The organism is Pseudomonas sp. LBUM1645, from assembly GCF_059716185.1.
In genome coordinates, this window is the sequence record NZ_CP166811.1 from 6,033,670 (window position 1) to 6,263,055 (window position 229,386).

At 58.8% G+C, this 229,386-nt stretch carries 208 protein-coding genes, 8 tRNA genes, 3 rRNA genes and 2 pseudogenes (2 of these 221 cut by a window edge); 100 read left to right on the forward strand and 121 right to left on the reverse strand.

From position 1 onward, the window contains the following. From ACA079_RS27390 to hemA, 6 genes are all read right to left on the reverse strand, one after another. Positions 1–133 carry the start of an acyloxyacyl hydrolase gene (locus tag ACA079_RS27390; protein WP_415759157.1) on the reverse strand. 386 nt of this gene lie to the left of the window's left edge, so only the first 133 of its 519 coding nucleotides appear in the window; it begins with the start codon at positions 131–133; its stop codon lies beyond the left edge, outside the window. A gap of 112 nt (positions 134–245) precedes the next feature. Then, positions 246–1,037, reverse strand: coding sequence for a glutamate racemase (gene murI, locus ACA079_RS27395; RefSeq protein WP_497701602.1), 792 nt, complete (start codon positions 1,035–1,037; stop codon positions 246–248). Beyond that, positions 1,030–1,785, reverse strand: coding sequence for a molybdopterin-synthase adenylyltransferase MoeB (locus ACA079_RS27400; protein ID WP_008153418.1), 756 nt, complete (start codon positions 1,783–1,785; stop codon positions 1,030–1,032). Before ACA079_RS27400 ends, murI begins: the two co-directional genes overlap by 8 nt. Next, positions 1,779–2,609, reverse strand: a complete 831-nt coding sequence (gene prmC / locus ACA079_RS27405; protein ID WP_497701603.1) for a peptide chain release factor N(5)-glutamine methyltransferase — start codon at positions 2,607–2,609, stop codon at positions 1,779–1,781. The genes ACA079_RS27400 and prmC overlap by 7 nt, the downstream gene beginning before the upstream one ends. Beyond that, positions 2,610–3,692 carry a peptide chain release factor 1 gene (gene prfA, locus ACA079_RS27410; RefSeq protein ID WP_282481459.1) on the reverse strand — a complete coding sequence of 361 codons (1,083 nt, stop codon included), beginning with the start codon at positions 3,690–3,692 and terminating at the stop codon, positions 2,610–2,612. After that, on the reverse strand, positions 3,689–4,978 hold the full coding sequence (gene hemA / locus ACA079_RS27415) for a glutamyl-tRNA reductase (RefSeq protein WP_134419015.1): 1,290 nt from the start codon (positions 4,976–4,978) through the stop codon (positions 3,689–3,691). Before hemA ends, prfA begins: the two co-directional genes overlap by 4 nt. Positions 4,979–5,260: 282 nt before the next feature. On the opposite strand from hemA, the gene ACA079_RS27420 reads away from it, so the two are divergent. The 9 genes from ACA079_RS27420 to ACA079_RS27460 all read left to right on the forward strand — a co-directional run bounded on the left by ACA079_RS27420 (position 5,261) and on the right by ACA079_RS27460 (position 13,554). Beyond that, positions 5,261–6,985, forward strand: coding sequence for a tetratricopeptide repeat protein (locus tag ACA079_RS27420; protein ID WP_497701604.1), 1,725 nt, complete (start codon positions 5,261–5,263; stop codon positions 6,983–6,985). A gap of 4 nt (positions 6,986–6,989) precedes the next feature. Continuing rightward, positions 6,990–7,607 (forward strand): lipoprotein insertase outer membrane protein LolB, encoded by a 618-nt coding sequence (gene lolB, locus ACA079_RS27425; RefSeq protein WP_497701605.1) that lies wholly within the window; start codon positions 6,990–6,992, stop codon positions 7,605–7,607. Positions 7,608–7,609: 2 nt separating this feature from the next. Next, a complete protein-coding gene (gene ispE / locus ACA079_RS27430) occupies positions 7,610–8,461 on the forward strand; it encodes a 4-(cytidine 5'-diphospho)-2-C-methyl-D-erythritol kinase (RefSeq protein ID WP_429533550.1) in 852 nt (283 codons plus the stop codon). A gap of 37 nt (positions 8,462–8,498) precedes the next feature. Then, a tRNA-Gln gene (locus tag ACA079_RS27435) sits at positions 8,499–8,573 on the forward strand. 45 nt (positions 8,574–8,618) lie between these two features. Next, the gene (locus ACA079_RS27440; protein ID WP_003208392.1) at positions 8,619–9,560 is read left to right on the forward strand and encodes a ribose-phosphate pyrophosphokinase; all 942 of its coding nucleotides are present in this window, start codon (positions 8,619–8,621) and stop codon (positions 9,558–9,560) included. A gap of 141 nt (positions 9,561–9,701) precedes the next feature. Then, on the forward strand, positions 9,702–10,307 hold the full coding sequence (locus ACA079_RS27445) for a 50S ribosomal protein L25/general stress protein Ctc (protein ID WP_462005853.1): 606 nt from the start codon (positions 9,702–9,704) through the stop codon (positions 10,305–10,307). Between the two features lie 169 nt (positions 10,308–10,476). After that, positions 10,477–11,061, forward strand: a complete 585-nt coding sequence (pth, locus tag ACA079_RS27450; RefSeq protein WP_046030136.1) for an aminoacyl-tRNA hydrolase — start codon at positions 10,477–10,479, stop codon at positions 11,059–11,061. Between the two features lie 22 nt (positions 11,062–11,083). After that, positions 11,084–12,184: a redox-regulated ATPase YchF gene (gene ychF / locus ACA079_RS27455; protein ID WP_064675906.1), complete on the forward strand. Its 1,101-nt coding sequence runs from the start codon at positions 11,084–11,086 to the stop codon at positions 12,182–12,184. A 251-nt stretch (positions 12,185–12,435) separates the two neighbouring features. Further along, on the forward strand, positions 12,436–13,554 hold the full coding sequence (locus tag ACA079_RS27460) for a transketolase-like TK C-terminal-containing protein (RefSeq protein ID WP_497701606.1): 1,119 nt from the start codon (positions 12,436–12,438) through the stop codon (positions 13,552–13,554). An 11-nt stretch (positions 13,555–13,565) separates the two neighbouring features. Here ACA079_RS27460 and ACA079_RS27465 read toward each other — a convergent pair whose 3' ends face one another. Beyond that, positions 13,566–14,012, reverse strand: coding sequence for a MarR family winged helix-turn-helix transcriptional regulator (locus tag ACA079_RS27465; RefSeq protein ID WP_497701607.1), 447 nt, complete (start codon positions 14,010–14,012; stop codon positions 13,566–13,568). Positions 14,013–14,185: 173 nt separating this feature from the next. Between ACA079_RS27465 and aceE the strand changes: the two genes are divergently transcribed. After that, positions 14,186–16,855 carry a pyruvate dehydrogenase (acetyl-transferring), homodimeric type gene (gene aceE / locus ACA079_RS27470; RefSeq protein WP_497701608.1) on the forward strand — a complete coding sequence of 890 codons (2,670 nt, stop codon included), beginning with the start codon at positions 14,186–14,188 and terminating at the stop codon, positions 16,853–16,855. A gap of 170 nt (positions 16,856–17,025) precedes the next feature. Here the strand turns inward: aceE and ACA079_RS27475 are convergent, their stop codons facing one another. Continuing rightward, positions 17,026–18,243 (reverse strand): MFS transporter, encoded by a 1,218-nt coding sequence (locus tag ACA079_RS27475; RefSeq protein ID WP_123365631.1) that lies wholly within the window; start codon positions 18,241–18,243, stop codon positions 17,026–17,028. Between the two features lie 332 nt (positions 18,244–18,575). Between ACA079_RS27475 and ACA079_RS27480 the strand changes: the two genes are divergently transcribed. The 3 genes from ACA079_RS27480 (at position 18,576) to ACA079_RS27490 (ending at position 21,879) form a co-directional block, all read left to right on the forward strand. Next, positions 18,576–20,633 carry a methyl-accepting chemotaxis protein gene (locus ACA079_RS27480; RefSeq protein WP_497701609.1) on the forward strand — a complete coding sequence of 686 codons (2,058 nt, stop codon included), beginning with the start codon at positions 18,576–18,578 and terminating at the stop codon, positions 20,631–20,633. A gap of 116 nt (positions 20,634–20,749) precedes the next feature. Continuing rightward, positions 20,750–20,826 (forward strand) — tRNA-Met (locus ACA079_RS27485). 144 nt (positions 20,827–20,970) lie between these two features. Then, positions 20,971–21,879 carry a bestrophin-like domain gene (locus tag ACA079_RS27490; RefSeq protein WP_497701610.1) on the forward strand — a complete coding sequence of 303 codons (909 nt, stop codon included), beginning with the start codon at positions 20,971–20,973 and terminating at the stop codon, positions 21,877–21,879. On the opposite strand, the gene ACA079_RS27495 is transcribed toward ACA079_RS27490, so the two are convergent. Further along, positions 21,783–22,892, reverse strand: a complete 1,110-nt coding sequence (locus ACA079_RS27495; RefSeq protein WP_497701611.1) for a DUF2817 domain-containing protein — start codon at positions 22,890–22,892, stop codon at positions 21,783–21,785. The two genes, ACA079_RS27490 and ACA079_RS27495, sit on opposite strands and share 97 nt — an antisense overlap. Before the next feature lie 164 nt (positions 22,893–23,056). Between ACA079_RS27495 and ggt the strand changes: the two genes are divergently transcribed. The 3 genes from ggt to ACA079_RS27510 all read left to right on the forward strand — a co-directional run bounded on the left by ggt (position 23,057) and on the right by ACA079_RS27510 (position 25,842). Beyond that, the gene (ggt, locus tag ACA079_RS27500; protein ID WP_497701612.1) at positions 23,057–24,889 is read left to right on the forward strand and encodes a gamma-glutamyltransferase; all 1,833 of its coding nucleotides are present in this window, start codon (positions 23,057–23,059) and stop codon (positions 24,887–24,889) included. Positions 24,890–25,164: 275 nt separating this feature from the next. Then, positions 25,165–25,467, forward strand: coding sequence for a type II toxin-antitoxin system HigB family toxin (locus ACA079_RS27505; RefSeq protein ID WP_497701613.1), 303 nt, complete (start codon positions 25,165–25,167; stop codon positions 25,465–25,467). A 3-nt stretch (positions 25,468–25,470) separates the two neighbouring features. After that, positions 25,471–25,842 (forward strand): helix-turn-helix domain-containing protein, encoded by a 372-nt coding sequence (locus tag ACA079_RS27510; protein ID WP_033061235.1) that lies wholly within the window; start codon positions 25,471–25,473, stop codon positions 25,840–25,842. A 24-nt stretch (positions 25,843–25,866) separates the two neighbouring features. Here the strand turns inward: ACA079_RS27510 and ACA079_RS27515 are convergent, their stop codons facing one another. Genes ACA079_RS27515 through ACA079_RS27525 form a run of 3 tightly spaced genes read right to left on the reverse strand, consistent with a single transcriptional unit; the run spans position 25,867 to position 28,082 of the window. Continuing rightward, a complete protein-coding gene (locus tag ACA079_RS27515; protein ID WP_497701614.1) occupies positions 25,867–26,295 on the reverse strand; it encodes a TOBE domain-containing protein in 429 nt (142 codons plus the stop codon). A gap of 40 nt (positions 26,296–26,335) precedes the next feature. Beyond that, positions 26,336–27,430 (reverse strand): D-alanine--D-alanine ligase, encoded by a 1,095-nt coding sequence (gene ddlA, locus ACA079_RS27520; protein ID WP_497701615.1) that lies wholly within the window; start codon positions 27,428–27,430, stop codon positions 26,336–26,338. Between the two features lie 10 nt (positions 27,431–27,440). After that, the gene (locus ACA079_RS27525; protein WP_497701616.1) at positions 27,441–28,082 is read right to left on the reverse strand and encodes a LysE family translocator; all 642 of its coding nucleotides are present in this window, start codon (positions 28,080–28,082) and stop codon (positions 27,441–27,443) included. A gap of 151 nt (positions 28,083–28,233) precedes the next feature. Between ACA079_RS27525 and ACA079_RS27530 the strand changes: the two genes are divergently transcribed. Together ACA079_RS27530 and ACA079_RS27535 are read left to right on the forward strand one after the other, a co-directional pair. Beyond that, entirely contained in the window at positions 28,234–29,043 is an 810-nt protein-coding gene (locus ACA079_RS27530; protein WP_134423152.1) for an AraC family transcriptional regulator, read from the forward strand. A gap of 76 nt (positions 29,044–29,119) precedes the next feature. Beyond that, a complete protein-coding gene (locus ACA079_RS27535) occupies positions 29,120–29,488 on the forward strand; it encodes a cupin domain-containing protein (protein WP_462002700.1) in 369 nt (122 codons plus the stop codon). A 12-nt stretch (positions 29,489–29,500) separates the two neighbouring features. Here ACA079_RS27535 and ACA079_RS27540 read toward each other — a convergent pair whose 3' ends face one another. From ACA079_RS27540 to ACA079_RS27550, 3 genes and pseudogenes are all read right to left on the reverse strand, one after another. Then, on the reverse strand, positions 29,501–30,100 hold the full coding sequence (locus ACA079_RS27540) for a flavin reductase family protein (protein WP_497701617.1): 600 nt from the start codon (positions 30,098–30,100) through the stop codon (positions 29,501–29,503). Between the two features lie 57 nt (positions 30,101–30,157). Continuing rightward, positions 30,158–30,766 (reverse strand): methyl-accepting chemotaxis protein, encoded by a 609-nt coding sequence (locus tag ACA079_RS27545; protein WP_497704388.1) that lies wholly within the window; start codon positions 30,764–30,766, stop codon positions 30,158–30,160. Then, positions 30,746–31,474 (reverse strand): annotated as a pseudogene (locus tag ACA079_RS27550) (PAS domain-containing protein); the annotation flags it as partial. The pseudogene ACA079_RS27550 and the gene ACA079_RS27545, both read right to left, overlap by 21 nt. A gap of 537 nt (positions 31,475–32,011) precedes the next feature. On the opposite strand from ACA079_RS27550, the gene ACA079_RS27555 reads away from it, so the two are divergent. Next, a complete protein-coding gene (locus ACA079_RS27555; protein ID WP_134423160.1) occupies positions 32,012–32,407 on the forward strand; it encodes a DUF6124 family protein in 396 nt (131 codons plus the stop codon). Between the two features lie 90 nt (positions 32,408–32,497). Here the strand turns inward: ACA079_RS27555 and ACA079_RS27560 are convergent, their stop codons facing one another. Continuing rightward, positions 32,498–33,841 (reverse strand): MFS transporter, encoded by a 1,344-nt coding sequence (locus ACA079_RS27560; RefSeq protein WP_497701618.1) that lies wholly within the window; start codon positions 33,839–33,841, stop codon positions 32,498–32,500. Positions 33,842–34,042: 201 nt separating this feature from the next. Between ACA079_RS27560 and ACA079_RS27565 the strand changes: the two genes are divergently transcribed. The 4 genes from ACA079_RS27565 to ACA079_RS27580 all read left to right on the forward strand — a co-directional run bounded on the left by ACA079_RS27565 (position 34,043) and on the right by ACA079_RS27580 (position 38,014). Then, positions 34,043–35,461, forward strand: a complete 1,419-nt coding sequence (locus ACA079_RS27565) for a short-chain fatty acid transporter (RefSeq protein ID WP_033061219.1) — start codon at positions 34,043–34,045, stop codon at positions 35,459–35,461. A 218-nt stretch (positions 35,462–35,679) separates the two neighbouring features. Further along, positions 35,680–36,000 (forward strand): hypothetical protein, encoded by a 321-nt coding sequence (locus tag ACA079_RS27570; RefSeq protein WP_008153466.1) that lies wholly within the window; start codon positions 35,680–35,682, stop codon positions 35,998–36,000. A gap of 172 nt (positions 36,001–36,172) precedes the next feature. Then, on the forward strand, positions 36,173–37,345 hold the full coding sequence (locus ACA079_RS27575) for a hypothetical protein (RefSeq protein WP_497701619.1): 1,173 nt from the start codon (positions 36,173–36,175) through the stop codon (positions 37,343–37,345). 144 nt (positions 37,346–37,489) lie between these two features. Further along, positions 37,490–38,014 (forward strand): SET domain-containing protein-lysine N-methyltransferase, encoded by a 525-nt coding sequence (locus tag ACA079_RS27580; protein ID WP_497701620.1) that lies wholly within the window; start codon positions 37,490–37,492, stop codon positions 38,012–38,014. A 6-nt stretch (positions 38,015–38,020) separates the two neighbouring features. Here ACA079_RS27580 and can read toward each other — a convergent pair whose 3' ends face one another. Further along, positions 38,021–38,665: a carbonate dehydratase gene (gene can, locus ACA079_RS27585; RefSeq protein WP_033061212.1), complete on the reverse strand. Its 645-nt coding sequence runs from the start codon at positions 38,663–38,665 to the stop codon at positions 38,021–38,023. A gap of 152 nt (positions 38,666–38,817) precedes the next feature. Between can and ACA079_RS27590 the strand changes: the two genes are divergently transcribed. After that, positions 38,818–39,222, forward strand: a complete 405-nt coding sequence (locus tag ACA079_RS27590; protein WP_497701621.1) for a serine kinase/phosphatase — start codon at positions 38,818–38,820, stop codon at positions 39,220–39,222. A 126-nt stretch (positions 39,223–39,348) separates the two neighbouring features. Here ACA079_RS27590 and rimI read toward each other — a convergent pair whose 3' ends face one another. Further along, positions 39,349–39,801, reverse strand: coding sequence for a ribosomal protein S18-alanine N-acetyltransferase (gene rimI, locus ACA079_RS27595; protein ID WP_008145534.1), 453 nt, complete (start codon positions 39,799–39,801; stop codon positions 39,349–39,351). Beyond that, positions 39,794–40,543, reverse strand: a complete 750-nt coding sequence (locus tag ACA079_RS27600; protein WP_497704389.1) for an energy transducer TonB — start codon at positions 40,541–40,543, stop codon at positions 39,794–39,796. The genes rimI and ACA079_RS27600 overlap by 8 nt, the downstream gene beginning before the upstream one ends. A 206-nt stretch (positions 40,544–40,749) precedes the next feature. On the opposite strand from ACA079_RS27600, the gene mksB reads away from it, so the two are divergent. Genes mksB through mksF form a run of 3 tightly spaced genes read left to right on the forward strand, consistent with a single transcriptional unit; the run spans position 40,750 to position 45,555 of the window. Then, complete coding sequence (gene mksB / locus ACA079_RS27605) at positions 40,750–42,027, forward strand: Mks condensin complex protein MksB (protein ID WP_162556247.1); 1,278 nt, start codon at positions 40,750–40,752, stop codon at positions 42,025–42,027. Further along, positions 42,017–42,718 (forward strand): Mks condensin complex protein MksE, encoded by a 702-nt coding sequence (gene mksE, locus ACA079_RS27610; RefSeq protein WP_008145537.1) that lies wholly within the window; start codon positions 42,017–42,019, stop codon positions 42,716–42,718. The genes mksB and mksE overlap by 11 nt, the downstream gene beginning before the upstream one ends. Further along, positions 42,715–45,555 (forward strand): Mks condensin complex protein MksF, encoded by a 2,841-nt coding sequence (gene mksF, locus ACA079_RS27615; RefSeq protein WP_497701622.1) that lies wholly within the window; start codon positions 42,715–42,717, stop codon positions 45,553–45,555. The genes mksE and mksF overlap by 4 nt, the downstream gene beginning before the upstream one ends. Before the next feature lie 207 nt (positions 45,556–45,762). On the opposite strand, the gene ACA079_RS27620 is transcribed toward mksF, so the two are convergent. From ACA079_RS27620 to ACA079_RS27685, 14 genes are all read right to left on the reverse strand, one after another. Continuing rightward, the gene (locus ACA079_RS27620) at positions 45,763–48,066 is read right to left on the reverse strand and encodes a PqiB family protein (RefSeq protein ID WP_497701623.1); all 2,304 of its coding nucleotides are present in this window, start codon (positions 48,064–48,066) and stop codon (positions 45,763–45,765) included. Beyond that, the gene (locus ACA079_RS27625; protein ID WP_497701624.1) at positions 48,059–48,682 is read right to left on the reverse strand and encodes a paraquat-inducible protein A; all 624 of its coding nucleotides are present in this window, start codon (positions 48,680–48,682) and stop codon (positions 48,059–48,061) included. The genes ACA079_RS27620 and ACA079_RS27625 overlap by 8 nt, the downstream gene beginning before the upstream one ends. Continuing rightward, positions 48,669–49,328 (reverse strand): paraquat-inducible protein A, encoded by a 660-nt coding sequence (locus ACA079_RS27630; RefSeq protein WP_497701625.1) that lies wholly within the window; start codon positions 49,326–49,328, stop codon positions 48,669–48,671. Before ACA079_RS27630 ends, ACA079_RS27625 begins: the two co-directional genes overlap by 14 nt. A gap of 148 nt (positions 49,329–49,476) precedes the next feature. After that, positions 49,477–49,592: ribosomal RNA gene (rrf, locus tag ACA079_RS27635) — 5S ribosomal RNA — on the reverse strand. 159 nt (positions 49,593–49,751) lie between these two features. Beyond that, a 23S ribosomal RNA gene (locus ACA079_RS27640) occupies positions 49,752–52,643 on the reverse strand. A gap of 249 nt (positions 52,644–52,892) precedes the next feature. Then, positions 52,893–52,968: transfer RNA gene (locus ACA079_RS27645), tRNA-Ala, on the reverse strand. Positions 52,969–52,995: 27 nt separating this feature from the next. After that, positions 52,996–53,072 (reverse strand) — tRNA-Ile (locus ACA079_RS27650). Between the two features lie 83 nt (positions 53,073–53,155). Continuing rightward, positions 53,156–54,694: ribosomal RNA gene (locus tag ACA079_RS27655) — 16S ribosomal RNA — on the reverse strand. The 16S, 23S and 5S rRNA genes sit together here with 2 tRNA genes alongside, the layout of an rRNA operon. 545 nt (positions 54,695–55,239) lie before the next feature. Beyond that, complete coding sequence (gene msrQ, locus ACA079_RS27660; RefSeq protein ID WP_497701626.1) at positions 55,240–55,860, reverse strand: protein-methionine-sulfoxide reductase heme-binding subunit MsrQ; 621 nt, start codon at positions 55,858–55,860, stop codon at positions 55,240–55,242. After that, positions 55,860–56,873 (reverse strand): protein-methionine-sulfoxide reductase catalytic subunit MsrP, encoded by a 1,014-nt coding sequence (gene msrP, locus ACA079_RS27665; protein WP_497701627.1) that lies wholly within the window; start codon positions 56,871–56,873, stop codon positions 55,860–55,862. Before msrP ends, msrQ begins: the two co-directional genes overlap by 1 nt. Before the next feature lie 63 nt (positions 56,874–56,936). Then, positions 56,937–57,794 carry a CDP-diacylglycerol--serine O-phosphatidyltransferase gene (gene pssA / locus ACA079_RS27670; protein ID WP_056746100.1) on the reverse strand — a complete coding sequence of 286 codons (858 nt, stop codon included), beginning with the start codon at positions 57,792–57,794 and terminating at the stop codon, positions 56,937–56,939. 144 nt (positions 57,795–57,938) lie between these two features. Then, a complete protein-coding gene (ilvC, locus tag ACA079_RS27675) occupies positions 57,939–58,955 on the reverse strand; it encodes a ketol-acid reductoisomerase (protein WP_007948647.1) in 1,017 nt (338 codons plus the stop codon). A gap of 48 nt (positions 58,956–59,003) precedes the next feature. Further along, entirely contained in the window at positions 59,004–59,495 is a 492-nt protein-coding gene (gene ilvN / locus ACA079_RS27680) for an acetolactate synthase small subunit (protein ID WP_003176102.1), read from the reverse strand. A 2-nt stretch (positions 59,496–59,497) separates the two neighbouring features. Further along, positions 59,498–61,222, reverse strand: a complete 1,725-nt coding sequence (locus ACA079_RS27685) for an acetolactate synthase 3 large subunit (RefSeq protein WP_497701628.1) — start codon at positions 61,220–61,222, stop codon at positions 59,498–59,500. Between the two features lie 400 nt (positions 61,223–61,622). On the opposite strand from ACA079_RS27685, the gene ACA079_RS27690 reads away from it, so the two are divergent. Continuing rightward, positions 61,623–62,045, forward strand: coding sequence for a DUF4124 domain-containing protein (locus ACA079_RS27690; protein ID WP_497701629.1), 423 nt, complete (start codon positions 61,623–61,625; stop codon positions 62,043–62,045). Positions 62,046–62,152: 107 nt separating this feature from the next. On the opposite strand, the gene ACA079_RS27695 is transcribed toward ACA079_RS27690, so the two are convergent. The 3 genes from ACA079_RS27695 to mrcB are packed head-to-tail and all read right to left on the reverse strand — an operon-like array spanning position 62,153 to position 65,563. Further along, the gene (locus ACA079_RS27695) at positions 62,153–62,488 is read right to left on the reverse strand and encodes a YqcC family protein (protein ID WP_497701630.1); all 336 of its coding nucleotides are present in this window, start codon (positions 62,486–62,488) and stop codon (positions 62,153–62,155) included. Beyond that, the gene (locus tag ACA079_RS27700) at positions 62,488–63,222 is read right to left on the reverse strand and encodes a tetratricopeptide repeat protein (RefSeq protein ID WP_497701631.1); all 735 of its coding nucleotides are present in this window, start codon (positions 63,220–63,222) and stop codon (positions 62,488–62,490) included. The genes ACA079_RS27695 and ACA079_RS27700 overlap by 1 nt, the downstream gene beginning before the upstream one ends. A 16-nt stretch (positions 63,223–63,238) precedes the next feature. After that, positions 63,239–65,563, reverse strand: coding sequence for a penicillin-binding protein 1B (gene mrcB / locus ACA079_RS27705; RefSeq protein WP_497701632.1), 2,325 nt, complete (start codon positions 65,561–65,563; stop codon positions 63,239–63,241). 118 nt (positions 65,564–65,681) lie between these two features. Between mrcB and ACA079_RS27710 the strand changes: the two genes are divergently transcribed. The 4 genes from ACA079_RS27710 to ACA079_RS27725 all read left to right on the forward strand — a co-directional run bounded on the left by ACA079_RS27710 (position 65,682) and on the right by ACA079_RS27725 (position 69,009). Further along, positions 65,682–67,238 (forward strand): bifunctional aminoglycoside phosphotransferase/ATP-binding protein, encoded by a 1,557-nt coding sequence (locus ACA079_RS27710; protein ID WP_497701633.1) that lies wholly within the window; start codon positions 65,682–65,684, stop codon positions 67,236–67,238. Positions 67,239–67,329: 91 nt separating this feature from the next. After that, positions 67,330–67,674 (forward strand): pentapeptide repeat-containing protein, encoded by a 345-nt coding sequence (locus tag ACA079_RS27715; RefSeq protein ID WP_008015079.1) that lies wholly within the window; start codon positions 67,330–67,332, stop codon positions 67,672–67,674. A gap of 245 nt (positions 67,675–67,919) precedes the next feature. Next, positions 67,920–68,192 (forward strand): TfoX/Sxy family protein, encoded by a 273-nt coding sequence (locus ACA079_RS27720; protein WP_003228231.1) that lies wholly within the window; start codon positions 67,920–67,922, stop codon positions 68,190–68,192. Positions 68,193–68,208: 16 nt separating this feature from the next. Next, positions 68,209–69,009, forward strand: coding sequence for a Crp/Fnr family transcriptional regulator (locus ACA079_RS27725; RefSeq protein WP_497701634.1), 801 nt, complete (start codon positions 68,209–68,211; stop codon positions 69,007–69,009). A 233-nt stretch (positions 69,010–69,242) separates the two neighbouring features. On the opposite strand, the gene ACA079_RS27730 is transcribed toward ACA079_RS27725, so the two are convergent. From ACA079_RS27730 to ACA079_RS27745, 4 genes are read right to left on the reverse strand one after another with little or no spacing between them, the layout of a single operon-like run. Continuing rightward, positions 69,243–70,094: a ChaN family lipoprotein gene (locus ACA079_RS27730; protein WP_497701635.1), complete on the reverse strand. Its 852-nt coding sequence runs from the start codon at positions 70,092–70,094 to the stop codon at positions 69,243–69,245. Between the two features lie 20 nt (positions 70,095–70,114). Continuing rightward, entirely contained in the window at positions 70,115–70,882 is a 768-nt protein-coding gene (locus ACA079_RS27735; protein WP_497701636.1) for a heme ABC transporter ATP-binding protein, read from the reverse strand. Beyond that, positions 70,882–71,865, reverse strand: coding sequence for a FecCD family ABC transporter permease (locus ACA079_RS27740; protein ID WP_197281707.1), 984 nt, complete (start codon positions 71,863–71,865; stop codon positions 70,882–70,884). The genes ACA079_RS27735 and ACA079_RS27740 overlap by 1 nt, the downstream gene beginning before the upstream one ends. A gap of 50 nt (positions 71,866–71,915) precedes the next feature. After that, complete coding sequence (locus ACA079_RS27745) at positions 71,916–72,788, reverse strand: heme/hemin ABC transporter substrate-binding protein (protein WP_497701637.1); 873 nt, start codon at positions 72,786–72,788, stop codon at positions 71,916–71,918. A 166-nt stretch (positions 72,789–72,954) separates the two neighbouring features. On the opposite strand from ACA079_RS27745, the gene ACA079_RS27750 reads away from it, so the two are divergent. After that, positions 72,955–73,272 (forward strand): Rieske (2Fe-2S) protein, encoded by a 318-nt coding sequence (locus ACA079_RS27750; RefSeq protein ID WP_497701638.1) that lies wholly within the window; start codon positions 72,955–72,957, stop codon positions 73,270–73,272. On the opposite strand, the gene sfsA is transcribed toward ACA079_RS27750, so the two are convergent. After that, positions 73,269–73,982, reverse strand: a complete 714-nt coding sequence (gene sfsA, locus ACA079_RS27755) for a DNA/RNA nuclease SfsA (RefSeq protein ID WP_497701639.1) — start codon at positions 73,980–73,982, stop codon at positions 73,269–73,271. The genes ACA079_RS27750 and sfsA overlap by 4 nt on opposite strands. After that, positions 73,982–75,154: a pyridoxal phosphate-dependent aminotransferase gene (locus ACA079_RS27760; protein ID WP_497701640.1), complete on the reverse strand. Its 1,173-nt coding sequence runs from the start codon at positions 75,152–75,154 to the stop codon at positions 73,982–73,984. The genes sfsA and ACA079_RS27760 overlap by 1 nt, the downstream gene beginning before the upstream one ends. Positions 75,155–75,486: 332 nt before the next feature. On the opposite strand from ACA079_RS27760, the gene dksA reads away from it, so the two are divergent. The 15 genes from dksA to ACA079_RS27835 all read left to right on the forward strand — a co-directional run bounded on the left by dksA (position 75,487) and on the right by ACA079_RS27835 (position 96,182). Next, positions 75,487–75,927 (forward strand): RNA polymerase-binding protein DksA, encoded by a 441-nt coding sequence (gene dksA / locus ACA079_RS27765; protein WP_007902025.1) that lies wholly within the window; start codon positions 75,487–75,489, stop codon positions 75,925–75,927. Positions 75,928–76,130: 203 nt separating this feature from the next. Continuing rightward, positions 76,131–77,027 carry a tRNA glutamyl-Q(34) synthetase GluQRS gene (gluQRS, locus tag ACA079_RS27770; RefSeq protein WP_497701641.1) on the forward strand — a complete coding sequence of 299 codons (897 nt, stop codon included), beginning with the start codon at positions 76,131–76,133 and terminating at the stop codon, positions 77,025–77,027. A 77-nt stretch (positions 77,028–77,104) separates the two neighbouring features. Then, entirely contained in the window at positions 77,105–77,281 is a 177-nt protein-coding gene (locus tag ACA079_RS27775) for a hypothetical protein (RefSeq protein WP_003176118.1), read from the forward strand. Next, entirely contained in the window at positions 77,265–80,219 is a 2,955-nt protein-coding gene (locus ACA079_RS27780) for a sensor histidine kinase (protein WP_176471621.1), read from the forward strand. Before ACA079_RS27775 ends, ACA079_RS27780 begins: the two co-directional genes overlap by 17 nt. A gap of 22 nt (positions 80,220–80,241) precedes the next feature. After that, positions 80,242–81,678: a sigma-54-dependent transcriptional regulator gene (locus tag ACA079_RS27785; protein WP_497701642.1), complete on the forward strand. Its 1,437-nt coding sequence runs from the start codon at positions 80,242–80,244 to the stop codon at positions 81,676–81,678. An 878-nt stretch (positions 81,679–82,556) separates the two neighbouring features. Continuing rightward, positions 82,557–83,957 carry a polynucleotide adenylyltransferase PcnB gene (locus ACA079_RS27790; RefSeq protein WP_008153304.1) on the forward strand — a complete coding sequence of 467 codons (1,401 nt, stop codon included), beginning with the start codon at positions 82,557–82,559 and terminating at the stop codon, positions 83,955–83,957. A 3-nt stretch (positions 83,958–83,960) separates the two neighbouring features. Next, entirely contained in the window at positions 83,961–84,446 is a 486-nt protein-coding gene (gene folK / locus ACA079_RS27795; RefSeq protein ID WP_497701643.1) for a 2-amino-4-hydroxy-6-hydroxymethyldihydropteridine diphosphokinase, read from the forward strand. 367 nt (positions 84,447–84,813) lie between these two features. Beyond that, complete coding sequence (panB, locus tag ACA079_RS27800) at positions 84,814–85,614, forward strand: 3-methyl-2-oxobutanoate hydroxymethyltransferase (RefSeq protein ID WP_415771451.1); 801 nt, start codon at positions 84,814–84,816, stop codon at positions 85,612–85,614. Further along, on the forward strand, positions 85,611–86,471 hold the full coding sequence (gene panC, locus ACA079_RS27805; RefSeq protein WP_497701644.1) for a pantoate--beta-alanine ligase: 861 nt from the start codon (positions 85,611–85,613) through the stop codon (positions 86,469–86,471). Before panB ends, panC begins: the two co-directional genes overlap by 4 nt. A gap of 453 nt (positions 86,472–86,924) precedes the next feature. Next, positions 86,925–88,589 carry a glucose-6-phosphate isomerase gene (gene pgi, locus ACA079_RS27810; RefSeq protein ID WP_497701645.1) on the forward strand — a complete coding sequence of 555 codons (1,665 nt, stop codon included), beginning with the start codon at positions 86,925–86,927 and terminating at the stop codon, positions 88,587–88,589. 230 nt (positions 88,590–88,819) lie between these two features. After that, complete coding sequence (gene acs, locus ACA079_RS27815) at positions 88,820–90,757, forward strand: acetate--CoA ligase (protein WP_497701646.1); 1,938 nt, start codon at positions 88,820–88,822, stop codon at positions 90,755–90,757. Positions 90,758–90,823: 66 nt separating this feature from the next. Continuing rightward, the gene (locus tag ACA079_RS27820; protein ID WP_497701647.1) at positions 90,824–91,693 is read left to right on the forward strand and encodes an oxygenase MpaB family protein; all 870 of its coding nucleotides are present in this window, start codon (positions 90,824–90,826) and stop codon (positions 91,691–91,693) included. A gap of 131 nt (positions 91,694–91,824) precedes the next feature. Beyond that, complete coding sequence (locus ACA079_RS27825; RefSeq protein WP_497701648.1) at positions 91,825–92,841, forward strand: class I SAM-dependent rRNA methyltransferase; 1,017 nt, start codon at positions 91,825–91,827, stop codon at positions 92,839–92,841. 105 nt (positions 92,842–92,946) lie between these two features. Further along, complete coding sequence (locus ACA079_RS27830) at positions 92,947–95,886, forward strand: DUF748 domain-containing protein (protein WP_497701649.1); 2,940 nt, start codon at positions 92,947–92,949, stop codon at positions 95,884–95,886. After that, a complete protein-coding gene (locus ACA079_RS27835; RefSeq protein ID WP_095133083.1) occupies positions 95,886–96,182 on the forward strand; it encodes a DUF2845 domain-containing protein in 297 nt (98 codons plus the stop codon). The genes ACA079_RS27830 and ACA079_RS27835 overlap by 1 nt, the downstream gene beginning before the upstream one ends. 232 nt (positions 96,183–96,414) lie before the next feature. On the opposite strand, the gene ACA079_RS27840 is transcribed toward ACA079_RS27835, so the two are convergent. Continuing rightward, positions 96,415–96,771, reverse strand: a complete 357-nt coding sequence (locus tag ACA079_RS27840; RefSeq protein WP_497701650.1) for a BON domain-containing protein — start codon at positions 96,769–96,771, stop codon at positions 96,415–96,417. Positions 96,772–97,088: 317 nt separating this feature from the next. Beyond that, positions 97,089–97,499, reverse strand: coding sequence for a pilin (locus ACA079_RS27845; RefSeq protein WP_497701651.1), 411 nt, complete (start codon positions 97,497–97,499; stop codon positions 97,089–97,091). Positions 97,500–97,725: 226 nt separating this feature from the next. On the opposite strand from ACA079_RS27845, the gene pilB reads away from it, so the two are divergent. From pilB to yacG, 5 genes are read left to right on the forward strand one after another with little or no spacing between them, the layout of a single operon-like run. Continuing rightward, entirely contained in the window at positions 97,726–99,426 is a 1,701-nt protein-coding gene (gene pilB / locus ACA079_RS27850; RefSeq protein ID WP_497701652.1) for a type IV-A pilus assembly ATPase PilB, read from the forward strand. Between the two features lie 2 nt (positions 99,427–99,428). Continuing rightward, positions 99,429–100,646, forward strand: a complete 1,218-nt coding sequence (locus ACA079_RS27855) for a type II secretion system F family protein (protein WP_497701653.1) — start codon at positions 99,429–99,431, stop codon at positions 100,644–100,646. Between the two features lies 1 nt (position 100,647). Further along, positions 100,648–101,520, forward strand: a complete 873-nt coding sequence (locus ACA079_RS27860; protein WP_497701654.1) for a prepilin peptidase — start codon at positions 100,648–100,650, stop codon at positions 101,518–101,520. Further along, positions 101,517–102,140 carry a dephospho-CoA kinase gene (gene coaE / locus ACA079_RS27865; protein WP_497701655.1) on the forward strand — a complete coding sequence of 208 codons (624 nt, stop codon included), beginning with the start codon at positions 101,517–101,519 and terminating at the stop codon, positions 102,138–102,140. Before ACA079_RS27860 ends, coaE begins: the two co-directional genes overlap by 4 nt. Beyond that, positions 102,137–102,337: a DNA gyrase inhibitor YacG gene (yacG, locus tag ACA079_RS27870; RefSeq protein WP_309674605.1), complete on the forward strand. Its 201-nt coding sequence runs from the start codon at positions 102,137–102,139 to the stop codon at positions 102,335–102,337. The genes coaE and yacG overlap by 4 nt, the downstream gene beginning before the upstream one ends. A 3-nt stretch (positions 102,338–102,340) precedes the next feature. Here yacG and ACA079_RS27875 read toward each other — a convergent pair whose 3' ends face one another. From ACA079_RS27875 to ACA079_RS27885, 3 genes are all read right to left on the reverse strand, one after another. Beyond that, complete coding sequence (locus ACA079_RS27875; RefSeq protein WP_497701656.1) at positions 102,341–102,556, reverse strand: hypothetical protein; 216 nt, start codon at positions 102,554–102,556, stop codon at positions 102,341–102,343. 63 nt (positions 102,557–102,619) lie between these two features. After that, on the reverse strand, positions 102,620–103,309 hold the full coding sequence (locus ACA079_RS27880; protein WP_497631634.1) for an energy-coupling factor ABC transporter permease: 690 nt from the start codon (positions 103,307–103,309) through the stop codon (positions 102,620–102,622). Positions 103,310–103,385: 76 nt separating this feature from the next. Then, positions 103,386–104,318, reverse strand: a complete 933-nt coding sequence (locus tag ACA079_RS27885) for a LysR family transcriptional regulator (RefSeq protein ID WP_497701657.1) — start codon at positions 104,316–104,318, stop codon at positions 103,386–103,388. 121 nt (positions 104,319–104,439) lie between these two features. On the opposite strand from ACA079_RS27885, the gene ACA079_RS27890 reads away from it, so the two are divergent. Next, complete coding sequence (locus ACA079_RS27890; RefSeq protein WP_497701658.1) at positions 104,440–104,682, forward strand: DUF2790 domain-containing protein; 243 nt, start codon at positions 104,440–104,442, stop codon at positions 104,680–104,682. Positions 104,683–104,690: 8 nt separating this feature from the next. Here ACA079_RS27890 and ACA079_RS27895 read toward each other — a convergent pair whose 3' ends face one another. From ACA079_RS27895 to ACA079_RS27905, 3 genes are read right to left on the reverse strand one after another with little or no spacing between them, the layout of a single operon-like run. Next, positions 104,691–105,959 carry an OprD family porin gene (locus ACA079_RS27895; protein ID WP_497701659.1) on the reverse strand — a complete coding sequence of 423 codons (1,269 nt, stop codon included), beginning with the start codon at positions 105,957–105,959 and terminating at the stop codon, positions 104,691–104,693. A gap of 20 nt (positions 105,960–105,979) precedes the next feature. Next, positions 105,980–107,197: a benzoate/H(+) symporter BenE family transporter gene (locus tag ACA079_RS27900; RefSeq protein WP_497701660.1), complete on the reverse strand. Its 1,218-nt coding sequence runs from the start codon at positions 107,195–107,197 to the stop codon at positions 105,980–105,982. Beyond that, positions 107,194–108,561 carry an aromatic acid/H+ symport family MFS transporter gene (locus ACA079_RS27905; RefSeq protein WP_497701661.1) on the reverse strand — a complete coding sequence of 456 codons (1,368 nt, stop codon included), beginning with the start codon at positions 108,559–108,561 and terminating at the stop codon, positions 107,194–107,196. The genes ACA079_RS27900 and ACA079_RS27905 overlap by 4 nt, the downstream gene beginning before the upstream one ends. 250 nt (positions 108,562–108,811) lie before the next feature. Between ACA079_RS27905 and ACA079_RS27910 the strand changes: the two genes are divergently transcribed. From ACA079_RS27910 to ACA079_RS27930, 5 genes are all read left to right on the forward strand, one after another. Next, on the forward strand, positions 108,812–109,438 hold the full coding sequence (locus ACA079_RS27910; protein WP_008154887.1) for a DUF1780 domain-containing protein: 627 nt from the start codon (positions 108,812–108,814) through the stop codon (positions 109,436–109,438). After that, positions 109,435–109,962 (forward strand): MOSC domain-containing protein, encoded by a 528-nt coding sequence (locus ACA079_RS27915; RefSeq protein ID WP_497701662.1) that lies wholly within the window; start codon positions 109,435–109,437, stop codon positions 109,960–109,962. Before ACA079_RS27910 ends, ACA079_RS27915 begins: the two co-directional genes overlap by 4 nt. Positions 109,963–110,017: 55 nt before the next feature. Beyond that, positions 110,018–110,191: a DUF3094 domain-containing protein gene (locus tag ACA079_RS27920; RefSeq protein ID WP_008154890.1), complete on the forward strand. Its 174-nt coding sequence runs from the start codon at positions 110,018–110,020 to the stop codon at positions 110,189–110,191. 60 nt (positions 110,192–110,251) lie between these two features. After that, on the forward strand, positions 110,252–111,550 hold the full coding sequence (locus ACA079_RS27925) for an NAD(P)/FAD-dependent oxidoreductase (protein WP_415759089.1): 1,299 nt from the start codon (positions 110,252–110,254) through the stop codon (positions 111,548–111,550). A gap of 319 nt (positions 111,551–111,869) precedes the next feature. Further along, on the forward strand, positions 111,870–112,268 hold the full coding sequence (locus ACA079_RS27930) for an HvfA family oxazolone/thioamide-modified RiPP metallophore (RefSeq protein WP_415765579.1): 399 nt from the start codon (positions 111,870–111,872) through the stop codon (positions 112,266–112,268). Between the two features lie 62 nt (positions 112,269–112,330). Here ACA079_RS27930 and ACA079_RS27935 read toward each other — a convergent pair whose 3' ends face one another. From ACA079_RS27935 to rluD, 9 genes and pseudogenes are all read right to left on the reverse strand, one after another. Continuing rightward, positions 112,331–113,194: a methyl-accepting chemotaxis protein gene (locus tag ACA079_RS27935; RefSeq protein WP_497704390.1), complete on the reverse strand. Its 864-nt coding sequence runs from the start codon at positions 113,192–113,194 to the stop codon at positions 112,331–112,333. Beyond that, a pseudogene (locus ACA079_RS27940) lies at positions 113,186–113,956 on the reverse strand (MCP four helix bundle domain-containing protein); the annotation flags it as partial. The pseudogene ACA079_RS27940 and the gene ACA079_RS27935, both read right to left, overlap by 9 nt. 167 nt (positions 113,957–114,123) lie before the next feature. Next, a tRNA-Pro gene (locus ACA079_RS27945) sits at positions 114,124–114,200 on the reverse strand. A 97-nt stretch (positions 114,201–114,297) separates the two neighbouring features. Continuing rightward, positions 114,298–114,373: transfer RNA gene (locus ACA079_RS27950), tRNA-Lys, on the reverse strand. A 5-nt stretch (positions 114,374–114,378) separates the two neighbouring features. Next, positions 114,379–114,455, reverse strand: a tRNA-Pro gene (locus tag ACA079_RS27955). 9 nt (positions 114,456–114,464) lie between these two features. Continuing rightward, positions 114,465–114,540: transfer RNA gene (locus tag ACA079_RS27960), tRNA-Asn, on the reverse strand. 297 nt (positions 114,541–114,837) lie between these two features. Continuing rightward, on the reverse strand, positions 114,838–117,402 hold the full coding sequence (gene clpB / locus ACA079_RS27965) for an ATP-dependent chaperone ClpB (protein ID WP_095130594.1): 2,565 nt from the start codon (positions 117,400–117,402) through the stop codon (positions 114,838–114,840). Positions 117,403–117,698: 296 nt separating this feature from the next. Next, positions 117,699–118,418, reverse strand: a complete 720-nt coding sequence (pgeF, locus tag ACA079_RS27970; protein WP_497701663.1) for a peptidoglycan editing factor PgeF — start codon at positions 118,416–118,418, stop codon at positions 117,699–117,701. Continuing rightward, positions 118,415–119,377 (reverse strand): 23S rRNA pseudouridine(1911/1915/1917) synthase RluD, encoded by a 963-nt coding sequence (gene rluD, locus ACA079_RS27975; RefSeq protein ID WP_415771489.1) that lies wholly within the window; start codon positions 119,375–119,377, stop codon positions 118,415–118,417. The genes pgeF and rluD overlap by 4 nt, the downstream gene beginning before the upstream one ends. Before the next feature lie 151 nt (positions 119,378–119,528). On the opposite strand from rluD, the gene ACA079_RS27980 reads away from it, so the two are divergent. From ACA079_RS27980 to ACA079_RS27995, 4 genes are all read left to right on the forward strand, one after another. After that, positions 119,529–120,551 (forward strand): outer membrane protein assembly factor BamD, encoded by a 1,023-nt coding sequence (locus ACA079_RS27980; RefSeq protein ID WP_150658187.1) that lies wholly within the window; start codon positions 119,529–119,531, stop codon positions 120,549–120,551. A 122-nt stretch (positions 120,552–120,673) separates the two neighbouring features. Beyond that, complete coding sequence (locus ACA079_RS27985) at positions 120,674–120,907, forward strand: PP0621 family protein (protein WP_008154904.1); 234 nt, start codon at positions 120,674–120,676, stop codon at positions 120,905–120,907. Then, complete coding sequence (locus ACA079_RS27990) at positions 120,897–122,486, forward strand: sensor histidine kinase (protein ID WP_497701664.1); 1,590 nt, start codon at positions 120,897–120,899, stop codon at positions 122,484–122,486. The genes ACA079_RS27985 and ACA079_RS27990 overlap by 11 nt, the downstream gene beginning before the upstream one ends. Positions 122,487–122,488: 2 nt before the next feature. Next, on the forward strand, positions 122,489–123,829 hold the full coding sequence (locus ACA079_RS27995; protein ID WP_497701665.1) for a sigma-54-dependent transcriptional regulator: 1,341 nt from the start codon (positions 122,489–122,491) through the stop codon (positions 123,827–123,829). Between the two features lie 130 nt (positions 123,830–123,959). On the opposite strand, the gene thiO is transcribed toward ACA079_RS27995, so the two are convergent. From thiO to ACA079_RS28030, 7 genes are read right to left on the reverse strand one after another with little or no spacing between them, the layout of a single operon-like run. Further along, on the reverse strand, positions 123,960–125,060 hold the full coding sequence (gene thiO, locus ACA079_RS28000) for a glycine oxidase ThiO (protein ID WP_497701666.1): 1,101 nt from the start codon (positions 125,058–125,060) through the stop codon (positions 123,960–123,962). Positions 125,061–125,116: 56 nt separating this feature from the next. Then, on the reverse strand, positions 125,117–125,518 hold the full coding sequence (locus ACA079_RS28005; protein ID WP_497701667.1) for a type IV pilin protein: 402 nt from the start codon (positions 125,516–125,518) through the stop codon (positions 125,117–125,119). A gap of 14 nt (positions 125,519–125,532) precedes the next feature. Beyond that, positions 125,533–128,592, reverse strand: a complete 3,060-nt coding sequence (locus ACA079_RS28010; protein WP_497701668.1) for a pilus assembly protein — start codon at positions 128,590–128,592, stop codon at positions 125,533–125,535. Then, a complete protein-coding gene (locus ACA079_RS28015; protein ID WP_497701669.1) occupies positions 128,579–129,058 on the reverse strand; it encodes a pilus assembly PilX family protein in 480 nt (159 codons plus the stop codon). The genes ACA079_RS28010 and ACA079_RS28015 overlap by 14 nt, the downstream gene beginning before the upstream one ends. Positions 129,059–129,069: 11 nt before the next feature. Next, positions 129,070–129,783, reverse strand: a complete 714-nt coding sequence (locus tag ACA079_RS28020; RefSeq protein WP_497701670.1) for a PilW family protein — start codon at positions 129,781–129,783, stop codon at positions 129,070–129,072. Continuing rightward, positions 129,780–130,229 (reverse strand): type IV pilus modification protein PilV, encoded by a 450-nt coding sequence (gene pilV / locus ACA079_RS28025; RefSeq protein ID WP_497701671.1) that lies wholly within the window; start codon positions 130,227–130,229, stop codon positions 129,780–129,782. The genes ACA079_RS28020 and pilV overlap by 4 nt, the downstream gene beginning before the upstream one ends. Continuing rightward, positions 130,226–130,699, reverse strand: coding sequence for a GspH/FimT family pseudopilin (locus tag ACA079_RS28030; protein WP_497701672.1), 474 nt, complete (start codon positions 130,697–130,699; stop codon positions 130,226–130,228). The genes pilV and ACA079_RS28030 overlap by 4 nt, the downstream gene beginning before the upstream one ends. Positions 130,700–130,830: 131 nt before the next feature. Here ACA079_RS28030 and ACA079_RS28035 point away from each other — a divergent pair, with 131 nt between their 5' ends. Next, positions 130,831–131,388, forward strand: coding sequence for a GspH/FimT family pseudopilin (locus ACA079_RS28035; protein ID WP_497701673.1), 558 nt, complete (start codon positions 130,831–130,833; stop codon positions 131,386–131,388). Here ACA079_RS28035 and ispH read toward each other — a convergent pair. The 5 genes from ispH to ribF all read right to left on the reverse strand — a co-directional run bounded on the left by ispH (position 131,357) and on the right by ribF (position 137,259). Beyond that, positions 131,357–132,304 (reverse strand): 4-hydroxy-3-methylbut-2-enyl diphosphate reductase, encoded by a 948-nt coding sequence (ispH, locus tag ACA079_RS28040; protein WP_033054296.1) that lies wholly within the window; start codon positions 132,302–132,304, stop codon positions 131,357–131,359. The genes ACA079_RS28035 and ispH overlap by 32 nt on opposite strands. A 222-nt stretch (positions 132,305–132,526) precedes the next feature. Beyond that, entirely contained in the window at positions 132,527–132,964 is a 438-nt protein-coding gene (fkpB, locus tag ACA079_RS28045) for an FKBP-type peptidyl-prolyl cis-trans isomerase (protein WP_177333623.1), read from the reverse strand. Positions 132,965–132,971: 7 nt separating this feature from the next. Next, the gene (gene lspA / locus ACA079_RS28050; RefSeq protein WP_497701674.1) at positions 132,972–133,484 is read right to left on the reverse strand and encodes a signal peptidase II; all 513 of its coding nucleotides are present in this window, start codon (positions 133,482–133,484) and stop codon (positions 132,972–132,974) included. Beyond that, positions 133,477–136,308, reverse strand: coding sequence for an isoleucine--tRNA ligase (gene ileS / locus ACA079_RS28055; RefSeq protein WP_497701675.1), 2,832 nt, complete (start codon positions 136,306–136,308; stop codon positions 133,477–133,479). Before ileS ends, lspA begins: the two co-directional genes overlap by 8 nt. After that, entirely contained in the window at positions 136,309–137,259 is a 951-nt protein-coding gene (ribF, locus tag ACA079_RS28060) for a bifunctional riboflavin kinase/FAD synthetase (protein ID WP_415759073.1), read from the reverse strand. Here ribF and ACA079_RS28065 point away from each other — a divergent pair. Next, on the forward strand, positions 137,167–137,436 hold the full coding sequence (locus ACA079_RS28065; RefSeq protein ID WP_497704409.1) for a hypothetical protein: 270 nt from the start codon (positions 137,167–137,169) through the stop codon (positions 137,434–137,436). The two genes, ribF and ACA079_RS28065, sit on opposite strands and share 93 nt — an antisense overlap. Here the strand turns inward: ACA079_RS28065 and murJ are convergent. Then, positions 137,389–138,927 carry a murein biosynthesis integral membrane protein MurJ gene (gene murJ, locus ACA079_RS28070; RefSeq protein ID WP_497701676.1) on the reverse strand — a complete coding sequence of 513 codons (1,539 nt, stop codon included), beginning with the start codon at positions 138,925–138,927 and terminating at the stop codon, positions 137,389–137,391. The genes ACA079_RS28065 and murJ overlap by 48 nt on opposite strands. A 252-nt stretch (positions 138,928–139,179) precedes the next feature. Here murJ and rpsT point away from each other — a divergent pair, with 252 nt between their 5' ends. Beyond that, a complete protein-coding gene (gene rpsT, locus ACA079_RS28075) occupies positions 139,180–139,458 on the forward strand; it encodes a 30S ribosomal protein S20 (RefSeq protein ID WP_008154937.1) in 279 nt (92 codons plus the stop codon). A 120-nt stretch (positions 139,459–139,578) separates the two neighbouring features. Here rpsT and ACA079_RS28080 read toward each other — a convergent pair whose 3' ends face one another. The 6 genes from ACA079_RS28080 to rplU form a co-directional block, all read right to left on the reverse strand. Beyond that, a complete protein-coding gene (locus ACA079_RS28080) occupies positions 139,579–141,615 on the reverse strand; it encodes a hypothetical protein (RefSeq protein WP_497701677.1) in 2,037 nt (678 codons plus the stop codon). An 85-nt stretch (positions 141,616–141,700) separates the two neighbouring features. After that, a complete protein-coding gene (locus ACA079_RS28085; RefSeq protein ID WP_497701678.1) occupies positions 141,701–142,156 on the reverse strand; it encodes a CreA family protein in 456 nt (151 codons plus the stop codon). Positions 142,157–142,168: 12 nt separating this feature from the next. After that, positions 142,169–143,287 (reverse strand): glutamate 5-kinase, encoded by a 1,119-nt coding sequence (proB, locus tag ACA079_RS28090; RefSeq protein WP_497701679.1) that lies wholly within the window; start codon positions 143,285–143,287, stop codon positions 142,169–142,171. Positions 143,288–143,424: 137 nt separating this feature from the next. Then, positions 143,425–144,648, reverse strand: coding sequence for an Obg family GTPase CgtA (cgtA, locus tag ACA079_RS28095; RefSeq protein WP_497701680.1), 1,224 nt, complete (start codon positions 144,646–144,648; stop codon positions 143,425–143,427). 194 nt (positions 144,649–144,842) lie between these two features. Continuing rightward, positions 144,843–145,118 carry a 50S ribosomal protein L27 gene (gene rpmA, locus ACA079_RS28100; RefSeq protein WP_046048788.1) on the reverse strand — a complete coding sequence of 92 codons (276 nt, stop codon included), beginning with the start codon at positions 145,116–145,118 and terminating at the stop codon, positions 144,843–144,845. Between the two features lie 34 nt (positions 145,119–145,152). Next, entirely contained in the window at positions 145,153–145,467 is a 315-nt protein-coding gene (gene rplU, locus ACA079_RS28105) for a 50S ribosomal protein L21 (RefSeq protein WP_003176051.1), read from the reverse strand. Positions 145,468–145,707: 240 nt separating this feature from the next. Between rplU and ACA079_RS28110 the strand changes: the two genes are divergently transcribed. The 3 genes from ACA079_RS28110 (at position 145,708) to ACA079_RS28120 (ending at position 147,616) form a co-directional block, all read left to right on the forward strand. Further along, positions 145,708–146,676, forward strand: a complete 969-nt coding sequence (locus ACA079_RS28110) for a polyprenyl synthetase family protein (protein ID WP_008154944.1) — start codon at positions 145,708–145,710, stop codon at positions 146,674–146,676. Positions 146,677–146,810: 134 nt separating this feature from the next. Then, on the forward strand, positions 146,811–147,152 hold the full coding sequence (locus ACA079_RS28115) for a zinc ribbon domain-containing protein YjdM (protein WP_008154270.1): 342 nt from the start codon (positions 146,811–146,813) through the stop codon (positions 147,150–147,152). A 206-nt stretch (positions 147,153–147,358) separates the two neighbouring features. After that, on the forward strand, positions 147,359–147,616 hold the full coding sequence (locus tag ACA079_RS28120; protein ID WP_008154268.1) for a PA4570 family protein: 258 nt from the start codon (positions 147,359–147,361) through the stop codon (positions 147,614–147,616). 49 nt (positions 147,617–147,665) lie between these two features. On the opposite strand, the gene bamJ is transcribed toward ACA079_RS28120, so the two are convergent. The 3 genes from bamJ to ACA079_RS28135 form a co-directional block, all read right to left on the reverse strand. Further along, positions 147,666–148,283: a BamJ family beta-barrel-assembly machinery protein gene (bamJ, locus tag ACA079_RS28125; protein WP_046048787.1), complete on the reverse strand. Its 618-nt coding sequence runs from the start codon at positions 148,281–148,283 to the stop codon at positions 147,666–147,668. 121 nt (positions 148,284–148,404) lie between these two features. Next, the gene (locus ACA079_RS28130) at positions 148,405–148,704 is read right to left on the reverse strand and encodes a DUF6482 family protein (RefSeq protein ID WP_497701681.1); all 300 of its coding nucleotides are present in this window, start codon (positions 148,702–148,704) and stop codon (positions 148,405–148,407) included. Between the two features lie 131 nt (positions 148,705–148,835). After that, a complete protein-coding gene (locus ACA079_RS28135) occupies positions 148,836–149,324 on the reverse strand; it encodes a TIGR00645 family protein (protein ID WP_497701682.1) in 489 nt (162 codons plus the stop codon). A gap of 159 nt (positions 149,325–149,483) precedes the next feature. Between ACA079_RS28135 and ACA079_RS28140 the strand changes: the two genes are divergently transcribed. After that, on the forward strand, positions 149,484–151,313 hold the full coding sequence (locus ACA079_RS28140; RefSeq protein WP_497701683.1) for a hypothetical protein: 1,830 nt from the start codon (positions 149,484–149,486) through the stop codon (positions 151,311–151,313). A 5-nt stretch (positions 151,314–151,318) separates the two neighbouring features. Here the strand turns inward: ACA079_RS28140 and ACA079_RS28145 are convergent, their stop codons facing one another. Beyond that, entirely contained in the window at positions 151,319–151,660 is a 342-nt protein-coding gene (locus ACA079_RS28145) for a PA4575 family protein (RefSeq protein WP_129441074.1), read from the reverse strand. A gap of 318 nt (positions 151,661–151,978) precedes the next feature. Next, on the reverse strand, positions 151,979–154,417 hold the full coding sequence (locus tag ACA079_RS28150; protein ID WP_497701684.1) for a Lon protease family protein: 2,439 nt from the start codon (positions 154,415–154,417) through the stop codon (positions 151,979–151,981). Between the two features lie 275 nt (positions 154,418–154,692). Here ACA079_RS28150 and ACA079_RS28155 point away from each other — a divergent pair, with 275 nt between their 5' ends. The 4 genes from ACA079_RS28155 (at position 154,693) to ACA079_RS28170 (ending at position 158,246) form a co-directional block, all read left to right on the forward strand. Then, positions 154,693–155,181 (forward strand): DUF3015 domain-containing protein, encoded by a 489-nt coding sequence (locus tag ACA079_RS28155; protein WP_008154254.1) that lies wholly within the window; start codon positions 154,693–154,695, stop codon positions 155,179–155,181. A 93-nt stretch (positions 155,182–155,274) separates the two neighbouring features. Further along, positions 155,275–157,128 (forward strand): Lnb N-terminal periplasmic domain-containing protein, encoded by a 1,854-nt coding sequence (locus ACA079_RS28160; protein WP_497701685.1) that lies wholly within the window; start codon positions 155,275–155,277, stop codon positions 157,126–157,128. Positions 157,129–157,324: 196 nt separating this feature from the next. Beyond that, positions 157,325–157,681: a hypothetical protein gene (locus tag ACA079_RS28165; RefSeq protein WP_497701686.1), complete on the forward strand. Its 357-nt coding sequence runs from the start codon at positions 157,325–157,327 to the stop codon at positions 157,679–157,681. A 70-nt stretch (positions 157,682–157,751) separates the two neighbouring features. Next, positions 157,752–158,246, forward strand: a complete 495-nt coding sequence (locus ACA079_RS28170) for a GreA/GreB family elongation factor (RefSeq protein ID WP_497701687.1) — start codon at positions 157,752–157,754, stop codon at positions 158,244–158,246. Here ACA079_RS28170 and gdhA read toward each other — a convergent pair. Beyond that, the gene (gdhA, locus tag ACA079_RS28175; protein WP_497701688.1) at positions 158,243–159,580 is read right to left on the reverse strand and encodes an NADP-specific glutamate dehydrogenase; all 1,338 of its coding nucleotides are present in this window, start codon (positions 159,578–159,580) and stop codon (positions 158,243–158,245) included. The genes ACA079_RS28170 and gdhA overlap by 4 nt on opposite strands. Positions 159,581–159,951: 371 nt before the next feature. After that, complete coding sequence (gene ettA / locus ACA079_RS28180; RefSeq protein ID WP_497701689.1) at positions 159,952–161,616, reverse strand: energy-dependent translational throttle protein EttA; 1,665 nt, start codon at positions 161,614–161,616, stop codon at positions 159,952–159,954. Positions 161,617–161,901: 285 nt separating this feature from the next. Here ettA and ACA079_RS28185 point away from each other — a divergent pair, with 285 nt between their 5' ends. The 5 genes from ACA079_RS28185 to ACA079_RS28205 all read left to right on the forward strand — a co-directional run bounded on the left by ACA079_RS28185 (position 161,902) and on the right by ACA079_RS28205 (position 170,381). Beyond that, positions 161,902–165,750, forward strand: coding sequence for a sensor domain-containing protein (locus ACA079_RS28185; RefSeq protein WP_497701690.1), 3,849 nt, complete (start codon positions 161,902–161,904; stop codon positions 165,748–165,750). 248 nt (positions 165,751–165,998) lie between these two features. Further along, complete coding sequence (glyA, locus tag ACA079_RS28190) at positions 165,999–167,252, forward strand: serine hydroxymethyltransferase (RefSeq protein ID WP_403102425.1); 1,254 nt, start codon at positions 165,999–166,001, stop codon at positions 167,250–167,252. A 328-nt stretch (positions 167,253–167,580) separates the two neighbouring features. After that, positions 167,581–168,894 (forward strand): C4-dicarboxylate transporter DctA, encoded by a 1,314-nt coding sequence (locus ACA079_RS28195; protein WP_497701691.1) that lies wholly within the window; start codon positions 167,581–167,583, stop codon positions 168,892–168,894. A 67-nt stretch (positions 168,895–168,961) separates the two neighbouring features. Next, positions 168,962–169,666, forward strand: a complete 705-nt coding sequence (locus tag ACA079_RS28200; RefSeq protein ID WP_008154237.1) for a FadR/GntR family transcriptional regulator — start codon at positions 168,962–168,964, stop codon at positions 169,664–169,666. 25 nt (positions 169,667–169,691) lie between these two features. Continuing rightward, entirely contained in the window at positions 169,692–170,381 is a 690-nt protein-coding gene (locus tag ACA079_RS28205) for a GntR family transcriptional regulator (protein ID WP_497701692.1), read from the forward strand. A 99-nt stretch (positions 170,382–170,480) separates the two neighbouring features. Here the strand turns inward: ACA079_RS28205 and yjiA are convergent, their stop codons facing one another. From yjiA to ACA079_RS28220, 3 genes are all read right to left on the reverse strand, one after another. After that, entirely contained in the window at positions 170,481–171,452 is a 972-nt protein-coding gene (gene yjiA / locus ACA079_RS28210; protein WP_497631674.1) for a GTPase, read from the reverse strand. 170 nt (positions 171,453–171,622) lie between these two features. Beyond that, positions 171,623–171,820 carry a YbdD/YjiX family protein gene (locus ACA079_RS28215; RefSeq protein ID WP_008154232.1) on the reverse strand — a complete coding sequence of 66 codons (198 nt, stop codon included), beginning with the start codon at positions 171,818–171,820 and terminating at the stop codon, positions 171,623–171,625. Positions 171,821–171,834: 14 nt separating this feature from the next. Continuing rightward, entirely contained in the window at positions 171,835–173,901 is a 2,067-nt protein-coding gene (locus tag ACA079_RS28220; protein ID WP_497701693.1) for a carbon starvation CstA family protein, read from the reverse strand. A gap of 158 nt (positions 173,902–174,059) precedes the next feature. Between ACA079_RS28220 and ACA079_RS28225 the strand changes: the two genes are divergently transcribed. Next, entirely contained in the window at positions 174,060–174,428 is a 369-nt protein-coding gene (locus ACA079_RS28225; RefSeq protein ID WP_497701694.1) for a PilZ domain-containing protein, read from the forward strand. 134 nt (positions 174,429–174,562) lie between these two features. On the opposite strand, the gene radA is transcribed toward ACA079_RS28225, so the two are convergent. The 3 genes from radA to katB are packed head-to-tail and all read right to left on the reverse strand — an operon-like array spanning position 174,563 to position 178,129. Then, positions 174,563–175,930 carry a DNA repair protein RadA gene (gene radA, locus ACA079_RS28230; RefSeq protein ID WP_033054257.1) on the reverse strand — a complete coding sequence of 456 codons (1,368 nt, stop codon included), beginning with the start codon at positions 175,928–175,930 and terminating at the stop codon, positions 174,563–174,565. A 45-nt stretch (positions 175,931–175,975) separates the two neighbouring features. Further along, positions 175,976–176,530: an ankyrin repeat domain-containing protein gene (locus tag ACA079_RS28235; RefSeq protein ID WP_497701695.1), complete on the reverse strand. Its 555-nt coding sequence runs from the start codon at positions 176,528–176,530 to the stop codon at positions 175,976–175,978. Positions 176,531–176,587: 57 nt separating this feature from the next. Further along, positions 176,588–178,129 carry a catalase KatB gene (gene katB, locus ACA079_RS28240; RefSeq protein ID WP_497701696.1) on the reverse strand — a complete coding sequence of 514 codons (1,542 nt, stop codon included), beginning with the start codon at positions 178,127–178,129 and terminating at the stop codon, positions 176,588–176,590. Positions 178,130–178,415: 286 nt separating this feature from the next. Here katB and mscL point away from each other — a divergent pair, with 286 nt between their 5' ends. Beyond that, entirely contained in the window at positions 178,416–178,841 is a 426-nt protein-coding gene (gene mscL, locus ACA079_RS28245; protein WP_282480227.1) for a large-conductance mechanosensitive channel protein MscL, read from the forward strand. A gap of 33 nt (positions 178,842–178,874) precedes the next feature. Here the strand turns inward: mscL and ACA079_RS28250 are convergent, their stop codons facing one another. Then, positions 178,875–179,651, reverse strand: a complete 777-nt coding sequence (locus ACA079_RS28250) for a ferredoxin--NADP reductase (protein ID WP_123367755.1) — start codon at positions 179,649–179,651, stop codon at positions 178,875–178,877. Positions 179,652–179,987: 336 nt separating this feature from the next. On the opposite strand from ACA079_RS28250, the gene ACA079_RS28255 reads away from it, so the two are divergent. Together ACA079_RS28255 and ACA079_RS28260 are read left to right on the forward strand one after the other, a co-directional pair. Continuing rightward, positions 179,988–180,719, forward strand: a complete 732-nt coding sequence (locus tag ACA079_RS28255) for a helix-turn-helix transcriptional regulator (protein ID WP_497701697.1) — start codon at positions 179,988–179,990, stop codon at positions 180,717–180,719. 175 nt (positions 180,720–180,894) lie between these two features. Then, positions 180,895–182,019 carry a methyltransferase gene (locus tag ACA079_RS28260; RefSeq protein ID WP_497701698.1) on the forward strand — a complete coding sequence of 375 codons (1,125 nt, stop codon included), beginning with the start codon at positions 180,895–180,897 and terminating at the stop codon, positions 182,017–182,019. Positions 182,020–182,101: 82 nt separating this feature from the next. On the opposite strand, the gene ACA079_RS28265 is transcribed toward ACA079_RS28260, so the two are convergent. The 3 genes from ACA079_RS28265 to ACA079_RS28275 all read right to left on the reverse strand — a co-directional run bounded on the left by ACA079_RS28265 (position 182,102) and on the right by ACA079_RS28275 (position 184,793). Continuing rightward, positions 182,102–182,269, reverse strand: a complete 168-nt coding sequence (locus ACA079_RS28265) for a DUF2474 domain-containing protein (protein ID WP_082356715.1) — start codon at positions 182,267–182,269, stop codon at positions 182,102–182,104. Positions 182,270–182,342: 73 nt separating this feature from the next. After that, the gene (cydB, locus tag ACA079_RS28270) at positions 182,343–183,350 is read right to left on the reverse strand and encodes a cytochrome d ubiquinol oxidase subunit II (RefSeq protein ID WP_497701699.1); all 1,008 of its coding nucleotides are present in this window, start codon (positions 183,348–183,350) and stop codon (positions 182,343–182,345) included. Between the two features lie 3 nt (positions 183,351–183,353). Beyond that, positions 183,354–184,793 carry a cytochrome ubiquinol oxidase subunit I gene (locus ACA079_RS28275; protein WP_497631683.1) on the reverse strand — a complete coding sequence of 480 codons (1,440 nt, stop codon included), beginning with the start codon at positions 184,791–184,793 and terminating at the stop codon, positions 183,354–183,356. Positions 184,794–185,154: 361 nt separating this feature from the next. Here ACA079_RS28275 and ACA079_RS28280 point away from each other — a divergent pair, with 361 nt between their 5' ends. Then, positions 185,155–186,393, forward strand: coding sequence for an MFS transporter (locus tag ACA079_RS28280; protein WP_415771547.1), 1,239 nt, complete (start codon positions 185,155–185,157; stop codon positions 186,391–186,393). A gap of 22 nt (positions 186,394–186,415) precedes the next feature. On the opposite strand, the gene ACA079_RS28285 is transcribed toward ACA079_RS28280, so the two are convergent. Next, positions 186,416–186,967, reverse strand: coding sequence for a DJ-1 family glyoxalase III (locus ACA079_RS28285; RefSeq protein WP_497701700.1), 552 nt, complete (start codon positions 186,965–186,967; stop codon positions 186,416–186,418). 66 nt (positions 186,968–187,033) lie between these two features. Then, entirely contained in the window at positions 187,034–187,489 is a 456-nt protein-coding gene (locus tag ACA079_RS28290) for a DUF4879 domain-containing protein (RefSeq protein ID WP_497704391.1), read from the reverse strand. A 214-nt stretch (positions 187,490–187,703) separates the two neighbouring features. On the opposite strand from ACA079_RS28290, the gene ACA079_RS28295 reads away from it, so the two are divergent. Further along, positions 187,704–188,999, forward strand: coding sequence for an NCS2 family permease (locus ACA079_RS28295; RefSeq protein ID WP_497701701.1), 1,296 nt, complete (start codon positions 187,704–187,706; stop codon positions 188,997–188,999). Next, the gene (trmA, locus tag ACA079_RS28300) at positions 188,996–190,075 is read left to right on the forward strand and encodes a tRNA (uridine(54)-C5)-methyltransferase TrmA (protein ID WP_497701702.1); all 1,080 of its coding nucleotides are present in this window, start codon (positions 188,996–188,998) and stop codon (positions 190,073–190,075) included. The genes ACA079_RS28295 and trmA overlap by 4 nt, the downstream gene beginning before the upstream one ends. 54 nt (positions 190,076–190,129) lie before the next feature. Here the strand turns inward: trmA and ACA079_RS28305 are convergent, their stop codons facing one another. The 3 genes from ACA079_RS28305 to ACA079_RS28315 form a co-directional block, all read right to left on the reverse strand. Continuing rightward, positions 190,130–190,576, reverse strand: coding sequence for a DUF2442 domain-containing protein (locus tag ACA079_RS28305; protein WP_056744646.1), 447 nt, complete (start codon positions 190,574–190,576; stop codon positions 190,130–190,132). Continuing rightward, positions 190,573–191,001, reverse strand: a complete 429-nt coding sequence (locus tag ACA079_RS28310; RefSeq protein ID WP_497701703.1) for a DUF4160 domain-containing protein — start codon at positions 190,999–191,001, stop codon at positions 190,573–190,575. Before ACA079_RS28310 ends, ACA079_RS28305 begins: the two co-directional genes overlap by 4 nt. A gap of 214 nt (positions 191,002–191,215) precedes the next feature. Further along, entirely contained in the window at positions 191,216–191,422 is a 207-nt protein-coding gene (locus tag ACA079_RS28315) for a tautomerase family protein (protein ID WP_462002807.1), read from the reverse strand. A gap of 173 nt (positions 191,423–191,595) precedes the next feature. Here ACA079_RS28315 and ACA079_RS28320 point away from each other — a divergent pair, with 173 nt between their 5' ends. The 3 genes from ACA079_RS28320 to ACA079_RS28330 all read left to right on the forward strand — a co-directional run bounded on the left by ACA079_RS28320 (position 191,596) and on the right by ACA079_RS28330 (position 193,949). Continuing rightward, positions 191,596–192,507: a LysR family transcriptional regulator gene (locus tag ACA079_RS28320; protein WP_095130673.1), complete on the forward strand. Its 912-nt coding sequence runs from the start codon at positions 191,596–191,598 to the stop codon at positions 192,505–192,507. A 141-nt stretch (positions 192,508–192,648) separates the two neighbouring features. Further along, positions 192,649–193,089 carry a type II 3-dehydroquinate dehydratase gene (aroQ, locus tag ACA079_RS28325; RefSeq protein ID WP_008084592.1) on the forward strand — a complete coding sequence of 147 codons (441 nt, stop codon included), beginning with the start codon at positions 192,649–192,651 and terminating at the stop codon, positions 193,087–193,089. A gap of 5 nt (positions 193,090–193,094) precedes the next feature. Continuing rightward, positions 193,095–193,949 carry a shikimate dehydrogenase gene (locus tag ACA079_RS28330; RefSeq protein ID WP_497701704.1) on the forward strand — a complete coding sequence of 285 codons (855 nt, stop codon included), beginning with the start codon at positions 193,095–193,097 and terminating at the stop codon, positions 193,947–193,949. A 90-nt stretch (positions 193,950–194,039) separates the two neighbouring features. Here ACA079_RS28330 and ACA079_RS28335 read toward each other — a convergent pair whose 3' ends face one another. Then, a complete protein-coding gene (locus tag ACA079_RS28335; RefSeq protein ID WP_497701705.1) occupies positions 194,040–194,717 on the reverse strand; it encodes a TetR/AcrR family transcriptional regulator in 678 nt (225 codons plus the stop codon). A gap of 102 nt (positions 194,718–194,819) precedes the next feature. Beyond that, the gene (quiC, locus tag ACA079_RS28340) at positions 194,820–196,721 is read right to left on the reverse strand and encodes a 3-dehydroshikimate dehydratase QuiC (protein ID WP_497701706.1); all 1,902 of its coding nucleotides are present in this window, start codon (positions 196,719–196,721) and stop codon (positions 194,820–194,822) included. A gap of 428 nt (positions 196,722–197,149) precedes the next feature. Here quiC and ACA079_RS28345 point away from each other — a divergent pair, with 428 nt between their 5' ends. After that, on the forward strand, positions 197,150–198,451 hold the full coding sequence (locus ACA079_RS28345; RefSeq protein WP_497701707.1) for an MFS transporter: 1,302 nt from the start codon (positions 197,150–197,152) through the stop codon (positions 198,449–198,451). A gap of 45 nt (positions 198,452–198,496) precedes the next feature. On the opposite strand, the gene ACA079_RS28350 is transcribed toward ACA079_RS28345, so the two are convergent. The 4 genes from ACA079_RS28350 to ACA079_RS28365 form a co-directional block, all read right to left on the reverse strand. Then, entirely contained in the window at positions 198,497–199,375 is an 879-nt protein-coding gene (locus ACA079_RS28350; RefSeq protein ID WP_123367736.1) for a DMT family transporter, read from the reverse strand. 43 nt (positions 199,376–199,418) lie between these two features. After that, on the reverse strand, positions 199,419–200,240 hold the full coding sequence (locus tag ACA079_RS28355) for a sugar phosphate isomerase/epimerase family protein (protein WP_497701708.1): 822 nt from the start codon (positions 200,238–200,240) through the stop codon (positions 199,419–199,421). A gap of 2 nt (positions 200,241–200,242) precedes the next feature. Further along, positions 200,243–201,298: a Gfo/Idh/MocA family protein gene (locus ACA079_RS28360; protein ID WP_497701709.1), complete on the reverse strand. Its 1,056-nt coding sequence runs from the start codon at positions 201,296–201,298 to the stop codon at positions 200,243–200,245. A gap of 211 nt (positions 201,299–201,509) precedes the next feature. Then, the gene (locus ACA079_RS28365; protein ID WP_415771563.1) at positions 201,510–202,286 is read right to left on the reverse strand and encodes an IclR family transcriptional regulator; all 777 of its coding nucleotides are present in this window, start codon (positions 202,284–202,286) and stop codon (positions 201,510–201,512) included. Between the two features lie 177 nt (positions 202,287–202,463). Between ACA079_RS28365 and ACA079_RS28370 the strand changes: the two genes are divergently transcribed. The 4 genes from ACA079_RS28370 to ACA079_RS28385 all read left to right on the forward strand — a co-directional run bounded on the left by ACA079_RS28370 (position 202,464) and on the right by ACA079_RS28385 (position 207,095). Then, positions 202,464–204,212 (forward strand): FAD-dependent oxidoreductase, encoded by a 1,749-nt coding sequence (locus tag ACA079_RS28370; protein ID WP_497701710.1) that lies wholly within the window; start codon positions 202,464–202,466, stop codon positions 204,210–204,212. After that, complete coding sequence (locus ACA079_RS28375; protein ID WP_497701711.1) at positions 204,196–205,029, forward strand: aldo/keto reductase; 834 nt, start codon at positions 204,196–204,198, stop codon at positions 205,027–205,029. The genes ACA079_RS28370 and ACA079_RS28375 overlap by 17 nt, the downstream gene beginning before the upstream one ends. 215 nt (positions 205,030–205,244) lie before the next feature. Next, a complete protein-coding gene (ypfJ, locus tag ACA079_RS28380) occupies positions 205,245–206,135 on the forward strand; it encodes a KPN_02809 family neutral zinc metallopeptidase (RefSeq protein ID WP_497701712.1) in 891 nt (296 codons plus the stop codon). Further along, complete coding sequence (locus ACA079_RS28385; protein ID WP_497701713.1) at positions 206,136–207,095, forward strand: alpha/beta hydrolase; 960 nt, start codon at positions 206,136–206,138, stop codon at positions 207,093–207,095. A 108-nt stretch (positions 207,096–207,203) separates the two neighbouring features. Here the strand turns inward: ACA079_RS28385 and ACA079_RS28390 are convergent, their stop codons facing one another. The 3 genes from ACA079_RS28390 to ACA079_RS28400 form a co-directional block, all read right to left on the reverse strand. Continuing rightward, a complete protein-coding gene (locus ACA079_RS28390; protein WP_095130696.1) occupies positions 207,204–207,797 on the reverse strand; it encodes an HAD family hydrolase in 594 nt (197 codons plus the stop codon). Further along, complete coding sequence (tesB, locus tag ACA079_RS28395; RefSeq protein ID WP_415771568.1) at positions 207,794–208,663, reverse strand: acyl-CoA thioesterase II; 870 nt, start codon at positions 208,661–208,663, stop codon at positions 207,794–207,796. Before tesB ends, ACA079_RS28390 begins: the two co-directional genes overlap by 4 nt. A 103-nt stretch (positions 208,664–208,766) precedes the next feature. Continuing rightward, positions 208,767–209,336: a GNAT family N-acetyltransferase gene (locus ACA079_RS28400; RefSeq protein ID WP_497701714.1), complete on the reverse strand. Its 570-nt coding sequence runs from the start codon at positions 209,334–209,336 to the stop codon at positions 208,767–208,769. A gap of 85 nt (positions 209,337–209,421) precedes the next feature. Between ACA079_RS28400 and ACA079_RS28405 the strand changes: the two genes are divergently transcribed. Together ACA079_RS28405 and ACA079_RS28410 are read left to right on the forward strand one after the other, a co-directional pair. After that, positions 209,422–210,342: a histone deacetylase family protein gene (locus tag ACA079_RS28405; RefSeq protein WP_008149211.1), complete on the forward strand. Its 921-nt coding sequence runs from the start codon at positions 209,422–209,424 to the stop codon at positions 210,340–210,342. Between the two features lie 282 nt (positions 210,343–210,624). Then, positions 210,625–211,866: a TIGR03862 family flavoprotein gene (locus ACA079_RS28410; RefSeq protein WP_497701715.1), complete on the forward strand. Its 1,242-nt coding sequence runs from the start codon at positions 210,625–210,627 to the stop codon at positions 211,864–211,866. 106 nt (positions 211,867–211,972) lie between these two features. Here the strand turns inward: ACA079_RS28410 and rhlE1 are convergent, their stop codons facing one another. Beyond that, positions 211,973–213,307, reverse strand: coding sequence for an RNA helicase RhlE1 (gene rhlE1, locus ACA079_RS28415; protein ID WP_497701716.1), 1,335 nt, complete (start codon positions 213,305–213,307; stop codon positions 211,973–211,975). Between the two features lie 52 nt (positions 213,308–213,359). Next, positions 213,360–214,286 carry a drug/metabolite exporter YedA gene (gene yedA / locus ACA079_RS28420; RefSeq protein WP_415771575.1) on the reverse strand — a complete coding sequence of 309 codons (927 nt, stop codon included), beginning with the start codon at positions 214,284–214,286 and terminating at the stop codon, positions 213,360–213,362. Between the two features lie 163 nt (positions 214,287–214,449). Here yedA and ACA079_RS28425 point away from each other — a divergent pair, with 163 nt between their 5' ends. After that, a complete protein-coding gene (locus tag ACA079_RS28425; protein ID WP_008149219.1) occupies positions 214,450–214,902 on the forward strand; it encodes an Lrp/AsnC family transcriptional regulator in 453 nt (150 codons plus the stop codon). Positions 214,903–215,020: 118 nt separating this feature from the next. Here ACA079_RS28425 and ACA079_RS28430 read toward each other — a convergent pair whose 3' ends face one another. The 3 genes from ACA079_RS28430 to ACA079_RS28440 form a co-directional block, all read right to left on the reverse strand. Then, entirely contained in the window at positions 215,021–215,632 is a 612-nt protein-coding gene (locus ACA079_RS28430) for a 3'-5' exonuclease (protein WP_046048736.1), read from the reverse strand. A gap of 22 nt (positions 215,633–215,654) precedes the next feature. Continuing rightward, positions 215,655–216,134 carry a LabA-like NYN domain-containing protein gene (locus ACA079_RS28435; RefSeq protein WP_046048735.1) on the reverse strand — a complete coding sequence of 160 codons (480 nt, stop codon included), beginning with the start codon at positions 216,132–216,134 and terminating at the stop codon, positions 215,655–215,657. Between the two features lie 141 nt (positions 216,135–216,275). Beyond that, positions 216,276–217,031 (reverse strand): DUF2076 domain-containing protein, encoded by a 756-nt coding sequence (locus tag ACA079_RS28440; protein ID WP_497701717.1) that lies wholly within the window; start codon positions 217,029–217,031, stop codon positions 216,276–216,278. 176 nt (positions 217,032–217,207) lie between these two features. On the opposite strand from ACA079_RS28440, the gene ACA079_RS28445 reads away from it, so the two are divergent. Together ACA079_RS28445 and ACA079_RS28450 are read left to right on the forward strand one after the other, a co-directional pair. After that, positions 217,208–217,882, forward strand: a complete 675-nt coding sequence (locus ACA079_RS28445; protein ID WP_497701718.1) for a YciC family protein — start codon at positions 217,208–217,210, stop codon at positions 217,880–217,882. Between the two features lie 256 nt (positions 217,883–218,138). Continuing rightward, positions 218,139–219,218 carry an endonuclease/exonuclease/phosphatase family protein gene (locus ACA079_RS28450; protein ID WP_497701719.1) on the forward strand — a complete coding sequence of 360 codons (1,080 nt, stop codon included), beginning with the start codon at positions 218,139–218,141 and terminating at the stop codon, positions 219,216–219,218. 124 nt (positions 219,219–219,342) lie between these two features. On the opposite strand, the gene ACA079_RS28455 is transcribed toward ACA079_RS28450, so the two are convergent. From ACA079_RS28455 to ACA079_RS28475, 5 genes are all read right to left on the reverse strand, one after another. After that, positions 219,343–220,179, reverse strand: coding sequence for an ABC transporter ATP-binding protein (locus ACA079_RS28455; protein WP_461962425.1), 837 nt, complete (start codon positions 220,177–220,179; stop codon positions 219,343–219,345). Then, positions 220,167–220,970, reverse strand: a complete 804-nt coding sequence (locus ACA079_RS28460) for an ABC transporter permease (protein ID WP_008149230.1) — start codon at positions 220,968–220,970, stop codon at positions 220,167–220,169. Before ACA079_RS28460 ends, ACA079_RS28455 begins: the two co-directional genes overlap by 13 nt. Before the next feature lie 9 nt (positions 220,971–220,979). Further along, positions 220,980–221,966 (reverse strand): ABC transporter substrate-binding protein, encoded by a 987-nt coding sequence (locus ACA079_RS28465; RefSeq protein WP_497701720.1) that lies wholly within the window; start codon positions 221,964–221,966, stop codon positions 220,980–220,982. A gap of 361 nt (positions 221,967–222,327) precedes the next feature. Then, positions 222,328–223,698 carry an aspartate aminotransferase family protein gene (locus ACA079_RS28470; RefSeq protein ID WP_497701721.1) on the reverse strand — a complete coding sequence of 457 codons (1,371 nt, stop codon included), beginning with the start codon at positions 223,696–223,698 and terminating at the stop codon, positions 222,328–222,330. Positions 223,699–223,729: 31 nt separating this feature from the next. Next, positions 223,730–225,223 (reverse strand): aldehyde dehydrogenase, encoded by a 1,494-nt coding sequence (locus ACA079_RS28475; RefSeq protein ID WP_497701722.1) that lies wholly within the window; start codon positions 225,221–225,223, stop codon positions 223,730–223,732. 225 nt (positions 225,224–225,448) lie between these two features. On the opposite strand from ACA079_RS28475, the gene ACA079_RS28480 reads away from it, so the two are divergent. Continuing rightward, positions 225,449–226,363, forward strand: a complete 915-nt coding sequence (locus ACA079_RS28480) for a LysR substrate-binding domain-containing protein (protein ID WP_046048823.1) — start codon at positions 225,449–225,451, stop codon at positions 226,361–226,363. Between the two features lie 108 nt (positions 226,364–226,471). Here the strand turns inward: ACA079_RS28480 and hrpB are convergent, their stop codons facing one another. Together hrpB and ACA079_RS28490 are read right to left on the reverse strand one after the other, a co-directional pair. Continuing rightward, a complete protein-coding gene (gene hrpB / locus ACA079_RS28485; protein WP_497701723.1) occupies positions 226,472–228,991 on the reverse strand; it encodes an ATP-dependent helicase HrpB in 2,520 nt (839 codons plus the stop codon). Between the two features lie 70 nt (positions 228,992–229,061). Next, positions 229,062–229,386: the final stretch of a nucleotidyl transferase AbiEii/AbiGii toxin family protein gene (locus tag ACA079_RS28490; RefSeq protein WP_497701724.1), read on the reverse strand. Its footprint extends 428 nt past the window's final position; 325 of the gene's 753 nt are visible here — the last part of the coding sequence; its start codon lies beyond the right edge, outside the window; the stop codon is at positions 229,062–229,064.

Below are 229,386 nucleotides of genomic sequence, written 5' to 3' on the forward strand. Positions count from 1 at the left end.
GCATGCCCAGTCGATAGGTCATGGTCGACTCGCTAGTCTGACCGACCGCGAACTCCACGCCTGCCGCCTGTGCGGTAAAACTGTGCCCCATCAGTGCGGCCGCAATCGCGGCCAAGCAGAATAGTCGCTTCATTAGAAACATCCTTTTCCGAACGATTTCGTATGGTTTTTTTGTTGCTTGACGCTATAGAAGTCGACGTTTAATCAGAAGTTCACCCCAATTACTCGCTTGCCCCGAATTTTGTTTACTCCTTGAAGCTTCGCACAACGCCAGCGGTATTCCACAGTATCGGCAAGATATTTCCGAAATGTTCCGGATCAGCACTCGTCCAGAACTGTGCGGCACGAGCAGGCCCTTCGGCGAGCAATTCACGCTCGGCCAACAGACGCTGAAGTTGCCGCGCTACAGCGGCGCCGGTATCAATCAAGCTGATGTCGTCGGGGATCATCTGCTTAAGCAACGGCTTTAGGAAGGGATAATGCGTGCAGCCAAGAATTATCGTGTCGCACCCGGCGCCGAGCAGCGGTTCGACATACCTGGCCAGCAACTGGCGCAATGCCTCGCTGTGCAGATCGCCGTTTTCAATCAGCTCTACCAGGCCGGGGCACGGCTGGGTGATGACTCGCACATCGGTGGCGAATCGGTCGAGCAACGCGGCGAACTTGGCACTCTGCAAGGTGCCGGTGGTGGCGAGCACGCCGACCACACCGCTGCGGGTGGCGGCAGCGGCCGGTTTGACCGCCGGCTCCATGCCAACGATGGGCCACTCGGGATAATCGCGCCGCAAGTCTGCAACGCCAGCGACAGTCGCCGTGTTGCAGGCCAGCACCAAGGCCTTGGCGCCCTGCTGCTGAAAAAAACCGGCCATCACGCTGCAGCGATGACGGATGAATTCCGGGGTTTTCTCGCCGTAGGGAATATTCCCGCAATCGGCGACATACAACAGTGATTCGTTGGGCAGCAAACGCTGGATCTCGGCCAGCACCGAAAGCCCACCGACACCGGAGTCGAACACGCCAATCGGCGCTTCACGCATGCTTCGAACCACAGACGCTGCAGCCCGGATCACGCTTGACCCGCAATTCGCGAAAGCGCGAGCCCAAGGCATCGATCAACAACAGACGCCCCACCAGCGGCTCGCCGAAACCCACCAGCAACTTCATGGCTTCCAGCGCCTGAAGGCTGCCGACCAGGCCAACCAATGGCCCCACGACACCGGCTTCGCTGCAGGTCAGTTCGGCTTCGCTGCCGTGACCATATAAACAGTGGTAGCACGGGCTTTCCGGACGGCGCGGGTCAAACACTGACAACTGACCTTCGAGCCGAATCGCAGCGCCACTGACCAAAGGTTTGCCGGCGGCAACGCACGCCGCGTTGACCGCTTCGCGGGTGGAGAAATTGTCGGAACAGTCCAGCACCAGATCCACCGCAGCCACGGCGGCGGCCAGGGAATCTTCGTCCAGCGCGGTGCGATGGGCGATCAACTGAATCTCGGGATTGATTGCAGTGAGTCGGCGGATCGCCGAGTCGACTTTGCTCAAGCCGACGCTGTCAGTGTCGTGAACGATCTGGCGTTGCAGGTTGGTCAGGTCGACCGTGTCGAAATCCGCCAGATGCAACTCGCCGACGCCGGCGGCTGCCAGATACAACGCAACCGGCGAGCCGAGACCGCCGAGACCGACGATCAACACGCGGCTTTCTTTCAGTCGCAACTGGCCGTCGATGTCGACGTGTTGCAACAGAATCTGCCGACTGTAGCGCAACAATTCCTGATCATTCAGCACGGCAGGCGCCCCAGGCTGATACGTTCGTGACCGCCCAGATCGGTGCGGCTGTGGACTTCTTCAAAGCCGCGGGTCAGCAGCAAATCGCGTACCGCAATGGCTTGATCGTAACCGTGTTCAAGCATCAGCCAACCGCCCGCCTCCAGATAATCCGGCGCCTGGGCGACGATCAGACGCAGATCGTCGAGCCCATCGACGCCAGCCACCAAGGCACTGGCCGGTTCGAAGCGCACATCACCTTCTACCAGATGCGGGTCGGCAGAGGCGATGTAAGGCGGGTTGCTGATGATCAGCTGAAAACGCTGACCTTCCAGCGCACTGAACCAATGACTGCTCAGCACGGTGGCGTTATTCAGGTGCAAGCGCTGGCGATTGCGCTCGGCCAGGGCCACGGCTTCGAGCACGCGATCCACGGCGGTAACCTTCCAGGCCGGACGCTCGCTGGCCAGGGCCAGGGCAATGGCGCCGCTGCCGGTGCCGAGGTCGAGCACCGAGGCGGGTGTGGCCGGCAGCAGTTCCAGCGTAGTTTCCACCAGCAGTTCGGTGTCCGGGCGCGGGATCAGCGTATGCGGCGCAACTTCCAGATCAAGCTTCCAGAAACCTTGCTGACCGAGGATGTAAGCCACTGGCTCACCGCCACGGCGGCGCTGCAAATACTCGGCAAATTTAAGCGCCGCTTCGCTCGGAACGATGCGCTCGGGCCAGGTGTGCAGAAAACTGCGGGACTTGCCCAACGCGGCGGCCAGCAACAATTCGGCATCCAGGCGCGCGGAGGGCGAATCCGGCAGGTCGGCTGCGCGTAACAAACTGGCAATGATCGTCATTTACTCACCTATCGCTGCCAATTGGTCGGCCTGGTATTCGGCGAGCAACGGCTCGATCACCGCATCGACGCCACCCGCGAGGATTTCGTCGAGGGAATACAGCGTCAGGTTGACCCGATGGTCGGTGACCCGCCCTTGGGCAAAGTTATACGTGCGGATCCGCTCCGAGCGATCGCCCGAACCGACCAGCAATTTACGCTCGCTGGCGATAGCGTTCGCGGCGGCGCTGGTCTGCTGATCGTTGAGCTTGGCCGACAGCCAGGACATCGCCCGGGCGCGGTTCTTGTGCTGGGAACGTTCTTCCTGGCACTCAACGACGATACCGGACGGCAAGTGCGTGATGCGGATCGCCGAGTCCGTCTTGTTGACGTGCTGACCACCGGCACCGGAGGATTTGTAGGTATCGATGCGCAAATCCGAGGGGTTGATCTCGATCGCTTCCTGCTCGTCCGGCTCGGGCAACACGGCTACGGTGCAGGCCGAGGTGTGGATACGGCCCTGGGATTCAGTAGCCGGAACCCGTTGTACGCGGTGGGCACCGGATTCGAATTTCAGTTTGCCGTAGACGCTGTCGCCTTCGACGCGGGCGATGACTTCTTTAAAGCCGCCGTGCTCACCGATGTTCTCCGAGAGGATTTCCACCCGCCAGCCGCGACGCTCGGCGTAGCGCGAATACATGCGGAACAGGTCGCCAGAGAAAATCGCCGCTTCGTCACCGCCGGTACCGGCGCGGATTTCGAGGAACACGTTACGCCCATCGTTCGGATCCTTGGGCAGCAGCATGCGTTGCAGGCTGGCTTCTATTTCGATCAATTGCTCTTTGGCTTCGCGAACTTCTTCCACGGCCATTTCGCGCATGTCCGGGTCGCTGTCCTTGAGCAGTGCCTGAGCGCCCTCGAGATCGCTTTGTACCTTGAGCAACTGTTTATAGGTTTCGACAATCGGTTCGACTTCCGCGTATTCCTTGGAATAGGTGCGGAATTTGTTCTGATCGGAAATGACTTCGCCGTCGCCAAGCAAGGCGGTCAATTCCTCGAAACGGTCCTGGAGGATGTCCAGCTTATTGAGCAGTGACGCTTTCATTGCGGTTTTTTATCCGAAAAGCTATCCGATGAGCCCTCATTCAGGGCAAAGAGTTCCTGGGCCATGGCCAGCGCATCGAGGCGGCCTTCGGCAGAGAGCTTTTTCAACTGCACGCTCGGTGCGTGCAAGAGTTTGTTGGTCAGGCCCCGCGCCAGTTGCACCAGCACGTCTTCGGCGCTGCTGCCGTTGGCCAGCATGCGCTGGGCCTTCTGCAATTCTTCGTCGCGCATGCGCTCGCTTTGTTGGCGATAGGCCTTGAGCACATCCACCGCCGCCAGTTCACGCAGGCGGACCATGAAATCTTCGGCACCGATCGAGACCATCTCTTCCGCCGCCTGGGCTGCACCCTGGCGACTCTTGAGGTTCTCGGCGACCACTTCGTGGAGATCGTCGACGCTATAAAGGTAAACGTCGTCCAGTTCGCCGACTTCCGGTTCGATATCCCGGGGAACGGCGATGTCTACCATGAAGATCGGCTTGTGCTTGCGCAGTTTCAAGGCGCTTTCCACCGCGCCCTTGCCCAGGATCGGCAACTGGCTGGCGGTGGAACTGATGACGATGTCGCTGCGCACCAGTTCAGCCGGGATTTCCGAGAGCAACACCGCATGGGCGCCGAACTGCTCCGCCAGAATGCTCGCGCGCTCCAGGGTGCGGTTGGCGACCACGATGCGCTTTACACCCAATTCGTGCAGATGGCGGGCGACCAGGGTGATGGTCTCACCGGCGCCGATCAGCAAGGCCTGACTGCGTTGCAGGTCACTGAAAATCTGTTTCGCCAGACTGACCGCGGCAAACGCCACGGACACCGGGTTCTCGCCGATGGCGGTGTCGGTGCGCACCTGTTTGGCCGCATTGAACGTGGCCTGGAACAGCCGCCCGAGCAACGGACCGATGGTGCCGGCCTCGCGGGCCACGGCGTAAGCCGATTTCATCTGACCGAGAATCTGCGGTTCGCCCAACACCAGCGAATCGAGCCCGGAGGCCACCCGCATCATGTGACGAACTGCCGCATCATCTTCATGCACATAAGCACTCGCGCGCAGCTCTTCGAGGCTCAAATGGTGATAATCGGCCAGCCAGCGCAATATGATGTCAGCCGAAAGGTGATCCTGTTCTATATAGAGTTCACTGCGATTGCAGGTGGAAAGGATCGCAGCTTCGCGGCTGTCGGTGAGCCGGCAGAGCTGCTGCAAGGCCTCCACCAGCTGCTCAGGGGTAAAGGCCACGCGCTCGCGGACGTCTACTGAAGCAGTCTTGTGGTTAATACCGAGTGCAAGGAAGGCCATTCAAGGTCGCTGATGGTGACGTGAAGCCGGCAATTGTCCTACTTCGACAGAGCCAGAACAACTATTCGATATCTATCGCCCCTGTAGGAGCTGCCGAAGGCTGCGATCTTTTCAGGTTTCAAAGGTGCCGCACAGGCAAGATCAAAAGATCGCAGCCTGCGGCAGCTCCTACGATTGTCCCAATGACCTGCCTCTATAAAGGCGCCAATTGAGACTCGGTTATGTTTGGCCGAAGGCTTGTGTCATGATGATCCGACCGCAGGTTAGTCGTCCTCTTCCTATATGAATAGATCCTCCGCGTTGCTCCTCGCTTTTGTCTTCCTCAGCGGCTGCCAGGCCTTGGCACCCGTTTCGTCGGACGGTGTGCCGCCGATCGAAGACAGCACTCCGGCCCCTGAAAAGCCCAAGGTTTACAGCTCATTCAGTGAAGAAACCATCTTCAGTCTGTTGAGCGCCGAACTGGCTGGCCAGCGCAATCGTTTCGACATTGCCCTGGACAACTACGTGACCCAGGCGATCAATACTCAGGATCCGGGCATCTCCGAGCGGGCATTCCGTATCGCCGAGTACCTGGGCGCCGATCAGGCTGCCCTGGACACCGCGTTGATCTGGGCGAAAAACGCCCCGGACGACCTCGAGGCGCAACGGGCCGCTGCCGTGCAACTGGCTCGTGCAGGGCGTTATGACGACTCCATGGTCTATATGGAGAAAGTCCTGCAAGGCAAGGGCGACACGCATTTCGACTTCCTCGCCCTGTCTGCGGCCGATACCGACCAGGACACGCGTAACGGCTTGATGAAAAGTTTTGACCGTTTATTGCAGCGCCATCCGAACAACAGTCAGCTGATTTTCGGCAAAGCCTTGCTGCTGCAACAGGACGGTGACGCCAAGGGTGCGCTGGGCCTGCTGGAAGACAATCCGCCGGACGACGGCGAAATAGCACCGATTCTGCTGCGAGCACGCCTGCTGCAGACCCTCAGTCGTGGCGATGAAGCGTTGCCGCTGCTGCAAAAAAGCATCAAGAAATACCCGGACGACAAACGCCTGCGCCTGACTTACGCGCGCATGCTGGTTGAACAGGACCGCATGGACGACGCCAAAGCCGAGTTCTCAAGCCTGGTTCAGCAATACCCGGAAGACGACGAACTGCGTTATTCCCTGGCGTTGGTCTGCCTGGAAGCCAAGGCTTGGGATGAGGCCAAGGGCTATCTGGAAGACCTGATTGCCCGGGAAAGCCACGTCGATTCGGCTCACTTGAACCTCGGTCGTATCGCTGAAGAGCGCAACGACCCTCAAGGCGCGCTGATCGAGTACGCCCAGGTCGGCCCGGGCAACGATTACCTGCCGGCGCAATTGCGTCAGGCCGATATCCTGATGAACAACGGCAAGACCGCCGAAGCCCAAAGCCGTCTGGCTGCGGAGCGCGATGAGCAGCCCGATTACGCGATTCAGTTGTATTTGATCGAAGCCGAAACCTTGTCCGCCAATAAACAGCCCGACAAGGCCTGGAATGTATTGAAGCAAGCCTTGCAGCAATACCCGGACGATCTGAATCTGCTGTACACCCGCGCCATGCAGGCGGAAAAACGCAATGACCTGGCGCAGATGGAGAAAGACCTGCGTCTGATCATCAAGCGCGACCCGGACAACGCGATGGCGCTGAACGCCCTCGGTTACACCCTGTCCGACCGTACGACGCGCTACGCCGAAGCCAAGGCCTTGATCGAACAGGCACACAAGATCAATCCGGAAGACCCGGCGGTACTCGACAGCCTCGGCTGGGTGAACTTCCGCATGGGCAATCTCGACGAAGCCGAACGCCTGCTGCGCCAGGCGCTGGAGCGCTTCCCCGATCAGGAAGTTGCCGCGCACCTGGGTGAAGTCCTGTGGGCCAATGGCAAGCAACGGGAAGCCAAACAAATCTGGGGCAAGTTCCTCAAGGAACAGCCTGACAGCCCAACTCTGCGCGGTACCATCAAGCGCCTGACCGGATCAGAGACTCTTTAACATTATGTTTTTGCGCCACCTCATTGTTTTCAGCTTCATCGCCCTGCTCGCCGGTTGCGCGGGCTTCGGTGCCCGCGAATCGGTCCAGGGTCAAGGCAACGCGGCCCAATGGCGGGACTACAAACAGCAACTGACCAGCCTCGACGGCTGGCAGATCAACGGCAAGATCGGCATCCGCGCGCCAAAAGATTCAGGCAGCGGCACGCTGTTCTGGTTGCAGCGACAGGATTACTACGACATCCGGCTTTCCGGCCCCCTGGGGCGCGGCGCGGCTCGCTTGACGGGTCACCCTGGCAAAGTCTCGCTGGAAGTGGCCAATCAGGGCCGTTATGACGCAACGACACCAGAGGCGCTGGTCGAAGAACAGCTCGGCTGGAAGTTACCCGTCTCCAACCTGGCCTGGTGGGTTCGCGGGCTCCCGGCGCCGAACAGCAAAAGTCGCCTGACCCTGGATGCCGATAGCCGCCTGGCCAATCTCGAACAGGATGGCTGGCAGGTCGAATACCTGAGTTACGCCGAGCAAAACGGCTATTGGTTGCCCGAGCGGATCAAACTGCACGGCACCGACCTTGATATCACGCTGGTGATCAAGGAATGGCAACCACGCAAACTGGGGCAGTGAACATGACCGCTCCTCGCTTGACGCTGCCCTCCCCGGCCAAACTCAATCTGATGCTGCACATCCTCGGTCGCCGTGAAGACGGTTATCACGAGTTGCAGACTATTTTTCAGTTTCTCGATTACGGCGATGAAATCACGTTCGCCGTTCGTGACGACGGTGTGATTCGACTGCACACCGAATTCGAAGGCGTTCCTCACGACAGCAATCTGATTGTTCGAGCTGCAAAAAAACTTCAGGAGCAATCCGGTTGTTCGCTCGGTATCGACATCTGGATCGAAAAAATTCTGCCCATGGGCGGTGGAATCGGTGGCGGCAGTTCAAATGCCGCGACGACTTTGCTCGGCCTCAATCATCTCTGGCAACTGGGTTGGGATGAGGATCGACTGGCCGTGCTGGGCCTGACGCTTGGCGCCGACGTCCCGGTTTTCGTGCGTGGACACGCGGCTTTTGCCGAAGGCGTGGGGGAGAAACTGACCCCTGTAGACCCCGAAGAACCGTGGTATCTCGTGCTTGTGCCGCAAGTCTCTGTAAGTACAGCAGAAATTTTTTCAGATCCGTTGTTGACACGTAACTCTTCTCCCATTAAAGTGCGCCCCGTTCCCAAGGGAAACAGTCGAAATGACTGCTTACCGGTGGTAGCAAGGCGTTACCCAGATGTACGTAACGCATTGAATTTGTTAGGTAAATTTACCGAAGCAAAACTCACCGGAACTGGAAGTTGTGTGTTTGGGGGCTTCCCAAGCAAAGCTGAAGCTGATAAAGTCTCGGCCCTTCTTACAGAGACCCTTACAGGGTTTGTAGCAAAGGGAAGCAACGTTTCGATGTTGCATCGCAAGCTGCAAAGTCTGCTCTAAAAGGAACCGAGTACTGGGTACTCGTTGCAACAGATACAGGGGCGTCGCCAAGCGGTAAGGCAGCAGGTTTTGATCCTGCCATGCGTTGGTTCGAATCCAGCCGCCCCTGCCATTTTCTATACTCATCCAGGTTACCCTCAGCCTCTAGGTACTGCGCGTGTCCAAGATGATGGTCTTTACGGGGAATGCTAACCCCGATCTGGCTCGGCGTGTTGTACGTCAGCTGCATATCCCTCTCGGTGACATCTCTGTCGGTAAGTTCTCCGACGGCGAAATTACTGCCGAGATCAATGAAAACGTCCGCGGTAAAGATGTCTTCATTATTCAGCCGACTTGCGCTCCGACCAACGATAACCTGATGGAACTGGTAGTGATGGCTGATGCCTTCCGCCGCTCCTCGGCTACTCGTATCACTGCTGTTATTCCTTACTTTGGTTATGCCCGTCAGGATCGCCGTCCGCGTTCCGCACGTGTGGCTATCAGCGCGAAAGTCGTTGCTGACATGCTTACCGTAGTCGGCATCGACCGTGTTCTCACGGTTGATCTGCATGCTGACCAAATCCAGGGTTTCTTCGATATTCCGGTAGATAACATCTACGGCTCCCCAGTATTGGTGGATGACATTGAAGATCAGCGCTTCGAAAACCTGATGATCGTGTCCCCGGACATTGGCGGCGTCGTGCGTGCACGTGCTGTTGCCAAATCCCTGGGAGTGGATCTCGGGATCATCGACAAACGCCGTGAGAAAGCCAATCACTCTGAAGTGATGCATATCATCGGTGATGTCGAAGGGCGTACCTGTATTCTGGTCGATGACATGGTCGATACCGCCGGCACTCTGTGCCACGCGGCCAAGGCCCTGAAAGAGCATGGCGCTGCCAAGGTTTTCGCCTATTGCACACACCCTGTGCTGTCCGGTCGGGCGATCGAAAACATCGAAAATTCAATGCTGGACGAACTGGTGGTGACTAACACCATCCCGTTGTCCGCTGCTGCTCAAGCCTGCTCGCGTATCCGTCAACTGGATATCGCGCCGGTAGTTGCCGAAGCGGTTCGCCGCATCAGCAACGAAGAATCGATCAGCGCGATGTTCCGTTAAGGGCCCTGCCCTTCTCGAATATCTCGTTGACGAAAAGCGCCCCGCCCCGGCATTCCTGTCGGGGCGGGGCTTTTTTGCCCATATCGCCTTTAGCGCTGGTCGCAAACGCTGGGGCGAATGTGGTTATTTTGGAGATACAACATGAACGAATTTACTCTGAATGCTGAAGTGCGTTCCGACCTGGGGAAAGGTGCGAGCCGCCGCCTGCGTCGTCTCGCAAGCCTGGTACCTGCTGTAGTTTACGGTGGCGAAAAAGCCCCTGAATCCATCAGCATGCTGGCTAAAGAAGTTGCCAAACTGCTCGAAAACGAAGCGGCTTACAGCCACATCATCGAGCTGAACGTTGGCGGCACCAAGCAAAACGTAATCATCAAAGCTCTGCAGCGTCACCCGGCCAAAGGCCACGTGATGCACGCTGACTTCGTACGTGTTGTAGCTGGCCAGAAACTGACCGCTATCGTGCCTGTACACTTTGTTGGTGAAGAAGCTCCGATCAAGAAAGGCGGCGAAGTTTCGCACGTTGTTGCTGAAATCGAAGTTTCGTGCCTGCCAAAAGACCTGCCTGAATTCATCGAAGTCGACCTGGCTAACGCCGAAATCGGTTCGATCATTCACCTGTCTGACCTCAAAGCCCCTAAAGGCGTTGAGTTTGTTGCTCTGGCACACGGCGATGACAAGGCTGTTGCCAACGTCCACGCTCCACGTGTTGCTCCAGAAGCTACTACTGAAGAAGGCGCAGCAGAGTAATTTCACTCTGTTCGCCGGAGTGACCGGAAACATCGCGGACTAGAGCGTAGCGAGAAAGCGGGCGAGAACGCGGAGTTTACATAATGGTAAATGAGCACTTGTCGTCCACTTTCGCCGCACACCACTGTCGCGGCGATGTTATCCACCACTCCAAGGAAGGGCCCCTATCGTGACTGCCATCAAACTGATCGTTGGCCTGGGAAATCCAGGCGCTGAATACGAACAGACTCGGCATAACGCAGGGGCCCTTTTTGTTGAGCGCATCGCGAACGCACAAGGCGTAAACCTTGTGGCGGATCGCAAATATTTCGGCCTGACCGGGCGCTATTCGCATCAGGGTCAGGATGTTCGTCTGTTGATTCCCACCACGTACATGAACCGCAGCGGCCAGGCCGTAGCGGCACTCGCTGGTTTCTTCCGCATCAAGCCTGAAGAAATCCTCGTGGCGCACGACGAACTCGACCTGCCACCGGGTGTAGCCAAGCTCAAACAGGGCGGCGGCCATGGCGGTCACAACGGGTTGCGCGACATCATCGCGCAACTGGGCAATCAGAATACCTTTCACCGCCTGCGGCTTGGCATTGGCCACCCGGGCGTTGCCAGTATGGTTTCAAATTTCGTCCTGGGTCGTGCGCCACGCGCCGAACAGGAAAAACTCGATGCCAGCATCGACTTTGCCCTCGGCGTGCTGCCGGATATCCTCGCCGGTGAATGGAACCGCGCGATGAAAAACCTGCACAGCCAGAAGGCCTGACTCACTCCTCGGGGAAAACACCATGGGATTCAATTGCGGCATCGTCGGCCTGCCTAACGTCGGCAAGTCCACCCTATTCAACGCCCTGACCAAATCCGGGATCGCGGCCGAGAACTTCCCCTTCTGCACCATCGAACCGAACACCGGTATCGTGCCGATGCCGGATCCGCGTCTGGAAGCCCTGGCGGCCATCGTCAATCCAAAGCGCATCTTGCCGACCACCATGGAATTCGTCGACATCGCAGGCTTGGTAGCCGGCGCCTCGAAAGGTGAAGGTCTGGGCAACAAGTTCCTCGCCAACATCCGTGAAACCGATGCCATCGCGCACGTAGTCCGCTGCTTCGAAGACGAGAACGTGATTCACGTCTCCAACAGCGTCGACCCGAAACGCGACATCGAAATCATCGACCTGGAACTGATCTTCGCCGACCTCGACAGCTGCGAGAAGCAACTGCAGAAAGTCGCCCGTAACGCCAAGGGTGGTGACAAGGACGCCGTAGTCCAGAAAGGCCTGCTGGAACAATTGATCGCTCACTTCACCCTCGGCAAGCCTGCCCGCACGTTGATGAAGACCATGGGCGCCGACGACAAAGCGGTGATTCGTGGTTTCCACCTGCTGACCACCAAGCCGGTCATGTACATCGCCAACGTCGCTGAAGACGGTTTCGAGAACAACCCGCTGCTGGACATCGTCAAAGCCATCGCCGAAGAAGAAGGTGCCATGGTGGTTCCGGTCTGCAACAAGATCGAAGCCGAAATCGCCGAGCTGGATGACGGCGAAGAGAAAGACATGTTCCTCGAAGCCCTGGGCCTTGAAGAACCTGGCCTGAACCGCGTGATCCGCGCCGGCTACGAAATGCTGCACCTGCAGACCTACTTCACCGCCGGTGTCGAAGAAGTCCGCGCCTGGACCGTCCGCGTGGGTGCTACCGCACCACAAGCCGCTGGTGTGATCCACACCGACTTCGAAAAGGGCTTCATCCGCGCCGAAGTCATCGCCTATGACGACTTCATCCAGTACAAGGGCGAAGCCGGCACTAAAGAAGCCGGTAAATGGCGCCTGGAAGGCAAGGACTACATCGTTAAAGACGGCGACGTGATGCACTTCCGCTTCAACGTGTAACGGTGACCGTGGATTTACACGGAACTCGATAGACTCAAAAAATCCCCGTAATCACTCGATGATACGGGGATTTTTTTTGCCTTGGGATCGCCATCTTCCTCCATCTGAAATGTTGATTGAGTACGCGACCAATGACGCCCGTGGTCATAGGTCGACTCCATTCGGCGGCTCTGAATATCATTGCATTTGCAATCACATTAAGGCGTGCAGTATGGTGCAAGGACGACGGAACGCACGGAGTGCTTTGAAATATGATCGGTTTTTCCAGTTTCAGCACAACGCCGGAGACCGGCCTGGCAGCCCAGACCTGCATCGAAAAAATCCAGACGTTTGCGCATCAGGCCAATGAAGGATCCTCTTCACCGCTCTGCACCATGATCGATATCGCCAATCGCCTGGAAAGAGATCCAGGAACGGCCAAGAAAATTTGGGTAGTGCGATCCAACAAGCAACCGGGCGTTGAAGCAGCGCACACACGAATCAGCGCGTGGCCACTGCGGTTCAGCCCACAGGCCTGCGCCAGCGAAAAACCCCTGCTGTATCTAACCAGTTCCGCGACTTCGGCAGAGCTTTGCGCACTGTCGAGCGAGTCCGATCACCGCGGGATTTTCTGCAATGACATTGAAACGGTGTCCTGCGCCTGGCCCAAGGGGGCTCATCCCTGGGTGCCGCTCTGGCTGGCCGCAAATCCGCAATGCCTGCCGTACGATCCAGCCAGCGGCGCAGAGGCGCGCGCCATTGCGATTGCGGCTTTGCAGAATCTGTATGTCGACGGCAGCAACGGGTTTTATTACATGGCACTTCACGATGAGCCCAACGACTTCATTGGACCAATAAGTGGTCTCAGTGCGAGCCAGGCCCTCAAGGGAATGTACAAAGTCAGCGAGATGGACACCGGCACAGAGCAACCCAAAGTTCGCCTGCTGGGCGCCGGGTTGACCTTGCGCGCAGTGATTTCGGCTGCACGGATGTTGCGTGACGATTGGGGCGTGGCCAGCGAGCTCTGGAGTTGTCCCAGCTATACCCGTCTGGCGCGAGATGCCGATAGCGCACAACGCTGGAACAGGGTGCATCCCGGCATGCCCCGGCGCTCCTCGCATTTGCGCGAATGCTTGAATGCCGAGGACTCCCCGGTCATTGCCGTGACCGGCTACGCACAGCATGTAGCCGATCAGATCGGTGCACACGTCACTTCCCGTTTCGTGGCCCTTGGCGCTGACTCAACCGAATCGCTATCGGCCAATCCAATCTCAGGCAAGACGGTGGACAAGCGCTGGATTGTCACCCTGGCTCTGCGCGCCCTGGCCCAGGAAAACAAGATTCCACAGGAGCACGTCGAGCAGGCGATGCGGCGCTATCTTTTGCAATGATGCATTCGCAGCTAACGCGCGCTGTTTCGTGCGGCACTGGCCGCGCGCTCCAGGGCGTCACTGAAGAAGCGTTGTTGCTGATCATCGAATTGCGACAGAAACAATTCGTCAACCGCGCCCTCGTAAACCTGCCACATCTTCTTGCGCAACACTTTGCCGCTCTCGGTGATGGCGGCATAGGATCCACGGCCGTCATCGCTGGCACGACTACGCTCGACCAGGCCCTCGGCTTCCAGGCGGTCGATCAAGCGCGTGAGGTTGTAGCGTTCGATAGCCATTACATCGGCCAATTCATTCATGCGTCGGGTTCCATTAGGGCCGCTTTCCAGCCCCCACAACGCATCGTACCAAGCGTAAGCAGGTAGCCCGGCCGCGGCCAGGCGACGCTCGATTTCCCGTATCAGGCACCGATGAGCCCTGACGAATCTGAACCAGGTATCCGGCTCGCTTGAAGACATGCTTCACCCTTCCAATGAAATCGATTTAGTTGCAATTGTAGCGCGCAGCACGATAAATTCCGCACATAGTTGCATTTGCAACTACAAGAATTCTGAAGAAACGGCGCATACCGCCCCCTTCGCCAGGGCACCGAACGGCTCGGTGTTCCCGCTGCACTATCCAGGAGACGACGATGGCACAACAATCAGTGTTTCTCGACGAGGATCCACAAGAGACTCGCGAATGGCTCGAATCCATTGAATCGGTTTTGAGCGTCGAAGGCCGCCCTCGAGCCCATTACCTGATCGATCAGTTGCTGGATTTCGATGTCAGCCAGCACGGTGATTTTTATGGGCGTGTCACCACTCCCTACGTCAACACCATTGCCGTGGACCGGCAGCAAGCTTATCCCGGCGACTTGGGCGTGGAGCGACGGATCAATGCCTACATCCGCTGGAATGCCCTGGCCATGGTGCTGCGCGCCGGAAAGCATTCGAACGTTGGCGGACATATCGCCTCCTATGCCTCGGCCGCCATCCTCTACGACGTCGGTTTCGATCATTTCTTCCGTGGCCGGACCGAACAGTTCGGGGGCGACATGGTGTATATCCAGGGCCATTCCTCACCAGGCATCTACGGTCGCGCCTACCTCGAGGGTCGACTGAGCGAAGAGCAATTGGATAACTTTCGTCGCGAGACCGATCGCGATGGCGTGTCTTCGTATCCACCCCCCCGGCTGATGCCCGATTTTTGGCAGTTCCCCACCGTATCCATGGGGCTTGGGCCGATTACCGCGGCTTACCAGGCACGTTTCATGCGGTATCTGGAAGATCGCGGCCTGAAGGAACACCAGGGTCGAAAAGTCTGGGCATTCCTGGGCGATGGGGAAATGGACCAACCAGAGTCCCTGGCAGCCATCTCCCTGGCGGGCCGGGAAAAGCTCGACAACATCATCTTCGTCGTTAACTGCAACCTGCAGCGCCTGGACGGCCCGGTGCGCGGCAATAGCAAAGTGATCCAGGAATTCGAAAGCCTTTACCGGGCGGCCGGCTGGAATGTGATCAAAGTGATTTGGGGCGGTGGCTGGGATGCCTTGCTGGAAAAGGACAAAAGCGGCTTGCTACGCCAGCGCATGATGGAGTGCGTCGACGGCGAATATCAAAATTACAAATCCCAGAACGGTGCTTACGTACGCGAGCACTTCTTCGGCAAATACCCTGAGTTGCTGGAATTGGTCAGCGACATGACGGATGAACAGATCTGGAAGCTTTCTCGCGGCGGCCACGATCCGGAAAAAGTCTACAACGCCTATGCTGCGGCCATGCGCCACACCGGCGGACCGACCGTCATCCTGGCCAAGACCGTCAAAGGCTTTGGCATGGGTGAAGCGGGCGAAGGACAGAACATCAATCACCAGCTCAAGAAGATGGGCGACGATGCGATCAAGGCCTTCCGCGATCGTTTCTCGCTGGAAATCACGGACGATCAACTGGGTGATATGCCCTACCTAAAACCTGCTGTGGACAGTACCGAAGCGCGCTACCTGCAAGCCAGGCGCACCGAGTTGGGTGGCTACATTCCAGAGCGAATCAGTGTTGCGCAGCCCTTGCTGATCCCACCGCTATCGACCCTGAACACCCAGCTCAAAGGTACGGGCGAACGCGAAATCTCCACCACCATGGCTTTCGTGCGCATCCTGGGGACGCTGCTCAAGGATCCGAATATCGGCAAAGTGATCGTGCCCATCGTCCCGGACGAATCACGGACCTTCGGCATGGAAAGCCTGTTTCGCCAAATTGGCATCCACTCCCATGTCGGCCAACTCTACACGCCCCAGGACGCGGGCCAACTCAGCTACTACAAAGAGGCCAAGGACGGGCAAATCATGCAGGAGGGGCTGAACGAATCCGGCGCGATCTCCTCCTGGATCGCGGCCAGTACCTCTTACAGCACCCACGGTGTGATGACCGTGCCCTTTTACATCTTCTATTCCATGTTTGGCTTCCAGCGCGTAGGCGACCTCGCCTGGGCCGCCGGTGATGCGCGCGCCAGGGGGTTCCTGCTCGGCGCAACCTCAGGCCGAACCACCTTGATGGGTGAAGGTTTGCAACACGACGACGGCCACAGCCAGGTGCTGTCTTCAACGGTCCCCTGCTGCGTGTCCTACGACCCGACCTACGCCTACGAGTTGGCCGTCATCATCCAGGACGGCATGCGGCGCATGTACGTCGAGAACGAGGACATCTACTACTACATCACCCTGCTCAACGAAAACTACGCCCACCCGGACATGCCCGAAGGAGCCGAACAAGGGATTCTCAAAGGCCTTTACCCGCTTCCGGCCACTACCGTGCAGACCGACGACAAGCATGTGCAACTGATGGGCTGCGGTTCGATCCTGCTGGAAGTTATCGCCGCCGCACAACTGCTGGAGTCGGACTTCGGCGTCAGCAGTGAAGTCTGGAGCGTGACGAGCCTGACCGAACTGCGTCGAGAAGGTCAGGACGTCGAGCGCTGGAACTTGCTGCACCCGCAAGAGACGCCGCGCGTCAGCCATGTGGAAAGCAGCTTGCAGGACAAACAGGGCCCCATCGTGGTCGCGACCGACTACATGAAAATATTCGCCGATCAAATCCGCCCCTTCGTGCCCAAGCGTCGCTTCATCGCACTGGGCACAGATGGGTTCGGTCAATCGGATACGCGCGAATCGTTGCGCAAATTTTTCGAGGTCGATCGCCACTTTATTGCCGTCGCCGCATTGAAGGCTCTGGCGGACGAAGGCACTTTGCCGCGGGAGAAAGTAGCCGAAGCGATTGCTCTTTATGGCATTGATCCGGAGAAACAGAACCCCGCCAAAGTCTGATAACGCATCAAACACCCGACCAAGAAAAAGCCGCGTTCATACGCGGCTTTCTTGTACCCCACGTTACTGTAGGAGCAAAGCTTGCTCGCGATGGCCGTTACGCGATTTGCCTTATGCACCGCGTCATCGTTCATCGCGGGCAAGCCTTGCTCCTACAGGACCGCGTGTTTTCAGGCTTTTTTGGTTCTTGGCAGGAAGATCGCCAGCACACCGAACAACGGCAGGAACGAACACAGCAAGTACACGTATTCGATGCCGTGTATGTCCGCCAAATGCCCGAGCAACGCCGCACCAATCCCGCCAAAGCCAAACATCAATCCGAAGAACACCCCGGCAATCATCCCGACATTGCCCGGCACCAGTTCCTGCGCATACACCACGATCGCCGAGAACGCTGACGCCAGGATGAAGCCGATCACGACGCTGAGGATGCTGGTCCAGAACAGATCAACGTGAGGCAGGATCAGGGTGAACGGCGCGACGCCGAGGATCGAGAACCAGATCACCGCCTTACGCCCGATCTTGTCGCCGATCGGCCCACCGAAGAAGGTCCCCGCCGCTACCGCGCCGAGAAACAGGAACAGGTGCAACTGTGAACTGGCCACCGACAGGTCGAATTTCTCGATCAGGTAGAAGGTGAAATAACTGGTGAAGCTGGCCATGTAGAAATACTTGGAGAACACCAGCAGCCCGAGTACCACCAGCGCACTGATCACGCGGTTCTTCGACAAGCCATGCGTCGCCGCCTGACCTTGCTTGAGCTTGAACAGACTCAGGTGATTGGCGTACCAGCGGCTGATCCGATAGAGCACGAACAGCGCAAACACCGCGAACAATCCGAACCAGGCCACATGGCCCTGACCGAAAGGAATAATGATCGCTGCGGCGAGCAACGGACCGAAAGCCGACCCGGCATTACCGCCGACCTGAAAGGTCGATTGCGCCAGGCCAAAACGCCCGCCAGATGCCAGTCGCGCTACGCGAGAAGCTTCCGGGTGAAAGGTCGAGGAGCCGATTCCGATCAACCCCGCCGCCAGCAAAATCATCGGAAAACTGCCGACCACCGACATCATCAAAATGCCGATCAATGTGCAAACCGTCCCGGCGGGTAGCAGCCAGGGTTTGGGGTGCCGATCAGTGTAGTAACCGACCCACGGCTGCAATAGCGAAGCCGTCAGCTGGAACGTCAAAGTGATCAGGCCAACCTGGGTGAAGGTCAGGCCATAGTTGGCCTTGAGCATCGGATAGATCGACGGCAGCACCGACTGGATCAAGTCGTTGATCAAATGCGCCAGCGCCACGGCGCCGATGATGCGCATGACCAAAGGGCTGCTTTGTGAAGTCGCGGATGCCGGCTGCGCGCCGGTCTGGACATTGCTGATAGCCATAAGAGTTTCCGTACAACAGATGGGTGCACACGGGCAGGTGCGCCAATGTGCCATTTTTCAGTGCAGCAGCGCCATCCCCTTAGCCTGCTAACGACCTCGGTTTTCATCGCTGAAAAGGTGATAGCGCAACGCCATGGTCTGAATCTTGCCTTGGTAATCCGCTTCAACGCGGCCCCTTACAAAGGGGACCGAGAATGGGAAGTTTCGCTACAGAGCCGGCCTACAGAGCTGACAAGGGTGAACTTTCGAGGCCTTTTAAAAGGGCACAAGTCGCGACTGCAACGGTCTCGACGCACGCCAATGGTGCGTGGTGTCCAGAGGAGTTTTGGGGCATGCAGGCTTTTTTATCACCGGGGATCGGGTTGCTGGGGCGTTTTGGCTTCGCACGCAAATTTCAGCTGTTATTCCTGCTGTTTATCCTGCCGCTGACGGGCAGTCTGTGGATGATCGGTCAGGACTATCGCGACAAACTGAACCTGATCTCCGGCGAACGTGCCGGGGTTCGGCAACTGCTCGCCCTCGATGCTCTGGATAATCTGCTAGCCGCTCAGCGTGACCGCGCGGCTCGCTGGCGCGCCACGGAAACCAATCGTCAGCCGACACCCGCGACGATCGCGGCGATGGCTGCTTTCGATACGGTTCAACCAGCCGTCGCCCAAGCCACCTCGGACCTCGGCAACGCACTGCAAACCGAAGGCGCCGAGGGCGAAACCCTGACCCGTTATCAAGCCCTGCAAACCGCCCTCAACGGCCTCGACTCTAAAAGCCTGAGCAGCGTCGGTTGGTGGCCGGACGGTTACGATCGTTTCACCAATGCCTTGAGTGCCCTGCAAGCCTTGCGCGAGCAGATCGCCATGGACAATCGCCTAACGCTGGCGCCGTGGCTGGAAACCTATTTGCTGACGCAGATCTCCACGCAGCACGCGCCAGACCTGATTGAGCGAGTCGGACGTCTCGCCAGCGTCGGCCAGGCGTCAGTGGTGTCCGGGCAGTTCACCCTGCAAAGCCGTCTGCAATTGCGCGACTTGCGCAGCCGCATCGGCGATGCCCGGGAGCAGTTGGTCAAAACCGCAAGCCTGCTGGAAGCGCGGCTGCCCAGCGCGTTGCAAGCCTGGGCCGGGCAATACCATGACAGCCTCAAGCATCTGGACGCCGAGTTGAAAGTCCTTGATGACGGCGTGTTCGGTGGCAGCATCAAGCTCAAGCCGGAAGAGTTCGAACGCAGCCTCGACGCCCTGCTCTCCGACCTCGCTTCGCTGCGCCAGCAATCGTTGGTGTCGCTGGATCAGCGTCTGGACTATTACCACGGTTCTGCCATCCGCCAGTTCATCCTGGTAGCGACCATTTTTGGCTGCCTGCTGCTCGCCGCGCTGTACCTGTTCATCTGCTTGCAGGCCTCGATCCGTCGCAGCGCCAGCGGCATTACCCTTCTGGCCGAAGCCTTGCGCGACGGCAATCTGAGCCTCCAAGTACCGGTAGAAGGCCGCGACGAACTGGCCGCTATCAGCACTGCCCTCAACGTCGCGGTGGTGCAACTGCGCAACAGCCTGCTGGGGGTCGATCATGAAACCTTGCAACTGAGCAACGCGGTGCGCACCCTCAACCATCACTCCAGCGGTGCCCTTGGGGAAGTCGAAGCCCAGCAGTTGCAGATCAGCCAGATCGCGGCGGCAGCCACGCAATTGGCCGCGACCTCTCAAGGGGTCGCTCAGAGTTGCGAGCAGGCCTCCGGCAGCGCTCAGCACACCCAGCGCATCGCCGCCGACAGCAGCCGTGACAGCCAGCGCACGACGGCGAGCATTCAGCAGCTCAATCAGCGCTTGAACGACACCGCCGCAGCACTGGGCCGGGTCAGTGAGCAAGGGCAGCAGATTCAGTTGGTGGTGGACACCATTCGCGGGGTTGCCGAGCAGACGAATCTATTGGCACTTAATGCCGCCATCGAGGCCGCTCGTGCGGGTGAGCAAGGTCGTGGCTTTGCGGTGGTGGCCGATGAAGTGCGCAGCCTGTCGCAACGCACTCAGTCCTCCACCGCGCAGATTGCCGGCACTGTCGACAGCCTGCGCAGCACCGTAAACGAAGCGGTGAGCCTGATGGAAGCCGCTTGCGGCCAGGCTCAGTCCGACGCCCAGGCCGTCACTGGCCTCGGCGAACGCCTGGGGGAAATTGCCAGTGCCGTGCAGAGCGTCACCGACACGCTGGCGCAGATCGCCACAGCGGTCGACGAGCAAGCAACCACCGCCGACGAGGTCAGCGGCAACATCCAGCAAGTCGATCAGGCGGCGGTACGCTTGCTCGAAGGCGCGCGGGCGGTGAACCTGGCAGCGGACACCTTGAGCCAGGGCAGCAAGGCGTTGAGTGCCAATACCGGGAGATTTCAGCTCAGTTGACGCCCTCCCCTGACCCGTTTTTTCGGGTCAGGCGGATAAGCGGTTGAAAGCGTAGAGAAATATTTTAGATTTACGCTTGACACATCTCTGTTACGAGCCAATAATGCGCGCCACTTGGCTACATAGCTCAGTTGGTTAGAGCATAGCATTCATAATGCTGGGGTCCGGGGTTCAAGTCCCTGTGTAGCCACCAAGTACTAAAAACGGCTTACCGAAAGGTAGGCCGTTTTTTTATGCCTCGATAAAAGTGCTCCCGGCCCACAGGGCGGTTAATGCCCACTCTTTGCGGTTCTCTCCTACAGTTAATGCCAAAGCTTGAACGCAGAGAGACCACCCTATGCATTGGGACCTGGACGAGATCATTCTGTTTTTCATCGTGGTCGCCATCTTCTGCGTGGTGCTGGAACTCGCTTTTCGTCTTGGCCGTCATCACCGAACCCACAGCAACGATTCGACCCGATCCCACCTCACCGTTTTGCAAACCGCCCTCCTCGGTCTACTCGCGTTGTTGCTGGGTTTCAACTTCGCCATGGCCACCTCACGTTTTGAAGCGCGCAAAACACTGATTCAAGATGAAGTCACGGTGATCGGCTCGACCTATCTGCGAACGAAGTTGTTGCCGTCTGATCTGCGCGGGAAGATGTCGGCGCTGCTTAAGGATTATGTCTCGGCGCGAATTGAATTCATGCGCGCCGGCACGGACGAGAAACTGCTGAAGGCGGCCGGCGAATCGTCCCGGACGATCGAGGACCAGTTATGGAATCTGGCTGCCGCCGCCGAGTTCCAGAGCGAAGCGACAGCTGCCATGAACCTGGTGATCCAGTCATTGACCGACGTCTACAACGTCAATGAAAAGCGTCGCGCCGCCCTGGACAATCATGTCCCGGCAACCGTCATCAATCTGCTGTTCATAGTGGCCATCGGCGCGTTGGGTTTCATCGCTTACAGCTATGGCCTGAGCCACCGTCGACGGCACGCTTCGACGCCCATCTTCGCGATCCTGATTGCCATGGTCTTCACCCTCATCCTCGACCTGGATCAGCCCCGCAGCGGCTTCATCCGCGTCGGCGAAGAAAGCATGCTGCGGTTACAGGAAGATTTGAACCGCATGAGTTCGGGAAACGAGAGGCCACGCCCCCGTAAATCACGTCAGGAGCGAATTGCCGGCAATGCTGACAACGCCCGCTCCCAAATCTGCCAGGTGCGCAGCCAGACCATCGCCTGCCAGTCGCTATCGGCGGGATAGAACTGCTCAACCAGATTCAGTTTGATCCCGCGTCCCACTGCATCACTCGGATTGCCATGCAGATGCAGCCAGTGATCATCGCGCAGATGACGATGAACCTCCGCGCCGGGATACGTCCCGCACTCGATCACAAACGGCATCAACCGCACGTTCGGCAACGCATTGATCAACGCCTGCGAGGTGTAACCGGTGGCGGTGGCTGCAACGCCGGTTTCGCTCAGAGTGTCGGCGCCCGTGTGCAAGGTATAGAGCCAGGGACCAAAGATGGCCTGCGCATCCGCAAGCGCTGGATACGGCGCCTCGGTAATGGTCAGCAACATCGGATGCCCGTACTCCCCGGCGCCGGTGTGCAAGTCGAAACACATCGCCACTTCGGCATGGGAAACATGCTTTTGAATGATCTGATGCAACGTGCGGTTCGACCAGCTCGGTGCCAGGCCGCCGTAAAACAAACCATCGGGATTACGATGCTGGCCGCCCTCGACAATCGACATGACCGCTGGCCAACCGTGTTCGCGTATCTGTTCGTCGAGCAAGGCATCGGCGCGATCACGCTCCGGGCCCTGCAACTGTGTGCAGGCATAGATTTCATGCAGCGCTGCGTAGGCCTGATTATCTGGCAATGCGTGATCGAAGTTCAGGTGATTGCGGTTCAGGTCGATGTTGTCTTCGTTGACCCGACGCAGCCACGCAGTGCCCCACGGATTGATCAGGTGGATCATCACCACCGCGACATCGGCCGGCAGCGAACGCTTGCCCAACTCCTGCAACCACTTGATCTGACATCCCGAACCATAGAAGCCTTCGACACCATGAGTGCCACTCAGCGCAATCAGCAAACGCTTCGCGTGCGGATCACCCAACACGGCCACATCGGTACTCAACGACTCACCGAACGGCCCTTTGAGCGGGTGCGGGTACTCGGTCAGCGTCGCACCGGCCGCGGTCGCGACGGCCAGGAATTGATCACGCTGGGTGCGGTAACTTGGCTGGGTGGGGAACTCGGTCTGCATGTCTGCCTCTTGTTGATCTTCTGGCCAGTCTGTTGCCCTCGACCCTACAGAAAATCCGTGGAGTCATGAAGGGCAAAAGCAACTTTGCTGTAGGCCTTGGTTTGCGTCACTCCCTTTCGGCCGATAAAGTCCCCTGATCTTTCCCACGGACGGAGTGCCCCCACGTGTTCTCAGCCTTTCACTTGAGCCGCTATCGCCTGTCAGCCCTTTCGCTGATCGCCGCTGCTTTAACCCTCGCAGCCTGTAGCGCCCCGACCACTTCGACGTTGCCTGTTGCGCCGGAAGTCGCGTCGGGATATCGCGCCGACTTGCAAACCCAACACGCCTCAAAACACATGGCGGCCGCGGCCAATCCGCTGGCGGCCGAGGCCGGGCGGGAGATGTTGCGCCAGGGCGGTTCGGCCATCGATGCCGCGATTGCGATGCAAGCCGTGCTGACCCTGGTCGAGCCGCAATCCTCGGGTATTGGCGGTGGTGCGTTGATCGTGCTCTGGGATGGCAAGGCTGTGCGCACTTATGACGGTCGCGAGACCGCTCCGGCCGGCGCCACCGAGAAGCTTTTCCTGCAAGCCGACGGCAAACCGATGCCGTTCACCCAGGCGCAGATTGGCGGTCGTTCGGTGGGGACACCGGGCGTGTTACGAGCGCTTGAATTGGCCCATCAGAAACACGGTCGTCTGCCATGGGCGCAGCTATTCGAACCGGCGATCAAACTCGCGGAGCACGGCTTCGCCATCTCGCCACGCCTTCACCAGTTGATCGCCTCGGATTCGTCCATGCGAAGTTCTCCAGACATGGTGGCCTACTTCCTGAATGACGACGGCAGCCCGAAAGCCGCAGGCACGCAATTGAAAAACCCGGCACTGGCCGCGGTGTTCAAACGCATCGCCAAAGAAGGACCGGATGCGTTGTACAAAGGCCCCGTCGCACAGGAGATCGTCGCCAAGGTTCAGGGCCACGCCAACCCCGGCAGCCTCTCGCTGAACGACCTCAAAGGCTACAGCGCCAAGGAACGCGCGCCGCTGTGCACCGACTACAAACGCTGGCAGGTCTGCGGCATGCCGCCACCGTCGTCAGGCGGGATCGCCGTGGCGCAGATCCTCGGCACCTTGCAGGCTCTGGAAACCCGGGACTCGCGTTTTGCCCTGGCACCGCTCAAACCGATCAAGACAAACAAACCTGCGGGCATCGAACCAGCGCCTGAAGCCGTGCACCTGATCTCCGAGGCCGAGCGTCTGGCCTACGCCGACCGTGCGCTCTACGTGGCCGACGCAGACTTCGTGCCCGTCCCCGTCAAAGGTCTGGTGGACCCTGCATATCTGGCCGACCGTGCGGCCCTGATCGGCGATCACAGCATGGGCACAGCAAAACCCGGCACCCCGCCGGGCATTCAGGTCGCCTACGCACCGGACCGTTCGCCGCTGCGCATCTCCACCTCGCAAGTGGTAGCAGTGGATGACGAAGGCGGCGCCGTATCCATGACCACCACCGTGGAATCCGCATTTGGCTCACACCTGATGGTTCAGGGTTTCCTGCTTAACAATCAGATGACCGACTTCTCGTTCATCCCCGAAGAGAATGGCCAGAAGGTTGCCAACCGCGTCGAACCCGGCAAACGCCCACGCTCGTCCATGGCACCGACCCTGATTTTCGACCGCCAGAGCGGCGAATTCCTCGCCACCATCGGCTCCCCCGGCGGCTCGCAGATCATCGAATACGTTGCCAAATCCACCATCGGCCTGCTCGACTGGAAGCTCGACCCACAAACCGCCATCAGCCTGCCCAACTTCGGCAGCCGCAACGGCCCGACGGAGCTGGAACAAGGGCAGTTCAGCCCGGTGCTGATTCAGGCGCTGAAGGACAAAGGACACAGCGTGAACGAGATCGACATGACCAGTGGGACTCAGGCGATAGTCCGGGTCAAGGATGCGCAGGGGAAAACGTCGCTTGCGGGTGGGGCCGATCCGCGGCGTGAGGGGGCTGCGTTGGGGGATTGAGTCTTACGCGGGAATGAGCAAGGGCTTACCGGGAGGTAGGCCCTTTTTTATAGTAAACAAATACTGATCGGCCATCTCGCGCAGCCTTTTCCTACCCGCAAAGGACTGCTTCTTGGATAGAGTTGAAGATCAGTTTTTTCCAATTCCGCGTCAGCCCCAGTTGATCAAATCAGCTGCCGGCAGTGCTTGATTATAGAAGTCGAACTTGCCCCTCCGCACATCGGATGCGCCTCCACAGACTTGCATCAGTCCCACCACGGGACTAGGATCACTCCATGAGAATCATCGCTATCAGTCAGCTGAAAAGGTTTTGGGAGAAAAACCCGGATTCGGAGCAATCCTTTCTGGCCTGGATTGATGAGGCCCAAAATGCTGAGTGGAAAGCGCCAATGGACATAAAGGCGCATTTTGCTACCGCCAGTATTCTCAAAAGCCGCAGAGTCGTGTTCAACATCAAGGGCAATGACTTTCGGTTGGTAGTCGCTGTGGCCTATCGCTTCGGCGCCGTCTACATAAAATTTGTCGGCACTCACAAACAGTACGACGCAATCGACGCTGATACCGTCGAGATGGAGTAACCCATGAACATTCGCCCCATTCACACCGACGAGGACTATCGTGCAGCCCTCAAGAACGTGTCAGCGCTGTTCGACAACGAACCAGAGCCTGGCACCCCTGAGGGTGATTACTTCGACATTATGATCACGCTGATCGAAGCCTATGAATCGAAGCAGTTTCCGGTGGATCTGCCCAATCCGATCGATGCAATCAAGTTTCGTATGGAGCAGTCCGGACTGTCTGCTGCTGACCTTGCACCCGCCATTGGTCGCACAAACCGGGTGTATGAAGTGCTCAATGGCAAACGTGCGTTGACGCTTCCGATGATCTGGAAACTTCACGATTTGTTCGGGATACCCGCGCAAAGCCTGATCAAGCCGATAAAGCAGGCTTGATCAGGTGTCAGTCGACTCCTGAAATCAGGCCGGCACACCCAAAATGATATGCGACGCCTTGATCACCGCCGTCGCACTCACGCCCGGCGCCAGGCCCAGTTCTGCCACAGCCTGGCGTGTCACGATCGAATAGACTTCGGTGCCGCCGTCGAGCTGGATGACCACTTCGGAGTTCACGGCGCCTTCGATGACACTGGTGACTTTGCCTTCCAGGCAGTTGCGCGCCGACAGGCGAATGTCGCTGGATTCGGTCATCAACATGACCCACGGCGCCTTCACCAGCGCGATCGCTTCCTTGCCGACCGCCAGGCCGAGGTTCTTCACGCTTTCCATGGTCACCACGGCCACCAGTTCATTGCCGCCCGACAGTTTCAGTGAGACTTCGGCGTTTACCGCGCCGGGCTGCAATTGACTGATGGTGCCTTTGAAGACGTTACGTGCGCTGACTTTCATGACGTACGTGTCTCCTCGAATAGTTATTGTTGTATTGAGCCTAGCGAGAGATCTTCAGCGCCTGCCGCGCCTGATGTTTCTCCAGCGCCAGATCGATCAAACGGCTGACCAGCTCGCTGTACGTCATACCGGTGGCCTGCCATAACTTGGGGTACATGCTGATGCGGGTGAAGCCGGGCAACGAGTTGATCTCATTGATCAGCACTTCGCCACTCTCGGTCAGGAACACATCGACCCGCGCCAGCCCGGAACAGCCCAACACCTGAAACGCCTCGACGGCCAGGGCGCGGATGCGTTCACTGGCCTCGATGCTGATGTTTGCCGGGACCACCACTTCAGCCGCTTGAGCATCGATGTATTTGCTGTCGTAGGAATAAAACCCGCTGCGCACCACGATTTCGCCACAACCGCTGGCGATGGCGTCTTCATTGCCGAGCACAGCGCATTCAATCTCGCGGCCGCTGACGGCGGACTCGACCAAGACTTTCTCATCGAAACCCAGGGCCAGCTCCACTGCTGCCGCGTACTCGGCTTCGTCATTCACCTTGCTGACGCCCACGGAAGATCCCTGGTTAGCCGGTTTGACGAACAATGGCAGGCCGAGTTTGCCTTGCACCTCGTCGAACCCGGTGCGCGCCGCGGTGGCGCGGGTCAGGGTGACGAACGGCGTGACCGCCAACCCGGCGTCACGCAGCAGGCGTTTGCTGATGTCCTTGTCCATGCAGACGGCCGAACCGAGCACGTCAGAACCGACAAACGGCAGATCGGCCATGCGCAGCAAACCTTGCAGGCAACCGTCTTCGCCCAAGGTGCCGTGGACGATCGGGAAGATCACATCGACGTGACCCAGCAGTTCTTGACCGGAGGTTTCCACCAATTGTTGACTGACCTTGCCCGGCACAACGGCCAGCTCTCGGTTGGACTGGTTAAGGGCAATCAGGGCCGGGTTTTCCTGGTTGAGCAGGAAGTTCGAAGGGTCGTTCAGATGCCAGTGGCCTTGTTTATCGATGCCGATCAGCACCGGTTCAAAGCGCGAACGATCCAGCGCATCGACGATGTTTTTCGCCGATTGCAACGACACTTCGTGTTCAGCCGAACGGCCGCCAAAAATAATGCCTACCCGCAGTTTGCTCATTCAGAACTCCTCAACGATTGGCCACCAGATGCGCGCCGAACAGCAGATAGCAACTGCCGGCGAAGCGATCCAGCCATTTACGCGAACGATCATAGGCACCCGCGACCCGACGGCTGGCGAACAGCAGCGCCACGCTGCAATACCAACTGAATGACAACGTCGCCATAGTCAGCACGGCCAGCGCCAGCAACATCGGTGGCGGCGAGGCCGGCATGGCCGTGGCGAAAATCGTTGCGACAAATAGCGCGGCCTTGGGATTGGTCATGTTGCCCACAAAGCCCCGGCCATAAGCCGATAGCAGCGTGCGGCCGGCCACATTCAGCGAGCCGCTATCGCCCGGCACACTCGGTGGTTTGCGCTTGAACTGCTTCAATCCCAGATAGATCAGGTAACAACCGCCGGCAATCTTGAAACTCAGGTAGAGCGTCGGTGCAGCGCTGAACAGCGACTTGATGCCCAGGCCACCCGCCAACCCCCAAAGCACAGTGCCCGTGGCCACGCCGAGTGCGGCGACGACCCCGTGACGCCGGGAGCAACTGGCAGCCAGTTGCGCGGTGTTGAAGAAGTTCGGCCCCGGCGTCACCACCGCAACCGTCCACAACAGCGCCAACGACAACAACGGTGCGGCATAGCTCAGGTGGGATATTTCCATGATGTGGGATCGCCTTCGTGGCTTAGAAAATATTCAACACCTTGCAACATTAGTCCGGGATTTTCTACCGGCCGGATGATTCGATCGGCGGCAGACAGGCGGCTGCTCAGTGGGGTAACGTGTTCAGCATCGAGCTCAAGGCAACACCACCATGGCCAAGCACACGCCCCCCATCGACTGGTTCCACCGCGCGCCCGACGTCGGCGGGCTTCAGCGTTTCGAGGCGTTTTTTGCAGGCCACGGCTACGACCTTCACCGCCACGACACCTACGCCATCGGCCATACCCTGGCCGGTGTGCAGAGTTTTCAGTACCGCGGTGGCTGGCGCCACAGTCTGCCGGGTGGGACCATGGTGCTGCACCCGGACGAAGTTCATGATGGCGAAGCCGGCACCGAGACCGGGTTCCAGTACCGAATGATGTACATCGAACCGGCGCTGATCCAGCAGATGCTCGGCGGCCAGCCGTTGCCGTTTATCAAGACCGGCCTGTCAGCCGATCCACGTTTGTTCGCCGCCACCGCCGTGCTGCTGCGAAGCCTCGATTGCCCCCTCGAGCCTCTGGAAGAGCAGGATGCGCTGTTCGATCTGGCGCAAGCCTTGAACAGCGTTTCCGGCGTGTCTGCCACCCGCCAGAGCTTCGACTACGTGGCCGCCGAACGCGCGCGGGAATTCATCCACAGCGCGCTGGATCGCACCGTGACGCTGGAAGAACTGGCGCAACACAGCGGTCGCGATCGCTGGAGTCTGTCGCGGGATTTTCGCCTGTTGTTCGGCACCAGCCCTTATCGATACCTGACCATGCGCCGCCTCGACCTCGTCCGCTCGCTGCTGATTCAGGGCCAGTCACTGGTCAGCGCTGCGCTGATCGCCGGCTTCACCGATCAGAGCCACATGACCCGGCAGTTCAGCAAAACCTACGGCCTGTCGCCAGCCCGCTGGATGAAAATGCACCGCCGCTGAGCCACGCACAATCGTTCAAGAAGCACCCCGATGTGCCGGCTACCGTGGATGCACGATCAACCACGAGAGCTGCTTCATGAAAGCTTACGAAAGCCTGAATTTCGCTGAAAAAATCTCCCGAATCGGTCCGTACTGGACGCCTCGGGTCATCGCCGAAATGAACGACTACCAGTTCAAGGTGGTGAAGCTGCTGGGGGATTTCATCTGGCACGATCACCCTGATACCGACGAAACGTTCATCGTCCTCGAAGGGCAACTGCGCATCGACTTTCGCGATGGCCACGTGCTGGTGAACGCCGGCGAAATGTATGTGGTGTCAAAAGGTGTCGAGCACAAACCGTTCGCCGAGCAGGAGGTGAAACTCCTGCTGATCGAACCCAAGGGTGTGTTGAACACGGGTAACGAAGGTGGCGAGCGCACGGCGCAGAATGACGTCTGGGTGTGAAACGCTGGCTGCTTACGGCTGCAAGGTTTTGCCGTCCACTGGATCGCCGATTTTCAGGAAATGTCCGCCCGCCACATGGTGCAAGGTGCGCAACGCGTCTTGCCCTTCGAAGTGCCAGCGCCCGTCACTGAACACGCGCTCGTCTGCCTGAGCGGCAATCACTTCGGCCAGGAACAGATCGTACTGCTGGTGATTGCCGGGTTCCGGCAGCAGTCGGCATTCCAGCCAGGCGACACAGCCTTCGAGCATCGGCGCATCGATCAATTCAGCGCTAAAGGTCGGCAAGCCATAGACCTGGAACTTGTCCCGGCCTTGGTCCCGGGTCAATTCCAGGCCGGACGTCGAACCCACGGTCTGGACGATATCGGCCTGGGCGGCGCAGGGAACATTCAGCACAAACGTGCCCGAAGCCTCCAGCAATTGCCGTGTCCAGGTGGACTTGTCCAGCACCACGGCAATTTTCGGCGGCTCGAAATCCAGCGGCATGGCCCAGGCCGCCGCCATGATGTTGCGCTGGCCATCATAAGCCGCGCTGACCAGCACGGTCGGGCCGTGATTGAGCAGACGATAAGCCTTGGCCAAGGGAACCGGACGGCGGTGAGAAACGCTCATGATGGCTGCTCCTGGGGAAAACGCCGATTGTAGCGATTTACGCCGCGATGGCAGTCATCAAGTCGCCAACTGATTGGCAAACTGGCCGACCGCGTTCACCACTTTCTGTGCGCCGTCCTGAATCTCGACAATCACCGTACCCGCCTCTGCCGCCAGCGCCAGCCCCTGTTCAGCCTGGAGTTTGCCCTCGGTCATCAGCGCCACGGCGTTGCGCGCCATGTCCTGGTTCTGCCGCACCACGCCGACAATCTCATCGGTTGCCTGGCTGGTGCGCGAAGCCAATTGCCGGACCTCATCCGCCACCACCGCGAAACCACGCCCCTGTTCCCCAGCCCGAGCCGCTTCGATGGCCGCGTTGAGCGCCAGCAGGTTGGTCTGTTCGGCAATCCCGCTGATGGTTTTGACGATGGTGCCGATCACCAGCGACTGCTCGTTCAGCGCTTCGATGCCTTCGCCGGCGGTTTGCATGTGTTTGGCAAGGTCACGCATCACGTTGACCGCCTGAGTCACCACGGAGTTACCGCGCTGCGCGCTGCTGTCGGTTTGCTGCGAGGTGCTGTAAGCAATGTTGGCCGCTTCGGCGACGGCCTGCTCCTGATTGACTTGATCAGTAATCACCGTGGCGAACTTCACCACTTTGTAGAGCTTGTTGTTGGCATCGGTCACTGGGTTGTAGGAAGCCTCCAGCCAGACCACGCGACCATGGCTGTCAATGCGTTTGAAACGGCCAGCGACGAACTCGCCTGCATTCAGGCGGCGCCAGAAGTCATGGTACTCGGCGCTGTTGTATTCCTCGGATTCGCAGAAGGTGCGGTGATGTTTGCCCTTGATCTGCGCCAGGCTGTAACCCATGCCACTGAGGAACCGGTCGTTGGCTGCCAGCACGTTGCCATTGAGGTCGAACTCGATCACTGCCGTGGAACGCACGAGCGCGCCGATCAGGTTCTCATGTTCACGAGACGCTTCGATGGTGCGGGTCAGGTCGCTGGAATAAATCGAGAAGTTCTTGATCTGGCCGCCTGCGGACCGGACCGGCTGCACGATCGAGCGCAGCCAGGCTTCCTGACCATTGCCGCGCAACAAACGCACCGTGCCGGCAAAGTGCTCACCGCGGGTCAGCGCGAACTTGAAACGCTGGTGGAATTCGTCCGACTTCACATGGGCCGGGACGATGTCTTCGATGTGTCGCCCTATCAGGTCGCTGCTTTTGTAGAGCATCTCGCCGATGAAGTTCTGGTTGACCGATTGAATCCGCCCATCGGCATCGAGGGTCAGGACCAGCATCTCGCTTTCCAGACTTTCCTTCACTTGCTGAAGGCTGGAGAGTTCTTCGCGAAGAGCCGACAGCTCCTGCTTCAAGCGTTTGTTGAACATGGGGATACACCGATGGACAGGGATAGAAAGCGGTATGCAGCCTAACCATCGGCCTTGGGGATATTTTCTGAAGAGTGTTTCAGGGTTGTCCTACAAAAATAGTTAGGCATCTTGATGCGCGTCGTGTCGCCAGAAGCCGAATGGTTGTCGAAACATCGTTTCTTCCCAACATTTCCGGAAATTAAACACCGCTCGACAGCACTTGTTGAAAACGGCTCAAGGTTACTTCCTGCAAGCTACAACACCTTGCGTCGTTGCCTACGGCTACGCCAGAATCTGCCGGCTTGTGCGCCTTAGCCTTGGCCTCTATCGTTTCCCTGCCACTGCCCATCAGTGGTCGGGTTTAGTCGCCCGTCGTTGCTAAGTCGCATAGTTCCAATCAGTCAGGTATCCCATCCTGTACTTATGGTGGCTGTGCGCAGGGCACTCTTGGGTGCGCCGATTTCTTAGCTCGTCGGTCGACTAACCTGTGCACAGCTGCCTCCCATTCGTTTAGTCGCGAACTGGTTGCAGCCTCACTCAAGAGAGAGCTAAGACATGTTCAAGGTAACTCCAAATCCGCCGGACACCGATCCGGTCTCCCCCTACGAAAGCCCCGACTCAAACAAACTCAACGAAGCCGCCGAGCGCGCCCTCGACCATCACTTCCCGCCAGCCGACCCCAAACCACCAAAACGCAACGGTCAGCTCTTCAGCGTCTGCCCGGGTATCAACCCTGAAACCCTTCTCGCCAATGCCTCGGAAGATTTGCTGTCCATCAGCGCTATTGCCGCCAACCTCGCCGACGATGTGGACGGCTCCCGCCGCTCCGTAGCCTTGGCGCTCAGCCGCATGGCTGACGGCGTGCATTTGTTGGTGGAGCGAATGCTGGATCATCTGGATGAACCCGAGATAGCGGCGATTTTCGCCAAGCAACAAAGCCGCGTCATCTAATCCGCCACCCCCATAAAAAAATGGGCACCCAACCTGGTTGGCGTGCCCATTCTTTTTTCCGCTCCCCGCCACGCGGGACATAGATGCCTGTTACGGATTAACGCAGTCTTTCAACGATTTGCCCTGGCTTGAAGCCACGCTGCGGCTCCCTACATTAGGCATCCGCGCTCCAAAATACGCGGCACTGCTCACCCCCACAGCCCCCATCACCGCGCAGAAGATCACGCAAATCCATGGGCTCCACGGCATCAGACCGATCAGCAACAACGGTGTGATACTCGCCCAGACGGCGTAGGCAATGTTGTAGGTGAAGGAAATCCCCGAGACACGAATCCGCGCCGGGAATAGGCTGACCATCACCGACGGCACCGCGCCGACCACCCCACAACCGAGACCGGCCACCGCGTACGCCAGGCCGATCCAGCTGCCACCGATGATCAGGCAGGTATAGAGCACGCCGATGCCCAATGGCAGCAGCAGGCTATAGAGCATCACCGTGCGCCAGGCGCCCATGCGGTCGACCAGCAGCCCGGCGAGTACACAGCCGATATTCAAAAAGACAATGCCCAAGGCACTCAGGGCGAAGGTGTGACTGGCGGTCATGCCGAAGGTTTTCTGCATCATGGTCGGGGTGATCACCACGAACACCACCACCGCCGAGGTCAGTACGCAGGTGAGGATCATCGCCGGCAGCATGGCCAGACGGTGTTCACGCAAGACCGTGCGCAGCGGCAGTTCGACGGCCGCATCACGTTGGGCCTGCATGGCCATGAACACCGGGGTTTCGCTGAGCCAGCGGCGTAGCCAGACGCCGATTACGCCGAACACGCCGCCCAGCAGGAACGGGTAACGCCAGGCGTAATCAAGGATTTCCGTCGGGGTGAACGCCTGAGCCAGAAACGTCGCCGTCAGGGCCCCGATCAGGTAACCAAACGTCAGCCCGGCTTGCAGGAAACCGAGGGCATAACCGCGATGCCCGACGGGGGCATGTTCGGCGACGAATACCCAGGCGCTCGGCACTTCGCCGCCCACCGCCGCGCCCTGGAGAATTCGCAGGGCCAACAGCAGCAGCGGTGCGAAATAACCGATCTGGGCGTAGGTCGGCATGATGCCGATCAACAGGCACGGCAGCGCCATCATCAGGATGCTCAGGCTGAAAACCTTCTTGCGGCCCAGTCGGTCGGCGAAATGCGCCATCAGAATCCCGCCCAACGGCCGCGCCAAATAACCGGTAGCGAAGATCCCGAAGCTTTGCAGCAGTCGCAGCCACTCCGGCATTTCCGGCGGGAAGAACAGCTGGCTAAGGGTCAGGGCGAAAAATACGAAAATGATGAAATCGTAGATTTCCAGCGCGCCACCTAACGCCGCAAGGCCCAGGGTCTTGTAGTCCGAACGGTTGAACGGCGCCGGGCGCGAATCGGTATTGGCAGTCATGAAAAGAACTCTGGCATGGGCAAAAAACCAAGGCGCCCATGGTCTACGCAAACGCGCCAACGGACAACCCGTTAGACCAAAGTCTCAGTCTCGTAAAACTTCGTCACAAAAAAGGACCGATTGTTTTACTGTTGGCACCTGTCTAGACGGGCCTTTGCGGTTCTGAAGACCACAACAAACATAAAAATTCGAGGTACACCCGTGGCCGCTGATATCGAAGATACCCGCTCTGCCCGCTTTGCCCTGCGCTGCTCAAGTTTTGCCGAACGCTGGTTTCCCGACTCCTGGGTGTTCGCCGCACTGGCCGTGATTATTGTCGCCGTGGCCACTCTGTTCATGGGCGCCAAACCTACCGACGCCGCCATGGCCTTCGGTGACGGCTTCTGGAGCCTGATCCCGTTCACCATGCAAATGGCTTTCGTGGTGATCGGCGGTTATGTGGTTGCCAGCTCGCCACCGGCGGTGAAACTGATCGACCGGCTGGCGCGAATCCCGAAAAACGGCCGCTCGGCCGTGGCCTGGGTGGCGTTGATCTCCATGGTCGCTTCGCTGCTGAACTGGGGGCTGTCGCTGGTGTTTGGCGGCTTGCTGGTGCGCGCCCTCGCCCGCCGTACCGATCTGAAAATGGACTACCGCGCTGCCGGCGCTGCCGCCTATCTGGGTCTCGGCGCGGTGTGGGCCTTGGGCCTGTCCTCGTCCGCCGCGCAATTGCAGGCCAACCCGGCCAGCCTGCCGCCGTCGATTCTGTCGATCACCGGCGTGATTCCTTTCACGCAAACGATCTTTCTCTGGCAGTCCGGCGTGATGTTGCTGGCGCTGATCGTGATCTCGCTGATCATTGCCTACGCCACCGCACCCGGCCCGAACTCGGCCCGTGATGCAAAAGCCTGCGGCATCGATCCGAGCTTTAACCTGCCGCCATTGCAACCGCGCACACGCCCTGGCGAATGGCTGGAGCACAGTCCGCTGCTGACGATTTTGCTGGTACTGCTGGCGGCCGGATGGCTGTTCCACGAGTTCTCGACCAAACCGGCGATCAGTGCGATTTCCGGGCTGAACACCTACAACTTCCTGTTCATCATGCTCGGTGCCCTGCTGCACTGGCGCCCGCGCAGCTTCCTTGACGCTGTGTCCCGCGCAGTACCGACCACCACGGGCGTACTGATTCAGTTCCCGCTGTACGGCTCGATCGCGGCACTGATGACCACCGTCAAAGGCACTGACGCTCAGACGCTGGCTCACCACATCTCGACCTTTTTCGTACAAATCGCGTCCCACGACACCTACGCGCTGCTGATGGGCGTGTACTCGGCGATCCTCGGTTTCTTCATCCCGTCCGGCGGCGGCAAGTGGATCATCGAAGCGCCGTACGTCATGCAAGTGGCCACCGACCTGAACTACCACCTGGGCTGGGCCGTGCAGATCTACAACGCCGCCGAAGCCCTGCCGAACCTGATCAACCCGTTCTACATGCTGCCGCTGCTGGGTGTGCTCGGGTTGAAGGCGCGGGACTTGATCGGGTTTTCGTTCGTGCAACTGCTGGTGCACACGCCGCTGGTGCTGTTTCTGCTGTGGGCGCTGGGGACGACGCTGACGTATACGGCACCGGTCATGCCATAACACGTAAGTGAGTGATTGCACCTGTTGCAGGCAGGTGCAATCAGTTCACCCGGCTTGAGCATGAAACAAACGCCTGGATTTATCCTACATACAGGCTCGATTGCGCCTGACATGAAACCCGGAGAGTTCTTATCTCCAACCTATAAATCGCTGAGTAAACTCCGACAGCTCACAAAATTCTTAAAGTAAGACAGCACTGACCAAGGATGAACAAACACATGTCTTTAATTTCGAAAACGCTGGAAGAGATGATTAACGAGATTTACCAGGACGGTAGGGTTTCAGTCGTTGAATATAAAAAGCTGCGTGATGATGCAGATCGTCGTATGGACGCTGTCGTCCGTGAGTTCGGCCAGCACAACAATTTGACCGCCCTTCAAAAAGCGATGGATGTAGTGATGCAACTAACGCAAACGTCCATCATTGATGCCAAAAAAGCCAAACTGACCGATACAGGAGAGGCCATCGTCAAGGATGCCGTATTTGCACAGGTCGAGTACTTGCGCGCCGGTACTCATCTGGCACTCAAGCTGTTGTAACGCTTAAACCTCCATCCGGCCCATAGACATCAAGCCCGGGCCGGACTCCCCTGGCATACACACCGCAGGCTCTACGCAAAAAAACTACACGCACACACTGTTCTGTGTAACGCCGCTGATCCAGTATGGCGCGTAGCCCAATCAACGGGACCACGCTGAAAAGGATCTGAGCATGTTCAAATTCGCTGGCCTCACCCTCGCGGCCCTCACCCTGAGTGCCGCCGCCCATGCCGATGTCGACCTGAAGCTGGGCAGTACCGAACGCGTCACCCGCCTGTTCGCCTATCCCAACAACTGCAACGTGATCTGCTTCCGCAACTGGACGCTGGAGCAAACGGTCGAGCATTACCTGACCCAAAGCGTGCAGCGCGATGGTTACAGCGCGGCGAAAGTGCTGGTGAAAACCGATAACAATCAACTCTATGCCGAAATCAGCGGCGTACCCCGTGGCTATGAAAAGCCGTTGGCGGCGTTACTCGATGCCGGTGATCTGGCCTATACCGGCGCCAGCAAGCTGAATGCCGATGGCAAGTGGGCTTACAGCTGGTATCTGTTCCTGCCACTGGGCATGGCTCTGGAAAACCGCAAAAGCGTTGAACTGTTGCACTTCCCGCCAGACTATTCGTTGACCCAGGCTCAGGATTACCTGCGATCCGCCACCACCGATCGCTGGGCCACACTGCTGACTGTCAACGGAATTCCGGCCGATCAGACTGCGGGCTACCAGACCATCATCGACATCGCACCGATTGCCGCACCGTCCAACGCCGGCAAGGATCTGGAAGGTGTCTACGACTACTTCAAGGACTACCAGACCACGATGGTCAAGCAACTCAGCCGGAACGCCAGTGGTGAGGCGTTGCCGATGGTCGCCTTTGGCGCGCCGGTGCGTAACTGGATCAAGCAGCAATACGGGCCGACCGTGAACGTGCTGGGCCTGGTCAGCATCAGTCCGAGCGACGGGGTGAAAGTGCCTGTGCTGGGTTCCAACCACCCAAGCTACATTTGGTACGCCGCCGACCCGGAAAGCTATACCGGCAACGATGCCCAGGCCAAGGCCGACGCGGCTGGCCTTAAAGTCATGGGTCAGGATTTGAGTGCCGCGTGCTGGCAGGCCGCCATGGGCCGCCAACCGGACAGTAATCCCGACATTGAACTGAGAAGTTGCACCCAAACCTGGCAAGTGGCCCAGGCAGAAAAAACCTGCGAGCTGTTCTATACCTCGATCCGCAACCTGACGCCCGAAAAAGCCGTGGCCAAGTGCGCGACGGCACCGATCAAAACTCAGCTCAAACAGCTGAAAGCTCCGGTACCCGCGACTGCGATCCCTGTCCCTCCGCTGTAAAACGATGAACGGCGGGTCTACTGTCAGTTATGACAGTAGACCCGCCGTTTCATTTGCGAGAGGCTTGAGTCGTACCCATGTGCTGCAGAGCTGACAGGATCGTCAGCTGATGGAGGTCGCAGCACCCAGCCGACAAGGATCGTTATGAAAACCCACGCCCCGCACGAGACGCTCGCAAAACCTCCCGATGGAATTTATCCATTTGCGGAGCTGCCCGTTCGCCTTGGATTCCCCTCCAGGGCCGACTTCGAGATTATCGACAACACCAACGGATCGGCGGCAGCCGTCGCAGTACTTCGGGAATTTCCACGCATCAGCCGAATTTGTCGGGCTTCGGGGCATCTGCTGCCTTATCGGTGCCGGCATACCCGGCAACTGGCCCGTGGCATCCATGTCTACGACCCGCGCTTCTGCGGGCTGCTGCGACACTCCTGCGACCCAAACGTATTTCTCGACATGAGCGAGCTGTGGTTGTGGGCGCTGAAGGACATCAAAAAAGGCGACCAACTGACGATGGACTACGCGTCCACCGAAGACAAACTCCTGCGTCAGTTCGCCTGCCAGTGCGGCTCGTTCGACTGCCGAGGCTGGATCACCGGCTACGATGAACCGCCGAACGCCGACGGCCAGTTGTTTCTGCAGCACTGGCGCCGGCGAAGTCTATGTTGAAGGGCGTTACAACGTCTCGACCGGACGCAGACGGTATTGCGGCGGCAATTGCTCGAAACCGCTGATGGTGGCGTTCAGGCTTTTCCAGCGACCGTCCTTGATGCCATAGATGCAGCCGTGAACAGACAGGCTCTGCCCGCGGTGCCAGGCATTTTGCACAATGCTGGTGTGCCCGACGTTGGCCACTTGCTGGATCACGTTGTATTCGCAGAGGCGGTCGACCCGCTCTTCTTCAGTGGGCAATTTGGCGAGTTCTTCGCGTTTCTCATAATACAGATCGCGAATCGAGCGCAGCCAGCCGTCGATCAGGCCCAGCTGACGGTCCTGCATCGAGGCGCGCACGCCGCCGCAGCCATAGTGGCCGGTAACGAGGATGTGTTTGACCTTCAGCACGTCGACCGCGTACTGAATCACCGACAGGCAGTTGAGGTCGGTGTGCAGCACCACGTTGGCCACATTGCGGTGTACAAACAGATCGCCGGGCAGCATGCCGACGATCTCGTTCGCCGGCACCCGGGCGTCGGAGCAACCGATCCACAGGTATTCCGGGGTTTGCTGACGGGCCAGCTTGGCGAAGAAATCAGGATCTTCTTTGGTGATCGCGTCAGCCCAGCGCTCGTTGTTATCAATCAGATCTTGTAATTCGTTCATGCAATGAAGCCTCGAGAATGATGCGCTTCTATGACAGACAACCATCTGTCGGGGTCACGCGCCAGATGCAGAAACCCGGTTTTCCATGCCGGAGGAATTCTCAGCAGCCCAGGGGGTCCACCCTAGTAAGGCCTACAGTATGAGGAATTGCCATGACTGAATCACGACGTCCTTACGATGCGGTGCAACCCGAGCCCATCGATGACAACGAAGACCGCATGGGTTCGATGCATGAGCTGGATTTCGACGAGGAAGAACCCAGCGCCAAAATCGGCGACGAGCTGACGCAAGCGGAGCGTGAACGCCTGATGCCTCGGGAACGCGTACGTGAAGCCGGCATGACCGGGGCCTCGACCGATGACCATGAGTCCACCGACGACGACATGAGCCCGGAAACCCTGATTCATGAAGACGGCGCACGGGATGCCCACGAAGCGGGTGAAGGTGGCCAGGCCGATTGGGATTTGAGCATTGTCGATGAAGACGACATTGGCGGTGGTAATGGACTGGATGAAGAGGAACTGGCGCAGCGGGATCCGATGGACGGTAATCGTTGATCTATCTGTCTGAGAGGATCGGAATGTAGGAGCTGCCGAAGGCTGCGATCTTTTGACCTTCCTGTGTCGCGACAACAAAAGATCAAAAGATCGCAGCCTTCGGCAGCTCCTACACGGGATCGCTATTCAATCGACCAAAGTGCAGGCCATCACCACCGCATCTTCCCGCCCGCCCACTGCCGGGTAGTAATCGCGCCGCCGACCAATCTCGTTAAACCCATAACGCTCATACAACTTGAACGCGCCACGGTTGCTGTCGCGCACTTCCAGAAAACACTCCCGCGCCTTGGCGTCATACGCCCGGGACATCAAATGCTCCAGCAACGTCAAGCCCAGGCCACGACCCTGGTTTTCCGGTTTGACGGTGATGTTCAGCAGATGCGCTTCATCAAGGATGATCTGCACCACCCCGTGGCCGACCTGCTGCTGGCCTTCAAACATCAGCCATATCTGATATTTACCCAGCCCATCGAGAAAAATCCCGCGAGTCCAGGGATGGCTGTAAGCCGCGTATTCGATTTTCAGTACAGCGTCCAGGTCCGCCTCGGTCATCGGGCGGAACGATACAGCGTCACTCATTCGATTCTTTCCAGCGCGCCATCAGCCGACGCATGGCTTGCCAGACATCAGCCTTACGCTGTGGCTCTTCCATTAATAATTCCAGACCCGGCAGGGCCCAGACCGAGCCCAGGCCTTCGACCTGGAGTTCACGGTTGAAGGATTCGGCGTTCGCTTCACCGGCGAACCGCACCGCCGGCAGACCGATCAGCCACACGCAGACGCACGGTGCGTCTTCCAGCCGGGCCGAGAGAAAACCTTGCACGAAGTCGCGAGCCGCTTCCGGACCTTGATCCATGGTGCCCCGAGACAACAGCGGCCAACGCACCGGCTCGCCGACGATCTGCGGGCTGTCCGGCAGACCGGCGGCGCGCAGCATGTCTTTGAGCAACAGATAGGCGGGGTCGCGGGTCTGGAAGGATTCGCCTGTGGGTAACTCCACCAGCAGCAGGCAACGCCCGGCCCGCAGCAATTGCAGAGCGAAACGCGGTGGCGGCACGACTGGCGCCTTGGCCACAACCGGAGCGGCCTCTTCTTCAACCTTGGCATTCGTGCGTGTGCTGGCCAGCGACGGCCGTGGCACCTCGATTTTCACCCGTTCGGCCGGTTTGGCCACAGGTTCCACGGGGGAATCAGCCACCGGCGCGGGCGCAACCGGAGCAACCGGCGCGACGACCAACGGCTCGGGCATCTCCAGCAATTCGGGCCGCGAAGGCGCAGCAAAGGGCAATTCAGTGCGCGGCAGCCAGTTGACCACCTGCATGGCGGTCAAATAAGCGCGGCGACGGGACTCGATAAGCAAAGGTCGGCCACTTGTGGATAACTAAAGTGCGGTGATTCTACCGCCCTTCGCTCAAGATCGCCCACGCTTGATCGATAGAAAGCCAACTGTCCGTCCCGAGAGTGAATCGCAACGGGCGTGATGCAGTACAATCGCGACTTTTAATCGTCAACCAGCCGGCCATTCCGATGATCGAACCCAAGCGCGTCTTGCGCGCCCTCGCTGAACACTGGGCACTTCTGGAGCCACTGTGCGAGCACTTCGACCAAGGCACCTTGAGCCTCAACGAACTGCGTTCACAGTTGGCCGCCCAGCAACTGGACAGTACGCCGCAGGACATCACCAGCCTGCTGGACGTGTGGATCCGCCTCGACATTCTGGTTCCCGTGGCGAAAAGCCCGAACCGTTTCGAGCTCAACGCGCAGATTCACGACTTCCTCGCCTACCTGCGCCGTGAGCACCGTCTGGGCCTGTGCCTGGAGATCGAAGCCTATCTGCGCCATCTCGAGCGTCTGGCCGGTTATATCCAGGACGCCTTCGACATCCGCGACGGCCACGACCTGGCGCGCCAGTTGCGCCTGCTCGACATGCGCGTACGGGACGTATTGAAGAAACTCGCCAACGACGAACAGGCCCTGGTGGCCGTCGCCGAGCGGGCCAAGACCAGCGACCGGCAAATCCCGCTGCGTCAGCGCTACGCCGAAGTACTGGCGACCTGGGACGAATATGTCGAGCCGATGATTCAGTTGGTGAACGCCGACGGCGCCTTCGAACAAGGCGTGCGCAAGGTCGAGAACGTGCTGCTGAAGATGCTCACCGAGCAGCAGCGCCTTGGCCATCTGGTCGATGACGACATGCTGCTGCGCACCCATGCGCGCATCCTCGAAATGCAGACCAGCGCTCAACTGACCTTGCGTCACGCCCGCGAGCTGTTGCTGCCGCTGCGAGAAGAAGCCCGTCGGCACAACGCTGTGACCCGTGGCGCGGCGCTGGCCTTGTCGGCCATTCGTCGCAAAGGCATCGATGCGGTGCCACAAGCGGCGATGCCGATGTTCACCCGACCGCAAAGCACCTTCCTCGGCAGTGCCAGTCAAGTCGAAGCCTACGTTTACGCCCTGGCGCGTTTCGAGCCGAAACCGGCGCGCTTCCCCAAGGCGCACAAAACGCAGAAAGGCGAAGCGCCGCGCGCCCCACGCACGGTTCGGGAAATGCTCGAACGTTGCGAAGACGCCCTGCCGATGCCGGACCTGATGACCTGGTTGCTGGAGCAGGAGCCGGACGGCGCTACCGACGAATTGCTTTACTGGTTCTCGCGTCTGTCGCGGGAAAAACGCTTCACACGCGAGCGTCTGGAACGCCGCGATTACCACACTCATGAGCACCAGGTCAGCCTGCGCTCCTTCGCCCTGCTCTCGGCCCGCGACACCGCCGCCGAGGATTCTGCGAGCACCCCACATGCATCTTGATCTAAACGAACTGTCCCAGCTGGCGCCGATCTTTCGCGAGCTGTTCAAGGGCTATCACGTCAGCCGCCGCGATCCGGAGCTGTACGCGCAACTGTCGAATTTCCAGGACCAGTACCGCACGCTGTTCAAGGCATTGGGCTTTGAACTGGTCTGCGATACCCGTGGTTTCTACTACTTCGTGCCGGACCTCGCCGCCGCAGCAGTGAACAAGACCGCACAACGTCTGGCGCTGTTCACCTTCATTCTCGTCGAGCACCTGGCCGATCAGGGCCGCGATCCAGTCGCCGTGCTCGACGGTGGCAGCCTCGGCCGTGATGAACTGCCTTCCTTGCTGGAAAAGTACCGCGACCTGTTCATTCAGGCCGAGGTGCAGACCGTCGAAGAGCTGGAAGAAAAGATCATGCGCCGCATGACCCAGCTCGGTTTCGCCGGCGAAGAAAACGGCATTTACCGCTTCCTGCCGCCGATGCACCGTTTCCTCGATGTCTGCCTGTCGGTCCAGCAGGATCGCGATCTGGCCGCCAGCCTGCACAGCGTCTTGCCATTGCCGGTTCCGGTGCTGATCGATGACGACAGCGACGAAAAGCTTTTGGAAACCGATGACCCGCTCGATCTCAGCGACTTCGCTGAAGAAAGCGAAGAAGACGCCATGGCTCGCGCCATTGCCGAAGAACAGGAGACCGACGCATGAGCAAGGAACGCTACGGCATTCGCCGCTTCGCCCTTTTGAACACCGCCGGTTACAGCCTCGGCCTGTTCCCGCTGGAAGAACCGTTGTCGGTTTACGGCGCGAACAACCTCGGCAAATCCGCCTCCATTAACGCGTTGCAGTTCCCGATCCTGGCGCGCATGTCTGACATGAGTTTCGGCAAGTACAGCCTGGAACAATCCCGGCGATTCTACTTCGCGTCGGACACCAGCTACATCCTGGTCGAAGTGTCCCTGCCCCACGGCCCTCACGTCATTGGCGTGGTCGGTCGCGGCCCGGGCGGTGGTTTCGGTCACCAGTTCTTTGCCTACGCCGGCAAACTGGATCTGGCCCATTACCAGAAAAACGACACCTGCCTGCGTCAGAAAGAATTGTTCACCAACCTTGAGCGCGAAGGCCTGAAAGCCTACGAACTCAAGCCGGATGAACTGCGCCGATTGCTGGTCGGCGGTCACACTTCGATTCCGCTGGACCTGACGCTGATCCCGCTTCGCTCCACCAGCGAGCAGAGCCTGAAGACCTTCCGCGCACTGTTCATCAACCTGCTGCACATGCGCGAAATCACCGCGGCCAAGCTCAAGCAGTTGTTTCTCGATGCGTTCGAACACAGCCTGCGTTCCGGCAGCGTCGACTACATCGCCGCGTGCGAAGAAGCGTTCCGCGATGTACGACGCATGGAGCAGGACTACAACTCGCTGGTCACTGCCGGCCCATTGGTCGAAGCCCTTGCGGCAGGCGTGACCCAGCGCAACATCCTGCGCGGCAAACTGCACCGGATCTCGCCGCTGCTCGACTCCCTGCTTGGCACCTGGTCGGACTACGCCAGTGCGCGCAAGGAAGAGCTGACGATTCAGGCCGAGCATTACCGCAACGAGCAAGACGCGCTGCAAAACGATCAGCGCGGCGGCACTCAGGAACTGATGCGTCTGGAGCGGGAAATTTCCGGCATCCAGCGCTGGCTCGGCGAGTTGTCGGTGCTCAAACATCGCTTCGCCTTGGTCACTGACGTCAAAGTGCTTGAGCAGCAACTGCTCGCGGCCAAGGACGCGCACGATGAACTGGCCGGTGCGCTGGCGCAGTCGCGGCAGTTCTCTGCCGAAGATCTGGAAGAGCGTCTGCGGGATCTGGAAAAACGCCTGAAGTCGGTCAAGCAGCAACTCGATCACGCCGACAACAACAGCTATGCCCGTCTGCGCGAAGAATTCTCGCAACAGGACGTCGAGCGCCTGATGCGTTTGTTCAACAGCGCATTGTTCAGCCTGCCGCTGGGTGAGCACGGTATTACGCTGGACGAGGACGGTCAGTGGGTCAAATCCATGGAACTGATCCTCGACGGCTTCAAGGGCGAGCGTTTCGAAGTGCCGGGCCTGTCCATCGACATCTCGCACATCGAGCCGCCGGCCCTGCAAGCCCTGGCTGACCGCGCAGCATTGCGCGATCAGAAAGAGCGTCTGGACAAAGAACTCAAGCAACTGAAAACTCAAGCTGCCGTGGCCGCCGACCGCGCCGCGAGCAAGACCCAGACCGAAGCGCTGTACCAGCAAGTGCTGGATGCGCAGAAAGCTTTGGAAGATTTCCGCCGCGCGCAAACACTGAGCGCCGAAGAAGGCGACAAGCTGGAACAACTGGCTCAGATGGAAGCGGCGCAGGACGAGTTGAAGCGTTCCAGCGACGCCTTCACCGAACGCGTCCAGCAACTGTCGGCCAAACTGCAACTGGTCGGCCGGCAGATCGGCGACATGGAAGCCAAGCAACGCACCCTCGACGACGCCCTGCGCCGCCGTCAGCTGTTGCCGGCAGACTTGCCGTTCGGCACGCCATTCATGGACCCGATCGACGATTCCATGGACAACCTGCTGCCACTGCTCAATGACTATCAGGACAGTTGGCAGGGTTTGCAGCGCAGCGATGGTCAGATCGAGGCGCTGTACGCTCAGGTCCGCCTCAAGGGTGTGGCCAAGTTCGACAGCGAAGACGATATGGAGCGTCGCCTGCAACTGCTGATCAACGCTTACGCTCACCGCACCGACGAAGCGCTGACCCTCGGCAAAGCGCGTCGTGCGGCCGTTACCGACATCGCCCGGACCCTGCGCAACATCCGCAGCGACTACGACAGCCTCGAGCATCAACTGGCGTTGTTCAACCGCGAGATCAACAAGCGTCAGGTCTCCAACCTGCAAAGCTTCCGCATCGTGCTGGCCCCGAACAAGGAAGCGCTCAAGCATATCGACCAGATCATCCACAGCGCCGGTCAGTATGAAGAAGGCGAAACCCTTTCGGTCTTCGACCTGAGCCAAAGCGCCGATCAGGACAACAAGAACGAAGAAGCCAAGGAGTATCTGGCGCGTCTGGTCGCGGCGAACCACAACCAGCTCGGCCTCAAGGACTTGTTCGAACTGGCGTTCGAGATCACCAAGGTCAACGGTCAGCCGGTGATCCACACCGACATCGACGGCGCGGCATCCAACGGCACCACCATGACCATCAAGGCGCTGACCAACATGTACTTGTTGCTGCACTTGATGGACCGCGACCAGGCCGGTCGCGTGCGCCTGCCGTACTACCTCGACGAGGCAGCGGATATCGACGAGAAGAACCAGGCAGCGCTGTTGGAAACCAGCCTGCAACTGGGCTTCGTACCGATCCTGGCGAGTGTGAAGCCACAGGTCTGCGCCAGTGTCGCCATCGACCTGGAAGGCGGCAGCGGCCCGAACGGGATCTACATCGACGAGGCGGACTGGAAGTACATCCGTCGCCACGATGAAGTGAAAGCTGCCGTTATCGTTGAAGCGGATGAACCGGAGCTGGATGCGGTCTGAGTTAAACCGTTAGATACGAAAAAGGCCGCGATCCATTGGATTGCGGCCTTTTTTATTGACGACTCTCAGTGGCTTTGATGGCCCCATCGTCGGAACGCCGCCCGGACCAAGCTCGCTCCCACATTTTGATCGCATTCTCATGAAAGAACGCGGTCACTTGTGGGAGCGAGCTTGCTCGCGATGGCGGCAGCACAGGCACCACGAATACTACTTGCCGATTGAAATCTTCGGTGCCCAGGTCAGCCATTCGTCTTCGAACTTATCGAACAGCGGAAACGTTTGCTCAGCTCGCGCCGGACTGCCCATGCGCTCGCCGTCCGGCGTGGCGAAAGCGATGCCGCCCTGAATCAGCGTTTCCAGCGATTCGGTACGCATCGTCGCCCCTTTGAACAAGCCGTAATCAAATCCAAAACCACTGGAGTTCCAGAAACGCGTGCCGCTGCGCACCAACGGCGCGTACTTCGGCTCGATCAGGATGTGCACCAACACACGATCCGCCGTCTGGCCGAGTTCATAGCCTGTCACCTTGCCCACGGTGATTTCGCGATAAGTGACCGGCACACCTGTTTTCAGCGAACCACGGCGGGCAGCGCTCAACACGAGACTCAAACCGGCTTCTTGTTTAGCAGTTTCCGGTGGATTGGTCAGGGCCACGAAATTTTTCTGCGGACCGAGGTTCTTCGCGGCCGGTTGCACTTCGATGTATTGGCCAGTGACCAGCGTTTCGAGGTTGGACGTCTTGATCAGACCCAGTTCGGGTTTGACCACCCAGAACTGACTGCCGACCCGAGCGATACGCTCCGGCACTTCGGTGATTCTTGCGGTCAGCATTACCGATTGCAGGTCATCCGTGAGGTCGACGTCTTCAATTTTGCCGACATCCAGGCCTTTGAATCTCACAGGTGTGCCGTTGCGCAAGCCATCGGCGCGATCAACCTTGATCGTGACCACGGCGCCTTTCTGGTTGGCTTCGTCATGGCTGGCGAACAGACGGAAACGCGGAATCCGCTTCTGCAACGGCGCCTTGGCTTCCGGGGTTTCGAAGGCAATGCCGCCGGCCATCAGGCTTTGCAGCGACTCACTTTTGACCTGGATTCCGCCGGTCAGTCCACCGGTCAGCGTGATGCCGCTGGCATTCCAGAACCGTGTCGAGGCGTTGACCAGCCCTTCGTATTCCTTCTCGATGTGTACACCAATCACCAGCTGTTTTTTGGTGCGCGAGAACTGATAGCTCTGGACCGAACCGACCTTGACCTGCTTGTAGAGAATCGGGCTGCCGACCTCCAGCGAACCGAGGTTTTCGGTGAACAGCACCAGGTGCAATCCCGGTGCACGCAAGTCGAGCGGCGGTGCCTTCGGCCGTGCCACAAACTCGCGCTGCGGTGCGGCGCCTTTGTCTCCTGGACGCACGGCGATGTAGTTACCTTTAACCAACGCTTCGAGACCGGTGATACCGGCGAGCGAGATCGACGGTTTGACCACCCAGAACTGGGTGCCTTCGACCAGGTAATCTTCAGCCAGTGGATCGAGGGTCAATTCGGCGGTGGCACTGGATAGATCAGGATCGATCTTGAGCGCTTTCAGATTGCCGACCTGGATACCTTTGTACATAACCGGTGTGCGACCCGCCTGCATTCCTTCGAAATCGCTGAGTTTGACCTTGACCCGAATACCGGCGGCGGCGGCATCGAAATCTTCGTAGAGACGGAATGGCAGACTCGGATCGGTGGGCGGACTGTCCTTGCGGTTCTCCGGCGTGGCGAACGCGATACCGCCTGCGACGATGCTCGCCAGGGACTCGCTGCGCACTTTCACACCCGACAGGTTGGCGTCGATGCTGATGCCGCTGGCGTTCCAGAAACGCGTGTGTTTGCGCACAAGCTTGGCGTAAGTCGGTTCGATGAACACTTTGAGTTCGACGGTGCTTTGGTCTTCGGACAGCAGATAACTTTTGATCTGGCCGACCCTGATCTGCTTATAGAACACCGGGCTACCGCGATTGAGTGAACCGAGGCGATCAGCCTTGATGGTCAGGTGTAGACCGGGCTGGGCGTCCGACAGCGGCGGCTCTTCGGCCAAGGCTTTGAACTTGCGAGTCGGCTCACCTTCGCCCGGGCTTATCGCCACGTAGTTACCCGAGACCAGTGTCTCCAGGCCAGTGATGCCGGCCAGCGTCACGCTCGGCTTAACCAGCCAGAAACGGGTGCTGGTCCGCAGGTATGGCTCCACGTCCTTGTTCATTTCGACGGTGGCGATCACGCCTTTGGAGTTGCCTTCGTCATCAAGTTTGAGGGTCTTTACCTTACCCACCGACATGCCTTTGTAGACGACTTCGGTCTTGTTGGCCTGAATGCCTTCACCACTTTCGAAACGCACCTGAATCTCGATGCCGGTCTCGTTGTAGGCACGCCAGCCAAGCCAGCCGCCGATGATCAGGGCAATCAGGGGCAACACCCAAATAGCTGACCAGTTCGAGGCCGGTCGGGTTTTTGCTGTAGGCAAATCAGTCATGGTCGTCGTCCGACTCCGTGTTATCCCAAATCAGTCGGGGATCGAAAGTTACTGCGGCAAGCATCGTCAGAATCACCACACTGGCGAAAGCGATGGCGCCAAGATTGGCTTCGACGCTGGCAAGCCGTCCGAAATTCACAACCGCCACCAGGATGGCAATCACAAAAATATCGAGCATTGACCAGCGCCCAATGAACTCAATAAAGCGGTACATCCAAATGCGCTGGCGAGCCGACAGTGGCTGGCGGCGTTGCACGGAAAACAGCAGCAGTGCAATGCCCACCAATTTGAACGTTGGTACCAGGATACTGGCGATAAAAACCACGGCAGCGATTGGAATCATGCCGTGTTGAACCAGTTGGATCACACCGGACATGATGGTGCTGGGATCGCCCTGCCCCAGTGAACTGACGGTCATGATCGGCAGCACGTTGGCAGGGATGTAGAGAACCGCCGCGGTAACCAGCAACGCCCAGGTACGCATCACGCTGTTCGGGCGACGGGCGTGAACCAGCGCACCGCAACGGGTGCAAATCTGCTCGTCGGTGTCCGCTTCCTGCTTGTTCAATTCATGGCATTCGGCGCAAATCAGAATGCCTGCATCAATCGCCCGCATGGGCATCCTCTCCTGATAAAGCCTGCCAGATCTGATGGGGAGACATCACAACCTCCAACCAGACCTGAACCAACAACAAACCGATAAAGCACGCCAGGCCAAGCCCGACGCTAATTGCTGCCATATCTGCCAGTTTGACGATCGCCACCAGTACGCCCATGAGGTAGACCTCGAGCATCCCCCAATCGCGTAAATGGTGATAAATGCGGTAGAGCAACAGGCCGTAACTGCGTCCGATATCAAAACGAATACTCAGCAGTACAACCAGTTGGCAAAGCAACTTGAGCAGCGGGATTCCCATGCTGCAGAGAAACACCACGACTGCAACGCCCTGCATTCCGGTATCGAACAGGCCAACAACGCCACTCCAGACGGTGTCGTGCGATGACTGCCCGAGTAGATGGAGCTGCATGATGGGTAAAAAGTTCGCCGGGATATACAACAACAGAGCGGCGAGAACCAACGCGAGACTGCGCTGTACGACGTTATGCCGATGGGCGTAGAGCTCGTAGCCGCAGCGCGGACAGAGCGCTTTCTCGCCATGGGCGAGTTCGGGCTTGCGCATCAGCAAGTCGCACTCATGACACGCTACCAAGTCGTCCAGCGGTAATTCTGACAGCCCTGGGGCGTCAACCGGATCTGGCATAAAGGCTCTGGCTCCGAAAAAGTTGGACCTATTCTAGTGTCATGGATCGAAAATAACTGTGCAAATTTGTGCTTTAACTGAAAGCCACTTTCCTGCGGACAAAACAAAACCCCTACCTGCATACGCAGATAGGGGTTTCGGAATTTAATCTTGACGATGACCTACTCTCACATGGGGAAACCCCACACTACCATCGGCGATGCATCGTTTCACTGCTGAGTTCGGGATGGGATCAGGTGGTTCCAATGCTCTATGGTCGTCAAGAAATTCGGTAGCCAGGTCGTGGGCCTTTGCAGGTTCACGCTCCAGCGAATGGGTATGCGATAGTTTGGTGTTTGGTGAGTATCTCGAACTTTCGGTTCGTTTCGTCTTCACACACCGCAATCTGGCCTCTTTCGAGCTCACAAATTGCTTGGGTGTTATATGGTCAAGCCTCACGGGCAATTAGTATTGGTTAGCTCAACGCCTCACAGCGCTTACACACCCAACCTATCAACGTCGTAGTCTTCGACGGCCCTTCAGGGGACTCAAGGTCCCAGTGAGATCTCATCTTGAGGCTAGTTTCCCGCTTAGATGCTTTCAGCGGTTATCTATTCCGAACATAGCTACCCGGCAATGCCACTGGCGTGACAACCGGAACACCAGAGGTTCGTCCACTCCGGTCCTCTCGTACTAGGAGCAGCCCCTCTCAAATCTCAAACGTCCACGGCAGATAGGGACCGAACTGTCTCACGACGTTCTAAACCCAGCTCGCGTACCACTTTAAATGGCGAACAGCCATACCCTTGGGACCGGCTTCAGCCCCAGGATGTGATGAGCCGACATCGAGGTGCCAAACACCGCCGTCGATATGAACTCTTGGGCGGTATCAGCCTGTTATCCCCGGAGTACCTTTTATCCGTTGAGCGATGGCCCTTCCATACAGAACCACCGGATCACTAAGACCTACTTTCGTACCTGCTCGACGTGTCTGTCTCGCAGTCAAGCGCGCTTTTGCCTTTATACTCTACGACCGATTTCCGACCGGTCTGAGCGCACCTTCGTACTCCTCCGTTACTCTTTAGGAGGAGACCGCCCCAGTCAAACTACCCACCATACACTGTCCTCGATCCGGATAACGGACCTGAGTTAGAACCTCAAAGTTGCCAGGGTGGTATTTCAAGGTTGGCTCCACGCGAACTGGCGTCCACGCTTCAAAGCCTCCCACCTATCCTACACAAGCAAATTCAAAGTCCAGTGCAAAGCTATAGTAAAGGTTCACGGGGTCTTTCCGTCTAGCCGCGGATACACTGCATCTTCACAGCGATTTCAATTTCACTGAGTCTCGGGTGGAGACAGCGCCGCCATCGTTACGCCATTCGTGCAGGTCGGAACTTACCCGACAAGGAATTTCGCTACCTTAGGACCGTTATAGTTACGGCCGCCGTTTACCGGGGCTTCGATCAAGAGCTTCGCGTTAGCTAACCCCATCAATTAACCTTCCGGCACCGGGCAGGCGTCACACCCTATACGTCCACTTTCGTGTTTGCAGAGTGCTGTGTTTTTAATAAACAGTCGCAGCGGCCTGGTATCTTCGACCGGCATGGGCTTACGCAGTAAATGCTTCACCCTCACCGGCGCACCTTCTCCCGAAGTTACGGTGCCATTTTGCCTAGTTCCTTCACCCGAGTTCTCTCAAGCGCCTTGGTATTCTCTACCCAACCACCTGTGTCGGTTTGGGGTACGGTTCCTGGTTACCTGAAGCTTAGAAGCTTTTCTTGGAAGCATGGCATCAACCACTTCGTCACCCAAAGGGTAACTCGTCATCAGCTCTCGGCCTTAGAATCCCGGATTTACCTAAGATTCCAGCCTACCACCTTAAACTTGGACAACCAACGCCAAGCTGGCCTAGCCTTCTCCGTCCCTCCATCGCAATAACCAGAAGTACAGGAATATTAACCTGTTTTCCATCGACTACGCTTTTCAGCCTCGCCTTAGGGACCGACTAACCCTGCGTCGATTAACGTTGCGCAGGAAACCTTGGTCTTTCGGCGTGGGTGTTTTTCACACCCATTGTCGTTACTCATGTCAGCATTCGCACTTCTGATACCTCCAGCAAGCTTCTCAACTCACCTTCACAGGCTTACAGAACGCTCCTCTACCGCATCACCTAAGTGATACCCGTAGCTTCGGTGTATGGTTTGAGCCCCGTTACATCTTCCGCGCAGGCCGACTCGACTAGTGAGCTATTACGCTTTCTTTAAAGGGTGGCTGCTTCTAAGCCAACCTCCTAGCTGTCTAAGCCTTCCCACATCGTTTCCCACTTAACCATAACTTTGGGACCTTAGCTGACGGTCTGGGTTGTTTCCCTTTTCACGACGGACGTTAGCACCCGCCGTGTGTCTCCCATGCTCGGCACTTGTAGGTATTCGGAGTTTGCATCGGTTTGGTAAGTCGGGATGACCCCCTAGCCGAAACAGTGCTCTACCCCCTACAGTGATACATGAGGCGCTACCTAAATAGCTTTCGAGGAGAACCAGCTATCTCCGAGCTTGATTAGCCTTTCACTCCGATCCACAGGTCATCCGCTAACTTTTCAACGGTAGTCGGTTCGGTCCTCCAGTTAGTGTTACCCAACCTTCAACCTGCCCATGGATAGATCGCCCGGTTTCGGGTCTATTCCCAGCGACTAGACGCCCTATTAAGACTCGCTTTCGCTACGCCTCCCCTATTCGGTTAAGCTCGCCACTGAAAATAAGTCGCTGACCCATTATACAAAAGGTACGCAGTCACCCAACAAAGTGGGCTCCCACTGCTTGTACGCATACGGTTTCAGGATCTATTTCACTCCCCTCTCCGGGGTTCTTTTCGCCTTTCCCTCACGGTACTAGTTCACTATCGGTCAGTCAGTAGTATTTAGCCTTGGAGGATGGTCCCCCCATATTCAGACAAAGTTTCTCGTGCTCCGTCCTACTCGATTTCATGACTAAGAGATTTTCGCGTACAGGGCTATCACCCACTATGGCCGTACTTTCCAGAACGTTCCGCTAATCTCAAAGCCACTTAAGGGCTAGTCCCCGTTCGCTCGCCACTACTAAGGGAATCTCGGTTGATTTCTTTTCCTCAGGGTACTTAGATGTTTCAGTTCCCCTGGTTCGCCTCTTAAGCCTATGTATTCAGCTTAAGATAACCATCTTATGATGGCTGGGTTCCCCCATTCAGACATCTCCGGATCAAAGTCTGTTTGCCGACTCCCCGAAGCTTTTCGCAGGCTACCACGTCTTTCATCGCCTCTGACTGCCAAGGCATCCACCGTATGCGCTTCTTCACTTGACCATATAACCCCAAGCAATCTGGTTATACTGTGAAGACGACATTCGCCGAAAATTCGATAATACTCAATTAAGAGCAACTCACAAATTTTACCTTAGCCTGATCCGTTACCAGTGAAAGTAACGTCCAGTCTATCTTTCTATCACATACCCAAATTTTTAAAGAACGATCTAATCCAAAGACTAGAAATCAACATTCACCATCCTACGATGGAATGCTCATTTCTAAGCTTTCAACAAACAGAAGCAGTAGTGGTGGAGCCAAACGGGATCGAACCGTTGACCTCCTGCGTGCAAGGCAGGCGCTCTCCCAGCTGAGCTATGGCCCCGTATTTCTACAGGTTCCCACACAAAATTGGTGGGTCTGGGCAGATTCGAACTGCCGACCTCACCCTTATCAGGGGTGCGCTCTAACCAACTGAGCTACAGACCCAATTTCGGGCTGCTTCTTTATCGTCTTCTTCAATGAATCAAGCAATTCGTGTGGGAGCTTATGGAGCAGCTGATGTCGTCGATTAAGGAGGTGATCCAGCCGCAGGTTCCCCTACGGCTACCTTGTTACGACTTCACCCCAGTCATGAATCACACCGTGGTAACCGTCCTCCCGAAGGTTAGACTAGCTACTTCTGGTGCAACCCACTCCCATGGTGTGACGGGCGGTGTGTACAAGGCCCGGGAACGTATTCACCGCGACATTCTGATTCGCGATTACTAGCGATTCCGACTTCACGCAGTCGAGTTGCAGACTGCGATCCGGACTACGATCGGTTTTCTGGGATTAGCTCCACCTCGCGGCTTGGCAACCCTCTGTACCGACCATTGTAGCACGTGTGTAGCCCAGGCCGTAAGGGCCATGATGACTTGACGTCATCCCCACCTTCCTCCGGTTTGTCACCGGCAGTCTCCTTAGAGTGCCCACCATTACGTGCTGGTAACTAAGGACAAGGGTTGCGCTCGTTACGGGACTTAACCCAACATCTCACGACACGAGCTGACGACAGCCATGCAGCACCTGTCTCAATGTTCCCGAAGGCACCAATCCATCTCTGGAAAGTTCATTGGATGTCAAGGCCTGGTAAGGTTCTTCGCGTTGCTTCGAATTAAACCACATGCTCCACCGCTTGTGCGGGCCCCCGTCAATTCATTTGAGTTTTAACCTTGCGGCCGTACTCCCCAGGCGGTCAACTTAATGCGTTAGCTGCGCCACTAAGAGCTCAAGGCTCCCAACGGCTAGTTGACATCGTTTACGGCGTGGACTACCAGGGTATCTAATCCTGTTTGCTCCCCACGCTTTCGCACCTCAGTGTCAGTATCAGTCCAGGTGGTCGCCTTCGCCACTGGTGTTCCTTCCTATATCTACGCATTTCACCGCTACACAGGAAATTCCACCACCCTCTACCATACTCTAGCTTGTCAGTTTTGAATGCAGTTCCCAGGTTGAGCCCGGGGATTTCACATCCAACTTAACAAACCACCTACGCGCGCTTTACGCCCAGTAATTCCGATTAACGCTTGCACCCTCTGTATTACCGCGGCTGCTGGCACAGAGTTAGCCGGTGCTTATTCTGTCGGTAACGTCAAGACACCAACGTATTAGGTTAATGCCCTTCCTCCCAACTTAAAGTGCTTTACAATCCGAAGACCTTCTTCACACACGCGGCATGGCTGGATCAGGCTTTCGCCCATTGTCCAATATTCCCCACTGCTGCCTCCCGTAGGAGTCTGGACCGTGTCTCAGTTCCAGTGTGACTGATCATCCTCTCAGACCAGTTACGGATCGTCGCCTTGGTGAGCCATTACCTCACCAACTAGCTAATCCGACCTAGGCTCATCTGATAGCGCAAGGCCCGAAGGTCCCCTGCTTTCTCCCGTAGGACGTATGCGGTATTAGCGTCCGTTTCCGAGCGTTATCCCCCACTACCAGGCAGATTCCTAGGCATTACTCACCCGTCCGCCGCTCGCCACCAGGTACAAGTACCCGTGCTGCCGCTCGACTTGCATGTGTTAGGCCTGCCGCCAGCGTTCAATCTGAGCCATGATCAAACTCTTCAGTTCAAACATCTTTGGGTTTTTAAGAAACCCTAAACTTGGCTCAGCAATCGTTGGTTACATCTTTGATTTCTCGCGGAGTAACTTGTGATGCTGATAATCTTGTTGACTATCAGTCTGACTCCACAAGCACCCACACGAATTGCTTGATTCAGTTGTTAAAGAGCGGTTGGTTAAGATCTTTCGTCTCAACCGAGGCGCGCATTCTACAGCAGCCTCTGTTGCTGTCAAGCGGTTATTTTCCGAAGTTTTCAAAGTTTCCTTTGCAACTTCAACCACTTGCGCTTGCGATCTCTCGTTAGCGGGAGGCGAATTCTACAGCGTTACTCGCTGCTGTCAACACCTCTTTTAACACCGCTTTCGACCGAGAAGATCGAATCGTCAATCGAGCCAAACAACCCCGCTCAATCAACTCCTTCTGGGCTTCGATGACCTGAAGCAACTCGCTGCCGAAAACTGCGTAACTCATTGTTTACCAAGGAGTTTTCCGTTTCGACTGCGCCGGAAGTGGGGCGAATTATAGACTTCCAGAATCTGCCGTCAACCCTTAATTACGCTTTCCGTGCAGAAGGTGCCTTTTTAGCAATTAAACGCGGGATTCGGCGGGTTACGGGCGGCAGTCGCAACACTAATAGCAATGCACCTATAGAGGCGTAAACCGCCCACTCCTTAAGATCAGCACGCACGATCCACAACATATGCAGCAATCCAAGCCCGAGAACCACATAGGCAAGACGATGCAATGTCTTCCAGCGAGAACCCAAACGTCGCTGACTATAGCGATTTGAGGTCACCGCCAAGGCCAGTAAACACAGAAACCCCAGCGCTCCGACAATAATGTACGGCCGCTTGCGCAACTCGACACCCAACTGCGACCAATCAAAGCCGAGGATGAACGCCGTATACCCACTCAAATGCAAAACCACATAAGCGAAGCACCACAACCCCAGTTGCCGCCGGACAGCAACCCACCCCGCCCAACCGGTAAGCTTCTGCACAGGAGTCATGCTTAAAGTAATGAGTAGCAGGACAAGCGTTCCCAGCCCCAACCGGTCAACCAGCACCTTGCCCGGATCAGGCCCCAGCACATCCTCCCAGGCCTGATACAACCAAAGCAGCGGCCAGACCGCAGCAGCTATAAAGACGCCAATTCGCCAAAACGGAAATCGCATCAGTAGTTCTTCCGCAAATCGAGCCCTGCATATAAGGAGGCGACTTCATCCGAGTAGCCATTGAACATCTGCGTATCCCGCACATTGGGCTTGAACAATCCACTCGGCAAACGCCGTTCGCGCGCCTGAGTCCAACGCGGATGGTCGACCGCAGGATTCACGTTCGCATAAAAACCATACTCATCCGAGGCAATGCTCTGCCAGGTGGTTTTAGGCTGTTCACTCACCAGACTGATCCGCACGATAGATTTGATGCTCTTGAAGCCGTACTTCCACGGGACCACCAACCGCAGAGGCGCGCCGTTCTGATTCGGCAACTCCCGCCCGTACATACCCACGGCAAGAATCGCCAACGGGTTCATCGCCTCATCCAGGCGCAGCCCTTCCACATATGGCCAATCGATCAAGGCAAAACCGGAGCGCTGCCCGGGCATGCTCTTGGGGTCTTCCAGGGTTTCGAAGCGAATGAATTTGGCTTTGGAGGTCAGCTCGACTTCCTTGAGCAGGGCCGAGATGGGAAATCCGATCCATGGAATGACCATCGACCAAGCCTCTACACAGCGAAGACGGTAGATGCGCTCCTCCAACTGATAAGGCTTCATGAAGTCTTCCAGTGCATACCGCCCCGGCTTGCCCACCTCCCCATCTATTACCACGCTCCAAGGCTCGGTTTTCAGCGCGCCGGCGTTGGCGGCTGGATCACCTTTATCGGTGCCGAACTCGTAGAAGTTGTTGTAATGGGTCGCGTCCTTGAATGGCGTGATCGCCTCATCCTTGACGTTGACTGCGCCCCATTTGGTAGAAGGAAGTTTTTCGGCAAACCAGGAAGGCGCCTTGCCAGGCTCAACATCCGCATAACGCGCAGCATCACCAGCAGAAGCCCAACGCGGCAGGCTGCTCACGGCCAAACCGGCAACAGCGGCGCCAAGAACATTGCGACGAGATAGATAGAAGGACTCAGGCGTGACGTCCGACTCATGACAGTCAGACGCTTTGGAGACTTTGATCAGCATGGCAACTCCGCAGCATTGGAGAACAGATGCACCAATAGACTGCGGAGTATGAGGGAAATTACATCACTCGGCGTTTTTGTGCCGACGAAGACGCAACAGGTACTGCACCGGACCAGAAGCCGCATAGGCAAGGAAAACCAGCAGCAGGATGCGCGGCGGATCACTGAAAACCACGGCAAACACCAACACCACGGCCAGAATCGCCACGAAAGGTACGCGCCCTTTCAAATCCAGCTCTTTGAAGCTGTTGTACTTGATGTTACTGACCATCAGCATGCCGGCAGCCGCGACCATCAGCGCAACCAGGAAGGACATCTTCGAGCCCTGAATGCCGTAATCACTGAACGCCCAGACAATGCCTGCAACCACACCAGCAGCAGCCGGACTGGCCAGACCAATGAAGTAGCGCTTGTCCGCAGTGCCGACCTGGGTATTGAAACGTGCCAGACGCAACGCCGCACCAGCTACATAAATGAAGGCAACCATCCAGCCGACCTTACCCATGTCGCCCAAGGCCCAACCGAATGCCAACAATGCCGGCGCGACACCAAAGGCGACCATGTCGGACAGCGAGTCGTACTCGGCACCGAAGGCGCTCTGGGTATTGGTCATACGGGCAACGCGACCATCGAGGCCATCGAGCACCATCGCGACAAAAATCGCGATCGCTGCAAAAGCAAAATACTTGCTCGCACCAATCGAATCACCGGCACTCAAGGCGCTCTGGGCGCTCATCGAGTTGATGATGGAATAAAACCCTGCGAACAGATTCGCAGTGGTGAACAGATTCGGCAGAAGATAGATACCACGATGCCGGACTTTACGACCTTCAGCGTCATGCCCTTCCTCGATGTGTTCATCGATGGGCAGCAGGCTTTCGGCGTCAGAAGCCTGGTTTGGCTCTTCGGGACGTTCGCTCATGGACATTACCTTGCAACGGGGTGGAAAGTTTGGACAGGTGTCTGGGACGACGGTTCGGCCGCAAACGATGCAGCTTTATACCAGAACCGGCCACCCAAACGAAAAAACGCGGCCTAGGCCGCGTTTTTCGTACAAGTGCGCGACTTAGTTTTTAGCTTTGTCGACGATCTTGTTGGCACCGATCCACGGCATCATGGAGCGCAGTTGCTCGCCGATGATTTCGATACCGTGAGCGGCATTGTTACGACGCTTGGCGGTCATCGAAGGATAGCCGGTAGCGCCTTCGCTGATGAACATCTTGGCGTATTCGCCGTCCTGAATACGTTTCAGGGCGTTGCGCATAGCCTGACGGGATTCGGCGTTGATCACTTCCGGACCGGTCACGTACTCGCCGTACTCAGCGTTGTTGGAGATCGAATAGTTCATGTTGGCGATACCGCCTTCGTACATGAGGTCAACGATCAGTTTCAGTTCGTGCAGGCATTCGAAGTAGGCCATTTCCGGCGCGTAGCCAGCTTCAACCAGGGTTTCGAAACCGGCTTTAACCAGTTCAACGGTACCGCCGCACAGAACGGCTTGCTCGCCGAACAGGTCGGTTTCAGTCTCGTCCTTGAAGGTGGTTTCGATGATGCCGGTACGACCGCCACCAACGCCAGCAGCGTAGGACAATGCAACGTTTTTGGCGTTGCCGGAAGCATCCTGATAGATAGCGATCAGGTCAGGGATACCGCCGCCTTTGACGAACTCGGAACGCACGGTGTGGCCCGGAGCTTTCGGCGCGATCATGATCACGTCGAGGTCAGCGCGCGGAACAACCTGGTTGTAGTGGATCGCGAAGCCGTGGGAGAAGGCCAGGGTGGCGCCTTTCTTGATGTTCGGCTCGATTTCGTTCTTGTACAGAGCGGACTGGAACTCGTCCGGGGTCAGGATCATGACCAGGTCGGCAGCCGCAACAGCGGAAGCAACGTCGGTCACTTTCAGGCCGTGAGCTTCGGCTTTGGCAACAGTCGCCGAACCTTTACGCAGACCAACAGTAACGTCAACGCCGGAGTCTTTCAGGTTGCACGCTTGAGCGTGGCCCTGGGAACCGTAACCGATGATGGCAACTTTCTTGCCCTGGATGATCGACAGGTCGCAGTCTTTTTCGTAATAAACTTTCATGAAATTCCCCTATATATCCAGGCCGTTCAGGCCATTCGCTAATTTGGTTTAGATGCTGAGTACTTTGTCGCCGCGGGCAATACCGGTTACGCCGCTGCGGACGGTTTCCAGAATCGAGGCGGTGCCAATGGACTGAATGAAGCTGTCGAGCTTATCGCTGGTACCGGTCAATTGAACGGTATACACGCTAGCGCTGACGTCAACGATCTGCCCACGATAAATATCGGTAGTGCGTTTGATCTCGGCGCGCTGGGCACCGGTGGCCTTGACCTTGACCAGCATCAGTTCGCGCTCGATGTGAGCACTCTCCGACAGGTCAACCAGTTTGACCACTTCGATCAACTTGTTCAGGTTCTTGGTGATCTGCTCGATAACTTCATCGTGGCCAACCGTGGTCAGCGTCAGACGCGACAGGGTCGGGTCTTCGGTAGGTGCCACGGTCAGGCTTTCGATGTTGTAGTTGCGCTGCGAGAACAGGCCGACTACACGAGACAGAGCGCCCGGTTCGTTTTCCAGAAGCAAGGAAATAATGTGCCGCATGATTAAGTACGCTCCGTCTTGCTCAGCCACATATCGCGCATGGAGCCGTCTTTGATCTGCATCGGGTAGACGTGCTCGCTGGTGTCGACCGAAATATCGAGCACCACCAGGCGATCTTTCATGGCAAACGCTTCCTCCATCTTCGACTTCAAATCTTTCGAGTCGGTGATGCGCACGCCGACGTGACCATAGGCCTCCGCCAACTTGACGAAGTCAGGCAGCGACTCCATGTAGGAATGCGAGTGACGGCTGCCATAGCTCATGTCTTGCCACTGGCGAACCATACCCAGAACACCGTTGTTCAGGATGACGATTTTCACCGGCAAGCCATATTGCAGACAGGTGGACAGTTCCTGAATGTTCATCTGGATACTGCCCTCGCCCGTGACGCAGACGACGTCGTCATCCGGGAAGCTCAGCTTGATGCCCATGGCCGCCGGAAAACCGAAGCCCATGGTGCCCAGGCCACCAGAGTTGATCCAGCGGTTCGGCTTGTTGAACGTGTAGTACTGCGCCGCAAACATTTGGTGCTGACCCACGTCGGAGGCCACAAAGGCATCGCCCTTGGTGACTTCGCACAGGGTTTCGATCACGGTTTGCGGCTTGATGACGCTGCCGTCGCCCTTGTCGTAAGGGAACAGGCCGCGGTCACCGCGCCACTCATCAACTTGCTTCCACCAGCTGGCAACAGACTCCTTGTTCGGGGTCTCGCCGATTTCCTTGAGGATCGCGACCATCTCGGTCAGGACACTCTCGACCGGACCGACGATAGGAACGTCGGCCTTGATGGTCTTGGAAATCGAAGCCGGGTCGATGTCGATGTGAATGATCTTGGCATTCGGGCAGAACTTGGCCGGGCCGTTGATCACGCGGTCATCGAAACGAGCGCCGACTGCAAGGATCACGTCGGCATGGTGCATCGCCAGGTTAGCGGTGTAGCTGCCGTGCATGCCGAGCATACCGATGAACTGACGGTCGGTGCCAGGGTAGGCACCCAGCCCCATCAGGGTATTGGTCACTGGCAGGTTGAGCATCTTCGCCAGCTCGGTCAGCGGCGCGGAGCCGCCACCGAGAATCACGCCGCCGCCTGCGTACATCACAGGACGCTTGGCCGCCAGGAGCATTTCTGCCGCCTTGCGGATTTGCCCGGAGTGACCGCGAACGGCCGGGCTGTAGGAACGCAGCTTGGCTTTTTTCGGGAAGATGTATTCGAACTTCTCGGCCGGGTTGGTCATGTCTTTCGGGATATCGACAACGACCGGACCAGGACGACCGGATTGCGCGAGGTAGAACGCTTTCTTCATGACTTCCGGGATTTCCGACGCGTGCTTGATCATGAAGCTGTGCTTCACGATCGGCCGGGAGATACCGATCATGTCGGTTTCCTGGAACGCATCGGTGCCTACCATGGTGCTAGGCACCTGGCCGGAAATGACCACCATCGGAATGGAGTCCATGTAGGCCGTGGCAATACCGGTAATGGCGTTGGTTGCGCCCGGGCCGGAGGTCACCAGTACCACACCGGCTTTACCGGTGGCACGGGCATAGCCGTCAGCCATATGGGTCGCAGCCTGTTCGTGACGAACCAGAATGTGGGTCACTTCCGGTTCTTTGAACAGGGCATCGTAGACATGAAGAAGAGCACCACCCGGGTACCCGTAGATATATTTGACGCCTTCGTCACGCAAAAAGCGGACGAGCATCTCACCGCCAGATAAAAGCTCCACGTTGTTCACCTCTAAAACGCCAGAATACCGCCCACATAAAAGGGGACGGGTCTTAATAGGTTTACTTCTCAGCAGAGCATGAGCGACGGTGGTCGCCGACTACGTCAGCACTGACTGAGCAAGTATTGGGATCGTCCCAAGTGTTGCGGGCTTTTCCCACCCAGCGCGAGGTAACGCGTTGCGGGTGTAACAGGTCGGCGCGGATGTGCGCCTCATGATCTGCTGAGCGGGCCTGCTTCTGGCAGTCCCTCTACAGCGGACTTTGGATTCTTCTGTTTCGTCCTCTCCAAGTCAAGTCGTCTATGTGCTTTATTGAACTAAGCACATGAGAAAGCAAGAAAAAACCGCTAAACAGCAACTGTGTTAGCTTCAATTGCGCAACCCAATACAAGGAAATGGCATGCGAACGTTTTTCCTGACCGCCAGCCTGCTGATTGGCATCAGCCCTTTGTGCATGGCCGCTCAGATCTATAAATGGGTCGACGCTCAGGGCGTTACCCACTTCGACGCCCAGCCGCCCCAAGGCCGGGAAGCCACCACCGTGGTCACGCCCTCCTCGCCTGCAAGCAACCAGCCCCCGTCGCCACGCAGCGGCACCATTGGTGACCAACAGGCCATCGACAATAAAGTGAAAAAGCAGGTGGCCGAGCAGCAAGCCGAGCTAAAGGTATTCTGCGAACAGGCGCGGACGAACCTGGCTCAGTTGCAGAACAATCCGCGAATACGGGAGGAAGTCGAAGGTGAGACGCGCCGCCTGACCGACCAGCAGCGGCAGGAGCGCATTAGCGAAGCACAGAAACAGATTGCGGATAACTGCCAGTAGACACCTGTAGGAGCCGAGCTTGCTCGCGATGAACGATGACGCGGTGTACCTGGTACACCGCGGCGCCTGCAATCGCGAGCAAGCTCGGCTCCTACACAAGATCGGATTCAGCGAGAGGCGGTGATCAGTAGATCAAACTCTTTGAGCAGCACCTGCAGTTGCCGATCCTTGCCGTGAACATTACGGGCAGCGAAGACCATTTCGGCCATCTCCTGAATTCCCGAAGCGTTTGGCAAGGGCAGATCCTGCTCGAGGATCACCTTCATCCGCGGAAGGAAGATCCATTGCAGCCACTGCTCGAAATCCAGCGTATCGACCGAGAATGGTTCGACACTGGAAAGCGCTTCGGCGGAGGGCGAGACCTCGTCCCACCAACCCTGAACCCGCAGCTCGCGCTCGATCAACAGCAGCTGTTCGGCAATCTTCGGAAAGCGTGCATCCATCACAGCGATACCTTGGCCTTCTGACGGGCCAATGATGCGCCAGCAGAGTCACCCTGTTTCTCGCGCGCCTGAGCGATCAATTGCCACAGACTAGCCTGAAGTGCCGGACGACCGTTGGCGAAGGTCAGGCCACGACGAGCAAACTGCTCGGCTTGTGGCGCATCGCCTTGAGCCATACGCACCTGAGCCAGACGATAAAGCACTTGTGGCTCACGCGGCGCAACACGCTGGGCGCGCTCGAGGCTGGAAGAAGCACCGTTGAGATCACCGCTCGCCTGTTGCTGCTGAGCGGTGGTCAGCAAGGCCAGAACCGGACCGTCCAATTGCTCGTCGGCAGACAAGCCACCGGAGTTCGCCGAAGGAATCCCGCTCGGCGTCGACGGCATGCTGTAGCTGCCCTGATTGACCGGTGCCGACTGGACCGGCGCGGTATCGATCGGCCCCGGGGTAATCGGGCCTGGCGTGATCGGCGCAGTGCTGATCGGTGCCGACGTCACTGCGCCACCACCTGGCACCATCACGACGACGCCGGTATCACCTTGCGGGATTGCCTGAGTCTGGGCTTGCGCAGGACGTTTAGTCGTCGTCTGACGGAAACCGCCATTCGCCGAAACCCGTTCACTGTTCGAAACGGCGCTACCGGAATCCACAACCGGAATCGAACCGCGTTGTACGGAGGAGCAACCGCTGAGCAAAGCCACGGCGGTAACCGCTGGAATCAACCACTTGTTCACTTGAAACCCTCTTTGCTTAATTCATCCAGCCCTTGACCCAATCCATCACCGTTTCGCCGGAAACAGGGCTTTCGCCACCGCAAGCGGCGCCGGGAGGCGGTTCGCTGCCGCGAATATACGGCATCTGCACCGCACCTGGGCAGTTGGCATCAGAGCCTTGTCCGGTACGCGAATCGACCCAGGCCTGAACAATGTTGTCTGGCTGCGGCATGTCCAGCGGCAACGGATCGGCCTTGCGCATGAAACTGGTCCAGACCTGCAGCGCACCGGTGGCACCGGTGAACGGAGTCTTGCCGTTGTCATCGCGTCCCAGCCAGACCACTGCCAGCAGGTCCTGACTGAAACCGGCGAACCAGCTGTCCCGCGAATCGTTACTGGTACCGGTCTTGCCGGCCAGCGTCAGAGTTTTCGGCAACACGTTGTAAACCGAACTGCCGGTACCTTCACGCATGACCCGCTGCATGGCGCTCTGGATCAGGTAAATGGAGGCCGGATCGAAACGCTGCTGAATCTGGAATGGATAACGCTTGAGCGGTTCGCCTTCAGCGGTCAATACGCTACGGATCCCGCGCATCGGCGTATTGAAACCACCGTTGGCCAGGGTCTGGTACATGGTCGCCACTTCGATCGGGGTCAGACCGCCAGCGCCCAGCAACATCGACGGGAACGCCGGGAATTCGCGAGTCACGCCGAGACGCGCCAGGGTCTTCAGGACATTGGGCACGCCCACCGCCAACCCGAGACGCGCAGTCGACAGGTTGTAGGAATGCGCCAAGCCCTGATACAGGAATACGGTGCCATGGGAACGGCGATCGTAGTTCTGCGGTTTCCAGACTTGACCGTCCGCGCCTTTGACCGAGAAGGAATCGTCCGACAGCCAACTGGTCAAGGTGTACTGGCTCGGCTTCTCAAGGGCTGTCAGATAAACCGCCGGTTTGATCAAAGAGCCGATCGGTCGTACAGCATCCAGCGCACGGTTGAAGCCGGCAAAACTCGCCTGGCGACTGCCAATCATGGCCTGGACTTCACCGGTTTCCGGGTTGGTCACGACCATGGCCGCTTCAACCTCATCGGAACCCTTGCGCCCGGAGAGTCTCTTGAAGGTGTCGTTGACCGACGCCTCGGCTTTCATCTGCAGGATCGGGTCGAAACTGGTGAAGATCCGCAGACCTTCTTCGGTCAAGTCTTCGTCGCGATAGTCTTCGCGCAACTGACGCTTGACCAGGTCGAGGAAGCCGGGGAACGAGCTGTCTGCCAGCTTGCCGCGAGTCGTCACACCCAGTGGCATTTTCTTCGCAGCAGCAACCTGATCGGCGGTGGCAACACCTTGTTGCTCAAGTACATCGAGCACGAGATTGCGCCGTTCAAGCGCCCGTTCAGGGTTGCGACGAGGGTTGTAATAGGACGGCCCCTTGACCATGCCCACCAGCATCGCGACTTGATGCAGCTTCAGTTCAGACAACGGCTGGGCGAAGAAAAACTGGCTTGCCAAGCCGAAACCGTGCACCGCGCGCTGCCCATCCTGACCGACGAACACTTCATTGAGGTAAGCCTCAAGAATTTCTCGTTTGTCGTAATGCAGCTCAAGCAACATCGCCATCATGGCTTCGGTGAGTTTACGGGACAGGCTGCGTTCGCTGGTCAGGTAGAAGTTCTTGACCAACTGTTGCGTCAGCGTACTGCCGCCCTGGGTCATCTTGCCGCCAGAGGTGTTGACATAGATGGCTCGGGCAATCGACTTGGGCGACACGCCCCAGTGACTGTAGAAATCCCGGTCTTCCACAGCGACCAGAGTTTCCAACAAATACGGCGGGACCTGATCAATTTTGATCAAAATGCGATCTTCGAGATTTTTCGGGTAAATCCCGCCAATCAGTAGCGGTTCCAACCGCACCACAGAGAGTTTCGAACCGTTGGTCGCCGAAAGTTCGGCCACGTAGTCGCCAGAGAAACGCACCCGGACTGGTTGCGCTTGCTCCATGCCTTCATAGAACTGGAAGCCACGGGTATTCAAGTCGACGGTATTGCCGCTGACCGCCGCCGCGCCGGGTCCATTGCTCACGCTTTCACGTCGATAGCCCAAGGCATCGAGCTCGGTCAGAAAATCGTCCTTGCTGAGCTTTTGTCCGACGAACAGCTCCAGCGGGCGCGCGTACACCTTGGCCGGGATGGTCCAGCGTTTGCCGGAGAACTTCTCCTGGACGATCGCGTCGAGGTAAACCGCGAACCCGGCCAGCACCACAAGGCCGACCAGACTGAGTTTAAGGGCCCAGCCCAGCCAGGGGCGCAAGCCCTTGGAAGGTGGTTTTTTTGGGGTGCGGGGGGATCGAGTACGAGTCATGGCGGCGGATTATACGCACTTTATTCATACTCAACAGGAGCCCTCCGAGGTTTGCGTCAGACGGACTTGCGGCCATAATGACGGCCGTGAATTTTCCCCAGACTCTGAAGGATCGCCTGTGAGCCAGTCCCTGATCGCTGCCCTGCAAAACCCGGCCCTCTACCCGCATCCCGTAGACGGGTTCCAGGTCATCGAAACCCATATTTCCTGGGTAATCCTCACCGGCCCCTTTGCTTATAAAGTGAAGAAACCAGTGAATTTCGGCTTCCTGGACTTCACCAACCTCGATGCTCGCAAGCATTTTTGCGGGGAAGAGCTGCGTCTTAACCAGCGCCTGACCAACGATTTGTACCTCGAAGTGTTGCCAATCACCGGTAGCGCCGAAGCCCCACAACTGGGTGGCGAGGGTCCGGTCGTCGATTACGCACTGAAAATGCGTCAATTCCCACAGAGCCAGCTGCTCAGCACGCTGCAAGCCAACGGCGAATTGACCACCGCGCACATCGACGAGATGGCCACGCAGATCGCCCAATTCCACCTCAGCGCGCCGAAAGTGCCTGCCGAACACGAAGCCGGCACGCCGGACAGCGTGATGGCACCGGTACGCCAGAACTTCGAACAGATCCGCCCCTTCCTCAGCGACAAGGCCGATCTGCTGCAACTGGATGCGCTGCAAGCCTGGGCCGAAAGCAGCTTCGAACGCCTCAAGCCACTGTTCGCCCAGCGCAAGGCCGACGGCTTCATCCGCGAATGCCACGGTGACATCCACCTGGGCAACGCCACCGTGATCGACGGCAAGGTCGTGATCTTCGACTGCATCGAGTTCAACGAACCGTTCCGCTTCACCGACGTTTACGCCGACACCGGCTTCCTGGCGATGGACCTGGAAGACCGTGGCTTGAAGAGTCTGGCGCGCCGCTTCATCAGCCAATACCTGGAACTGACCGGCGATTACCAGGGCCTTGAGTTGCTGAACTTCTATAAAGCCTACCGAGCACTGGTTCGCGCCAAAGTCAGCCTGTTCAGCATGCCGGCCGAGGCCGACCCGGTGCAGCGCGCCACCACCCTGCGTCAGTACCGCAACTACGCCAACCTGGCGGAAAGCTACAGCACCATTCCTTCGCGCTTCATGGCCATCACCCACGGTGTTTCTGCCGTCGGCAAGAGCCACGTGGCCATGCGTCTGGTGGAAGCATTGGGCGCCATTCGCCTGCGTTCCGATGTAGAGCGCAAACGTCTGTTCGGCGAGCAAACCGTGCCAAACGACCCGCAGGCCGGCATCTACAGCGCCGATGCCAGCGCCGCCACTTACACCCGCCTGCATGAAATTGCCGCGGTGATCCTGCGTGCTGGTTTCCCGGTGGTAGTCGATGCGACGTACCTCAAGCGCGACCAACGTGACGGCGCAGCGAAAATCGCCGAAGCCACCGGCGCGCCATTCCTGATCCTCGATTGCAATGCGCCGCAAGCGGTGATCGAGAGCTGGCTGGCCCTGCGTCAGGCAGACAAAAAGGACCCGTCCGACGCCAACCTGGCGGTTATCGAAGCCCAGCAAGCCACTCGTGAAGCCCTGACGCCTGAAGAGATTCTCTGCAGCAAACGCGTTCAGACCAATGAAAGTGGAACCCTCGATACAGTCGTTGCACAGATTCGCCAGCGCCTGCCGGGTCTGTAAGAAACTATTTCAGCCGTGAAGCCTTCGCCGGCTTCACGGCTGCCAAATAGTGGCACTATACTGGCGTCATAAAACCAACAGGTGATGCGACATGAGCCAGCCGAAACTTCTCGACACCCCGCTTTATGCGTTGCTGCACAAAGACGACATCACTGGCTTCAACAACGAGCGCCCAAAAGACGGACCTATCGACATGGTCGGTGGCGATTTCCGTGGTCTGGACCTGCGTGAACTGAACGCCGACGGCGTCGACTTTACCGATGCCTACTTCCGCTCCGCCGACTTGCGCGGCATCGACTTTCGCAACGCCTCCCTGGAAGGCGCAAGCCTTGCTCATGCACAGATCTCCGGCGCCTACTTCCCGCCAGAGCTGAGTGCTGACGAGATCCTGATGTCGATGAATTTCGGTACACGCCTGCGTTATCGCACCCGCTAAAAGCGACTTTTAACTGACCCGTTCGGCGCCCCCGCATTGCGCTGAACGCAGGGCATATTTTGCCCGGAATCCTGATTCCACCGCCCTCTCTTCCTACCGCGCTCGCGGACTTTCACACAGCTTTGGGACTTCGCCTCTTAGAAGCTTTTGCGTCGAAACCGACCAAACAATCACGCTTTTCCTACTGATGGCTACACTCCTGAGAAGCTCGCCCACGCACCGTTCGGCCGTCGCAAGGAGGCTTGATGAATGATGAACTGCAGCACCTGAAGAATCTTGGCAAGACGTCGGCGCAGTGGCTGCATGCCGTGGGCATCCACAGCGCCTCGGACTTGCGTCGCCTGGGGGCGGTGGATGCTTATCGGGCCGTGCGCACGCGCGGGTTTCGGGCGTCCAAAGTGTTGTTGTATGCCATCGAAGGTGCCCTGATGGATGTGCACTGGAACGACATTCCCGCCGAGCGCAAGGACGCCTTGAACAAACAGCTGGAAGCTATCTCGTCACGTCACAAGAACTGAACGGACCGCAGCAGCCATGTACCTACTTGGGGAACAACCGGCTTACGCCGACGCGCTGATCAACCGACTGCAACATATTCCCGTCCGGCTGCTGGAAGGTTTGATGCCGTGCGGACCGAGCCTGGAATTTTCGGCCGTCGATGATCTGGCCGTCCTGTTACCCGGCGATCAACTGTTTGTGTTGAAAAATGGCCTGCTGCATGGGTGCATCGACGAGCGGGCATTGTTCTATCTGCACGAGGGAGATCTGATCGGCTTACGCCAGGGCACGGAACTGCCCCGCTGCCGCTTTCGCAGCGATAGCCCCTTGGCTCTGACGCCATATCTGCGATCCGAGGTTTTTCAGCATATCTATGCCGACCCGGAGCGTTCGGAACTGTTCCTTCAATACATGGCCGGTCAGTCCGCCCTGCTGTCCGACGCACTCGCCCGCCTGAAACAACCGGAGTTTCGAAACACCAATGGATTTCAGCGCGTGGCCAGTGGCGAAGTGTTGATCCGTCAGGGCGATGAACCGGATCAGGTGTTCGTCATCATCGATGGCCACGCCGAAGCCTTTGTCGACGGGCACAAAGTGGGCGATATACCCAAGGACGAGATTTTTGGCGCCATGGCGGTGTTCACTGGCGAGAAACGTAACGCCAGCGTGATCACCAGCGAGCCCAGCACTGTCATGCTAATTCCCAAGGACCAGTTTCTCAGCCTGACCCAAAGCAATCCGAAGATCGCCCATAGCCTGATTGCGAGCATGGCCCGACATATCGACCTGCTGAACAAGCAGATCATTCTGATGAAATCGCTCAAGCGCACAGGCTGAAACCCAATGATTACGGGTGTTTCCAGCAAACGGGCAGCGTATTTAAAATAATTGAGAAATCAGCGGTTGACTTGGTAATGAGAATCGCTATGATTATCACAACTGGTCGCGAGACTGGTCGATATTTGAAAAGCCCTTGGTTCGGACTCTCAGATATCTCCTCATCAGGCTAATCACGGTTATTTGACCCGGCTCTTGCCGGGTCTTTTTTTGCCTGGAGAAAAGTCGTTCGATCACTTGCCAAATTGCTTACGCATTTGCGCGCAGTAATCCTGCGGTGGCATGGCAGGCGTGTACCAGACGTAATCCGCCATGGCCGGTGTGACCTCGCTGCCCTGCTCCGCCAGCATCAACACCACAGGCGCCTGGGGTTCTCCCAGATCAAGCACATGAATCTGCACGCCGACATCCTTGCGCGCATGGTAAGCGCCGGCAAACAGCAGTGAAGGCGTAGGTGCCGCCAGCAGGCGTTCGGCCATCCGTCGGTCACGTTGCTGCTGGACCGCCAGCATCGCCGGCATCTGCGATTTCGGCAGCAGGCCACAGTGGGAGTCGCTGACTTGCTTCAGCAACTCGTCCTTCACTGAAGCTGCATTGGAACGCGAACCGCTCAATGTCGGAGGGTTAGCGTAAACGGCACGGACTTCAAGCGTGTCCAGATTGGCTGCCAGCAACGGATATGGCTGGGACAGCGCGAAGCGAACGATCGGCCCGTACAGATTCCAGTCCCAGCCAGACTGCCAGGCTAATGCACTGGGTAAATCCGCCGGTGGTGTCGAGGCGTGACGGACGTCATCGACGCGCAGCTGTTGATCCGGCGTGAGCATTTCCAGCAGCAGACTGCCTTGAGCTCGCCGTTCACCCAGCGACTTCAACAACCACAACTGCAGTTCATGGTGATCGCGATTGTCATGTTGCTCGCCCACGATCAGCCGTGAAGGCGACTCCAACCGCTCGACCAGTTCCTCTGCCGTCAGAGCCTGGCCGCTGCGCAAGTCCCGAATCTCGCCGACAACCGGCGGCGGAGTCAAAACATGCTGACAGGCACTCAGCATCAGCAAGGCCAGCATCAAAATCCCGCGCATGTTTTCACTCCATAAAAAACTCAGCGGGCGATGATCAGCGGATGCCCACGCTCCGGGTGCTGCTGCACCAGCACTTCCAGCCCGAACACTGCCTTCAGTGGTTCCGGGCGCAACACCTGCTCCGGTGTATCGAGCGCCACAGGGCGCCCGCCTTCGAGCAGTAACAGGCGATCACAATAGCGCGCTGCCAGATTCAGATCATGCAGGATCACCAGCACCGCCGCGCCACGATTGGCGAACTCGCGAACGGCTTGCAACGTAGTGTGCTGATGAAGCGGATCGAGCATCGACGTTGGCTCATCGAGCAACAACGTTTGCCCCGCTTCGCCTGGCCAGAGCTGCGCCAGAACCCGCGCCAGATGCACCCGCTGACGTTCGCCACCGGACAAGGCCAGATAGCTGCGGCCACTCAAATGCCCGGCATCGGCAGCGTGCAATGCGGCGGCGACGATCTCGTCATCGCGGACCCGACCGCTTTGATGGGGTAAGCGGCCCATGCCGACCACTTCTTCGACACGAAAGGCGAAGTCCAGGGTCGACACCTGCGGCAATACCGCCAAACGCTGCGCTCGCGACGTCCCCGTCCAATCGCTCAACTCACGCTCGTCGAGCCAGACACTGCCTTGATGAGCCTGCAACTCGCCGCACAAGGCGCCGAGCAAGGTGCTTTTACCGGCGCCGTTAGGCCCCAACACACCGAGGACTTCGCCCGGCTTGAGCTCAAGCGTGATGTCCGTCAGGACAATCTTTCGGCCTCGACGGATTTGCAGATTTTGCGTTCGCAACATCAGGCACGCCCCCTGAGCAATAAATACAGAAAGAACGGCGCACCGATGAAAGCCGTGACGATCCCGATCGGCAATTCGGCCGGTGCCAGGGCCAGTCGGGCCACCAGATCGGCAAATAACAAAAGACTGGCCCCCGCCAATACTGACGCTGGCAACAGCACACGATGATCCGGACCCGCCAGCAGTCGCACCAGATGTGGCACCACCAGACCAACAAACCCGATCATCCCCGCCGCTGCTACCGCAGCACCGACACCCAACGCCGTGCAAAACACCAATTCGCGCTTGAGCCGTTCGACATCGATGCCCAGGTGACCGGCCTCAGACTCACCCAGCAACAACGCATTCAAGGCCTTGGCCCGGCGCGGCAGCCACAGCGCCACGCCGGCACTGATCAGCAGTAACGGCCAGAGCCGCGAATAGCTGGCGCCATTGAGGCTGCCCAGGTTCCAGAACGTCAGGGTGCGCAGCGTCGCGTCATCCGCCAGATAGGTGAACAGCCCCACGGCGGAGCCGGCCAGCGCAGTCAACGCAATACCGGCCAACAGCATGGTCGCGACATTGGTCTGCCCGTTGCGCCGGCCCAGTCGATATACCAACGCCGTCACGCCGAGCCCGCCGAGAAACGCGCACAGCGATAATAGATACGGTCCGAAGGATTCGGGCAATCCGCCGAACACCGAGCCACCGACAATCGCAATTGCCGCGCCCAATGCCGCACCGCTGGAGACGCCGACCAGCCCCGGATCGGCCAGAGGATTACGAAACAACCCCTGCATCGCCACGCCGGACAATGCCAACACCCCTCCCACGGCCAAACCCAACAAGGTTCGCGGCAAGCGAATCTGCCCGAGGATCAGCTCGGCCTGCTCCAGTCCGTCGGGCGCGATCGGTACACCCACCAGCCGCAGGGCTGCACGCAAGGTGTCGAACAACGGCAAGCTTACCGGTCCAAGCGCCAACGACAGCCAGATGGCCAACACACACAGCAGGATCAGACCAATGAATAAAGCGCGGGGTTTAACCAGGATGGTCATTGGCCGGTCGAACCGGGGTAGAAAGCGTCAGACAGGTTTTTCAACGCATCGGGTAGCCGCGGCCCCAAGCCCCCCACTAACAACGTCGGATCAAGCTCCATAACTCGCCCGTCCTTGGCCGCGCGGGTCGAGGACAAGATCGGGTTCTCCTTGAACAACGCCGCACGTGCCGCATCGCCGGTCAGTGCACGATCGGCAAACACCAGCACCTCGGGATCCAGGCTGACCAGGGATTCAATAGAAAAGGGTTTATAGCCGGTATGCGTGGCCAGATTGTGCCCACCGGCCTGTTGCAGCAACCAATCGGCGGCGGTGTCCTTGCCGGCTATGAGCGGTTTGCCGCCCGCGTGACCAAGCAACAACAGCACGCCCGGCGATTTTTCCTTCAACTGCGCCCGAGTGACCCGGATCTTTTGCTCATCGAGTTGCTGTTGATAAGTCTGAAACAAGTGTGAAGCCTGATCTTCAGCGCCAATCAACTTGCCCAGACGCTGCAAATTGCCCTGCAAGGTCGGCAGGTCCGGCTGGGCCGAGAACAGTTCGACCTGCACACCTGCACTGCGAACCTGCGAAAGTACCGGTGGCGGTCCCATTTCCTCGGTGCCGACCAGTATCTGCGGGCGTAAGCTCAAGATGCCCTCTGCCGACAATTGCCGCTGATACCCGATGCTTGGCAATGCCTTGAGCGATTCCGGGTGCTGACTGGTGGTGTCGACACCGACCAGTTTCGATTCACCGCCCAGCGCGCTGATCCATTCCGATAAAGCACCACCGGCACTGACCCAACGTTGTGGCAACTCGGCCGCTGCGGCGTGGTGGCTGACGAGGAGTCCGACACAGAGCGCAGCAACGCGGGTACTCAGGCGCATAAACAGCTTCCTTTAAGGGTTTTCCCGGGCATCGAGATGACAGGCCAAGTATCCTCGGCATCTGGCACCTGGACCCGACAGGCAAGGCAGCCATTTGATAATTGTTTGCATTTGAACGTCAAGCTCGGACATATCCAGTCACGAGCTGCAGGACTTGAGGATAGACATGAAGTTTCTTTGTGCAGGCGTTGAGCTGGCCGATGCCAGCAGCCGCGGTTTCGACATCGACGGCCAGAAGCTCTTTGCCGTGCGCCGTGGCGGCCAAGTCTACGTCTACATCAATCGCTGCCCGCACCGTGGCGTCGGACTGGAATGGAAGCCCGACCAATTTCTCGACCCCAGCAGCAGCCTGATCCAGTGCGCGACCCACGGCGCACTGTTTCTGATCGAAGACGGCGAATGCGTCGCCGGCCCTTGCGCTGGTCAGTCCCTGACCACAGTCGCCTGCCGCGAAGACGAGCAAGGGATCTGGGTCAGTCTTTAGCCGTTCAGCAACACATCCAGACGCCGATCGACCACCATTCCTTCGTGGGTCAAGTGCACGCCATAGGCCAGCACCTCGACCCCGCACGACACCGCCTCACGCAAGGCTGCGGCGTAGGCCGAATCGATTTCTTCTGCAGGACGCACGGCGTCGATGCCGCTGAGATTGACGCAATACAACTGCACCGCACGAATTCCGTCCCGGGCCAGATGCGCCAATTCGCGCAAATGCTTGGCCCCGCGCTGGGTCACAGCATCGGGAAACGCTGCCACCGAAGAACCATCGAAGCCCAAAGTGACGCTTTTGACTTCCACATAAGCCGGCCCGCTCGGGTAATCGAGGCGGAAGTCGATGCGACTGCTTTCCTGACCGTAGGCCACTTCACGTTTCAGTTCGGTAAAGCCGTTCAGTTCGGTGATGACACCGGCTCGCAGTGCCTCTTCGATCAAGCCGTTGGCCCGCCCGGTATTCACACAAAACAAGCGTCCCTGCGGCGTTTCGCCGATTTCCCAAGTGCCCGGCAACTTGCGCTTGGGGTCGTTGGAACGGCTGAACCAGACCTGCCCGCCTTCGACCTGGCAATTGAGCATCGAGCCGGTGTTCGGGCAGTGAATGGTCAGCAACTCGCCGCTAACGGTTTCGATATCGGCGAGAAAACGCTTGTAACGACGAATCAAACGGCCTTCTTCGAGTGGAGGATGAAAACGCATCAGCCTTGCCAGCTCTTCAAACCGCGAGCAATCCGCTCGACCGCTTCCTGTAGGCGCGGAAGACTTTGGGTGTAGGCAAACCGCACATGGTGGCCAGCCTGATAACGACCAAAGTCCAGACCCGGAGTAATCGCCACGTGTTCGGTTTCGAGGAAATGGCGGCAGAACGCGAAGGCATCGCCGCCGAACTTGCTGATATCGGCATACAAGTAGAACGCGCCTTCAGGCTCAACGGCGATACCAAAGCCCAGTTCTCGCAGGGCTGGCAGCAGGAAATCCCGACGACGGCCGAATTCGGCGCGACGTTCTTCCAGGATGCTGATCGTGGCCGGTTCGAAGCAGGCCAGAGCGGCGTGCTGAGCCATGCTCGGGGCGCTGATGTAGAGGTTCTGGGCGAGTTTTTCCAGCTCACCGACCGCCGCTTCAGGCGCCACCAGCCAACCAAGTCGCCATCCCGTCATGCCGAAATACTTGGAAAAACTATTCAGTACAAAGGCACTGTCATCGACTTCCAGCACGCTGGCCGCATCGGTGCCGTAGGTCAGACCGTGATAGATCTCATCCACCACCAAATGACCGTGACGTTCCTTGATCGCGGCCGACAGGCCCGCCAGCTCATCGCGGGTCAGGATCGTCCCGGTCGGGTTGGCTGGCGACGCCACCAGGGCGCCGACGCTGTCGTTATCCCAATGGCGTGCAATCAGGTCCGGCGTCAGCTGATAGCGCACGTCCGGACCTACAGGAACAAGCTGCGCTGCGCCTTCCACCAACCGCAGGAAATGCCGATTGCAGGGATAGCCTGGGTCCGCCAGCAGCCAGTGCTTGCCCGGGTCCACCAACAAGGCGCTGGCCAGCAGCAGCGCACCGGAACCACCAGGCGTGATGAGGATTCGCTGCGGGTCGATGTTCAAACCGTAACGTTGCTGATAAAAGCCGGAAATGGCCTCACGCAACTCGGGAATGCCACGCGCGGCGGTGTAACGGGTCTTCCCCGCCGTCAATGCGGCCTGGCCGGCCTGAATGATCGGCTCGGCGGTGGTGAAGTCGGGTTCGCCGATTTCCAGGTGGATCACGTCGTGACCAGCGGCTTGCAGTTCATTGGCCCGCGCCAGCAGCGCCATGACATGGAAAGGTTCGATCGCGCGACTGCGGGCACTGTAGGACTGAGCCATTAGCCTTCCTTCAACGGGGAAAAAAACTGATTCTACCCAAGCGCAGGAACGAGCGAGAACCTAAAGCGGTCAGACCGTTATAACTCCGGTCTCAAACGACTCAAGCGTGTGTCTCAGGTTTGACTAAAATCAATAATTGATCAGGTCTCCAGCACCGCCAGACAAGGCTTTGCAATCATTTGCAAGCACAGCGGGCCACTACCTCGACATCCGGGAGTAGCGCGGTCCGATTTGATCTGGTAAGTTCGCCCGCTTGCAGCCGCAGGGCCGGCAGGTGTCGGTGATGGAGCAATCCTGCGCAATGGATTACAAGAGTAGAGGCGGTCCATTTCATGCCCACCCAAGCAAAGCAGCAAAACCAGTCGATCAGCGGCTTCGAACCCTACAAAGAAGTAAAGGGCGAGGAATACATGGGCAAGCCCATGCGCGCTCACTTCACCAAGATCCTGAATAAGTGGAAACAGGACTTGATGCAGGAAGTCGACCGTACGGTTGATCACATGAAAGACGAAGCGGCCAACTTCCCGGACCCGGCAGACCGTGCCAGCCAGGAAGAAGAATTCAGCCTCGAGCTGCGTGCCCGCGACCGCGAGCGCAAGTTGATCAAAAAGATCGACAAGACGCTGCAACTGATCGAAGACGAAGAATATGGCTGGTGCGAGTCCTGCGGCGTCGAAATTGGCGTCAAGCGACTGGAAGCCCGCCCTACCGCCGATATGTGCGTTGACTGCAAGACCCTGGCGGAAATCAAGGAAAAGCAAGTCGGCAAGTAATCTCGACTTGAACGAAAAACGGAGCGTGCGAACGCTCCGTTTTTGTTTCTGACATTCGCTGATACTTGCTGTGACTTTAAGATCGCCATCGCGAGCAAGCTCGGCTCCTACAGGAAATTGCGCCGGCCTTTGTAGGAGCTGAGCTTGCTCGCGATGGCGGCTTCAAGCCATGCTCAATACGACCAGACAACGTAACCGCCCTCATGACTGTCATCCCCCCTTCCACCTACATCGGGCGCTTCGCCCCCACGCCCAGTGGACATCTGCATTTCGGTTCGCTGGTCGCAGCGCTGGCCTCGTATCTCGACGCGCGCTCGGTGGATGGCCGCTGGCTGATGCGCATGGAAGATCTCGATCCGCCACGGGAGGAGCCCGGCGCTCAAGCGGCCATTCTCAAGGCGCTGGAAAGCTACGGTTTCGAGTGGGATGGCGAAATGGTCCGACAGAGTGACCGGCACGATGCCTACGCCGAAGTCCTCAATCGTCTGTTCAATCACGGCCTGGCCTACGCTTGCACCTGCTCACGCAAAACACTTGCGCCCTATCACGGGATTTATCCAGGGCTGTGCCGCAACGCCGGTCATGACACTAAAGATGCTGCGATTCGCCTGCGTGTCCCCGAGCTGGAATACCACTTCATCGACCGAGTGCAAGGCGAATACCGCCAACACCTGGGCCGTGAGGTCGGTGATTTCGTGATCCGCCGCCGCGACGGGCTCTACGCCTATCAACTGGCGGTGGTGCTGGACGATGCGTGGCAAGGCATTACCGATATCGTCCGCGGTGCCGACCTGCTCGACTCCACGCCGCGCCAGCTCTACCTGCAAGAACTGCTCGGCCTGCCGCAACCGCGTTATCTGCACATCCCGCTGATCACCCAGCCCGATGGCAACAAGCTCGGTAAGTCCTATCGTTCGCCGCCGTTGACCGAAGATCAGGCAACCCCTTTGTTGCTGCGTGCGTTGCGCGCACTGGGGCAGAATCCCGGTGCCGAACTGGCTTACGCCACCCCACGGGAAGTGCTGAACTGGGGCATTGCCCACTGGGATGCATTATTGATCCCGCGCACACTCAACCTGCCCGAAGCGCAACTACAGTGATCACACTTGCAGTGGCGCGCCCATCCGTTACCATCGCCGCACCTTTTCGGGCACGCGCATAAAAAAGAGAGGCCGGGATGTACATCTATCGCTTGGTCCTGCTCCTGGTAGTGGGGATTTATCTGTTCTCCCCGGCCATCATGGATTGGTGGATCGACGCCACTGGCGCCTGGTATCGCCCTTATCTGCTCTGGCTGATTCTGATCGTCGTGACCTTCATCCTGCAGAGCCAAAAAGATGCCGATGAGCTTTAGCCTGACCCAGATGATCCTGATCAGCGCCGCGTACCTGGCGGTGCTGTTCGGCGTAGCCTGGGTCAGCGAACGGGGCATGATCCCCCGGGCGATCATTCGCCACCCGCTGACGTACACCCTGTCGCTGGGCGTGTATGCCAGTGCGTGGGCGTTTTACGGCACGGTGGGCCTGGCCTATCAATACGGCTACGGATTTTTGTCCAGCTATCTAGGCGTTTCCGGCGCGTTTCTGCTGGCGCCGGTGCTTTTGTATCCGATCCTGAAAATCACCCGCACGTATCAGCTGTCGTCGCTGGCCGATCTGTTCGCCTTCCGCTTCCGCAGCACCTGGGCCGGCGCACTGACGACGATCTTCATGCTGATCGGCGTGCTGCCGTTGCTGGCGTTGCAGATTCAGGCGGTGGCCGACTCCATCGGCATCCTCACCCGCGAGCCGGTACAACATCGCGTGGCCCTGAGCTTCTGCGCACTGATCACGCTGTTCACGATTTTCTTTGGCTCGCGCCACATCGCCACCCGCGAGAAACACGAAGGCCTGGTGTTCGCGATTGCTTTCGAGTCGGTGATCAAACTGATCGCCATCGGCGGCGTTGGTCTCTATGCGCTGTACGGCGTGTTCGATGGCCCGCAACAGCTTGAGCTTTGGCTGCTGCAAAACCAGACCGCCCTCGCCGCTTTGCACACGCCATTGCAGGAAGGCCCGTGGCGTACGCTGCTGCTGGTGTTCTTCGCTTCGGCGATCGTGATGCCGCACATGTACCACATGACGTTTACCGAAAACCTCAACCCGCGCTCGCTGGTCAGTGCGAGCTGGGGCTTGCCGCTGTTCCTGCTGTTGATGAGCCTGGCGGTACCGCTGATTCTCTGGGCCGGACTGAAACTCGGCGCCACCACCAACCCGGAATATTTCACGCTGGGCATTGGTATCGCGGCCAACAGCAAGGCTTTGGCGCTATTGGCCTATATCGGCGGATTGTCGGCGGCCAGCGGCTTGATCATTGTCACCACCCTGGCCCTGTCCGGGATGGCGCTGAACCATTTGGTGCTGCCGCTCTATCAGCCGCCAGCCGAAGGCAATATCTACCGCTGGCTGAAGTGGACCCGCCGGGGGCTGATCGTCGCGATCATCATGGCCGGTTACGGTTTCTACCTGCTGCTGGGCGCGGAACAGGATCTGGCGAATCTGGGCATCGTCGCCTTCGTCGCCACCCTGCAGTTCCTGCCGGGCGTGCTGTCGGTACTGTACTGGCCGACCGCCAACCGCCGCGGTTTCATCGCCGGTTTGCTCGCCGGGATTCTGGTGTGGCTGGTGACCATGCTGCTGCCACTGGTCGGCAATCTGCAGGGCTTTTACATACCGCTGCTGAACATGATCTACGTGCTGGACGACACCAGTTGGCACATGGCAGCGATCGCCTCGCTGGCTGCCAACGTGCTGATGTTCACCCTGATCTCGCTCTTCACCAACGCCAGCAGCGAAGAGGCCAGCGCCGCTGAAGCCTGCGCCGTGGACAACGTGCGTCGCCCGCAACGCCGCGAACTGCACGCCGCCTCGCCCCAAGAGTTCGCCACACAACTTGCAAAACCCCTGGGCGCCAAGGCTGCGCAGAAAGAAGTCGAACAGGCCCTGCGCGACCTCTATCTGCCTTTCGATGAGCGCCGGCCTTACGCCTTGCGCCGCTTGCGCGACCGTATCGAAGCCAACCTCTCCGGCCTGATGGGGCCGAGCGTGGCTCAGGACATGGTCGAAACATTCCTGCCTTATAAGGCCGGCGGCGAAAACTACGTCACCGAAGACATCCACTTCATCGAAAGTCGCCTCGAGGATTACCACTCGCGCCTGACCGGGCTTGCCGCTGAACTCGATGCCCTGCGCCGCTATCACCGCCAGACCTTGCAGGAATTGCCGATGGGCGTTTGCTCGCTGGCCAAGGATCAGGAAATCCTCATGTGGAACAAAGCCATGGAGGAGCTGACCGGGATTGCCGCGCAGCGTGTGGTTGGTTCGCGGCTGAGCACCATTGCCGATCCATGGAAAGAGTTGCTGCAAGGCTTCATCAATCTGCCGGACGAACATTTGCACAAACAACATTTGGCGCTTGACGGCCAGACCCGCTGGCTGAACCTGCACAAAGCTGCGATTGATGAACCGCTCGCACCAGGTAACAGCGGCTTGGTGTTACTGGTGGAAGACCTGACCGAAACCCAGATGCTCGAAGACAAACTGGTGCACTCCGAGCGTCTGGCCAGCATCGGTCGACTCGCGGCGGGCGTGGCCCATGAAATCGGCAACCCGATCACTGGCATCGCCTGCCTGGCGCAGAACCTGCGGGAAGAGCGCGAAGAAGACAGCGAACTGAAGGAAATCAGCGGGCAGATCCTCGAGCAGACCAAACGCGTGTCGCGCATCGTTCAGTCGCTGATGAGCTTCGCCCACGCCGGCAGTCATCAGCACAGCGACGAGCCCGTCTGTCTGGCGGAAGTGGCCCAGGATGCCATCGGTTTGCTGGCCCTGAACCGACGCAATTTCGAAGTGCAGTTCTACAATCTGTGCGATCCCGATCACTGGGTCGAAGGCGACCCGCAGCGGCTTGCACAAGTACTGATCAACCTGCTCTCAAACGCCCGCGATGCCTCGCCTCCCGGCAGTGCGGTGCGGGTCAAAAGCGAAGCCGGCGAACACACGGTCGACTTGATCGTGGAAGACGAAGGCAGCGGTATTCCGAAGAACATCATGGATAGATTGTTCGAACCTTTCTTCACCACCAAGGATCCTGGCGAAGGCACCGGTCTGGGCCTTGCACTGGTCTATTCCATCGTTGAAGAGCATTATGGACAAATCACCATCGACAGCCCGGCTGATGTTCAAAGCCAGCGCGGCACCCGTATCCGGGTGACCTTGCCGCGTCATGTCGAAGCGACGTCCGCTGTGAACTGAGACCGTCGAGAGTATCGAATCAATGCCGCACATTTTGATCGTCGAAGACGAAACAATTATCCGCTCCGCCTTGCGCCGCCTGCTGGAACGTAACCAGTACCAGGTCAGCGAAGCCGGTTCAGTGCAGGAAGCACAAGAACGCTTCACCATTCCCACGTTCGACCTGATCGTCAGCGACCTGCGTCTGCCTGGCGCGCCTGGCACCGAGTTGATCAAACTTGGCCAGGGCACTCCGGTGTTGATCATGACCAGCTACGCGAGCCTGCGTTCGGCAGTCGACTCGATGAAGATGGGTGCGGTGGATTACATCGCCAAGCCTTTCGATCACGATGAAATGCTCCAGGCCGTCGCGCGAATCCTGCGTGACCGTCAAGCTGTGCAAGCCAGCGGCGAACCTGCCGTCGGCAAAGCCGGTAATGGCGCCGCGAAACCGAGCGCCAGCAACAACAATGGCGAAATCGGCATCATCGGCTCTTGCCCGCCTATGCAGGATCTGTACAGCAAGATCCGCAAAGTCGCGCCAACCGACTCCAATGTCCTGATCCAGGGCGAATCCGGCACCGGTAAAGAACTGGTGGCGCGCGCCCTGCACAATCTGTCCAAACGCGCCAAGGCGCCGATGATTTCGGTGAACTGCGCGGCCATTCCGGAAAGCCTGATCGAGTCCGAACTGTTCGGCCACGAAAAAGGCGCGTTCACTGGCGCCAGCGCCGGGCGTGCCGGTCTGGTGGAAGCGGCCGACGGCGGCACCTTGTTCCTCGACGAAATCGGCGAACTGCCACTGGAAGCCCAGGCCCGCCTGCTGCGCGTGCTGCAGGAAGGTGAAATTCGTCGTGTGGGTTCGGTGCAGTCCCAGAAAGTCGATGTGCGCCTGATCGCCGCGACTCACCGGGACCTCAAGAGCCTGGCAAAAATCGGCCAGTTCCGTGAAGACTTGTATTACCGCCTTCACGTGATCGCCCTGAAACTGCCGGCCCTGCGCGAGCGCGGCGCCGACGTCAACGAAATTGCCACCGCGTTCCTGGCGCGGCAGAGCGCGCGGGTCAACCGCACTGATCTGAAGTTCGCCCCGGATGCCGAGCAGGCGATTCGTCATTACTCGTGGCCGGGTAACGTTCGAGAGCTGGAAAACGCAGTAGAACGTGCGGTCATCCTGTGCGAGAGCCCGGAGATTTCCGCCGAGCTGCTGGGGATCGACATCGAACTGAGCGATCTGGACGATGACGATTTCATCGGCCTGCCCCCACAACAGGGCAGCGCCGCCGGTAACAATAGTCATGAGCCGACCGAAGACCTGTCACTGGAAGACTACTTCCAGCACTTCGTTCTCGAGCATCAGGACCACATGACCGAAACCGAGTTGGCGCGCAAACTCGGTGTCAGTCGCAAATGCCTGTGGGAGCGTCGTCAGCGCCTGGGCATTCCGCGGCGCAAGACCGGGGTAGCCAGCGAGAGCTGAACGCCACCTGTAAGGCGTGCGGGTAACACGTGACATTGTGAAAAAAACTGTTACCTCAGCTTTTTCACGTAACAGAAGCCGGGGCTTACGGTAACGAAGCCCCGGCTTTTTTTGGCCTCTGAAAACCTCACCAGCCGGCCTCACCCCTTGTTTTGCTGGGCCTCGCAAAAGTTGGCACGCCCCCTGCTATATGTTTGGTACAAGAACAATAACAAGCAATGCACAAGACAATAAAAATAAGACGTATCGACTCACGCACAATAAAAACAAGACGGCGAGAGGCGCAGCTAACTGATTCTTTTGGAGAGGCGTTGTATTTGGGGCTTGCCCCACGACCAGGCCGAGAACAACAAAAAACTGTCACAAGACAGAGCCTGAACTGGTTGGATCGCAAGATCACTGCAACACAGCGACCAAAGCAATCCGTTTGCTCTTGGCTCCCGATTGGGAGGGTCATGAAGGAAAAACTTCATGGCGAGGGCACTCAACAAAAACAAGAAGCCCGAATCAAAAATAAAAAAAGAGCACGCAACTACTTTCTTGGGGAGCTTCGGCTCCCCTTGTAGTTTCTGCGATTCAGCATTCACGCTGCCCCTGTAGCAGCTGCCGAGCCTGCGAGGCTGCGTTCGACTACGCAGTAGTCGCAATATGGGCGACCGGCTTTCTCCTGACACACCGCAATCTCAGGTTTTACGACGGCTTCGCCGCCGAACGCAGCCTCGCGCTGCTCGGCAGCTGCTACATGCCCCTGCGTACCAGCCCCCCCTTCAAGCGCTTGCGCAGCTTCCTACACCATCCCCCGACTAAATGCTAGAATCCCCGCCCATCATGCGGTCATTCTTCGTTTTGGCCGAACATTCCTTCAAACAGTGCATCCCATGCTGAAGAAGCTGTTCCAGTCATTCCGTTCTCCCAAGCGTCATACGCAACACATTCGCAGTACGCCTGAAGTGCTCAACAGCGGCCAACATTCGCTGCAAAAGGCTCAATTCAGTCGCTACGCGGTGAACATCGTCGAACGCCTGCAGAACGCCGGTTACCAGGCTTATCTGGTCGGCGGCTGCGTGCGCGACATGCTGCTCGGCATCACGCCGAAAGATTTCGACGTCGCCACCAGTGCCACACCTGAACAGGTGCGGGCCGAATTCCGCAACGCGCGGATCATCGGTCGCCGCTTCAAGCTGGTGCACATCCACTTTGGCCGCGAAATCATTGAAGTCGCGACCTTCCGCGCCAATCACCCGCAAAACGATGAAGAGGAAGACAGCAACCAGTCTTCCCGTAACGAAAGCGGGCGCATCCTGCGCGATAACGTCTACGGCACGCTGGAAGAAGACGCGCAACGCCGCGACTTCACCATCAACGCCTTGTATTACGATCCGGTCAGCGAGCGCATCCTCGATTACGCCAACGGCGTACACGACATCCGCAATCACCTGATCCGCCTGATCGGCGACCCGAAGCAACGCTACCAGGAAGACCCGGTACGGATGCTGCGAGCCGTGCGTTTCGCCGCCAAGCTGAATTTCGGTATCGAAAAACACAGCGCCGCACCTATCCGTGAACTGGCGCCGATGCTGCGCGAGATTCCATCGGCCCGTTTGTTCGAAGAAGTGCTCAAGCTGTTCCTCTCCGGCCATGCCGCGGACACTTTCGAGATGCTGGTCGACCTGCAGCTATTCGATCCGCTGTTCCCGGCCAGTGCCGAAGCGCTGGAATACAACCCGACGTACACCCACACGCTGATCAGCGAAGCGTTGATCAACACTGATCTGCGGATTAAACAGAACAAACCGGTAACCCCGGCGTTCCTGTTTGCGGCCCTACTGTGGCCTGCCCTGCCGGCTCGTGTATTGCGCCTGCAAGAACGTGGCATGCCGCCGATTCCGGCGATGCAGGAAGCGGCTCATGAACTGATCGCCGAACAGTGCCAGCGCATCGCGATTCCGAAACGCTTCACCATGCCGATCCGCGAGATCTGGGACATGCAGGAGCGTCTGCCACGCCGTAGCGGCAAGCGCGCCGACCTGTTGCTGGACAACCCACGGTTCCGTGCCGGTTACGACTTCCTGCTGCTGCGCGAAAGCGCCGGCGAGCAGACCGATGGCCTGGGCGAATGGTGGACGGATTATCAGGACGCCAACGACAGCGAACGTCGCGACATGATCCGCGACCTCAGCGGCAAGGACGACGGCACCGGCGCTCCACGCAAACGTCGCCGCAGCGGTGGCGCCAAGCGCAAACGTACCGCCGGCGCACCGAGCGCCACGGGCGAGTAATCCATGGAACGCATCTACATCGGCATGGGCAGCAATCTGGCTGACCCCGCCGAACAATTGCGCAGCGCCGTCGAGGCGCTGGCACAGTTGCCGCAGACTGAACTGATCGGGGTTTCCGGGTTTTATCAGAGCGACTCGCTGCTGCCCGGCCAACCGCGTTATACCAACGCGGTTGCCGCCCTCGACAGCACACTCCCGCCGCTGGAGCTGCTTGATGCGCTGCAAGCCATCGAGAACGGACAGGGCCGCGAGCGCCTTGAACGCTGGGGGCCGCGTACGCTGGATCTCGACATCGTACTGTTCGGTGATCGGCTGATCGATGAACCTCGCCTCAAGGTGCCTCACTACCATATGCAGGAACGAGCATTCGTTCTCTATCCACTGGCCGAACTGGCGCCTGCGGATTTGCGTCTGGCCGATGGCCGCGCGCTTAGCGAATTGCTCGCAGCCTGCCCGTTCGTCGGCCTGGAACGCCTCCCCCGAAATTGACACCATCCCCCTGTGGGAGCGAGCTTGCTCGCGATAGCGGCCTGTCATTCAACATTGATGCTGGCTGATCCACCGCTATCGCGAGCAAGCTCGCTCCCACATTGGTTTTGTGTCGAACATGAGATCGGTAGTTGCTGAATCGCATCAGTTACTCCGGTAACACCCCACGCGTAACAATGCGGTAACACACGCAATTGACTTCCCGAGTTCTCCTCACGACTATAGGCGTCCCGCTGCCGCCAACACGGCGTTGAAGGGCGCAATCCAGGCCTTAAAAGCACGACAACAGACCGTGCGCCTGTATTTAACGAAGAATCACGCGCGTTACTCGCAGTAGTTTCCACAGCGCCTGAATGAGGAACTTTTCATGCCAGCCATCACCCTGACCACTCTGCAAGGTCTCAAGCAAAAAGGTGAAAAAATCACCATGCTGACCTGCTATGACGCGACCTTCGCCCACGCCTGCAATGAGGCTGGTGTCGAAGTGCTGCTGGTGGGCGACTCCCTTGGCATGGTTTTGCAAGGTCACGACAGCACCCTGCCGGTCACCACCGCGGAAATGGCTTACCACGTGGCGTGCGTCAAACGCGGTAACACCGATGCGTTGATCCTCGCCGACCTGCCCTTCATGGCCTACGCCACCACCGAACAAGCCATGACCAACAGTGCCCTGTTGATGCAGGCGGGTGCGCACATGGTCAAAGTTGAAGGAGCGCTGTGGCTGGCGGACTCGATCCGTCTGCTGGCCGAACGCGGTATCCCGGTGTGCGCGCACATGGGGCTGACACCGCAATCGGTGAATATCCTCGGCGGTTACAAAGTCCAGGGTCGCAACGAAAACCAGGCGCGGCAGATGCGTGCCGATGCGATCGCCCTGGAACAGGCCGGCGCGGCGATGCTGCTGCTCGAATGCGTACCGAGCGAACTGGCCGAAGAGATCACCCAGGCGGTGAAAATCCCGGTAATCGGCATCGGCGCCGGCAGTGGCACCGACGGCCAGGTCCTGGTTCTGCACGACATGCTCGGCCTGTCGATCACTGGCCGTGTGCCGAAGTTCGTGAAGAACTTCATGGCCGGGCAACAAAACATTCAAGCGGCGCTTGGTGCGTACGTCACTGAAGTCAAAGCGGTAACTTTCCCTGGTATCGAACACGGATTCTCCGCATGAACACCGTAAAAACCGTACGCGAATTGCGGGCCGCTGTGGCCCGTGCCCGCAGTGAAGGCAAGCGCATCGGCTTCGTGCCGACCATGGGCAACCTGCACAGCGGTCATGTGGCACTGGTGACCAAAGCCACCCAACGGGTGGATTTCGTGGTCGCGAGCATTTTCGTCAACCCGTTGCAGTTCGGCGCCGGCGAAGACCTCGACAAGTACCCGCGCACCCTCGCGGCCGATCAGGAGAAGCTGCTCCAGGCCGGTTGCCACTTGCTGTTCGCGCCAACCGTTGAAGAAATGTACCCCGACGGCATGGTCGGCCAGACCCGCGTCAGCGTTCCGCAACTCTCCGAAGGCCTCTGCGGCGCCAGCCGTCCCGGGCATTTCGAAGGTGTGGCGACGGTGGTCACCAAGCTGTTCAACATGGTCCAGCCAGACCTGGCGATCTTCGGCCAGAAAGACTTCCAGCAACTGGCGGTGATCCGCGCCCTGGTGCATGACCTGAACATGCCGATCCAGATCATCGGCGAACCGACGGTACGTGCAGCCGATGGCCTGGCGCTGTCGTCGCGCAATGGTTTCCTCAGCGAAGAACAGCGGGCCATTGCACCGGTTGTGTATCGCGGTTTGATCCAGATTGCCGATGCGATCAAACAGGGCGAACGGGATTTCCCGGCGTTGATCGGTGCGCAGATCAAGCAGCTTGAAGCCGCTGGTTTGCGTCCTGACTACCTGGAAATTCGTCATGCTCAGACCTTGCGTCCGGCAACTGCGCAAGATCGGGATCTGGTGATTCTGGTGGCGGCATTCCTGGGTACCACGCGGTTGATCGATAACCTGCATCTGAACCTCGACGCATCTAACTGAACGCACTCTATCCCTGTGGGAGCGAGCTTGCTCGCGATAGCGGATTAACATTCAACATTGATGTTGGCTGATCCTCCGCCATCGCGAGCAAGCTCGCTCCCACAGGGGTTCGGCTCTGACTCCAAACGCCGTATTGCTAGCCCTCAAGCCTTTGGGCACCATTTGCGCATACGCCCACTACAGCGAACCACACCAGCAATGCCATTCCGGTTCAGGTCGCCTGACCCCGTCTTAGCCCCTCCCCCTTCCGTTTGTCGGACCGTTCCCTGCTTGATGTATAAAAAAGTACCGGGAACGGGTCAGACAAAGTCAAGACAGATCGCAGCGCGAGGTTTACTGTATTCGCCCTGTGTCATGAAATCGTGTCGACGCAGTTAACCGGACGCCCACCCACAGCGCTCCGGTATTTTTAGTGTTCAAAAGGCCGTTCAAGTAAAAAGGAAACCCGCAGCGATGGCGTATTACCGCACCCCTCAAGACGTTACCGCTCTGCCCGCCTGGCAAGCGTTGAATGACCACCGCCAAGCCATGCAAGATTTCAGCATGCGCGAAGCCTTTAATGCCGATCCGCAGCGCTTTACCCAATTCACCCTCAGCAGCTGCGGCCTGTTTCTCGACTACTCGAAAAACCTGATCAACGCCCAGACCCGCGATCTGCTGGTGGGCCTGGCCAACGAAGTCGACCTCCAGGGCGCGATCAAAGCGCTGTTCGAAGGCGAAATCGTCAACTCCTCCGAAGGTCGTCCGGCCCTGCACACAGCTCTACGCCGTCCGGTCGGCGACAAGCTGAAGGTCAACGGCGTCAACGTGATGCCGGAAGTGCACAAGGTCCTGAACCAGATCACCGACCTCGTGGGCCGTATTCACGACGGCTTGTGGCGCGGCTACTCCGAGAAGCCGATCACTGACGTGGTGAACATCGGCATCGGTGGCTCGTTCCTCGGCCCGGAGCTGGTCTCCGAAGCGCTGCTGTCCTACGCCCAGAAAGGCGTGCGCTGCCATTACCTGGCGAACATCGACGGCAGTGAGTTCCACGAACTGACCATGAAGCTGCGTGCCGAAACCACGCTGTTCATCGTTTCGTCGAAATCCTTCAACACCCTCGAAACCCTGAAGAATGCCCAGGCCGCACGTGCCTGGTACTTGGCTCAGGGTGGTTCGGAAGCCGAGCTGTACCGTCACTTCATCGCCGTCTCCAGCAACAATGCAGCGGCGGTGGCATTCGGGATCCGCGAAGAAAACATCTTCCCGATGTGGGACTGGGTTGGCGGACGTTACTCGTTGTGGTCGGCCATCGGTTTGCCGATTGCCCTGGCCATCGGCATGTCGAATTTCAAGGAACTGCTGTCCGGTGCCTACACCATGGACCAGCATTTCCAGAGCGCACCGTTCGAACAGAACATGCCGGTGCTGCTGGCCTTGCTCGGCGTCTGGTACGGCAACTTCTGGGGCGCACAAAGCCACGCGATCCTGCCATACGACCACTACCTGCGTAACATCACCAAGCATTTGCAACAGCTGGACATGGAATCCAACGGCAAGAGCGTGCGCCAGGACGGCACTCCAGTGTCCACCGACACCGGTCCGGTGATCTGGGGTGGCGTGGGTTGCAACGGTCAGCACGCTTACCACCAGTTGCTGCACCAGGGCACCCAACTGATCCCGGCCGACTTCATCGTACCGATCGTCAGCTTCAACCCGGTGTCCGACCACCACCAGTGGCTGTACGCCAACTGCCTATCGCAAAGCCAGGCGCTGATGCTGGGCAAGACCCTTGCCGAGGCCGAAGCCGAGTTGCGCGACAAAGGCATGAGCGAAGAAGAGGTGCAGAAAATCGCGCCTCACAAGGTGATCCCGGGCAACCGTCCGAGCAATACGTTGGTGGTCGAACGCATCAGCCCGCGTCGCCTCGGCGCATTGGTGGCGATGTACGAACACAAAGTCTTCGTGCAAAGCGTGATCTGGGGCATCAACGCCTTCGACCAATGGGGCGTGGAGCTGGGTAAAGAGCTGGGCAAAGGCGTCTACAACCGCCTGGTCGGCAGCGAAGAAACCCCGGCTGACGATGCTTCGACCCAAGGCCTGATCAACTACTTCCGCGGTCGTCACCGCGGGTGATAGGCTGAAGGGGCGGCTTACCCGCCCTTTCTACTTGCAACATCGACAGTTCCACGGCACCGGGTTTACCGCAAAATCGGTGGCGTGCGCTATCACTGTAGGAGCTGCCGAAGGCTGCGATCTTTTGATTTTGATTGTTAAAAACAAGATCAAAAGATCGCAGCCTTCGGCAGCTCCTACGAGGGTCGCGCAGCTCCCCTTTTGTCGCAAAACAAGAATAAGGAACCGTCATGTTCGATATCAGCACGTTCCCCCAAGCCGATGCCGTCCGCCGGGCTGCACAACTCAGTCAAGACGACTACAAGCGCCTGTACCGCCAGTCCATCGAACACCCCACTGAATTCTGGGCCGAACAGGCCACACGCTTTCTCGACTGGAGTAAGCCGTGGGATACCGTCCAGCGCTATAACCTGAAAACCGGTGAGGCGAGCTGGTTCGCCGGCGGAAAGTTGAATGTCAGTTACAACTGCATCGACCGTCACCTGGAAAAGCGTGGCGATCAAGTCGCGATCATCTGGGAAGGCGACGACCCTGCCGAATCCGCGCAGATCACCTACAAAAAACTTCATCACAACGTCTGTCGCCTGGCCAACGTGCTCAAAAGCCGTGGCGTGAAGAAAGGCGACCGCGTGTGCATCTACATGCCGATGATCCCCGAAGCCGCCTACGCCATGCTCGCCTGCACGCGCATTGGTGCGGTGCATTCGGTGGTGTTTGGTGGTTTCTCCCCGGACTCTGTGCGTGACCGGATTCTCGATGCCGACTGCCGCACCGTGATCACCGCCGATGAAGGCGTGCGCGGCGGTAAAGTCGTGCCGCTCAAGCAGAAGGTCGACAAGGCGCTGCAAAGTTGTCCGAACGTCAGCACCGTCATCGTGGTCGAGCGCACTCAGGGCGAAGTGGACTGGGTCGAGGGCCGGGACATCTGGTATCACCAGGCGCTGCGAGACGTCAGTGACGATTGCCCGCCTGAGCCGATGGACGCCGAAGACCCGCTGTTTATCCTCTACACCTCCGGCAGCACCGGCAAACCCAAAGGCGTGCTGCACACCACCGGCGGCTATCTGCTGCAAGCGGCAATGACCTTCAAGTACGTGCTCGACTACCGCGACGACGAAGTCTTCTGGTGCACCGCCGATGTCGGCTGGGTCACCGGCCACAGCTACATCGTCTACGGTCCTCTGGCCAACGGTGCGACCACGCTGATCTTCGAAGGCGTGCCGAGTTACCCAAGCAGCTCGCGCTTCTGGCAGGTGATCGACAAGCACCAGGTGAACATTTTCTATACCGCCCCGACCGCCCTGCGTTCCCTGATGCGTGAAGGCCCCGAACCGTTGAAGGAAACTTCCCGCGCGAGCCTCAGATTACTCGGCAGTGTCGGTGAGCCCATCAACCCGGAAGCGTGGGAGTGGTACTTCAATGCCGTCGGCGAACAGCGTTGTCCGATCGTCGATACCTGGTGGCAGACCGAAACCGGCGGCATCATGCTCAGCCCTCTAGTCAGCGCTCAACGGATCAAACCCGGCTGCGCCACGCAACCGATGTTCGGCGTGCAACCGGTGTTGCTCGATGAAGTGGGCAAGGAAATCAAAGGCCCCGGCAGCGGCGTGCTGGCGATCAAATCCAGCTGGCCGGCGCAGATCCGCAGCGTCTACGGCGACCCGCAACGAATGGTCGATACCTACTTCAAGCCCTACCCCGGTTACTACTTCACCGGCGACGGCGCCCGGCGCGATGAAGACGGTGACTATTGGATTACCGGACGCATCGACGACGTGATCAACGTCTCCGGGCACCGCATCGGCACCGCAGAAGTGGAAAGCGCATTGGTGCTGCACGACAGCATCGCCGAAGCGGCGGTGGTCGGTTACCCCCACGACATCAAGGGTCAGGGCATCTACGCCTTCGTCACCCCCATGAACGGCACCGAGCCCAGCGACGAACTGAAGAAAGCATTGCTCGCTCACGTCAGCGAGGAAATCGGCAGCTTCGCCAAACCGGACCTGATCCAGTGGGCGCCGGCCCTGCCGAAGACCCGTTCGGGCAAGATCATGCGGCGCATTCTGCGCAAGATCGCCTGCAACGAACTGGACAGCCTGGGCGACACCTCGACCCTGGCTGACCCGAGCGTGGTCCAGGAGTTGGTCGATAAACGCCTGAATCAATAGGCTCATGCTTTAAACTTCCGAGCGCGGCCCCTAACGGCCGCGCCTTTTTTTCGCCACTGAGTCTCCATGGAATTCATTCGAACCCGCATCGAAACCCAGATCATGAGCCTGACCGGTCTTTCTCTGGGTAAACTCGACCTGGAAAACCCCAAGGGTGATCCCGGTCTGTTCGGGCCCGATTCGGTGAGCTGGCAAGTGCATGGCGACTTCAGCAGCATGCTGATCGGCGGCATCAGCGCCCTGATGCTGCAAGCTCTACATCCACTGGCCCTGGCCGGGGTCTGGGACCATTCGAATTTCCGCGAGGACATGATCGGCCGACTGCGCCGCACCGGGCAGTTCATTTCCGGCACCACGTTCGGTTCGCGAAAGGACGCCGACTGGCTGATCGAGAAAGTCCGCACCATCCACTTGCAAGTGACCGGCACTGCACCGGATGGCCGGCCCTACGCTGCCAGCGATCCCGATCTGTTGACCTGGGTGCACGTGGCCGAAGTCAGCAACTTCCTCGCGGCCCATTTGCGTTACCGCAATCCGAACCTGTCCCTGGCTGATCAGGACCGTTACTACTCGGAAATCGCGCTGGTTGCCGAACGGCTTGGCGCCCGTGACGTGCCGCGTTCGCGGCAGGAAATTGCTGATTACCTTGAGCGAATTCGTCCACAACTGTTGTGCGATGAGCGCAGTCGAGAGGTGTTACGGCTGTTGTTGAACGCCCCGTCCCCCAGCCGTTTGGCCAGACCTTTCGGCGGTTTGATGATGAAGGCCGGGATCGACCTGCTGCCGGACTGGGCCAGCGACATGCTGGGCGTCAGCCAGAGCCCGCTGCAACGCAAGCTGATCCGCGCCAGCGTCAATCGCAGCGTGCCGATGCTGCGCTGGGCGGTGCGTAACGGCTCGGTGCACCGGGCTAAACGACGGATGGGGTTGTTGTAGGAGCAAGGCTTGCCCGCGATGGCCACATCACGGTTCATCCGACGAACCGCGTTATCGTTCATCGCGGGCAAGCCTTGCTCCTACAAGCTGTTAAACTCCCGCGCCAAATTCCCTCCTGCAAGGCGCCCAGCATGTCTTCCTTGAATCAGGCGCTGCGCGCCGCCCTCGATCGTCGCCAAGACCTGCTGGCCGAGCTGCATCAGCAAGGCACCGATTGCTATCGCCTGTTCCACGGCAGCCAGGAAGGCGCCGGCGGCCTGACGATCGACCGCTACGGCCCGCAATTGCTGGTGCAAAGCTTTCACCAGGCGCTGGAACGGGATGCGTTGCTGCAACTGCACGACACCATCAATCAGCACCTGGGCCTCGAAACGCTGCTGGTCTACAACGATCGCTCGCGGGGCAACTCGCGCATCGACCGTGAAGACACCGTCTACCGCGCCGACGAGGCCGCCCTGCAAGACTTGATCGGTCACGAATGGGGCTTGAATTACCGGGTTCGCGGTCGCCACGCCGGACAGGATCCGCTGCTGTTCCTCGACCTGCGCAACACGCGCGGCGGGGTCAAGCAGCACAGCAAAAACAAAAGTGTGCTGAACCTGTTCGCTTACACCTGTGGCGTCGGCTTGAGTGCTGCGGCCGGTGGCGCTAGCGAAGTCTGTAACCTCGACTTCGCCGAGGGCAACCTGGCCGTCGGCCGTGAGAACGGCCTGCTCAATCCGCAGTTACCGACCATGGACTTCATCCAGTCCGACTACTTCCCGGCCATCCGCCAATTGGCCGGCCTGCCGATCAGCCAGCGCCGCGGGCAGAAACTGCCGAGCTATCAGCGTCTGGAACAGCGTCAGTACGACCTGGTGCTGCTGGATCCACCAGCCTGGGCCAAGAGTGCTTTCGGCACCGTCGACCTGTTGCGCGACTATCAGAGCCTGCTGAAGCCGGCACTGCTGACCACCGCCGACAATGGCGTGCTGATCTGCTGCAACAACCTGGCAAAAGTCAGCATGGACGACTGGCGCGAGCAAGTTTTGCGTTGTGCAGAGAAAGCCGGCCGGCCGGTGCGCGAGTGGACAGTGATGAAACCGGGCGGCGATTTTCCATCAATGGATGAGCAGCCGCCGCTGAAAACCCTGATCCTGCAGCTCTGAGATTCGTCCGGAAATTCAGATAAATCCTATAAAGCATGATCACTTCGGAACCGGAATCGCGTGCCATACTCCAACGCACTCCGATTCAGACAGATGAAGCCGCACATGCCCAAAGGATTGATTCGCGCTATTGGCGCTCTGTTGACCGCTCTAGCCCTCTACAGCCTGCTGGGTTTTCTGATTTTGCCGGGCATCGCGTTACGGGTGGCCAACCAACAATTGGCCAGTTACGCGACGACGCCCGCGACGATCCAGCGGATCGAACTCAACCCGTTCAGCCTTGAAGTCACCCTTTGGGGACTGATCATCGGCGATCCGGGCAAGGAACAGGTTGGCTTCGAGCGACTGTATGCCAACTTGCAGATCGACAGCCTCTGGACCAAGGCGCTGCACCTGTCCGATATCGAAATCGACAAACCCAAGACCGAAATCCTCTTCGGCAAGGACGGCAAGCTCAATCTGCTTGGCCTGTTCAAAATCCCCGCCAGTGAACCGACTCCGGCCGACCCGAACGCCAAACCGTTCCCGTTGCGCATCGAGCGGATCAAACTGGCCGGCGGTGTCGTGCACTTCCAGGATCAACGCCCCAGCGAACCCATCGAATTCCTCTACGACAAACTCGACTTCGAACTGAAAAACCTCAGTACCCTGCCTGAAGACAGTGCCGACATGACCTTGGTGGCCGTCGGCCCGGCAGGTGGACAGATCGACTGGACCGGCAATTTCAGCCTGATCCCGATCGCCTCCGAAGGTAAGCTGAAGATCACCGATGGCAAGATGAAATCCTTTTGGCCCTATGTGCGTGACGCGCTGCCACTGGTGCTCGAAGACGGCGTCATGAGCCTCAGCACCGACTACAAACTCAACCTGGCCAAGGAAACCGAACTGCTGTTGAGCAACGTCGCCGTCAGCATCGCGCCATTCGCGATCAAAGCACCAGACGGTCGACCGCTGGCAAAACTCGAGCGTCTGGACATCAGCGAAACCACCGTGGACCTGGCCAAGCAGCAAGTGGTGGTCGGCAAGATCCGCAGCAACAAACTGGAAACCTGGGCAGCCCTCGAGGCGGACGGGCAACTGGACTGGCAGAAACTGTTCGCCAGCCAGCCTTCCAAAGCGGCGGTGAAGGCTAACGCCGAACCGACGAGTACTCCAGCAGCAGCCGACTCACCAAAACCTGAACCTGCTCCACCGAGCAAACCGTGGCAAGTGCTGCTTAAAGACGTGCAACTGCGCAATTACCAGGTGCATCTGGCTGACCGCAAGGCGGTACCCGCCGTGGCGCTGGACGTCGGCCCGCTGAACCTGGACCTGCAGAATTTCGACAGCCTCAATGGCTCGCCTTTTAACCTCAAGCTCGATACGGGCGTGGGCAAGCAAGGCAAGCTCATTGCGGACGGCGTGGTCAATATGGCTCCGGTCAGCGCCAAGTTAAAAGTGCAAACCAAGGACATCGACCTGCGCGTCGCCCAGTCCTATATCAACCCGTTCATTCGTCTGGAACTGCGCAGCGGCATGCTTGGCAGCGATCTGGCGGTCGATCTGAAAAGCACCGAGCCGCTGGCGTTCAGCGTCACCGGTCGTGCTCAGGTCGATCAACTGCATACCCTCGACACCCTTAAAACCCGCGACTTCCTCAAGTGGCAGCAGTTGGTGCTCGAAGGCCTGAATTATCAGCACGGCGACAGCCTGTCGATCGACAAGGTCAACCTGTTCCAGCCTTATGCGCGCTTCATGATCAACGATGACCGCACCACTAACGTCGATGATCTGCTGATCCCGCAACCGCCCGACACAGGCGCCAAAACGGCTGCAGCCAAACCTGCCAGCAAGGAAAAACCGCTAGGCATCCACATTGGTGGCATCGCCATCAATGACGGCTCGGCCAACTTCGCCGACTTCAGCCTGACCCCGAATTTCGCTACGGCTGTTCAACAGCTCAATGGGCAAATTGGAACCATCGACAGTCGTCAGGCGAAACCGGCCAGCGTCGATATCAAAGGCAAGGTCGACCGCTATGCACCGGTCACCATCAAGGGCTCGGTCAACCCGTTCGACCCGATGGCCAGCCTCGACATTGCCACCAGTTTCAAACGTGTTGAGCTGACCACGCTCACGCCCTACTCCGGCAAGTTCGCCGGTTACCGCATCCGCAAGGGCCGGCTCAATCTCGACCTGCATTACATGATCACCAAGGGCCAGCTCAAGGCCGAAAACAAAGTGGTGGTCGAGCAGCTGCAACTGGGTGAGAAAGTCGACAGTCCGGATGCCGTGAGCCTGCCGCTGAAACTGGCGATCGCGTTGCTCAAGGACGTCGACGGCAAGATTTCCATCGAGCTGCCGGTGACCGGTGACCTGAACAACCCGCAGTTCAGCATCATGCCGATTGTCTGGCAGACCTTGCGCAACCTGATCGTCAAAGCCGCCGCGGCACCATTCAAAATGATTGGCGGACTGGTCAGTGGTGGGGGTTCTGAAGATTTGGGCACTGTCTCGTTTGCGCCAGGTTCAAGCGACCTGAGCAAGGAAGCCGAGGGCTCGCTGGTCAAACTGTCCCAGGCCCTCAAGGAGCGGCCGGCCCTGCGTCTGGAAATTGAAGGCACGGCTGCCGCAAGCAGCGATGGCCCGCTGATCGCCGAGCAACGTCTGGAACGTGAATACCAATACAACTACTACAAAATGCTCCAGCGTCGCGGCGACAAGGTGCCGGCTCAGGCTTCATTGCTGCAGGTACCGGATAACGAGAAAGGTTCGCTGCTGGAAGGGATCTATCGCACGCGCCTGAAGACGCAGCCACCTGCTGAATGGAAAGACTTGGGCAAGGAAGAACGCACCGCGAAGATGCGCGCAGACGTGATCAAGTTCTGGAGTTCCAGCGACGTGTTATTGCGTCAGTTGGGTCAGGAACGCGCCAGCAGCATCAAGGACTATCTGGTCGATAAGGGTCAGCTGGCCGATGACCGCGTGTACTTCGTCGATGCCAACCTCGGCGAAGCGGAAAGTGACGGTCGGGTGGTTACGCCGCTGCATCTGGACGCCGAGTGATGCGCGCGAAATGGCTGATGAGCCTGGCTCTGGCGATGGCCGCCAGTCAGGCCTCGGCAGCCGATACCCTGCGCTGCGGCAGTCAATTGGTCAGTGTCGGGGACAGGTCCAGTGAAGTGCTGCAGAAATGCGGTGAACCGGTCAGCCGTGATCTGTTGGGCTACAAGCGCAGCGCCAACCGGCGGGAAGAGTTTCAAGTCGAGGAATGGACCTACGGGCCCAACGGCGGGATGTACCAATACCTGCGTTTTGAAGGTAATCGTTTGAAGCAGATCACCAGCAAGCGCGGCAACTGAAGATCAAAAGATCGCAGCCTTCGGCAGCTCCTACAGGTGTACACATTCCACCGTAGGAGCTGCCGAAGGCTGCGATCTTTTGCGTTTGCCAAATAGAACAGGCCCCGACACGAATGCCGGGGCCTGTAATGGCCACATCCTTATGGCCTTCGCATGAACTCTCCAGATGCGGCAGACGTATAGCTCGGCCCGCCTGTCGCGCCTTCTCCCAGTCCAGGCGAGAAGTCTTGCCTTACTCGGCTTTCAGGCCGTCAGCGGAGACCGCCTGGACGCCTTTGATTTTCTTGGCGATAGCCACCGCGGTGGTTTTCTGAGCTTCGGTCACTGCAACGGTGGACGACAGAGACACTACACCTTTGTTGGTTTCAACTTTGATGTCGGTACCAGGAATGCCTTTTTCGGTCACCAGGTCGGCTTTGACTTTAGTGGTGATCCAGGTATCGGAAGTAGTTTCTTTGGCTTTGGTGACTTCACCCGCTGCCAGAGTCATCGGAGCCTGGGTAGCTTGGGTGGTCTGTGCAAATGCAGCGTTGGCCAGGGTCAGGGTCAGCGCGGTAGCAGTAGCGGCAGCGATAGCGAACTTCTTCATACGAGTAACTCCTGTTTTTCATAAAGTCTGCTGCGTGTCTTGTCAGCAGGGTTACTGGAGATATTGCGAACGCTGTGCCAACTTTGAAACAGTCAATAAATACATATAAATCAATAGTTTACAAAAACACCTGATTTTCGGAATCATGCAAATTGCATGACTTGGAAATTATCGACATGCAAGTTGCGGGTTTTGCCGCAGGCCTAAGGCCATGAATTTTTGGAAGTTTTCTCAATTACTCCATTTTCCCCGAACGGCGAACAAAAAAAATGCCCCGCGTCGTCAAACGCGGGGCATGGGACAGACGTGGAGTTGGATCAGACGCCAGGGCAACCGTTAGGCGCGTACTCTTTGGGTACCGTCGATTTGCAAGTCCAGCCACCGTCCAGCGCGCGCGAAAGCGTGATGGCCAGGCCGGCCACCTGAGCGTTTGCATTGAGGATCGTGCAGCCAATACTGCCCACACCAGTAGCGTTGGTGCCCGCCACCGTAATCGTGCAATTGCCTGTAGTCCCGCTAACGCCGAGCAGAGCGAGTGTGGGGACGGTGCCTGAATTAATAACGTCTTCGTAGGGGACCTTTAGTGCCGATATTTCAGCAAGACCGGCGGTGACCTTCGCCCGCGATTGATACTTCGAATACTGCGGCAGCGCAACCGTCGCCAGAATCCCGATGATCGCCACCACGATCAACAGTTCGATCAGGGTAAAACCTTTTTGAGTACTCATAGACAAGCTCCATGCATGAGTCGAAATCTCATGATCTGAACTAGCCACAGCACAGTCCATGCCATGCCCTTCGCCCGACTGATATAGGGGCACGAAGCCAACATATAGCCGTTTCCTACCCCCAGGATCCGCACTATCTGACACTTTTTGTCACCTGAGCAGAGCTGGTTTGGTTCCTCCGCTTGACTAGGCTATAAGTCATGAACTGTCTGCGCTTGGAATCCCAATGAATGACATCGCCCTTAGCGGTCTGGCCAAGCAATTGGTCCTGGCCGAACTGCTCACTGACAAAAGCGCGCAACAGGCGTATCAGCAAGCCCAACGCAATCGAATCCCCTTGGTCAGTTACCTGGTTCAGAACAAACTGGTGAAAAGCCGCCAGGTCGCCGAGATCGCGTCAGAACACTTCGGCATGGCCTTGCTCGACCTCAACTGCCTGGAAAAGGAGACCCAGCCCAAGGGCCTGGTCAGCGAGAAACTGATCCGCCAGCACCACGCCCTGCCCCTCTGGCGACGCGGCAACAAACTGTTCGTGGGCGTTTCCGATCCGACCAATCATCAAGCCATCAATGACATCCAGTTCAGCACCGGCCTGAATACCGAAGCCATCCTGGTGGAGGACGACAAGCTCAGCGACGCCATCGAAAAGTTCTTCGATACCCACGGCACCGGCCTGGAAGACATGGCCGACGTTGACCTCGATGGCGTGGACATCGAGTCGATCGATGACAACAAGCAGGACGCCATCGCCGGCCAGGATGCCGACGACGCACCTGTGGTGCGCTTCGTTCACAAGATGTTGCTGGACGCGATCAAAAGTGGCTCTTCCGACCTGCATTTCGAGCCCTACGAAAAAACCTACCGCGTGCGGATGCGCACTGACGGTATTTTGCGTGAAGTCGCCAAACCACCGATTCAACTGGCCAATCGCATCGCCGCACGGCTGAAAGTCATGGCCAGCCTCGACATCTCCGAACGGCGCCGGCCCCAGGACGGACGGATCAAGATGCGCCTGTCCAAGAGCAAATCCATAGACTTCCGGGTCAACACCCTACCGACCCTATGGGGCGAGAAAGTGGTGATCCGGATCCTCGACCCGTCCAGCGCTCAAATGGGCATCGACGCCCTCGGCTATGAGCCCGACCAGAAAGAACTGTACATGGCCGCCCTCAAGCAGCCGCAGGGGATGATTCTGGTGACCGGGCCGACCGGCTCGGGCAAGACTGTGTCGCTCTACACCGGGCTGAACATACTGAACACCGTAGACATCAACATCTCCACCGCTGAAGACCCGGTGGAGATCAACATGGAAGGTATCAACCAGGTCAACGTCAATCCCAAACAGGGAATGGACTTCGCCCAGGCGCTGCGCTCATTTCTGCGACAGGACCCGGACGTGATCATGGTCGGCGAGATCCGCGACCTCGAAACCGCCGAAATCGCCATCAAAGCCGCCCAGACCGGTCACCTGGTGCTGTCGACCCTGCACACCAACAGCGCCGCCGAAACCCTGACACGCCTGCACAACATGGGCATCCAGGGGTTCAACATTGCTACCTCGGTTAGCCTGATCATCGCCCAGCGCCTGGCGCGCAAGCTATGCAGCCATTGCAAGAAACCCATCGAGATTCCCCGGGAGGCGCTACTCAAGGAAGGCTTCCCCGAGGAACGCATCGGCTCATTCACGATCTATGAGCCTGTCGGTTGCGATCACTGCAACAACGGTTACAAAGGGCGAGTAGGGATTTATGAAGTGGTGAAGAACACCCCGGACCTGCAACGGCTGATCATGGCCGAAGGCAACTCACTGGAAATCGACATCCAGATGCGTAAAGACGGTTTCAACGACCTGCGTACGTCGGGCCTGCTCAAGGCCATGCAAGGCATCACCAGCCTTGAAGAAATCAACCGGGTTACCAAGGACTGAATATGGCGGTCAAAGCAGCAAAAATCAGCGTCTACGCTTGGGAAGGCACAGACCGCAAAGGCACCAAAGTGACGGGTGAGTTGAGCGGCCAGAACCCGGCGTTGATCAAGGCCCAGTTGCGCAAACAGGGCATCACCCCCGGCAAGGTACGCAAGAAGTCCACCTCGATTTTCAACATGGGCAAGCGCATCAAGGCCCAGGACATTGCCCTGTTCACCCGGCAGATGGCGACCATGATGAAAGCCGGCGTACCGCTGTTGCAGTCCTTCGACATCATCGGTGAAGGCTTCGATAACCCGGCCATGCGCACACTGATAGACGAGGTAAAACAGGAAGTCGCAGCGGGTAACAGCTTCGCCGCGTCCCTGCGCAAAAAGCCCCAGTACTTCGATGAGCTCTACTGCAACCTGGTCGATGCCGGCGAACAGGCCGGCGCCCTCGATACCCTGCTGGAGAGAGTGGCGACCTATAAGGAAAAGAGCGAAAGCCTCAAGGCCAAGATCAAGAAAGCCATGACCTACCCCCTGGCGGTGGTGTTCATTGCGATAATTGTGTCCGGGATTTTGCTGATCAAGGTGGTGCCGCAGTTCGAATCGGTATTCAAAGGGTTCGGCGCCGAATTGCCGGCTTTCACGGTGATGGTCATTGGCTTGTCGGCGTTCATGCAGACGTGGTGGTGGATGTTGCTCGGCGTACTGATCGCGGTGATCTTCGGCGTGCGCCACGCCTTTAAAACGTCGCAAGCCTTCCGGGACCGAATGGACACCTGGCTGCTGAAACTGCCGCTGATTGGCACGCTGATGTACAAGTCCGCCGTGGCCCGTTACGCCCGCACGCTGTCGACCACCTTCGCCGCCGGGGTGCCGCTGGTGGAAGCCCTGGATTCGGTGGCCGGCGCTACCGGCAACATCGTGTTCAAGCGTGCGGTGCTGCGTATCAAGCAGGACGTATCCACCGGTATGCAGTTGAATTTTTCCATGCGCACCTCCGGCATCTTTCCCAGCATGGCGATTCAGATGACAGCCATTGGCGAAGAGTCCGGCGCGCTGGACGACATGCTCGACAAAGTCGCGAGCTTCTACGAGGACGAAGTGGACAACATGGTCGATAACCTCACCAGCCTGATGGAACCGTTCATCATGGTGGTGCTGGGTGTTATCGTCGGTGGCCTGGTGGTTGCGATGTACCTGCCCATCTTCCAACTCGGTTCAGCGATCTGACATGCCCTTGAACGACATTCTGACCCTCCACCCGTTGACCTTCGTAATCGCAGCCATGTTGGTCGGCCTGCTGATTGGCAGCTTTCTCAACGTGGTGGTCTGGCGCCTGCCAAAAATGCTTGACCGCGAATGGCGTGAGGAGGCTCGTGAAGTGTTGGGCTTGCCAGGCGAAACACCGCTGCCGACCTTCAACCTGATGCTGCCCCATTCCCAGTGCCCACATTGCGGCCATCGAATCCGCGCCTGGGAAAATATTCCGCTGCTCAGTTATCTGTTCTTACGGGGTCGATGCTCGAACTGCACGGCAGCCATCAGCAAACGCTACCCGCTGACCGAACTGGCCTGCGGTCTGCTCTCGGCTTTTATCGCCTGGCATTTCGGTTTCGGCTGGCAGGCCTGCATGGTGCTGCTCCTGAGCTGGGGGTTGCTGACCATGAGCCTGATCGACGCCGAGCACCAACTGCTGCCGGATGTGCTGGTGCTGCCGTTGATATGGCTGGGGCTGATCGTCAACAGCTTCGGGCTCTTCGTGTCCCTGCATGACGCATTGTGGGGCGCGGTGGCCGGCTATATGGCGCTGTGGTCAGTGTTCTGGCTGTTCAAGCTGATCACCGGCAAGGACGGCATGGGCCACGGTGATTTCAAGTTGTTAGCGATGTTCGGCGCCTGGGGTGGCTGGCAGATCTTGCCGCTGACCATCCTGTTATCGTCGATGGTGGGCGCCGTTGTCGGCGTGATTTTGCTGCGCTTGCGCAACGCGAAAACCTCCACGCCAATCCCCTTCGGACCCTTTCTGGCAATTGCCGGCTGGATTGCCTTGCTCTGGGGTGGTCAAATAACCGACTTCTATTGGCAGTTTGTCGGTTTGAAATGAATACCCCTGTGGAAAAACCCTGGATTCTCGGTCTGACCGGCGGCATCGGCAGCGGCAAAAGCGCGGCTGCCCAGCACTTCATCGACCTGGGCGTGCACGTGGTGGACGCCGATCACGCAGCGCGCTGGGTGGTAGAACCGGGTCGCCCGACGCTGGCCAGGATCGCCGAACACTTCGGTCCCGGCGTATTACAAGCAGACGGGCAGCTGGATCGCGCGGCGTTGCGCAAACTGATCTTCGAAGTGCCAGAGGAACGCCGCTGGCTCGAAGCGTTGCTGCATCCGCTGATCGCCAAGGAAATCGCCGATCATCTGGCCAAGGCACAATCGCCTTACGCGATTCTGGTTTCGCCGCTGCTGATCGAGTCCGGGCAGTACGCCATGACCCAACGGGTTCTGGTGATCGATGCCCCGGAACAACTACAGATCGAGCGCACCCTGCAGCGTGACCAGACCAGCGAGCAACAGGTCCAGGCGATCCTCAAGGCCCAGTCCAGCCGACAGGACCGCGTGAGCCACGCCGACGATGTGGTGGTCAACGACCGCGACCTCGCCTGGCTGCACAGCGAGGTCGAACGACTGCATCACTTTTACCTTACTTTGCGTGGAGGCCAGTCATGAGCCAAACCCCAACCGTCGAATGCCCAACCTGCGGCGCCCCTGTTGAATGGAGCCCAGAAAGCACCTTCCGGCCTTTTTGTTCGGACCGTTGCAAGCTGATTGACCTGGGCGCCTGGGCCTCGGAAGAACACAAGATTCCGGTCAGCCCGGATGCCGAAGACGACCTGTTCAGCGAAGACTTCGAGCCGCGTCACTGATCTTCAAGGCCGCATAAAACCGTAGTCCTGGCTGTCATCGAGGTTTTCCGCAAGAAAACGCAACTCATCGGCCAGGTCTTCGGCGCTGCGCACTGCCTTGCTCTGTTGCACCACTGCACTGAGCATGGCGCGCAGGCTCAATCCCGGATCAAAACCCACTTCCTGCGCCCCATCCAGACTCTGACGCAACTCTTGCCTTGCCCATTCGTAGACACTCATTTCGATGCTCCTGAAGGTTTTCCAGAGCATGGATTCATGAGCGATTTTTGCCTTTGATGTGGATCAAGATTTGGGATCGTCGTCTTTCCAGGGTGCCGAAAGGTAGCGCGTGCGATTGAACGTCTCCAGCCACTCGGGGCAAAACACCACCAGCGCGCTGACCACCATGCCGTTGATGAACGCTTCCGGAAAAATCAGCAGCCACAGATAACCGACAAAATCTTCCAGCCAATACGGCATGGCGAAACGTTCGTCGAACCACAGCAACCACAGCGCCAGCAGCAGGCACAGCAACGCCGACAGCGCTGCTGCAAAAAAACCGGACACGAAGATATACACAAAGGGATTACGCGGTTGCGCTCGCTCCACCAGGATCGCGCAGCACTCGGTGACCAGCACCGGCAGCAGAATCAGCAGCGCGCCGTTGACCCCCATCGCCGCCAGATCCTGCCGCCCGAGCAGCACGAGTCCCGCTTGCGCGACCAACCCGCCGACAATCGCCAGCGGCCAGTCGAGCAACAGGGTCACCGCGGTCATGCCGATAAAGTGGTAGGACACGCCGGTGTCGAAGTCTTGTCGCACCAGCCAGAGCATGAACAGCGCGAACACCGTGCCGAACAACAGATGCTGGCGGCGACTGTCGCTGAACAGTTCGACCCACGATGCTCGCGCAACGGCCCAGATCAGCACCGGCACATAGATCAACCACCCTGCCGTGAGGGTTTCAGGTGACAGTAACTCGGCGCCGATCATGGCTGGGCACACTCCTTTGTCTTGCCGAAAGAGAACAGGTCCTCAGTCTACACCGCCCCTCGACCGCTCTTCGACTTCAGGCCCAATGCCGTGGATCGTTCATTACCGCCTCGTGTTCAGCGAATAACTTGGGTAATTCGGCCTTGAGAAAGTCCACCCAGGTCCTGACCTTGGCATCGAGAAAACGCCGCGACGGGTACACCGCATACACATTGCGCTCACGAGGGCGCCAGGCCGGCAGCAAGCGCAACAAGGTGCCATCGCTCAAGGGGCGCGTCGCGGTGTAGAACGGAATCAGGCTGATCCCCATGCCGGCCTCCGACGCCTTGACCATCGACTCGGCGACGTTGCATTGAAAGGTCCTCGCCGGGCTGACGGCATGCTCGCCCTCTTCGTCCCGGAACACCCATTCATCGCTGTACAAAGGGTCGAGCATACGCAGGCACTGATGATCGTTCAGCGCCATCGGTGTGCGCGGCACGCCATGCCGTTGCAGGTACTCAGGGGAGGCGCAGGGTACGCTGTAAATCTGCCCGATGGACTGGGCGACCAATTGCGAATCGGCCAGTTCATGGGCAATCGAAATCACCACATCGTGCCCGTCCTCCAGTGGATCGGGATTGCGCTGCGACAGCGTCAGCTCGAACACCACATCGGGGTAAAGCTCACTGTAACGGGCGATCAATGGCGTGATCAGCACGCCCAGGCCATTCATGCTGTGAACCCGCAGCCGTCCACTCGGTTTGAGATGAGCGCCGCGGGCTTCTGCCGTTGCCACCTCCATTTCTTCGAGTATTTGCCGACTGCGCACCAAAAAGCGTTCACCGGCCTCGGTCAGGCTCAATCGCCGCGTGGTGCGTTGCAGCAAGCGTGCTTGCACATGCTGCTCCAGATCCGCCACCAGTCGCGACACTTGCGCGGTCGACAGGTCCAGCGCATCGGCGGCGGCGGTAAAACTTGCGCAGTCCACCACGCGGACGAACACCCGCAAGTTATTGAGCAGATCCATAAGCCCTCCAGGGGCGGTGACTGTTACGTTTCATGTAAGGCTGCATCAGGCGCCGGCCCCTTTATCGGTCGCAGGCAAAGACTAGAATTCAGGTATCGGAATCAACACGGAGCACGGAAAAATGAAAACCCTGATCAGCCTGTTTCTGACCGTTGTCGCCACCTCGGCCATGGCCGCCGGCAACGAGCCCGCCGCTAACTCGTACAACCCGGCACAGCCGCTGGACATCGCCGAAGTGGTTTCAGTGACAGACACCGCCACCGCCTGCGACGTCGTACCAGCCACCATGGTCTACATCGATCATCAGGGCCAGACTCATCGCGTGACGTATCAGGTGATGGGTAACTGCGTTAGCAGCCTGTGATCTGCACCTCATAGCAGCGTCCATGTGTAGCTGAGGATCAAACGGTTTTCGTCGATATCACTGCGGTAGTTGGAGCGGGCCATCGCGTTGCGCACGCGAATCCCGAGGCCTTTGAGGCTGCCGCTCTGCAGCACATAGCCGATATCCAGATCGCGTTCGCGGTCCTTGCCCTCGAACCCTTTGCCGGTATCGACATTGTTGCCGGTGATGTAGCGCACAGTGCTGGTCAGCCCCGGCACGCCGAGGGCGGCGAAATCGTAGTCGTAACGCGCCTGCCAGGAGCGCTCATCGGTGAAGGCGAACTCGTAGGTCGGCACCTCGTTACCCAGTGGGCTGATGTTGGCAAACACTCGCGGGAAGGCGCTGTCGCCGAACATGCCCTGATAGCCGACATAGAATGTGTGGCCGCCACGCTTTGCTGACAGCAAGGAGAAGAACGCCTGGTTGTCGATGTTGCCCAGCAGTTTTTTGCCGTCTTCGCGCGAATCGTAATAACCAAGGTTGGCACCCAGGATCCAGTTACCGAGTGGTTCGCTGTGCTTGAGGCCGAGAAAACGTTGGTTGTAGATATCTTCCAGTTGCCCAAACCAGGCGCTGACCGAGCTGCGTTTATCGTTGAAAGCGTAATCGGCGCCGGCAAAGTTGAAGCCATCGCTGCTGATCTGACGCTGCGGTACGTGGCCGAGCATGGCTTGCATCTTTTCGTCGCCAGCCTCGTTGCGCAGGCTGGTCGAGTTCAAGTGACCACCTTGTAAGGTCAGGCCATTGATCTCGTTCGAGCTGATGCTCGCGCCCTGGTAGCTGGGCGGTAGCAAACGGATATCGCTGAAGGCCAGCACTGGCAAATTGGGTTGCAGTTCGCCCACCTTCAGTTCGGTTTTGGAGAAACGCATCTTCAACGCGCCTTCCAGTCGGCTGTAATCATTCGCCGCGCGCCCGTCATCCTGCACCGGAAGCAAACCGGTATTGACCCGGTCCGGGCTGCTGTCGAGTTTGAGGCCGAGCAGGCCAATGACATCCACACCAAAACCGACGGGGCCTTGGGTATAACCGGATTTGACGTTGAGGATGAAGCCCTGCGCCCACTCTTCAGCCTTCGATTGTTGGTTGGCCCCGACGATGTCGGAGAAGTCCCGACTGAAATAGTAATTGCGTGCTTGCAAGGTGGCCGTGGTGTCTTCGATGAACCCGCCCTCGGCCGCCATCGCACCGGCGGAGAAACTCGAGACGACAGCCATGGACAACACTGAACCGGTTGTTGGAAGAATCTGTTTCATCGTTTTTTCTCTTATTTTTATTAATCGACAGGTTGAAGTGCTTCAGCCGCAGAGGATTCGCTGCGGGGAACGGGACGACGGGCGTTTAACAACACGTGGGTGACCATGCCGAAAATCAGCCCCCAAAAGGCAGCGGACAAACCCAACAACGACATGCCCGACGCGGTGGTCAGAAAAGTCACTAACGCGGCTTCGCGATCACTCGGCACGGCCATTGCGCCGGCCAACGCCCCGGCAATCGCGGCGAACAGCGCCAGCCCGGCCAGGGCTGCGATCAGTTCTTTGGGGAACGCCGAAAACAGTGAAACCAGGGTGGCGCCGAAGATCCCCAGCACCAGGTAACACAGCCCGCCCACAACCCCGGCCACATAGCGTTTGCCGGGATCTTCATGGGCCTCGCGCCCGGTACAAATCGCCGCGGTGATGGCTGCCAGATTCAGCCCATGGCAACCGAACGGCGCCAACAGCGCCGTGCCCACCGCACTGCTGGCGATGATCGGGCCGGCCGGTGTTGCGTAACCGCTGGCGCGCAGCACCGCCATGCCGGGAACAAACTGACCGGTCAGCGCCACCATCACCAGCGGCAAGGCGATATTCAGGGTCGCGCTCAGGCTGAACGCGGGCGTGATCCACACCGGCGTGGCCAATCCGATCACCAACGCCTCGATGTGCAAATCACCGGCGAGAAAAGCCATCGAGCAGCCCACCAGCAGCACCATCAACACCGCATACCGCGGCATCAGCCGTTTGCAGATCAGGTACGTGACGAACATCGCCAGCACCAGCAGCGGCTTACCCTGCAACGAGACGAATAATCCGGTGCCGAAGCTGAACAGAATCCCCGCCAGCATCGCTGCCGCAATCGCCGCGGGCAGTTTACTGATGATCCGGTCAAACGCCCCCGAGACCCCGACCAGAAAGATAATCAGGCTGCTGACCAGATACGCGCCTACCGCTTCCGGCATAGAGATCCCCGGCAACAGCGCCACTAGCAACGCTGAACCCGGCGCCGACCATGCGATGATCACCGGGACGCGGTAACGCAGGCTCAGACCGATGCCGAGCACGGCGCTGCCGATGGAAATCGCCCAGACCCACGATGACAGCACTTCCCGCGAGAGGTGCGCGGTCTCGGCGGCCTGGAAGATGATCACCAAAGGGCCTGCGTAGGAAATCACCGTGGCGATAAATCCGGCGACTGCCGCAGACAGGGAAAAGTCCCGGACTAACGCTCTCATGAAACGTCGCCAACAGACCCGTCGAGCGAACCATGACGCAGGCCCGACAGCGCTTGTTTAGCACTGCGCCGACTGCTGATGGCGAACACGGTCATGGCAATCGCGGCCATCGCACCGGGCAAGGCAAAGGCCATGAAGTTCAGTTGCAGCGGCAGGCTGATCCCGAGCAAGGCACCACCCAGCAGCGGTCCGACGATGGCACCGTTGCGCCCGATGCCCGACGCCCAACCCAAACCGGTGGAGCGAATGGTCATGGAGTAGAACTGCGCGGCGCAGGCGTACAACAGAATCTGCGAGCCGATGGTGGTGGCGCCGGCAATCGCGATCAGCAAGTACAACAGCGGCATCGGGCTGTTGAAGCCCAGCAAGGTGATCGACACCGCAGCCACGGCGAAGAACACCGCCAACACCCGCGGCAGGTTGAGTTTGTCCCCTAGTACACCGCCGCCGACCGCGCCGAAAATGGCACCGAAGTTGAGCACCAGCAGGAACGACAGACTCGACCCCAGACTGTAACCGGCGTTGGCCATTAGTTTCGGCAGCCAGGAACTCAAGGCGTAGACCATCAGCAAGCAGCAGAAAAACGCCAGCCACAACATCAGTGTGCGCAGCGCACGACCTTCGCGAAACAGTTGCAACACCGGGGTGCCGGTGCCCTTCACTTCGCTCATGTGCAGCTGATCGCTGGTTTGCGCGACGTAAGCCGGATCAATCCGTTCCAGAACGTTGCGCGCCTCTTCATTGCGTCCCTGACGCAGCATGAAACCCACCGACTCGGGCAGGAAGTACATGATCAACGGCAACAACAGCAACGGCAGCACCGCCACGTAAAACACCGATTGCCAGCCAAAACTCGGGATCAGCACGATACCGAGCCCCGCCGAGAGCATGCCGCCCACCGAGTAGCCGCTGAACATGATCGCCACCAGCGTGCTGCGGATTTTCTTCGGCGCGTACTCGTTCATCAGCGCCACGACGTTGGGCATCACACCGCCAATGCCAAGCCCGGCAATGAACCGGCAGAGGCCAAACTCGGTGGGGTTGCGGGCAAAACCATTGAGCACGGTAAAACCGCTGAAGAGCATCACGCAGATCGTGATGGCTTTTTTTCGGCCGATCTTGTCGGACAGCGGGCCGAAAAACAGCGCGCCGAACATCATCCCGAACAGTGCATAACTGCCCAGTGCGCCCGCTTGCAGGGGACTGAGCCCCCACTCTTTCATCAGCATCGGCAGTACCACGCCGTAGATCACCAAATCGTAACCGTCGAAAATGATGATCAGGGCACACCAGAACAGCACCATCCAGTGGAAGCGGTTGAATCGTGCGTTGTCGATAACCTCATGTACGTCGATCTTGCGCATGGCATTTTTCTCTTGTTGTTATTTTTAAGAGCGTCGGTAACACGGCTAACGTCCGTACAGCCGAGGGTAGAGGCGCCAGGCGCGGGGCAATATCCGCTTTGCGCAGATCGCTATCCGTTTTGTGCAATGCCCTGAACCGGGCGCGGGATGTGGATTGTTGCGGGCATGGCGGGCCGCAGATCCGGTAGATCTGACCCTCTCCGATAAACTGTCTTCTTTGCGATCGCATTTGAACGCTAAGCTTGGGCTTATGGATGACTCAGATTATTTACGCCTGCTGACCATCGCGGCCGAGCAAGCCAACGCGTTCCTGTCCAATGCCCGCAAATGGGAGCGTGAGCGTTGGGTCTGTCAGCGCCTGCTGCAAGGCCTGAACATTCCCTATCGCGCCGACGAATTCGCCCCGGCCGGAGAGCCGCCGGACGTGCTGTTTCGTGACGCCAGTTTCGAAGTGTTTTTCGTGCTCGATGAAGGCCGACGCCTCAACGACGAATGGCGTGACGAGCTGCAACGCCGGCGCAGCGCATTTTCTCTGAGTTCACTGGTGCGCCGCGAGGCCAAGCCCCGGCGCATCCCGGCCAATGAGTTTTTGCTGAGACTGGCGCCGACCTTGCGCAAAAAAGCCCACAACTACAAAGAACGCGGCATGGACCTGGGCGAACTGGACATCATCGCCTTCGCCAGCCTCAAGCGCGAAGTGCTGGACCTCAATAGCCATTTCCCGCCGCCGACCGAATACCTGCGCCAGGGCTGGCGCTCGTTGTCACTGGTCGGCCCAACCTTCGCCCGTGTGCTGTTCGCGCACCCGGATGCGCCGGATTTCCTGCGCAGCAACCTGGGTCGCAGCATTGTTTTCGACGTCGGGATCAGCCTGTGAGTCCATTGCAGGAACTGATTGCCGAAGTGCCGCAAACGGGTCGCGTTCGCTGGATCGGCGTGCGGCCGCAGTCACGTTCTCAAATGATCGAACTCGATGCAGTGGAGGCGCGGCTTGAAGCCGGTTTGACCGGTGATCACGCGCGTCCCGGCGCGCGCAACGCACGGCAAGTAACGCTGATGCAATGGGAGCATCTGGCGGTGATCAACTCGCTGATGGGCCGCCCGGCGGATCAACCGGTGTTAGCGCAGGACTTACGACGCAACATCGTCGTCAGCGGCATCAATCTCTTCAGTCTCAAGGGTCGGCGCTTCAGGATTGGCCAGGCGATTTTCGAAACCACCGGCTGGTGCCAACCCTGCGCCCGCCTCGAGAACAACCTCGGCCCCGGGACCTTTCAGGCCGTTCGCGGACATGGCGGAATCACGGCCCGAGTGTTACAAAGTGGAATCATTCGCCTGGACGATACGGTGAGCGTCGAGCCCATTCCTGCCAGCGGCTATGCTCCGTTCAACGTAGGGTAAAACCTGCTTGTAGCTTCTACACATTCAGCAACGTCTACCCCTGACGAGGCCCAATATGACCAGCCGCCTGAACCCCGACGACCAAAAGCATGTCGAAGAGTACCTGCAACTGTCCCAGCACCAAGTCGAGCGCCGGCCCTTCCGGCCGTGGATGCTCCTGGTGGTGGTGTTGGCAGTGACCATTGGTTTAGGCCTGTTGAGCCGACTTATCAGTTACCTGACGCTATGAGCTGCATCGCGCTCGCTCGGGTAATTGCACCGATTTCTTTTAGCCTTGCGAGATATCCCCATGACTCATCGTATTGTCATCGTTGGCGGCGGCGCCGGCGGTCTGGAGTTGGCTACCCGTCTGGGTAAGACTCTGGGCAAGCGCGGCACGGCCAGTGTAATGCTGGTCGACGCGAACCTGACCCACATCTGGAAACCGCTGTTGCACGAAGTGGCGGCAGGTTCCCTGAACTCTTCCGAAGATGAACTCAACTATGTTGCCCAGGCGAAATGGAACCACTTCGAGTTCCAGCTGGGGCGCATGAGCGGGCTTGATCGCGCACAGAAGAAAATCCAGCTGGCCGCCACCTACGACGAAGCCGGTATTGAACTGGTCCCGGCGCGCGAAGTGGGTTACGACTCGCTGGTGATCTCGGTCGGCAGCACCACCAACGATTTCGGGACTCAGGGCGCGGCGCAACACTGCCTGTTCCTCGACACCCGCAAACAGGCCGAGCGCTTCCACCAGCAATTGCTCAACCACTACCTGCGCGCCCATGCCGGGCAGACCGACAAGGTCGAGCAGATCAGCGTCGCCATCGTGGGTGCCGGTGCCACCGGGGTCGAACTGGCCGCCGAATTGCACAACGCCGCGCATGAATTGGCCGCCTATGGGCTTGACCGGATCAAACCGGAAAACATGCACATCACCCTGATCGAAGCCGGGCCACGGGTGCTGCCCGCCTTGCCGGAACGTATCGGCGGGCCTGTGCATAAAACCCTGGAGAAACTCGGGGTCAACGTCATGACCAATGCTGCGGTCAGTGAAGTGACGGCCGACAGCCTGATTACCGCCGATGGCAAAGTCATCAACGCCAGCCTGAAAGTCTGGGCGGCTGGGATTCGTGCGCCGGGTTTCCTCAAGGACATCGATGGTCTGGAAACCAACCGGATCAATCAGCTGCAAGTACTGCCGACCCTGCAAACCACCCGCGACGAGAACATCTTCGCCTTCGGTGACTGCGCGGCCTGCCCGCAGCCGGGCACCGATCGCAATGTGCCGCCACGCGCCCAGGCTGCGCATCAGCAAGCTTCGTTGCTGGCCAAATCGCTGAAACTGCGGATCGAAGGCAAACCTTTGCCTGCGTACAAATACACCGACTACGGCTCGCTGATCTCACTGTCGCGTTTTTCGGCTGTGGGTAACTTGATGGGCAACCTCACCGGCAGCGTGATGCTTGAAGGCTGGCTGGCGCGGATGTTTTACGTGTCGTTGTATCGCATGCACCAGATGGCGCTGTATGGCGCGTTTCGTACGGCGATGCTGATGTTGGGCAGCAAGATCGGGCGCGGGACTGAACCGCGACTCAAACTTCACTGACACACATCCACTGTGGGAGCGAGCTTGCTCGCGATAGCGGTCTGACATTCAGCGCATCTGTTGAATGTTAAGCCGTCATCGCGAGCAAGCTCGCTCCCACATTTGTTATTCAGTGCCTTGCAGATCTGTGTCTCACTGTATCTCTCCCGCCGTTTCACCCCTTCGCTTACAAACTCCCCCCTTGCGCGACACAGTAGCGATACACCACGCCCGCTAAATGGCCACACCCGAGCAAGGCTCCTCGCCAGCTACGGTTATCGCCGCACTTACGTGGCGTCCTTTATCGAACGGTTGTGTCGTGCAACCCAGGAGTATTGAAATGTCCCGTACCACCAAAAACACTATCGGTTTGCTCGGCGCTGTTTTGGCCGGTGGCATGATGTTGTCCGGTGCTGTGTTCGCCTCGCAACCTCTGACTCAGGGTTACCTGCTGGCCTCGGCCGAACAGGTGGTGAAGACCCCCGAAGGTAAATGTGGCGAAGGCAAATGTGGCGATGCGTCGATGGCAAAAACCGACACAGATGGCGACGGCAAGGTCTCCCGTGCCGAATTCCAGAAAGTCGCGCCGAAGTCCAATTTCGACAAGATCGACACCAACCATGACGGCTTTATCGACGAGCAAGAGGCTTACGACAACGTGAAGGCCAACTTCGAAGCCAATGGCAAGAAAATGCCAAAAGGCCTGTTCGAGCACTTGAAAGACCAAGACGGCGCCTAAGCTTCCGAAAACCAAGCCGCGCTTTTCCGTCGAGAAGCGCGGCTTTTTTGCGTCTGGAAAATTTAAAGCTGGAAGCGCCGCACCATGCCCTGCAAGGCATTGGCCAATTGAGACAGCTCATGGCTGGACGCGCTGGTCTGATCCGCCCCGGCAGCAGATCGCACCGAAAGGTCACGAATATTCACCAGATTGCGATCCACTTCCCGCGACACCTGCGCCTGTTCTTCAGCGGCACTGGCGATCACCAGATTGCGCTCGTGGATCTGATACACCGACGCGGTGATGGTCTGCAACGCTTCGCCTGCACGCTCGGCCAGAGCCAATGTGCTGGCCGCACGGGTTGAGCTGGCCTGCATGGAATCCAGCGCCTGAGTTGAGCCGTTGCGCATGCCCTGAACCATTTGCTCGATTTCCTGAGTCGATTGCTGCGTGCGATAAGCCAAAGCGCGAACTTCGTCGGCAACCACCGCAAAACCTCTACCACTTTCCCCGGCGCGCGCCGCTTCAATGGCAGCGTTGAGGGCCAGCAAGTTGGTTTGCTCGGCAATTGCACGAATCACATCCAGAACCTTGCCGATGTCCTGAGACTGGTTGGCCAAGGACTGCACCAATCCGCCCGTGATCTGTACATCGCTGGCAAGAGCGCCAATGGCCGTGACTGTTTCGCTGACCCGCTCCTGGCCGGCGTGCGCGGACTCACTGGATTGGCGCGTGGCATCGGAGGTCGACACCGCGTTGCGAGCGACCTCCTCCACCGCGGTGGTCATTTCGGTGACAGCCGTCGCCGCTTGTTCGATCTCGTTGTTCTGCTGTTGCAGGTTCTGCGTGCTGTCGAGGGTGACCGCATTCAATTCGTCAGCCGCTGTCGCCAATTGCGCCGCCGAGCCGCTGATACCTTGCAAGGTTTCACGCAGGTTGCGCTGCATGGTCGCCAACGCCTTGAGCAAGCGACTCACTTCATCGTTGCCATGGGTTTCGATGGGGCGCGTCAGGTCGCCTCGTGCCACGTTTTCCGCGGCATTCAACGCTTCGTTCAACGGCTTGACGATGCTGCGGGTCAGCAGCATCGCCAGACCGACGGTGGCCAACGCCGCCAATGCGATGAACAGGCTGACGATCATCCGCGATGTTTCGTAATGCGCTGCAGATTTCTGGCTCTCGGCGGCGACTTGTTTGGCGAACAGATCCGCCAGGTCAGTCAGCTGTTTGCCGGAACCATCGACCACGGTTTTCATGTCGATCAGCAGCAGTTTGGTCAGTTCGTCACGGCGACCCTGTTCGGCCAGGGAGAACGATTGAGCAATGCCGGAGCGATAAGCCGCGAAGGTGGTTTTGAACTGGTCATACAAGACTTTGCCTTCTGCGGTGTTGACCAACTGATCATAAGCCGCAATCTTCTGGCTCAACTCTTTGTCGCGGGTGTCCATCTGGCCGCGGTAGACAGGGATGTTCTTCGGGTCGTGATCCAGGGCCATGCGCAGGGAAATGGTGCGGATGCGCAGCATGATTTCGCGGATCTCGTCACCACCGCGAATACTCGGCAGCCATTGTTTCTCCACCGCCACCTCGCTGTCGCGAATGCTCGACATCTGCCCCAGGGCAAAAATCCCGAGCAAAGCGACCAATAGGGCAATCAGGGCAAACCCCAAAGCTGCCCGAGGAGCGATATTTAACTGACGAAGCACCATAACGAACGCCCTTTTCTTGTAGTGGCTTGGATAAGGGGTGTTGTTTCGGCAGTACCCCGTCGCCTCGTTATCGGCAAGTTATACGATGACTGAAGTGTTATTTCTCGAAGACAAAAAATCGAAGACAAAAAAAATCCCCGTATCTTTCGATACGAGGATTTTTAATATGGTCGGGGTAAGGGGATTCGAACTCCTGACATCCTGCTCCCAAAGCAGGCGCGCTACCGGACTGCGCTATACCCCGGTAATAAAAAGGCGACCTTTAAAAAGTCGCCTTCTTCGATCAGTGCTTTTGGCCTCTGATCTTAAGATCTGATCCCAGCGTGAACTGGTTTCAAAAATGGTGGGTCGTGTGGGATTCGAACCTACGACCAATTGGTTAAAAGCCAACTGCTCTACCAACTGAGCTAACGACCCAAAAATGGTCGGGGTAAGGGGATTCGAACTCCTGACATCCTGCTCCCAAAGCAGGCGCGCTACCGGACTGCGCTATACCCCGGCTTGAAATTGGCTCCGTGACCAGGACTCGAACCTGGGACCCAATGATTAACAGTCATTTGCTCTACCGACTGAGCTATCACGGAACTACATATTTCAATTTACAACTGTGAAGCTTGCTTCACCTCTTCGACCCGTTCGCATCGCTGCGTTCGTGTGTCTGAGGCGCGCTATTCTACAATCTTAAGCACCTCTGTCAACCCCCTAAATTGCTTTCAAGTTAATGATTTGCAACTTATTTCAGATTCCTGCTTGGGGAGCTGGAACCCTTCAGGGCGACTTACTGCGGGGCGCACTTTACAAGCCTTTTCCTTTCAGTTCAATAGCCTGGCGAAAAAAGGCCTCGCGATGCGAGGCCTCTTCAATTTTGCTGCCGCCGTGGATCAGACGAATACGATTTCGTCGTTCTCCACGACACCCTTGGCGGTATCGCCCGGCATGAAACGACCGGACAGAATCAGCTGCGCCAGCGGGTTCTCGATCCAGCGCTGGATCGCTCGTTTGAGCGGCCGTGCGCCGTAAACCGGGTCGTAACCCACCGCGATCAGCTTATCCATCGCCTCAGGGCTGAGATCAAGCTTCAGCTCGCGCTCGGTCAGGCGACTGCGCAGGCGTCCCAGCTGGATCTCGGTAATGCCAGCGATCTGATCCCGAGCCAACGGCTCGAAGATCACCACTTCATCGACCCGGTTGATGAACTCCGGCCGGAAGTGCGTGGAAATCGCGTCCATCACCGCCGCACGCTGCGCCTCACGATCACCGACCAATTCCTGGATCTGCACCGAACCGAGGTTGGAGGTCATGACAATCACGGTATTTTTGAAATCCACCGTGCGGCCATGACTGTCGGTGAGTCGGCCATCTTCCAGCACTTGCAGCAAGATGTTGAAGACGTCCGGGTGGGCCTTCTCGACCTCGTCCAGGAGGATCACCGAATAAGGCTTGCGACGCACTGCCTCGGTCAGGTAACCGCCCTCTTCATAGCCTACGTAGCCTGGTGGCGCACCGATCAGACGAGCCACGGAATGTTTCTCCATGAATTCGGACATGTCGATCCGCACCATCGCCTCTTCCGTATCAAAGAGGAACTCGGCCAGCGCCTTGCACAGCTCGGTTTTACCGACACCGGTAGGGCCGAGGAACATGAACGAGCCGCTCGGGCGATTCGGGTCGGACAACCCGGCACGGGACCGCCGCACGGCGTTGGAAACGGCAATCACCGCTTCGTCCTGACCGATCACACGTTGGTGCAACAGGCTTTCCATCTTCATCAGCTTGTCGCGCTCGCCTTCGAGCATTTTCGACACCGGAATGCCGGTCCACTTGGACACGACTTCAGCGATCTCTTCTTCGGTCACCTTGCTACGCAGCAGCTGGTTTTCAGTTTTGCCGTGCTGGTCGACCATTTGCAGGCTGCGCTCCAGGTCCGGGATGATCCCGTACTGCAACTCGGCCATGCGGTTCAAGTCGCCTTTGCGGCGGGCCGCTTCCAGTTCCTGACGGGACTGTTCGATTTTCTGCTGGATCTGCGCAGAACCCTGGACTTCGGCTTTTTCCGCGTTCCAGATTTCCTCCAGGTCCGAGTACTCACGTTCGAGGCGGACGATTTCTTCCTGGAGTTTTTCCAGACGTTTTATCGCGGCTTCGTCGCTTTCTTTCTTCAGCGCCTGGGATTCCACCTTCAGCTGAATCAGACGGCGCTCCAGACGATCGAGCACTTCCGGCTTGGAGTCGATCTCCATGCGGATGCGGCTAGCCGCTTCGTCGATCAGGTCGATGGCCTTGTCCGGCAGCTGACGATCGGTAATGTAGCGGTGACTGAGCTTGGCCGCGGCGATGATCGCGCCGTCGGTGATCGCCACCTTATGGTGAACCTCGTAGCGCTCTTTCAGGCCACGCAGAATCGCGATGGTGTCTTCTTCGCTCGGCTCGTCCACCAGCACTTTCTGGAAGCGCCGTTCGAGGGCCGCATCCTTCTCTATATATTGGCGGTACTCGTTGAGCGTGGTCGCACCGACGCAGTGCAGTTCACCACGGGCCAACGCAGGCTTGAGCATGTTGCCCGCGTCCATCGAGCCTTCGCCTTTACCGGCACCGACCATGGTGTGCAGTTCGTCGATAAACAGAATGATCTGCCCTTCCTGCTTCGACAGTTCGTTGAGCAGGGATTTGAGGCGCTCTTCGAACTCACCGCGGTACTTGGCACCGGCAATCAGCGACCCCATGTCCAAGGACAGCAGGCGCTTGCCTTTCAGTCCATCTGGCACTTCGCCGTTGATGATCCGCTGGGCCAGGCCTTCGGCGATGGCGGTTTTACCCACGCCAGGCTCACCGATCAGCACAGGGTTATTCTTGGTACGGCGCTGCAGGACCTGAATGGTCCGACGAATTTCGTCGTCACGGCCGATTACCGGATCGAGCTTGCCTTCTTCGGCACGCTTGGTCAGGTCGACGGTGTATTTATCCAGCGCCTGGCGCGACTCTTCGTGGTTGGCGTCATTGACGGCCTCACCACCACGCAGGTTGTTGATCGCGTTTTCCAGGGCTTTCTTGCTGACGCCCTGGCCGAGCAACAATTTGCCGAGCTTGCTGTTCTCGTCCATGGCGGCGAGCAACACCAGCTCGCTGGAGATGAACTGGTCGCCCTTCTGCTGGGCCAGACGATCGGCCTGGTTGAGCAGGCGCGCCAAATCCTGCGACATGTTCACGTCGCCGGTTGGATTCTGGATTTTCGGTAGTTGGTCGAGCTCTTTGGTCAGCTCTTTACGCAGGCTGTTGACGTCGAAGCCAACCTGCATCAACAGGGGTTTGATCGAACCACCCTGCTGCTCAAGCATGGCTTGCATCAAGTGCGCCGGTTCAATGCCCGGATGATCGAGGCCAACGGCCAAGGATTGGGCGTCGGACAAGGCTAACTGCAACTTGCTGGTTAAACGGTCTATACGCATGGGTCACCTTCCTTTTGAGCAGGCCGGACCTATAAAACATCCTGAATGAAGAAACCTGCCAGATACCGTTATAGATGCGGTCGATTCTGGAAGATTCAAGCGTCAAACAGTTGATGCAGATCAGCGAAGTCTAGCGTTCGTGCCCTGTCTCACGGATACGTTCCTCTTTTGACGAGTGGCTGTTGTCGTCAGGCAAGGCGCCGCGACGAGTCATAGCGCGCTATGGCGAGGAGCGGCAACGCAGCATGACGGCAACAGACACCGTCAAAAAGGAACAGTATTCGTGAGACAGGGCACTACAGCCAGATCAGGGAGGCAAACCGACCGGTGCGTGGACTGCGGCGGTAAGAAAAGAAGCGAGGATCGGTCACGGTGCAGAAACCGCCACCATAAACAGCGGTGACACCGCGAGCCGCCAGACGTAAGCGCGCCAGCTCGTAAATGTCAGCCATGAATTTGCCAGCATTGGCACTCGGCACAAAGGCTTTGGCGGCTTCGGGCAATTGCTCGACGAAGGTTTCGCGCACTTCAGGGCCGACTTCAAAGGCTTGCGGGCCAATGGCCGGGCCCAACCAGACCAGCACTTCTTCTGGTGGCACAGCCAGCGTGTCTAGAGTCGCTTCCAGCACACCCGCCGCCAACCCGCGCCATCCGGCATGGGCCGCCGCGACGCGAGTGCCTGCACGGTCGCAAAACAATGCCGGCAGGCAATCCGCGGTCATCGCCGTGCAGGCGATACCGGGCGTTGCCGTCCAGCTGGCATCTGCAGTGGCCACCTGGCTTGGGTCTGCGGGGGCCACGGCAATGCCGTGAACCTGCTTTAACCAGGCCGGTTGAATAGAGAAATGATCGGTGAGGCGACGGCGGTTTTCGGCAACAGCTTCGGGGCTGTCATCGACGTGATCGCCGAGGTTGAGGCTGTCGAACGGCGCCAGACTGACGCCGCCCGCACGGGTGGTAACGCAGGCTTTCACCCCGGCAGGCGCAGGCCAGTCGGGAATCAGCCAGTCACTCATCCGATGAACGCCTCGCGGTCTTGCTTGAGCAGCGTCAGCAACCAGACGAAATCGTCCGGCAGTGGCGATTCCCAGCTCATGCGTTTACCGGTGGTCGGGTGATCCAGCTCCAGGAACCGTGCATGCAGCGCCTGACGCGGGAACGCCTTCAACGATTCGATCATGGTCACACTGGCTGCCGGCGGAATGCGGAAACGACCGCCGTAGGCAGGATCTCCGACCAACGGGAAGTTGATGTGAGCCATATGCACACGAATCTGGTGCGTACGACCGGTTTCCAGCTTCACCCGCACGTGAGTGTGGGAGCGGAAACGCTCGAGCACGCGGTAATGACTGACGGCTTGCTTGCCACCTTCCATCACAGCCATGCGCTGGCGTTGCTGACCGTGACGACCGATCGGCGCGTTGATCTTGCCGCCGGCAGTCACCACACCGATCACGATGCACTCGTAGATCCGGCTTACGCTGCGGCTCTGCAATTGCGTGACAAGCTGTGTCTGCGCCTGAATGGTCTTGGCCACCACCATCAGACCGGTGGTGTCCTTGTCCAGGCGATGCACGATACCGGCGCGGGGCACATTGATGATGTCCGGCACGTGGTGCAGCAAGGCGTTGAGCAAGGTGCCATCAGCGTGACCGGCGGCAGGATGCACCACCAGACCCGCGGGTTTGTTGATCACCAGGATGTCGTCGTCTTCATAGACGATGTCCAGCTCGATGTCTTGAGCGATCCATTCGCCCTGAGCTTCCTGCTCGGCAGTGAGTTCAAGAATGGCACCACCATGAACGATGTCTCGCGGGCGGATAACCGCCCCATCCACAGTCAGGTGGCCGTCTTTGATCCAGGCGGAAAGGCGCGAGCGCGAGTGCTCAGCGAATAATTGTGCGGCGACTTGATCGAGGCGTTGGCCGCCCAATTCGGACGGCACCTCTGCGCGAAGTTCAATTTTATCGGACATGCTCAGACTAGGCGTCGGCACAGCCTTTGGTTTCGGCTGCGCGCTTGTGGTTAAATACGGCGTCTTTTGCCCCGAGGCTATTCAACGGGGCGCTCATCATAACAGGACGGCCCCGCCCAAGACAGCGGCCGTCATAGGGACGCAAGCCGCCATGCAAGTGAAACACCTGCTGCTGATCGCCATCCTCGCATTGACCGCTGCTTGCTCATCGAAGGAAGTCGTAGACGAAAACCTGAGCGAGGTCGAGCTGTACCAGCAGGCTCAGCACGATCTGGACAACAATAGCTACACCGCCGCCACAGCCAAGCTGAAGGCGCTGGAGTCGCGTTATCCGTTCGGTCGCTACGCCGATCAGGCTCAACTCGAGCTCATTTACGCCAACTACAAGAACACCGAGCCTGAAGCTGCGAAGTCCGCCGCCGAGCGCTTCATTCGCCTGCACCCGCAGCACCCGAACGTGGATTACGCGTATTACCTCAAGGGTCTGACTTCTTTCGACCAGGACGTCGGCCTGTTGTCGCGCTTCCTGCCGTTGGACATGACCAAGCGTGACCCGGGCGCCGCTCGCGACTCCTACAACGAGTTCGCCCAACTGACCAGCCGCTTCCCGAACAGCCGCTACTCGCCGGACGCCAAGCAGCGCATGATCTACCTGCGCAACCTGTTGGCGGCCTACGAGATTCACGTTGCCGACTACTACCTGACCCGTCAGGCCTATGTCGCCGCCGCGAACCGTGGTCGCTACGTGGTGGAAAACTTCCAGGAAACCCCTTCGGTCGGTGACGGCCTGGCGGTGATGACAGAGGCCTACCAGCGTCTGCACCTGGACGACCTGGCTGCCACCAGCCTCGAAACCCTGAAGCTCAACTACCCGAACCATCCAAGCCTGGTCGACGGTCAGTTCCAGCCTTCGGTAGCCGAAGCCGACAACCGCTCGTGGTTGAGCAAGGCCACCCTGGGCCTGATCGAATCCCGTCCACCGCTGCCGCCGGGCGAAACCCGCGCCAACCAGGACGTGCAGAAGCAGTTCCAGGACGCGAAGGACGCGATTCCGAACGATCTCAAGCCTAAAGATGAAAATGGCGACGTAATCGAAGAAGAGGAACACGAGTCTGAAGCCAATAACAGCGACCGCTCGTGGTTCAGCTACATGACCTTCGGCGTGTTTGACTGACACATCGGGTTGTACAAAAAGGAGCCTTTCGAGGCTCCTTTTTTATGGGCTCGATGATTACGCTGTGCGCTGGTCATGTCCTTGGCTAAACTGGCTCATCACTCGTCAAATAGCAGCTCATCATGCTTCGTTTACTGTTCTGGATCGCCCTGATTGCCGCTGCGGTATGGTTCTGGCGCAAGTTCAAGGGCCAGGCTTCCGTGCCCAAGTCCTCTGCCGAGCTGGAAGCGGCCCCGATGGTCCGCTGCGCCCATTGCGGCGTACACCTGCCACGCGACCGCGCGCTGAGCCTTCAACAACAGTGGTATTGCAGCCAGGCTCATCTTGAGCAAGGCCCGGGCTCCAGTGATCGCTGAGACCTCCAGTCCCGGCAGCAAACAGGCCCAGCGACTGCTGCGCCTCTATCACCTTTACCGTTTGAGCATCGGCATCACCCTGGTGCTGTTGATCTCCAGCAACATGGACAACCAGTTGCTGACGTTCAGCAATGACGACCTGCTGCGCGGTGGCAGCTGGTTTTACCTGGTGTTGAATATCCTGCTGGTGGTATTCCTCGGAAACACCCGGCGCCCGGCGCAACTGTTCAGCCTGGCGCTGACCGACGTCCTGCTGCTGTGCGGTCTGTTCTACGCCGCCGGCGGAGTGGCCAGCGCCATCGGCAACTTGCTGATCGTATCGATAGCCATCAGTAACACCTTGTTGCGAGGGCGCATCGGCCTGCTGATTGCCGCCGTTGGCGCACTCGGCATCGTCGGGCTGAGCTTCCTCCTGAGTTTCAGCCATCCCGCCACCCCCAACGATTACCTGCAAGTCGGCACGCTCGGCGCCTTGTGTTTTGCTGCGGCATTGCTGGTACAAGGGCTGATCCGACGCCTGGAGGTCAGCGAAACCCTCGCCGAACAACGGGCCAGCGAAGTCGTCGGCCTCGAAGCCCTCAACGCACTGATCCTGCAACGCATGCGTACCGGCATCCTGGTACTCGACGACAAACGGCGGGTTCAACTGGCCAACCACAGCGCCTTGAACCTGTTAGGCAGAGAAAATCTTGCAGGCCAGCTGATCGACGACTACTTACCCAGCCTGGTCGAACGCCTGCAATTGTGGCTCAACAATCCGACGCTGCGCCCCCAGAGCCTGAAAGTCGCCAGTAGTGGTCTGGAGGTGCAACCGAGCTTCATTGCCCTGGACCAAAGCCCCCACCACCAGACCCTGGTCTTTCTCGAAGACCTCGCGCAAATCGCTCAACAAGCCCAGCAATTGAAGCTCGCCGCCCTCGGTCGCCTGACCGCCGGTATCGCCCATGAAATCCGCAATCCTCTGGGCGCCGTTAGTCATGCCGCGCAGCTATTGCAGGAATCAGAGGAACTGAACCGCGCGGATCGACGTCTGACACAGATTATTCAAGACCACTCTCAGCGAATGAATCGGGTAATCGAAAACGTCCTGCAACTGTCCCGCCGCCAGCAAACCGTAGCGCAACGGCTTGATCTGAAGCCGTGGCTGGAGCAGTTCGTCAACGAAACCCGCGAGGGGGCGACCGAGCATCAGCAGATTCATCTGCGCATCGGCTCAGGAGACTTCAAAACCCTGATGGATCCAGACCAACTGACCCAGATTCTCGACAATTTGTTGCGCAACGCCTGGCGCCATAGCGCCTTGAATCACGACCTGGCGCAGGTCTGGCTCGAGTTGTTCGTCGACCCGGACAGCCAGCTGCCAGTCCTCGAGATCCTCGACGATGGCCCCGGCGTGGCACCGGAGCATCACGTGCACTTGTTCGAACCGTTCTTCACTACCAGCACCCAAGGCACCGGCCTGGGGCTTTATCTGTCCCGTGAGCTGTGCGAAAGCAACCAGGCCCGCCTAGACTTCAAACCACGCCAAGGCGGCGGCTGCTTTCGCATCACCTTTGCTCACGGACGGAAACAAAGTTGAACATGAGCCCACGGCAAAAAGTCCTGATCGTCGACGACGAACCGGATATCCGCGAACTCCTGGAAATCACCCTGGGACGGATGAAACTCGACACCTTTAGTGCCCGCAACCTCGGCGAAGCCCAGGCCCTGCTGTCGCGGGAGGCGTTCGACCTGTGCCTGACCGATATGCGACTACCGGACGGCACCGGCCTTGAGCTGGTGCAACACATCCAGCAACGCCACCCCCAAGTACCGGTGGCAATGATCACCGCTTATGGCAGCCTGGAAACGGCGATCAACGCCCTCAAGGCCGGCGCCTTCGACTTCCTGACCAAACCGGTGGACCTCACTCGCCTGCGGGAACTGGTCAGCAGCGCGCTTCGGTTGCCTGCGCCGGGCGGCACCGGCATCGCCATCGATCGCCGGCTGCTGGGTGATTCACCGCCGATGCGCGCCCTGCGCAAACACATCGACAAACTGGCCCGCAGCCAGGCGCCGGTGTACATCAGCGGCGAATCCGGTAGCGGGAAGGAATTGGTCGCACGACTGATCCACGAGCAAGGACCGCGCGCCAGCCAACCGTTTATCCCGGTCAATTGCGGAGCTATTCCGTCGGAATTGATGGAGAGCGAATTTTTCGGGCATCGCAAAGGCAGCTTCAGCGGCGCCATCGAAGACAAACCCGGGCTGTTTCAGGCGGCCCATGGCGGCACCCTGTTCCTCGACGAAGTGGCTGATTTGCCGCTGGCAATGCAGGTCAAACTGCTACGGGCAATACAGGAAAAAGCCGTTCGCGGTGTCGGCGAGCAGCAGGAAACCGTGGTCGATGTGCGTATCCTTTGCGCCACCCACAAAGACCTCGACGCCGAAGTCGCCGCCGAACGCTTTCGCCAGGATTTGTACTACCGGTTGAACGTGATCGAACTACGGGTGCCGCCCTTGCGCGAACGCCGTGACGACATCGAATCCCTCGCCAGCCATGTGCTCAAACGCCTGGCCATCAGCACTGGCCAACCCGCCGCAAAACTCCACCCACAAGCCCTCGACGCGCTGAAAAGCTATCGCTTCCCCGGCAACGTGCGGGAACTGGAGAACGTGCTCGAACGGGCTCATACGTTGTGCGAAAACAAGCAGATTGAAGCCAGCGACCTGCGACTGGCCGAAGGCAACTGCAACCCGGAAGGCGGTGTGCCGGACCTGACGCAGATCGACAACCTGGAAGACTACCTGGAAAACGTCGAACGCAACCTTATCCTCCAGGCCTTGGAAGAAACCCGCTGGAACCGCACGGCGGCGGCTCAGCGGTTGAATCTTTCATTCAGGTCGATGCGCTACAGGCTCAAGAAACTTGGATTGGATTGAGGGACCCATCGCGAGCAAGCTCGCTCCCACAGGGCTCAGTGGCGTGCACATAATCTGAACACACCTCAGATCAACTGTGGGAGCGAGCTTGCTCGCGATGGCGATAGGGCAAGCAATCAAAATCTAACGGTTAAATACGCCCGGCCGGTGCATACGGCGCCGGATCAATGATCGGCTCACGCCCCAGCATCACATCCGCAAACAACTGACACGACGCCGGCGCCAGCACCAAGCCATTACGGTAATGCCCGCAATTGAGCCAAAGCCCTTCGAACCCTGGCACCCGACCGATGTAGGGAATGCCTTCCGGCGAGCCCGGTCGCAACCCGGCCCAGTGCCCCACAACCTCGGCATCCGCCAGCGCAGGAATCAACTCCACCGCCGACGCCTTCAGGCTCTCCAGGGCAGATTCGGTCGGCGTCTTGTCGAAGCCTTCATGCTCCAGCGTACTGCCAATCAAAATGTGCCCATCGCGCCGAGGAATCGCATAACGCCCCTTGGCCAGAACCATGCTCGGCAGGAAATCCGCTGCGCATTTGTAGAGAATCATCTGCCCTTTCACCGGCTCGACCGGCAGGTCCAGACCCAGGATTTTAAGCAAATCACCGCTCCAGGCACCCGCAGTCAGAACCACCTGATCGCCATGAATCGCTCCCGCCGAGGTCTGCACCCCGACCACCGTAGCGCCTTCACGGATAAACCCGCTGACTTCACACTGCTCATGAATCGTCACGTTCGGCAGCGCCAGCAACGCAGCCTTGAGGGACTTCACCAGCCGCGGATTACGCACATTGGCCACATCGGCCATGTAGATCGCCCGGGAGAAACCGCTCCCCAACACCGGTACCGCGTCGTGAGCCGCCGAGATATCCACAGCCCGCAACGGACGGTTTTCCCGCTCGGCCCAGGCCAACGCCTCGGCCTCGTCATCCAGGTCCAGCCAGTACAACCCGGTGGTATGCACCTCGGGATCGACACCGGTGGCTGCAAACAGTCGCTCGCCCAGCTGTGGATAAAAATCCTGGGACCAATGCGCCAACGCGGTGACCGCCGGGCTGTAGCGCCACGGGTAGAGCGGCGAGACGATGCCGCCGCCGGCCCAGGACGACTCCTGACCGACATTCGAACGATCCAGCAGCACAACACTTTGCACTTCGGACGCGAGATTGAACGCTGTCAGCAGACCAATCACGCCGCCGCCGACAATCACCACTTGCTGTTGCCTGGTCATGTTCTGATCCAACCGTTAAATAGACAGAGGGCACAAAAGGCACCCGAAAAAGGAACTCAGCGCCCCCAGCAATCCTTGGTGGTCAGTCCGGCCGTTGCGTTGACCATGCCTCTGACACCCGTGTTGGTAATGGTGAAATTACCGCACCTGTCAGCCGCCATGGCCTTGCCGACCTTGCGCTCCGCCGTCAGCAGGAAGGTCTGATCGGTCAGGGTCGGGGTGATGGTATAGAAGTCATTACCGGCGCTCAGGCCGGTGGCATTGGCGTAGACATTATTCTTCGAATAGTAGCGTTCAAGGATCTGCGCTTGCTCGGAGAGCAGGCCGGCGACTTCAGTGCGGCGGCCCTTATTCACATACTCGGTGAGGCTCGGGTAGCCAATGGTGATGACGATCCCGATGATCGCAATCACGATCATGATTTCGATCAGGGTAAAACCTCGGTTGGATCTGCGCATGCCTCAACTCTCACTTACTGTATTTGTCGCCACATGATGCGACGGCTGCCGCCGCTGCCGGGCTTTTCCACCAGGGAGCTGATGCCACCGCTGGAGTCGTTCACAATCTTGCGGGACGCATTGTTGACGATCGCGTTCAGCGTCGGAATACCACCGGTGAAAATCACCCCGCTGGAAATCGAATCCTTGATGTCGACCAGCCCGTCGCCATTGCTGTCGAGCACCGCGTAATTGAGCATCTTACCGCTGAATGCATCCAGCTCGACCAGTTTGCCGGTACCGAAACTGGCGCATGGGTCGGTGGTGTCCACGCTGGCCGTGGTGAACACGATCCGGCCGGCCACCAGACTGGCCTGATTGATCACCCGCTCACCGGTTAACACGTTGTTGTACACCAGCGGCAGGTACCAGCCTTTTTTCGCCGGATAGGTCACGTCGTTCTGGCTGGTGGTGATGAATTGCCCACTGCTACCCGAGAACACGCCAGTTACCGACTGTGCCTGCAAACTGGACGTTGTGATTTGTCCGGAGCCACCTTGCGCATCCCACACGGCATAGAAAGCCTGAAGGTCTTTGTTGGTCTTGTCGGCAGTTTCATTGAATTTACCAGTACCGAAAAACACTTCCTTCCCTCCCAGCGCATTGTCCGCCAGCAATGGTTGCGCGGTAATTGGCTGGGTGATGCCACCTGCGGTGGTAAACAACGGTTGGCGGGAAAACGCCAGATCCCACGATTCCGGGGCGGTGGCGCTCAAATCAAACTTCCACAACCTCCCCTTCAAATCGCCGCCATAAGCGGCCTGCACTACGTTCTGCGAGTTGACCCGAAGTTTTACCGACGACAGGCCGTTGGCAGTCTCCGCGCCGTCGACCACTATTTTCTTGATCAGCGAACCGTCGCGAATGTCGACCACGTACAACGCTGCCACCCCGGAGTTGCTGCCATAACCGTTGGAGATGAATGCCGCCCATCGACCGTCGGCCAAGCGTGCCACTTCCGGTCGTGCGTAGGCATAACCCAGATCATTGAAAACGTTCGCCGTATTTGCTGTGGCCGGTGCGCTGATTTCCCACAACGCCTTGGTCACGTTACCGGCCGATGCGTCGAACAGTTGCAGCGCATAGAAGGTCCGCCCTCCCGCCCCTGTCCCGCCCAACGCAAGGGTTTTCCAGGCGCTGTTGAGCTGGGCATCGAACACGCCCACCTGGCCGTCCACCAGAAACTTGTGGCTCACCCCGTTTATGTAAGTGGGGTCGGCGATATAACGGAGTGACGGCAACACACTGGACGGCATAAAAGCGTAACGCCGTGTGCCATTGGCCGTGTTGATGACGTTTACAAAGCCGTCGTTGGCGTTCACCACGAGGCTGGCGTTCATGCTGGCCGCTTTGGTTGCCAGATAGGTGCTGTAAGTGGTGTCGCCTGACAGATCAGACGCGGTTTTATCCGTGGGAGATGCCAGGGCCAACGGCGAATTGATGATGTCGCCAAGCAGCACACTGCGCACTTTCAGGCCGGCCTTGTTGGTGCCCTTGCTCCACTCCACCAGATCGCTGCCGGTGATGCCGATGGGCAAACTCTGGTTGAGGGAAGTTTGCTGAGCAGGGGAAAAACTGGCGTAGGCCAGCGTCACAGCCGCGTTGGTCAGTGTGTTCCAGGATTGATAGGTCGGCGCCGTGGCTCCGGGCACGATGGCGGTATCTGTGGTCCATAACACCGAGGCGGTGTTGACCGTGCCAGCGGAGGTAAATCCGTAGGACTTGATCGTGCCGCGCCAATCCTTGGGATCGAAACTGGTCTGAAAGTAACTCGAACCGCTGGCCAGAGTGGTCCCGCTGGTGACGCCACTGCCGCCGGAGCCGGCCTTGGAGGTGATGTCGCTCAGGGCGGACGAGAGTGCACTGTTGAGGCCAGCACTGTCGGTCGCCTGGTAATACTTGCCCTGCCCGTACGTCGCCGCGTCCGACAACATCTGGTTCGCAGTGGCAAAACCGACGGTGTAGGTGTTCATGTTCTGTTTGGGAAAATCCGCTGCGTCCCAGTTTTTGTTCGCAAAATCGGTGCCGGTCGTGCGCATGTCGATGTCGAAGGCGAACTTGGCGATGTCATCCAGATAAAGGGTGTCGCCCTCATCGTCGCCACCGGGGCCGTCGTTGTTTATACCGTCCCAATTGGGCAGTCGGGTACCGCCCAAGGTATCGGTGGTCGGGAAGGTCCGGTCATAGGTGGGCAAGCCGTCGGTAATCACCACACCATAGTTTTTCTGGCAGCGGTACTGGATCGGACTGGTGTAGGTCGCGGGCGTCGAGTTGTAGAACGGTGCCATGCCGCGCATGTATCGGGTTACTTCGTAATAGGCTTCCGCCAGCGGCGTGTTGGCGACCGCACTCAAGCCGTTGATCGAGGTAATCAGGGCGTTGTAGTTGGCCTGGTCCGCCAGATCGCTAATGGAGCGGGCGATGTAGCCACCATTGCCGGCGTTGTTGCTGTTGACCGGATTGAACGTCGCCAGACCTATACGCAGCCCGCGGTTAGTGGTCACCAGATCGGTGGCCGCCTTGCGCGCAACGTTCATCCGGTAATCGTTGGGGATTGAGCCAGTGGTGAAGTCCTTGGTCGAACTGTTCGCCAGAGTGATCAGGTAAGACAGGTAGTTGGCCGAGTAACGGGTGTTCTGGCCGCCCACCGGATCGGGTAGTTTCAGACAAAACGAATTCAACCCAAAAAAGCCGTTATAAAAACCAAAATAACCTGACGCACAACCTCCGCGATTGAGACTGGACAGAAAAATATTGGTGTCGCTCATGTCGAGGTTTTGACCTCCCAGGCAGGAGAAATCTGAACTGCAGATGGTCACCTGAGGGCGATTTATGACCGTCGGATCGAAACCCGCCGCCCAGACGATGCTGTTCATGCTGCCCGAATCGTCAATCAACAACATCACGTTCGGCGCGACAGCAGCGGCGCTCAACAGCGGAGAATCCGACGGCGTGAAGGCATACGCTGGCGCTAAGAGATAAAGCCCCAACAGCACGCCGAAAACCAGGTGCCACAGCCGTTTAGTACTTCGCATAGATACTCTCCACCACACTGCGCGAGTTGCCCGCGATGCCGACTGCGGTCACCCGGTACAGCGTTGTCGAAGTGTTGCTCGGCACATTCACGGCGGTCAGGGTGGTGCCGATGTTCTGCACCCCGTAAAAACCGCTGCCGGAGGCGATCCAGGTCACCCCCGAGGTGGAATTGAAGCCGGCACCGGTGATTGTCGACGACTCGGCCGGTGGCGCGCATTGGGTGGTGCCGCTACAGACCGGCAACGAATAGGTCTCCAGTTGCACCGCGCTTTCACCCACGCGCAACGCCGATTCGGCGCCCTGGAACGACTGATTGCGCAAGGTCACGCTGGCCGCCATTTTTTCCTGCAGGGTGGCGTTTTGCATCGATGAAAGACCGATCAGTGTCAGCAACAGAAGAAACACCAGGCTAACCAGCAGCGCCATGCCACGCTGGGCGTGAGGGGTCATGGGAGAAATACTCATCGGCCCTCCCCTCATGGCAAGCGGTTGCGCAGAGCGGCAACCACGTTGAAGGTTTGATTGCGTACCCGGTTGTTCGGGTCGGTGAGGGTCAATGTCAGGCGAACACTGCGAATGCGCGCCGAATCAGAGGGGTTGCTGCTGTAACTGGAGGCGGCCACATCAGTAGCGGAACTGGCGAGGCCGAAGCTCACGTTGAAGGCACTGACGTTGTTCACCAGCACCGCCTGAGCCGGCGTGCCGGTGCCGACACCCATCAGCAGTTGATTGTTGCTAAAGCTGTAGATCAAGCGCCGGATCGGAAACGCCAGCTCGCCCGACGCCGGAACTCGGGCGCCGGTGTAGGCCGTTGCATTGTTCCGACAATCGGAAACCACCGTCCAGGTCGGTACCCCACCACTGCCGCCGACATCCGCTGTCACCAGGGTCAGTTTGAGGTTGGCGTTATCCCAACTGATCGGCGTTGTCTGGCTGGCATTGAAGTCACCCGCCGAACTTGAATCGGTGACCGTCCCCAGACATCCGAACATCCCGACCATGCGAATTTCCTGAATCATCTTGCTCAGCACGAACCGCGCATCTTCCTGCATGGCGGCAGCGGCGTTCTGGCTGACATAGGTGTTCTTGGCCGCGATGAAAATCTGCGCCACGCCCAGGACCACGACCAAACTCAATGCCAGGGCGATCAGTAACTCGATCAGGCCGAAACCTCTACTGGACCGGTTCATGGCGTCGGCATCGGATCGAGGGTGGCACGACTTGTCAGGACGAAACTGCGCCGCGAATTGGCTACATTCGCAGCCCGCGAGTCATCCCAGGTGATGGTGATGGTGTACACCCGCTGATTGAGCGTCACGCTGCCGGTGGCAGTGGCGCCGCCGAAATTGACAATGTTGGTGGTGAAGTCGTAGAGGTCCTGATCCCGGGCGACGCTCAGGTTGCCTGAGGTCGGAGGCGTGACGGTGTAGTCGGCACCGGAGTTGGCGCGAATGCGGTCCATCATGTCGTAGGCGATAAAACTGGCCTGGCTGGTCATCCGCGCGCTGTCAGTGTACTTCAGCGCATTGAGCTGAATCGCTGCCGCCCCCAACAGCCCCACGCTCAGAATCAACAACGCAACCAAGACTTCGATCAGCGTCATGCCCTCCTGTGCACGCTTGCTCCATCCCCTCATCCGCAATTTCCACCCAATAGAATTCGTCCGTTCAAACACACATTCAGCGTCCTGCTTTGCGCCCCCAGTACATAGCTGATCACCACCGCCGTGGACGGTGCCGACAGCCCGCCAAGGTTGTTGAAATCGATGGCGGTCACTCCTGAGGTTAGCGTCAGAGTCGCCCCGCTGCTCATCGCAGGAACAACCCGCAATACATTGGCCGGATTGCCCGTACCGTCATAGACCGTCAATTCCCCGGTCCAGACACTACCGCCGGCCGTCGGGCGCAGCCGGGTGGTGACACCACGGTCGATAGCCTCCAGTCGTGCGAAATTGAGTCCGCGTTGCAGATCGCCAATTTCGGTGTCGGCCTTGGTGCTTTGCACAGAACGAGTAAACGCTGGTACAGCCAGGGTGATCAGTATCAGAAACACCGCGAGCGCGACGAGCAACTCGATCAGCGTGAAACCTTTTGTACGATGATCCATCGGTGCCCTCCGTTGCCGTCGGCTATACCTGCCTCTACACGCTAGAACATTCGACCGGCAGGTGTTCAGTTGTTTTGCCATTACTCGCGCAGGGATCGCGCGGGCCGCAGCACTCCAGGGAGGGAGATGACATGCATCAGCGAGGTTTCAACCTGATCGAACTGCTCATGGGACTGACAATTGTCGGGATTGTTCTGCTGTTGGTCAGTCCGGCGTTTGCAGCACTGACTGAATCGAACCATCGCGAGCAGGTGGCAGAGTCGCTTATCAGCGGTATACGCAACGCCAGAACCGTTGCCATCACACGTAACCAGAGCGTCGTGATTCACGCCATCAACGGCGACTGGAGTCAGGGCTGGCGGATCATTCTGGATATCAGTGGTAAAGGGGCGGAGGACAACAGCAATCCGCTGCTGGTTGAGCGCGCGAGTGGCACTCGGGTGCCGATTGTCGGCAATTGGCCGGTCAGGCGATACATACGTTTCAACAGTATTGGCGAGCCACAGATGCCTGGACGGGCCTTTCAAGCGGGGACACTGCACATTTGCGCAGCCCGCGAACCGGTCACTCAGCTCCAGGTGGTGCTGGCCGCGACCGGCCGCGTCAGCCTGCGCAGCCATAAGGCTGAGCAGGCGCTGTGCCCAGGGGGCAAAAGCGTTAAAGCAGGGAGCGGACGCGCAACTCTTTAGGCATGGAGAAGGTGATGTTCTCCTCGCGACCGGCCAGTTCATCGGCACCGGTAGCGCCCCACGCCTGCAACTGCTGGATCACGCCACGCACCAGCACTTCCGGTGCGGAGGCGCCAGCGGTGATGCCGATTCGCTCGACACCGTCGAACCAGCTCTTTTGCAGGTCTTCGGCACCGTCGATCAGGTAGGCCGGGGTAGCCATGCGCTCGGCCAGTTCACGCAAGCGATTGGAGTTGGAGCTGTTCGGGCTGCCGACCACCAGTACCACGTCGCACTCGTCGGCCAGTTGCTTGACCGCATCCTGACGGTTTTGCGTGGCGTAGCAGATGTCGTCCTTGCGTGGGCCACCGATCGCCGGAAAGCGTGTACGCAGGGCGTCGATGACGCGGCTGGTATCGTCCATGGACAGGGTGGTCTGGGTCACGAACGCCAGTTTTTCAGGGTTGTTCACCTGCAAGGCGGCGACGTCTTTCTCGTCTTCAACCAGATAGATCGCGCCACCATTGCTGCCATCGTACTGGCCCATGGTGCCTTCGACTTCCGGGTGACCGGCGTGACCGATGAGGATGCATTCACGGCCGTCGCGGCTGTAGCGCGCAACTTCGATGTGTACCTTGGTCACCAGGGGACAGGTAGCGTCGAACACCTTCAGGCCACGACCGGCAGCTTCGGTACGCACTGCTTGGGAAACACCGTGGGCACTGAAGATCACGATGACGTCGTCCGGCACCTGATCCAGCTCTTCGACGAAGATCGCCCCGCGAGCGCGCAGGTCTTCGACGACGAATTTGTTGTGGACCACTTCGTGGCGCACGTAGATCGGCGGCCCGAAGACTTCCAGGGCGCGGTTGACGATTTCGATCGCCCGGTCCACACCGGCGCAGAAGCCACGGGGGTTGGCGAGTTTGATTTGCATGCTGTGCCTCGTGTCTTGCGCGCAAGAAATAGCGAAAACAGTAGAAAAACTACTTACTGTGGGAGTGAGCCTTTGTGGTGAGGGGATTTATCCCCGTTCGATTGCGAAGCAATCGTAAACCAGACAGCGCGTTCTCATTCAAGACCGCGGTGGTTGGGTTCAGGGGCGCTTCGCACCCCAACGGGGATAAATCCCCTCGCCACAAAGGCTCGCTCCCACACGTTACAGCGATTTGACGTTGATGATCTCGACGTCAAAGGTCAATGTCTTGCCGGCCAGCGGGTGGTTGAAGTCGATGGTCACTTGCTCGTCATCGAATTCCTTCACCACACCCGGCAACTCAGTATTGGCCGCATCGTTGAAGATCACCAGCAAGCCAGGCGACAGTTCCATGTCCTTGAACTGCGAGCGCGGGATGATCTGTACGTTCTGCGGGTTGGGTTGGCCAAAAGCGTTTTCCGGCTGAATCGTCAGCGTACGCTTGTCGCCAGCCTTGAAGCCGAACAGCGCTGCTTCGAACCCTGGCAACAGGTTGCCGTCACCGACCTTGAAGGTCGCCGGGGCTTTGTCGAAGGTGCTGTCGACGGTGTCGCCGTTCTCCAGGCGCAGTGCAAAGTGCAAAGTGACTTCCGTGTTCTGGCGGATGCGTTGCTCAGCCAATACCTGTTCAGTCATGAACGGTTTCTCCGGTTTTTTTGCTTTTGAACATGTCCAGCGCAAGCATTACGGCACCGACAGTGATTGCACTGTCGGCAAAGTTGAACGCCGGGAAATACCAGCGGTTCTGCCAATGCACCAGAATGAAATCGATCACATGGCCCAGGGCAATGCGGTCATACAGATTACCCAGCGCGCCACCCAGCACCATAGCCAAAGCGACGGCCAGCCAGGTTTCGTTGCGCCCCAGACGCTTGAGCCACACTACCAGCACCGCACTGACCACGACCGCGATCAGGGCAAACAACCAGCGCTGCCAGCCGGAGCTGTCGGCCAGGAAGCTGAACGCCGCGCCCGTGTTGTAGGCCAGGGTCCAGCTGAACAGATCGGGGATCACCACGATCTGCTGGTACATCTCGAGCTTGCCTTCGAAGTAAAACTTGCTGGCCTGGTCGATGACCAGGACCAGCAAACTCAACCAGAGCCAGCTCAGCCGTCCGAAACGGCCAGCCGCATTAGGCATAGTGACGAACCTCGCCAGCGCCGCTGATGTTGTCGACGCAACGACCGCAGATTTCCGGATGCTCCGGGTTCACGCCGACGTCTTCACGGCAGTGCCAGCAACGGGCGCACTTGGCGTGGCTCGACTTGACCACTTGCAGTTTCAAACCGGTGACTTCGGTGACCACGGCATCGGCCGGCGCCTGAACGAACGGTGCAACGGTAGCGGTCGAGGTGATCAATACGAAGCGCAGTTCGTTGCTCAGCTTGGCCAGGTCGGCGCTCAGCGCCTCTTCGGCGAACAGCGTCACTTCGGCTTGCAGGTTGCCACCGACGGCCTTGGCCGCGCGCTGGATTTCCATTTCCTTGTTGACCGCGACCTTCACCGCCATGATCCGCTCCCAGTAGGCGCGGTCCAGTTCGACGTCTGCCGGCAGCTCGGTCAGACCTTCGTACCAGGTGTTGAGCATTACCGATTCGTTACGCTCGCCCGGCAGGTATTCCCACAGTTCGTCAGCGGTGAATGCCAGGATCGGCGCGATCCAGCGCACCAGCGCTTCAGAGATGTGGTACAGCGCGGTTTGCGCCGAACGGCGGGCCTTGCTGTTGGCGCCAGTGGTGTACTGACGGTCCTTGATGATGTCGAGGTAGAAACCGCCCAACTCCTGCACGCAGAAGTTGTGGATCTTGGAGTAGACGTTCCAGAAGCGATATTCACCGTAGTGCTCTTGCAGCTCGCGTTGCAGCAGCAGGGTGCGGTCCACGGCCCAACGGTCCAGCGCCAGCATTTCTTCGGCCGGCAGGATGTCGGTGGCCGGGTTGAAACCGGTCAGGTTGGAGAGCAGGAAGCGTGCGGTGTTACGGATCCGCCGGTAGGCGTCCGCACTGCGCTGCAGGATCTGCTCGGAAACCGCCATTTCACCCGAGTAATCGGTGGAAGCAACCCACAGACGCATGATGTCGGCGCCCAGCGTGTCGTTGACCTTTTGTGGCGCAATCACGTTGCCCAGGGACTTGGACATCTTGCGGCCGGACTCGTCGACGGTGAAGCCGTGGGTCAGCAGTTCGCGGTACGGCGCGTGGTTGTCGATGGCACAACCGGTCAGCAACGACGAGTGGAACCAGCCACGGTGTTGGTCCGAACCTTCCAGGTACAGGTCGGCACGTGGACCGGTCTCGTGGCCCATCGGGTGCGAACCGCGCAGAACGTGCCAGTGCGTGGTGCCCGAATCGAACCAGACGTCCAGGGTGTCGCTGATCTTGTCGTACTGCGGCGCTTCGTCACCGAGCAGCTCGGCGGCGTCCATCTTGAACCAGGCTTCGATGCCTTCGACTTCGACGCGCTTGGCGACTTCTTCCATCAATTCAGCGGTACGTGGGTGCAGCTCGCCGCTTTCCTTGTTCAGGAAGAACGGAATCGGCACGCCCCAGTTGCGCTGACGGGAGATGCACCAGTCCGGACGGTTGGCAATCATCGAGTGCAGGCGCGCCTGGCCCCAGGCCGGAACGAACTTGGTCTCTTCGATGGCTTTGATCGCCCGCTTGCGCAGGGTGTCGCCGGTCACAGGTTCTTTGTCCATGCCGATGAACCACTGCGCGGTGGCGCGGTAGATCAGCGGGGTCTTGTGACGCCAGCAGTGCATGTAGCTGTGTTCGATGATGCTGGTGTGCAGCAGCGCACCCACTTCGGTCAGCTTGTCGACGATGGCCGGGTTGGCCTTCCAGATGAACTGGCCGCCGAAGAACTCCAGCGACGTTGCATAAACGCCGTTGCTCTGTACCGGGTTGAGGATGTCGTCGTTGACCATGCCGTACTTCTTGCAGGTCACGAAGTCGTCCACGCCGTAGGCTGGCGAGGAGTGAACCACACCGGTGCCAGCGCCCAGTTCAACGTACTCCGCCAGGTAAACCGGCGACAGGCGGTCGTAGAACGGGTGACGGAAGTTGATCAGTTCCAGCTCTTTACCGGTGGTGGTCGCAACGACCGAGCCTTCCAGGCTGTAACGGGCCAGGCACGACTCGACCAGCTCTTCAGCCAGCACCAGCAGTTTGTCGCCAACGTCGACCAGGGCGTAGTTGAATTCCGGGTGAACGTTCAACGCCTGGTTGGCCGGGATGGTCCACGGGGTGGTGGTCCAGATCACGATCGAGGCAGGTTTACCCAGCGACGGTAGACCGAAAGCGGCAGCCAGCTTGGCTTCGTCGGCAATCGGGAACGCCACGTCGATGGTCGAGGACTTTTTGTTCTCGTACTCTACTTCCGCTTCAGCCAGGGCCGAACCGCAGTCGAAGCACCAGTTCACAGGCTTCAGGCCCTTGAACACGAAACCGCCCTTGACGATTTCAGCCAAGGCACGGATTTCGCCGGCCTCGTTTTTGAAGTCCATGGTCTTGTACGGGTTGGCGAAATCGCCCAACACGCCCAGACGGATGAATTCGGACTTCTGGCCTTCGATCTGCTCGGTGGCGTAGGCACGGCACAATTCGCGGGTCTTGTCCGCGCCCAGGTTTTTACCGTGGGTCACTTCGACTTTGTGCTCGATCGGCAGACCGTGGCAGTCCCAGCCCGGAACATAAGGCGCGTCGAAACCCGAAAGGGTTTTCGAGCGGATGATCATGTCCTTGAGAATCTTGTTCAGCGCATGACCGATGTGAATCGTGCCGTTGGCGTACGGAGGACCGTCGTGAAGTACGAACTTCGGACGATCCTTGCCAATCTCGCGCAACTTACCGTACAGGCCAATGCTGTCCCAGCGCTGCAGAATCTGCGGTTCGCGCTGAGGCAGGCCGGCCTTCATTGGGAAGGCGGTGTCCGGAAGGTTTAGCGTGGCTTTATAGTCGGTCATTTAAGGCTCTTCATTAGCGATTGGCGCTAGGTGCGACAGGGCACGGGCGGCGGCAACATCCGCATTGATCGCCGTCTTAAGCGCCTCCAGAGAGGCGAAACGCTGCTCTTCACGCAGCTTGTGGTGGAAAACCACCGTCAAACGCCGGTCATACAGATCGCCGGCAAAATCTAAAAGATGCACTTCGAGGTGGGCTTTGCCATCCCCTTGAACGGTTGGCCGCACGCCAATGTTGGCGACGCCTGGCCAGGTCTTGCCGTCGATGTCGACATTGACCAGGTAAACCCCGGTCAGCGGCACGCGACGACGCTTGAGTTGTATGTTGGCCGTGGGCGTACCCAACTGGCGCGCCAGCTTCTGGCCATGCAGGACCCGCCCGGCAATCCGGAACGGACGACCGAGCAGTCGCTCGGCCAAGGCAAAATCGGCAGCGGCCAGGGCATTGCGGACCTGGGTGCTGCTGACGCGAATACCGTCCAGCTCGACGGTTTGCGCCGCTTCGACGGTAAAGCCTTGCAGGACGCCGGCCTGTTGCAGGAAATCGAAATCCCCTACCCGGTCACAGCCGAAACGGAAATCGTCACCGACCTCAAGATGTTGTACACCGAGGCCGTCCACCAGAATGGTATCGACGAATTCGGCGGCGCTGAGCTTGCTCAGGCGGTGGTTGAAGGCCAGGCACAGGACCCGGTCGACACCTTCCTCGGCCAGCAGCTGCAGTTTGTCCCGCAGCCGGGCCAGACGGGCCGGCGCCGTGTCCGGCGCGAAGAACTCTCGCGGCTGCGGCTCAAAAATCACCACGCAGCTGGGCACGCCCAACTCGAGCGCACGCTCACGGAGCCTCGCCAGGATAGCCTGGTGGCCACGGTGAACACCGTCAAAGTTGCCAATAGTGGCGACACAGCCCCGATGCTGGGGGCGCAAGTTGTGGAGGCCTCGAACCAGCTGCATAACGCGCTTCTTGCTCATAAAGTGGTCGATTATAACCACACCCGGCGGCCGACGACAGGCAACACCGTAACCCAAAGTGATCGAGCCGACAAAACCGTCGATTCGCCCGTGTTTATCGAGGTCGTGACCTCAGCTCAGCGCTTTGCGATTGAAGTCGCGCAAACGGAAGCCCATTAACAGCAACATGCCGAAATAAGCCACCACACCGGCACCGACCAATGCGCCCAGACGCAGGAACCTCTCCAGCATATGCCCCTGATCCCAGGCTGGCATGAAATGCATTCCAACCAGTAACACAGCAGACATCACCAACACTGCTATCACTAGCTTGAAGCCGAACTTCGCCCAACCCGGTTGCGGCTCATACATCTGCTGCTTGCGCAGCTGATAGAACAGCAGGCCGGCGTTAATGCAGGCGCCGATGCTGATGGCCAGCGCCAGGCCGGCGTGGGCCAGGGGGCCGATCAACACCAGGTTGAACAATTGGGTAACGATCAGGGTGAAAATCGCGATTTTTACCGGCGTGCGGATGTTTTGTTGCGCATAAAAGCCCGGCGCCAGCACTTTGATCACGATGATCCCGAGCAAACCGACCGAATAAGCGATCAGCGCCCGTTGGGTCATGGAGGCGTCAAACGCGCTGAACTGGCCGTACTGGAATAAAGAAACCGTCAGCGGCTCGGCGAGAATCCCCAGCGCCAGTGAGCACGGCAACACCAGCATGAAGCACAGGCGCAGCCCCCAATCGAGGATTCGCGAGTATTCCTGGCGATCCTTGCTGGCGTAGGTCTTGGCCAGGGTCGGCAGAAGAATCGTGCCCAACGCTACACCCAGAACACCGGACGGTAATTCCATCAAACGGTCAGCGTAGTACATCCAGGACACGGAACCGGCGACCAGGAACGAGGCGAAAATGGTATTGATGATCAGCGAAATCTGGCTCACGGAGACGCCGAGAATCGCCGGCAGCATTTGTTTCATGACCCGCCAGACGCCGCTGTCACGCAGGTTCAGGCGTGGCAGCACCAGCATGCCGATCTTTTTCAGGTGCGGCAGCTGATAGAGCAATTGCGCCAGACCACCCACCAGTACTGCCCAGCCCAGCGCCATGACCGGCGGATCGAAGTACGGCGTCAGGAACACCGAAAAGATGATCATGCTGACGTTGAGCAGGGTCGGCACGAAGGCCGGCACCGAGAAGCGGTTATAGGTATTTAGGATCGCCCCGGCCAATGAAGACAGGGAGATCAGCAATATATAAGGAAAGGTCACGCGCAACAGGCTGGCCGTCAGCTCGAATTTTTCCGGCGTATCGGTGAAACCCGGCGCAGTCGCCCAGATGACCCACGGCGCAGCGATCATGCCCAACGCGGTGACCAATGCCAGCACCAGCGTCAGCAGGCCCGAGACGTAAGCAATGAAGGTTCGCGTCGCCTCCTCGCCCTTCTGGCTTTTATATTCAGCAAGAATCGGCACGAATGCCTGGGAAAAAGCCCCCTCGGCGAAGATCCGTCGCAGCAGATTGGGCAATTTGAAGGCGATAAAGAAGGCGTCAGTCGCCATCCCGGCGCCAAATGTGCGTGCAATGAGAGTGTCACGAACGAACCCCAGAATCCGGGAAAGCATCGTGATAGAGCTGACGGCGGCCAACGATTTGAGCAGATTCATTGAAAGAGTTTGTGCCTGTCGATAAACAGCAGGCGAACAAAGCGCCTACTTATGCGATACTCCGCGCCGCAGCAGCACAGAGCCAAAGCTCGCGAGTTTACAGGTCAAGCGCCGGAAATAAATATCCCGCCTCTTTATACCTACCACTTAGCGGAACGTCTCAACCGCCCTTGACAAGACATCAACTCATCGGCATGATTCGCGGCCTATTTTGTTTGCTATTTCCTAAAAAGTCTTTCGAGGAGCTCGACGGTGGCCAACACACCTTCCGCCAAAAAACGTGCAAAACAGGCTGAGAAGCGTCGCAGCCACAACGCCAGCCTGCGTTCCATGGTTCGTACCTACATCAAGAATGTAGTTAAGGCCATCGACGCAAAAGACGCTGAAAAAGCTCAAGCTGCTTACGTTCTGGCCGTGCCAGTTATCGACCGTATGGCCGATAAAGGCATCATCCACAAGAACAAGGCTGCTCGTCATAAGAGCCGCCTGAACGGTCACGTCAAGGCTCTGAACCTTGCTGTTGCCGCATAAGCGATAAGCTTGTTAAAAAACCGACCCTAGGGTCGGTTTTTTATTGCCTGCGATTTGGCTCCGGCCAAACCCCCACCCAGGGAGCACATCCACCCAAGGATGCGCTCACCCACCCCTCACTTATTCACCAAAATTGAATACGACCGGCTTCGGTGGCGGGCATCCTTGTGGCGGCGGAAAGTTCTGTACACCCGCCTCGTCGTAACCGGTGTAGCAACCTACCAACTTGTCATCCTTGAAGTTGAAGCGCCGCTCGACCACGCCCGTAGGGTAATAGCAGACCTTCTCGCCCTCACGCTTGGCAGAAGCGTAGTTCTTGTATTCTTTTCCCTCGACGGTGATCAGGCGAAAACCCTGCATGGCCTCCGAACACTTCAACTGCCCATTGGGGTAGTAGTCGTTGCGCGTGACCCGATCATCTGGGCCCAACAACACTTCGCGAACCTTTCGCCCATCTTGCTCGACCCGAATACTTTGCTCACTGCCAAAGAGATATTCGGCCTCATAGTCGAATTTGCCGTTATTAAAGCCGCCGCGCTGCTTGCCGCAGAGTTTGATGCTGGTGTATTTGCCATCCGCCACATGGCAATAATTTTTATCCTCGACCAACACGCCAGCTTCATCAAATGACTGAAGACTGCCGATCGGCTCGCCGGCTTCGTAGGTAGCGACCCTGTCGGGCCGCCCATTGGGGTGATAGTCACGAAACGCGCCGTCTATCGAACCGTTCCGCCATGAGACATCCGAACGCAGCACAACACCATCGTCGCTATAGGTCAGCGCTCGCCCCTCGATCTGACCATTGGCATAAGTGGCCGAATAGGTGAGCTTGCCATTGGCAGCATAGGTTTGCCTGAGCCCATCAAGAACATCGGCGCGATAGTGCTCAACCAGCCGCAGAACGCCTTCCGCATCAACCTCGCGCAACTCCCCTTGCTTTTTGCCGCCGACAAAGTTGACGGTCTGTACACGCCCGTCTTCAACCTTCAACTTCCAGGTGCCTTCCCGGACACCCGACAGATAACTGCCCTCACCCCACGTGGTTATCCAGTAACCCTGTTGTTTGCCCTGCACAAAATCGCCTTGCAGGACAATCGCGCCATTACGCAGGCGCTCGGTACGACCATCAGGCTCGCCGTGCTTGTAGGTATCGAATCCCGTCAGCTCGTCTTCACCGGAGCCCTCACGAACCGTCCAACGCCCCTCATAAAAGTCGTCGACAATCAGACCTTCGGAAACGGTCTCGCCGTCGCTGATAATCCAGTAGCCCTGACGCAACCCGTCCACGTAGGCACCCCTGGACTCATCACCCGAGTCTTCGACGATGACCCAGGCGCCAGACTGCTTGCCTTGAACAAATGCACCTCGCGCCAGCAGCCTTCCCTCACTCAGCAACACCGACACACCGTCTTCTGTCCCTCTATAGCGCTTCGGATCGGTCTCCCAAGCCATCCGGCTAACCCGATAGGCAGAGCCGACATCATCCTCTGCGCGATAGACACGCTCGTACGTGAGCGTCAGCCAACGCCCCTCACGCTGCTCGAAAGTCTTTTTGTAAGTGTCGCGATGACCATCATCCGGCCCCTGCCCTGCGCTGGCCGGCACACCATCAACGCCGAAATACCCCACCAGTGTTCCACCAACAGGATCGAGCGCATCAAATTCGGCGACGCCGGTTTTCACCATGGACCGACCGTAGTCATAAGGCGGCAACTTGCCCAGCTCACGCTGGACCAGCGCGGCATTGAGGTTTTTTTGGCTGCTGGCGATTCGATCCAGTACTGACTGAAGCGTTTCGAGTCGGCGGTACTTGCCCGCCTGCGGGATGAATCGATAACCATGAAGGGCCGAGCGCCCCTGAGCCCGAGTCAACACAATCAACGTCTGGAGGTCGCCGTCGAGATTGGCATAGAACACTGACTCGACACTCGCTTCTCCGTAGTTTTCCAGTAGCTGCGGCGCATCGCCGGGCGATTCACACACACAGGAATAAGCGCTGACCCCGCCCGCCTCACGAATAAACGCCAGCGTCGCGCCACTGTCCTGAGAACCCTTTATCACCGGGTGCGCCAGCGACTTTGCGGCATAAAACGGCTCGGCCGATGCCCAACCAGAAACCGAACAGCAAAAAACCGACAACAGTAAAAACGAACGCATACGAATCCCTTCGCGCTGGAAGCACATCAATTCAACAAACAAAAAAATGGCGAGCCGAACGGCTCGCCAGTCAATCAAACAGAGCTTAACGCCACGGCAAAATCGGAATCGCCGTCACCGCATTCTGCGGACTACCTTCGATCACACGGTCGCTATAGACCAGGTACACCAGCGTATTGCGCTTCTTGTCGAGGAATCGCACCACCTGCATGGTCTTGAATACCAGCGACGTGCGCTCCTTGAACACCTCATCACCATCCTTCAACTCACCCTTGAAGCTGATCGGCCCGACCTGACGACAAGCGATAGACGCTTCTGCGCGATCTTCAGCCAACCCCAAACCACCCTTCACGCCACCCGTCTTGGCTCGCGACAGGTAGCAGGTCACGCCCTCAACCTTTGGATCATCAAATGCCTCAACGACGATGCGGTCGTTCGGGCCGACAAACTTGAACACCGTCGACACCTGACCAATCTCCTCGGCCGAGGCCAGCAGCGGCATCGCCAACAGCAGACCCAACAATCCTTTTGCCACGCGCATTCAGGTATTCCTTCAGACCAGGATCAGGTTATCGCGGTGAACCAGTTCCGGCTCCGCCATGTAACCCAACAGACCGACAATCGCCTCAGACGACTGACCGATGATTTTTTGTGCTTCCAGCGCGCTGTAGTTGACCAGGCCTCGGGCGATTTCACGACCGTCCGGCGCTACGCAAACCACCATCTCGCCACGACGGAAGCTGCCCTGGACCAGTTTGACGCCCACAGGCAGCAAACTTTTGTTGCCTTTGGACAGCGCCGTCACCGCACCGGCATCCAGCACGAGCGTGCCGCGGGTTTGCAGGTGCCCGGCCAGCCATTGCTTGCGCGCCGCCAACAGGCCGCGCTCAGGCGACAGCAAGGTGCCGATGCGCTCGCCTGCCTTGAGGCGATCCAGCACGCGCTCAATACGCCCGCCAACGATGATGGTATGCGCACCAGAACGAGCCGCCAGCCGCGCAGCACGCAATTTGGTCTGCATGCCGCCACGACCCAGCGCACCACCCGTACCGCCCGCCACCGCATCCAGCGCCGGATCATCAGCGCGCGCTTCGTAAATAAGGTTGGCGTCAGGGTTGTTGCGCGGATCGGCGTCGAACATGCCATCGCGATCCGTGAGGATCACCAGCAAGTCAGCTTCGACCAGGTTGGCTACCAGCGCCGCAAGCGTGTCGTTGTCGCCGAAACGTATTTCATCAGTGACCACGGTGTCGTTTTCGTTGATCACCGGAATAACTTTCAGCTCGACCAGCGCGCGCAAGGTGCTGCGAGCATTCAGGTAGCGCTTGCGGTCGGACAAGTCGTCGTGGGTCAGGAGAATCTGCGCGGTATGCCGGCCATGCTCGGCAAAGCTCGACTCCCAGGCCTGCACCAACCCCATCTGACCGATGGCGGCAGCGGCCTGCAACTCGTGCATCGCACTGGGTCGTACGGTCCAGCCCAAGCGGCTCATGCCCGCCGCCACCGCCCCGGAGGACACCAGCACCAGCTCGACGCCAGCCTCATGCAAAGCCACCATCTGCTCGACCCAAACACCCATTGCCGCGCGATCCAGGCCCTTGCCGTCCGCCGTCAGCAAAGCGCTGCCGATCTTCACGACCCAACGCTGCGCACCTGTCACCTTGCTCCGCATCATCTTCAACCTTAGCTTGAGGACAGCGCGACCTGGCACTGCCCGTAACGTTATTCGTGGTTATTCGTGACCAACTATCGATTTCCAGATACTAAAACGCCGCTCGATTGAGCGGCGCTTAAGTTTACTGCAACGAATCAGTCACGCACGTAAATGATTTCCGGACCGTCTTCGTCATCCACATCTTCTTCATCCCAATCATCGTCGCCGATGTCGTGGACCGACTTCACGCCGCTACGGCGCAGGGCACGCTGGTCATCCAGGGCCTGCAGCTGAGCACGGGCTTCGTCTTCGATGCGCTGATCGAGTTCGGCCAATTCTTCTTTGTAAACCGGGTCGTTAGCCAGGCGATCAGCACGATCCTCCATGTAACGCATGATGTCGCGGCAAAGACGCTCGGTGCCCAGCTTGGAGATGGCCGAGATCACGTAGACCGGACCGGTCCACTCCAGGCGATCGACGATTTCCTTGACGCGATCATCGTGCTCTTCTTCGAGGATCTGGTCGCACTTGTTCAGCACCAACCAACGATCACGCTCAGCCAGGGACGGGCTGAACTTGGTCAGCTCGCTGACGATCACTTCCGCAGCATCCGGGGCGCTGGCGTCATCGAGCGGCGCCATGTCCACGAGGTGCAGCAGCAGACGCGTACGCGACAAGTGTTTGAGGAAGCGAATCCCCAGGCCTGCGCCATCGGAAGCACCTTCGATCAAGCCCGGAATATCCGCAACCACGAAGCTTTTCCAGCGATCGACGCTGACCACACCCAGGTTCGGCACCAGCGTGGTGAACGGGTAGTCGGCGACTTTCGGCTTGGCGGCCGACACCGAACGAATGAAGGTACTTTTGCCAGCGTTCGGCAAGCCCAGCAGGCCGACGTCAGCCAATACCTTCATTTCCAGCTTCAGATCACGCGCCTCACCCGGTTTACCCGGAGTGGTCTGACGCGGAGCACGGTTGGTACTGGATTTGAAACGGGTGTTACCCAGACCGTGCCAGCCGCCGTGAGCCACCAGCAGTTTCTGGCCAGCCTTGGTCAGGTCGCCGATCACTTCCTGAGTAGCGGAGTCGATGACGGTAGTGCCGACCGGAACACGCAGCACCAGCTCTTCACCTTTCTTGCCGGTGCAGTCGGTGCTGCCGCCGTTGGAACCACGCTCGGCATCAAAGTGCCGGGTGTAACGGTAGTCCACCAGGGTGTTGAGGTTTTCGTCGGCGATCATGTAGACCGAGCCGCCATCACCACCGTCGCCGCCGTTCGGGCCACCGTTTTCAATGAATTTCTCGCGACGGAAGCTCATGCAACCGTTGCCGCCGTCGCCGGCCTTTACTCGAATCGATACTTCATCAACAAACTTCATAACAAAACGCCTCTCGTCATACGGACGAGCCGAAAAACACTAAGACATAAGACTCTTGCAAAAATGAGCGCAGCGACCTCAATCAACGACCGCAAATCCAGCGCTGGAGCCCATCACAAACAGCTTTGCAAGAGACTCACCCCACAAACGAAAAAGCCCCGTCGCGAGACAGGGCTTTTCCAGCAACTACGTAATTATGCCGCGACGACTGCAGTCTTCGGGACAATGCTCACGTAACGGCGGTTGAAAGCGCCTTTTACTTCAAACTTGATCACGCCGTCGATTTTAGCGAACAGAGTGTGATCTTTACCCATGCCAACACCGTAACCGGCGTGGAATTGGGTGCCGCGCTGACGCACGATGATGTTGCCCGGAATGATAACCTGGCCGCCATACATCTTCACGCCAAGGCGTTTGGCTTCTGAGTCGCGACCGTTACGGGTACTACCACCAGCTTTTTTGTGTGCCATGAGTCAATTCTCCTAGTGAGGAATTAGGCTGAAATTAAGCCTGAATACCGGTGATTTTGATCTCGGTGTACCACTGGCGGTGGCCCATACGCTTCATGTGGTGCTTACGACGACGGAACTTGATGATGCGGACTTTATCGTGACGACCTTGGGAGATCACTTCAGCCACAACGGTAGCGCCAGCAACAACTGGAGCGCCGATGTTCACGTCATCGCCATTGGCGACCAACAGAACGCGATCAAAAGTAACGGATTCGCCGGTAGCGATTTCCAGTTTTTCGATCTTCAGGTATTCACCTGGGGCGACCTTGTATTGCTTGCCACCAGTAACAATTACTGCGTACGACATGGTATTTCTCCGATAATCCTGCTCACCCAGCTCTTTATAAGAAGAGGTATTGGCTGGCATGGCTGCATTGGGCTGGAAGGCCTGTTTGCAATTGCGTAAGGCAGGTGCTGCCCAGGAAGTTCAGGGTGCGCGATTGTACGCAAGCTGCCGGGGCGATGCAAGAGGCCGTCCATCGTACCTTGACACCCGCCGACGTGGGTCCTAGCATGCCGCGCAACCCTTCTGGAGCAACTGTCGCTGATGCAACCCCAAGCTTTCTACCGCGCGGTGGCGGACGATTTTAGCGCCGTCGACGGCATCATCAAGAAGCAGCTGACTTCCCGAGTGCCGCTGGTATCGAAAATCGGCGATTACATTACCTCGGCTGGCGGTAAACGCCTGCGCCCTCTATTAGTTTTGCTGTGTGGCAAGGCTCTGGGTCGCGAAGGCGATGACCTGCGCCTGCTGGCCGCGACCATCGAGTTCCTGCACACCGCCACCTTGCTGCATGACGACGTGGTCGACATGTCCGGCATGCGCCGTGGCCGCTCGACCGCCAACGCCATGTGGGGCAACGCCCCTAGCGTGCTGGTGGGCGACTTCCTGTATTCGCGGTCCTTCGAAATGATGGTCGAACTGGGCTCCATGCCGGTGATGAAGATCCTTTCGCAAGCCACGCGCATCATCGCCGAAGGCGAAGTGTTGCAGCTGTCCAAGGTTCGTGACGCCAGCACCACCGAAGAAACCTACATGGAAGTCATCCGCGGCAAGACCGCGATGCTCTTTGAGGCCTCGACCCACAGTGCTGCAGCACTCTGCGAAGCGACATCGGAACAGTCAGAAGCCCTGCGTACATTCGGCGATCATCTGGGCGTGGCGTTCCAATTGGTCGACGACCTGCTGGACTACAAAGGCGACGCCGAAACCCTGGGCAAGAACGTCGGTGACGATCTGGCTGAAGGCAAACCGACACTGCCGCTGATCTACACCATGCGCGAAGGCACGCCGGAGCAGGCTGCCCTGGTGCGCAAGGCGATCCAGAAAGGCGGCATCGAAGACCTGGAAAGCATCCGCGAAGCCGTGGAAGCCTCAGGCTCGCTGGAATACACCGCGCAACTGGCCCGTGACTACGTGGCCCGCGCGATCAAGTGCCTCGATGCGCTGCCTGCCAGCGAATACCGCGATGCACTGGTCGAATTGAGCGAATTTGCGGTCGCCCGTACGCACTGATTTTTACCGCAAGATCAAAAGATCGCAGCCTGCGGCAGCTCCTACGGGGCTGCGATCTTTCGCTGTCACCCCTCCTCCGCCTAAAACCCTATACAATGTGCGCTTTTTAGCGATCCTGAATCCAAGGAGCTTTAGTGAGCACGTTGCCACCCTGCCCAAAATGCAATTCCGAATACACCTACGAAGACGGCGCCCAGCTGATCTGCCCTGAGTGCGCCCACGAGTGGTCCGCCAGCGGCGAAGCCGAAGCAGTGTCCGATGACACCGTGAAAAAGGATTCGGTCGGCAACGTCCTGCAGGACGGCGACACCATCACCGTGATCAAGGACCTCAAGGTCAAAGGCACGTCGCTGGTGGTCAAGGTCGGCACCAAGGTCAAGAACATCCGCCTGTGCGATGGTGATCACGACATCGACTGCAAGATCGACGGCATCGGCCCGATGAAGCTCAAATCCGAGTTCGTCAGAAAAGTCTGAGCCTGCTGTATTCCATCCCGCGTCCTGCGTGGGATGGTGCTTCATCCTCCCCCGCTTCGCCCAACAATCCCTCGCAATAGCCAAACGCCAGCCGTTTTGACCTTACGCAACCTTTACCCTTAAAAAAACACAAACCGCCAATAGGTCCTTGCTATTTGATGAATAAGAATTATTCTCATTGAAACCAATCAATGGAGATGAGACCCATGACTTATTTGATCGACGCCTGGCTGGACCGCCCACACCCTTACCTCAGGATCCTGCATCGGGAAACCGGGGAAGTCTGTGCGGTGCTTGAAGAAGAAGCCTTGAACGAGCTGCAGGATCAGGGTGATCTGGACGTCAACGGCTTGAGTTCCAGCGAGCCGGTGGTGCTCAAGGAACTGGTGCGCAATCTGTTTCTGTTCTGCTATGCCCGGGCATTGCGCCCGACAAGCGAACTGCATCACAAGATCGAGATATGAGAAACGCTGAAAAACCCTGTAGGGGCAGAGCTCCTACAGGGTTACGGGATTACAAAACGTCGAGCAGTTCGACGTCGAATACCAGTACGCTGTGCGGCGGAATGCTGCCAACGCCTTGAGCGCCGTAAGCCAATTCGCTCGGCACGTACAGACGCCATTTGCTGCCGGCGTTCATCAGTTGCAGGGCTTCGGTCCAGCCAGCGATCACGCCACCAACCGGGAATTCTGCAGGCTGACCACGATCGTAGGAGCTGTCGAACACAGTGCCGTCGATCAGAGTGCCGTGGTAGTGAGTGCGCACTTGATCTTCACGGGTTGGCTTGGCGCCTTCACCTTGAGTCAGTACTTCGAATTGCAGGCCGGAAGCCAGGGTGGTGATGCCGTCACGCTTGGCGTTTTCAGCCAGGAAGGCCAGGCCTTCGCCAGCAGCGGCTTCAGCTTTGGCAGCTGCTTCAGCTTGCATGATTTCGCGAATGACCTTGAAGCTTGCGGACATTTCTTCCTGACCCACACGGCTTTCCTTACCGGCGAAAGCGTCGGTCAGACCTGCCAGAATCGCGTCCAGGCTAACGCCCGGTGGCGGGTTGTCGCGCAGTTGGTCGCCCAGCTGACGGCCAATACCGTAGCTGACGCGGGTTTCGTCGGTGGACAGATTTACTTCGGACATGACACTGCTCCGCTGTGCGGACGGCCCTGGAACTTGCCGTGCGTACACAGCGCATCCCGGAGCGCCCGGAACCAAAAGGGCCAGCAGACTAGCACAGATGCCATAGCGTTGATGAGAGGCGTCAGTGCTGCCATGCAATCGGTACCTTCAGGCTCCCCTCGGAACTGGAACCGAGTCCACACATCTCGTCATGAACCGAAACGTGTACAAGGTTGAATGGCAAGCTGGGAAAGGCATGAAGCACTTCACGCGCATGCTCGACCGAACGCAGGTGAAACATCTGGCCGTGGGCATCACTCAATGGATACGCCGCGCCATGCATCCGCGCTTCCAACAGGTAGATCCCGCCTTCCATCGAGATCAGGTTGAGCTCATCAACCTTCCCGGCGATGGCATAAGCATTCAACTCTTTCAGGTCCATAAACGCACCTCACGCGATGGCGAGCCAAGATCCTTACAGGCATAGGCCTCGGCGCATCAAAGTACAAGCCACAAACGACACCGCCCGTCTGTTTCGCAACAGACGGGCGGTTGGGTATAGCGATAAAACGATCAGTGCTTGGTCAGCTTATCCAGGTAACCCATGGCAAACGCCGAAATCACGAAGGTCATGTGGATGATCACGTACCACTTCAAATGCTCGGGATCGACGTTCTTGGCGTCCATGAAAATCCGCAGCAGGTGAATGGACGAAATGGCCACGATGGAAGCGGTCACCTTCATCTTCAATGAAGAGGAATCCATGGTGCCCAGCCAGTTGAGCTTTTCCTTGTCGTCGTCGATGTCCAGTTGGGAAACGAAGTTCTCGTAACCGGAAATCATCACCATCACCAGCAAACCGCCTACCAGCGCCATGTCGATCAGCGACAGCAGCACCAAAATCAGATCCGACTCGGCCATCGAGAACACGTTAGGGATGACGTGAAACACTTCCTGGAAGAATTTCAGCGCCAAGGCCAGCAGCCCGAGGGACAGACCGAAGTAGATCGGCGCCAGCAGCCAGCGGGAGGCGTACATTGCATTTTCGATAAAGCGTTCCATTAAATCTCACATGTGGTCTGGAAATGGCCGCGAGTATATCAGCCACCCGTTACACCCAGAAACCGTCGGAAAATCCGCAACCTGCGCGTGTGTGACAAGGTTTTTCTGCTAGTGTCCAAAGCATTGACAGCTCAGCGACATCGGACAGGAAGACGGGAAATGGATGTGCGATTGCCTTTAACGAGCGCCGGAATTTGCCTGGCTTTGCTGATGAGCGCTTGCTCTCCCAGCGATGAGAAGCGCCAGGTCAGCCTCGAGGAAAAGACTGCGCAGTTCGAGAAGTCTCTGGATGCGATTCAGGACCCAAAACTCAAGGAAGCCGTGGCTGAACTCGGCGGCTCACTGTTGTTGCTCGAGCGTGCGCAACTCAAGCTCGACAGCAAACCGGTGGAAACAGAATATGGCGAAGACGCCCTCGCCGTCCTCAAGCACTATCCCACGCCACAAGCCTTGGTCGACACGTACATCAACGGTCTGTTCGTGCTGCACAAAGACTCCAGTTCCGACTATCTGACCGACCTGCAACCGGTGTTCCCCTTCAACTTCAACATTCCGGTCGCGTTTCTCTTTCCCCATAGTCTTGAATGGCAATCGGTGACTTTGAGCAACAAACACGTCATCCCGTTTCAGCCGGAATGGTCAGAAACCGATCCTGGAATTCAGCTCAGTCCGTCGAGCTCCAACCTGACCAACCCCGATGATTTGACGGTGACCTATCCATTCATCGATGGCCTGGATGTCGACAACAAGAACCAGCCACAACCGCTGAGCCTGCAAGGCACGGTGGAAGTCATCGCGCCGGGCCGGCTCTACAGCTTCGACCTGACGAAAAAGGACGTTGGCCAGACTCGCACCAACGACAACCTCAGCGTCACCCTGCTGAACCTTGCCAAAAACTACGCCGAAATCGAATTCAACAACAGCGCGCCACAGGCCCCCGAGATCGGCGAAACACCGCTGAACCCGCTGATCGTCCAGGCCAAGGATAGCACCGGGCAGTTTCTCGCGCGCTCAGGCTCGATCAACGAAACCTCCGCACAAATAGCCTTCTATCAAAAGCAACTGGCGAAAATGCAACAGCAGAAGGCCTGGAGCGAGAGCTTCGAGAAACAGATCGATGAAGAGCAGCGCGCCTTTGAGAAGCAACAGAGCCACCGTTATTCCAAGGTGTACTTCAACGGGCCGATCGAAACGCTTGAGGTCAGCGTACTGGACTTTTCAACCGCTACGGTGACCCGCAAGGACCTGAACCTGCCGGTACTTCGCTTCGACCCACACACCACGCAAAAGAACATCCAGCCACTGACGCTGCCAGTGGTGGTGTACGACGACCAGGCCCCGATCTGGCTCAAGGGCGCCACACTTGGCGAGGAACAACTGAAAAAGAGCGTCCGAATCAGTCAGTCGGTCGAAGACCCCAGCGCCGCGCGTATCGAGTTCGATCACCCCAAAAGCTTCAATGATGAGCTGCTAGGCACCTCCTTCAACCCCGGCGAAAGCCCGGTCAGCTTTTTTACCGAGGACGGTAACGGCAAGCGCGATGAGCCTATCGAATTGCCGCCTGAGGCTTACCAGGTTGATCCCCTGCGCGGCACCATCACCTACGACTTGAACCTGTTTCCAGAAACCCCGGCTTACGCGGTGGGCTCCATGCCGCTGTTTCTCGCCACCATCGAAAAGAAAACCATCGACGCCCACCAGTTGCCCAAAGGGCTGGTACTCAAAGGCAATGCGCTGGTGGTTGATCTGAAGCAGTTTCCCGCCCAGGACTGGCGTTTCTTCGCCAAGGACGACAGCGGCAAATATCTGAAGGAGATTCTTTCGGTCAGCCACGATGCGAGCGCAGAAGGCCCGGCATTATTGGGGGTGCATTATTTCTACGGGCAGCCTGCCCGTCTGGAAACCTATCAACGAACCGATCTCTCCACCGTGCAATATGGCTTCGAGGTCAAACTCGACAAGGCGGATTCGTCCAACCTTGTTCAATAGCCTGTTCAGTGTTCGGGCCGAAACTCGAAACCTCCAGGGTTGCGGCAGCGGCCACCATTGATTTCCCGCAACTGGGCTTGCAGGTGCAGGCACCAGATTTGCGGATCATCGGCCAGTTCATAGCCGTGCAGGGTGAGACTTTCAACAATGGTGTCGAGGATCGACTCAGCCACAAAGGGGCCATGAAACGGGCCTTGGGCTTTGATGGCAGAAGGTTGTTCACCTTCCATTCCGGCGGCGAAGAGTAAGGTCCACATGCCCGTATCCCCCGCCAATGGGCGGATGGCACACTCGATACGGGTCACAAGGCCCAGGCATTGACGGGTGAGGCAGAGGTTGCGCGACATGGCGGCGACCCTCGGTAGATCCGGTATTCAGCCCCCACAGGAGGACTGTCTCGATCCAGTGATTACTGTCGATATCCTTGACCTGAGAATAGAGGAAAAGTCTGACTAGCACGTCAAGTTAGACCAGAAGGCGCCGAATGGTCACTGTGTGAATATTGACGCCAGACTGATGGCACTTTTTTGTGATTCACCCAAGTCAAATGTGGGAGCGAGCTTGCTCGCGATAGCGGACTGTCAGCCAACAGAGATGTTGAATGTCAGTGCCTCATCGCGAGCAAGCTCGCTCCCACAGGGGATTGAGGTGACCTCAGGTTTGTATCAAGCCGGTTTGGCCTCGACCAGTGCTTCCTGCGCAGCTTCTTTCTCGGCTTCCTTGAGGTCTTCTTCGCTGATCATTTCTGCGATGACCCGTAAGCGTTCCACCACCCGCGCGTTGACGCTGCCTTCAGGGAACTGGCCATCGGCATCCGGCGCACCGGCCGGCTCGCCAACCAACAGGCTCAGGGCTTCATCAGCCTGGCGCACGGCGTAGACGTGGAACTGCCCCGCGCGCACCGCCGTCAGCACTTTCTCGTCGAGCATCAACGTGGCAACGTTGGCGTGGGGAATGATTGCTCCCTGCTCACCGGTCAGCCCGCGCGCTTCGCAGAGCCGGAAGAAGCCTTCGATCTTCTCGTTGACCCCGCCCACCGCCTGCACTTCACCGAACTGGTTGATCGAGCCGGTGATCGCAAAGCATTGCTTGAGTGGGGTTTTCGACAGCGCTGAAATCAAGGTGCAAGCCTCGCCCAACGATGCACTATCACCATCGACGTAACCGTAGGACTGCTCCAGGGCAATACTCGCGGAAATCGCCAGCGGGAATTCCTGGGCGTAACGGCTGCCCAGATACCCGGTGAGGATCATCACGCCTTTGGAGTGAATGGGTTGACCGAGGTTGACCTCACGCTCGATGTCGACGATGCCGCTACCGCCCGGATAGACCGTGGCGGAAATCCGCGCCGGCACACCGAACGCCGAATCGCCGACCTCCAGCACTGTCAGCCCGTTGCATTTGCCCACCGCCGCGCCATCCGTGTCGATCAGGATGATCCCGGCCAGCATGTCATCGAGAATCCGCGCCGAGACGCGCCCGGTCCGCGTGGCCTTGGCCTTGAGCGCACGTTCGATGTGCCCGGCGTCGGTCATTTCGTCACTGGCCAGTTGGCGAATGAAATCCGCCTCGCTGACCAGTTGAAACAGATCACCGATCCGCGCCGACAAACGCCCCTGGTGCTCAGCCAGGCGAGCACTGTAAGTCGCCAGGCGCGCCACCGCATCAGCGGTCAGCGGCGCCATGCCTTCTTCGGAGGTGCGGGTCTTGAGCAACTGGGCGAACTGCTCCAGGCTCTCGTCGACCATCGGGATGTCTTCGTCGAAGTCCACCAGGACGCGGAACATCTCCTGGAAGTCCGGATCGAGGTCCTGCAGCGTGTAGTACAGCTGCCGGGCGCCGATGATGACGACTTTGACCTGCAACGGAATATGTTGCGGAGTAAGGGTCACGGTCGCGAAACGGCCCATCTCGCCCAGCGGCGATTCCATTTTCAGTTTGCGCGATTGCAGCGCGCGTTTGAGCGCATCCCACACGAACGGCTCGCTGAGCATTTTTTCCGCTTCAAGAATCAAGAAGCCGCCGTTGGCGCGGTGCAGCGCACCCGGACGCAACTGCCGATACGTGGTGTAGAGCGCGCCCTGATCGGTGGTGTACTCGATGCGGCCGAACAGGTTTTCGTAAGTCGGGTGCGGCTCAAAGACCACTGGCGCACCGCCGCTGTGCGGATGACCGACCACCAGGCTCGGTGCGTATTGCTCTTCCAGCAGTTTGCGGGCGATGGCGTCCGCCTTGCTGTCGTCCACCAGTTGCTCGACCACGGTCTTGAGCAGATACACCTGCATCGCTTGCAGGTAACCGCAAACGCCGGCGTTTTCCGCGTACTTTTCCGACAGTGGCGCGAGCAAGGGTTGCAAGGCCAGGGTGATGGTTTCTTCGTTGAGCTGGCGCAGTAGATTGCTCGACTCACGCTTCCACTGCGGCAGGCTGGCGAGTTCTTCGTTCAGCCGCTCTTCCAGCCACGAAATATCCTCGTGAAAACGCTCGCGATCGACTTCCGGCAACTGGGCAAATTCGGCTTCGTCCACAGCCTTGCCTTCGCTCATCGGAGTGAAGGCAATATTGGTGCTGTCGCGGTACAGCGCAACGTCCTTCTCCAGCGCCAGACGCTCGATGACATCCAGCGCGCGGTCATAGCGTTGATTGAAGGCGCGGTCGATGGCGCTTTTCTTCTGCTGGTAGGACGGGTGCTCGAACACGGCCGGAAAAGTCGCCAGCAGGTTGTCGATCAAGCCGTTGATGTCATCGATAAAGGCGCCAGCGGTACCCGATGGCAATTCCAGGGCACGAGGTTCGCGAGGATCATCGAAATTGTTGACGTAGACCCAGTCCGCCGGGGTCTGCAGGCGTTTGCCTTCGGCTTTCAGGTAGCGTTTGACGAACGAAAACCGGCCGGTGCCGGGCTCGCCCATGACGAATACGTTGTAACCGGGGCGTGGCATTGCCACACCGAACTGCAAGGCTTCGACCGCACGTTCCTGGCCAAGCACACCGCGGAAGGGCTCCAAATCATTGGTGGTAGAGAAGCTGAACTGTTCAGCGGAAAACGGACGGGTCAGCGCTTCGGGCGCTAGACGCAAGCTGGCAGCAACAGGATCAGGCATCGGGCTTCCTTACATCAGGCGGGGCAGATAGCGGCATTCTGGCGCTGCCCATACCTCACTTGCAAGGCGCGCCTCTAGCCAAAGCATAGACAAAGCGGCATCCATAGGCGGGCCGGGTCTAAATCAATGTTTTCAACGAATGTTTTGCAAAAAATCACGGAACCCTAGGAACGTGCCTAAACTCCAAACTGCGCGGCTGGAACAATAACCGGCCCACTGGCGCCAGATCGGGCCAGACCCCTGTCCATTGGTATGCACATAAAGAGAACAAAGCTATGAAACGGATTCTTCTTGGTACTCTCTTCACCGCTGTATCCATCAACGCCATGGCTCAGGCGCCAGGCGGCCCGGATTGCGGTTGGGGCAACATGCTGTTCGAAGGTCAGCGTGGCACCCCGGCTCACTTCCTGGCATCCACCACCAACGGCACTTCCGGCAACGCAACTTTCGGTATGACCTCTGGTACCAACGGTTGCTCAACCAATGCGTCGCTGACCTATGGCGGCAAATCCTGGATTGCCATGAATGGCATGATGAACGAGCTGTCTGAAGACATGGCTAAAGGTCAGGGCGAAGCGCTGACCACTTACGCTGTGGTACTGGGCGTGGCGCCGGAAGACCGTGCGCATTTCGCTGCCGTCACTCATGAGCACTTCCAGCAGATCTTCAGCAAGGCTGACGTGACCGCTGACGACGTGCATACCAACACCCTGGCCGTTCTGAAGAGCGATCCACGTCTGGCCAAGTACGCCACTCAAGCTTAAGCTCGACCCGCCCGCTCCTTTCGGGGAGCGGGTTTTATTTTTTGAACCTGACCGTTTTTGGGTCTTTGTTTCTTTCGAATTAAGTTGCCCACTATGCTCAAACGCCTTGCCTGGCTGGCGCTCTATGTCTGCGCCCCGCTGTCTGCCGCGCCACATGTCGACAATCAACGTTTGCAGCAATTGGCCAATGACCCCTTCTGGATTTCCCTGGGCCACTACGAAACCGCCAAACTCGGCGGCTGGCGCAGCTATATCAGCGACAAGAAATTCTTCCTCGCTGCCGACGGCAATGAACATCCTGACCGTGAACTGGCGGCGACCGTGCAAGCGCTGTACGCCCCGGCCAGTGCCGGCGAAAAGCATGCGCAATGCGTCTATCCCGCCCGCACCCGCTGGCTCAAAGCGCAGCTCAACCTGAGCGATCTGCCGACACTGGACTGCACTGAATTCAAGCAATGGTTCAAGGATGTTTCGCCCCACAGCGCGGTGATGATTTTCCCGGCGGCGTATCTGAACAGCCCGTCATCGATGTTCGGCCACACGTTGCTGCGCATCGACCAGGCCAATGTGCAGAGCGATCAAACCGCCCTGCTCAGTTATGCGATCAACTTCGGCGCCTACATCGAAGGCTCGGACAACAGCATCCTGTATGCCTGGAAAGGCTTGATGGGCGGCTATCCCGGCTTGTTTGCGCTGGTGCCTTATCAGGAAAAACTCTCGGAGTACCGCAGCCTCGAGAACCGCGACCTGTGGGAATATCGCCTGAACCTGACCCAGGCAGAAACCGAGCGCATGGTCGAGCACGTCTGGGAGCTCAAGCAGATCCAGTTCGACTATTTTTTCTTCGACGAAAACTGCTCTTATCGCCTGCTGGAATTGCTGCAAGTCGCCCGCCCGAGCCTGCGATTGACCGAACAGTTCCCGCTGACCGCGATTCCTACGGACACCGTCAAAGCGGTGAAAGAAGCCGGATTGGTGGAATCCATTCAGTATCGACCGTCTCGCGAACGTGAACTGTTGAGCCGCGCCGAGCCGTTGACCAATGAAGAACAGGATTGGGTGCTGAAAGTCAGCGCCGACCAGAAGCAGTTGCAGGAACCGGCGTTCAAGGCTCAACCCAAGGATCGTCAGGCGCTGATCATCGACGCGGCCTATCGCCTGGAGCGCTACCGCGCCAACGGCCAGGAACGCGACCCGCAACGGGCACAGCGTAGCTTCGAACTGCTGCGGGCGATCAACCAGAACCCCCCACCGGAACTGGACATCCCGCAACCCGGCCTGCCCGAGGACGGCCATGAATCACGCACCTGGCAGGCCGGCATCGGCACTCGGGGCGACAAGGCCTTTGGCGAATATGGCCTGCGCATGGCGTATCACGACCTCAACGACAACGCCGAGAGCTTCCCCCTCGGCGCGCAGATTGAAATCCTGCAAATGAAACTGCGCCAGTACGAAGGCAATCACTGGCAGTTGCAGCAATTGGACCTGGCGACCATCCGCTCCCTGACCCCGCGCAATGAATTGCTGCAGCCACTCTCGTGGCAAGTCACCGGTGGCCTGGAGCGCGTGCCGGGCAAACATGACGACGAAACCCTGGTCAGCCACGTCAATGGCGGTGGCGGCGGGACCTGGCAACTGGGCGACGACATGCTCGGCTTTGCTTTGGGCACCGTGCGCGTTGAACACAACAACGACTTCGCCGGCTTCATCGCGCCGGCGGCGGGCTTCAACAGCGGTTTGCTGTGGAAAAACCCGTTGGGCAACCTCAGCTTGGAAGCCAAGGGCGACTTTTTCACCAACGGCGAAGTGCGCCGTAGCGTGAGTCTGAATCAGCAGTGGGAATTGTCGCGCAACCTGGGTTTACGCCTGAGTGCCCAGCGCGAATTCAGCCACCTGGCTTCGCCCGAGAACGAAGTGATGCTTGAGGTGAAGTGGTATCACTATTGACCGCCCCGCTTCACCTGTAGGAGCACAGCTTGCTGGCGATGGCATCACCTCGGTGTATCTGAATACCCGCATCGATGCCATCGCCAGCAAGCTGTGCTCCTACAGGGCTGCGATCTTTTGATCTTTCTTTCACATCCCGCTCACGAACCCACTCCTAGACTCCTCCTATAGGCCGTTGACGGTCTGGGAGTCTGAGATGTGGCGTTGCGTGGGTGTGGTGGGTTTGCTGATGTTGATCGCGGGTTGCCAGACGACCCACGAGGATTTGATCGCCAAGGGTTATCCACCGGCATTCGCCGATGGCTTCGATGACGGTTGCAGCAGTGGCCGGCAAGCGGCGGGGGCAATCACCGGTGAATTTCGCAAAAACGTCCCGCGTTACCTCAAGGACAAGCAGTACGCCGAGGGCTGGAGCGACGGCTTCCGTCAGTGCCAGGCGATGCTGGAAAACCAGGACCGCGAGGACTATCGCAGCCATCACTGGGATGACCGGGACAAAGCCTGGCAGCAGCAGAAGGATCAGGACGCCGCTCGTGCTTTTCGCTCGCAATAAGTCGCTGGCAGATATCTGTCGAAACTAAAAGCCTGCGACCATGGCCCAAACCCTATAACGGGAGAAAACCATGAGTCGTGCCTTCGTCAATGAAGATAACGCCGCCGCGCAAGCCGATCAGCCCGTCGAACGGCAGGTCAGCGCGCAGCCCAATTACGTCACGCCCACGGGGCTGGCCCAGTTGCAGGTGAAAGTCGCCGAATTGCAACATTTGCACAGCGAGCAATCGGCCAAAGGCGAGCACGCCGACAAGCAGCGCCTGGCGGACCTTGAACGGGATTTGCGGTATTTCAACCAGCGTCTGCAAAGCGCTCAGGTCGTGACCGTCGCCAACTCAACGCAAAAAGTGCAGATCGGCAGCCGTGTGACCTTCGCCGACGAACACAACACCGAGCAAACCGTGCAACTGGTCGGTGAAGACCAGGCCGACGCGTCGGCGGGCCTGATCAACTGGGGTTCACCACTGGGCCGGGCGCTGCTCGGGGCGCAACTCGGCGATGAGGTGCTGTGGCAACGTCCGGCTGGCGATCAGTTGATCGAGATCATCCGTATCGAACCGGCTTAAACCACACCCTGGGCGAGCATCGCGTCGGCAACTTTGACGAAGCCCGCGATGTTGGCGCCTTTGACGTAGTTGATCCGGCCATTCTCTTCGCCGTAATGCACGCAGGCGTGGTGGATCGACTGCATGATCGCGTGAAGTTTGCTGTCCACTTCACCACCGGTCCACAGCAGGCGCATGGCGTTCTGCGACATTTCCAGCCCGCTCACCGCGACACCACCGGCATTGGAAGCCTTGCCCGGCGCGAACAGAATCCCCGCCTCGATAAACAGGTCTACGGCTTCAAGGGTGGTCGGCATGTTCGCGCCTTCCGCCACGCAGATGCAGCCGTTGCGCAGTAACGTGCGGGCCGCCTCGGCATCCAGTTCGTTTTGTGTAGCGCAGGGCAGCGCGATGTCGCAGCTCAGCGCCCACGGGTGCTGGCCGACCTTGAACTCCAGACCAAAACGGCCGGCCAGTTCACTGATGCGCCCGCGCTGGACGTTTTTCAGCTCCAGTACCGCCAGCCATTGCTCTTCGGTCAAACCGCTTTCGCAGTACAGCGTGCCTTCGGAGTCGGACAACGAAATCACTTTGCCGCCCAGGTCCATGACCTTGCGCGCCGCGTATTGCGCAACGTTACCGGAACCGGAGATGGCCACGCGCTTGCCTTCGACGGTTTCACCGCTGCGCTTGAGCATTTCTTCAGCGAAGTACACACAGCCGAAACCGGTGGCTTCCGGGCGAATCAGGCTGCCGCCATAGCTAGGGCCCTTGCCGGTCAACACGCTGGTGAACTGGTTGCTCAGGCGCTTGTATTGGCCGAACAGGAAACCGATCTCGCGAGCACCGACGCCGATATCACCAGCCGGAACGTCAACGTCTGCACCGATGTGACGATACAACTCGCTCATAAAGGCCTGGCAGAACCGCATGACTTCAGCGTCGCTTTTGCCTTTGGGATCGAAATCCGAACCACCCTTGCCTCCGCCCATCGGCAACGACGTCAGCGAGTTTTTGAAGGTCTGCTCGAAGGCAAGGAACTTCAACACGCCAAGGTTCACCGAAGGATGGAAACGCAGCCCGCCCTTGTATGGACCGATAGCGCTGTTCATCTGGATGCGGAATCCGCGATTGACCTGCACTTTGCCTTGATCGTCGACCCAGGAAACCCTGAAAACGATCGCTCGCTCCGGTTCGCAAATCCGCTCCAGAATGCCGGAGGTCAGATAGTGCGGATTGGCTTCAAGAAACGGCCACAGGCTGCGCAGGACTTCTTCCACGGCTTGGTGAAATTCCGGCTGGTCAGGGTCGCGCTTTTTCAGGCGGGCAAGGAAGGATTCAACGGATTCGATCATGGAAAAGTCTCGGCAAATTTATTGTCGTTGGAAGAGATTGGGCCGGACTTTAGCAAACTGATTGCGCACCATGACAGCGCAAAATGTCGCAATTATGAAAATAAATGGTGCGCTTAATATAAATAAGCACCAGAAACCCCCGGTTACTGCACCCGATTAGGGATTATCAAATCCATATTTGCACCGATTTTGGTATCGCCATCGCGAGCAAGCTCGCTCCCACATGGATTTATGTAGGCCGAAGATCTTCAATCCAATGGAGATCTACTGTGGGAGCGAGCTTGCTCGCGATGGCCTCACTGCGACCTATCTGTAACCCCATAAAAAAACGGAGCCCGAAGGCTCCGTTTTTCCATGCCGCCAACCTGAAATCAGGCCAGTTTCTTGTGCCGTACACGGTGCGGCTGAGTCGCGGCTTCGCCCAGGCGTTTGCGGCGATCGGCTTCGTACTCGGTGTAGTTACCTTCGAAGAACACCGCTTGCGAGTCGTCTTCGTACGCCAGGATATGAGTCGCGACGCGGTCAAGGAACCACCGATCGTGAGAGATCACAATGGCAGCGCCCGGGAAGTCCAGCAGGGCTTCTTCCAGGGAACGCAGGGTTTCAACGTCGAGGTCGTTAGACGGTTCGTCGAGCAGCAGGACGTTGCCGCCCTCTTTCAAGGTCAGGGCCAGGTGCAAGCGACCGCGCTCACCACCGGACAGGTCCTTGACGAACTTCTGCTGATCGCCGCCCTTGAAGTTGAAGCGACCGACGTAGGTACGCGACGGGATCTCGTAGTTGCCGATGCGGATCTGGTCGGAACCGTCGGAGATTTGCTGGAACACAGTCTTGCTGCCGTCCAGGTCTTCGCGGCTCTGATCGACACACGCCAGTTGCACGGTTTCGCCGACTTCGATGGTGCCCGAATCCGGTGTTTCCTTGCCCATCAGCATGCGGAACAGGGTCGATTTACCGGCACCGTTACCGCCGATCACGCCAACGATGGCGCCTTTAGGCATGGAGAACGACAGGTTGTCGATCAGCACGCGATCGCCATAACCCTTGGAAACGTTCTTGAATTCGATGACCTTGTCGCCCAGGCGTGGACCGGCCGGGATGTAGATCTCGTTGGTTTCGCTGCGCTTCTGGAATTCCTGCGATTGCATTTCTTCGAAGCGTTGCAGACGAGCCTTGGATTTGGACTGGCGGGCCTTGGCGCCTTTGCGCACCCACTCCAGTTCTTCCTTCATGGCTTTTTCGTGGGCCGACTGCGACTTGGATTCGGCAGCCAGACGATCGGATTTGGCTTCGAGCCAACCCGAATAGTTGCCCTCGTACGGGATACCGGCGCCGCGGTCGAGCTCAAGGATCCAGCCGGCAACGTTGTCCAGGAAGTAACGGTCGTGCGTGATCGCAACCACAGTGCCCGGGAAGTCGTGCAGGAAGTGCTCCAGCCAGGCGACGGAATCGGCGTCCAGGTGGTTGGTTGGTTCGTCGAGCAGCAGCATGTCGGGGGCGGACAGCAGCAGGCGGCACAGGGCCACACGACGCTTCTCACCACCGGACAGGAATTCAACCTTGGCATCCCAGGCCGGCAGACGCAGCGCATCGGCGGCGACTTCCAGTTGGCGATCCAGGTTGTGACCGTCGCTGGCCTGCAGGATGGCTTCGAGCTTGGCTTGTTCTGCGGCCAGTTTGTCGAAGTCGGCATCTTCATCAGCGTAAGCCGCGTAGACCTCGTCCAGGCGCGCCTGGGCGTTCTTGATCACGCTGACCGCTTCCTCAACCACTTCACGCACGGTTTTGGTCGGGTCCAGGATCGGTTCTTGCGGCAGGTAGCCGATGTTCAGCTCCGGCATCGGACGGGCTTCGCCCTCGAACTCGGTGTCGACGCCCGCCATGATTTTCAACAGGGTGGACTTACCCGAACCGTTAAGGCCGAGTACGCCAATCTTGGCGCCCGGAAAGAACGACAGCGAAATGTTTTTCAGGATTTCCCGCTTCGGCGGAACAACTTTACCCAGCCGATGCATGGTGAATACGTATTGAGCCATGGAGAACCTAGGGTCAGTGAACGATGAATGATTGGGGCGCGGGCGATGCCCGGCCAGGCCGTGCGCGTCGTCCGATTGATAGCTATCAATACGTGCGCGCTGAAAAAGCCTGATTCTAGGAGCTGGAACGCTCCCGCGTAACCGGCAAAGCTACCTGATTGACGGAAGGCAGTCCAGCCGAGCGGGACTGGCACTTTGCCACAACTCAGGGCATGCTAGCCGCCCTCCGGGCGTCCGGCTTATAGTGCACGTCGCGCCAGTCCAGCCAAACCGCAGGATTACAGTTTGTCTAATGTCACTCCCTCATCTTCCGTGAGCGCACTCAATCCTGCGACCGGCTCACCCCTGCGTGGATCCTTGAAGGGCGCGCTGGCGGCGCTCGTCCTGTTGTTGCTCGCGCTGCTGCTCTGGCAGTTGCTGGATCAGCTACGCGATACCCAACAACACCAGCGTCAGTACACCATCGACTACACCGCCGATCTGGCCTCGCAAGTCAGCCTGAACATGGCGCTCAACGCCCAGATCGCCCTCAACCTGCTACCGATCGTCGAACAACCGCAAAGTGCCGACGAACAGCAGGCGCTGTTTCGCAAACTGCAAAAATCCTTGCCCGACCTGCGCAGCCTCGCGTTGCTCAGCCCTTCCGGGAAAGTCCTCAACGACAGTGCCGACAACAGCGACGACGCCGACTACCTGAGCGAACTGGTCCGGCGCAGTCACGCCCAGTCTCATTATTTCAGCAATGCCAATGACGGTTCGATGGTGCATCTGCTGCTGCATCAAGCCAGCGGTAGCACCCGCGGCTACTGGGTTCTGCGCCTGACGCCGACATTCTTCTCGTCGCTGACCAAACCAAACGAATCGGGTATCCGCCCGCTGTGGCTGGTGGAAAACCGCTTCAATCACCAAGTCATCAGTCGCGATGAGTCACTACCCTTGGCCAAGCCCGGCGAACTGACCGAGGACGATGTGGCCAACAGCGTGTTGACAGTGCCCCTGAGCAGCAGCGACTGGCAACTGCGCGGGTTGTTCGACCGGCAACGAGTGATCGAACAGCTGTTGCCAGCGTTCATCGGCAAATGCCTTCTGGGCCTGGCCTTCTCGCTGCTGCCGTTCATCGCCCTGCTGAACATGCGCCGCCGCCAACGCCAGGTGCACGAAGGCCGTCGACGTTACCAGGATATTTTCGAAGGCACCGGCGTCGCCTTGTGTGTACTCGACGTGTCCGGGCTCAAAAGCTTCTTCGACAAGGCTCAGCTGCACAGCAGCGAACAACTGAAGGCCTGGCTCGATACACCGGAACAGCGCCAGCACCTGCTGCAGGAACTGCGCATCACCGAAGTCAACCTGGTCGCCCTGCAACTGCTCAACGTCAACACGTGCGACCAAGCCTGGAAACTGCTGATCGACGGTAACCCGCAGGACGGCACCGCCATCGGCAATCAAGTGCTCGACGCGGTGCTCAACCAGCAGAAACAGCTTGAACTGGAAATCAAACTGCAGGACGCCAATGGCCGCGACCAGCACTTGTGGCTGGTCCTGCGTCTGCCGGAAGACCAGGACGACTATAAAGCGGTGATCCTGAGCATCACCGACATCACCAGCCGCAAGCTTGTCGAGTTGTCGCTGCTGGAGCGCGAAGGATTCTGGTCCGACGTGGTGCGCACCGTGCCGGATCATCTGTACGTTCAGGACGTGATCAGCCAGCGAATGATTTTCAGCAACCACCATCTGGGCCAGACACTCGGTTACAACCGTACCGAACTGCACCAGATGGGCGAGTATTTCTGGGAAATTCTGCTGCACCCCGAAGATGCCGACTTCTACCACCGCTCGCGCCAAACCCAGCGGCAGGCCGGTTACAGGCAATTGATGCAATGCCAGCTGCGCTTCCGCCACCGAGACGGTAAATGGCGGCGTTTCGACATCCGCGAACAGGCACTGGCGCGGGACAAGCACGATCAGGTCACGCGGATCATCGGCGTGGCCAAGGACATCACCGATCAGATTGAAGCCAGTGAGTCCTTGCGCGACAGCGAGCAGCGTTACCGGATGCTCGCCGAAAGCATCAGCGACGTGATTTTCTCAACCGACAGCAAGATGGCGCTCAACTACGTCAGCCCGTCGGTGCAAGCCGTGCTGGGCTACGACGCCGACTGGATTTTCCAGAACGGCTGGCAATCGACCATCGCCAACCCGCAACAGCTGACCGGCATTTACAGCCTGATGGACCGGGTCAGCAAAGCGCTGAACAAACCCGACCAACTGGCGCTGTTGCGCAGCCAGGTGCAGACCCAACTGTTTTTGTTCGACTGTCTGCGGGCCGACGGGCGCAAGATTCCCATCGAACTGCGGCTGGTGCTGGTCTGGGACGAACACGGTGCATTCGAAGGCGTACTGGGCGTCGGTCGCGACATCAGCCAGCAACGCCGGGCCGAAAAAGACCTGCGCATGGCCGCGACCGTATTTGAGCACTCGACGTCTGCGATCCTGATCACCGACCCGGCTGGCTATATCGTCCAGGCTAACGAAGCCTTCAGCCGTGTCAGCGGTTATGCGGTGGAGCAGGTGCTCGACCAGTTGCCGAACATGCTGACCGTTGACGAACAGCAGGAAGCCCATCTGCGTTATGTGCTCAAGCAATTGCATCAGCACAGCACGTGGGAAGGCGAAGTCTGGCTCAAGCGGCGCAATGGCGAGCATTACCCGGCCTGGGTCGGGATCACGGCGGTGCTGGATGACGAAGGCGATCTGGCCAGCTACGTGTGCTTCTTCAGCGACATCAGCGAGCGCAAGGCCAGTGAGCAGCGGATTCACCGCCTCGCCTATTACGACGCCCTGACCCACCTGCCCAACCGCACACTGTTCCAGGATCGCCTGCACACGGCGCTGCAATCGGCCGAACGGCAGAAGTCCTGGGTGGTGCTGATGTTCCTCGACCTGGACCGCTTCAAACCGATCAACGACTCCCTGGGCCACGCCGCCGGCGATCGCATGCTCAAGGAAATGGCCACGCGCCTGCTCGGTTGTGTCGATGATGACGATACTGTGGCGCGCATGGGCGGCGATGAATTCACCTTGCTGCTGCAACCGCGGGCCAACCGTGAAATTGCCTTGAACCGGGCGATTCATGTGGCCGAACAGATTCTCGCCAGCCTGGTGAAACCGTTCGTGCTTGAAGGCCGCGAGTTCTTCGTCACGGCCAGTATCGGCATCGCCCTGAGCCCTCAGGACGGTAACGAACTCAGCCAGCTGATGAAAAACGCCGACACCGCGATGTATCACGCCAAAGAGCGTGGCAAGAACAACTTCCAGTTCTATCAGGCCGATATGAACGCCAGCGCCCTGGAGCGTCTGGAGCTGGAAAGCGACTTGCGTCATGCCTTGGAGCAAGACGAATTTGTGCTGTATTACCAGCCGCAGTTCAGCGGCGATGGCAAACGCCTGACCGGCGCCGAAGCCTTGCTGCGCTGGCGCCATCCGCGTCGCGGTCTGGTGCCGCCGGGAGACTTCATTCCGGTGCTCGAAGAGCTCGGCCTGGTGGTGGATGTCGGCGACTGGGTGATCAGTGAGGCCTGCCGTCAGCTCAAGACCTGGCATCAGGCCAAGGTCCGGGTGCCGAAGGTGTCAGTGAACATTTCGGCCCGGCAATTCTCCGACGGCCAGCTCGGCACGCGAATCGCCAATATCCTCAAGGAAACCGGCCTGCCGCCGGCGTGCCTGGAGCTGGAACTGACCGAAAGTATCTTGATGCGCGAAGTCAGCGAAGCGATGCAGATTCTCGCCGGGCTGAAAAATCTCGGCCTGAGCATCGCGGTCGACGACTTCGGCACCGGTTACTCATCGCTCAACTACCTCAAGCAGTTCCCGATCGACGTACTGAAAATCGACCGCACCTTCGTCGACGGCCTGCCGTCGGGCGAGCAAGATGCGCAGATTGCCCGCGCGATCATCGCCATGGCCCACAGCCTCAACCTGGCGGTTATCGCCGAGGGCGTGGAAACCCACGAGCAACTCGACTTCCTGCGTGAGCATGGTTGCGATGAGGTTCAGGGGTATCTGTTCGGCCGTCCGATGCCGGCGAACCGGTTTGAAGCGCAGTTCAGCAATGATGCGCTGTTCATGTTCGATTGAAATCTTCAGCGCTGCTGATGGCCTCATCGCGAGCAAGCTCGCTCCCACAGGTTTTTTGGGTGTACGCAAGATTTGTGACCACTGAAGATCCACTGTGGGAGCGAGCTTGCTCGCGATGAGGCCGGCATGATCACCGCTGATCCCGACATGAAGCCCACTTGTCTGCGACATGATGTCCTTTCATATGCCATCTAAAACCCATTGGGTTAGAATGCCCCCCTTTTCTGCCCCGATCCTTGAGGACCGCCATGTTCAGCCGTGATTTGACTATTGCCAAGTACGACGCCGATCTCTTTGCCGCCATGGAGCAAGAAGCTCAGCGCCAGGAAGAGCACATTGAGCTGATCGCTTCGGAAAACTACACCAGCCCTGCGGTGATGGAAGCTCAAGGCTCGGTACTGACCAACAAGTACGCCGAAGGCTACCCGGGCAAGCGCTACTACGGTGGTTGCGAGTTCGTCGACATCGTCGAGCAACTGGCCATCGACCGTGCAAAAGAACTGTTCGGCGCTGATTACGCCAACGTTCAGCCACACGCCGGTTCGCAAGCCAACAGCGCCGTTTACCTGGCTCTGCTGCAAGCGGGCGACACCATCCTGGGCATGAGCCTGGCGCACGGTGGTCACCTGACCCACGGTGCCAGCGTTTCCTCCTCCGGCAAGCTGTACAACGCCGTTCAGTACGGTATCGACGGCAACGGCCTGATCGACTACGACGAAGTCGAGCGTCTGGCCGTTGAGCATAAGCCGAAAATGATCGTGGCCGGTTTCTCTGCCTACTCGCAGATTCTGGACTTCCCGCGTTTCCGCGAAATCGCTGACAAGGTTGGCGCCTACCTGTTCGTCGACATGGCCCACGTGGCCGGTCTGGTCGCCGCTGGCGTCTACCCGAACCCGGTGCCTTTCGCTGACGTCGTGACCACCACCACGCACAAGACCCTGCGCGGTCCACGTGGCGGCCTGATCCTGGCTCGCGCCAACGCCGACATCGAGAAGAAACTGAACTCCGCAGTATTCCCGGGTGCCCAGGGTGGCCCACTGGAGCACGTGATCGCCGCTAAAGCGATCTGCTTCAAGGAAGCGCTGCAGCCTGAGTTCAAGACTTACCAGCAACAAGTGGTGAAGAACGCCAAGGCCATGGCCGGTGTGTTCATCGAGCGCGGTTTCGACGTGGTATCGGGCGGTACTGAAAACCACCTGTTCCTGCTGTCGCTGATCAAGCAGGAAATCTCCGGTAAAGACGCCGACGCCGCTCTGGGCAAAGCGTTCATCACCGTGAACAAGAACTCCGTGCCAAACGATCCACGTTCCCCGTTCGTCACCTCCGGCCTGCGCTTCGGTACTCCGGCTGTGACCACTCGTGGCTTCAAAGAAGCAGAGTGCAAAGAACTGGCCGGCTGGATCTGCGACATCCTGGCGGACCTGAACAACGAAGCGGTGATCGACGCCGTTCGTGAGAAGGTCAAGGCCATCTGCAAGAAGCTGCCGGTATACGGCGCCTAATCAGCCCGCTAAACCGCAGCAATGAAAAAACCGGCCAGTGATGGCCGGTTTTTTTTCGTCCGCCCGAAAGATCAAAAGATCGCAGCCTTCGGCAGCTCCTACAGGGAAACGCGAATCCCAATGTAGGAGCTGCCGAAGGCTGCGATCTTTTGATCTTTAGCCACTGGTAAGACCGGTCATGCCAATTTCACAATTTTCACTTGTCATTCCGAAAAAACCGAGCGTAGACTGCGCCTGCACTGGACATACCGGTAAGACCACAATAATTAAGTCCTGAATCTGATGCGCGAAGCGCACGGCAGCCAGGACACCGACCAGGATTCCTCCCATGCTCAGATGGTGCTCGCGTTCAATCTTCCTCCAAGTGGTTCTCGGACTGGTGCTCGGCATCGTCTGTGGGCTGACCCTCCCTGAATACTCCGCCCAGCTCAAACCTCTCGGCGATGGCTTCATCAAACTGATCAAGATGCTCATCGGTCTGATCGTGTTCTGCGTAGTGGTCAGCGGCATCAGCGGTGCCGGCGACCTGAAGAAGGTCGGGCGCATCGGCCTGAAATCGGTGATCTACTTCGAAATCCTGACCACCATCGCCCTGGTGATCGGTCTGGTGTTCGCCTTCAGCACCGGAATCGGCAGCGGCGCGAACATTCATCTGGATCAGCTTTCCGCTGCCGACATGGGCGACATCGCCCAGCGCGGTCAGCACATGCAAACCACCTCCCAGTTCCTGATGAACCTGATCCCGACCTCGGTAATCGGCGCCTTCGCAGAGAACAACATTCTGCAAGTCCTGCTGTTTTCAGTGCTGTTCGGCAGTGCGCTGAACCTGGTGGGCGAAGCAGCGTCGGGTATTTCCCGGCTGATCAATGAGCTGAGCCACGTGATCTTCCGCATCATGGGCATGATCGTGCGCCTGGCGCCGATCGGCGTGTTCGGCGCCATCGCTTTCACCACCAGCAAATATGGCCTGGATTCGCTGCAGCACCTGGGCAGCCTGGTTGGCCTGTTTTACCTGACCTGCGTGGCGTTCGTGTCGTTGATTCTCGGCCTGGTGATGCGCCTTTCGGGCCTGAAGATGTGGCCGTTGCTCAAGTACCTGCGCGAAGAACTGCTGATCGTCATGGGCACCGCCTCCTCTGACGCCGTGCTGCCACAAATCATGCGCAAGCTAGAGCATCTGGGCATCGGCAGTTCGACAGTCGGGCTGGTGATTCCGACCGGTTACTCGTTCAACCTGGACGGTTTCTCGATCTACCTGACCCTCGCCATCGTGTTCATCGCCAATGCCACCGGCACGCCGCTGGCCATGACCGATCTGCTGACGATTCTGCTGGTGTCGTTGATCACCTCCAAAGGTGCTCACGGGATTCCCGGCTCGGCGCTGGTGATTCTCGCGGCGACACTGACGGCGATCCCGGCGATTCCGGTGGTCGGCCTGGTGCTGGTGTTGGCAGTGGACTGGTTCATGGGCATCGGCCGGGCGCTGACCAACCTGATCGGCAACTGCGTCGCCACCGTGGCCATCGCGCGCTGGGAAAAGGACATCGATATTCAACGGGCGAACAAAGTACTTTCTGGTCAGGTGGGTTATACCTTCCAGCCGAGAAAGCCTGTCGGCCCGGCACATCAGCAGGAATTCTGAATAATCGCCGTGTCTGCCCACGGGCAGGCACGGTCATCAATCGTTTTGGATGCTCATGGAGCGAACAGTGATCACCTCGTCGACCGTTGTGAATTCAGTAGTAGAAAAACTCCGGGCCGCTTTGGCCCGCGGTCAGTGGCGCTCCGGTGAGATGCTGCCGGGGCAGCGTGAGCTGGCCGAACAACTGGGCATCAGCCGCCCGAGCCTGCGTGAAGCCGTCATCGTCCTGGAAACCCTCGGGCTGGTGCGCTCCATGCCGGGTAAAGGCGTGGTGGTGCTGGAGGCCAATCTCAGCGACAGCCAAAGCCATGACAGCGCAGTCGCCGGTGCGAGCCTGGAAGACGTGCTGCAACTGCGCTACACCCTCGAGCCGTTCATTGTCGGCCTGGTAGCGCAGTCGATCAGCAGCAAGGAAGTCGGGCAACTGCGCCTGACCCTGATGGACATGCGCGAAGCGCTGGAGGCCAACGACAGCGAAGCCGGCGTGAACGCCTACATCGCCTTCCACGAAGAGCTGTTCACGCTGACCTCGAACCCGATCTTCCAGAGTGTGGTGCAACAGACCAGCAACGCGCTCAAGCAAAGCGCCGACGTGCTGCGCAACTCCCCGGAGCATTTGGCGGAGCGCCTTGAGGAGAACGAAGCCGTGGTGCGCGCTATACGCAGTAAAAACAGCGCCCAGGCCAGCGCCGAAATGCGTCGGCACATCCTTCGGGAAGGCCAGCGGATGGGCATCGAATTGAATATTCCGGACGACAACCTCGTCAGTTGAGTCCGCTTCGAACTGGAGACAAGCCATGAACAGCTTCGCCTCACCGCAAACCCTCACCGCCCTGCCCTTTCCCCAGCCGGTGGAGGATCTCTACTCGCGAATCTTCGACGCCATTCTCGAACAGCGCCTTCATGCGGCCAGTCGCTTTACGGAAGAAAGCCTGGCGCAGATGTTCGGCGCCAGGCGCAGCGACATACGTGGCGTGCTCACGCAACTGTCCCATCAGCAGATCATCGTCCTGCGGACCAGTCATCGGCCCCGCGTCGCCTCGCCGGACATCGAGCAAACACGACAGATTTTTCATGCCCGACGACTGACCGAAACCACGCTGCTGAAGCTGGCCTGCCAGCAACCTCGCCCGCAAGACTTGAAACGTCTGCATGCCCTTATCGACAGCGAGCGCCAATGCGTAGCGCGTGGTCCGGCCATTCGGTTATCAGGCGAGTTTCATTTGCAGTTGGCGGAAATGGCGGGGAACGCACCGTTGGCGCATTTTCTTGGTAGTTTGGTGCCACTGACGTCGTTGGCGATTGCGCAGTTTGATGCTGACGTGGCGGGCTATTGCGTGTGGCAGGTGCACCAGGGAATTCTGGAGGCTGTGGAGCGTGGGGATGCCGTGATGGCGGTGACCGTGCTGAGCCGGCATCTGGATCAGTTAGAAGATATGTTGCTGAACGCGGAGCCGACTCTTTGCCAAAATCGTGTTGCCGGTTAAATCGCCATCGCGAGCAAGCTCGCTCCCACATTTTGAAATGCATTCCCCTGTGGGAGCGAGCTTGCTCGCGATGGGGCCATAGCAGACGCCGACAATACTTCAGATTGCGGCCACCCGCGCAAACCCCTCACGGATCTTCTCTTCCGGCAAATCATCGGCAATGAACACGATCACGCTTTCGCGCGTTTCATCGTCCGCCCACTCCGTGTCCCAATCGAATCCGTACAGCTTCAATACTCCCTGAAACACCATGCGTCGCGGCTCGCCAAGGATGTTCAACACGCCTTTGTAGCGCAGCAATTGCTTGCCATGGTCCTCCAGCAGTTCGTTCATGAACTCGCTGAGCTTGTCGATATCCAGTGGCTTGTCGGTGCGCAGCACCAGGCTGGAAATGCGGTCGATGGACGGTGCTTTGCTTACCGGGCGCAGGCTGACGCCACCACCCAGGTCGGCATTGAGATTGAAACCGCGCACGTCGAGTAATTCGGCCAGATCGATCTTGCCGTGCTCGACCACGCGGATCGGTGCGCGACGGTTGATCCGGGTCAAGCGCTCGCTCAGCGCGGTGAAGGTCGCCTCGTCCACCAGATCGCGCTTGCTCACCAGTAAGCGGTCGGCGAAACCGATCTGCGCCTGAGCGATGGTTTGGGTCAGGTGAGTGTCGGCGTGCGCCGCATCGACCAGGGTAATGATGCCGTCGAGGATGTAGCGCTCGCGCAGCTCTTCATCGATGAAGAACGTTTGCGCCACTGGTGCCGGGTCGGCCAGGCCAGTGCATTCGATCACCAGACGATCGAAGGCGATTTCGCCGCTGTCCAGGCGTTCTAGCAGCAAGTACAAAGCCTTGGTCAGGTCGGTGTGGATGGTGCAGCAGACGCAGCCGTTGGACAGCGTCATCACTTGCACCGGTTCGTCGCCCAATAGTTGGGTGTCGATACCGGCGTCGCTGAATTCGTTCTCGATCACGGCGATTTTCAGGCCGTGTTCGGCTTTGAGCAGGTAGCGCAACAGCGTGGTTTTTCCCGCGCCGAGAAAGCCACTGAGGATCGTGACTGGGATGGGAGAGGACAAACTGGATCTCCTTCTACTACACAAAAAAAGGGAGCGGTCCTGTGGGAGCGAGCTTGCTCGCGATGGCATCACCTCGGTGTTGACGATATACCGAGTTGCCTGCATCGCGAGCAAGCTCGCTCCCACAAAAGCCCGCTCCACATTACATCTGATAACTCGCCGCTAGTAGATCAACAGCACTTTGGCCCACCCTTGCCACCGTAACGAGCCTCTTGGCGTTCCCGGAAGAACATCTCGTAGGTCATCACCGGTTTGTCCGGGTGTTTGGTTTGCATATGCTCGACGTAATTGTCGTAGTCGGGCATGCCGACCATCAGGCGCGCGGCCTGACCGAGGTATTTACCGAGGCGACTCAGGTCATTGAACATGCTGCAATCCTCGATTACGCATCCGGCAGAGCCTGGAATGGCGCTTCTTTATCCGTACGTTCTTTGCTGCCCCAGGCGGAAATACCGACCTTGAGCGCATAGAACAGGATACTGAATACCACGAACAGGAACAGCGCCGTCAGCGTTGCGTTGGTGTAGGCGTTGAAGATCACGTGCTGCATCTGCGTAATGTCCTTGGCCGGCGCGAGGATCTGACCGTTGGCCAGCGCATCGCTGTACTTCTTGGCCAGCGACAGGAAGCCGATCGCCGGGTTGGCGTCGAACAGCTTGATGAAGCCGGCGGTGGTGGTGCAGATCAGCAGCCACACGGCTGGCAGCATGGTGACCCAAACGTAGCGTTGGCGTTTCATTTTGATCAGCACGACGGTGCCGAGCATCAGCGCGATACCGGCCAGCATCTGGTTGGAGATACCGAACAACGGCCACAAGGTGTTGATACCACCCAGCGGATCGATCACGCCCTGGTACAGCAACCAACCCCACATCGCCACGCAACCAGCGGTTGCGATCAGGTTGGCGGTCCAGGATTCGGTGCGTTTCAGCGCTGGCACGAAGGAGCCGAGCAAGTCCTGCAGCATGAAACGGCCGGCACGGGTGCCGGCGTCGACCGCGGTCAGGATGAACAGCGCTTCGAACAGGATCGCGAAGTGGTACCAGAACGCCATGGTGTTTTCACCCGGCAGGACACTGTGCAGGATTTGCGCGATACCGACCGCGAGGGTCGGCGCACCGCCGGCACGGGCCAGGATGGTGGTTTCACCGATGTCCTTGGCCACCGCTTGCAGCGCTTCCGGGGTGATTGCAAAGCCCCAGCTACTGACGGTTTGTGCCACGGTCACCACGTCACCGCCGACGACTGCCGCCGGGCTGTTCATGGCGAAATACACGCCTGGCTCGATCACCGACGCGGCCACCATCGCCATGATGGCGACGAAGGATTCCATCAGCATGGCGCCGTAACCGATGTAACGGGAGTTGACCTCGTTATCCAGCAGTTTCGGCGTGGTGCCGGACGAGATCAGCGCGTGGAAACCCGAGACCGCGCCACAGGCGATGGTGATGAACAGGAACGGGAACAGACCGCCCTTCCACACCGGGCCCGTGCCGTCGACGAACTGGGTGAGTGCCGGCATTTTCAGCTCTGGCATGGTGATCAGGATGCCGATCGCCAGGGCCACGATGGTGCCGATTTTCAGGAAGGTCGACAGGTAGTCACGCGGCGCCAGGATCAGCCAGACCGGTAACGAGGCGGCCACGAAACCGTAACCGACCAGCATCCAGGTAATCTGCACGCCGGTGAAGCTGAATGCCTTGGCCCACACCGGATCGGCGGCAATCTGCCCACCCAACCAGATCGACCCCAGCAGTAGCAATACGCCGACCACGGAGATTTCACCGATGCGGCCCGGGCGGATGTAGCGCATGTAAATGCCCATGAACATCGCGATCGGGATGGTCGCCATCACCGTGAAAATACCCCACGGGCTTTCGGCCAAGGCCTTGACCACGATCAGCGCCAGCACCGCGAGGATGATGATCATGATCAGGAAGCAGCCAAACAGCGCGATGGTGCCGGGGATGCGGCCCATTTCTTCACGGACCATGTCGCCCAGGGAACGGCCGTTGCGGCGGGTGGACATGAACAGGACCATGAAGTCCTGAACGGCACCGGCCAGCACCACGCCGGCAATCAGCCACAGCGTACCGGGCAGGTAACCCATCTGCGCCGCCAGGACCGGACCGACCAGCGGCCCCGCGCCAGCAATGGCGGCGAAGTGGTGACCGAAGAGGATGTGTTTGTTGGTCGGCACGTAGTCCAGACCGTCATTGTGGAGCACGGCGGGGGTGGCCCGTCGCGGGTCGAGTTGCATCACGTTGTTAGCGATGAACAGACTGTAGTAACGATACGCAACCAGATAGATGGCCACGGCGGCGACCACAATCCACAAGGCGTTGATCGCCTCGCCTCGGCGCAATGCCACTACACCGAGGGCGCACGCCCCTACGATTGCCAGCAGCAGCCAGGGTAGGTGGCGTAGCAGGCTATTATTATTTTTCATTTTATGATTCCAGCCAGGGTGGACAAGAAAGACAGCCATCCCGAGTTTAGCGCTAACGGCCGCAAAGGCCATCCCCCGACATGGGTTGAGCCATCACTTTGCTGGCAGCCTTTGACAATGCGGGTCTATAGTCAGCGAACATTTACGAGGATTGCGCCATGAGCGAGCACACTGCCGATCGCCGCCGCTTCAAACGTATTGCGTTCGATGCCCGAACCGAGCTGAGCCAAGGTGAATTCGTCTGGCCGGTGAAGTTGATCGACCTGTCACTCAAGGGGCTGTTGATCGAAAAGCCCGAACCGTGGCTGGGCAATCCAGACTGGCATTTCCTGGTTGATATTCATCTCAACGAGGACGTCGAGATCAAGATGGATGTGATGTTGACCCACGATGATCATGGCCAGCTCGGATTTGTCTGCAAGCACATCAGCCTGGAATCCATCGAACGCCTGCGGCGATTGGTTGAACTCAACCTTGGCGACTCGCAGGAGCTCGAACGGGAGTTGGGTGCACTGATCGAAGTCTGAAGGCCAATCCCCATTCCAAATGTGGGAGCGAGCTTGCTCGCGATAGCGATTTTACATTCAACGATGATGTTGACTGATCGTCCGCTATCGCGAGCAAGCTCGCTCCCACAGGGGTTTGTATTCTATCTGGAAGGTTATTCGAACAGGGCGTCGAGGGCCTGCTCCAGTCGGGTCACCGCAATAATCTGCAACCCCGGCGGCGCCTCCTTCGGCGCATTACCTTTTGGCACGATGGCGCGTTTGAAGCCGTGCTTGGCGGCTTCTTTCAAGCGTTCCTGGCCGCTCGGCACCGGGCGTACCTCGCCGGACAGCCCGACTTCGCCGAACACCAGCAGATCGTGGGGCAGTGGCCGGTTGCGCAAACTGGACATGACCGCCGCCATCAGCGCCAGATCGGAGGCTGTTTCCAACACCTTCACCCCGCCAACCACGTTGAGAAACACGTCCTGATCGTGGGTCGGAATGCCGCCGTGACGGTGCAGCACCGCCAGCAACATCGCCAGACGATTCTGATCCAGACCCAGCGTTACCCGACGAGGATTGGCCAGGTGACTGTCGTCCACCAGCGCCTGGACTTCCACCAGCATCGGCCGCGTCCCTTCCCATGTCGCCATGACCACACTGCCCGGCACTTCTTCCTGCGCGCGGGTGAGAAAAATCGCCGAAGGGTTGGAGACTTCTTTCAGTCCCTTATCGGTCATACCGAATACGCCCAGTTCGTTGACGGCGCCGAAACGGTTCTTCACCGCCCGCAGCAAACGCAAACGCCCATCGGATTCGCCTTCGAAATACAGAACTGTGTCGACCATGTGCTCCAGCACTCGCGGCCCCGCCAATGCACCTTCTTTCGTCACGTGACCAACCAGGAAAATGGCCGTGCCGCTCTGCTTGGCATAGCGCACCAGCAACGCCGCGCTTTCCCTGACCTGGGACACGCCGCCCGGTGCCGATTGCAGTTGTTCGGTGAAGATCGTCTGAATCGAGTCGATCACCATTACCTTGGGTTTTTCCTGCCGGGCGGTGGCGATGATGGTCTCGATGCAGGTTTCGGTCATCACCCGCAGTTGATCCTGAGGCAAACCGAGTCGGCGGGCGCGCATGGCCACTTGCTGCTGGGATTCTTCGCCAGTGACGTACAGCGCCGGCATGACTTTGGCGAGGTTGCACAAGGTTTGCAGCAGAATGGTCGATTTGCCGATGCCCGGATCACCGCCGATCAGCACCACCGAACCATCCACCAGACCGCCACCCAACACCCGATCGAGCTCGCTGGACGCTGTGGAAAAGCGCGGAATCTCTTCGACGCTGACTTCGGCCAGGGTCCTGATCTGTGCCTGTTGACCGGTCCAGCCGGTGCGACCACTGGGAGCTGCGGCACCACCGCTCTCCACCATGGTTTCGGTCAGGGTGTTCCAGGCCCCGCACTCACCGCACTGGCCAGCCCACTTGGGGAAGGTTGAGCCGCACTCGGTGCAGCCGTACATGCGCTTGGCCTTGGCCATCTGAACTCCCGGCAAAAACCGCGATGATAGCTCAGCTGGAGCGGATCAGCGCGGCGCCGCATTGCGGATTTCACCGCTGGCCAGACGCGCGGCGCTGTTGCCCAGCGGATCCTCGGCATTAAGGTCCGCCCCCTTGGCTTTGAGCGCGTCGAGTAATTCGACGCGCTTGAACAATCCGGCGTACATCGCTGCGGTCTGCCCGGCACCATTGCGTTGATCGGGGCTGCAATTGGCCGCCAACAAGGTACGAGCAACCTGTATTTCGCCCTTGAAAATCGCGCCCATCAGCGCCGTGTTGCCACGCAGGTCCTGAGCACAAGCGTCTGCTCCGGCAGCGAGCAATCGGTCCACTGCCGCACTCTGCCCGTGATAAGCCGCCAGAATCAGTGCGGTGTAACCTTTGTTATCGCGAGTATCAAGGGAGTATTCAGCCTCGATGAAGGTCTCGAGCATCGGCACATCGCCGCGACGTGCTGCATCGAAGTAGTAGTCCTGCAATTGGGCTTTCAGTGCTGCAGGATCTTCCGTGACTTGCGCGGCCGGCCCGGCGAACACGCCAAACGGCAGACACACCAGAAAAAAAGACAGATAGAAACGCATGACAAGGCTCCCTGGCCAGACGGAACCTCACATGAGGCCCCGCTTGAGGCTGAAAAATCAGTCGACGAGTTTGGCCGCCAGCGCCTTGACCCGGCTCAGATCACCCTTGGCAACCTTGGTCACCCCGGTCCCGTACTCCGGGTCGGCCTGATAGAGGAAGGACAGCATGATGTGTTTGCTCTCATCATCGGTGGTGACCAGCGAAACACCGAAGCTCTCGATCAGGTCCTTGCGTTCTTTCTTGCTGAAGGAGCGATACAGATCGCCGGCCTGTTTGAAGTTTTGTTCATGCTGAATCTTCGCCTGCTGCGTGCTGCCCGACAGCGCCGATTGGCTGTAGCGTGCGGTTTGCAGCTCTTCACGAGGCAGCAAACGGCTTGGCTGGTAATTCACCCCGGTGCTGCTGTGGCCGATGTTCATTGCGCCGTCCTGATTGCCGTTGTTTACCGCAATCTTTGGGGCATTGATTGGCAATTGCATCGCATTGGCCCCTAGGCGATACAGTTGCGTATCGGCATAAGAGAACACTCGCCCCTGCAACAATCGGTCTTCCGAAGGTTCGATACCGGGAACAAGATTGGCCGGCGCCATGGCAACTTGTTCCGTTTCCTGAAAGACATTCGCAGGATTACGGTTCAAGACCATTTGTCCAACTTTTCGCTCTGGAACACCGGGCCAAATCTTGGTTGCATCCAAAGGATCGAAATCAAACTTGTACAAATCTTGAGGATTTAAAACCTGAACGTACAAGTCCCACTTCGGAAAATCGCCTTTGTTAATATGTGCAACCAAGTCATTAGTCATATGACTGTAGTCTTTACCTTGAACCTTGGTCACCGCTTTCGGATCGAGATTATTAATCCCTTGCAAACTTTTCCAGTGGAACTTCACGTAGTGCACTTCACCCTTGGCGTTGATTAACTTATAGGCGTGAACACCATTACCATCCATTTGCCGATAATTGGCCGGTGTACCGGAGTTAGAGTACAACTCGGTCAGAGTGCGAGTCGCTTCCGGAACATGCGAGAAGAAATCGAAACGACGGGCGTCATCGTCGAGGTTGGTACGCGGGTCAGGCTTGAAGGCATGGACCATGTCCGGAAACTTGATGGCGTCACGGATGAAGAAAGTCGGGAAATTGTTGCCGACCAGATCCCAATTGCCATCCGCAGTGTAGAACTTGGTGGCAAAACCGCGAGGGTCACGCAGGGTTTCCGGCGAATGGTTGCCGTGAACCACCGCCGAAAAGCGTACGAACACCGGAGTGTTCTGGCCAGCAGCGAATACCTTGGCCTTGGTCAGATCGCTGAGGTCGTCAGTCACGCTGAAAGTGCCATGGGCGCCAGTGCCGCGGGCATGCACTACTCGCTCAGGAATGCGTTCACGGTCAAAGCGCTGGAGCTTCTGGATCAATTGCACGTCTTGCAGCAACACCGGGCCGGTCGCGCCAGCGGTTTGCGAGTTCTGGTTGTCGCCCACCGCGGCACCGTTATCGCGAGTCAGGGTTGCTGCGTTGACGGAGAAGGACAGCAAGCTGGCGGTCAAAACACCAAGGGTGCGCCGATGGGAAAAAGCCCGGTGGCCAAGGTTCGAATTCATTTCAGGTTCCTCTGTTTTTTAAGGCGCAATCCAAGTGCGCTTTTCAGAGGCTAGAGGTCGAAGCGACAGAACATAAATAGAAAGAACGTAACGCGATAATTTATAATTTTATGTTGATAATCAGTCAGTTAACGCGTATTTCGCGCGCAAATAATGGCACTTTGCAAACTAATTACCGGTAAATGTGTCGATAACAACGAGCATTGTAAGAAGGTGTTTCGAGCAAGACCCGTTTTGCTGATTTACACTGCGTTCACCAACCTCATCTGTAACAAGGAAATAACCTATGGGCGTGATAAGTGAGTTCAAGGCCTTCGCGGTCAAAGGTAACGTGGTCGACATGGCTGTCGGTATCATCATCGGCGCCGCCTTCGGCAAGATCGTTTCATCGTTTGTCGGCGACGTGGTGATGCCACCCATTGGCCTGCTGATCGGGGGGGTGGACTTCAGTGACCTGGCCGTCACGCTCAAAGCAGCCAACGGCGATATTCCGGCGGTAGTGCTGGCATACGGCAAATTCATCCAGAGCCTGATTGACTTCATCATCGTCGCCTTCGCGATCTTCATGGGCGTCAAAGCCATCAACCGCCTGAAACGCGAAGAGGCCGTTGCGCCAACGCTGCCGCCGGTTCCGACCAAGGAAGAAGAGTTGCTGGAAGAGATCCGCGACCTGCTCAAGGCTCAGAACAATCGGCCCTCAACAGGTCAGTAAAACAAGAAACGGCGCCCTTGAGGCGCCGTTTTTTTACCAGTAGTTTTCCACCGCCACTTGCCCGGGTCGGCGACTGAGGCTCAGGTGCATGTGGCGCTGTTTGAGCAATTTGCGCGTGTCATCGATCATCTGCGGATTGCCGCAGAGCATGACCCTTGAGTGCTCGGCCGTCAGCGCCAGGCCTGCCGCTCGCTCCAGCTCGCCATTTTCGATCAGCGCAGTGATCCGGCCGCTCAGAGCGCCAGGATGCTGCTCGCGCGTGACCGTGGTGATGAACTGCAGCTTGTGCGCAAACTCCGCTAAATAGTCACGCTGGGCCAACCCGCTGACGAGGTCCTGATAAGCCAGTTCCCGGGCTTCGCGCACACTGTAGACCAAGATGATGCGTTCGAATTTCTCCCAGACCTCGAAGTCCTGCAGGATCGACAGAAACGGCGCCAGGCCGGTGCCTGTGGATAACAACCAGAGATCACGGCCGTCGACAAAGCGATCCAGCGTCAGGTATCCAAAGGCCTGACGTTCGACCAGCAGCGTATCGCCGACTCCCAGCCGACTCAGCTCACTGGTGAACTCCCCCCCTGGTACCACAATGGAAAAGAATTCGAGGAACTCGTCATAGGGCGACGACACCATGGAATAGGCGCGCCATACGGTGCTGCCGTCAGCCTTGGTAACGCCCAGCCGGGCGAATTGCCCTGCACGAAAACGAAAACCCGGATCCCGGGTGGTCCGCAGGGTGAACAGACTGGGGGTCAGCGACTGGACGTCGAGCAAGGTCTGGCGAGTGAATTTTTCTGCACTGGCGGTCATGGGGTGCTCCATTCAACAGATAGCCACAGTGTCCCGCAAACCGGAGGGCTTAAACACCGATGATTTGTAGTGGCTTTAGCCAGGAACTCATTCGCATTAACTTCATAATACGATTTAATATTAACCACCCAGTTAACACATAAATCCAAGTCTGATTATAGTAAGCCCGATATCTACGCCAATACTCCCTGACGTTAGAACCAGATACTTGCTTAAAAATCGCAAACAACGCCAAAAAGTCTCACACGAAGATAGGAAACATCCTACACTCGGCTCGTGCCAGATTCTGGATCCAAAAAGGCGCCCCCCAAGTAACATCACACCTGGAGAGACATAATGGAGAGGTGGAAGGAATCACAACTCAACCAATTATCGCGAACAACAGAGATTGATATTGCCTACCGGATTTCACTGGGTTTCGCGAAAAACATAGGCTTTAAATTTTTCTCCTTTTCAACAACATACCCAACAAAAGCTGACCATTTTAATACGGTCCAGCTCAACAACTTTCCCACGGACTGGAACATTGAATATGAACAAAAAAAATTCGGCGCGATAGACCCGATAGTGGCTCATTGCAATCAATCAAGACTACCTATTCTTTGGAGTGAAGCGCTTTTCTCCAAGGTTCCGAGGTTGTGGGACGCGCTTGAGCAACAAGGATTGCAGCACGGTTGGTCACAATCGGTTCATGACGAGGAAAGCGGTCATTGCAGCATTCTGAGCCTGGCCAGAAGCCATTGCCCGATCACTGCGTTTGAGCTGTATGAAAATCTCGGTTTTTCAGTGTTCATCGGGCGCCATCTGCATGCGTTGATCGCGCAGACACTGCCCAAGAAAGCTGCGAAGCCATTGGCACCACATTTGTCCCCCCGCGAAATCGATGTATTGAAACTGGCGGCTGTGGGTAAGACTGCCTATGAGAGTGCCAGAATCCTTAACCTCAGCGCACGCACGGTCAATTTTCATGTGCAGAGCGCGATTCTGAAATTGGGGGTCAATAACAAGATTTCGGCAGTGCTCGCCGCCACCAAGGACGGCTCTCTCAACAGCAGCGCGATACGTTGATCAAAAAAACCTGCAAGTAATCCAAAAGAAAAAAACGTAACATTTGCGGTCCTTCTTGAGTGTTGACGTGTGAACCTTCACGACGCAGTGCACTCGGACGGTCACGCCCGCTACAACGCCCTTGGGCCGCGGGACACCTGTTGATGACCCCGTTGATTACCCAGAGCCCCGCCTCATGCCCTTGCTCGAAACACCCTTCGCCCGACTCGACCTGATCCGCCAGCCCGAACAGCAGAATGAACCGCTGCAGGCGTTTGATGCCGCAGACGAATACCTGCTCACCCATCTGGCTGACCAACAGCCCTCGGCCGACACTCGGGTTTTGGTGCTCAACGACAGCTTTGGCGCATTGGCCGCCAGCCTGGCGGGCAAGGTTCAAGTGACCAGCAGCGGCGACTCGTTCCTGGCCTTTCAGGGACTGGAAAAAAATCTGATCCGTAATGGCCAGGCGTTTGATGCGGTGCCAAGCGTACCTGCCAGTGAAGCCTTTTCAGGCCCCTTTGACCGAGTACTGATCCGGGTCCCGAAAACTCTCGCCTTGCTGGAAGAACAACTGATTCGTTTGCAGGGTCAACTGGCGCCGGGGGCTCAGGTGATTGCTGCGGCGATGATCAAGCATTTGCCCCGCGCCGCGGGCGATCTGCTGGAACGCTACATCGGCCCGGTGCAAGCCTCGTTGGCGGTGAAGAAGGCTCGGCTATTGATCGCGACCGCCGAGGTCAAAGCACCTGTCGTGTCCCCCTACCCGACCCGTTATCGACTCGACGCCCCTGAAATCGAACTGCTGAATCACGCCAATGTGTTCTGCCGCGAAGGGCTGGATATCGGCACGCGAGCGTTTTTGCCGCACCTGCCAAAGAGCCTCGGCTCAGCGCGGGTTGCCGATCTCGGATGTGGCAACGGGGTGTTGGCCATCGCCAGCGCCCTGCAAAACCCCGAGGCCCACTACACGCTCGTGGACGAGTCGTTCATGGCCGTGCAATCGGCAGCCGAAAACTGGCGCGCGGCGCTCGGTGACCGGGAAGTGGTCGTACGTGCCGGTGATGGTTTGGCGGGTCAGGAACCTCAGTCTCTGGACGTCGTGCTGTGCAACCCACCGTTTCACCAACAACAAGTCGTCGGCGACTTCCTGGCCTGGCGCATGTTCCAACAGGCCCGAGAGGCTCTGGTGGTAGGTGGCGCGTTGTACATCGTCGGCAATCGTCATCTGGGGTATCACAGCAAGCTCGCGCGGTTGTTCCGCGGCGTCGAGCAAGTGGCGGCCACACCCAAGTTCGTGATCCTTAAAGCCCGAAAATAATCCCGGGCAAAAAAAACCCTCCAGCAAAGGAGGGTTGTAAATCCGTGCCGCAAGGCAACGGGATGGGATCGGGTGCAAAAAATCAGTGGGTCGTCAGGCCCGCGGCATTCATGAACATGCGCATCAGGCTGGCCACGATGAACAGCGCCACAACGCTGCCGGTCCAGATCATCGCCAGCCAGCCGAGTCGCTGCCAGAGCGGCTTTTTTTCGGCCTGTTCGATGTCGTGCAGGGAAGGTTTGGTGGACATGCTTTCTCCTCTCGTGAAGGGTGATGGCGTCTGTGATGACGCCATCGCGAGCAAGCTCGGCTCCTACAGCGTTCTAGTGGTAGCCATCTTCGTGGGTGACCTTGCCGCGAAACACGTAGTAGCTCCAGAAGGTGTAACCCAGGATGAACGGAATGATGAACAACGTGCCCACCAGCATGAAGCCCTGGCTTTGCGGCGGTGCGGCGGCGTCCCAGATCGAGATCGACGGCGGCACGATGTTCGGCCACAGGCTGATACCCAAACCGCTGTAGCCGAGGAAGATCAGCACCAGCGTCAGCAGGAATGGCGTGTAGTGCGCATTGCGAGCCACCGCGCGGATCAGACCGTACATGGTCACCAGCACCAGAATCGGCACCGGCAGGAACCAGAACAGGTTCGGCAGGGTGAACCAGCGAGCGGCAATCTCGGCGTGGGCCAGCGGGGTCCAGATGCTGACGATACCGATCACTGCCAACACCACGAAAGCCAGTGGTCGAGCCAGGTCATGCATTTGCTCCTGCAACTTGCCTTCGGTCTTCATGATCAGCCAGGTGCAACCGAGCAGCGCATAAGCCACCACCAGCGCCAAACCGCAGAACAGGGTGAACGGCGTCAACCAGTCCAGTGAGCCACCGGCAAATTGGCGATTGACCACCGGCAACCCATCAATGAACGCACCCAACGCAACGCCCTGGAAAAAGGTGGCGGCGATCGAGCCACCGATGAACGCCTTGTCCCAGAGATGGCGCTTGTCGTCCCTGGCCTTGAAGCGGAACTCGAAGGCCACACCGCGGAAGATCAGCCCGATCAGCATAAAAATCAGCGGCAGGTACAACGCCGAGAGCACCACCGAATAGGCCAGCGGGAAGGCCCCGAACAACGCAGCGCCACCCAGTACCAGCCAGGTTTCGTTACCGTCCCAGACCGGCGCGACGGTGTTCATCATGACGTCACGATCGGACTTGCCCGGAATGAACGGGAAGAGAATCCCGATCCCCAAATCGAAACCGTCCATGACCACGTACATCATGATGCCGAAGATGATGATCACGGCCCAGATCAGCGGAAGATCAATACCCATGAGTCAAATCTCCTTCGTCAGGCTGGGGCTGTGGTCGCTGTCACCGTTGTCATCGGCGGCGGACAGCGGACGGGCTGGCGTGCGTTTCTGGCCAGGACCACCCTCATTGGTTTCCTTGCCTTCGTCGATCTTCGGCCCTTTGCGCACCAGGCGCATCATGTAGCCCAGACCGGCACCGAACAGCGCGAAATAGACCACGACGAACATGATCAACGTGATGCTCATTTGCATGAAGCTGTGATTGGAGGACGCATCCGCCGTGCGCATCAGGCCATAGACGACCCACGGCTGACGGCCGATTTCAGTGGTGAACCAACCGGCGAGGATCGCGATCAGGCCGGACGGCCCCATCCACAACGCCAGGTACAGAAACGGCCGCGAGGTATAGAGCTTGTCGCGTTTACGCAGCCACAGGCTCCACAAACCGGTGAAGATCATCAGCATGCCCAGACCCACCATGATCCGGAACGACCAGAACACGATGGTCGAATTCGGCCGGTCTTCAGGCGGGAATTCCTTGAGCGCCGGGACCTGTTTGTCCAGCGAGTGCGTGAGGATCAGACTGCCCAGATACGGTATCTCTACCGCGAATTTGGTCCGCTCTTCTTTCATGTCCGGCCAGCCGAACAGGATCAGCGGGGTCGGCTCATCGCCATGGTTTTCCCAGTGACCTTCGATCGCGGCGATTTTCGCAGGCTGATGCTCGAGCGTGTTGAGGCCGTGGAAGTCACCGATGACCGCTTGAATCGGCGCCACGATCAAGGCCATCCACATGGCCATCGAGAGCATGGTGCGGATCGCCGGGTTGTCCTTGCCGCGCAGTAAATGCCAGGCCGCCGAGGAACCGACGAAGAAAGCAGTCGCGACGAACGCTGCCGTCGACATGTGTAACAGACGGTAAGGGAACGACGGGTTGAAAATCACCGCCAGCCAGTCCACCGGAATCACCTGGCCATTGACGATTTCATAGCCCTGCGGTGTTTGCATCCAGCTGTTGGAAGCGAGAATCCAGAAGGTCGATATCAGTGTGCCGATGGCGACCATGACCGTGGCGAAGAAGTGCAGATTGCGCCCGACCTTGTTCCAGCCGAACAGCATGACACCGAGGAAACCGGCTTCGAGGAAGAAAGCGGTGAGCACTTCGTACGTCAGCAGCGGCCCGGTCACGGAGCCGGCGAAGTCCGAGAAGCGACTCCAGTTGGTGCCGAACTGATAGGCCATGACCAGCCCGGAGACCACGCCCATGCCGAAGTTGACCGCAAAGATCTTCGACCAGAAGTGGTATAGATCGCGGTACGTGTCGTTATGGGTTTTCAGCCACAGGCCTTCGAGCACCGCCAGGTAACTCGCCAGGCCAATGGTGATGGCGGGAAATAGAATGTGAAACGAAATGGTGAACGCAAACTGCATCCGGGCGAGATCAAGTGCCTCCAAACCGAACATAAGTCTTCCTCTGTCAGGTAATACCGGCTGAAGGCTTGTGGCCTACACCCACTGCCCCCACGGATATGGAGTGTGGCGAATTTGAATTCGTTCTTTTTTTACAAACATCACAACGTAGGGAGTCTGGCCATCTGGCCGCCGGATCAATTCCACGAGCGGTCTTGATCTGGATCAAGCAACGTTAAAAGAGTAGTCCCATTTTTGACGATGGACGGTGTGGTCTTTTGCCGCGTGACAGGTTGCCTCACTGAGGAGGACCAGGCATATCGGTGTCTAGCTAACGAAATTTCCCAGCCCTGCAACTTTTGGTTACAGCTTGGTGATAATCTCGACCCTCCCCTCGCTCAAGACCGGCCCTCAGATGCCCAGCCAAGCGCCTTTGCTGTTACGTCATCACCGCCCTTTTATCGCGTTCTGGCTGGCTCGGGTGTTTACCGCCAGCGGCTTTCAGATGCTCACGGTGGCCATTGGCTGGAACCTCTACCAACTGACCGGCAATGTGCTCGATCTGGGCCTGGTCGGTCTGGTGGAGTTCGCCCCGCGGGTGCTGTTCATGCTGCACACCGGGCATGTCGCGGACCGCTATGACCGGCGTAAGGTCGCGGCAATCTGTCAGTCCCTGCAAGCATTGATCGCCCTGTCGCTGGCCATCGGTAGCGCGACCGACAATGTCACCCGGGAGATGATCTTCATCCTCGCGTTCCTGCTCGGTGCCGCCCGCTCCTTCGAGATGCCGACCACTCAGGCCCTGTTGCCGAGCATCGTGCCCAGTGCGCTGTTCCCCCGCGCCGTCGCCGCCGCCCAATCCGCACAACAATCGGCGACTATCGTTGCCCCGGCTCTCGGTGGGTTGCTTTACGCCTTCGGCAGCGTCTGGGTCTATGGCCCGACGGTGATCCTCTACATCATCGCCTGCATGCTGATGCTCAACCTGCCTGCACGGCAGACACCGCTGAACAAGGGCAAGGCAACCCTGGATTCGCTGCTGGCGGGCATCCGCTTCATCCGCAGTCGTCCGGACATTCTCGGGGCGATTTCTCTGGATTTGTTTGCGGTATTGCTCGGTGGCGCGACGGCGTTGCTGCCGGTGTTCGCCAAGGACATTCTGCTGACCGGCCCTTGGGGCCTGGGCCTGCTGCGTTCGGCGCCGGCGGTGGGTGCGCTGCTGATGTCGCTGTACCTGGCGAGATTTGCCGTGGAACGCAAAGTCGGACGGGTCATGTTCACCGCCGTCGGTGTATTCGGCGTCGCGACCATTGCGTTCGGCCTGTCGACCTCGTTCTGGTTTTCCCTGGCGGTGTTGGTGGTGTTGGGCGCGGCGGACATGATCAGCATGGTGATCCGCGCCTCCTTCGTGCAACTGGAAACCCCGGACGAAATGCGCGGCCGGGTCAGTGCCGTGAACGGTTTGTTCATCGGCGCTTCAAACCAGTTAGGCGAGTTTGAATCCGGCTTGACCGCCCATTGGTTCGGCACCGTGCCGGCAGTGGTCATGGGCGGTATTGGTACATTGGTGGTGACCGGGGCGTGGATCAAACTGTTCCCGACCCTGGCTAACCGCGACCGCATGCATGTGGCGGTGGAAGAAGTGAAGGCCTGAAGCAGTTTGCCCAAGGCATGCTCTAGACCACCAACTCCCCCGCCACCGCCGCTCGCCTGGCCTTACCGCAGAGTTGTTCCACCAGCATCAGGGCGAATTGCAACGCCGCTCCTGAACCTTGGGCAGTGATGCAGTTGCCATCGACCACCACCGGTTGATCGACGAAGTTGCAGCTCGACAGTTGATGGCTGGCCGATGGCAGGCAGGTCATGCGCCGCTGACGCAGTACGCCAAAGGCTTGCAGCGCGAGCGCCGGGGCCTCGGCGATGCCGGCGAACAGGCGCCCGGCCGCCGCCTGATCCTTGATCAATTGTTGCAGGGGTTGATGCGCCGCCAGATGTTGCGCCCCCACGGCACCGCCGGGCAGGACGATCAGATCGAATGGCTGTGCCAGCACGTCTACCAGCATCGCATCGGACGTCACTCGGGTGCCGCGCGCACAGGTGAGCATGCGCCGCCCCTCGATGCTGGCCACCACCACTTCAACCTTGGCACGGCGCAGCACATCGATCAGGGTCACTGATTGCAGGTCATCGATGCCCTCGGCGAGGGTAATCAGAGCTCTAAAGGTCATGGGCGCAGTCCACTGGATGATCTTTAAAGCGTAGTCAGCTTTCCTGCCCCTTGTTCGAGCCCGCCGTTACTTGATGTAAAGCTGCGTCGACAGCGTATTGCCAGGCGCGTTGATCGACGTGTTGCTGAAGGTGAACGTGCCTTCCTGTTTACCCGCCAGATCGAAGACATACAGATAGCCGACGGTTTTTTTCCCGACGGTGCAATCGGTCAGATTGCCGTTATCAAAAGCACAGACAGGGGTTCGGGTGCCGTTCACCTCAAAACCGTCTAGCCCGACATGCGCGCTACGACCGTAACCGACTTCCAGCACGTAGACCTTGATATTCGGTCCGCTGTGATTGCAGCGGGTTTGCTCTTGCCCCTGCGCGATGTCTTCAAAGCCGCAGCCCGGCGACTCGACCTTGAGTACCTTCACCTGACTCAACGGCGCCGCCGATGCAGCCGAAGCGGTGTTTGCCCCCAGGAACATGGCGATCGCCATTGCGAATACGGTAATCAGACGTTTATTCATGCAATACATAAGTACCCCCAAAACCAGCGCGCAGTATGGCGCACTTGGCTTTTGCGCAAAACATCGACGACGATCGCAGCCATAAGCAGCCATAGCCCCACGCTGCTGGTATGATGCGCGGCTTTTTCCGACCCACAGAAAATTACCAGGTGCCTGCAGCGGTCTGTGCTTTGCTGTTGAGGTCGATACATTCACGGCGCCTGGCGCGCCACGGGGAGCAGACATGCTGGAAAGGCTGTTTCAACTCAAGGCACATAACACCAACGTGCGGACCGAGATTCTGGCGGGCTTCACGACCTTTTTGGCCATGGCCTATATTCTGTTCGTCAACCCGAGCATCCTCGGCGAGACCGGCATGGACAAGGGCGCGGTGTTCGTCGCCACGTGTCTGGCAGCTGCCATCGGCTCCACGGTGATGGGGCTGATCGCCAACTACCCGATCGCTCTCGCGCCGGGCATGGGCCTGAACGCCTTCTTTACCTACACCGTTGTCCTGCACATGGGCCACACCTGGCAAGTGGCGCTGGGGGCGGTATTCATCTCGGCGGTGCTGTTCTTCCTGCTGTCGATCTTCCGAATCCGCGAATGGATCATCAACAGTATCCCGTTGCCGCTGCGTTCGGCGATTGCCGCCGGTATCGGTCTGTTTTTGGCCCTGATCGCCCTGCATAACGCGGGCATAGTGGTGAGCAACCCGGCAACCATGGTCGGCCTCGGCGATTTGAAACAACCAGCTCCGATCCTCGCGACCCTCGGTTTTGCCCTGATCGTGGCGCTTGAAGCACTGAAAGTGCGCGGCGCGGTACTGATCGGCATTCTGGCAGTGACCATCGCTTCGATCGTGATGGGCTTCACCCAGTTCGGCGGCGTAATGTCGATGCCGCCGTCGTTGGCCCCGACCTTCCTGCAACTGGACATCAAAGGTGCCCTGGACGTCGGTCTGGTTACCGTGATCTTCTCCTTCCTGTTCGTCGACCTGTTCGACAACTCCGGCACCCTGATCGGCGTCGCCAAGCGCGCGGGCCTGATGGGCAAGGACGGCCACATGCCGAAAATGGGGCGCGCCCTGATCGCCGACAGTACCGCGGCCATGGCCGGTTCGCTGCTGGGCACTTCGACCACCACCAGCTACATCGAATCCGCAGCCGGCGTGAGTGCCGGTGGCCGCACCGGCCTGACCGCTGTTGTCGTGGCGATTCTGTTCCTGTTGGCGCTATTCTTCTCGCCATTGGCGTCCAGCGTTCCAGCCTTTGCTACCGCGCCTGCACTGCTGTTCGTCGCGGTATTGATGACATCCGGCCTGGCCGAAATAGACTGGGACGACATCACCGTCGCCGCACCGGTCGTGGTCACCGCTCTGGCCATGCCGTTCACTTATTCCATCGCCAACGGCATCGCCTTCGGTTTCATCTCCTGGACCGCGATCAAGTTGCTGTCCGGCCGCGGCCGTGAGCTGAACCCGGCACTGGTGATTCTGTCGATTCTGTTCGTGATCAAGTTGGGTTGGTTCAACGCATGACTTTTGATTCCAAGGCTTACGCCGTTCAGCTCGAAGAGAAGGTCACGCGCCTGCGTGACCTGTTGGCCCCGTTCGGTGCGCCAGAACCTGCGGTGTTCGACTCGCCGTTGAAAAACTTCCGCCTGCGCGCCGAATTCCGCCTGTGGCGCGAAGCCGGTGAGCGTCACTACGCGATGTTTTCCCAGGAAGACAAGCGCACGCCGATCCTGATCGAAGAATTCCCGATCGCCAGCCTGCGCATCAACGAGTTGATGCCGCAGCTGAAGGCAGCGTGGCAAGCCAGTGCGGCCCTGAGCAACAAGCTGTTTCAGGTGGAGTTCCTGACCACCCTGGCCGGCGATGCGATGATCACGCTGTGCTATCACCGCCCGCTGGACGAGCACTGGCACGCGGCGGCGTCGAAACTGGCAGCCGACCTGAACGTCAGCATCATCGGCCGCTCCAAAGGCAAACGCGAAGTGATCGGTCAGGATTACGTGGTCGAGCAGATGGACGTCGGCGGCCGCACTTTCAGCTATCGCCAGCCGGAAGGCGCGTTCACCCAGCCCAACGGCACCGTGAACCAGAAGATGCTCAACTGGGCTTACGACTCGCTCGGTGATCGCTCCGATGATTTGCTGGAGCTGTATTGCGGCAACGGCAACTTCACCCTGCCGCTCGCGACGCGCGTACGCAAAGTGCTGGCCACCGAAATCAGCAAGGCGTCGGTCAACGCCGCGTTGAGCAATCTCAGCGAAAACGCTGTGGATAACGTCACTCTGGTGCGTTTGTCCGCCGAGGAGCTGACCGAAGCCTTGAACGAAGTTCGTCCATTCCGTCGTCTGCACGGTATCGATCTGAAGAGCTACGAGTTCGGTAGCGTCTTCGTCGATCCGCCTCGCGCCGGCATGGATCCGGACACCTGCGAGCTGACCCGTCGCTTCGACAACATCCTCTACATCTCCTGCAACCCGGAAACCCTGGCGGCCAACATCGCCCAGTTGCACGACACCCATCGCATCACCCGATGCGCAATGTTCGATCAGTTCCCGTGGACCCATCACATGGAATCCGGGGTGTTGTTGACCCGCCGGTAATTGCCGACGCCAGATACAAATCAGCCGTCATCACGACGGCTTTTTTGTGCGTGCTTAAAGGGTGATATCTGTCTTGCGCGGACGCCCGCCCTTACGGCCATTCGCCCGCGCAGCCTCTGCTTTGGCGGCGCTGCTTTGGCGACCATTACGCGAGGCGATGACCGACGCGGCCATATCCATCAGCGGCTTGCTGGCCGAAACCATCCCGGCGATGGAGACCTGCAGATCCTTGCCCTCATGGCAAAGGGCTGTCCCGGAAAAGCCGACTTTCAGGTCTGCGAAATCCTCGACGTCGAAATCATCGAACTCCGGATAGTGCTGCACGGGCAACAGCACGCCACTGCCATCAATGAAATTGACCGCCAGGCACGGTTCCACAAAGGTCACCGAAGTCGCCCGCAGACCGCCTTTGTGGCGCACCTGGCCACGCTGGATGGCTTCATCCAGCACGGCTTCGGTTACGGGCCGATCCACCAACATTTTTGCTGTTATCGTTTTCATAGTTCGATCTCCACGCCCTCCGGAGCGCCCATCAGCGCCAGTAGGGTCTTGTTCGTCTCGGGCTCATAGCAAGCCGAGCCAATCATGCAGGTCGTACTGGCGACCCTTTTTACCACCACGACTTCACTGGTTTGCCAGTCCCATATCTGATGATCGAGGCAGACCGTGTGCAGCCTGTCCCACCAGATACACCGAGCGCGGCGCAAATGAGCGGGTTGTCCGAGCGCGTGACGCAACCCTTCCAGCAACGCCACAGGTGGCCTGCGAGAATGAGGAACCACGTCCCACAGCTCGACACTGTTGTGCCAGAAGCTGAATTTGAAGCGCGCACTCCAGGTTCCGGCATCCACATGTGCATGCGGCGGGCAGTGCTCATCGCGCAACATGATCACCATTGAAAACCCTTTGTAGCTGAATAATCTCATGCTAACCCATCCGTTAGGTTAATGAGCCCGAAGACCCGACATTCCCTGGAAAATCCGATAACTGGCGCTGTGTTGAATCATCACTGCGACTTTTGAGACTAGCGCCAAGGCTCGGCTTGGGTCGGCGGATGACAGCGCAAATTGGTAAGCAATCCTTTCACCGCCTCCACAAAAAAGCCGTCACGAGGACGGCTTTCCTGGTTTTTCTACACGATCATCCCGGCTGATTTTTTCGGTACTCGGTTGTGGTCATTCCGGCGTAACCCCAATTATCCGTGTCGACTTCCTCGATCACGATGTGGGTCAGCTCCGGAGGCTTGCCGAGTACTCGCTGCAAGGTGTCGGTGATTTCGGCAATGACCTGGGCTTTCTGCTCCCGGGTAACGCCGTCACGGGTAATACGTACGCTGACGAAAGGCATGATGTTGCTCCTGTCCGGAGATTAAAGAAGACTGACCGCTTGCTGCTGATCCCGCCGTCCACTGCCCACAAAACCACTGGTGAATCGGCGCCGGTCAAGTAAAGCACCGCTTCGACAATTTCATCTACAGTGGCGAAATTCAGTCCTTCATTTGATCCCCGGTGTAATCAATCATGCAGCGACAATTCGACGATCTTCAGCTGGGCAGCATCGAACTGTTTTGTCTGGCGGCCGAAGCCGGCAGTTTTACCGCCGCCGCGCTGGTGGCTGGTGTGACGCCGGCAGCCGTGAGCCGTTCGGTGTCGCGCATGGAGGAGCGCCTGGGCGTGCGGTTGTTCGCCCGCACCACCCGCAGCGTCAAACTGACCGACAGTGGTCGGCGGTATTACGAGGAATGTCGCCAGGCGCTGGCGCAACTGGTCGAGGCCCAGCGCGAGGTCATGGGCCAGCAGCAACAGCCGTCCGGCACCTTGCGCATCAGCATTCCCACCACCTATGCCCATCACCGGATTTTGCCGTTGTTGCCGGCTTTTCGGGCACGCTTTCCAGCGGTGAAGGTCGAGTCGCACATCAGCAATCGCAACATCGATTTCGTCGGTGAAGGCTACGACATGGCGATCCGCGTGCGGGCGATTCCGGATTCCGGCCTGATCGCCCGACAGTTGGAAGACGCCGCGCTGGTGATGATTGCCAGTCCTGACTACCTCAAGCACGCGGGCATTCCACAAACGCTGGATGATCTTAAACAGCACGAGTGCATCCAGTACGAATTGCCCAGCAGCGGTCGGCGGATTGCCTGGCTGTTCAACGACAATGGCGTGCACCGGGAGATTCTGGCCGAGGGCAATCTCAGTTGTTCCGACGATGTGCTGGGCGGCGTGACCCTGGCCAAACATGGCGCGGGACTGTTCCAGACCTATCGCTTCATCGTCGAAAACGAATTGGCCGATGGTTCGCTGGTGGAAGTCCTCAAGCCCTATGGCGGACGCTCGCGACCGTTCACCCTGCTCTACCCGCAAACTCGCCATATGCCGTTGCGTTTGAGGGCGTTCATCGATTTTCTGGTGGAGCATCTGCCCCGCTGAAAAGCCGAAACCGTCCGATCACCGCACACATTAACCCTGAGAACCGCCTCTTCAATTGACCAAATTAACCAGCTAGTACAATTTATCTCCACAGGCTGAAACCCTCGGCCAATGCCAAAAATAATAAGTGGAGAGACCCCGATGCCCCCTATCGTTCTGGTGCTCAACGGCCCCAATCTGAACCTGCTCGGCACCCGTGAGCCGGCGACTTACGGCCACGAAACCCTGGCCGACATCTCAGCGTTGTGCGGTCGTGCCGCCGAAGAGTTCGGCCTGGCGGTGGAGTTTCGCCAGACCAATCATGAAGGCGAACTGCTCGACTGGATTCACGCCGCGCGCGGCCGTTGCGCCGGGATCGTCATCAACCCGGCCGCCTGGACCCACACCTCGGTCGCGATCCGCGATGCCCTGGTCGCCAGCGAATTGCCGGTGATCGAAGTCCACCTGTCCAACGTTCATGCCCGCGAGCCCTTCCGCCACCACTCTTTTGTGTCGGCCATCGCCACGGCGGTGATGGCCGGTTTCGGTAGCCACGGCTATCGCCTGGCGCTGGAGCATTTCAGTCAACGTTTGAAGGGGTGAAGGCCGTGGCTCAGACCAACGCTGTACTAGCCGGACTGATCGGCGCCGGCATCCAGGCTTCTCGCACCCCGGCGCTGCACGAGCATGAAGGCGATGCCCAGGGTTTGCGTTACCTCTATCGCCTGATCGATCTGGATCAATTGAAACTCGATAGCGGCGCCTTGTCCGACCTGTTGATAGCCGCCGAGCGGATGAACTTCACTGGCCTGAACATCACCTTTCCGTGCAAGCAGACGATCATCCCGCTGCTCGACGAACTGTCACCAGAAGCCCGCGGCATTGGGGCGGTGAACACGGTTGTACTGAAGGACGGCAAACGCATCGGTCACAACACCGATTGCCTGGGGTTCGCCGAAGGTTTCCGTCGTGGCTTGAAGGGCGCTGCCCTTGAGCGTGTCGTGCAAATGGGCGCCGGTGGTGCTGGCGCTGCAGTGGCCCACGCACTATTGAGTGAAGGCGTACAACTGCTGACCATTTTCGACGTGGAAATCAACCGCGCCCAGAGTCTGGCGGACAATCTCAATCAACATTTCGGCGTCGGCCGGGCTGTGGCGGGCCATGACTTGCCGAGCACCCTGGCCCAGGCAGACGGTCTGGTGAACACCACCCCCATGGGCATGAAAAAACTGCCGGGCATGCCAGTGCCGGTGGAGCTGCTTCGAGGTGAATTGTGGGTGGCGGAGATTGTTTACTTCCCGCTGGAGACCGAACTGCTGCGCAACGCCCGCGCGTTGGGTTGCCGCACACTGGATGGCGGCAACATGGCCGTGTTTCAGGCGGTGAAGGCGTTTGAATTGTTCAGCGGCGTGGTGCCGGATGCGCAGCGGATGCTCGAGCATTTTCAGAGCATGAATGGTTAAACATCAAAAGATCGCAGCCTGCGGCAGCTCCTACAGTGGATGGCGTACATTCTGTAGGAGCTGCCGCAGGCTGCGATCTTTTAAAATGAATCAGGCCTGCAGATACCGTAAAACCGACTCGCAAATCATCTCTCGATGACGCTGCTTGATGCTTTCGTCCGGCAAGTCGACCTGAAAGATCTCACCGAACGTATGGCGGTTCGACACGCGATAGAAGCAGAACGAGCTGATCAGCAGATGCACATCCAACGGCTCGAGCCCGGCGCGGAACACGCCTTCCTCAGCACCGCGACGCAAAATCTCGCCCAGTGAATCGAGGATGGTGTTGTTCATCGCCTTGATCGCATCGGAGCGCTTCACGTATTCAGCGTTGTGAATGTTCTCGATGCTGACAATCCGCACAAAATCGACGTTGCGATCATGGTGGTCGAAAGTGAATTCCACCAGCCGCCGAATCGCTTCCACCGGCGCCAGTTCGGTCAGGTGCAGACGGTTTTCGGTGCTGCGGATATCGCCGTAGAGTTTCTCCAGCACCTCGACGTAGAGCTGTTCCTTACTGCCGAAGTAGTAATAGATCATGCGCTTGGAGGTGTGGATGCGCTCGGCAATCGCATCGACGCGAGCGCCGGAAAGCCCCTGCTGGACGAACTCGACAATCGCCTCTTGAAGGATATTCTCGCGGGTCTTTTCCGGGTTGTTCTTGCGACTCTTGCGCGGCTCGACAATCGGCTCGTCGGGCGTTGCGGAGAGTTCTGAAGTTATCGTCATTGCGGGCTCACGGCCATCACTGCACAGGTTGGCGATTATGGGCCGCGCCGCACAGTGAAGGAAGCCGCGCGGCAGCGGTTTGTCCCCGTGTTTACGATTTTCCTACAACTTTGCCTGACGTACGGCACCGCTTCGAGACTTGGCCATGGCCGCCAGTCGCACCGCGACATTGGCTGCGCCGTAACCTGCGTAACCGTTCTTGCGCTGGATGATCTCGAAGAAGAACCGTCCTTCAAACGGCTCGGTGTACACGTGAAACAGCTCGCCACCTTGGGCATCGCGGTCGTAGAGCACGTTGTAATAGGCCAGCTCACTGAGGAACTCGTCGTCGAAATCGAACCGCGCGGCGAGATCATCGTAGTAATTGAGCGGGATATCCAGCAGCGGTACGCCCGCCTCCTTGGCCCGGCTGACTTCGGCAAAGATGTCGTCGCAATCGAAGGCGATGTGATGCACGCCAGAGCCGCGATAACTCGACAGTGCATGTGAGATTGCGGTGTTGCGGTTCTCGGAAATGTTCAGCGGCAAGCGGATCGAACTGTCCCGGCTGCGCAGCGCCCGACTCTTTACCAGACCGTACGGGTCAGGCAACACCACTTCATCGTCGGCCTCAAAATCCAGCAGGCTTTTATAGAACAGCACCCAACTGTCGAGGCTGTCGGCCGGCAGCGCCATAGCCATATGGTCGATGCGCTTGAGGCCGCCACTGGCCACGGCGGCGGGTTGCAGATTGAAGTCGGTGCCGTAGACATCGGCGTCTTGGTCCACCAGATAAATCAGGCTGCCATCCGGTGCGCGCACTGCGGCGAGTTCCAGTTCATTGGGGCCAACCAGCCCGCGATACGGCTGACCTTTGTAAGCCACGGCCCGAGCCAGCGCACTGGTACTGTCCTTGACCCGCACGGCAGTGGCGCACAGCGAGGGGCCGTGAGCTTCGAAAAAACTGTGGGCGAAGGAGTAAGGCTCGGAGTTGAGGATCAGGTTGATATCACCCTGACGAAGCAAGCTCACGCTCTTGGAACGATGCTGGCCGGCCTTGACGAAACCCAGCCGTTCCAGCCAATGGGAGAGCTTGGCGCCAAGGCTTTCATCCACTGCGAATTCAAGAAACTCGATGCCGTTGTACTCGCTGGCCTGGGGCGTCTCGAACAGAATGTCGGGGTTGACCGTTGGTTTGGCTTCCTGCGCCAGCCGCTCGCGGGTTTTCTCTTCCAGGTACAGCAACGAGCGCAAACCATCGGCGGCATTGGCCCGTGGCGGCGCGGCGCGGAAGCCGTCGTTGAAGATCTCGAGCGACAACGGCCCGGTGTAACCGCTCTTGATGATCGGCGCGAGGAAACCCGGCAGATCGAATTCGCCCTGCCCCGGGAAACAGCGGAAATGCCGGCTCCACTCCAGCACGTCCATGGCCAGGATCGGCGCGTCGGCCATTTGCACGAAGAAAATCTTGTCGCCGGGAATCTCGGCAATCGCGCTCGGATCACCCTTGAGCGACAGCGTGTGAAAGCTGTCCAGCAACACGCCGAGGTTTGGATGATCAGCCTGACGGACGATGTTCCACACCTGTTGATAAGTGTTCACGTGGCGGCCCCAGGCCAACGCTTCGTAGCCAATCCGCAAACCACGAGCACCGGCGTGTTCGGCCAGCAGGCGCAAGTCGTCGACTAAAATCTGTTCATCGCCGATGGAGTCGGCTGAGGCGTTGCTGCACACCAGCACCAGGTCCGTGCCCAGTTCCTGCATCAGGTCGAACTTGCGCTCGGCCCGCTCCAGGTTGCGCGGCAAGCGGTCGCGGCGGCATCCCTCGAAATCCCGGAAGGGTTGAAACAGTGTGATCGCGATCCCGAGATCGGCGCACATCTGTTTGATTTCCCGCGGGCTGCCGTCGTAGTAGAGAAGGTCGTTCTCGAAAATCTCCACCCCGTCGAAACCGGCGGCGGCGATGGCTTCAAGTTTTTCCGGCAGGGTACCGCTCAAGGACACGGTGGCAATGGAACGTTGCATATTTCGACTCCCGGTGGTGGAGACAATCTTGTTATCGACATCGCACGCTTTCGCTTTTACGTAGGAGCTGTCGAGTGAAACGAGGCTGCGATCTTTTGATCTTAAAAACCGACATCAAAAGATCGCAGCCTCGTTTCACTCGACAGCTCCTACAGGGATCAGGGATCGCGTTTATCTGTGAGCGAATTATTGGCCGGGGGAATCTGCACAGCAATTCAAAGTGTACTACCCGGTTAGTTTTGTGTTCGATTATCGAACACAATGCCCCTTGGCGAATTGACGATTTTTCGTCCACTGCGCAACATCGACTCCACATTGAGCCCGGTCACACACATCGGTCTCGGTGACCAAAGACCCAGAACACCACATAAAAATAATCGGTGGCCTACATGACTCCTTCTCAAAGCTCTCCCGTGGAGCGTTCCTCCATGACTCCTGCCTCTGGCGGCATCGGCGACAAGATCCGCGGCGCGATGGCGGTCGGCAAAACTCGTTGGGGCATGCTGGCGCTGGTGTTCTTCGCCACCACCCTGAACTACATCGACCGCGCCGCCCTCGGCGTCATGCAGCCTATCCTCGCCAAGGAAATGAGCTGGACGGCGATGGACTACGCCAACATCAACTTCTGGTTCCAGGTCGGCTACGCCATCGGTTTCGTGCTGCAAGGCCGGTTGATCGATCGGGTCGGCGTCAAGCGCGTGTTCTTCTTCGCCGTGCTGCTCTGGAGTCTGGCGACTGGTGCCCATGGCCTGGCCACTTCGGCCGTCGGCTTCATGGTCTGCCGGTTCATTCTGGGTCTGACGGAAGCCGCCAACTACCCGGCGTGCGTGAAGACCACCCGGTTGTGGTTCCCGGCCGGCGAACGCGCCGTGGCCACCGGCATCTTCAACGCCGGGACCAACGTCGGCGCGATGTTCACCCCGATGTTGTTGCCGCTGATCCTGCATGTCTGGGGCTGGCAGGCCGCGTTCCTGTGCATGTCGTCACTGGGCGGGATCTGGTTGTTGTTCTGGGGCTTGAAGTACTTCAACCCGGAAGATCACCCGAGCGTTAAACAATCGGAACTGGATTACATCCAGAAGGAAGTAGAGCCGGAACAATCCCGCGTGCCGTTCTCGAAAATCCTGCGCATGCGTGGCACCTGGGCCTTCGCCCTGGCTTACGCGATCACCGCGCCGGTGTTCTGGTTCTACCTTTACTGGCTGCCGCCGTTCCTCAATCAGCAATACAACCTGGGGATCAACGTGACCCAGATGGGTATCCCGCTGATCATCATTTACCTCACTGCGGATTTCGGCAGCGTCGGCGGCGGGATCCTGTCCTCGTTCCTGATCGGCCGCGGAGTCAACCCGATCAAGGCGCGGCTGATGTCCATGTTCCTGTTCGCCTGCTGCATCGTCGGCGTGATCATGGCGGCGGGTTCGAGCAGTCTGTGGGTCGCGGTGTTCGCCATCTCCCTGGCCATCGGTGCGCACCAGGCGTGGACCGCGAACATCTGGAGCCTGGTGATGGACTACACGCCTAAACACATGATGAGTACGGTGTTCGGCTTCGGTGGCATGTGCGCGGCCATCGGCGGGATGTTCATGACCCAGTTGGTCGGCCACATTCTGACGATCACCAACAACAACTACACCGTGCTGTTCACCATGATTCCGGCGATGTACTTCATCGCGCTGATCTGGATGTACTTCATGGCACCGCGCAAAATTCCTACCGTCACCGCTTAAAACCCTTCCCCCAGCAGGCCTGATTCCAGGCCTGCCCTGCTTCTCTCACCGACGACTCTGCTGCCAGGCTGCTGCCAACCCGCTGCAACAAATCACCGCGATCCCGACCACCGTAGTCAGGGTCGGCGTGTGAGAAAACAGCAACCAGCCCAGCAAGCCGGCAAAGACAATCTGGCAATAACCGAACGGCGCCAACAATGCAGGGGCGGCGTGACGGAAGGCTTGTGTCAGAAACAGGTGAGCCGTCATCCCGCAGGCGCCCAGCGCCACCATCATGAATCCATGGCCCAGGCTGGGGACTTGCCAGAAGAATGGCACCAGCGCGCTCATCACCAAGGTGTTGCACAGGCCGGCGAAGAAGTTGCTGGTGGTTGGGCTGTCGATGTTGCTGAGCTTGCGGGTGAGCAACTGATAGAAGCAGAAAAACAGCGCCGAGCAGAGCGGCAGCAACACCGCAGGGGTAAAGAGTTCTCCGCCGGGATGGACGATGATCAACACGCCGATGAACCCGCAAATCACCGCAATCCACTGACCACGCGTGACGTGCTCGCGAAGCAGTGGCACCGACAGCGCAGTCACCAGAACCGGTGCAAGAAAGTTGACCGCCGTGGCTTCGGCCAAAGGGATGTACTGCAAGCCGGTGGTGAAAAACAGACTGGTGCCCAACAGGCACAACGCCCGCAACAGCTGAAGTAACGGCCGTTTGGTTCGTAGGACACCCAGCCCGGATTGCGGCAGGAAAATCCCGGCCATGAGTAAGGTGTGAACCAGATAACGGGCCCACACCACCATGACGATCGGATAGAACCCTGAGAGATATTTCGAAAAGGCGTCGTGACTGGAAAACAGGAAGGTTGCAACGACGATCAGCAGAATCCCTTTGAAGGGTTGGTTTACGCCGGAGAGCGGAGTGCTGACGGTCATTCGGTATCCCTTTTGTTTTGCATCAACTATTTAAAAGCATCCCTTACAGCCGCGCTAACAACTCATGGGTTTTACTCAACGCCATCCGCGCCCGCTGCAACCCGCTCACGCCCTGCTCAAGCAACTTCACGGTGGGGATCTCCAGGCTCAACGGAATACCGGCAGGTAAACACCGCAACAACCCCGTCAGATCACAATCGCCATCGCCCGGAAAACGCCGCTCGTTACGGGCCTGGCGCAGAACCTCCGCCATGTCCGTCGGCCGTGGCCCGGCAACGTCGCACAGCTGGGCATACCGTAACCGTGACGGGGCAACGCTGGCCAGAGCTTCCAGCCGTGAACCCGAACGGTCGAAGTGAAACGCATCCACCAACACCGCGCCGTTTTCACGCCCCGCGTTTTCGACGATGCGCACCGCCTGTTCGAGATTGCACGCATCGGTCCACGGCATGAATTCCAGGTGTGGATGAAGCCCGTAAGGTGCCGCCAGATCACACAGTCGAGCGAAGTTGTCGGTGAGCCGCTGTTCGTCAGAATCGTTACCAGCCACCAGCAATTCACTGGCACCGAATTCGGCACCGACCGCCAGAAGCTTCTCTAAATCGGCGACGACGGTTTCCGGTTTAAGACGCAGGATCTCGACATCCAACACACGAATGCCGGTATCGCGCAGTCGCGCCAAAGTCCTGCGCCGTAACCCGACATCGGCGACCAGCGCAAAGTGGTGTTCTTCAGGCGTCGCAGGCTCCAACCGTAATCCGACATGACTGTAACCGGCCTGTACCGCCACTTCGACCATCTCTGGTGGTGACAATTCCAGCACCGTCAGGCTGGCCAGGGAAAAGATCCGATCGTTCCTGTTCATGCTTAACCCTCGATCAAGGTCGGTGCACAGGCGCGGCCGGTTTCGGCGGCCTCGCGTATCGCTTCAATCAGCGCCAACGTGCGGGCGGCATCCGCGACGCTCACCAACGGTTCGACTTCCCGACGCGCCACGCGCACGAAATGCTGCAACTGCAAACGCAGCGCTTCATCGGCGCTGAAGCTTTCCTGCACCGGCAGCAACGGCTGATGCCATCCCCCATCGGTGTCGGCGTAGTGCCAACGCTTGAGCTGCGGAATGCTCAATGCACCGCTGGTCCCGGCCAGCAGATAACACGGCTGATCGGCCTGACGTGGGTACACCGGGTTCTCGCCGGAATCCAGCTCCCAGCTCCAGGGCGCCGCGACCGCATCCGAACCGGTCAGGCTACCCAGCGCGCCGCTGTCGAATTGCAGCAACACCGCCGCGCAATCTTCGTTGGCAAACCCGCGCACCGCGTTGCTGGTGATCGCCTGAACCTGCCGCACTTCGCCACACAAATGCCGAAGCAGATCGAGATCGTGAATCAGGTTGGTCAGCAACATTCCCGCGCCGGGTTCGCGGCGCCAGGGCGTCTCGAAATAGCTGTCGGGTTTGCGCAGTTGCCAGAGCGCGGTCACCGTCGTCAGCCGGCCCAACGCTCCGCTTTGCACCAGTTCATGGGCGCGGACGATCAGCGGATTGTGCCGGCGATGATGACCGACCAACACAGGAACGCCGTTGGCTTTCGAAGCGGCGACCAGCTCGCGGACTTCATCCATGTGCACGCCCACCGGTTTTTCCAGCAGGACCGGCACGCCGACAGCGAGGCAATCGAGAGCGGTGCTGACGTGCAGCATATTCGGGTTGGCGACGATCACCGCGTCTGGCTTCACCTGCTCCAACATCTGACGGTGATCAGCGAAATACGCCACGCCCCACTCAGCCGCAAGGCCCGCTGCTTGCTGACCCGGATCGGCCACTGCGCACAAGGTCGCTTCCGTCAGGGATTGCAGATGCCCGTAATGCTGCTGGCCCATGTTGCCAGCCCCGATAAGGGCAATACGCAGGGGTGAACTCATCGTGCGGTCCTCTTGTGATTATTGTTGGAAGGGCGAATTCCAATAATTTAGAACCTGGTTCCAGATTCTTACACAAGCAAACCGAAAAAGTGTGCGAACAGCGCACGGCTTCTGTAGGAGCAAAGCTTGCTCGCGATGCAGACACCGCGGTGTCTCAGAAGACCCCGTCATCGTTCATCGCGAGCAAGCTTTGCTCCTACAGGGGAAGTGGTCAGCTGAACAACTCGGAAGCCAGGCTCGCAGCTGACAGCTCCTCGGTAAACTTCAACAGCAGCGGCGCCAACTCATGCAGTCGCGCCCCCGGCATCCGCGCACTGGGCCCGGCGATGCTCAGCACACCGATGACTCGACCATCACTCGGATGTCGCACCACCGCAGCAATCGCCGAGGTGCCCACCGCCGAACTTTCCTCGACCCAGGCATAACCCTGCTCCCGCGCCATACGCAGGCGTTCCAGCAATTCGATGTTGGAACGCGGAGCATTTGGCCCAAGGTCCTTCGGCCGCTCACCACCCTGCCGTTCGACCAGGGACAGCGCCTCGGCATCGCTCATACACGCCAGCCACGCATGCCCCGACGCCGTATAAAACAAAGGTGCATCGCGGCCCATGTCCGGGTCGTAGCGCAGGCCGGAACGGGCGCCCTGGGATTTGGCGATCCAGATCTGCCGCTCACCTTCAATCACCCCAAGCCGCACCAGCTCGCCGGTTTCCTGGGCCAGGCGATCAAGCACCGGCTGAACAATATCGGCGCCGCTACCCGACAGGTAACGGAAACCCATGGCCACCAGTTTGGTCGACAGGTGATACCGCAGGTTCTCCGGATTCTGTCGCACGTAACCCAGCCGAATCAGCTCGGCGAGCAAGCGGTGGGTCGCGCTTTTGGGAATATCCAGTTGCTCCGCCAGCGTCTGCATCGGCAGGCCCCGAGGGTCACTGGTGAGGCTTTCAAGCACGCTGAAAACACGTTCGATCTGACTGCCGGCCATGGGAGGTTCCACACAAAATTTGTCCGATTCTAGAAGACAACCGACCGAATGCGAAATCTGGAACCCACTGTCCGATAACCGCCCGCTTTACCCGGTGAAAGGTTGCCGAGCTCGATTACGCTCCTATATTTTCTGGAATCAAATTCTAAAAAACACAAACCGCTGGAGCTTCAGACGATGCCTGCCGAATCAAATAATCTCCCGGATATCGATTGCGACGTGCTCATCGTCGGCTCCGGTGCGGCAGGGCTATCGACTGCAGTGACCGCTGGGTGGCACGGCTTGAAAGTCATAGTGGTTGAAAAAGATCCGGTGTTCGGCGGCGCCACGGCGTGGTCCGGTGGTTGGGCCTGGGTGCCGTGCAATCCTCTGGCTCGACGCGCCGGGATCGTCGAAGACGTCGAGCAACCGCGCACTTACCTGAAACACGAATTGGGCGAGCGTTACGAGCCGGCCATGATCGATGCTTTCCTCGAAGCCGGGCCGCGGATGGTGGCGTTCTTCGAGCAGCACACCTCACTGCAATTCGCTGATGGCAACGCCATAGCCGATATTCATGGCGACACACCGGGCGCCGGCACGGGAGGACGTTCGGTCATCGCGGCGCCTTACGATGGGCGAAAGGTTGGCAAGCTGCTTAAGCGTCTTCGCAAGACTATGCGAGAAACGTCGTTCATGGGCATGCCAATCATGGCAGGCGCGGACCTCTCGGCATTTCTCAATCTGACGCGCTCACTGTCGGCGGCGTGGCACGTGACCCGGCGCTTTTCGCGGCACCTGCTCGACCTCGCCGTTCATGGTCGGGCGATGCAACTGGTCAACGGTGTCGCGCTGGTGGCTCGGTTGGCAAAATCCGCCGAAGACCTCGGCGTATTGCTCTGGGAGTCGGCGCCCGTTACCGAGTTGCTGCGCGATGGCGATCAGGTTCGAGGCGCAGTGGTCAGCACCGCCAAAGGCAAGGTCCGCATCCGTACACGCAAGGCCGTGGTGCTGGCGGCCGGCGGTTTTGCCAATGACGTCGAGCGGCGCAAGGCGTTGTTTCCTCGCACACCGACCGGCAATGAACACCTGGCTCTGCCGCCCCTCGGCGTAGCCGGCGATGGCTTGCGGCTGGGTGAAAGCGCTGGCGCAAGGGTGAACACCGATCTGGCGTCGCCCGTCGCCTGGGCACCGGTTTCGCAAGTGCCACACAAGGACGGCAGCATCGGCCACTTCCCGCACATCATCGAGCGCGGCAAACCGGGGATCATCGGCGTGTTGAGCAACGGCCAGCGTTTCGTCAACGAAGCCAACGGCTACTACGACTATGTGACAGCCATGGTCGCCGCCGCCCCGAAGGGCGAAGCAGTCGCTTCCTGGCTGGTCTGCACGCATGGCTTTCAACGGCGTTATGGCCTGGGTATCTCTCGGCCGTTTCCGCTGCCGCTGTCATCCTTTATCCGCAGCGGCTATCTGAAAACCGGCAACACCCTTGAGGAATTGGCCGAGGCCTGCGGCATTGACCCAAATGGTTTGCGCAGCACTGTGTCCGAATACAACCGGCACGCGCGCAACGGTGAAGACCCGCTGTTCGGTCGCGGCTCGACGCCTTACAACCGCAAACAGGGCGATGCATTGCAGCAACCCAACCCTTGCGTCGCACCGATCGAACAAGGTCCGTTCTATGCCGTGAAGGTCCAGCCCGGCTGCTTCGGCACCTTCGCCGGCCTCAAGGTCAATGAACACGCCCAGGTTCTCGGCGAATCGGGCGAGGCCATTACCGGGCTGTACGCAGCAGGCGGTGACATGGCCAGCATCATGGGCGGGCACTACCCCGCCGGCGGCATCAATCTTGGCCCGGCGCTGACCTTCGGCTACATCGCCGCGCGACATATCGCAGGAATTACCGCTTACGAACAGGAGATCGACTATGCAGCGCATCGTTAACGCACAGGGTTTGAACATGCCCAAACTCGGCCTCGGCACCTGGCCGATGCTCGGCGAGGAATGCACACGCGCCGTGGAACAAGCCTTGGCATTGGGTTATCGGCACATCGACACCGCAGCGGCCTACAACAATGAAGACGCCGTCGGCCAAGCGCTGGTGAACAGTCCTACCCCTCGCGATCAAATCCACGTCACCACCAAAGTCTGGTGGGATCAGCTTCAACCCGATGCCATGCGCCATTCCATGGACCGCAGCCTCAAGGCCTTGCGCAGCGATTACGTTGACCTGTTCATGATCCACTGGCCGACCACCGACTGGGACCTGCCGCGCACGATCGAGGAGCTGGTGTCGTTCAAGGAACAAGGACTGGCGCGCAACATCGGTGTGGCGAATTTTCCACTGCCGTTGTTGCGCAAAGTCGTCGAGGAACTGGGTACGCCGCTGTCAGCCATTCAGGTCGAGTACCACGTATTGCTCGGACAAAACGCTCTGCTGGACTACGCCCGTCGACATGACCTGGCGCTGACGGCTTACACGCCACTGGCCCGCAACAAGGTGTCGGACATCCCGCACATCCAGCAGATCGCCGCCAAACACGGAGTCCTGCCAACGCAAGTGGCACTCAAGTGGCTGCTGGATCAACCGAACGTGGCCGCCATTCCAAAAGCCAGCAGCCAGGCCAATCAACTGGCCAACCTGGCAGCACTCGACGTGAATCTGGATGACGAAGACCGTGCGTTGATCGCCGGTTTGTCCAAACGCGAACGCCAGGTCAATCCGGACTTTGCGCCGGTGTGGGATGCGTTCGACCAGTGATTCCCTCGAAGCAGGCGGTCGCCTGCTCGATAAAAACCCGTCGCCTGAAGGAATTAGATGGGTTGTCCGTGTTCAATACGAGTCTGGAAGACTCCCGGCCACCCACCACAGGTTGCCGGGAAGGCTGCTGTGCGCAACAAAAGATGGACGACCGGACTGGCGCCGCTCCCACTCAGCAGCAACACTCATCCCACGGACAATCAGAGGGTTCCCACATGCTATGGAAAAAAGGCCGACGCAGCGACAACGTGGTCGATGCCCGTGGTGATGATTCTGGCGGCGGCGGTGGGATGCGCTTCGGCGGCGGCAAGGGTCTGAGCCTGACGGCGATTATATTGATCGTCGGAATCGGCTGGATCACCGGCCAGGACCCGATGCAAATCCTCGGGCAACTGACCGGGCAGATGAGCGAGCAATCGGCACCGGCGCCGACTCAAACTCGCAAGGCGCCACCGGCCACTGATGAAGGCGCCGAGTTCGTGCGCTCGATCCTCGGCGATACCGAAGACACCTGGGGTCAGATTTTCCAGCAGGCCGGTCGTCAATATAAGGACCCGACCCTGGTGCTGTTCAGTGGACGCGTCAACTCGGCGTGCGGCCTGGCCTCTTCGGCGACCGGCCCGTTCTATTGCCCGGCGGACCAGAAGGTCTACCTGGACATGAGTTTCTTCCAGGAAATGTCCCAACGCTTTTCCGCCGCTGGCGACTTCGCTCAGGCCTACGTGATCGCTCACGAAATCGGACACCATGTGCAGACCTTGCTCGGTGTGTCGGCGAAAATTCAGACCGCCCGCCAACAGGGTCGGCAGATGGAAGGCGACGGCGGTTTACTGGTACGCCAGGAACTACAGGCCGATTGCCTGGCCGGAGTCTGGGCCAATAATGCGCAGAAACGGCTGAACTGGCTGGAACCCGGTGACATCGAAGAAGCCTTGAACGCCGCCAATGCCATCGGCGATGACCGCTTGCAACAGCAAGGTCAGGGTCGTGTGGTCCCGGATTCGTTTACTCATGGTACGTCGGCGCAAAGGGTGCGCTGGTTCAAAACCGGATTCGCGCAAGGCCAGGTCGGCCAGTGCGATACCTTTGCAGCGAAAAACCTATAAATGAATAAGTGGCTGTTAGCTCTACTGATCACCTGCGCAAACGCCCAGGCTGCCGAGCATGCGGTCAAAGAGGTCAGCTCCGGACGCCTGCTGCTGACTGCAGGTGAAATCGCAGTGGGCATCGGCCCGGCGCCGACGAAAATCGAACGTGTGCTGATCATCATCCATGGTCGATTGCGCAATGCCGACACCTATCGCCAGAGCGCCGTGCACGCGGCCGAACAGGCCGGGCAAACCGCGAGTACCTTGGTGATCGCCCCGCAATTTCTCAATGAAACCGACGTCGGGGCCCATCCCGTGGCTGACAGCGTATTGCGCTGGCAGGGCAATGACTGGATGGCGGGCGGTTTATCCAGCGCTCCGTTTTCCATGAGTTCCTATGCGGCGCTTGACGAAATCATCGCCCGAATCGGCGATCGGAAACAGTTTCCGGACGTGAAGCAAATCGTCATCGCCGGTCACTCTGGCGGCGCTCAGGTGGTGCAGCGATACGCGTTGCTGGGCCACGATCAGCCAGCGCTCAAGGCGGCCGACATACAGGTGCGTTACGTCATTGCCAACCCGTCGTCTTATGCATACTTCGATGAACGACGGCCGGTGGCGTTCAAACACGCCGGTTGCCCGAATTTCAATCGCTGGAAGTACGGGATGACGGATTTACCCGCCTATGCCAAAGGGCAAACCGCCAAGCAGCTGGAGGAAAACTACGTCAAACGCGATGTCGTTTATCTACTCGGGCAGCAGGACAGCGACCCGAAGCAGCCCGCGCTGGATAAAAGCTGTGAGGCCCAAGCTCAGGGAGCCAATCGATTGGCTCGCGGGCGCAATTATTTTGCTTCTCTGAAACGGCTGCATCCTCAAGGTTTGAATCAGCAACTGATTGAAGTGCCCGGGGTCGGGCATGACGGGGATGGGATGTTTAACTCGCCGCAGGGGCAGAAGGCGTTGTTCGGTCAGTGAGTTTTTGTGGTGGCTGATCTGACGCCATCGCGAGCAAGCTCGCTCCCACATTGGTTTTGTGAACACTGAAGATCCCCTGTGGGAGCGAGCTTGCTCGCGATGGGGCCCTCAAGCCGAAAGCATCTGCCGCAACACAACGCAATCCGCCGCATGCCAATCCGCCAACTCAGGCCAGGGATTATCCGGCAGGTTCACCAACACCGTCCGCGCCCCTGCCGCCCGACCGCAATCCAGATCAAAGCGGTAGTCACCGACCATCACCATCTCACTGGCCGGGACATTCCAGGCCTGGGCCAACTTCAGCAAACCACCGGGATGCGGTTTTGGCGGCGCTTCATCACGGCCCAGCACGTCCTCCACCGCAAAGCAGTCGGCCAGGCCAATCGCCTCCAGCGTGACGTGCGCCAGTTCGCGCGCATTGCGCGTGAGAATGCCCAGGCGATAACCGCGCCCGGCCAGCTCACGCACCAGTTCTACCGCACCCGGTGCCGCTTTCGAACCCAGCGCCAGGTCCCGTTCGTGTTCCAGCAACCACGCATGTTTGGCTGCGGCTTCATCGGCCGGCAGCGCGGCGAGGTGGGTCAGGATGTCGTCTTCGGCAGGAATCGCCAACGCCACGCGGATCGCCGCGAAGTCATGCACGGCCACCGTCAGGGTGCCGTCCATGTCGAACACCCAGTGCCGCACCTCGGCCAGGCTCATGCCCAATCCTTGCGGTGGCGAATCAGGCCTTCCTGCGTGACCGACGCCACCAGTTGCCCGGCACGATTGAACACGCTGCCACGGGAGAAACCGCGCGAGTTGCCCGCCCAAGGACTGTCCATCGCATACAGCAACCAATCATCGGCACGTAGATCCTGATGGAACCACAGTGCGTGATCGAGGCTGGCGACCTGCATGTCTTTCTGCCAGACCGATTTGCCGTGGGGCTGCATCGACGTGGTCAACAGACCGAAATCCGAGGCGTAGGCCAGCAAGTATTTATGCAGCGCCGGAGAATCGGCCAAAGCACCGTCGGCGCGAAACCAGACGTATTTGATCGGATCGGACGGCTGCGGGTTGTAGGGATCTTTCTCAGTGATCGGTCGGAACTCGATCGGTTTGGGGCACAGAAATTTTTCGCGCATGTGCTCGGGAATCAGGTGCGCACGCTGCTGGGTGAGTTCCAGTTCCGACGGCAGGTTTTCCGGGCCGACCACAATCGGCATCTCGGCTTGGTGCTGGAAGCCTTCTTCGTCGTACTGAAAGGAGGCGCTGCAGGTGAAGATTGGGTTGCCTTTCTGAATGGCAGTCACTCGGCGCGTGCTGAAACTGCCACCGTCGCGCACCCGATCAACCTGATACACCACAGGCAACGCGGAATCACCGGGACGCAGGAAATAGCCGTGCATCGAATGCACATGGCGCGCTTCTTCGACCGTCTGACTGGCCGCCGACAGGGACTGACCGATCACCTGACCGCCGAACAGCTGACGAAAACCCAGGTCCTGGCTGCGGCCACGGAACAGGTTTTCTTCGATCGGTTCCAGGGTCAGCAGGTCAACCAGATCATCCAACACTTGGCTCATTCAGACTCTCCTCACACAACGCATGCCGCGCAGTCTTGGCTGCGACGGTCGATTCAATTTCTGGCCAGGGCCCATGGGAGCCATTGTAAACGTCCGTGCCGGCTTATCCATGCAAGGTTTGCAGCCATTGTTCACGGGTGATGCGGTACAGCGCATGGTGACGCAGGGGATGATCGGCCGCGAGCATCGGGTGGTCGAAATCATCGGCTGAATCATGGTGCATGCCGATGGCCTGCATGACTTTCTGCGACGGCGTGTTGGTTTCGGTGGTGAAGGACACGACTTCTTTCAGCGCCAACCGATCAAACCCGCAGCGCAGAGCGGTCCACGCCGCTTCACTGGCGTAGCCAAGCCCCCAGTGTTCGCGGGCCAGGCGCCAGCCGATTTCGGTGGCCGGGGTGAAGCGCGCGTCGAAGCCGACCTTTGCGAGCCCGGTAAAACCGATAAATGCCCCGGTGTCCTTGCGCTCCAGCGCCCAGAGACCGAAGCCATGTTCGGCAAAATGTCCACGAATCCGTCCGATCAACGAAGCACTTTCCAGACGACTCAAGGGCGCCGGAAAATATCGCATCACCTGAGGATCGGCGCACATCGCCGCAAACTCCGGCAAATCCTCATCACTCCACTGCCGCAACAGCAGTCGCGCGCTCTCGAGTTCCAGTATCGGTTCCATCGTGCCCCCCGTTCCCATGCCGCAAGTCTACATCGCTGGTAGGATCCTTCACTCATTCCTGCCTAGCGTCCTGTATAAATCAGCCATGCCCCTGCCCCTGATCTACCACGAAGACTACAGTCCCGAGTTCCCGGCGGATCACCGCTTCCCCATGGACAAGTTTCGCCTGCTGCGCGATCACCTGGTGGACAGCGGACTGACCCGGGACGCTGACCTGCTGCGCCCCGACCTCTGCCCGCCAGAGATTCTCGCGCTCGCACATGACCCTGCGTATATCGAACGCTACATGGGCGGTGAGTTGTCCCGCGAAGACCAGCGACGCCTCGGCCTGCCGTGGAGCGAAGCCCTGGCCCGGCGCACGGTGCGTGCGGTTGGCGGCTCGCTGCTGGCGGCCGAGCAGGCGCTGGAACATGGTTTGGCCTGTCACTTGGCCGGCGGCACCCATCACGCGCATTACGACCATCCTGCCGGGTTCTGCATCTTCAATGACCTGGCGGTGATCAGCCATTTCCTGCTGGAAAGCGGTCGGGTAAATCGGGTGCTGATCTTCGACTGCGATGTGCATCAGGGCGACGGGACTGCACGGATCCTGCACAACACCCCGGAGGCTGTGACCGTTTCCCTGCATTGCGAGAAGAACTTTCCTGCACGCAAAGCCGAAAGTGACTGGGACATTCCACTGCCCATGGGGATGGGCGATGCCGACTACCTGAAGGTAGTGGACGATGCGCTTAATTATTTGCTGCCGCTCTACCAACCTGACCTGGTGTTGTACGACGCCGGTGTCGATGTGCATAAAGATGACGCGCTCGGCTACCTGAAGCTGACAGACGAAGGCGTCGCCGCTCGCGATGAAAGCGTGATGCGTCATTGCCTGGGCCGGGATATTCCGGTGGTCGGGGTGATCGGCGGCGGCTACAGCAAGGACCGCAAGGCGCTGGCGCGCCGTCATGGGATCCTGCATCACAGTGCGCAACGGGTCTGGCAGTCATCAGGTTGTCATTGAGGTGTGAGTCTTTACCCACAATGCCTGTGGAACTGCCTGTGGATAACCTGAGTGAAAGCTCCTGCAGGCCATGCTGCATATAGCCTGCAAAGGGCTGGTTGTTTTTTGACCACCTATTTATGAACACCACAGAACCCATGTGGGAGCGAGGTTGCTCGCGATGGCGATTTATCATTCAACATCGATGGTGAATGACACTCCGCCATCGCAAGCAACCTCGTTCCCACAGGGATCTGTGCTGGTAGAATGCGCCGCTTATCCCGCCAAACCGCAGCGCACTCCATGACTCAGCCTTCGACCGCCCTCTCCCCCCACGTTGCCATCATCGGCGGCGGTCCCGCCGGTTTGATGGCGGCCGAAGTGCTGAGCCAGACCGGGATCAAGGTCGACCTGTACGACGGCATGCCTTCAGTGGGGCGAAAATTCCTGCTGGCCGGCGTGGGTGGTATGAACATCACCCATTCCGAAGCCTACCCGGCATTTCTCTCACGCTACGCCGAACGCGCACCGCAGATTGCACCGCTGTTGCGAAGTTTCGGCGCCGAAGCCTTGTGCCAATGGATTCATGACCTGGGCATCGAAACCTTTGTCGGTAGTTCCGGCCGAGTCTTTCCTACAGACATGAAAGCTGCCCCCCTGTTGCGTGCATGGCTCAAACGCCTGCGTGACAGCGGCGTCGTTATCCACACCCGACACCGCTGGCTCGGCTGGGATGATCGCGGTGGATTGCGCATCGACAGCCCCGAGGGCGAAAAAACTGTCAAACCTGATGCAACCTTACTGGCCCTCGGCGGCGGCAGCTGGTCGCGCCTCGGTTCGGACGGCGCCTGGATGCTGCCACTGGAACAACGCGGCGTAGGACTCGCGCCGCTGCAATCGAGTAATTGCGGCTTCGAGGTGCAGGCCTGGAGCGAGTTGATGGTCAGCAAATTCGCCGGCGCACCGCTGAAAAACATCGCCATTGGCCTCAATGACGACGTGCCGCGGCTCGGGGAATGTGTGATCACGGCGACCGGGATTGAAGGCAGTTTGATCTACGCTTTGTCGGCGCCGATCCGCGAAGCCATCAATCAGCACGGCTCGGCGACCATTCACCTGGACCTGTTGCCGGGTAAGCCTGTGGATAAAGTTCAGGCTGCGCTGAGCAAACCACGCGGGTCACGTTCCATGTCGAAACACCTGCACAGCCAGCTCGGGATCGATGGTGTGAAAGCGGCGTTGCTGCGCGAACTCACTCCGGCCGAATGCTTCGCCGATCCGGCGCTCCTGGCCAAAGCGATCAAGGCGTTGCCACTGACGTTGGTGAAAACCCGCCCACTGGACGAGGCCATCAGCAGTGCCGGTGGCGTGATGTTCGAATCGATGGATGAGCGTTTGATGCTCAAGCAACTGCCAGGCGTGTTCTGCGCGGGGGAAATGCTAGATTGGGAAGCGCCGACGGGGGGGTATTTGCTGACCGCGTGTTTCGCCAGTGGGCGCGCGGCGGGGTTGGGGATGGTGGAGTGGTTGAAGCGCAAGGGCTGAAGAACTGGGGCGCGGCCATCGCGAGCAAGCTCGCTCCCACAGGGGAACGCATTCCAATGTGGGAGCGAGCTTGCTCGCGATAGCGGTCTAGCCGGCGCAGCGAATATTAAGGCTTCTTCTTACGCGGCCCGGTATTAAACACCGGCACCTTCCGCACAGGTTTGATCGAAGGCTCCGGCGCCGAAGCATCCCCACTCTCGACCCATTTACCCAGGTTGCGCTTACCTCCACCGGAGGTCTTCGGCTTCTTCGGTTTTTTCGGCTTCTTGACCACCTGACCGCTGGCATCGGTATCCGGCACCCGGTGCTCAGGCTCGAAGTCATGCTCCATCTGGCGAGGCAACGTCTGACGGGTCAACGTCTCGATGGCCGACAGCAGATTCACTTCATCGGCGCAGACCAGCGAAATCGCCTGCCCGGATGCACCCGCGCGACCGGTACGACCGATCCGGTGGATGTAGTCCTCCGCCACAATCGGCAGGTCGAAGTTGACCACCAATGGCAAATCTTCAATATCCAGACCACGGGCCGCGACGTCGGTGGCCACAAGAATCTGCACTTCACTGGCCTTGAAACGGTCCAGCGCGCGCTGGCGGGTTGCCTGAGGTTTGTCGCCGTGGATGCCGTCGGCATTGATGCCCAGACCCTGGAGTTTTTCCACCAGCGCGTCCACGCCGTTGCGGGTCTTGGCGAACACCAGCACCTGCTTCCACTTGCCCTTGCGCATCAAATGGATAAACAGTTCCGGCTTGCGCTTCTTGTCGACCGTCACCACCCATTGCTTGACGGTGTTGGCAGCCACGTTGCGCGGGCTGACTTCGATGCTCAGTGGATCGTTGAGCATTTGCCCGGCCAGCAAGCGGATCGCGTCGGAGAACGTCGCGGAGAACAACAGCGTCTGACGTTGCTTGGGCAACACGCGGTAGATATTCCCCAGCTCCTCGGAGAAACCCAGATCAAGCATGCGATCGGCTTCGTCCAGAATCAGGGTTTGCAGCTGATTGAACTTGAGGGCCTTCTGGCGATACAGGTCGAGCAAACGACCCGGCGTCGCCACCAGCACGTCAACACCCTTGCGCAGCTTCATCATTTGCGGGTTGATGCTGACGCCGCCGTACACCGCGTAAGTGCTCAGCGGCAGGTTCTCGGCGTACTGACGCACGGCTTCGTGAACCTGTTCGGCCAATTCGCGGGTCGGCACCAGGATCAGTGCGCGCACCGAGTTAGACGCCACTTTCGGCCCTTCCATGGCCAGCAATTGCAGGAGCGGCAGCGCGAAGCCGGCGGTCTTGCCAGTCCCGGTCTGGGCGGCGGCCATCAGGTCGCGACCGGCCAGCACCGCCGGAATGGCTTGCGCCTGAACCGGCGTCGGGGTCTGGTAGCCGAGCGTCTCAAGAGAGCGCAGCAAGGGTTCGATCAGGCCAAGGGAGGCGAAAGTCATGGGATTACCGTAGGAAAAATCAGCGCGGGTGTGTAATGGCGCGCAGTTTACCCTAATTCACACGGGATTCTGTCGACACAACAACGGCGGGCCGTTCGGGCGCACGGCGCCACTGCGGCAATCCGATCAGCACCACGGCGCTGATAATCACCGCCATTGCCAATGCTTCCTCGATACCGATGGTCTCACCGACAAACACGATCCCCAGCAACACCGCCACGGCCGGGTTGACGTAGGCATAACTGGTGGCCGCCGCCGGACGCACATGTTTCAACAGGTACATGTAGGCGTTGAAAGCGATGATTGAACCGAAGAAGGTCAGATAGGCCAGGGCCGCCCAACCTTCGATCGGCGGCATGGCCTCCAGATGCTCACCGCTCAGTGCACTGCCGATCAACAGGACCACGCCGCCCACCAGCATTTCCACAGCACTGGCCATCGCGCCTTGGGGCAGCGGCAAGTGTTTGCTCCACACCGAACCGAAGGCCCAGGAAGCTGCCGCGAATATCAGCAACATGGCACCCAACGGGCTCGATTGCAGGTTCGAACCGAGGTTGAGCATGGCAATACCGATCAGCCCGAGCACAATCCCGGCCCATTCGAGACGGGTATTACGCGCGCCCCAGAAATATCCGCAGAGCAAGGTAAACAGCGGCACCGTCGCCACCGCCAACGCAGCCACACCCGAGGCGACGCCCATGTGTTCGGCCACGCTCACCCCGCCGTTACCGCACGCCAGCAGCAAAATCCCGATGATCCCGGCGGCTTTCCACTGCGCCCAGGTCGGTGCCGGCGCCCCGCGCCAACGCAGGAACGCATACATCAATGTCCCGGCGATCACGAAGCGGATACCGGCGAGCAGCAACGGCGGCCAGTACTCCACACCTATGCGAATCACCAGGTAAGTCGAGCCCCAAATCACGTACAACGCGAAAAAGGCAGCGATCAACGGTAAGGGAAAACGACGTAAGCCAGGCATGGGGCAGCTCGTAGGCAAGACAAGTGAACAGCTATTCTAGAAAGGCCAGCGGCGTAAAATAAGTTACAAAACCTGTTTATAGCGCCGGTACACTTTTCAAAACACGGAGATCATCGCTATAAACCGTGTTTTCGAAAGTCAGTCATTTTTCAGGAGTCCGACGATGGACAAATACGACCGCATGCTCCTCAGCGCCCTGTTGGAAAACGGTCGTGCGTCCTACGCCGACCTGGCGCGCAAAGTGAACCTGTCCGCCCCGGCCGTGGCCGAGCGCGTGGCCAAACTCGAAGCCTGCGGGGTGATCACCGGTTACCAGGCGAAAGTCGACATGGCCAAGCTTGGCTTGCCGATCCAGTGCGTGATCGAACTGCGGTTGAACCAGCACGGTAATCAGAAGGCCTACGACGATCTGATCAAAATCCCGCAACTGACCGAATGCCATCGGGTGACGGGTGATCCGTGCGTGATCATGCAAGCGGCCGTGGGTTCGATGCCGGAGCTGGAAGAGTTGATCAACCGGATCGCCAAGTTCGGGTTCAGCAAGACGTCGATTGTGCTGTCGAGCGCGATAGAGAAGCGCGTGCCACTAGGACAGCTGGAAGGGAATGGCAAATAGTTCTCCTGTAGGAGCTGAGCTTGCTCGCGATGGCGGCGTGTCAGTCACCATCAATGTTGGCTGTTAAACCGTCATCGCGAGCAAGCTCAGCTCCTACAGGGGATTTGTGGTGTGTCAGTTAAAACCCGCGATGGCGCTTGAGATGTTCATTGATCTTCGCCGCTGGCACTTTCTGCAAGCTGACCAGCAGATCATGCGACAACTCCCGCAACCCATGCTTCTGCCGCAGTTCCTGTGCCAAATGCGCCGTCAGATTGGCCGCCATCTCGGCATCGGCCATGGCCCGGTGAGCTTTACCGGTGTGAGGCAGGTTGGCGAACGTGGTAAGCGTGCCGAGTTTGTGGTTCGGCGCGGCGGGCATCAAACGGCGGGCGAGTAGCAGTGAGCAGGCAAAGTTCTGCAAGCGTGTGCGTTTGATACGCCCCAGTTCAAAGTCCCAGAACTTCTGGTCGAACGCGGCGTTGTGCGCCAGCAGCGGTGTGATGCCGACGAATTCGTTGACTTCGTTCATCACTTGCTCGGCCGACGGTGCGGTGCGCAGCATGGCGTTGCTGATGCCGGTGAGTTGTTCAATGAAAGCCGGGACGCGCACGCCGGCATTCATCAGGCTTTGGTAACGCTCGACGATGCGCCCCTGTTCAAGGATCACCACGGCAATTTCCGTGGCCCGGCAGCTGCTGCTTGGGGAGATCCCGGTGGTTTCAAAGTCGATGACTGCTATGCGTTCCAAACCTGTTTCAACTCCGTAAAAATCAATTCTTGAGCAGCAGCGCGCCTTCGATCGGCACGTAGCGGCTGGCGGCGCGGATCAGCGAGTTGGCCGTCAGGCCCGGCACGCCGTAGGCCACGGCTTGCACCCCGTGCTTGGTGATGATGCGCTCCAGCAACATGTCGAAATCACCGTCACCGGAGGCCAGCACCACTTCGTCGACATGATCGGCGGCGTCCATGATGTCGAGGGTGATGCCCACGTCCCAGTCGCCCTTGGCCGAGCCATCGCTGCGCTGGATGTAGGGTTTGAGCTTCACGACGAAGCCGAGGTTGCGCAGGATCTGCTGGAACTGCTGTTGTTTGCTGTCGCCGCGATCGATGGCGTAGGCATAGGCCTCGACGATATCGCCCTGCTTGCTGATATCAGCCCACAGCGCGGCATAGTTGAAATGGCAACCATAGGCCTGACGCACGGTGTAATAGAGGTTCTGGACATCGGCGAACACTGCGATTTTTTTCACCGGTCATCCTCGTTGGCGCGCCGGAGCGCGGGCAGGATCAGGCACCAGGCCCGAAAAGTTGCCCAGTATGCCAGCCTGAAGGATTGTTCCGCGAATAATCGGCCGTGTGGCGAGGGAGCAAGCTCCCTCGCCACAGATGAATCAGACGAAGGAATCGTCGTCACCGCCGAAGAACGATGAGCTGTCATCGCTGTAGTCGGCGTCGGTAAAACCGCCCTGATCATTGGAGTTGTCAGCCACGCGCTGATCTTCGCCCGAGCCGTTGTCACCGCTCTGATCGTTGACCTGAGCCGGTTCTTCCTTGATGACTTCAGCCACTTCCGGCTGCTGATTGTGATGGAACAGGCTGCTGATGCCTTGCGCCAGCATCACACCACCGGCCACACCGGCGGCGGTTTTCAGCGCACCACCGAGGAAGCTGCTGCCGGCAGGCTGTTGCGGGGCGTAATTCTGCTGAGGCGGCGCCGCGCCGAAGTTCTGTTGTGGCGGTTGCGAGTTGAACGACGGCCGCGCCGGTTCACGCCAGCCGCCACCGCTCGATGCGGGTGGGCTTTGGGTCGGCGCTGGCTGCGGATCACGGGAACCGCCACCGAAGATGCTCGACAAGAAGCCACCGCTGCTCGGCGCCGCAGCAGCCGGTTGAGCCTTGGCCGATTGCAGTTCGGCCTGCAATTGCTGGACTTGCCGGGCGAGTTGTTTGTTCTGTTCGTCGAGGCTTTTGATGGCGGCCTCTTGCACCAGAATCGCCTGAGTCATGAAATAGCCCGCGGCGGGCTGGCGAGTCAGGTGTTCCTTGATCCGCGCCTCAGCCTGGGCGTCGCGCGGGGCTGAGTCCGTTTCGGCCTGTTGCAGCCGGGAAAACAGTCCATCGATCAGGGTTTGTTCTTCGCTGTTCATGGCGACCTCGTAGTGCCGGAGAAATCGTTGCCCTTTTCCAAAGAGGATAAGGTGCACAACCTTAATGGAGGCTGAAACAAGTTGTTTCAATGACCTTTACCGAACGTTTACGTTTGCGCCCCAAAGTGCTTCATCGGTTAAAGTGGGCCACTGCTTCCAACCTGCGATACCGACTGATGAATTCGTTCGATGTGCTGCGTGACTCTCTGTATTTCTTCAAGCGCAATCTGGGCCAGATCGTGCGGCTGTGCCTGCCGCTGGTGATCTTCGAGGCGCTGCTGCAACAAGTGGTCGATCACTCCACCGAGCCGGACAGCTTTCCCGGTATCAGCGTGATGGTCGGCTTGCTGGTGTATCCGCTGTACACCGCCGCGCTGATCCTGTTTCTCGATGCCCGCAGCCGTGGCGAATCACCGAGCAACCGCGAATTGTTGTCGAGGTCGGCCTACCTGTGGCCACGATTCGCCCTGCTCACCGCGCTCAATACCCTGCTGATCCTGATCGGCCTGTCGCTGTATTTCCTGCCAGGCATCTGGCTGATGGTGACCCTGGCGTTTGGCGAGTACCTGCTGGTGCTGCGCGGCTTCGCACCGCTGGCGGCGATGAAGGAAAGCCTGCGCCTGACCCGCGGCCATTTCCTGCGCATTCTGGTGTGCATTCTCTGTGTAATGGGCCCGTTGTGGGTGCTCAAGGGCGCGACCCTTGCGGTCTATCCCGAACCGCAGAACCCGGTGATTTCCCTGCTGATCGACAGCGCTCACAGTTTCCTGCAACTGTTCGTCAGCGTGGTGCTGTTCCGCTTGTTCATGCTGATTGACGATGTGCCCGAGAAAATTGACGGTCCGCTCTGACTAGACGACGCGCAACTTGTAGCAGCTGGCGAAGCCTGCGTTCGGCTGCGAAGCAGTCGTAAATCCGGTGAGCGCGGTCTGCCTGGTTCACCGTGAGCGCTGATTTTACGACTGCTGCGCAGCCGAACGCAGGCTTCGCCAGCTGCTACAGGGGGCGTGTTACGGCTAATTGATGCGCAGGCCGTTTCGCCCTTGGGCTTAAGTCCGACGCTCGGTTATGCTCGGGCTCAACTTTTGTAACGCTATAAGCCGAGCCATGACCCGTCTACTGCGCTACACCCTGCTGGGCCTGTTGATCGTGACCGGCCTGATTGCCTTGATGATCTACAACCTGACCTGGCGCCCCGAAGCCAAGGAAGCCTTACCGGTCAGTTGTAACGCCCAGGCACCGACGCTGGTGCCCGGTCAGGCGCTGAAGGTAATGACCTGGAACGTCCAGTACCTGGCGGGGAAACGCTATGTGTTCTGGAATGACCTGGCGGCCGGCAATGACGAAAAACCCACGTCCGAAGACATGGCCTTCAGCCTCGATGAAGTGGCGCGGGTGATCCGCGACGAGCAACCGGACGTCGTGCTGTTGCAAGAGCTCGATGACGGCGCCAAGACCAGCGATTACCAAAACCAGTTCAAGCTGCTTCAGGAGCGAGTCGCGGACCTGTATCCGTGCAGCGCTCAAGCCTTCGACTGGAAAGCCGATTTCGTGCCTGAGCCGCACATCTTTGGCAGCGTCGGCCGGCAGCTGGCCACCCTCAGCCGCTACCAGATCAAACACGCCGAGCGCCTGCAATTACCGATCGGACCGGCCAACTTCATCACCCGCCAATTCAAACCGAAAAATGCCTTGTTGATCACCTATCTGCCATTGGGCGACGGCAGCCAGATAGCGGTGCTCAACACCCATCTGGACCGCGTTATCCCGCCAGACGAGACGCTGCAATCCCAGGTGACGGCCACGGTCAAAGTCCTCGACAAGCTCGAAAGCCGCGGCACGCCGTGGTTGATCGGTGGGGACTTCAACCTGTTGCCGCTGGGGCAATATCGACGTCTGCCCGACGCGCAACGCACGCCCTACTCCGCCGACAGCGCGCTGCATGTGCTGTGGGACAAATACCCGATGATCCCGACCAACAACGAAGCCAGCGGCATCGACCGGGCACGGTGGCTGACTCATTACCCGAACGATCCGGGCTTGAACGGCCCGGACCGGACTGTCGACTACCTGTTCTACAGTCCGCGGATCAAACGGGTCGAGGCGACGGTGAGACAGGACGATACCTTGCGGATCTCCGATCACTTGCCGGTGATCGCCCGTTTCCTCTTGCCAGCAGCGCCGTAACTCCGGTTAAACGCAAAACCTGTGGGAGCGAGCTTGCTCGCGATAGCGGCAGATCAGTCGACATCGATGTTGCCTGGCACACCGCAATCGCGAGCAAGCTCGCTCCCACAGGGATTGTGCAAACTCAATGCTCTTCTTCAAGCTCATCGTGCAATAGCCCGAAGATCTTGCGCTTCATGTCGATGAACGAGCGCTCCATGACCATGTCCAGGGTCCGTGGGCGTTCGATCGGCACATCCAGAATCTGCTTGATCCGACCCGGCCGCGCACCCATCACGTAGACCCGGTCGCCCAGCAGAATCGCCTCGTCGATATCGTGGGTCACGAACAACACGGTCTTCTTGCTGTTGCCCCAGACCCGCAACAACAGCTGCTGCATTTGCAGACGCGTCTGGCTGTCGAGTGCACCGAAGGGCTCGTCCATCAGCAGGATTTGCGGATCGTTGGCCAGCGCCCGAGCAATCGCCACACGCTGCATCATGCCGCCGGACAGCTGCTTGGCGTAGTTGTCGGCGAACCCGGTCAGGCCGACTTCGTTGACGTAGTAGTCGACGATCTCCTTGCGCTGGGCGGCCGCCATGCCGCGACGCTTGAGGCCGAACTCGACGTTCTGCCGCACCGTCAGCCACGGGAACAGCGTATAGCTCTGGAACACCATGCCGCGATCCGCACCCGGCCCCTGCACTTGCTGACCACCGACGTAGATCTCGCCTTCCGTGGGCTCATTCAATCCGGCGGTGAGGTACAGCAAACTCGACTTGCCGCAGCCCGAAGGCCCGACCAGCACGGCGAATTGCTGATCTGGCACTTCGAACGACACCTTATCCAGCGCGGTGAACACTCCACCATCGGGCTTTTGATAGCGAAGACTGACCTTGTCCACTTGCAGCCGTGGCGCGGCGTGTACCGGCACGGCCTGTGGCGTAACGAAACGAGGGTTAACGGCGCTTACTGAGCCCATGCGGCGATCCTCAGACGTAGGAAACGGAACAGTTGATCGGTGACCAGGCCCAACAGGCCGATGATCGCGATTGCCAGGAAAATCACATCCACCTGAAAGCCGCGCATGGCTTTAAGGCTCAAGTAACCCAGACCACTGGAAGCCGCGACCAGCTCGGCGACCACCAGGTAAGTCCAGGCCCAGCCCATGGTCACGCGCAAGGTGTCGAGCACACCCGGCAACGACGCCGGGGCGATCACATGCAGCACCGCATCGCGACGGTTCGAGCCCAAGGTGTAAGACGCGTTGATCAGGTCCTTGGAGATGCCTTTGGACACGTCCGCGATCATCACCAGCTGCTGGAAAAACACGCCGAAGATGATCACCGACACCCGCTGCTCCAGACCGATGCCGATCCACAAAATGAACAGCGGCACGAACGAAGTTACCGGCAGGTATCGGATGAAATTGACCATCGGCTCAAGGAACGCCTGGACGATGCGAAAGCTGCCCATCAGCAACCCCAGCGGCACGGCCACCAGCGACGACACGATGAAACCGACCATTACCACTTCGAGGCTGGCCCACACATGCAGGCCGAGCGTGCCGTCGCGGCTCAAGCGCACGGCGGCCTCAACCACCGCGCCCGGTGTCGGCAGGAACATGCCCGGCACCACGCCGCCATAAGACAACCCGGCCCACAGGCCGACCAACAACACCCAGGCCAGACCGCTCGCGCTCCAGATCACTGAAACCGGCAGGCCGGTCTTGGGCGTGATGCAGCGGCTCAGCCATGAATTGCGCTTGAACATGCAAACCTCCTAGAGCGGGCTGACGAAGCGGTTGTCGATCAGGTCGTCATTGCTGACGTTGTAGGGTTTGCCCTGCAATTCACTGGCGGTCTCGTTGGCCAGTTTGATCAGCGGTTCGCTGTCGCCCGGCTTGCCCGGCGAGCCGAGGAGTTTCTCGCTCATGGCCTGATCGTAGAAGCGCACGCCTTGCGCGGCAGCGGCCAGTTCCTTCGGATCAGCGAGGTAACCGCCAACGCCTTTGGCCATGATTTTGTAAGCTTCTTGCGGATGGTCCTTGGTGTACTGCACCGCTTTGTACAAACCGGCCACCAACGCCTTGACGTCTTCCGGCTGCTTCTCGATGACCGTGCAGTTGAGCGCGACCACGTCGACAATCACCCCCGGCGTGCTGCTGCTGTCGATCAACACCTTGCCTTGTTGCTTGCTGCGGACCATCGACAGATGCGGCTCCCAGGTCACGGCGGCTGGCACGCGACCGGCGATGAACGCGGTGGCGGCGTCGTCGGCCGTCATGTTCTGCACAGTGATGTCGCTCATTTTCATGCCGTGTTTTTTCAGCAGGTAAGACAGCCAGAACTGCGAAGTCGAACCTTCGTTCACCGCCACGGCTTTGCCTTTCAGCTCCTGCAAACTCTTGACGTCCTTGCCGACCAAAACACCGTCGCCACCATGGCTGTCATCCAGTGCGGCCACCGCCTTGAAGCAGAATTGCGGACGGTACTTGAGCACCTCGTCGATGGTCGACGCCGAGCCCGACAATTCGCCCGAGGCTTGCGCGGCCATGTACATCGAAGCCTCTTCGACGACGGGTAATTCGACGGTCAAACCGCCTTCCTTGAAGTAGCCCAGGTCCTGAGCCAGATAGAGCGTGCCGTAACCGACCCACGTGGTGTGGCCGATAGAGAGGGTGCCGGCCTGGGCGCTGGTGGCGACCGTCGCGGCGATGGCGGTGACCGCCAGTGGATGAGTGATGCAGTTCAGCAAGGACTTGATCATGGAGCACTCCCAAAGCTGTTGATTTAGTTTTGTCATGGGCAGTACGGCCAGCGGCCTTGGAGAAGTGCTGCCACCTGAGGTCTCTGATGGACCTTTCGGTGAGCAGCGTTTGGCTGACTGGCGAAGTCGATGTTGGACCACGGCGGGGAGAAGGAAAATTAGGAAATATGTCGATGGGAGTGATGAAAAAACTGGGTAGCGTGCGCTGCGAAAGGGCGCTGTGGGCGGGGATGCCCAGGGAGAGTGCAAAGCGCTATCAAAAACAAAAGATCGCAGCCTTCGGCAGCTCCTACATAGGAATGCGATCCCCTGTAGGAGCTGCCGAAGGCTGCGATCTTTTTGGGATCACACTAATTTCATGTCAGAGCCGGCCGTATTCCTGCGCCGTACGATCAACCGCTTTAAGGGTTTTGCCAACCAGTTCATCAACCTCTTCACGGCTGGCAATCAACGCCGGCGCCATGATCATCCGCCCCAGCGTCGAACGAATAATCACTCCCTCTTCAAACCCAATCGTGCGGCAACGCCAGGCAATGTCGTTCTCATTGGCAAAGCGCTTGCGACTGGTTTTGTCCTCAGCCAATTGCAGTGCCGCCACCATCCCGACACCCTGAATATCCCCCACCAACGGGTGATTGCCGAACACCTCGCGCAGACACTTTTGCAGGTACGGCCCGATGTCGTCCTTGACCCGCGCCACCACCCCTTCATCGCGCAACGCCGTGAGGTTGGCGATGGCCACCGCCGCCGCCACCGGGTGCCCGGAGTAGGTCAAGCCGTGGGCAAATACCCCGCCCTGCTCCACCAGTACCTGAGCCATTTTCTTCGACAGAATCAGACCACCCATGGGGATGTAACCGGAGGTCAAACCCTTGGCGATCGACAGCGTGTCCGGCTCGAAACCGAAGTGCTCGTGGGCGAACCATTCGCCGGTGCGACCGAAGCCACCGATCACTTCATCGGCGCACAACAGCACGTCGTACTTGCGGCAGATGCGCTGAATTTCCGGCCAGTAACTTTCGGGCGGAAAGATCATCCCGCCCGCGCCCTGGAACGGTTCAGCGATGAACCCGGCGACCTTGTCCGCGCCGAGTTCGAGAATCTTCGCTTCCAATTGCTGCGCCGCCCGCAGGCCAAATTCGGCTGGCGTCAGATTGCCCTCGTGGGCGAAAAAGTACGGTTCATCGATGTGTTCGATGTCGGGAATCATGCCGCCCATTTCGTGCATGAACTTCATGCCACCCAGCGCCGTCGCCGCCAGGGTCGAGCCGTGGTAACCGTTCCAGCGACCGATCATGATTTTCTTCTCGGGCTTGCCGAGGATCGTCCAGTAACGCCGTACGGTGCGGATCAGCACCTCGTTGGCCTCGGAGCCGGAGTTGGTGTAGATCGCGTGGCTGTAGTGCCCTGGCAACAGGCTGAACAGCAACTCCGAGAGCTCGATCACCTGCGGGTGAGTGGTGTGGAAAAACATGTTGTAGTACGGCAACTGCTCCAGTTGCCGGGACGCCGCAGCGGCCAGGTCCTTGCGCCCGTAACCGAGGTTGGTGCACCACAGTCCGGACATGCCGTCGAGGTAACGCCGACCATCGTTGTCCCACAGGTGCAGACGCTCGCCACGGACCATCACCCGAGGTCCTTCATCGTTGAGCGCTTTTTGATCGACGAATGCGTGGATGTGGTGTGCAGCGTCGGCGGCCTGGTAGTCGCGGGTTTCACGTGGTGTGGTCATCGCCAGTTCTCCGTTTTGTTATTAGCGGCTGTTATGAGCGCAGTTGAAACCAGGTGGTCTTCAACTGGGTGTATTTATCGAATGAATGCAGTGACAAGTCGCGGCCGAAACCGGATTGTTTACCACCACCGAAAGGCACAGTCACATCCAGCGCATCGACGCTGTTGACCGACACCGTGCCGGCTCGCAATTGCCGCGCCACGCGGTGGGCGCGATTGAGGTTGTCGGTCCACAGCGACGCAGCCAAACCGTAGACGCTGTCGTTGGCCAGTTGCAAGGCGTGGGCCTCATCATCGAACGCCGTGACCGCCAGCACCGGGCCGAACACTTCATCGCGAAACAGCGGCATGTCCGGGCTCACGCCGGTGAAAATCGTCGGCTGAATGAAGTTGTCGGAGCCGTTGAAAATCGACTGTCGACCGCCACAGAGCTTCGTTGCGCCTTGGCGTTCGGCCTGTTGGATGAACTTCATGATGCGCGCGGTCTGACGGCTGTCGACAATCGCCCCGGCGCGGCTCGACGGGTCCAGCGGATCACCCGGCTGCCAGCATTCGGCGTGTGCCTTGAGACGCTCGACGAACTCGTCATGAATCGAACGCTCCACCAGTAACCGCGAGTTTGCCGAGCAGACTTCGCCCTGATTGAAGAAGATCCCGAACGCGGCTTTCTCTGCGGCCAGATCCAGGTCCTGACAATCAGCGAACACCAGATTGGCGCTCTTGCCGCCGCACTCCAGCCACACCTGTTTCAGGTTCGATTGCGCCGAGTACTGCATGAAATATTTGCCGACTTCGGTGGAGCCGGTGAACACCAGGCAATCGACGTCCGGGTGCAGACCGAGGGCTTTACCGGTCTGCTCGCCGAGCCCCGGCAACACGTTCAGAACACCGGCCGGCAGGCCGGCTTCCAGCGCCAGCTCGGCCAGCCGCAGGGCGGAAAATGGTGACTGCTCGGCGGGTTTGAGGATCACCGAATTGCCCGCCGCCAACGCGGGTGCGAGTTTCCATGCAGCCATGTCCAGCGGGAAATTCCACGGCACCACGGCAGCGACCACGCCCAGCGCTTCGCGGGTGATGGTCGCCAGCACGTTCTGCGCGCTCGGGGCGATTTGGTCGTAGAGCTTATCGAGGCTTTCGGCGTACCAGCGAAACACCCCGGCGGCGCCCGGCACGTCAATGTTGTAGGCGTCCATCACCGGTTTGCCCATGTTCAGCGAATCGAGCAGCGCCAGTTCTTCGCGATGGGTCATGATCAGATCGGCCAGACGCAACAGCACTTGCTTGCGCTCACTCGGCGAACGCGCCGACCAAGTGCCGGCCTCGAACACTTGCCGCGCATTGCGTACCGCGGCGTCCACTTCTTCATCGCCACACGCGGCCACGTTGGTCAGGCACTGGCCGGTGGCGGGGTTGATCGCGGCGAAGGTCTGCCCCGACTGCGCCGCACGGGGTTTGCCGTCGATCACGGCTTGATCGGGAAACCGCAGCGCAGCGGCTTTGTTTTGCCAGAATGTAAGCTCGAACACGTTCAGATGCTCCATGGGCTTTCTTGTGGATTGGATGGTGGCCCAGGCCTGTGTCGAGGAAAAATAGTAAAAATGTCTTCGCAGACCATGAAAAAACTGGGCAGCCGATCTCCACGGTGGCGCGGTATGTGGTTATTGTTCAGGCATAACAACACCGTCGTCAGAACGGATGCAGTCGGCGCGAAAATTGCTTGGATGTCGAAATCATCCACCCCGAGGTTTGCCGTGGCTGCCTACAACCTGCGTCAATTGAAGTACTTCATCACCACCGTCGAATGCGGCAGCGTCGCCGAGGCGTCGCGCAAGCTGTACATCGCCCAACCGGCGATCTCCACGGCGATCAAAGGCCTGGAAGACAGCTTCGGCGTGCAACTGCTGATCCGTCACCACGCTCAGGGCGTGTCCTTGACCCCCAGCGGCGCACGCTTCTACCGCAAGGCCCAGGAACTGCTGCGCATGGCCAAGGAATTCGAGCAGAACGCCCTCGCCGACAACGACGTGGTGGCCGGGCAAATCGATATCGGTTGCTTCGAGACGGTCGCGCCGCTGTACCTGCCGCAGTTGATTGCCGGGTTCTCAGCGCTGTATCCGGGGGTGAAAATCCGCATCCGCGACGGCGAACAGCAAGAGCTGGTGCAAGGTCTGACCTCAGGCACTTTCGACTTGGCGATCCTCTATGAGCACGATCTCGACGCTACTATCCAGACCGAACCACTGATGCCGGCGCAACGGCCTTATGCGCTGCTGCCGGCGGATCATCGCTTTGCCCAGCTCAAGCAAGTGTCGCTGCGCGATCTGTGCCTGGAGCCGATGATTCTGCTGGACGTACAACCGAGCCGGACCTACTTCGTCAGCCTGTTCGAAGAGTTGGGGCTGACGCCGAACATTGCCTTCAGCTCACCGTCGATCGAGATGGTCCGGGGCATGGTCGGGCAAGGGTTCGGCTTCTCGATCCTGGTCACCCGGCCGCATTCGGAATGCACCTATGACGGCCAGAAAGTGGTGTGCGTGGACATCGTCGAAGACATCACCGGCTCAGGGCTGGTGGCGGCGTGGTTGAAGCGCGGGCAGTTGACCAAACCCGCGCAGTTGTTTGCCGACTATTGCCGGGAGCAGTTGACCGCCAAGGCCGCCTCTTGAACATCAACGTCAAAAGATCGCAGCCTCGTTTCACTCGACAGCTCCTACAAGGGATACGCGGTACATGTAGGAGCTGTCGAGTGAAACGAGGCTGCGATCTTTTGATCTTCAGCTTTTACGCGGTTTGATCCGCGCAGTCGCTTCGGCCACCAGCGGATCATCCGGCCAATAGTGTTTCGGGTAGCGCCCTTTTAAATCTTTCTTCACCTCGGCATACGTACTGCGCCAGAAGTTCGCCAGGTCCTGTGTCACCTGCACCGGCCGCCGCGCCGGGGACAGCAGATGCAGTTTGACCACCTGCCGGCCACCGGCAATCCGCGGCGTTTCGGCCAGGCCGAACAACTCCTGCAACCGCACCGCCAGAATCGGCGGCTGTTCACTGTAATCCAGACGAATCGACGAACCCGACGGCACGCTCAAATGATGCGGAGCCAGTTCATCGAGCCGTTGCGGCAGCGGCCACGGCAACAGGTTATGGACGATGCTCGACAGGTCCAGATTGGCGAAGTGACTGAGCCGCGAAACTTTGCCCAGATACGGCATCAGCCAATGTTCGAGGCTTTTGAGCAAGGCGGCGTCGCTGACATCCGGCCATTCGCTCTGCTCTTTACTGCCGAGGTCCAGCTGTCGCAGCAACGCCACTCGCGCTTGCCACTGACGCAGCTCTGGCGTCCACGGCAACAGCTCCAGACCTTTGCGTCGTACCAGATTCACCAGTGCCTGACTGCGGGCGGTCTCATCGAGGCCGGTCAGCGGTTCGCGGCTGAGGATCAATTCACCGACCTTACGCTGACGCTCGGCACGCAACACGCCTTCGCGCTCGTCCCAATCCAGTTGATCGACCACGCGCACTTGCTCGGCCAGCACCGAGTCGAACAGCGCCGGATCGAAATCCGCCGCCAGATAAATCCGCTCCTCACGCTGGCCCTGACGGCTGCCGAGATCGGCGATCACCAGCCACGGTTGCTTCATCAAACTGTCGGCTTCGGCGAACAGCGCTGCACGGCCGTTGGCCAGGCGATACTCCGCGCCACCCGCACGACGTTGCTGAGCAACCCGATCTGGATAAGCCAGTGCCAGCAACGCACCGAGCCAACGCGGATGATCCGGATCGCTGACCGGTTCCGACGCCTTGCCCCGCAGATAACCGCGATACTGCCGCGCCAGTTGCCGAGCACGTTGAACGCCACCCTGAGCACCGCGGGCGGCCCGTTCTTCGCCGGACAACAGAACCAATCGGCTGTGCAGATCCGCTCCGGCGCCACGCAAAATATCCCGCTCACCGAGCAAGGCCGCTACATCGCACGCCATGTCGGCCAGGCCGAGCGCCTGACCGCGCAACAGCAAATGTGCGATGCGCGGATGGGCCGGCAGTTCGGCCATGGCCTGACCGTGGCGGGTCAGCGCTTCGCCGTCCAATGCGCCCAGGCGATCAAGCAAGTCCTGAGCCTGCGCATAAGCGGCGGCTGGTGGTACGTCGAGCCACACCAATTGCCCCGGTGTCACGCCCCAGCGACCGAGCTGCAACGCTAAACCGGCAAGATCCGCCGAGAGAATTTCCGCGCTGGCGTAGGCCGCCAGTTGCTCGTGCTGATCCTGCGACCACAAGCGATAACACACGCCCGGTTCCAACCGACCTGCCCGGCCCGCGCGCTGAGTGGCGCTGGCTTTGGAAATACGCTGAGTGTCGAGGCGGGCCATGCCGCTGCCCGGATCGAAACGTGGTACTCGCGCCAGACCGGCATCGATCACCACGCGCACGCCATTAATGGTCAGGCTGGTCTCGGCGATGTTGGTCGCCAGCACCACTTTGCGTTTGCCGGCGGGGGGCGGATCGATCGCGGCGCGTTGGGCGGCGAGGTCCAGTTCACCGTGCAACGGGCAGAGCAGAACCTGTGTGCTCTCGCCCAGTGCATCGGCGAGTTGCTGATGCACGCGACGGATTTCCGCTTGCCCCGGCAGGAACACCAGCACGCTGCCGGTTTCATCATTCAAGGCTTCAAGGATGGTCTGCACCAGACGCGGCTCGATGAATTCTCCGGGCTGGAACGGCCGCCCCCAGCGCATCGCCACCGGGTACATGCGGCCTTCGCTGCGCAGGATCGGCGCATCATCGAGCAACCCGGCCAGGCGTTCGCCTTCCAGCGTTGCCGACATCAACAGGATTTTCAGCGGTTGATCGTCACGAAACAGCTCGCGGCCATTCAGGCTCAAGGCCAGCGCCAGATCGGCGTCGAGGCTGCGCTCGTGGAATTCGTCGAAGATCAGCAAGCCAACGCCTTCGAGCGCCGGGTCGTCTTGCAAGCGTCGGGTCAGAATCCCTTCGGTGACCACTTCAATGCGGGTGTTGGGGCCAACTTTGCTGTCGAGACGAATGCGATAGCCGACGGTTTCACCGACCTTCTCGCCCAGCTCACTGGCCAGACGCTCCGCTGCTGCCCGCGCGGCCAAACGGCGCGGTTCGAGCATCAGAATGGTCTGCCCGGCCAACCAGGACTCGTTAAGCAAGGCCAACGGCACGCGGGTGGTTTTACCGGCACCGGGCGGTGCTTCGAGCACGGCTTCGTGGCGTGTAGCCAAGGCTTCACGCAGGGCGGGTAAAACTTCATCAATCGGCAAAGAAATCATGCTGGCTCCCAGGCAAGCTGGGAAGTATAACGGCGAAGCGCCCGGCTCAATGTAACCGGGCGCTCAGAATCTAGATTTTGAATGCGGTTCGTATGCGCGTCGCTATTTCAGCGATAGTCACTCCACGCAGCCCGATGGCTTTCATGTCCACGTCCAGTGAAGGCATGACATCCAGAAACTGCCGTAAGTCCTCTGCGATGCTTTCCGGTAGATCAAATTCAGAGTCTGCTGAAAGAAGCCGAGACAAAACAATAATGTCTTTCAGGTGTTTATTACTTTTGCGGCCGGCGTTCGACTCTTCGCACTCCGGGCGGCTGAGATTGGTCCATGCCTGTGCTTTTAGCGGGATCAGTCGGTCGACACCAATGTAGGAAAGATCCGCAGTGTCGTTACGA

What these genes read in the sequence shown, in the direction of transcription:
- murI (WP_497701602.1), bottom strand. Translation starts at nt 1,037, where the DNA reads ATGCGTGAAGCGCCGATTGGCGTGTTCGACTCCGGTGTCGGTGGGCTT.
- prmC (WP_497701603.1), bottom strand. Translation starts at nt 2,609, where the DNA reads ATGACGATCATTGCCAGTTTGTTACGCGCAGCCGACCTGCCGGATTCG.
- prfA (WP_282481459.1), bottom strand. Translation starts at nt 3,692, where the DNA reads ATGAAAGCGTCACTGCTCAATAAGCTGGACATCCTCCAGGACCGTTTC.
- hemA (WP_134419015.1), bottom strand. Translation starts at nt 4,978, where the DNA reads ATGGCCTTCCTTGCACTCGGTATTAACCACAAGACTGCTTCAGTAGAC.
- ACA079_RS27420 (WP_497701604.1), top strand. Translation starts at nt 5,261, where the DNA reads ATGAATAGATCCTCCGCGTTGCTCCTCGCTTTTGTCTTCCTCAGCGGC.
- lolB (WP_497701605.1), top strand. Translation starts at nt 6,990, where the DNA reads ATGTTTTTGCGCCACCTCATTGTTTTCAGCTTCATCGCCCTGCTCGCC.
- ispE (WP_429533550.1), top strand. Translation starts at nt 7,610, where the DNA reads ATGACCGCTCCTCGCTTGACGCTGCCCTCCCCGGCCAAACTCAATCTG.
- ACA079_RS27445 (WP_462005853.1), top strand. Translation starts at nt 9,702, where the DNA reads ATGAACGAATTTACTCTGAATGCTGAAGTGCGTTCCGACCTGGGGAAA.
- ychF (WP_064675906.1), top strand. Translation starts at nt 11,084, where the DNA reads ATGGGATTCAATTGCGGCATCGTCGGCCTGCCTAACGTCGGCAAGTCC.
- ACA079_RS27460 (WP_497701606.1), top strand. Translation starts at nt 12,436, where the DNA reads ATGATCGGTTTTTCCAGTTTCAGCACAACGCCGGAGACCGGCCTGGCA.
- ACA079_RS27465 (WP_497701607.1), bottom strand. Translation starts at nt 14,012, where the DNA reads ATGTCTTCAAGCGAGCCGGATACCTGGTTCAGATTCGTCAGGGCTCAT.
- aceE (WP_497701608.1), top strand. Translation starts at nt 14,186, where the DNA reads ATGGCACAACAATCAGTGTTTCTCGACGAGGATCCACAAGAGACTCGC.
- ACA079_RS27475 (WP_123365631.1), bottom strand. Translation starts at nt 18,243, where the DNA reads ATGGCTATCAGCAATGTCCAGACCGGCGCGCAGCCGGCATCCGCGACT.
- ACA079_RS27480 (WP_497701609.1), top strand. Translation starts at nt 18,576, where the DNA reads ATGCAGGCTTTTTTATCACCGGGGATCGGGTTGCTGGGGCGTTTTGGC.
- ACA079_RS27490 (WP_497701610.1), top strand. Translation starts at nt 20,971, where the DNA reads ATGCATTGGGACCTGGACGAGATCATTCTGTTTTTCATCGTGGTCGCC.
- ACA079_RS27495 (WP_497701611.1), bottom strand. Translation starts at nt 22,892, where the DNA reads ATGCAGACCGAGTTCCCCACCCAGCCAAGTTACCGCACCCAGCGTGAT.
- ACA079_RS27505 (WP_497701613.1), top strand. Translation starts at nt 25,165, where the DNA reads ATGAGAATCATCGCTATCAGTCAGCTGAAAAGGTTTTGGGAGAAAAAC.
- ACA079_RS27510 (WP_033061235.1), top strand. Translation starts at nt 25,471, where the DNA reads ATGAACATTCGCCCCATTCACACCGACGAGGACTATCGTGCAGCCCTC.
- ACA079_RS27515 (WP_497701614.1), bottom strand. Translation starts at nt 26,295, where the DNA reads ATGAAAGTCAGCGCACGTAACGTCTTCAAAGGCACCATCAGTCAATTG.
- ddlA (WP_497701615.1), bottom strand. Translation starts at nt 27,430, where the DNA reads ATGAGCAAACTGCGGGTAGGCATTATTTTTGGCGGCCGTTCGGCTGAA.
- ACA079_RS27525 (WP_497701616.1), bottom strand. Translation starts at nt 28,082, where the DNA reads ATGGAAATATCCCACCTGAGCTATGCCGCACCGTTGTTGTCGTTGGCG.
- ACA079_RS27530 (WP_134423152.1), top strand. Translation starts at nt 28,234, where the DNA reads ATGGCCAAGCACACGCCCCCCATCGACTGGTTCCACCGCGCGCCCGAC.
- ACA079_RS27535 (WP_462002700.1), top strand. Translation starts at nt 29,120, where the DNA reads ATGAAAGCTTACGAAAGCCTGAATTTCGCTGAAAAAATCTCCCGAATC.
- ACA079_RS27540 (WP_497701617.1), bottom strand. Translation starts at nt 30,100, where the DNA reads ATGAGCGTTTCTCACCGCCGTCCGGTTCCCTTGGCCAAGGCTTATCGT.
- ACA079_RS27555 (WP_134423160.1), top strand. Translation starts at nt 32,012, where the DNA reads ATGTTCAAGGTAACTCCAAATCCGCCGGACACCGATCCGGTCTCCCCC.
- ACA079_RS27560 (WP_497701618.1), bottom strand. Translation starts at nt 33,841, where the DNA reads ATGACTGCCAATACCGATTCGCGCCCGGCGCCGTTCAACCGTTCGGAC.
- ACA079_RS27570 (WP_008153466.1), top strand. Translation starts at nt 35,680, where the DNA reads ATGTCTTTAATTTCGAAAACGCTGGAAGAGATGATTAACGAGATTTAC.
- ACA079_RS27575 (WP_497701619.1), top strand. Translation starts at nt 36,173, where the DNA reads ATGTTCAAATTCGCTGGCCTCACCCTCGCGGCCCTCACCCTGAGTGCC.
- ACA079_RS27580 (WP_497701620.1), top strand. Translation starts at nt 37,490, where the DNA reads ATGAAAACCCACGCCCCGCACGAGACGCTCGCAAAACCTCCCGATGGA.
- can (WP_033061212.1), bottom strand. Translation starts at nt 38,665, where the DNA reads ATGAACGAATTACAAGATCTGATTGATAACAACGAGCGCTGGGCTGAC.
- ACA079_RS27590 (WP_497701621.1), top strand. Translation starts at nt 38,818, where the DNA reads ATGACTGAATCACGACGTCCTTACGATGCGGTGCAACCCGAGCCCATC.
- rimI (WP_008145534.1), bottom strand. Translation starts at nt 39,801, where the DNA reads ATGAGTGACGCTGTATCGTTCCGCCCGATGACCGAGGCGGACCTGGAC.
- ACA079_RS27600 (WP_497704389.1), bottom strand. Translation starts at nt 40,543, where the DNA reads ATGCAGGTGGTCAACTGGCTGCCGCGCACTGAATTGCCCTTTGCTGCG.
- mksB (WP_162556247.1), top strand. Translation starts at nt 40,750, where the DNA reads ATGATCGAACCCAAGCGCGTCTTGCGCGCCCTCGCTGAACACTGGGCA.
- mksE (WP_008145537.1), top strand. Translation starts at nt 42,017, where the DNA reads ATGCATCTTGATCTAAACGAACTGTCCCAGCTGGCGCCGATCTTTCGC.
- mksF (WP_497701622.1), top strand. Translation starts at nt 42,715, where the DNA reads ATGAGCAAGGAACGCTACGGCATTCGCCGCTTCGCCCTTTTGAACACC.
- ACA079_RS27620 (WP_497701623.1), bottom strand. Translation starts at nt 48,066, where the DNA reads ATGACTGATTTGCCTACAGCAAAAACCCGACCGGCCTCGAACTGGTCA.
- ACA079_RS27625 (WP_497701624.1), bottom strand. Translation starts at nt 48,682, where the DNA reads ATGCGGGCGATTGATGCAGGCATTCTGATTTGCGCCGAATGCCATGAA.
- ACA079_RS27630 (WP_497701625.1), bottom strand. Translation starts at nt 49,328, where the DNA reads ATGCCAGATCCGGTTGACGCCCCAGGGCTGTCAGAATTACCGCTGGAC.
- msrQ (WP_497701626.1), bottom strand. Translation starts at nt 55,860, where the DNA reads ATGCGATTTCCGTTTTGGCGAATTGGCGTCTTTATAGCTGCTGCGGTC.
- msrP (WP_497701627.1), bottom strand. Translation starts at nt 56,873, where the DNA reads ATGCTGATCAAAGTCTCCAAAGCGTCTGACTGTCATGAGTCGGACGTC.
- pssA (WP_056746100.1), bottom strand. Translation starts at nt 57,794, where the DNA reads ATGAGCGAACGTCCCGAAGAGCCAAACCAGGCTTCTGACGCCGAAAGC.
- ilvC (WP_007948647.1), bottom strand. Translation starts at nt 58,955, where the DNA reads ATGAAAGTTTATTACGAAAAAGACTGCGACCTGTCGATCATCCAGGGC.
- ilvN (WP_003176102.1), bottom strand. Translation starts at nt 59,495, where the DNA reads ATGCGGCACATTATTTCCTTGCTTCTGGAAAACGAACCGGGCGCTCTG.
- ACA079_RS27690 (WP_497701629.1), top strand. Translation starts at nt 61,623, where the DNA reads ATGCGAACGTTTTTCCTGACCGCCAGCCTGCTGATTGGCATCAGCCCT.
- ACA079_RS27695 (WP_497701630.1), bottom strand. Translation starts at nt 62,488, where the DNA reads ATGGATGCACGCTTTCCGAAGATTGCCGAACAGCTGCTGTTGATCGAG.
- mrcB (WP_497701632.1), bottom strand. Translation starts at nt 65,563, where the DNA reads ATGACTCGTACTCGATCCCCCCGCACCCCAAAAAAACCACCTTCCAAG.
- ACA079_RS27715 (WP_008015079.1), top strand. Translation starts at nt 67,330, where the DNA reads ATGAGCCAGCCGAAACTTCTCGACACCCCGCTTTATGCGTTGCTGCAC.
- ACA079_RS27720 (WP_003228231.1), top strand. Translation starts at nt 67,920, where the DNA reads ATGAATGATGAACTGCAGCACCTGAAGAATCTTGGCAAGACGTCGGCG.
- ACA079_RS27725 (WP_497701634.1), top strand. Translation starts at nt 68,209, where the DNA reads ATGTACCTACTTGGGGAACAACCGGCTTACGCCGACGCGCTGATCAAC.
- ACA079_RS27730 (WP_497701635.1), bottom strand. Translation starts at nt 70,094, where the DNA reads ATGCGCGGGATTTTGATGCTGGCCTTGCTGATGCTGAGTGCCTGTCAG.
- ACA079_RS27735 (WP_497701636.1), bottom strand. Translation starts at nt 70,882, where the DNA reads ATGTTGCGAACGCAAAATCTGCAAATCCGTCGAGGCCGAAAGATTGTC.
- ACA079_RS27745 (WP_497701637.1), bottom strand. Translation starts at nt 72,788, where the DNA reads ATGCGCCTGAGTACCCGCGTTGCTGCGCTCTGTGTCGGACTCCTCGTC.
- ACA079_RS27750 (WP_497701638.1), top strand. Translation starts at nt 72,955, where the DNA reads ATGAAGTTTCTTTGTGCAGGCGTTGAGCTGGCCGATGCCAGCAGCCGC.
- sfsA (WP_497701639.1), bottom strand. Translation starts at nt 73,982, where the DNA reads ATGCGTTTTCATCCTCCACTCGAAGAAGGCCGTTTGATTCGTCGTTAC.
- ACA079_RS27760 (WP_497701640.1), bottom strand. Translation starts at nt 75,154, where the DNA reads ATGGCTCAGTCCTACAGTGCCCGCAGTCGCGCGATCGAACCTTTCCAT.
- dksA (WP_007902025.1), top strand. Translation starts at nt 75,487, where the DNA reads ATGCCCACCCAAGCAAAGCAGCAAAACCAGTCGATCAGCGGCTTCGAA.
- gluQRS (WP_497701641.1), top strand. Translation starts at nt 76,131, where the DNA reads ATGACTGTCATCCCCCCTTCCACCTACATCGGGCGCTTCGCCCCCACG.
- ACA079_RS27775 (WP_003176118.1), top strand. Translation starts at nt 77,105, where the DNA reads ATGTACATCTATCGCTTGGTCCTGCTCCTGGTAGTGGGGATTTATCTG.
- ACA079_RS27780 (WP_176471621.1), top strand. Translation starts at nt 77,265, where the DNA reads ATGCCGATGAGCTTTAGCCTGACCCAGATGATCCTGATCAGCGCCGCG.
- ACA079_RS27785 (WP_497701642.1), top strand. Translation starts at nt 80,242, where the DNA reads ATGCCGCACATTTTGATCGTCGAAGACGAAACAATTATCCGCTCCGCC.
- ACA079_RS27790 (WP_008153304.1), top strand. Translation starts at nt 82,557, where the DNA reads ATGCTGAAGAAGCTGTTCCAGTCATTCCGTTCTCCCAAGCGTCATACG.
- folK (WP_497701643.1), top strand. Translation starts at nt 83,961, where the DNA reads ATGGAACGCATCTACATCGGCATGGGCAGCAATCTGGCTGACCCCGCC.
- panB (WP_415771451.1), top strand. Translation starts at nt 84,814, where the DNA reads ATGCCAGCCATCACCCTGACCACTCTGCAAGGTCTCAAGCAAAAAGGT.
- panC (WP_497701644.1), top strand. Translation starts at nt 85,611, where the DNA reads ATGAACACCGTAAAAACCGTACGCGAATTGCGGGCCGCTGTGGCCCGT.
- pgi (WP_497701645.1), top strand. Translation starts at nt 86,925, where the DNA reads ATGGCGTATTACCGCACCCCTCAAGACGTTACCGCTCTGCCCGCCTGG.
- acs (WP_497701646.1), top strand. Translation starts at nt 88,820, where the DNA reads ATGTTCGATATCAGCACGTTCCCCCAAGCCGATGCCGTCCGCCGGGCT.
- ACA079_RS27820 (WP_497701647.1), top strand. Translation starts at nt 90,824, where the DNA reads ATGGAATTCATTCGAACCCGCATCGAAACCCAGATCATGAGCCTGACC.
- ACA079_RS27825 (WP_497701648.1), top strand. Translation starts at nt 91,825, where the DNA reads ATGTCTTCCTTGAATCAGGCGCTGCGCGCCGCCCTCGATCGTCGCCAA.
- ACA079_RS27830 (WP_497701649.1), top strand. Translation starts at nt 92,947, where the DNA reads ATGCCCAAAGGATTGATTCGCGCTATTGGCGCTCTGTTGACCGCTCTA.
- ACA079_RS27835 (WP_095133083.1), top strand. Translation starts at nt 95,886, where the DNA reads ATGCGCGCGAAATGGCTGATGAGCCTGGCTCTGGCGATGGCCGCCAGT.
- ACA079_RS27840 (WP_497701650.1), bottom strand. Translation starts at nt 96,771, where the DNA reads ATGAAGAAGTTCGCTATCGCTGCCGCTACTGCTACCGCGCTGACCCTG.
- ACA079_RS27845 (WP_497701651.1), bottom strand. Translation starts at nt 97,499, where the DNA reads ATGAGTACTCAAAAAGGTTTTACCCTGATCGAACTGTTGATCGTGGTG.
- pilB (WP_497701652.1), top strand. Translation starts at nt 97,726, where the DNA reads ATGAATGACATCGCCCTTAGCGGTCTGGCCAAGCAATTGGTCCTGGCC.
- ACA079_RS27855 (WP_497701653.1), top strand. Translation starts at nt 99,429, where the DNA reads ATGGCGGTCAAAGCAGCAAAAATCAGCGTCTACGCTTGGGAAGGCACA.
- ACA079_RS27860 (WP_497701654.1), top strand. Translation starts at nt 100,648, where the DNA reads ATGCCCTTGAACGACATTCTGACCCTCCACCCGTTGACCTTCGTAATC.
- coaE (WP_497701655.1), top strand. Translation starts at nt 101,517, where the DNA reads ATGAATACCCCTGTGGAAAAACCCTGGATTCTCGGTCTGACCGGCGGC.
- yacG (WP_309674605.1), top strand. Translation starts at nt 102,137, where the DNA reads ATGAGCCAAACCCCAACCGTCGAATGCCCAACCTGCGGCGCCCCTGTT.
- ACA079_RS27875 (WP_497701656.1), bottom strand. Translation starts at nt 102,556, where the DNA reads ATGAGTGTCTACGAATGGGCAAGGCAAGAGTTGCGTCAGAGTCTGGAT.
- ACA079_RS27880 (WP_497631634.1), bottom strand. Translation starts at nt 103,309, where the DNA reads ATGATCGGCGCCGAGTTACTGTCACCTGAAACCCTCACGGCAGGGTGG.
- ACA079_RS27885 (WP_497701657.1), bottom strand. Translation starts at nt 104,318, where the DNA reads ATGGATCTGCTCAATAACTTGCGGGTGTTCGTCCGCGTGGTGGACTGC.
- ACA079_RS27890 (WP_497701658.1), top strand. Translation starts at nt 104,440, where the DNA reads ATGAAAACCCTGATCAGCCTGTTTCTGACCGTTGTCGCCACCTCGGCC.
- ACA079_RS27895 (WP_497701659.1), bottom strand. Translation starts at nt 105,959, where the DNA reads ATGAAACAGATTCTTCCAACAACCGGTTCAGTGTTGTCCATGGCTGTC.
- ACA079_RS27900 (WP_497701660.1), bottom strand. Translation starts at nt 107,197, where the DNA reads ATGAGAGCGTTAGTCCGGGACTTTTCCCTGTCTGCGGCAGTCGCCGGA.
- ACA079_RS27905 (WP_497701661.1), bottom strand. Translation starts at nt 108,561, where the DNA reads ATGCGCAAGATCGACGTACATGAGGTTATCGACAACGCACGATTCAAC.
- ACA079_RS27910 (WP_008154887.1), top strand. Translation starts at nt 108,812, where the DNA reads ATGGATGACTCAGATTATTTACGCCTGCTGACCATCGCGGCCGAGCAA.
- ACA079_RS27920 (WP_008154890.1), top strand. Translation starts at nt 110,018, where the DNA reads ATGACCAGCCGCCTGAACCCCGACGACCAAAAGCATGTCGAAGAGTAC.
- ACA079_RS27925 (WP_415759089.1), top strand. Translation starts at nt 110,252, where the DNA reads ATGACTCATCGTATTGTCATCGTTGGCGGCGGCGCCGGCGGTCTGGAG.
- ACA079_RS27930 (WP_415765579.1), top strand. Translation starts at nt 111,870, where the DNA reads ATGTCCCGTACCACCAAAAACACTATCGGTTTGCTCGGCGCTGTTTTG.
- ACA079_RS27935 (WP_497704390.1), bottom strand. Translation starts at nt 113,194, where the DNA reads ATGCAGCGCAACCTGCGTGAAACCTTGCAAGGTATCAGCGGCTCGGCG.
- clpB (WP_095130594.1), bottom strand. Translation starts at nt 117,402, where the DNA reads ATGCGTATAGACCGTTTAACCAGCAAGTTGCAGTTAGCCTTGTCCGAC.
- pgeF (WP_497701663.1), bottom strand. Translation starts at nt 118,418, where the DNA reads ATGAGTGACTGGCTGATTCCCGACTGGCCTGCGCCTGCCGGGGTGAAA.
- rluD (WP_415771489.1), bottom strand. Translation starts at nt 119,377, where the DNA reads ATGTCCGATAAAATTGAACTTCGCGCAGAGGTGCCGTCCGAATTGGGC.
- ACA079_RS27980 (WP_150658187.1), top strand. Translation starts at nt 119,529, where the DNA reads ATGCAAGTGAAACACCTGCTGCTGATCGCCATCCTCGCATTGACCGCT.
- ACA079_RS27985 (WP_008154904.1), top strand. Translation starts at nt 120,674, where the DNA reads ATGCTTCGTTTACTGTTCTGGATCGCCCTGATTGCCGCTGCGGTATGG.
- ACA079_RS27995 (WP_497701665.1), top strand. Translation starts at nt 122,489, where the DNA reads ATGAGCCCACGGCAAAAAGTCCTGATCGTCGACGACGAACCGGATATC.
- thiO (WP_497701666.1), bottom strand. Translation starts at nt 125,060, where the DNA reads ATGACCAGGCAACAGCAAGTGGTGATTGTCGGCGGCGGCGTGATTGGT.
- ACA079_RS28005 (WP_497701667.1), bottom strand. Translation starts at nt 125,518, where the DNA reads ATGCGCAGATCCAACCGAGGTTTTACCCTGATCGAAATCATGATCGTG.
- ACA079_RS28010 (WP_497701668.1), bottom strand. Translation starts at nt 128,592, where the DNA reads ATGCGAAGTACTAAACGGCTGTGGCACCTGGTTTTCGGCGTGCTGTTG.
- ACA079_RS28015 (WP_497701669.1), bottom strand. Translation starts at nt 129,058, where the DNA reads ATGAGTATTTCTCCCATGACCCCTCACGCCCAGCGTGGCATGGCGCTG.
- ACA079_RS28020 (WP_497701670.1), bottom strand. Translation starts at nt 129,783, where the DNA reads ATGAACCGGTCCAGTAGAGGTTTCGGCCTGATCGAGTTACTGATCGCC.
- pilV (WP_497701671.1), bottom strand. Translation starts at nt 130,229, where the DNA reads ATGAGGGGATGGAGCAAGCGTGCACAGGAGGGCATGACGCTGATCGAA.
- ACA079_RS28030 (WP_497701672.1), bottom strand. Translation starts at nt 130,699, where the DNA reads ATGGATCATCGTACAAAAGGTTTCACGCTGATCGAGTTGCTCGTCGCG.
- ACA079_RS28035 (WP_497701673.1), top strand. Translation starts at nt 130,831, where the DNA reads ATGCATCAGCGAGGTTTCAACCTGATCGAACTGCTCATGGGACTGACA.
- ispH (WP_033054296.1), bottom strand. Translation starts at nt 132,304, where the DNA reads ATGCAAATCAAACTCGCCAACCCCCGTGGCTTCTGCGCCGGTGTGGAC.
- lspA (WP_497701674.1), bottom strand. Translation starts at nt 133,484, where the DNA reads ATGCCTAATGCGGCTGGCCGTTTCGGACGGCTGAGCTGGCTCTGGTTG.
- ileS (WP_497701675.1), bottom strand. Translation starts at nt 136,308, where the DNA reads ATGACCGACTATAAAGCCACGCTAAACCTTCCGGACACCGCCTTCCCA.
- ribF (WP_415759073.1), bottom strand. Translation starts at nt 137,259, where the DNA reads ATGCAGCTGGTTCGAGGCCTCCACAACTTGCGCCCCCAGCATCGGGGC.
- murJ (WP_497701676.1), bottom strand. Translation starts at nt 138,927, where the DNA reads ATGAATCTGCTCAAATCGTTGGCCGCCGTCAGCTCTATCACGATGCTT.
- ACA079_RS28080 (WP_497701677.1), bottom strand. Translation starts at nt 141,615, where the DNA reads ATGCGTTCGTTTTTACTGTTGTCGGTTTTTTGCTGTTCGGTTTCTGGT.
- ACA079_RS28085 (WP_497701678.1), bottom strand. Translation starts at nt 142,156, where the DNA reads ATGCGCGTGGCAAAAGGATTGTTGGGTCTGCTGTTGGCGATGCCGCTG.
- proB (WP_497701679.1), bottom strand. Translation starts at nt 143,287, where the DNA reads ATGCGGAGCAAGGTGACAGGTGCGCAGCGTTGGGTCGTGAAGATCGGC.
- cgtA (WP_497701680.1), bottom strand. Translation starts at nt 144,648, where the DNA reads ATGAAGTTTGTTGATGAAGTATCGATTCGAGTAAAGGCCGGCGACGGC.
- rpmA (WP_046048788.1), bottom strand. Translation starts at nt 145,118, where the DNA reads ATGGCACACAAAAAAGCTGGTGGTAGTACCCGTAACGGTCGCGACTCA.
- rplU (WP_003176051.1), bottom strand. Translation starts at nt 145,467, where the DNA reads ATGTCGTACGCAGTAATTGTTACTGGTGGCAAGCAATACAAGGTCGCC.
- ACA079_RS28110 (WP_008154944.1), top strand. Translation starts at nt 145,708, where the DNA reads ATGCAACCCCAAGCTTTCTACCGCGCGGTGGCGGACGATTTTAGCGCC.
- ACA079_RS28120 (WP_008154268.1), top strand. Translation starts at nt 147,359, where the DNA reads ATGACTTATTTGATCGACGCCTGGCTGGACCGCCCACACCCTTACCTC.
- bamJ (WP_046048787.1), bottom strand. Translation starts at nt 148,283, where the DNA reads ATGTCCGAAGTAAATCTGTCCACCGACGAAACCCGCGTCAGCTACGGT.
- ACA079_RS28130 (WP_497701681.1), bottom strand. Translation starts at nt 148,704, where the DNA reads ATGGACCTGAAAGAGTTGAATGCTTATGCCATCGCCGGGAAGGTTGAT.
- ACA079_RS28135 (WP_497701682.1), bottom strand. Translation starts at nt 149,324, where the DNA reads ATGGAACGCTTTATCGAAAATGCAATGTACGCCTCCCGCTGGCTGCTG.
- ACA079_RS28140 (WP_497701683.1), top strand. Translation starts at nt 149,484, where the DNA reads ATGGATGTGCGATTGCCTTTAACGAGCGCCGGAATTTGCCTGGCTTTG.
- ACA079_RS28145 (WP_129441074.1), bottom strand. Translation starts at nt 151,660, where the DNA reads ATGTCGCGCAACCTCTGCCTCACCCGTCAATGCCTGGGCCTTGTGACC.
- ACA079_RS28150 (WP_497701684.1), bottom strand. Translation starts at nt 154,417, where the DNA reads ATGCCTGATCCTGTTGCTGCCAGCTTGCGTCTAGCGCCCGAAGCGCTG.
- ACA079_RS28155 (WP_008154254.1), top strand. Translation starts at nt 154,693, where the DNA reads ATGAAACGGATTCTTCTTGGTACTCTCTTCACCGCTGTATCCATCAAC.
- ACA079_RS28160 (WP_497701685.1), top strand. Translation starts at nt 155,275, where the DNA reads ATGCTCAAACGCCTTGCCTGGCTGGCGCTCTATGTCTGCGCCCCGCTG.
- ACA079_RS28165 (WP_497701686.1), top strand. Translation starts at nt 157,325, where the DNA reads ATGTGGCGTTGCGTGGGTGTGGTGGGTTTGCTGATGTTGATCGCGGGT.
- ACA079_RS28170 (WP_497701687.1), top strand. Translation starts at nt 157,752, where the DNA reads ATGAGTCGTGCCTTCGTCAATGAAGATAACGCCGCCGCGCAAGCCGAT.
- gdhA (WP_497701688.1), bottom strand. Translation starts at nt 159,580, where the DNA reads ATGATCGAATCCGTTGAATCCTTCCTTGCCCGCCTGAAAAAGCGCGAC.
- ettA (WP_497701689.1), bottom strand. Translation starts at nt 161,616, where the DNA reads ATGGCTCAATACGTATTCACCATGCATCGGCTGGGTAAAGTTGTTCCG.
- glyA (WP_403102425.1), top strand. Translation starts at nt 165,999, where the DNA reads ATGTTCAGCCGTGATTTGACTATTGCCAAGTACGACGCCGATCTCTTT.
- ACA079_RS28195 (WP_497701691.1), top strand. Translation starts at nt 167,581, where the DNA reads ATGCTCAGATGGTGCTCGCGTTCAATCTTCCTCCAAGTGGTTCTCGGA.
- ACA079_RS28205 (WP_497701692.1), top strand. Translation starts at nt 169,692, where the DNA reads ATGAACAGCTTCGCCTCACCGCAAACCCTCACCGCCCTGCCCTTTCCC.
- ACA079_RS28215 (WP_008154232.1), bottom strand. Translation starts at nt 171,820, where the DNA reads ATGTTCAATGACCTGAGTCGCCTCGGTAAATACCTCGGTCAGGCCGCG.
- ACA079_RS28220 (WP_497701693.1), bottom strand. Translation starts at nt 173,901, where the DNA reads ATGAAAAATAATAATAGCCTGCTACGCCACCTACCCTGGCTGCTGCTG.
- ACA079_RS28225 (WP_497701694.1), top strand. Translation starts at nt 174,060, where the DNA reads ATGAGCGAGCACACTGCCGATCGCCGCCGCTTCAAACGTATTGCGTTC.
- radA (WP_033054257.1), bottom strand. Translation starts at nt 175,930, where the DNA reads ATGGCCAAGGCCAAGCGCATGTACGGCTGCACCGAGTGCGGCTCAACC.
- ACA079_RS28235 (WP_497701695.1), bottom strand. Translation starts at nt 176,530, where the DNA reads ATGCGTTTCTATCTGTCTTTTTTTCTGGTGTGTCTGCCGTTTGGCGTG.
- katB (WP_497701696.1), bottom strand. Translation starts at nt 178,129, where the DNA reads ATGAATTCGAACCTTGGCCACCGGGCTTTTTCCCATCGGCGCACCCTT.
- mscL (WP_282480227.1), top strand. Translation starts at nt 178,416, where the DNA reads ATGGGCGTGATAAGTGAGTTCAAGGCCTTCGCGGTCAAAGGTAACGTG.
- ACA079_RS28250 (WP_123367755.1), bottom strand. Translation starts at nt 179,651, where the DNA reads ATGACCGCCAGTGCAGAAAAATTCACTCGCCAGACCTTGCTCGACGTC.
- ACA079_RS28255 (WP_497701697.1), top strand. Translation starts at nt 179,988, where the DNA reads ATGGAGAGGTGGAAGGAATCACAACTCAACCAATTATCGCGAACAACA.
- ACA079_RS28260 (WP_497701698.1), top strand. Translation starts at nt 180,895, where the DNA reads ATGCCCTTGCTCGAAACACCCTTCGCCCGACTCGACCTGATCCGCCAG.
- ACA079_RS28265 (WP_082356715.1), bottom strand. Translation starts at nt 182,269, where the DNA reads ATGTCCACCAAACCTTCCCTGCACGACATCGAACAGGCCGAAAAAAAG.
- cydB (WP_497701699.1), bottom strand. Translation starts at nt 183,350, where the DNA reads ATGGGTATTGATCTTCCGCTGATCTGGGCCGTGATCATCATCTTCGGC.
- ACA079_RS28275 (WP_497631683.1), bottom strand. Translation starts at nt 184,793, where the DNA reads ATGTTCGGTTTGGAGGCACTTGATCTCGCCCGGATGCAGTTTGCGTTC.
- ACA079_RS28280 (WP_415771547.1), top strand. Translation starts at nt 185,155, where the DNA reads ATGCCCAGCCAAGCGCCTTTGCTGTTACGTCATCACCGCCCTTTTATC.
- ACA079_RS28285 (WP_497701700.1), bottom strand. Translation starts at nt 186,967, where the DNA reads ATGACCTTTAGAGCTCTGATTACCCTCGCCGAGGGCATCGATGACCTG.
- ACA079_RS28290 (WP_497704391.1), bottom strand. Translation starts at nt 187,489, where the DNA reads ATGTATTGCATGAATAAACGTCTGATTACCGTATTCGCAATGGCGATC.
- ACA079_RS28295 (WP_497701701.1), top strand. Translation starts at nt 187,704, where the DNA reads ATGCTGGAAAGGCTGTTTCAACTCAAGGCACATAACACCAACGTGCGG.
- trmA (WP_497701702.1), top strand. Translation starts at nt 188,996, where the DNA reads ATGACTTTTGATTCCAAGGCTTACGCCGTTCAGCTCGAAGAGAAGGTC.
- ACA079_RS28305 (WP_056744646.1), bottom strand. Translation starts at nt 190,576, where the DNA reads ATGAAAACGATAACAGCAAAAATGTTGGTGGATCGGCCCGTAACCGAA.
- ACA079_RS28310 (WP_497701703.1), bottom strand. Translation starts at nt 191,001, where the DNA reads ATGAGATTATTCAGCTACAAAGGGTTTTCAATGGTGATCATGTTGCGC.
- ACA079_RS28315 (WP_462002807.1), bottom strand. Translation starts at nt 191,422, where the DNA reads ATGCCTTTCGTCAGCGTACGTATTACCCGTGACGGCGTTACCCGGGAG.
- ACA079_RS28320 (WP_095130673.1), top strand. Translation starts at nt 191,596, where the DNA reads ATGCAGCGACAATTCGACGATCTTCAGCTGGGCAGCATCGAACTGTTT.
- aroQ (WP_008084592.1), top strand. Translation starts at nt 192,649, where the DNA reads ATGCCCCCTATCGTTCTGGTGCTCAACGGCCCCAATCTGAACCTGCTC.
- ACA079_RS28335 (WP_497701705.1), bottom strand. Translation starts at nt 194,717, where the DNA reads ATGACGATAACTTCAGAACTCTCCGCAACGCCCGACGAGCCGATTGTC.
- quiC (WP_497701706.1), bottom strand. Translation starts at nt 196,721, where the DNA reads ATGCAACGTTCCATTGCCACCGTGTCCTTGAGCGGTACCCTGCCGGAA.
- ACA079_RS28345 (WP_497701707.1), top strand. Translation starts at nt 197,150, where the DNA reads ATGACTCCTGCCTCTGGCGGCATCGGCGACAAGATCCGCGGCGCGATG.
- ACA079_RS28350 (WP_123367736.1), bottom strand. Translation starts at nt 199,375, where the DNA reads ATGACCGTCAGCACTCCGCTCTCCGGCGTAAACCAACCCTTCAAAGGG.
- ACA079_RS28355 (WP_497701708.1), bottom strand. Translation starts at nt 200,240, where the DNA reads ATGAACAGGAACGATCGGATCTTTTCCCTGGCCAGCCTGACGGTGCTG.
- ACA079_RS28360 (WP_497701709.1), bottom strand. Translation starts at nt 201,298, where the DNA reads ATGAGTTCACCCCTGCGTATTGCCCTTATCGGGGCTGGCAACATGGGC.
- ACA079_RS28365 (WP_415771563.1), bottom strand. Translation starts at nt 202,286, where the DNA reads ATGGCCGGCAGTCAGATCGAACGTGTTTTCAGCGTGCTTGAAAGCCTC.
- ACA079_RS28370 (WP_497701710.1), top strand. Translation starts at nt 202,464, where the DNA reads ATGCCTGCCGAATCAAATAATCTCCCGGATATCGATTGCGACGTGCTC.
- ACA079_RS28375 (WP_497701711.1), top strand. Translation starts at nt 204,196, where the DNA reads ATGCAGCGCATCGTTAACGCACAGGGTTTGAACATGCCCAAACTCGGC.
- ypfJ (WP_497701712.1), top strand. Translation starts at nt 205,245, where the DNA reads ATGCTATGGAAAAAAGGCCGACGCAGCGACAACGTGGTCGATGCCCGT.
- ACA079_RS28385 (WP_497701713.1), top strand. Translation starts at nt 206,136, where the DNA reads ATGAATAAGTGGCTGTTAGCTCTACTGATCACCTGCGCAAACGCCCAG.
- ACA079_RS28390 (WP_095130696.1), bottom strand. Translation starts at nt 207,797, where the DNA reads ATGAGCCTGGCCGAGGTGCGGCACTGGGTGTTCGACATGGACGGCACC.
- tesB (WP_415771568.1), bottom strand. Translation starts at nt 208,663, where the DNA reads ATGAGCCAAGTGTTGGATGATCTGGTTGACCTGCTGACCCTGGAACCG.
- ACA079_RS28400 (WP_497701714.1), bottom strand. Translation starts at nt 209,336, where the DNA reads ATGGAACCGATACTGGAACTCGAGAGCGCGCGACTGCTGTTGCGGCAG.
- ACA079_RS28405 (WP_008149211.1), top strand. Translation starts at nt 209,422, where the DNA reads ATGCCCCTGCCCCTGATCTACCACGAAGACTACAGTCCCGAGTTCCCG.
- ACA079_RS28410 (WP_497701715.1), top strand. Translation starts at nt 210,625, where the DNA reads ATGACTCAGCCTTCGACCGCCCTCTCCCCCCACGTTGCCATCATCGGC.
- rhlE1 (WP_497701716.1), bottom strand. Translation starts at nt 213,307, where the DNA reads ATGACTTTCGCCTCCCTTGGCCTGATCGAACCCTTGCTGCGCTCTCTT.
- yedA (WP_415771575.1), bottom strand. Translation starts at nt 214,286, where the DNA reads ATGCCTGGCTTACGTCGTTTTCCCTTACCGTTGATCGCTGCCTTTTTC.
- ACA079_RS28425 (WP_008149219.1), top strand. Translation starts at nt 214,450, where the DNA reads ATGGACAAATACGACCGCATGCTCCTCAGCGCCCTGTTGGAAAACGGT.
- ACA079_RS28440 (WP_497701717.1), bottom strand. Translation starts at nt 217,031, where the DNA reads ATGAACAGCGAAGAACAAACCCTGATCGATGGACTGTTTTCCCGGCTG.
- ACA079_RS28445 (WP_497701718.1), top strand. Translation starts at nt 217,208, where the DNA reads ATGAATTCGTTCGATGTGCTGCGTGACTCTCTGTATTTCTTCAAGCGC.
- ACA079_RS28450 (WP_497701719.1), top strand. Translation starts at nt 218,139, where the DNA reads ATGACCCGTCTACTGCGCTACACCCTGCTGGGCCTGTTGATCGTGACC.
- ACA079_RS28455 (WP_461962425.1), bottom strand. Translation starts at nt 220,179, where the DNA reads ATGGGCTCAGTAAGCGCCGTTAACCCTCGTTTCGTTACGCCACAGGCC.
- ACA079_RS28460 (WP_008149230.1), bottom strand. Translation starts at nt 220,970, where the DNA reads ATGTTCAAGCGCAATTCATGGCTGAGCCGCTGCATCACGCCCAAGACC.
- ACA079_RS28465 (WP_497701720.1), bottom strand. Translation starts at nt 221,966, where the DNA reads ATGATCAAGTCCTTGCTGAACTGCATCACTCATCCACTGGCGGTCACC.
- ACA079_RS28470 (WP_497701721.1), bottom strand. Translation starts at nt 223,698, where the DNA reads ATGACCACACCACGTGAAACCCGCGACTACCAGGCCGCCGACGCTGCA.
- hrpB (WP_497701723.1), bottom strand. Translation starts at nt 228,991, where the DNA reads ATGATTTCTTTGCCGATTGATGAAGTTTTACCCGCCCTGCGTGAAGCC.